Consider the following 224,829-nt stretch of genomic DNA (forward strand, 5'->3'; position numbering starts at 1 on the left):
GCCGTCTGTTGGCCCCCAGGCATCGGTGGTCCAGCGACCGTCATCGGCGCGGGCGGGCAGCAATAGCGGGTGGTGCTTGGTCACACGCTCGTTCAGCAGGTTCTCGGCATTGACGAACAGGCTGAACTTTTCAAACACGATCTCGCCCAGCAGACCGACCTCCAGATAGGACGGGCTTTCGCGGCGATAGGGGTTGTCCTCCAGCGACTGCTTGCCGGTGTAATAGACTTCCAGCCCCAGACGGCCACGGTCGTGGTCCTCCCACATGGCAACAAACCCGCCCGTATGTTTGGGCGTCAGCGGCGTCTCGCGGCGGTATTGGTTCAGGTCATCCGGCTCGGTCGCATCGACATAGACATAGCTGCCCGTCACCACAAACGGCCCCCGACGATAGCGCAGCAGGGCCTCAAGGCCGCGCGTGCGGGTTACACCGTCCATGTTCACCAGAGTGATACGTCCCTGATCGGTCACAGCGCGGATGGCATCATCAAGGTCCGACCCGAACAGGGTCAGATTGGCCTCGACCGGACCCTGCTTCCAGCCAATATCCAGCGAGGCGGTGCGGGCAATCTCTTCCTTTAAGCCGTCCAGCGGCTCAAGGCGTGACAGGCCCACCGTCTCGGTCACATCGACAAACGGCGTCGGGGCAAAAAAGCCCTGACCCACCGAGGCGCGGATGGTCCAGTTATCGGGCCGGAACAGCAGCGACAGGCGCGGGCTGAACTGGCTGCCATATTCGCTGTGGTGGTCCAGACGCGCACTACCCGCCAGCGTCAGCATCTCGCTGAAATCATGCTCGACCTGCGCAAACAGGCCCGGCACCGAATAGGTGTAGTCGAAATCGCCAAAGGTCTTGTTGGCATAGTCATCCACCTGAACCGCTGCGCCCAGCGTCCAGTGGGTCGCGCCGCTCTGCTGGCCATAGGCGACCTCGGCAAAGCCGGTATTGTGGCGATCGCTTTCGCTATCGGGGCCAAAACGGTGGTCGTGCTTTTGCGTCATGGCCGAGGCACGAAGGTGCAAGGTGCCCGACTTGAAGGGCAGGGTGGCCACCGCGCCGCCGTCGAAACGGTCGGTATCCTGCGACTGGACAAAGGGTTGGCCGTCGGGGGCTGTCTTGCCCTTTTCGGTGCCGCCTTCGCGCTGTTCGGTCATGGCCCCGAGCGTAAAGAAGGCCTCGGCCCCGTCATCCCCCTGCCAGAACAGGCGCGGACGTATGGTCCAGCGTTCATAGGCGGGCATGTCGCTCCAGCCGTCACCATCAAGGTCCTGACGGCTCTGGCGGTGATAGCCACCGACAATGGACTGGCCCCATGCGCCCTCGAACGGCAGGGCGGCATAGCCGGTCAGGTCCTGCCCGTCGCGGCTGGTAATATTGGCCAAAATCTCGGCCTCGAAATCATCGCTCGGGCGGCGCGAGATCAGATTGATCACCCCGCCCAGCGCCGAAGGACCATAAAGTGCCGAGGCCGCGCCCTTGATGATTTCCACCTGACCCAGATCGGTCGGGGCGATTTGCAACACGCCCAGAGACGAGCTTGATCCGCCATACAGCGGCAAGCCATCGGCCAGTAGCTGGGTATAGCGGCCATTCATCCCCTGCATGCGGATGTTGGAGCCGCCCAGTGCGGGTGATGTCGTCTGCACCCGCACGCCGCCCGTTTCATTGACCAGCATGGCGATGCTGCCCGGCGTCATCAGCAGCTTTTCCATGATCTCTTCGCGGTTCACCACCTCGACGCGGATCGGCTCGTCCTGAATGCGACGGCCCGAACGGGTCGCGTGGACAATGATGTCCTCGACCTCGGTGGCCTCCTCGTGGTGGTCGTCGTCGTGATGGTCGGCCTCTTGGGCCAGAACAGACGAGGCCGCGAGGGTGGCGATACCGGCAACCGTCGCCAGCAACAGATGACGGCCACGCGGTGAAACAGGATGGAAGGACACGCAGACTCCGGTAACGCAGAGAGGAAAAGGACAGAAGGATTTGGTGTTAGGCGCTTGGGACGCGGGTGGATTTCAGCTCGCCTCGGGCCTGTTGGACAATGATCCAGCCGCCTTGCAGGGCCAGCCCCGCCATGATGGCCGCGACCGCCAGATCGGGCCAGCGCGTGCCGGTGCCAAACACCCCCAGAGCGGCAATCATTACGGCCAGATTGCCGATGGCATCATTGCGCGAGCAGATCCAGACCGAGCGCATATTGGCGTCGCCATTGCGAAAGCGGAACAGCATGATCGCCGTCACCACATTGGCGATCAGGGCCATGAACCCGATCACACCCATGACCTCGGCGGCCGGTGTCTGGCCGTTCCACATACCCCAGAGGGTCACGCCCGCCACCCAGCTGCCAAAGGCCAGCATGGTGACGCCCTTTAACAGGGCTGCCCGCGCCCGCCAGACCAATGCCATCCCGACCACGCCGAGACTGATGGCATAGTTGGCCGCATCACCCAGAAAATCCAGCGCATCGGCCTGAAGCGAGGCCGAGCCGGACAACAGCCCCGCCACACCCTCGACCGCAAACATGCCGGCATTGATCGCCAGCGCCAGCCACAGGGCCAACCGCCAGCGCCCTTCGGCGGGGCGTTGGCTGCTGCACAGGTCATCACCGCAACATCTACTCATGGCGGGGCTTTTGCACCCTGTAGCGGCTACAGGGTCAAGCCGTAATATCGCGCCAAAACCTGTAGCCCTTCCTTCAGCACCGTCTTGCCCTGACGGCGGCGCAGGGCCAGCGCCTGCTCGGCCAGTTGCAGGGATGATCCGCGCACGCAAACCTGTTCCAGCATGGCGCGCAGATGCGGCCCCGCCGCCGCCAGTGCCGCCTCCACGCGGGCCGAGGCACTGATGGCGCGATCGGTTGGTTCGATACGGGCAGGCGAGGCCCCCGAGCGACTGCGCGGCAGACCGTCCCAGCGCATGGTCAGGGACGGACCGCGCAGGGCCGCTTCGGCATCAAGGCGCAGTCTCTCGCCCGCCGCGACCTCGGCCGGTGCCAGCCACGGACGGCCCGAATGGTCCTTGCGCCGCGCCAGCCAGGCAATGGGGCTTTCGCCGAGATTGGCGCGGTGCTGGATGGCGTTGCCCTCGCTGTCCATAAGGGTGCGCTCGCCGATAATCTGGCCGGGGCAACCGGCAGGGCGCGATGGCGCATCATTTGCGGCCATGCGACGGGCGCTCCATCCTCCGCCGGTGCGGCGGCGCAGACCCGGTTGCTCGGTAATGGCGCGAAAGGCCGGCTCGTCCAGCAACAGCACCACGCGGCCCCTGCGATCTCCGCCCAGCCGCAAGGGATAGCCCTGCCCTGTTTCGTCCAGCCACGCATCGGGGCGCTCGATCAGGCGACGGGCGCGCTCCAGCATACGGGTATCGGTCATCGGTATCCTTTCACTATTTCAGGAGCCAGATCGACGCGAGGCAGGTCCAGTAACCGTTTCAGGGCCAGTTCCAGCCCCTCCATCAGGTGGTCGTAATCGGCGCGGTCACGCTCGTCCTCGGCCCAGCGACAGGCGGTCGAGGCCGTGGCGCGGTTCAGTCCAAAGGCATGCGCCACCCGTTCCAGAGGCCAGCCGAACGACACATGGGCCAGATACATGGCCGACCAGCGCGCGCGGCAGGCCCGAAGGCGGATACGCTCGCGGCGGGTCATTTCCTCGACGGGAATACGAAAGGCCAGTGCCGTCAGGCTGAGGGCGGCATCGGCACATATGCGATCCCCTTCCAGTACAGGTACGCGGTAAACCTCGTTCAATCCTTCATCTCCCCCATTCCGTTTGATTCCGGCCCCCTCGACCCTTGTTGGGTCCGTATGACCATCATGGTGCGGGCTATCGGGTTGGCTAGGAAAATATTCTTAACCTGCGTCAGTTGCGGACGCTTGCCCTTGCAAAGCTTGGCTTTGGAAGATCGCTGATGGGTGAATTGACTGGGGATAGTTCGCACGCAGACGATGCGGGGCAGGGGGCAAACGGCCACGACGCGCAAAAATTAACGAATCGTTGACTCACCCTCTAGACGCCGATTCGCAAATCAGCGTAGGCGTTTCATATCGGGATCGCGTTAACCATTCTTAAGGTTTTAACCCGTTAACGTACGAACAAGGTTACTCGGGCTGTGCTGTCTGCGCGGTTGTACTCAAGCTTTGCCTGGAGGGGCATAAATGCGCGTCCTGTTGATTGAAGACGATCACGCTACGGCACAAAGCATCGAGCTGATGCTGAAGTCGGAAGGCTTTAACGTCTATACGACCGATCTGGGTGAAGAAGGCATCGATCTGGGCAAGATCTATGACTACGACCTCATTCTTCTTGACCTGAACCTGCCGGATATGAGCGGCCTTGAAGTCTTGCGCCAACTGCGTAACGGCAAGGTCAATACGCCGGTCATGATCCTGTCGGGCAGCCACGAGATCGAAACCAAGGTCAAGACCTTTGGCGGCGGTGCCGATGACTATCTGACCAAGCCGTTCCACAAGGACGAGCTGATTGCGCGCACCCACGCTGTGGTTCGCCGCTCCAAGGGTCACGCACAGGCCATTATCCACACCGGCGAAGTCGCTGTGAACCTCGACGCCAAGACTGTCGAAGTGAACGGCCACCGCGTGCACCTGACCGGCAAGGAATACCAGATGCTGGAGCTGCTCTCGCTCCGCAAGGGTACGACCCTGACCAAGGAAATGTTCCTGAACCACCTGTATGGCGGCATGGACGAGCCCGAGCTCAAGATCATCGACGTTTTCATCTGCAAGCTGCGCAAGAAGCTGGCGACGGCGGCCGGTGGCAAACACTATATCGAAACCGTCTGGGGCCGTGGCTATGTACTGCGCGACCCGTCGGAAGTCGGCAGCGCTATCGAAGCGGCCTGATTTACCCGATACCGGATTTGAAAACGCCCGCTGGAAACAGCGGGCGTTTTTCGTTTCAGCGTCAGTATAGGCTGGCAACGAGGCCTAGCCGGACAGACTGTCGGCTATGGCGCGGCCCATCGCGGTTGGCTGTCCTGACGCCCCGAAGGCCAGCGGACTGTCCTTGCCGTCATCATGTGGCGGACGCCGCAGCCATGAATCCGTATCGCGCACACCCCAGAGTGTTAATGCATACCGCTGTTGTGCAGGTAAGGTATTGTAAGTTTCGGTTAATTCCTTAACCCGCTCCGTCTGCTGACTGATCTTTTTTGATACAGTTCTAACATCCGGCATGCCGCCTTCGCGTTTCAGCGAAGCGTCCAGTTCCGAGATATGGATGGGCAATCCGAACTGTGCGGCCTCGCGGATAAAGCGACTGATCTGTCCTTCACGGATTTCGATATCCAGATGGCTCTGGCTGCCGATACCGCCGACAGGCGCTCCGGCTTTCAGCAAACGCTCGACCAGACGCAGGAAGGTGTCGCCCTTGGCCGGATTGTTCTCCAGATTATAGTCGTTGATGAACAGGACAGCCTCGGGATCGGCCAGTTTGGCCTGCTCAAAGGCCCGCACCATGTGGTCGATCTCGCCCAGCGCCGCGGACCAGTGATGGCTTCGCAGCCCGTTGCCATCCTCGGCCACGGCCTCGTTGACCACATCCCAGCCGCGCAACTTGCCGCGATAACGACCGGCAACGGTGGCGATATAGTCGTCGAACTTGCGGCGAAAATCGGCGGGTGACAGGCCTCGAAACGCTTCCTCGCCTTGCGAATACCAGACCAGCGTTGTGCCATGCATGTGCATGCCGTGGGCGCGACAGAAGTCCGCAATCCGGTCAGGAGCATCAAAGCGATAGCCGTCAGGGGTGAGGATGTATTCCATCTTCATCTCCCATTCGGGCGTGATCTGGTTGAAATGGGTCAGGGCCAGACGGCTCCACGCCGGATCGTCCAGCTGGCCGGTCATGGCGCAGGTGCCCATGGGGAAGGGCGCTATGTCCTTGAGCGCGGGGATGCCCCGCAAAGGGTCAGGCCCCTCGTCAAAAGGAAAACAGCCGCCCAGCAAAGGGGCCACCCCCAGCGCCGCCGATCCCTGCATCCACTGGCGGCGCGAGATCATGGCTTAACTGCCGTTGCGGCGGCGCAGGCCCATTTCGTCAAAGGTTGCATTCTCGCGGCGGTTGGCCGCCATGCGGGCATTCAGGCGCGAAACCTCGGCCACATGCTCGAACTTCTTCAGTTCCTCGAACGCGGCGGTCAGAGCGTCACGCGCCCCTTCTTCCTCGCGGATCAGGGCTTGCAGCAGGCCTTCGCTATGGGCGCGGCGCAGTTTCCAGCCGTTCATATAGGCCTGAAGCATCAGCGCATGCTGGGGATCGCCGGTAGCATTGCCGCGCTCGGCCTCGGCCTCGGCATCCAGTATGACCAGCTTCATTTCCGCATCGGCCCGACGTGCAGCCACCTCGGCCATGCGCTTTTGCAGGGTCTCGACCTCATAGTTGGTGAGGCGGATCAGGGATTGCGCCCATGCAGTCATGTGGCTTCTCCGGTCAAGCTTCTAGCATGCCCATGTTGAGGATGGATTCAAGTCTTTCGAAGGATTCATCCAGACGGGTGACGTCTTCCTTGTCCTGACGCAGGAATTCTTCGAGCATCGGATTAAGGGCGATGGCGCGGTCGACAATGGGGTCCGCGCCGCTGCGATAGGCCCCGATCTTGATCAGTTCTTCCATGTTGGAATAGGCCGACAGACACTGGCGCGCACGGCGGTTCAGCTCGCGCTCGGGCGGGGTCTGGCACTCGGGCATGGTGCGGCTGACCGATTTCAGCACGTCGATGGCGGGGAAGCGCCCGCGCTCGGCAATCTTGCGGTCCATAACGATGTGGCCGTCCAGAATACCGCGCACGGCATCGGCAATCGGCTCGTCATGGTCGCCGCCATCCACCAGCACGGTGAACAGGGCGGTGATCGGCCCCGCCTGACGGCCATCGGGCAAGACCGGACCCGGCCCTGCGCGTTCCAGCAGCTTGGGCAGTTCGGTAAAGACGGTCGGCGTATAGCCCTTGGTCGTCGGCGGCTCTCCGGCGGCCAGCCCGATCTCGCGCTGGGCCATGGCAAAGCGGGTGACCGAGTCCATCAGGCACAGAACCTCAAGCCCCTGATCGCGGAAATATTCGGCCACGGCCATGGTCATATAGGCGGCCTGACGGCGCTTCAGGGCCGGTTCGTCGGAGGTTGCCACCACAACCACGGCACGACGCAGGCCTTCTTCGCCCAGCGTCTCCTCGATGAACTCGCGCACCTCGCGGCCCCGTTCACCGATCAGGCCCACAACCACAACATCACAGGTCGCCTGACGCGCCAGCATCGACAGCAGCACCGACTTGCCGACGCCGGACCCTGCGAAAATACCCAGACGCTGGCCACGACAGGTGGTGGTGAACACATCCATCGAGCGCACGCCCAGATCCAGACGCTCGCCGACACGGGCGCGCGAATGGGCAGGGGGCGGCGAGGCCTTCAGAATATAGGGTTGCGGTCCCTGCGACAGCGGGCCGTTCCCGTCGATCGGTTCGCCAAAGGCGTCGATGACGCGGCCCAGCCACTGGATGGTGGGACTGACCGAGGCGGCGGCCTCCAGAATCTTGATATCGGCACCGGGGGCCACGCCCTCGACGGGGCCATAGGGCATCAAAAGCGCCTTGGCGTCACGGAAGCCGACAACCTCGGCGGGCAGGGGGGCTTGGCCACGGCGCGAAATCTCGGCCCGCGCACCCACGGCCAGACGCGACAGACCGCCACGGCTTTCGATCAGCAGACCGTTTACGCCTGCCACCTTTCCGGTGACCACAACAGGGTCGATGCTTTCGGCGGCGGCGATCAGCTGGCGCAAAACGGGGTCCGGTGCCTGTCGGCAAGCTAGAGAGGCGGAACCTCTGCTGTGCAGTACTTATGGTTAATCAGGCGTGAAGATTAGGCTGGGGATTAAGACGTAACGCCGTGATTACAAAAACAAAGGTTTTCAAGTCCAAGGTCACGCTTACGGCAATACCCCCGTTGTCAGACCGGATGCGCTCTAATGTTCAGAAAGAACCCTGCTGTCGCACTGAATAAGATCAGGCTTGAAGAGCTGGAGCGCCGCATGGCGGCGATTGGCCGCTCGCAAGCCGTTATCGAGTTCGAGCTGGATGGCACGATTATCGATGCCAACGAAAACCTGCTCAAGACCATGGGTTACACGCTGGACGAAATCCGTGGCCAGCATCACCGCATGTTCATGGACCCGCAGGAAGCCACCACGGCGGAATATGCGGCCTTCTGGCGCGAACTGAACGAGGGTCGCTTTGTCGCCCGCAAGTTCCGCCGCATGGCCAAGGGCCAGCGCGAGGTCTGGCTGGAAGCCTCCTATAATCCGGTGCTGGACGATAATGGCCGCGCCGTGAAGGTGGTCAAACTGGCCATCAACATCACCGATGCCGAACAGGCCACCCGCCGCGCCGAGGCCCAGCGCCAGTCCGACGAGGCCGCCCAGACGCGACTGGTCGAGATATTGGCCGAGAACCTGTCCAAACTGTCCGAAGGCGATCTGCGCGCCGTGATCGATGCGCCGCTGGATGGCGCGCATCAACGGGTGAAGGACGACTTTAACGGGGCCACCAGCAGCCTGCGCACCGCACTGGAACAGGTGCTGGACGCGGTGGGTGTGCTGAAAACCGGCTCCGAAGAAATCGCCAACTCGGCCGACGACCTGTCGCGCCGCACGGAACAGCAGGCCGCCAGTCTGGAAGAGACGGCTGCGGCGCTGGACCAGATCACAGCCACAGTCCAGCGCAGCGCCGAGGGGGCACGTCAGGCCTCCACGGCCGCGGTGGCGGCGCGTACCGAGACGGATCGTTCCGGCGAGGTCATGCAGAAGGCTGTGTCGGCCATGGACGGCATTTCGCGCCGTTCAGCCGAGATTGGCGACATTATCGGCGTCATCGACGAAATCGCCTTCCAGACCAATCTTCTGGCCCTGAATGCGGGCGTCGAGGCCGCAAGGGCCGGCGAGAGCGGACGCGGCTTTGCCGTGGTCGCCTCCGAGGTCCGCACACTGGCCCAGCGTTCGGCAGAGGCCGCCAAGGAGATCAAGTCGTTGATCTCGGCCTCGGCCAGCGAGGTTTCCGAAGGCGTGAAACTGGTCGGTGAAACGGGCCGCGCCCTGGAAACCATTGCGGCGCGTGTGGCCGAAATGGACGCACTGGCTGCCGAAATCGCCGCCTCGTCACAAGAACAGGCGACGGGTCTGGGACAGGTGAATGCCGCCGTGAACCAGATGGATCAGGTCACCCAGCAAAACGCCGCCATGGTGGAAGAAACCACGGCTGCGGCGACGGCCCTGCAAAACGAAACCCGCCAGTTGGCCACGCTGGTCAACCGCTTCAACACCGGACGATCCACCGTTGCGGATACCTCGCGTGAAGCCCGTCCCATTGAACACCGCTTGCGCGGGGGCATGTCGCCCGCCCTCGTAAGCCAGAGATCTCGTCTTAAAGCTGTCGTCAACGGTTCCCCCGCCGAAGACTTTGAGGAGTTTTAAGACGAGGCGGCCCTGGGCATTTACTTTTTTCCCCCCTCAGTAAAAAGCCAGGGTCGCAAGACTACCTACCGGCCCTCATGGGGTCGGTAGGCCCAAGTCCCCTCGAAACTGCCCGCCCGACATTCCCCGGGGCGGGCTTTTTTCGTTCAGGCGGCCTGTTTCGCGCCGAGGTCGTCGGAGTCGTTGTCTGCGGCGGGCAGGGCCGGTTTCTCGCTGCGCGACGTGGTCAGCACAGCCCCGACCGAGGCGGTCATGACGGCGGCAATCGCCAGCCATTGCAGCATGGTCAGATGCTCGCCGAGGAATAGCAGACCCGCCAGTGCGCCAATGGCGGGATCGGCACTGACCGCCACACCGAAGGTGCGTTTGGGAATGGCCTTCAGGGCGATCATGTCCAGCGTATAGGGAATGGCACTGGAGGCCAGCGCCACCAGAACCCCCATGGCCAGAAGGCGCGGATCAAGCAGGACGGCACCTGCGCTGACGGCACCGATGGGCACCACCACCATGGCGGCAACCGTCATGCCGACGGCCACTGTGGCCCCTGACGGCAGATGGCTGACGCGCTGTCCGAACACGATGTAGAGCGCCCAGAACAGGGCCGCCATTGCCGCCCACGCACAGCCAACCGGATCAAGCGTGCTGACATTGCCATCCAGCGGCAACAGCAAGGACAGGCCTGCCGCCGCCACCAGCACCCACACGAAGTGGATCGGCTTACGGGCGTTAAACAGCGCTACGGCCAGAGGGCCGGTGAACTCGATGGCCAGCGCAATCCCCAGCGGGATGGTGGCCAGCGACATATAGAAGCTGAGGTTCATCAGGCCCATGACCGCGCCGTAAAGGGCCAGACCTTTCAGGTCCTTGCGCGTGAAACTGTGCCGCCAAGGCCGCCAGACCATCAACAGGATCAGCGATGACAGACCCACGCGCATCGCCGCCGTTCCCATGGCTCCGGCCACCGGAAACAGGGTTTTGGCAAAGGATGTGCCGATGGACAAAAACAGGATGCCGCCGATCAGGGCCAGATAGGGCACCGCGATCGAAAGCGCAGGGGAACGGGGGAGGGAGGCGTTACGGAACATGGCGGCAGAAATAACCAAATACGCGAAATATGTGCTGGCGAATTTGATTGCTTAAATGCCGTATTTCGGCGTTTGATTGTGCTCTTATGCAAGAAACAGTCATCCTCGATGAATTCGACCGCCGCCTGCTGGATCTGGTACGGCGCAACAACCTGACGCCCGCGCGGGTGCTGGCCGAAAAGGTGGGGCTGTCGGAATCGGCGGTGTCCCGCCGTCTGCGCCGTCTGCGCGATGAAAAAATCATCATTGCCGATGTGGCGGTGGTGGATCGCGGGCGGCTGGAAAAAGCCCTGACCATGCATGTTCTGGTCGAGATGGAGCGCGAAGGCACGGCCGTCATCGACGCCCTGATGCGCAAGCTGAAGGCGCGCCCCGAGGTGCACGGCATGTGGTACACGACCGGCCATGTGGATTTTATCCTCTATGTCGTGGTGCCGGATATGCAGGCCTATGACACCTTCACCCGCGACGCGCTGAACGACGATGCGCGGGTGCGTAACTTCACCACCCTGTTGACCATCCGCGAGGTCATGCCGTTTGATCCGTCCCAGCGGGTGATTTCGCGAGGGAGGTAGATGCGATGAGGATTGCGTCTGTATTGCTGGGAGTAGTGTCTGGCTTGGTCTTCATGAGCGCCGTCGCGCCAATGGCCCAAGCTTGTACGCTGCTACCGCCGCCGCGATGGGATCTGGTACCGCAGGAAGGCGGGCGGGCTATTGCCATAGGTCGCATTGTGTCCGTGACGCCTGATGGCGGCGATGAATGGACTGATTTTGCCATTGCCGAGGTCGAAACCCTGGAAGTTCTTCAGGGGGATATGCCGCCGCGTTTTTCCGTGCGCGGCATTATTACCCACAGGCCAGACCCCTCGGTTGTCACTATGTGGTGCGGCAGGCTGATGGCAGATCAACCGGATGATGTCGTGATGGCTATCGCGTGGGGCGAGCGCCGCTATGATTTTCTGATGACGGGGCAGATTGCAGAGCCGTATCTGGCACGCATGCAATCTTATCGCTCCCGCACCTCAGATGAGCGTTAAAGACCAGCTATCCTAATAGCTTTTTGAGAAAAGCTGGGATTTGGCGGCTTGTGGGTGAGCGTATAGGCGCTATGTCTTTCCCGAAGCAAAATCCAAGGAGATCACCCATGTCCGACACCCCGTATGATGCTAGCCGTCACAAGAAGGCCGGACGTGGCAAGGTGTTTGACAGCATCGTCGATACGATCGGCGATACGCCTCTGGTGGCCCTGCCGAACCTGACCAGAGAACTGGCCCCCAAGGCGCGTGTACTGGCCAAGCTGGAATTCTTCAACCCGATTGCCTCGGTCAAGGACCGTATCGGCGTCGGCATGATCGAGGCACTGGAACAGGCCGGCAAGATCAAGTCGGGCGCGACGCTCATTGAACCGACCAGCGGCAATACCGGCATTGCGCTGGCCTTTGTGGCGGCTTCCAAGGGTTACAAGCTGATCCTGTGCATGCCGGAATCCATGTCGATCGAGCGTCGCAAGATGCTGGCCCTTCTCGGGGCACGGATCGAGCTGACCCCTGCCGAAAAGGGCATGAAGGGCGCGATTGCGCGCGCCGAGGAGTTGTTGACACAAATCCCCGGTTCGGTGTCCCCGGCCCAGTTCGAGAACGAGGCCAATCCGGCCATCCACGAAGTCTCGACCGCCGAGGAAATCTGGAACGATACGGCAGGAGCCGTCGATGTGGTGGTTGCGGGTGTTGGCACCGGCGGCACGATTACCGGCGTCGGTCATGCGCTGAAGAAGAAGAAGCCTTCGGTACAGATGATCGCCGTCGAGCCGACCGCCTCGGCCGTTCTGTCCGGTGGCGCACCCGGCCCGCACAAGATTCAGGGCATTGGCGCGGGCTTTGTGCCGCCCGTCATCGATACGGGTGTGATCGACGGCATCGAACAGGTGGCCAACGAGGACGCCTTTGAAATGGCCCGCAAGGTGGCGGCCGTTGAAGGTATTCCTGTCGGTATTTCGTCGGGCGCGGCCCTGTCGGCGGCCTTCCGTCTGGCGGCTCTGGACGAATATGCGGGCAAGACGATTGTGGTCATCATCCCCAGCTTTGCCGAGCGTTACCTTTCGACCGCCCTGTTCGAAGGTCTGTAAGAGCGTAGATACTCGGGTTTTGTAATCGATCAGGTGCAGAGGGCGGCACAGTTTGTCCTGTTCTCTGCACCTGTAGTTAACCCGCATGCCTTATAGGGGCGCTATGGGAAGTGCCGCTGTAACCAAATCCGCAGCCGACAGGGCCGCCGAAAACGACCGCGCAAGGCTGGTGCTGTTGCGCCGACTGGCTGACGTTGTCAGCCTGCCTGCCAGCCGTATCAATGCTTTCGAGCGTTCGGTGGTGGCGGACCTGATGGTCGATATGCTGCGTCAGGCCCCGCTGGAAGAGCGCCGCAGGATTGCCGCCCGTCTGGTGCCGCTGACGGATATTCCCGACAATATTTGCCGCCTTCTGTTACGCGACGACATTGTTGTGGCGCGTGAACTTCTGGATGAAGCGGCTTCGCTCAGCGACCATGATCTGATCAGTTGTGCCGCCTCGGCCAGTATAGACCACTGCAAACACATTGCCCGCAGGCGCGGTTTGACCCCTGCTGTGTGTCACGCGCTGATCGAGCGGGCCGATGCAGAGGTCACGCAACTGGTTCTGGCCAATAAGGATGCTTCCATCCCGACCACGGCGCTGGAAACGACTGTGGCGCAAAGCAGACAACACCCCGAACTGTGCGCGGTTATTCTGAAACGGCCCGAACTGCGCCCGTCCAGCGCCTATGTGATGTTCTGGTGGTGCAATCACGAAGAGCGCAGCATTATTCTGCGTCGCTTTGCTGTATCGCGCGAGGTGCTGCAAAGTACTGTGGCCGATCTGTTCGGTAAGGACGGCGGCGGGGATGACGCCTATGTGCGTAAGGCCCTGCAATTTATCGAGCGCCGCCAGCGTGATCGCGATGCCGCCCAGATATCGCACTATGGCGGGCTGGAAGGCGTAATCCAGCATGCCGCCGAAGCGGGCCTGACGCCCGATCTGGTGGCGGAAATCGGCCAGTTGGCAGGCGTTAAGCCACTGACGGCTGCCAAGATGCTGAGCGACGAGGGCGGTGAATCCATTGCCGTCATGTGCAAGGCCACAGGTCTGACCAAGCAATATCTCGCCCTGTTGTGGAAGGCGATGCGCCGCCCGTTCGACGAAAAGGACGAGAATGGCGATGTGCGTTGGGAACGGGTGCAGGTCGTATATGAAATACTGGCCGTAGATCGCGCCCAGACTGTATTACGCTACTGGAACTGGGCGTTGACCTCGGCCCTGACGCCGCAATTGATCCGTGCCATCCGCGAGGGCGAAGAACATCTGGTCGATGCCTTCTCGGCGGCGGAACGCGCCGCCATGCTGGCCCTGTCCGAAGACTTTAAAAGCTGAGATCAGCCAGATAATACAGGTGTAATCTGAAATATGCCGATATTTCAGTATTTTGTGGCAGGGGGCGGTGTGCCGTTATTTTGCCTTATTTAGATGTGCGCGCATCTGTATTACTTATCACTGATCACTGATCCTGTTTTTTAACGCCGCAACATTATGAATAAACCTTATTCAATGTGGGGTATTGTCTGTCGCGAACTCGATTGTATTAAATACAAGTAATACAGTCAGATGATTACGCTATTTTTCCTTGACAATCCTTCGATAAAGATCAGGATACCGCCCGATTTAGTAACATAAGAGGCTAGTTATATAGCCCTTTCTATTGGCTTCATTGGCGGGACAAAAATGGAAGATAAACCAGAACTTCTGGAAATGACGGCGGATATCGTATCGGCCTATGTCAGCAACAATATGGTGCCGGCAGAAGCCGTACCGGGTCTGATTTCGCAGGTACATGCGGCCCTGACCGGTATTACTGTCGCTCCGGTGGAAGAAGAGCCGGAACCGCGTGAACCCGCCGTTCCGCTGCGCAAGTCGATCACACCGGACTTCCTGATTTGTCTGGAAGACGGTCGCAAGTTCAAGTCGCTGAAGCGCCACCTGCGTACCAAATACAATATGAGCCCTGAAGAATACCGCGAGAAGTGGGGTCTGGCCAAAGACTATCCCATGGTCGCGCCGAACTATGCCAAGGCCCGTTCCGAACTGGCCAAGCAAATGGGTCTGGGTCAGGGCGGCCGCAAGCCGGCCCGCGCGACGACAACCCGCGCCAAGAAGTAAGTCCGGTCATAGACCAGACAAAAAGCCCGCATCGAAAGATGCGGGCTTTTTTAATGCTTGCTGCCGGATAGATCAGGCCGCGTTCTGCAAGGCATTACGTCGGGTGCGCCAGAAACGCAGGGTGCGACGCGCGGTTTCGATATCCAGCGATGAATACAGGCTGGCATAGGACCGTGCCTTGCCCATGGCATTGCCGTCATTATTCAACAGCACCATCGCATAGGTCAGGAACAGGGCCTTATCCAGATCGGCAGCACGGCAGACGACGGCCAATGCATCCAGTTCGCGGCGCTCGATGATGTTGCGGGCGGTGTGGAAATCGATATCGGCCAGTTGCGACAGGGCGATCAGGAAGCAGGTGCGGTTGCCCGAACGCAGAAAGCGGGCCAGCACCGGCGGGGTCAGTTGGCCCGCCACCTTCATCTCCTCGACATAGGCCAGGCTCTCGGCATAGTCGGGGGGCAGGGTACCGTCCTCGGTGGCGATGCGGGTGCGCCCCACAGCCAGCGCCTGTTCCAGCGCGTCAGGGTCCAGACGGGCGTTTTCCTCGAGGATCTTGGCGCGAAGGGCTTCTTCGACCTCGAAATACATTTCGTTCAGCAGGTCCAGCGGCAAACCGGCCCGCGAGACGGTGACGGCGTGCAGTTCGCTGTTCAGCTTGGCGCGGTCAATGGCCGCTTCGCTGGCGGCACGCGACAGGCGGGCACCGTCATTGGACAAGAGCGCGTGCAGGGTCTCGTCATCGCCATGCTCGACAATGGCGTCCGACACCGCCTCGGCCACATGCTCGCGCTGCGAGACGGCGCGCATATGGGCCTGACTGCCACGGGTGCGGATCACATCGATCAGGTCGTCATCGGTCAGGACCGGCGATTGCGCCAGAACGGGGCTGGCGACCTCTGCCTCGTCATAGGCCAACTGGCGGATCAACTGGTGCGGGGCATCCGGTGCCGTGGCAAAACGCGTGGCCAACTGGGCGCGGACCTCGACCTCCATGGCGCGGGTCAGGTCGCTCAGGACGGCCCCGTACAGATCTTGTTCGATCGGTGTGCGCTGGGCTGTGCCAAAGAAATTATCGGTCAGGTCGCGCAACAGGGTGCGGCGGGCACCACTGTCGGACTGGCGGGCCAGATCAATCAGTTCGGGTAGGCGGGACTGGATAGACGTGTCGGAAATCGAAGAGGCAGTCATGGTCATAGCGGATCATCAGGGTCGGCAACGGTACGCACGCGGCCGTTCGCATCGCGGATAATCTGGGGGGCCTCGGGCGGGGCGGCCAGATCGTCACTGGATAGGGCTGTGGTCAGGTCAATGGGCAGAGCGTCCAGATAGACAGGCTCTGGCAGTTGGGGCGGGTCGGGCTGACGTCCGGCCTGACGGTGGACGGAATAGTAACGGGCACCACCCGCGCTTGCGGCAGGCTGGGCCGGAGCGGTGCCTTCGGTTGCCGGTTCGGGGGCTGTGGCTGGATTTTGCAGACGGAAGATCGGCGCGTCACGACGTGGCGCATAGGGATCATGCTCTGCGGGCGCGGCATCGGTCGTCGGAACCTGTACCGGAGCGACAGGGGCCTCGGGCGTGGTCGCAGGCTCCACAGGGGCATTGCCGCCAAGCTGGAAGATCAGCGCGTCCCGACGCGGAGCATTGGGATCGACGGGAGCCGGTTCAGGCTCTGGTTCAGGCTCTGGCTCGGCGGGTGCGGTCACAGCTGGGGCCTCGACCTGAACGGGTTCGGCAGGAGGTGCGGGATAGGTCTCTACGGGCGCTTCGATCACCGGTTCCGGCGGAAGAGGCGTGTAGGGGACAGCGGTGTCCGCGACGGGGGCGGGCTCGACCACTGCTGCGGGTGCCGGTTCTGGCTCCGGCTCGGGGGGCGCGATGACAGCCGGGGCTTCGACCTGAACGGGCTCGGCGGGAAGCGCGGGATAGGTTTCTGCGGGCGCTTCGATGACCGGCTCGAACGGGATGGGGGCGGGCTCGGCCTGTGGTACGGGCGCGGGCGTTGTAACGGTCGGGCGCACCGGACGGTAAACATAGGGCGGGCGGCTGGGCGCGCGTGGCGGCTCGGAGCGGGCGACAGGGGCGACAGGGTTTTGCGGGGCCTGTGCAGGTGCCGTGGCGTCGTCCTGGCGAGGCGTAGCGGTGGGCGGCGCAACGGCTTCCGGTGTCACGGGCGTATAGATATAGGGCGGCGTTACAGGACGCGGGGCCGGACGATAGACAGGTCTGGCGACGGGCGCGCTCTGGGTGGCGGGCGTGGGCGCGTCATAGGCCATCGCCGTGTCCGTTGCGGGCGCAGACAGATAGGCGGGCGGCACAGGCACGGCGGGCGGCGGCGGTGCGCCCCATGCCGAGGCCGGTGTCAGTTGTCGTGGATAGGTCCAGCCGCCACGGGGGATGACAGGCGCACCCTTGCTGCTCTCGGAGGCACCGGATTCCGCCATGGCCACAGACGCGGCCGGATAGCTGCCTCCGATCAGGCTTACGGTCAGGATCAGGCCAAGGCGCACGCAAAAATCCCCAATTTAGCGGTGCAAGAGACGTAGTCATGCCGGATCGGGCTTAACCCACCGCTAACATGCGCCCTTTTGAGTGCTATTTTAGCGGGTGTTATTTTCGGGTCGGCAGATAGGCGGTGGTAAAGGCGGCCTGCCAGTCCGGTTCGACGCTGTAGGCCCCCTTGGTCTGTTCGGCAAAGGCTTGCCAGCGTTCGGCGGACATGGTGCCCAGACCATAGAGGGCGGCATCGCCGCTATCGATGATGTTGTGGGTTTTCAGCAGGTCGCGGGCTGTATCCAGCGAGCCTTGCGGGGTGGCCGGATTGGCGCGGCGGATCAGGGCGTGGGCCGGATCGGGATCACCGTTCAGATAGGTGTTCCAGCCCTCGACCGAGGCGGCGATGAAGTCCTTGAGGGCCTGCGTATTGTCACGCGCAAAACTATTGGGGGCCATCAGTATGCCTGCATAGGAGGCATAGCCGTCATCGGCAGGCAGATAGAGCCGCGTGCGAAGCTCGGGCCGCGAGGTGGCCACCAGAGCCGGTTCGCGGGTCAGCGAGCCGATCATCAGGCTTTGCGGATCGTTCAGGAACGGTTCCAGCATCCCTTCGGGCGGACGCAGAAGCTGTTCCTGCGTCAGTTCGTACTTGCTCTGGAGCCACGACCAGATGTCGGACCAGTCGGCATCCTCGACATAGAGCGGACGTTCGCTGAGGGCGGACAGGTCACGCGGGGCGTCGCTGGCATGGGCGATCAGGACGCGCGGGTCCTTCTGGAAGAAGGCGGCCACGGCCTTGACCGGTGCGCGGTCGGCAATCAGGCGCAAGGCCCCGAAACTGTCGCGGGCAAGGCCCAGCTCTGCCACGCCGGAGGCCAGACGGCTGGACACATCGGCAACGGAATTGCCGTGGAACATCTCGACGTTCAGGCCACGCGCGGCATAGAGGCCGCTGGCAATCGCCTGATAAAAGCCCGCATGGTCGGCGCGGGCGGGGCCGGAAATGGCCAGACGCAGGCGCACACGCCCCTCGGCATCAATGGGCGCGCTCTGGCTGCAACCGCCCAGCACGGCAGTGGCACCCACACCAAGCGCGGCGGCACCAAGGCTTTGCAAAACTGTGCGTCGGGAAGGGCGGAGCAGCGTCATTACCGGTTGCAATAAGCATGCAGGCCCGGAATGGGAAGGGCCAAGATGAGGCTTGTTCGATGGCGGGGGCAATGAGGGTGCCAAGGATAGGGCCAAGGACGGGGCCAAGAACGGGGGCTCGCAAAACCTATGACGAGAGAGGACAGAAGGGGGTCTGCCCCCTCTCGTTGCTGGAGGCATGCCGTGACGGATCGTTAGGGCTGGCGGTGGGCAATTACGCAATCAGTAGGCCTGTTGAGGGCAAGCATGCTGGGTGGGGGAGCGTAAAAATGGATGGCAACGGCGCCGCTCGGGGGGAGTAGGGCGCGATGCGATCCGGACCAGTTCTACGATTACCGGTACAGACTGACTTTAGCATAACAAAGATATATCAAGCCTTTGAAGTCGGCAAGTATCCGTTATGGACGCCTGTGGATAAGCAGGAACGGACACATGCAAAAGGGGCGACCGGATCACTCCGGCCGCCCCTGTTTGTGGCATGGATTGCTGCAGGTTCAGCCCAGCACAGCCTAGTCCAAGCTTAGCCGAGAGCGGCTTTTTTCTCTTCGAGTTCGAGCCATTCCAGTTCGATGGATTCCAGCTCTGAGCGGGCTTTTTCGGCGGCCTTCATGGCCTTGTCGAAGGCGGCGGGGTTTTTGCTGTAGAGATCGGGGTCGGCCATCAGGGCGTCCTGTTTGGCGATCTCTTTGGGCAGGGATTCCATCAGCTTTTCGATCTCGGCCAGACGGTGTGTGTCTTTGAACGAAAGCTTGGTGGGTTTCTTGGTTGCGATGGGTGTCGCGGGGGGCTTGGGGGCCGAAGGGGCGGCAATACCGGCCTTGGGGGCCTGAATGAAGCCCGGGTTCTGGCGCACGAACTCGGTCCAGCCGCCGGGGGTTTCGACGATGTCGCCGCGCCCGTTCATGGCGATGGTCGAGGTAGCCAGACGGTCCACGAAGTCGCGATCGTGCGAGACGAGGATCAGGGTGCCGTCATAGCCGTCGAGCAGTTCCTGAAGCTTGTCCAGCGTGTCGATGTCGAGATCGTTGGTCGGCTCGTCGAGCACCAGCAGGTTGGCGGACTTGGCCAGTGCGCGGGCCAGAAGCAGGCGGTTGCGCTCACCGCCCGACAGGGTCGAGATCGGCTGGCGCAGTTGCGCTTCGGAGAACAGGAAGTCCTTGGCATAGGCGGCGACGTGCTTGGAATGGCCGCGCACGAGGATGCTGTCGCCGCCACCGGGGGTCAGGGCGTCCCACAGGGTCATGTCGGACTTCAGGCCCTCGCGGGACTGGTCCAGATAGAGCGGCTCAAGATTGGCCCCCATGCGGACCGTGCCTTCGTCCGGCTCCAGTTCGCCCAGCAGCACCTTGACCAGTGTGGTCTTGCCGGCACCGTTGGGACCGACAATGGCCAGACGGTCGCCGCGAATGATGCGGGTGGTCAGGTCCTTGAAGATGACGCGATCGCCAAAGGACTTGGAGACGCCCTTGATGTCGGCGACCAGCTTGCCGGAAATGGCACCGGAATCGACGCCCATATAGAGGTCGCGCGGCACGTCCTTCATCTTTTCGGCGCGTTCGGCGCGCAGGGCGGCGAGGCTGCGGGCGCGGCCTTCGTTGCGGGTGCGGCGTGCGGTAATCGAGCTGTAGAAGGTGGCGGTTTCGCGCTCGATGGTCTTGGTCAGCTTTTCAAGCGCGACGGCTTCTTCTTCCATCACCTTGGCGGCCCAGTCGTCGAACTCGGCAAAGCCCTTGTTCAGGGTGCGGACGCGGCGGCCTTCCAGCCAGTGGACCGTATTGGTCACACGGTTGAGGAAGGCGCGGTCGTGGCTGACGACCAGAACGGCGAAGCGGGCACTGACCAGTTCTTCTTCGAGCAGCTCGATGGCGAGGATGTCGAGGTGGTTGGTCGGTTCGTCCAGCAGCAGGACTTCGGGTTCTTCGGCAAAGGCCTTGGCCAGCGCGGCGCGGCGGATCTCGCCGCCCGACAGGCCTTGGGTGGACTTGTACGGATCAAGGCCGAACGTGGTCAGCCAGCTTTCGGCGGTCCATGTTTCGGCGGCCCCCGAGGAGGCATAGTCGATCAGGGTCTCGCCGGTGATTTCCGGTTCCTGCGGCACATAGGCAAAGCGGGTACCGGCCTGAACGGCGCGGTCGCCGCTGTCCGGTTCGATAAAGCCCATGACCACCTTCATCAGGGTGGATTTGCCTGCCCCGTTGCGGCCCACAAGGGCGGCGCGGGAGCGCGGTTCAACAGCAAGGTCCACGCCGGAAAACAGCGGGCGCTGTCCGTCCTGAAGGTGGATGTCTTTAAGTGCAACGAGGGGAGGTTTGGCAGCCATGGGCGGGCATATAGCGTGGCGCGACGAGAACTACCATTGGCAGGTGAGCTCGGGTGTCGAATCTGTATTTTATTTATACCGTCCAGCCGGTATGTAGCGCCCATGGAAATATCGACACGCCGTAGAATGCCCGAAGCGACCCGCACCGAAATACTGGACACCGCCATCGAGGTTCTGGCCGAGAAAGGTCCGCTGGGACTGACGCTGGATGCGGTGGTGGAGCGGGTGTCGTTCAGCAAGGGGGCCTTGCTGCACCACTTTCCGAACAAGACCGCCTTGCTGGAAGGGGTGATCGACAGTCTGGGCGAGAGCTTTATGGCCCAGATCGAGGCCTATACGGTGCAAGATCCGCAAGCCTATGGACGTTCGGCGCGGGCCTATCTGAGGACGGTCATCGACGAGCCGGTGACGCAGCGCGATGTCAGTATCGGTCGGGCGGCGCTGGCGGCCTGTGCCATTGATCCGGCGCTGGCACAGCGCTGGAAGGCATGGATGAAAAAGGCCCGCTATGACGATCCCCGCGATGCGGCAGGGGCGGACGATGCGCTGATGATGCGTCTGCTGGCTGACGGACTGTGGATGTCGGACCTGTTCGGCACCTATGAGATTTCACCCGAGCAACGCCGGGCGCTGGCATCGTTGCTGATGGCCGGAACCGCATTGCCCGAACTGATGGAACAAAAAGCATGAACCCGATGACGTGGCTGGCTCTGGGCAGTGCCATTGTGTTCGAGGTGGTGGGCACCAGCCTGTTGCAGGCCTCGCAGCAGTTTACCAAGCCGTGGGCAACTGTGGGCATGGCGCTTTGCTATGGCATGGCCTTTTATCTGCTGAGCCATGCGCTGAAGGCCATTCCGGTGGGATTGGCCTATGCCATCTGGAGCGGTTTGGGCGTGGTGCTGATCTCGCTGATCGGCATGGTGGTGTTCAAGCAGAAGCTGGATGTGCCCGCTGTGATCGGTCTGGTGCTGATCGTTGGCGGGGTGGTGGTGATCAACGTGTTTTCCAAGGCGGTCAGCCATTAAGAGGGTTGCGCCGCAGGTGGGGGGCGACACGGGGCGCTTTGTCGCTTAAAGACCCGCCCATGTTGCCTTTCTGGAAAACCAAGTCGCTGACCGAGATGAACCCGCAAGAGTGGGAGAGTCTCTGTGACGGATGTGGTCTGTGCTGTCTGGTCCGTTTCGAGGACGAGGATACAGGCGAGGTCGTGCCGACGCGCGTTCATTGCAAGCTGTTCGATCCGGTCAAATGTACCTGCACCGACTATGCCAAGCGCAATGAGGAAGTGCCGGAATGTATCAAGCTGACGCCCAATAATGTTTCATCCCTGGAGTGGATGCCGAAGTCTTGTGCATACCGCAGGTTGAACGAGGGGCGTGATCTGGCATGGTGGCATCCACTGGTTTCGGGCGATCCCGAGACGGTGCATCAGGCCGGTGTATCGGTGCGTCGCCAGACGGTGGCCGAGACGGCATTGGCCGAGGCCGAGGATGCTCTGGACTTTGAAGCGTCGGAATGGCGCGAGGAGCGGGGGCTTCTCGGGCCGGAGGAAAGTGCACGGGAGATGCACGAGGGGTAGACACATGTCGGGGGCATGTAGTTGAAAATGCCAGCTTTGGGAGCGGAGGCCGTGATGTCTCTGGAGGGCAGTATGCAGGCGAAAGCGCCCGCAGGGACGGGTGATGCCGTACCTGTGGTCGAGGCTGTGCGCTTCGAGCATCTGGAAACTCTGGCGGCCATGCTGTTGCAGGCTGAAGCCTTTGTGCTGGAACTGGCGGGCGAGCCTGTGGGCGAGTTGGGCGGTCTGGTCCAGCGGGCAGAAAAGATGCCGCCCGGAGTGGTTTTGAAGGGCGAGGTCGGGCTGTGGGCGGCGACGCCGGTGGCTTGCGACGGGCAGACCGTCGGTATTCTGGTGTTGCAGAGCCCCGAGACACGTCCCGAGCCGGATGAGGGACAGTGCGCCATCATCCTGCAACTGGCCAAGGTGGCCGGTGATCTGGTGGCGGGCATGCAGGCGCAGCGCGCCAGTGCGGAACAGGCCCGTATGCTGGACATGGTCGAGGATATGTCCGGTGTGGGCTGGTGGCACATGGACCTGCAAAAAGGGTCTGCGCGCTGTTCACGCAGGGTGGGCGAGATACATGGCTTGCCGTCGGGACAGGGCGATTATTCGTTGCGTGCCGGTGTGCACCATTACCACCCGAGCGACAGGGCCGAACTGGAGGCGGCGCTGGATGCGGCGATGGTCACGGGCGAGGGCTATAATCTTCGTTTGCGGCTGAACCACCCCGATGGCCAGCAGCGCACGGTCATGAGCCATTCGCAGGGCATGAGGGATGCGGCAGGCACGTTGCACGGCTTGTTCGGCGTGTTCCGCGATGTCACCGAGCAGGAAGCTGTCGTGGCCAAGCTGCGTCGCAACGAGGCGCGTTATCGTCTGTTGGCCGAGAACGTCAGTGACGTGATTACCCGCGTCAAGATGGACGGTTCGAGCAAATATATCTCGCCCGCGATCCAGTCCATGCTGGGCTGGACGCTGGAGGAGATGAGCGGTCAGTCGACCGACTATGTGTATCGCGAGGACCGCCACAAGGTTCTGAAAGCCATCCAGCAGGCGGTGAAGACGGGCAAGCCGACCCGACTGGAGCACCGTGCGGTCCACCGTGACGGGCGTATCTTGTGGGTCGAGTGTACGTTCAAGGCCATACGCGACGATAATGGCGAGGTGGATGATGTCGTGGTGGTTATCCGCGACGACACCCAGCGCAAGCTTCTGGAAGGCGAGGTGATCGAGGCCAAGGAACGTGCCGAGAAGGCCGCCGAGGCCAAGACCGAGTTTCTGGCCAATATGAGCCATGAACTGCGCACGCCCCTGACCAGTGTCATCGGTTATTCGGGGTTGTTGAAGAACTCGCCGGGTCTGACGCCGACCCAGAGGCTGTATGGCGACCGGATTGCGGCCTCGTCCGAAGCCCTGCTGATGGTGATCAACGACATCCTTGATTATTCCAAGCTGGAGGCCGATGCGGTCGAGCTGGAAAATGCACCGTTTGATCTGCGCCAGCGTATCACCGACACGGCCGGGATTATCGAAAGCCAGTGCGCGGCCAAAGGGCTGGGACTGAAGGTCGATCTGGACAAGCGTTTGCCCGAAATCCTGTCGGGTGATGCATCGCGGTTGCGGCAGGTGCTGCTGAACTTCCTGTCCAATGCGGTGAAGTTTACGGCGTCGGGCAGTGTGGGTGTGAAGGTGTTCGGGGCCGAAACTGCGGACGGGCGTTACCGGCTGCGGGTCGAGGTGAGCGATACCGGTATCGGCTTGAGCCAGGAGAAGGGTGAACTGATCTTCGGGCGGTTCACGCAGGCCGATGCGTCAACCACACGGGTTTATGGCGGGACCGGACTGGGACTGGCGATTTCGCGCCGTCTGATCGAGTTGATGGACGGGCAGATCGGTTACGAGAGCGAGGCGGGCGAGGGGGCGACCTTCTGGTTCGAGGTGCCGCTGGACTTTGACTTTGCCCTGCCGGTTTCGGTGGCGGTGGATACGGTACCCGATATGGGGGTGCAGGGGCGCATCCTGATGGTGGATGATGCCGAGGCGAACCGTGAATTGGTGAAGATCATTCTGGGGACGCTGGGGCTGGAGGTGGAGACGGCGTGTAACGGTGTGGAAGCCGTGGCAGCGGTGCGTCGTCGGGACTTTGATCTGGTGCTGATGGATGTTCACATGCCGCAGATGGATGGTCTGGCGGCGACGCGGGAAATCCGCCAGCAGGTGCGAGAAAAGCATCTGCCTATTTTGGCGCTGACGGCCAATGTGGGGGGGGATCAGGTGCAGAAATGCCTTGATGCCGGAATGGACGGGCATTTGCCCAAGCCCATTCAGGTGGCTGATCTGGCGCAGACGCTGAAGAAGTGGCTGCAAGCGGAATAGAAAATGGCAAAGGCCTTCGTGAAAACGGAGGCCTTTTTCTTTTTGTGCGCGTGTCGGGGGCGGGCAATCGCGGGAAAAACAAGGGATTGGCGCGCGGTGAAACCAATCGGCCCGCCTGTGGACGCTGGTGCTCTATGGTTTGGGTATGGCGGGAAATGGGGACAGCGGAAGCGAGCCGGTGCAGCAGTGGCGGGATCGGGTGTTCGTGCAGTTGCAGGCACTGGTGGACGAGGCCGTTCAGGTGGTCCCGGAGGGCTGACGAGCGCGGCTCATGAGAAAAGAGAGACCGTTAGGTGGCCCTGTGGGCCACCTTCTCCCATTGGGAGAAGGGATTGAGGGGGGGCGGTGGGGCGAAAGCAGAGGAGGTTGGGATGAAGGGGGTTCCGGTGGCGTTGGTGGTGGCGCTGGTGGTGCAGACGATTGGGGGGCTGGTTTGGGCTGGCGGTGCGGCGGCGAGGATTTCGGCACTGGAGGGGAAGGTGGCGCAGCAGGCTTTGGTGGCGGAGCGGCTGGCGCGGCTGGAGGCGCAGGGCGAGGCGATGCGGGCGTCGCTGGAGCGGATCGAGCGTCAGCTGGAGGGCGGTAAGCGATGAGGATTGCGGGCTATGCGTCTTTGTGGGGCGTGGCGGATCTGAACGGGGATGTGGTGCATCAGGGCGCGTTTGCGGACAGCTTGATCAAGACCGGAGCCGAGGGCGTGCGGATGCTGTGGCAGCATGACGGGCGCGTGGTGGTCGGGCGCTGGGAGAGGCTGTTCGAGGACGAGCGCGGGCTGTTTGTCGAGGGCGTGATCGGGGACTGGTCGGCAGAGGCGCGCATGGCGCGGGCGGTGTGCGGATCGGGGGCGGTGGATGGTTTGTCGATCGGCTATCGCACGGCAAAGGCGCGTAAATGCGGGCGGTTAAGGGTGCTGAGCGCAGTGCAGTTGTGGGAGGTGTCGGTGGTGACGTTTCCGGCATTGACGGGTGCGCGGCTTAGGGTTTTGACTTGATCCGGTGCGGAGGCAGGAGGTCGCGATGAGCGCAAGCGGGATCAGTGCGGGGGTGGTGCATGATCTGCCGCCCGATCTGGAGGCGTTTATCGCTGCCGATGCCGAGGTGCGCGAGCGGTGGGAGGATATTACGCCTCTGGCCCGTAACGAGTGGATTTGCTGGGTGCAGTCGGTGAAGAAGGCCGAGACGCGCGCGCAGCATGTCGAGCGCGTGGGGGCTGATTTGAAGGCGGGTAAGCGCAGGCCGTGCTGCTGGCCCGGATGTCCGCATCGGGAGAAGACGGGTAGGGGCGAGAAGACGGGGCGGGCTTAGCGGGCCGTTTGGTTTTAGCTGATCAGGGCGCGGAAGGCGTCCGAGAGGCGGGCGGACTGGCCGTTAATGGCGCGGACATAGGTCATGCGGATTTCGGTGAGCACGGTGGTGTCGCGGGTGATGGTGACGGTGAGTTCAAAGCTGGAGCCGCCGATACGGGTTGGCTGTACCGTGCAGGTGAGCAGATCGTCGTTAAGCGCCGGTGATTTGAAGCTGAGGCGGGCATCGACGACATAGACCTGAAGCAGGTCTTCGATATTGGCATCCAGCACGCCGAGGTGGCGGTAATATTCGGTTCCGGCGACATCGGCATAGACGAGATAATGGGCGTTGAAGACGACGCCCTGGGCATCGACCTCGCCCCAGCGGACGCGAATCTGGTGGGTGAAGGGTTGGGTCATGGTGTTTTACCCTTGATTACGGCGTTGTCGCGACACCTCCCCCGCGATGCAGGGGGGGAGGTGTTACGGGGCCCGTAGAAGACGTTTTACTTGGAAGCGATCTGTTGGAGCAGGGTTTCCCAGTGGGTGATGCCGGGTGCGAGGTTGTCGAGGGGCAGGCGCTCGTTCAGGCCGTGGGAGAAGCTGTCTTCACTGCGCATAAAGACCGAGCCGACGCCGTAGGCAGGGATGCCGAGGGCGCGGAAATGCATGCTGTCGGTGGCACCGGCAGACATGGACGGGACGATGGCAAGGTCGGGGTAACGACTGTGAACCGCAGCGGTGACGGCGGCAACGACATCTTCGCGTAGAGGGGAGGACGGGGCGGCGATGGTGCCGGTGTCGAGTTGTTCGATCTTTATGGTGGTATCGGCCACGATTTCCTGAAGTTGATCGCGGATTGCAGCTGTCGAGACGCCGGGAAGGATGCGGCAGTTGACGGTGGCCTGTGCCTGTTGGGGCAGGGCGTTGGCGGCGTGACCGCCCTTGATCATGGTGGCGGTGCAGGTGGTGCGGATGGTGCCGGTATAGTTGCCATTAGCCACGAGGGTGGCAATGGCGGTTTGATCCTGATCATTGGCGACGAGGGCGCGCATGGCGGCAGCGATTTCCGGCTGTGCGCGTTCGGCCGCGGCCGTGAAATAGCCGCGCGTGATTTCATCCAAGCTGACCGGGAAGGCGTAGTCGTTCAGGCGTTGTAGGCCGGCGGTCAGGCGGTAGATCGGGTTGCCCGCTGTGGGGCGCGAGGAGTGGCCGCCGGCATCGGTGACGGTGAGGGTGTAGTCGGCATAGGTCTTTTCCGAGCCTTGCAGGGAATAGACGGTAGGGTTGTGCTGGGTGTCGAGGGAGCCGCCGCCGCCGTCGGCATTGAGGACGAGTTCGACGTTACTGTGCTTTTGGGCGAGATGGCGGGTGGTGGCCATGCCGGTTTCTTCGTCGCCGGAGAAGGCGAGGATGATGGTGCGCTTCGGCTGCCAACCGGCCTGTTTCAGCTTGATGATCGTGGCCATGACGATGGAAAGGCCCGCTTTGTTATCCACGGAGCCTCGGCCGAAAATGTAGCCGTTTTCGATGACGGGGGTGAACGGGTCACGTTCCCAGTCGGCAGGGTCGGCTTCGACCACATCCATATGGCCGATGATGGCAACGGGTTTCAGAGACGGGTCGCTGCCTTGCCATGTGGCGGTGAAGGCGGCGGTGTCACCGATGGGGTCGATCTGGATGGCCGAGGCGGGGAAGTCTGCGGCGACGAGCTGGTCCTTGAGGAAGTTGGCGTACTGAGGGGTTTGGTTGGGGCCGAACTCGCCCGTTTTGACGGTGCGGTAGGTGATGGCGCGAGACAGCATCTCGAGCGCGGCATCGGCCGACTGGGCGTGGGAGACGGCGGGCAGGGCCATGAGAATGGCGGCTGCGGCGGCGGTGGATTTCAGAAATGACATGGATACCCCCTCAGGTAAGAACTGGGGGGACTATGGAACGCGGTTCTGTGTTTGTCGCGGGGGAAGTTGGCTTAACGACGAAGGGCCGGGAAGGCGTAGCGGCCGGTGCTAACTGCGTCGGCGGTGTAGATGTCGTAGAGGCGGCGGAAGGTGCTGCGGTAGGCCAATATGATTACAATGGGGGCGAGCGAAGGTAGCAGCCACAGGTTTTGAGCGTGCCATTGAGGGTTCATATTTAGCGAGAACACGTAGATGCCGATTAGGGCAGGCAACGAAAGCCAATGGGCTTCACTCAGTACTCTGTTCATCCAGCGAGGGATTGGAAGCAGAGGTAAAGGCTTACCGAAAGCCGCGATGAGGCGCTGAGCCCACGGGCGAGCAGTTTCGATCTTAGGTAGGTCAGCTTTAGCGGCTGATATTCCGGATCAAGGGGGCCATAGTCACCATTCGCGACGGTTTGCAGTCGTGACTTTGCGATGAAGTTTGGGGCCGGCTTTGTTGTTGTTCGGCTGAGTTTCGAGCCGCTGGTCATGAGGCGCGGGAAAATCCAAGTTAGGACAAGTATCCCGATAAAAACAGTGATCGGTCCCATAGCGATTTGGGCAATGCTGCCGACGAACTGACTAACCATTATAGCGAGGATGACCAGGCTTGTTACAGCCGGTTGCACCAACTCGCGACCCCAAGTGCTTTGGGTGGCGTCTAGTCGAGGTTTGGCGCGGTTCCACATGGCGCTGACAGTATCCGCATAGTGCGGGTTTTCAAGGAGAGAGAATGAAAGAGGTTAAGACCGTGTCGGGTTCGCCCGAGGCGCGCGAAGTCGTGCGCGAGATGATGGTGGCGTTCGAGGCGTTTAAGGGGGCCAATGACGAGCGTTTGATGGAGGTGGAGAAGAAAGCTGCGGCTGATGCTCTGCTGGAAGAGAAGGTGGCGCGGATTGATCAGGCGCTTACGGGTGCGCAGGCCAAGCTGGATCGGATGATGGCGCAGGTGCGTCGTCCGCAGATGGGTGGCGAGGCGGTTGAGGCGGCGTCGGCACCGGAGGCCAAGGCAGCGTTTGATGGCTATCTGAAGACGGGTTCGGTGGCCGGTCTGGAGGTGAAGGCGGGTCTGTCGAGTGGTGCGTCGTCGGGGGGTTATGTGGTGCCGCCGGAGACGGAACGTGCCATTGAGCGACGACTGATGGCGGTGTCGCCGATGCGCGAGATTGCCTCGGTACGCACGGTGGCCGGTGGTGTATTCCGTAAACCGGTTTCGACGGCGGGTGTGGTTGCGGGCTGGGTGGCCGAGACGGCGGCGAGGCCCGAGACGGATCCGGCGACGCTGGCGCTGCTGGAGTTTCCGGCGGCGGATCTTTACGCCAATCCGGCGGCGACGCAGGCGCTGTTGGATGATGCCATGGTGGACCTGGACGAGTGGCTGGCGGGCGAGGTCGAGGATGCCTTTGCCGCGCAGGAAACGTCTGCGTTTGTCAGCGGCAATGGCGTGAACAAGCCCAAGGGCTTTTTGGCCTATGACACGGTGGCGGACAGTGCCCATGAGTGGGGCAAGATCGGCTATGTGGCCAGTGGTGCGGCGGGCGATTTTGCGGCCAGTGATCCGGCGGACAAGCTGATTGACCTGATCTATGCGCCCAAGGCCCAGTATCGTGCCAGTGGCCGCTTTGTGATGAACCGCAAGACGGTGTCGGCGGTGCGCAAGTTCAAGGATGCGGACGGTCATTATGTCTGGCAGCTGGCGCAGCGACTGGGCGAGACGGCGAGCCTGATGGGCTATCCGGTGACGGAAATCGAGACGATGCCGGATGTGGCGGCGGGTTCGCTTTCTGTTGCGTTCGGTGATTTCCAGCGTGGCTATCTGATTGTGGATCGTGCGGGGGTGAGGGTGTTGCGCGATCCGTTCACCGCCAAGCCGTATGTGCTGTTCTATACGACCAAGCGTGTGGGGGGCGGTGTGCAGAACTTTGATGCGATCAAGGTGATGAAGATCGCCGCCAGCTAGGCGGGGGATGACGAGAGGGAGAGGGGGATGGGTTGAGGCATGAGAGGGATGTGGGGAGGGTGTCACCCCCATCCCCGACCCTTCCCCCGTCAAGGGGGAAGGGGGCAGTAAGTTGCCGAGGGTTGAGAAGGCGGAGCCTTCTGATCGCGGCTGACTAAAGTGATGACAAGGGGCGGTCCGGTGGGCCGCTCTTTGTCGTTTTGGCCCCCTCCGTCACGACTTTGTCGTGCCACCTCCCCGCGATGCAGGGGAGGAGTGGGGTGGGGATGGGTGCGAAAACTAAATGAAGAAACCCTCATCCGGCCCTGCGGGCCACCTTCTCCCAGCGGGAGAAGGGTTTCGCGCGGTGCGCGCCGCTGGGTCCCCCGATCAAGTCGGGGGATGACGGAGGGAAGGGGGAAGCAGGCGCGTCGGGGTGAGCGGGCAAGAAAAAGGGCGTCCGGTGGGACGCCCTTTTGTGTTTGGTGATCGCGGGGATCAGAGGCCTTTGGGGTTGGGGCCGTATTGGTTGGTGCCGGGTTGGCTGTCGGTGATGCCGATCCACAGCAGGAAGCCGAGGCTGGTGATGATGGCGATCAGGCTGCCGATGCTGATGGCACCAATGGCACCCATCATGGCTGCAGCGCTGGGTTCGCCGCCGGTGACGGCAGCCATCATGAAGGCACCGCCGCCGCCGATGAGCATGATGATGGCCGCGATGAGGCCACCGACATAGGGGACAAGGGTGAGCCAGCCGGTTTTGCCCATGTCGTGCAGACGTTTGATGGTGATGCAGACGTTTGGATAGATCAGGGCCAGACCGATCAGGCCGCCGAGCAGCGGAATCCACGAGGTCAGGAGGCTGATGCCGAAGATGATCAGGACGCTGATCCAGAAATGCTGGCGACGCATGCGGCCGGTATAGGACAGAAGGGCCGATTTGAAATCGTAGCCGTCGGTGCCCGGAAGCGAGTTGATGGCCGAGTTGGCGGCTGCGCCGAAGGAGGCAGCGGCGTCGGCGGCAGCACTGGCGAGGCCGAGAATGACGATCTGGGTCGCGGTGGAGCCATTGGGGACGAAATCGACATCGTGGCCGACATTGATGTCCGAACCGGTGTGGATGTCATGGCGGGCGAACAGGTAGTTGATACCGTCTTCGCCCTTGATGGTGCCGGTATTGGTCGTCGTGTCGTAGCTGGTGATCTGTCCGCGCAAGGGGAACCCTCCGATTGAACCGGTAGCCGGTCGATTAAGGCGGGATCATGGCGCGATAAAAATCGTGCCGCAAGGGGGAGAGCGAAGTGTCTCAAATATTTGATGAAGTAGCGATTCCGGCACGGTTGGCCTTTGGTTCGACCGGCGGGGTGGAGCGTAAAACCGAGATTGTGGAACTGGCATCGGGCCATGAGCGGCGTTCGACGCCGTGGGCGATGGGGCGCAGGCGTTATCTGGTCGGGGCGGGGTTGCGGTCGCTGGACGACATGGCGGTGCTGACGGCGTTTTCGCTGTGCAAGGCCTATGTAGCTGGCGAGGTGGGGATAGCGGGTTGGATGGTGCGGTTTTCGCATGGCCGCAGGATGGGGATTATCAGGTGGGGCAAGTCGCGGGCGGGCGTGATTTCGATTGGTATTATACCAGTGCGGAAGATGAGGCGGCGCAGGTTGGCGGGTGGGGCCAAAGGGAGTGGCACCGGCAGGGGCGCGGTTTAGCGAGGCGCGTTTTGTCTGGCAGCGCAGGGGCTCTATGCCGTGGCGGCCCGCCCATTTCAGGAAGGTGGCGGGCGAGGATGGTCTTGGCTTGAGCTGGCAGGTCTGTGTGCGAACCGGCGGGGATGGTTGGGGCGAGGATGGGATCGAGCCTGATCCGAGGCGGTTCCGGTTGCGGGTGATGGCGGCAGGCGAGACTGTGCGTGAATGGCAGGTTCACGACACGCGGGCGCTGTATGAAAAAGCGCAGCAGGCGGTCGATTTTCCGCAAGGTATGGCAGCGGAAGTGACGCTGGCTGTGGCTCAGTGGGGCGATGGTTGGGGGTGGGGTGAGGAAGCCTTGTTACGCTTGAAATAGCGCGACCCCTTTCAAGGGGGGCTTGGATGCCCTAACTGACAGGGAGTTGTGATTTTGAATCCTGGAGCTGAACAAGCGTGGCTGGTGATCCCTATAAGGAACTTGGCGTTTCAAAAGGCGCGAGTGCTGACGAGATCAAGAAGGCTTTTCGCAAGCTGGCCAAGGAACTGCACCCCGACAAGAATCCGGGGGACAAGGCGTCCGAAGAGCGTTTCAAGCGCATAACGGCGGCCTTTGACCTGCTGGGCGATGCCGAGAAGCGTGCCAAATACGACCGTGGCGAGATCGATGCCGACGGACGCGAGCAGTATCGCGGCTTTAGTGGCGGTGCAGGCGGCGGCGGTCGTTCGGGTGGTTTCTCGGGCTTTGGTGGCTCGGGCCAGCGGGGTGGTTTTGAAGATATCGACCTGTCGGACCTGTTTGCCGGTTTCGGTGGCGGTGGTGCCAATCGCGGCTTTGGCGGTGGCAAGGGGCAGGATATCCGCGCCACGCTGGAGGTCAGCCTTGAAGAGGTGATCTCGGGCACCACGCGCCGTATCCAGTTCTCGGACGGGCGCATGGTGGATGTGGCTATCCCCAAGGGCGCGTCGGACGGTCAGGTGGTGCGTCTGAAAGGTCAGGGTGCGCCGGGGCGCACGCAGGCCGGTGACGCCATGATCGAGCTTCGGATCGTGCCGCACGCGCTTTACCGCCGCGACGGGGCGGACCTGCATATGGACCTGCCGGTTTCGGTGCCCGATGCGGTGCTGGGCGGCAAGGTGACGGTGCCGACGCCTGAGGGCAAGGTGATGATGAGCATCCCCAAGGGCTCGAACTCGGGCAAGGTACTGCGTCTGAAAGGGCGCGGTGGCTATGCCGATGGCAAGCGCGGGGACCTGTTGGCCAAGCTGATGGTGACGCTGCCGGACGAAGAAGACGAACTTCTGGTGCGCTTTGCCGAGGATTGGCGCAAAAATCGGCCCTACACGCCGGGCAAGTGATGGCGTAAGGCAATCTGCGTTCTGTGGTGGTGAGTCTGTCGTTCGCCACCCTGCCTAGAACCTTGGCCTAGAGGGATTGCTGCCGATGCCTGTTGTGAAGCCTGTTGTGAAGCCTGCGCGTCCGTGGTTTTCGTCGGGGCCGACGGCCAAGCGACCCGGTTATAAGCTGGCAGGACTTTCGGAGGCTTTGCACGGGCGTGGTATCCGTGCGCCCGAGACGACAGCGCGTTTTGCCTATGGCCTGAAGCTGACCCGCGAAGTGCTGGGTGTGCCGGACGACTATGTCATGGTGTTTACGCCGGGTTCGGATACCGGCGCGGTGGAAGCGGCCCTGTGGGGGATGCTGGGGCCGAAGCCTGTGACGGTGGTGGCGTTCGAGAATTTTGGCCTGACATGGGCCGAGGATGTGCGGGACCATCTGAAGCTTGATCCGGTGGTGGTGAAGGCCCCGTGGGGGGACTTGCCGGACCTGTCGGTCGTGGACTGGTCGCATGATGTGGTGTTTCCGTGGAATGGCACCACGTCGGGCGTGAAGGTGCCGGACGGTGACTGGATCGCGGCGGACCGCGAAGGTTTGAGCATCTGTGATGCGACCTCGGCGGCGTTTGCACAGCCTCTGGACTGGGCCAAGCTGGATGTGACGACCTTTAGTTTCCAGAAGGCACTGGGCGGCGAGGCGGGCATTGGCGTGATGGTGATGTCGCCGCGCGCTGTGGCGCGTCTGGACGAGAATGTGCCCGCCTGGCCGGTGCCCAAGGTGCTGCGTCTGACGGGTAAGGACGGGAAGTTCGACCGGACGCTGGCGGAAGGCGTGGTCATCAATACGGCCTCGGTCCTGACCATGGAGGACTGGATCGATGCGCTGGAATGGGCCAAGTCGGTTGGGGGCTGTGAGGCGCTGATTGCGCGCACCGATGCCAACTATGCGGCGCTGGAAGCGTGGGTGCAGAAGACGGCGTGGGTCGATTTCTTGCCGCAACGCGAGGATATTCGTTCGACGACCTCGGTGTGTTTGAAATTTACCGACGATCGTGTTTCGGCGCTGGATGACAAGGGCCAGAAGACCTTTGTGAAGCGCTTCAAAGCCCTGCTGGAAGACGAAGGGGCGGTTTACGATATGGAACCGCACCGTAATGCGCCGCCGGGGCTGCGGTTGTGGTGCGGATGCACGGTGGAAACCGCCGATGTGGTGGCGATCGGGCCGTGGCTGGAATGGGCTTTTGCAACGGCGGTGGCGGAAATCTGATATTTCCAATGACCGAGGGCGACAGCCGACGATTCAACGGTTATAGGCTGCTACCGCGTTTTACTCGCGGAGATCAGTGCAGTGGCAAATGTTGCGGTAGTCGGCGCCCAGTGGGGTGACGAGGGCAAGGGCAAGATCGTGGACTGGCTGTCCAATCGCGCCGATATGGTGGTGCGGTTCCAGGGCGGCCATAATGCGGGGCATACCCTCGTTGTCGATGGCAAGGTCTATAAGCTGGCGCTGCTGCCCAGCGGTGTGGTGCAGGGCAAGCCCTCCATCATCGGTAATGGCGTGGTCGTGGACCCGTGGCACCTTGTAAACGAAATCGCCAAGATCGAAGCGCAGGGCGTGGCGATCAGCCCTGAATTGCTGACGATTGCCGACAATGCCTGTCTGATCCTGCCGATCCATCCGGCGCTGGACGTGGCGCGTGAAGCGGCAGCTTCGGCTCCTGGTGCCAAGATCGGCACGACCGGTCGCGGTATCGGTCCGGCCTATGAGGACAAGGTGGGCCGCCGTGCGATCCGCGTTTGCGATCTGGCCAATGAAGAAGACCTGAAGGTCAAGATTGACCGTCTGCGCTCGCACCACGACCCGCTGCGTGCCGGTCTGGGGCTGGAGCCGATTGATCCTCAGGCTCTGTTGCAGCAGTTGCTGGATATTGCGCCGAAGATTTTGCCCTATGTGAAGCCCGCATGGCGTGTGCTGGATCAGGCCCAGAAGGCTGGAAAGCGCATCCTGTTTGAAGGCGCGCAAGGTGCGTTCCTTGATGTGGACCATGGCACCTATCCGTATGTGACTTCGTCCAATACCGTTGCAGGTCAGGCGGCAGCCGGTTCGGGCATTGGCCCGCGTGGCGTTGGCTATGTGCTGGGCATTGTGAAGGCCTATACGACCCGCGTGGGTGAAGGTCCGTTCGCCTGTGAGCTGGATGACGAAGTGGCTGACCATCTGGCGACGGTTGGGCGCGAGGTGGGTGTGAATACCGGCCGTGCGCGTCGTTGTGGCTGGTTCGATGCTGTGCTGGTGCGCCAGTCGGTGGCCATCAATGGCATTGACGGTATTGCCCTGACCAAGCTGGACGTTCTGGACGGTCTGAAGACGCTGAAGATTTGCGTGGGTTATCGCGTGAATGGCGAGGTGCTGGACTATCTGCCGTCGAGCCTGAAGGATCAGGCGGCAGCCGAGCCGGTGTTTGAAGAGCTGGAAGGCTGGAGCGAAAGCACCGGTGGTGTTCGCAGCTTTAAGGACATTAACGCCAATGCGATCAAATATGTGCGCCGTATCGAGGAACTGATCGGTGCGCCGGTGGCCCTGTTGTCCACCAGCCCCGAGCGCGACGACACGATCCTGATGCGCGATCCGTTTCAGGGATAATCTCTAAATAGAGACAAGGGGTTTTTAACCCCGTGCGTATAAGGCTGTCCCTGATATTCGGGGGCAGCCTTGTTCGCTTTAGATACCAGATCGATGCAAAAAATCGCCCCGGTGGTACGCCGGGTCGTTATTGTGGACCCCAATCCGGCGGGGGCCAAGCTGATGGCCGACCTGTTGAAGGGGTTTGGCAGTCGCGATGTCGCGATTGAATCCGATGATGCGCGCGTGGTTGATCTGGCCCGTGAAATGGAACCGGGTCTGTTTATTATGGAGCGTTCTGGCCCGAAGCTGGATGGCGAGGCCTTGGCGCGCCGTATCCGCAGGTCCAGCCTGTCCACGCGACGAGCGCCGATCATCATGGTGACGGCGGAGGCGACAGCCTCGTCCATCAAGGGCGCGCGTGATGCCGGTGTGCACGAGTTTCTGAGAAAGCCTTTCACCAGTGGTGATCTGTATCGCCGGATCGAAAATCTGGCGACCAAGCCGCGCGACTGGGTGGAGGCTGTGGGCTATGTCGGGCCGGACCGCCGCCGTTTCAACGCGGTGGACTATGCGGGGCCGCGCAAACGCAAGGCCGACGAGGGCGGCGAGCCGACGCTGGACGGGATCAAGGACCAGTCCATGCGGATTTTGGCCTCTGCTCTGGTTCAGTTCTCGAGCGATCCGGCACAAGCCGTGCGTGCTATCGGAGAGCAGGGCAAGACCTTGAAGATGTTGGGTGTGAAGACGGGTGATACAGCCCTGACACTGGCGGCTGTGGGTTTGCAGACCGAACTGGAAATGGGTCGCACGTCGCTGGAGCAGTTGAACGGGCCGGTGAAGGCTATTCTGGCGCTGGCCTCGTCCAAGACGCTGGCCAGACAGGCCTAGGCGCGGTCTGGCTAGGAAGAACGGGCGCACAAGAAAAGGGCGGCTGGAGTGATCCAGTCGCCCTCTTCACTTCGGGGGAGGAGAAACGGTGTAACGCCTAGGCGTTGACGAGGTTGCGTTCGAGGGCAGCAGCCTGCATCGCTTTTTGCAATTTCTCGAAGGCGCGGACCTCGATCTGGCGGACGCGCTCACGGCTGACGCCATATTGGCCGGCCAATTCTTCGAGGGTGACCGGATCATCCTTGAGGCGACGCTCGGTCAGGATGTGCTTTTCGCGGTCGGTCAGTTCTTCCATGGCTTCTTGGAGCAGCGACATACGGATGCCGCGCTCTTCGTTGTCGGCCAGCTGGGTTTCCTGACTGATGGCATCGTCATCGGCCAGCCAGTCCTGCCACTCGGATTCACCGTCGGCGCGCATGGGGGCGTTCAGCGACGAGTCACCACCCAGACGGCGGTTCATGTCGATGACTTCCTGCTGGCTGACGCCGAGCTTGGTCGCGATCTGTTCGAGGTGTTCGGGCAGCAGGTCGCCTTCTTCGAAGGCCGAGATCTGGCTCTTGGCTTTGCGAAGGTTGAAGAACAGCTTCTTCTGGGCGGCGGTGGTGCCCATTTTGACCAGCGACCACGAACGCAGGATGTATTCCTGAATGGACGCGCGAATCCACCACATGGCGTAGGTGGCCAGGCGGAAGCCCTTGTCGGGGTCGAATTTCTTGACGGCCTGCATCAGACCGACATTGCCTTCGGAAATAACTTCGCCGATCGGCAGGCCGTAGCCGCGATAACCCATGGCGATCTTGGCCACGAGGCGAAGGTGCGATGTTACCAGACGGTGCGCCGCTTCGGGGTCTTCATGCTCGGACCAGCGTTTGGCCAGCATGAATTCTTCGTCCTTGGTAAGCATCGGAAACTTGCGGATTTCCGAGAGATAACGCGATAGCCCCTGTTCAGGCGACATCACCGTCAAAGTGGTATTAGCCATGTGGTCCCTCCGACCGAATAACGAGCGGGCGCTTCGGCTATGGCCACATGCGTGCACCATCGCCTCGCCCCTCAATGGATAGAGATGGTATTCGTTGCATGGTTTTAAAGGGGCAAAAGCGCGTTTGAATTACGATTTTGTGCCAAGGCCATGCAGACGGGGGAGCATCTCTGGGCGTTGAGAGATAACTAGCACAAGATCGGTTGCTAATCAAGCGCGCAGAGGCGCGTCTCCAGAGCCTGCATATCGGCGGGCGGCGCGGTTTCGAAACGCAGGGCTTCGCCAGTCACCGGATGGACGAAACCGAGGATGGCGGCGTGCAGAGCCTGACGGGTGAAGTTCAGTTCTTCGAGGATGGCGCGGACGGGGATGGCGGCGGCACCCGAGCCATAGACGGGGTCACCCAGCAGAGGCGCGCCGACCGAGGCCATATGCACGCGGATCTGGTGGGTGCGGCCTGTATGCAGGGTGCAGGCGATGCGCGATGCGAGGGGTGCGCCGCTGGCCTTGGCGGGCTGGCCATAGGTTTTCTGGACGACATAGTCGGTGATGGCCTGACGGCCGCCGTGTTTCAGGACCGCCATTTTTTTACGGTCATGCAGGGAGCGACCGATCTGGGTGTCGATGCGGCCGCTGAGGGCATTGGGGGTGCCACGTGTCAGGGCGATATAGGTGCGTTCTATGTCGTGGGTGGCGAACAGGGCGGACAGGCCTTGATGGGCCTCGTCGGTTTTGGCGGCGACCATGACGCCGGATGTGTCCTTGTCGAGACGATGGACGATACCAGGGCGGGCGACGCCGCCGATGCCGGAAAGCGTGTCGCCACAGTGATAGAGCAGGGCATTGACCAGTGTGCCGTTCTCGCAACCGGGGGCAGGGTGGGCGGCCATGCCGGAGGGCTTGTCGACGACGATCAGATGCGCGTCCTCGAACAGGACGGTGAGGGGGATGTTCTCGGGCTGTGGCTCGGCGGGGGCCACGGGGGGCAGGGTGATGGTGTAGGTGCCGCAGGTGGCCTTGGCCTTGCCCGAGGTCAGGACCTGTCCGTCCTTGGATACGGCACCTTCGGCCAGCAAGGCCTGAAGGCGGGCACGTGATAGGGTGGGGAAGGCATCGGACAGGGCCTTGTCCAGACGGATACCGGAGGCTGTGACCTCGGCGGAGAGGATTTCGGCTCCCGCATCTTCGGTATTGTCTTCGTCGGTCATTATTGGTTCATCGGCCATGAGGTGTGATTAGCACGGCTTGAAGCGGGCTCAACCCGCCAAGCGGAAACGCTCTGGTGGCAGATGATGAAACGCATACTGACGATAGCGGTTGTAAGCGGGGCGGCGGCACTGCTGGGCAGTTGCGCCACCATGAGCGAGGACCAGTGTCTGGCCGGTGACTGGGGCGGCAAGGGCTATCAGGACGGATTGAACGGGCGTGTGCCGGAACGGCTGGACGACCATGCCAAGGCCTGTGCCAAGTTCGGGGTCACGCCCAATCCGGCGGCCTATTATTCGGCGCGTGATCAGGGTTTGCGGACCTATTGCCGGTGGGACAACGGGTTTCGTGTTGGGCGCAACGGGTCGACCTATAACGGGGTCTGTACGCCCGATGAAGAGCGCAACTTCCTGCCCGCCTATGAGGACGGGGTGAGGGTGTATCAGGCCGAGCGTGTGCTGTCGGATGCCGAGAGCAATGTCCGCTCGGCGGTCTCGCGTATCCGTGACCGCGAGAACAAGCTGGAGGCCAAGGAGCGCGAACTGCGTCAGGAAGATCTGAGCCAAGAGGAGCGCGAGCGTATTCGCGCCCGTATCCGTGACTTGCGGATAGAATTACGCGATGCGCGGCGTGAACTGCGTATGGCCGAGGACGAATATCGTGCTGTCGAATACGAGGCGCGGATGATTATCCGCTCTGTCGGTGGCCGTTACGGCGTCTGGTAAAGAAAACGCCCCGCAGAGTGATCTGCGGGGCGTCTTTGTATTTTACCGTAATCGGGATTAGCCGATTTGCGGGTCCAGCGAACCGGCAGCATAGCGCTTGGCCATCTGGGCGGTGGACAGCGGCTTGATCTTGGAGGCCATACCTTCACAGCCGAACTGCAGGTAGCGTTCCTGACACAGCTTGCGCATGGCTTCCTTGGCGGGCTTCAGATAGTAGCGCGGGTCGAACTCGCCCGGTTTTTCCATCAGCATTTTGCGGATGGCGCCTGTCATGGCCATGCGGTTGTCGGTGTCGATATTGACCTTGCGCACGCCGTTCTTGATGCCGCGCTGGATTTCTTCGACCGGCACGCCCCAGGTTTGCGGCATCGCACCGCCATAGGCGTTGATGATGTCCTGCAGGTCCTGCGGCACCGACGACGAGCCGTGCATCACCAGGTGGGTGTTCGGCAGGCGACGGTGGATTTCCTCGATCACGTTCATGGCGAGGACTTCGCCGTCCGGTTGACGGGTGAACTTGTAGGCACCGTGCGAGGTGCCCATGGCGATGGCCAGAGCATCGACCTTGGTGGCCTTCACGAAATCAACAGCCTGATCCGGATCGGTCAGCAGGGCCGAGTGGTCCAGCTTGCCTTCGAAGCCGTGGCCGTCTTCGGCCTCGCCCATGCCGGTTTCCAGCGAACCCAGAACGCCCAGTTCGCCCTCAACCGAAACGCCGCACGCGTGGGCCATTTCGGTGACGCGACGGGTGACGTCGACATTGTATTCATACGATGCAGGGGTCTTGGCGTCTTCTTCCAGCGAGCCGTCCATCATCACCGAGGTGAAGCCGTACTGGATGGCGGTGGCGCAGGTTGCCGGACCATTGCCGTGGTCTTGGTGCATACAAACCGGAATATGCGGATACAGCTCGACCAGAGCGTCGATCAGGCGGGCCAGAACGATGTCGTTGGCATAGGAGCGGGCACCGCGCGAAGCCTGGATGATGACCGGCGCATTGACGGCGTCGGCGGCCTCCATGATGGCCAGGCCCTGTTCCATATTGTTGATGTTGTACGCCGGCAGGCCGTAGTCGTTTTCAGCTGCGTGATCGAGCAGCTGACGCAGGGTGATGCGCGCCATCCTGAAAGGTCTCCGAAGAATCTAAGCGAGTGTGGGTCTGATGTAGACCGGAAGGGGCGAAAAGTCACCTTTGCGCCCCGATGACGAAAGGGCGGACACCGATGGTATCCGCCCCTTTGAGTGATTATGCGCGAAGCGCGTCGACGCCCGGAAGCGGCTTACCTTCCATCCATTCAAGGAAGGCACCGCCCGCGGTCGAGACAAAGGTCATGTCTGCGACAACGCCAGCGTGGTTGAGGGCCGCGACAGTGTCGCCGCCACCGGCCACGGCGGTCAGCTTGCCAGTCTTGGCGAGGTTTGCGGCTTCCTTGGCGGCAGCATTGGTCGCGGCGTCAAACGGCGGAACCTCGAACACGCCCAGCGGGCCGTTCCAGATCAAGGTCTTGGACAGGCCCATGGCGCGGGTCAGGCGGGCGACGGTTTCAGGGCCGGCATCGAGGATCAGGTCATCAGCGGCGATACGGTCCAGCGCGCGAACGCCGTGTTCGATACCCGGCTTGACGCCCTTGGCCACAACCACATCCACTGGCAGCAGCAGTTCACAGCCCTTTTGACGAGCTTCTTCCATGATCTCACGGGCGGTGTCGGCGAGGTCTTTCTCGCACAGCGAACCGCCGACATCGACGCCTTGGGCGTGCAGGAAGGTGTTGGCCATGCCGCCGCCGATGGCCAGATAGTCCAGCTTGGCAACGAGGTTTTTCAGCAGGTCCAGCTTGGTTGAAACCTTGGCGCCGCCGACGATACCGATGACCGGCTTCACAGGCGTGCCGAGTGCGGCGTCCAGAGCTTCCAGTTCGCGGCGCATGGATTCACCGGCGAAGGCCGGCAGGATGCGGGCCAGACCTTCGGTCGAGGCGTGGGCGCGGTGGGCGGCCGAGAAGGCGTCGTTGACGAAGATGTCGCCAAGCTCAGCCAGAGCCTTGGCGAAGTCGGCGTCGTTCTTTTCCTCGCCCTTGTGGAAGCGCACGTTTTCCAGCAGCACCACGCCGCCGGCGTCGGTATCGGCCAGAGCAGCCTTGGCTTCGTCACCAATGCAGTCATCGGCGAAACGTACAGGTGCGCCCAGCAGGATTTCCAGCGGCTCGACAACCGGCTTCAGGCTCATGGACGGCACTCGCTCGCCCTTGGGACGGTCGAAGTGGGCCAGCAGGGCCACCTTGGCACCGGCTTCACGCAGCTTGTTGATGGTCGGCAGGGCCACGCGAAGACGGGTGTCGTCGGTGACTGCGCCATTTTCCATCGGGACGTTGAAGTCCACGCGAACGAGGGCGGTCTTGCCTGAAAGGTCTTTAGCGTCGTCGAGGGTGCGGAAGGTCATTCTTAGCGTTCCAGTCTTCCTTCTCCCGAGGGGAGAAGGTGGCCCGCAGGGCCGGATGAGGGCTGGCCTTAGGCAGTAGAGGCCGTGCTTAAATATCTATAGTGCGAACGTGGTCACGGATGGCGTTCGCAATCAGTTCGGGTTGGGCCAGAGCCTGTTCGTTTGAGAACCGTAGCAAGGACCAGCCCAAGGTTTCGAGTTCAGTTTGGCGAAGGTGATCATTGAGCGCGATATCGTCGCGCGCATGAATGCTGCCATCGATCTCAATAATAAGTCTGAGGCGTTCACAGGCGAAATCAGCAATATAGCGCCCTACTGGATGCTGACGACGGAATTTGTGCCCGTCAATTTTGCCGCTCCTGAGCTGTCCCCAAACTTTTTGTTCTGCGAGGCCGGAGCTCTGTCTGAGTTGTCTGGCAAAGGTGATGCGGTTCGCTGTCAAAGCCGTAACCCTCACCCTTTCGCGCAGCCAATCGCCTTTGGCTCTTGGGCGCTCAAGCCCTCTCCCGACGGGAGAGGGCCCAAGACGTTTTTTCTTACAGGAACTTGGCCATTTGCAGGGCGGTGTCCGACATGCGGGTGGCGAAGCCCCACTCGTTGTCGTACCAGCTCAGCACGCGCACCAGGGTGCCGTCGATGACCTGGGTCTGCGGCAGGGCAGCGGTCGACGAGGCGTTGTGGTGGTTCAGGTCGATCGACACCAGCGGGTCGGTCGAGGTGAACAGAACACCCTTCATCGGACCGTTGGCGGCAGCTTCCAGAGCAGCGTTGACTTCTTCCTTGGTGGTGGCGCGACCGGCAACGATCTTCAGGTCAACGACCGAGACGTTCGGGGTCGGGACGCGGATCGACGAACCGTCCAGCTTGCCCTTCAGTTCCGGCAGAACCAGACCCACAGCCTTGGCGGCGCCGGTCGAGGTCGGGATCATCGACAGGGCAGCAGCGCGACCGCGGTACGGGTCTTTGTGCATGGTGTCGAGGGTCGGTTGGTCACCGGTATAGGCGTGGATGGTGGTCATGTAGCCACGCTCGATGCCGACCAGTTCGTTCAGAACCTTGGCGATCGGTGCCAGGCAGTTGGTGGTGCACGAAGCGTTCGAGACGACGATGTCGTCGGCACCGAGGGTTTCGTGGTTCACGCCGAAGACGATGGTCTTGTCGGCATTGTCGGCCGGAGCCGAAACCAGAACGCGCTTGGCACCTGCGGTCAGGTGGGCCGAGGCCTTTTCTTTAGTGGCGAAGATGCCGGTGCACTCGAAGGCGATGTCGACGTTCAGTTCGGCGTGCGGCAGCTTGGCCGGATCGCGCTCTGCGGTGACCTTGATCTTGCCGTAGCCGACGTCGATCCAGTCCTCACCCGAGGTGATGGTGCCCGGGAACCGGCCGTGGACCGAGTCATAGCGCAGCAGGTGGGCGTTGGTTTCAACCGGACCGAGGTCGTTGATCGCCACGACTTCGATGTCCTTGCGGCCATGCTCGACGATCGAGCGAAGAACAAGACGGCCGATACGGCCAAAGCCGTTAATGGCGACGCGAACGGTCATGGGAGATCTCCTGGTCAGCAAGGACGAAAGTTTGGCGTCTCAATGGGACGGACTGGCCATAAGTGCAAGTCTGTGGCGGTCACAGATGGCGAACATCGGTTACAGAGACGGCTTTTTTCATAAGAAAAACCCTCTTTGAACGGCGCATTGTCGTTCAAAGAGGGTTTGCGTGAATTAACAACATTTGAAACCGCCACCTGCACCAAAGCGTCTGGCTTCGTGCAGGCGGAAAAAGGCGGTGCGATCCAGTGGCTGCTGATCGGGGTGGGTGGCGCGGCTATGGGCCAGATAGGCGTCATAGTCGGGCTGTCCGATCATCAGGCTGGCGGTGCGCCGCGCATCCTTGCCCCAACGGGACAGGGTGTCACGGCACAGGCACAGAAGGTCGGCTTCAGGCATGGGCGACCTCGTTCGCGGGCGGGATCTCCACTGCGGTCGGCTGGCTGTTCTTGAGGGCCTTGCGGCAAGCACCGATGCTGTAGAACAGGATCACGATAACCACGAACAGGAAGCCAGCCGTCAGGGCGGCATTCACATAGTCATTGAAGATGATGTGCTGCATGTCGGCCGCCGACTTGGCCGGAGCCATCAGTTCGCCAGCCTCCATCGAGCCTTTGTAGCGGGCGGCGTGCGACAGGAAGCCGACGCGGATGTCCGGATGGAACAGCTTCTGGAAACCGGCGGTCAGGGTGCAGACCAGCAGCCAGAAGGCCGGAACCATGGCCACCCATGCGAACCTCTGGCGCTTCATCTTGAACAGCACGACGGTGCCGAGCATCAGGGCAATCGCCGCCAGCATCTGGTTGGCGATGCCGAACAGCGGCCACAGGCTGTTAATGCCGCCCAGCGGATCGACCACACCGGCATAGAGGAAATAGCCCCAAAGTCCGACCGTCAGGGCGGTGGCGATGACATTGCCGGTCCAGCTTTGGGTGTTGCGCATTTTCGGCATGGCGACGCCCAGCAGGTCCTGAATCATGAAGCGGCAGACGCGGGTGCCTGCATCGACCGTGGTCAGGATGAACAGGGCTTCGAACAGGATGGCGAAATGGTACCAGAAGCTCATCATGGCTTCGCCACCGATGACGCTGGACAGGATGTGCGCCATGCCGACGGCGAGGGTAGGCGCACCGCCTGCGCGTGACAGGATGGAATGTTCGCCCACTTGCCGTGCGAGGGTTTCAAGCTCGGCAGGGGTAATGTGGAAGCCCCATTGCGCCACAGCGGCAGCCGCAGAGGTAACGTCCGTGCCGATGACGGCGGCAGGGCTGTTCATGACGAAATAGACGGCGGGGTCCAGCACACAGGCCGCGATCAGTGCCATGACAGCAACGAAGCTTTCGCACAGCATTGCGCCATAGCCGATCAGCGGAATCTGGTTCTCGTTCTCGATCAGTTTGGGCGTGGTGCCCGATGCGATCAGGGCATGGAAGCCCGAGACGGCACCACAGGCAATGGTGATGAACAGGAACGGGAACAGCGCGCCGGAGAAGACCGGACCCGACCCGTCGATGAACGGGGTGATGGCCGGCATTTGCAGTTCGGGACGGACAATCAGGATACCGATGGCCAGAGCCGCAATCGCGCCGATCTTGAGGAAGGTCGACAGATAGTCACGCGGGGCCAGCAGCAGCCAGACGGGCATGACCGAGGCGATAAAGCCATAGGCCATCATGGCGATGGCCAGCGTCGTCCCCGACAGGGTGAAGGCCGGTCCCCATACGGGGTGATAGGCGACCTGTCCGCCCAGAATGATCGATCCGATCAAAAGGACCACACCGATAACCGAAATCTCGCCCACACGTCCGGGGCGGATATAGCGGGTATAGAGCCCCATAAAGATGGCGATGGGGATGGTGGCGGCGACGGTGAACGTGCCCCACGGGCTTTCGGCCAGAGCCTTGACCACAACCAGAGCCAGCACGGCCAGAATGATGACCATGATCATCAGCACGCCAATCTGGGCGATAATGCCGGGGATCGGGCCCATTTCGGTGCGGATCATATCGCCCAGCGAACGACCGTCGCGGCGGGTGGACATGAACAGGACCAGCATGTCCTGAACGGCCCCTGCGATCACCACGCCGACCAGAATCCACAACATGCCGGGCAGATAGCCCATCTGGGCCGCGAGCACCGGACCGACGAGGGGGCCGGCCCCTGCAATGGCTGCGAAATGGTGGCCGAACAGCACGTTCTTGGGGGTCGGCACATAGTCCAGACCATCATTGTGGCGCACGGCAGGCGTGGGCCGCTTGGCGTCCAGTTGCAGCACCTTGCCCGCCAGATATTTGGCATAGAAGCGATAGGCGATGGCATAGACGCACAGGGCGGCGGTGACCATCCACACGGCGCTGATGCTCTCGCCCTGATGCAGGGCCAGAACCCCGATCGATATCGCGCCGATAATGGCGATGGCCCCGAATATCAGGCCGGTTTTCAGCTTACCCACTTTTGGTCGTCCTCCCGTGCCGGTCTGTGCGGCATTCGAGGGAAGTTTGCGCCCTAAAACGCAAAGAGGGCAACCATAGGCTGCCCTCTTTTTAGAGCGACTTTTGTCGCGTGTCAGGCTTTGACGGGTTTGACCCTTGATGCCGCCTCACGCGCCCGTTCGCGGGCTTGGTCGGTATCGGCACCACGGGCGACGGCGACACCCATGCGACGCGAGGGATAGCTTTCGGGCTTGCCGAACAGTCGAAGTTCCGATGACGGCACGGCCAGAGCCTCGGCCACGCCCTCAAAGGCGATGCCGGTGGCTTCGATGCCGCCATAGATGACGGCGCTGGCAGCGGGTTCGCGCAAGGTGACATCGACCGGCAGACCCAGAATGGCGCGCGCGTGCAGGGCAAACTCGCTCTGGTGCTGGCTGCCCAGTGTCACAAGGCCGGTATCGTGCGGGCGCGGGGAAACTTCCGAGAACCAGACCTGATCGCCTTTGACGAACAGCTCGACGCCGAATACGCCCCAGCCACCGAGGCTGTCCGTGACCTTGGCCGCAATGTCTTGAGCAGACTTCAGCGCGGCATTGCTCATGGCTTGCGGCTGCCAGCTTTCGACATAGTCGCCCTTGACCTGACGGTGGCCGATAGGAGCGCAGAAGTCTGTGCGGGTAATGCCGTCCACATCGCGCGAACGGACGGTCAGCAGGGTGATCTCGAAGTCGAAATCGATGCGACCCTCGACAATGACCTTGCCGCCAGCCACGCGGCCCGATTGTTCGGCATAGTCCCAAGCGGCGGCGATTTGGTCGGCGCTCTCGACATAGGACTGGCCTTTGCCGGACGACGACATGACCGGTTTGACGAAACAGGGGAAGCCGACCTTTTCAGCTCCGGCTGCCAGTTCTTCGGCAGAGCCTGCAAAGGCATAGGCGCTGGTCGGTACGCCAAGTTCCTCGGCAGCCAGACGGCGGATACCTTCGCGGTTCATGGTCAGTTGGGTGGCGCGTGCGGTGGGCACCACCTTGGCAAGACCAGCATCCTCGATCAAGGCCAGCGCATCGGTGGCGATGGCCTCGATTTCCGGCACGATGATGTGCGGGGCCTCAGCCATGATCAGGCCATTGAGCACCTGAGGATCGGTCATGGGGATGACGTGGTTGCGGTGCGCCACCTGCATGGCGGGGGCATTGGCATAGCGGTCAACCGCCACAACCTCGGCCCCGAGACGTTGCAGTTCGATAGCCACTTCCTTGCCCAGTTCGCCAGAGCCCAGCAGCATGACGCGCACAGCGTTGTCCGATAACGGGGTGCCGATTTTCATTTGTTGAGATCCTTAGCTTTGCGCCATGCGCCCAATTGATGGGCTTCATGAACTGGGCGGGTCAGTGCGGGCGAGGCGCCAAGGCGCTCAGCTTCTGCAAGTGGTAGAAACTGCGGAGAGGCGCAGGTTTTCTCAGAATGGGCCAGCCACGCTAGGTCCACGCCGATAGCGTCATGTTCGGCATCCAGCCACAGAACGACGCCTTCATCTATGGGATCATCGCCGTAATGGGCGTCACACTCGGCTAGCCAATCTGGGGCTAGCTCAGGCTCCGCTCTGACCGTGCTACGGAACCATGCGACCAGTGCGGGCGACATGGCGACAGCCGCTTCGGGGAGGAAGTCGGGAGAGGGACGGATCGGCTGTACCTGTGCTGCGGGCCACAGCGTGCTCCAGTCGAGCGGCGCGTCTGTGAGGCGATCCCACGTCATGGGGCGCGTATCGATGTCAGGATGCGAGCCGCCGCAATAAGAGGAGGTGGTCGTGGTCAAGCCCAGAAAGCGAGGGCCGATCATGGGCGCGTCGATGTCACGCTCCCAAAAAACGTTTTCACCGCCGTCAGCCAAACATTCGCGACGAAGGAACTCGCCCTGAGAGTCGATCCTCGAGAGATCGGCGTTGATGGTCTCATGCACGATCAGTCTAGGGGCTCTGGTGAAGCCAGACTGAGAATCGGCACTCCAACGAATGTCGCTCTGGGCATGGGCGGAGCCCGTTAAGATCAGCACTGTTATGACGGCGGTCGCCAGACGCATCGGTTATGCTCCGGTAGCAGGTTCGATCAGATCCCAGCCATTGCCGTAGAGGTCTTCGAAGACCACCACCTTGCCATAGGCTTCGTGTCGGGGCATTTCGCGAAAAACCACACCGGCCTTTAGCCAGTTGGCGTGATCGCGCATCAGGTCGTCGGTATAGAGAAACAGCCAGACGCGGCCACCGGCCTGATTGCCGATCTGGGCCACCTGTTCCGGTGTTGCGGCGCGGGCCAGTAACAGCGAGGTCTGGCCGCCTTTAGGCGTGACGCGGACCCAGCGCTTTGCGCCGCCCATGTCGGTGTCTTCGCTAAGGTCAAAGCCTAGCTTGCCGACATAGAAGGCGATGGCCTCGTCATAGTCACGGACCAGCAGGCTGACGGCACCGAGATGGCTCATGGTGCGGTCTGCGGTTCGGGCATCGCATACAGGCGACGGAAAGCGTCCAGTGCGGCACCGTGATAGATGGTGGCGTGGCTCTCGGTCGGGCGCGGGGTAAAGTCCCACTTGGTATTGGGCAGGGCGTGGTCGCGCAGGTTGGCGGTCAGGACATCCATAGGGGCCTGCATCTCTTCGCCCTCGTCGCCGAGCGTCAGGATCAGGGTACGCGGATCGTTGGAATGATCGCGCAGATGCGCCCCCGATTGCCGCGCCAGTTTACCGTCGTCCCACCACAGGCTGGGGCTGACGGCGACATAGGCGTCAAACATTTGCGGTTCTTTGAGGAAGGTCTCGACCACAAACAGGCCCGCCAGAGATTCCCCCATCAGGGCCTCTTCGCCATTGGTGCGGAACTGGCTGGCGATAAAGGGTTGTAGTTCCTGCCAGATGAAGCGGCGGAAACGCTCGGACTGACCTTGTGTCGGGTAACGGGCGATCAGCTCGGGGTTTTCAGTCGGCAGGGCCAGTTCGTTGCGGCGGTCCATCGAGGCGATGCCCACCACGATCACGTCGCGGGTCGTGCCGACAATGGTGCCCAACTGGGCAATACCGGAAATGTGGTGGAAGTCCTGATCCTGTCCGCCGTCGAGGACATAGAGGACCGGATAGGTCTGGCCGCTGCGCTCATAGCCGGGCGGCAGCCAGACATTGATCTGGCGCGTCTGGCCCATGACATTTGAGGGCAGGGCGTAGGACTGGCCGATAATAATCGGTGTCTCGATAGCCATTGGCGTTTCGGCAGAAGCGGTTGCGCCGCCTGCCATCGAAACACCAAGAGCGAGGGCGATGGTCAGGCGGCGCATCGGATTACAGTCGTGCCTTGGCGGCTTCGACGACCGCACCGGCCGTGATGCCGAACTTTTCGTACAGCACTTCGGCCGGAGCCGAGGCCCCGAAGCCGGTCATGCCGACGAAGGCACCGTCTTCACCGATGAAGCGCATCCAGCCTTGCTCCAGACCGGCTTCCACCGCGACGCGGACGGTGCCGCGAGCGATGACGGCGTCCTGATAGGCTTTCGGCTGTTGGGCGAACAGCTCGAACGACGGCACCGACACCACGCGGGTGGCGATACCTTCGGCTTCCAGCTTGGCCGCAGCGTCCAGCGCAATGGCGACCTCGGTGCCGGTGGCGAACAGGCTGACCTTGGCGGTGCCATTGGCGGCCTTCAGCTCATAGGCACCCTTGCGCGACAGGTTCTCGCCCGCATCCGTGGTACGGACAGCCGGGGTCTTCTGGCGCGACAGGCACATGGCCGACGGGGTGGTCTTGTGTTGCAGCGCGACCTGCCAGCATTCCAGCGCCTCGACCGTATCGGCAGGGCGGAACACCATCAGGTTCGGAATGGCGCGAAGGGCGGCCAGATGCTCGACCGGCTGGTGGGTCGGGCCGTCTTCGCCCAGACCGATGCTGTCGTGCGTCAGGACGTGGACCACACGGGTGCCCATCAGGGCCGCCAGACGGATGGCCGGACGGCTATAGTCCGAGAACACCATGAAGGTGCCACCGTAAGGGATGACACCGCCGTGCAGCGCCATGCCGTTCATGGCAGCGGCCATGCCGAACTCGCGGATGCCATAGTTCACATAACGGCCGTGATAGGTCGGCGCGTCCATGATCTGGGTGTTCTTGACGAAGGTGTTGTTCGAGCCGGTGAGGTCAGCCGAGCCGCCCACCAGTTCGGGGATGGCGTCGAACACGGTGGCCAGAGCCTCGCCCGAGGACTGGCGCGTGGCCATGGCGGGCTTGGTTTCGACCAGTTCTTTCAGCTTGGCATCCAGAGCGGCAAAGGCACCGTTCGGCAGGTCACCGGACATGGCGCGGGTGAACTCGTCACGTTGCGCGTGGGCCAGATGGCGGGCTTCCCATGCCTTGCGGTGCTTGGAGCCGGCCTTGCCGACCTTTTTCCATTCCTTGTCCAGCTCTGCCGGAATCTCGAACGGCGCGGCGGTCCAGCCCATGGCCTGACGCGATGCGGCGATTTCCATGTCGCCGAGAGCGGCACCGTGGGTCTTGTGGCTGCCTTCCATCGTGGCAGCGCCCTTGCCGATCTTGGTCTTGCACGCGATCAGGGTCGGGACCGACTGCTTGGTCGCCCAGGCCAGTGCCTTTTTGATCTGGCCGTGGTCGTGACCGTCAATGGCCTTGACCGCCCAGCCCGAGGCTTTGAAGCGGGCCAGTTGGTCGGTCGCGTCCGACAGGGCCACCGAACCGTCGATGGTGATGGCGTTGTCGTCCCACAACACGCACAGCTTGTTCAGCTTCAGACGACCGGCCAGTGCGATGGCTTCTTGCGAAATGCCTTCCATCAGGCAGCCGTCACCGGCGATTACCCAGGTGCGGTGATCCACCAGTTCGTCACCAAAGCGCGAGGCCAGATGACGCTCGGCCATGGCGAAACCGACCGAGTGGGCCAGACCCTGACCCAGCGGGCCGGTGGTGACTTCAACGCCTTCGAGGTGGCCATATTCGGGGTGGCCTGCGGTGCGCGAGCCCCACTGGCGGAAGTTTTCCAGCTGTTCGCGGGTCGCCTGCTTGTAACCGGTCAGGTGCAGCAGCGAATAAATCAGCATCGAACCGTGACCGGCCGACAGAATAAAGCGGTCGCGGTCGGCCCAGTTCGGGGCCGAAGCGTCAAACTTCAGAAACTTTGAAAACAGGACCGTGGCCACATCGGCCATGCCCATCGGCATGCCGGGGTGGCCGCTCTTGGCCTTCTCGACGCCATCCATTGCCAGTACACGAATGGCATTGGCCATCATCTGAGGTGAGGGTTTCGAGAACATCGAAAGGGCGTCTGTCACGGCAAAGCCTTTTTCAGAACAGAGAAATGGGGACGGCGCCGCTTTACCCCGCCGCGCCTACGGGTTCTATAGCGAATCTGAAGAAAGGATGCAGATGGACGCCCTTACAGCCGCAAAGGCCCGAATTGAGCGGGCCGTGAACGATCTGGAGCGCAAGTTTCAGGATCTGAAGGCCAAGTCCGCAGCCGCAAGCCTGCCGGACGATGATCTTTTTGCGCCTCTCCCTGACGATGGAGCGAATGCCGAACGTGTGGCCGAACTGGAGGCTGCCGGTCAGCAAGCTGCGGCGGCTTTGGCAGCAGCAGCACAGGCCGTGCGCGAAATTCTGGAACAGCCCGCCAGCGAATCCATTACAAAAACCGGTGATGTATCTGAAATGGAGCCGCGCTGATGGCGACAGTAACCGTTGAAGTGAACGGTCGTGCCTATCCGGTCGGGTGTGCGGACGGGCAGGAGGCCCGCGTGACCCAACTGGCGCAGGAGTTTGACGCCAAGGTGTCGCAGGTGGCTGATCAGGTCGGACAGGTCGGTGATCTGAAACTGTTCCTGATGGGGGCCTTGATGCTGGCGGACGAACTGTCCGAGGCCCGTCGTGGTCGTGTGGCACCGCCACCCGTGGCCACCGAGGTTGCCAATAATGACGGCGTGGCCGAGGCCCTGAATGCTGTGGCTGCCCGTCTGGAGAAGCTGGCGCAAAGCTTTTAGCTGATACGCCCCCGCTCCGAACCGCTAAAGATGACACGCCCCCGCAAAAACGGGGCACGTCGTCGTGCGCGTCGAGTGCGGGTTGATGATCGCCAGCTTGACCTGCTGGACTGGCTGGACGCGCAACCCAGCCATGGGCCGAAAAAGCCGCGCCTGAATGCGACGCCCCCCGCACCGGAAGTGGACGAGGACCAGTTGGATCTGGTCGAACTGATTGCCGGTCTGGATCGCGCCGCCTGATCTTTTCACATGGCCCCAGATCTTTTCAGATGGCCCTTGAGTGAAAGCGGATCACACCCTATTTTGCGACTTGGCGGGTCTTGCTGCGGCCCTCGTCGGGGACAACATTCCTCCCGGCCTTAATCATCTCGAAGGGAGCTGTCCCTGCATGGGCCCGAGGGCCTGAGTATATGGCGCCCACCTGTCTTTCAGGTTCGAGAGGATTCATCGCCCCACGGTTCTTGTGGCGCCGCCAACCCAAACCCCGCCCTGTCTCAGGGCGGGGTTTTGTGTTTCATAGCGCCATGGACAAAGCCGAAATCCGCACCCGAATGCGCGCCCAGCGCAAGCTGTTGAACACACCCGAGCGGGTGGCCGATATCGTGCGCCATGCCGGTGATCTGCCTGCGGGGGCTGTGGTGGCGCTTTATTCTGCCATCGGGGCGGAGGTGCCGACGGGTGATCTGGCCATGGCACTGGTGGATCAGGGGCGGACTTTGTGCCTTCCGGTGGTGGTGGATCGTGATGCGCCAATGGTGTTTCGCCTGTGGTCCATCGGTGATCCACTGGAAGACGATGCCGCCGGATGCCCTGCGCCTCTGGACTTGGCGGGCGAGGTCATGCCCGATCTGGTCATCACGCCTCTGGTGGCGTTTGACGGGCGCGGAGGCCGGTTGGGACAGGGCGGTGGCTATTATGACCGCACCTTCGAGGCCCTGGCTGATGTCATGCGTGTGGGGCTGGCCTTTGCGGGGCAGGAGGTCGAAGCCCTGCCGGTCGAGGCCCATGACATATGTCTGCATGGTATTTTGACCGAGAACGGTTATAGACCCTTCAAATGAGATTGGCATTTTTCGGTGACGTAATCGGCAAGAGCGGACGGGATGGTCTAAGCGACCACCTTCCGGGTCTACGCCGCGATTTGAAACTCGACTTCGTGGTCGTGAATGGCGAGAACGCCGCAGGCGGGTTCGGCATTACCGAAAACACCGCCAACGAAATCTATGCCGCAGGCGCAGACGTCATCACGCTGGGCAACCACTCGTGGGACCAGCGCGAGGCCCTGACCTATATCGTGCGCGAACCGCGCCTGATCCGTCCGGCCAACTATCCGCGCCTGATGGATGCACCGGGCCGTGGTGCCGATGTGTTCGTGACGCCCGACGGTATGCGGGTTCTGGTCATCAACGTGCTGGGCCGTGTCCACATGGACCCGATGGACGACCCGTTCAGCGCCGTAGAGCGCGAACTGGATGCCGCGCCTCTGGGCGTCGTGGCCGATGCCGTCATCGTCGATATCCATGCCGAGGTGACGTCCGAGAAGATGGCCATGGGCCATTTCTGCGATGGTCGTGCCTCGCTGGTGGTGGGCACCCACACCCACGTTCCGACGGCGGACGCACAAATCCTGCCGAACGGCACGGCGTTCCAGACCGATGCGGGCGGCTGCTGCGATTATGACAGCGTCATCGGCAACGATAAGGAAGAGCCGCTGCGCCGCTTCACCACCCGCCTGTCGGGTGGCCGCTATGCACCGGCCCACGGCCCCGCCACCATCTGCGGCGTCTTCGTCGAAACCGACGACCGCACCGGCCTCGCCAAGCGCATCGAACCTATCCGCATCGGCGGCCGCCTGAAACAGGCAATCCCGACTTTATAAGTCAGCCGCGGTCAGAAGGCTCCGCCTTCTCGACCCGACGCGGCCTGTATTCCGTCACCCTCCGGCTTGACCGGAGGGCCCAGCGGCGCGCGTTAGCACAAAAACGGCTGGCAGGCGTCCCCTAAAAAGAACACCCCCGCTCCCGCTAACTCCCCCGATCAAAGCCGCTTCGCAGCTTGTCGGAGGATGCTGGACGATCTTTGAAAGAACGACGTTTGACATAATAGATTACATCTGTAATCAATACTTGCATTACAAACGTAATCTGGAGGATTTGATTGTGCGTGTTTTATCGTTGTCGTTCCTCGTGACCACTATGGCCACTCCGGTTGTCGCGGCCCCGCAACTGGGTTTTACAACTCTGGTGCTACTCAGCCACCCGATCCAGAAACTGGTTATGCTGGTGCTGGTCATCGCCACAGTCTCGGCGATAGCCATTGCCGCGCGTAAGTTGATGGCGGGATCAAACCTTGTCGGTGGCTCGGCCTTTGTGAAGGCTCTTCGCCTTGGCGGCCCGCTGTTGGGGTTATTAGGGGCCAGCTATGCGGCGATGAATATCTTCATTGGCCTGTCCGGTTTTTCCGAACCGGTAAATGCCGTGATCTTCATGCCTGCTGTGGCCGAAGCCTTTGCTGTTCTGATTGTCGGTCTGATCTCTGGCGTTGTAGCGGTAATCGCCAACTGGGCCATTGAGGCTCGCATCGACAGGGAGGTCTTGCGGGTCCAATGACCATTCCCGTAACCGAAGCTGAAAGCGAGATTCTTGCCGCGCTTTGGCGGCGCGGTCCGCTTTCGGCCAAGCCTCTGATCGAAGAGGTGAAGTCTGTTCAGGACTGGGGCGATGCCACGATCAAAACCCTGCTGGGACGGTTGATGAAGAAGGGGGCAATCCTTTCGGAACGCGTCGACGGACGCCAGCAGTATCGCGCCCTGATCTCTCGCTCCGACTATGTGCGAAGGGAAATCGGCTTGCTGGCCCGCCGCCTGTTTGGCGGGGACCAGCAAGCCTTGCTTGCCGCCCTAAAGGACTAAACGTCCTTTCGCGCCCGAAGTCGCAGTCGCATTGTTTCGCGGCTGCGCAGGGTGATTTGCTGGATGGGGCGGGGCTGGACGGGGGTGATGGCCTCGACTTCGGCGACCTTGAGGATTTCCGCCAGAGCGATGATGGCTTCCTGCATGGCAAAGGCGGCACCGATGCAGATGCGCGGGCCACCGCTGAAGGGCAGCCAGGCATAGCGGTCGATGTTCTTGCGGTTTTCGGGCAGGAAGCGTTCGGGTTTGAACACGTCCGGTTCGTCCCACAGCTTTTCGTGGCGCTGGATCAGCCAAGGGGCGATGACGATACTGTCGCCTGCCTTGACCTCATGGCCCTCGATCACGTCATCGGCGACGGCCTGTCGGATCATTGCAGGGGCAGGAGGGAACAGGCGCATGGCCTCCTCGATCACCGCCTTGTGCCAGACCATGGCCTTGATGCCGCCAGACGAGCGGTCCCAGCCATCGGCCTCTTCCTTGAGCTTTTGCGCCACGGCGGCATCGCGGGTGATGAGATGCAGGGTCCAGCCCAGCGTCCGCGCCGTGGTTTCGTGACCGGCAAGGATGAAGGTCAGGATGTTGGACATGACCTCGTGGTCCGACAATCCCGAGCCGTCGCCTTCCTCGTCGCGGGCCGACAAGAGCGCGGTTAGCAGGTCATCGGGCGCATCACCGGCCTCAAGGCGTGCGCGGCGGCGTTTGACCAGAGCCGTCACGCGCTCTTGAAAGAAATGCGACGAGCCACGGCTGGCCAGCTTGCCCAGACGCGGTATCCAGTCGGGGGCTTTCAGGGCATCCAGCGGGCTGATACGGGCACCGACTTCCAGAAACTGGTTCAGTGCCTTTTCAAAGCCCGCAGCATCGCCGTCCAGATCATCCGAGAACATGGTGGCCGACAGGATGTCGAAGGTCAGGCCGCTCATCTCGTGGTCGATGTTCAGAACCCGCGCGCCCTGATCCAGCTTCCAGCCTTCGACGCGGCGGCGACAGACGGCATCCATCACCTCTGCGGTCTTGGCGGTATAGGCGGGGGTAAAGAGCGGGGCCATGATCCGGCGTGCCCGACGCCACTGGTCGCCCTCGGTCAGCAACAGCCCGTCGGCCAGCATGGGGCCAAGCACGCGCCGTTGCAGGTCGCCCTTTTCATAGTTGAGCGCATTGTCCGTGAGGACGCGCCGCACCCCCACAGGGTCGCTGACGACCAGAGTGCGGCCCAGCGGGGAAGTGCCCGCCACATACAGTTCCTGAAAATGTAGCTCGCCCCACAGTTGCAGCGGGTCACGCCAGCTTTGCCACAAAAAGGGGATCATCCCCATCTTGTGGCTGCGGCGGGTAGGGACCTTTGGGCGAAATCCAGCCGAGGTCGCGGTATTTGCCATGTCGGTCATCGTGCACTCCTTCGGGAATGAATACACTACCTACGATAATGTCAAAAGTAGTCCGCTATCATGCCCCGTTTCAGGCGGAACGTTGCATCCCTTTTCTCTGCACGGCCTGTTCGCGCAATTGACGCAACTGCTGGGCTCTGTGCCCGGGCGTATGCACGCGGGTCACATAGTCCTGCGCGGCGCGGGCCATGGCCAGACGCTGGGCGGGGTCGGCGATCAGGGCTTCGATGGCCGTTTGCAGCCCTTCGGAGGTCAGGTCATCGACATAGAGGGCGTGGGGACCGCTGGCTTCGCGCAGGCCACCGCGTCCCGAGCTGATCAGGGCTGCGCCTGCTGCATGGGCCTCTAAAGCTGTCAGGCCCAATGGCTCGGCCCATGTCGAGGGGGTCAGCGCAATGGCGGCTTTTTTCATCACCGCACTGACCTCGGCCAGAGGTGCGGACTTCATGACACGGACACGGTCTCCGTAACGTGCCAGCGGTGCAATATGCGGTTCGGCCCAGTCCCCTCGCGTTTCCCAGTCATTCAGCATCAACACGGCACGCCAGTCTGGATGGCGGTCCAGAACCGCAGGCAGAGCCGCACAGATCAGGTCCACACCCTTTTCGGCCATGGCCCGACCGGCAAAGGCAATCACCTGTTCGCGGTTCTCGACCGGCGCATGCCACAGATCGACATTGATGGGGTTGGGGACGGCGTAGGTTTTTTGTTCCTGAGACGGAAAGTCGCTCAAGAAGTCGCGCCGTCCGGCTTCGCTGACGAAGATCAGACCGTCTATCTGTCTGAAACGATGCTCGTAGCGCCACTTTTGCAGCAGGTTGCGCGGCGATTTGAGCGCATTGTGCCGGTAGAGAAAGCGGGTGGCGCGCGGGAAGCGGCGGGCGATCTTCAAAGCTTGTTTAAGCTGTTGGTGAAACTCGATCACGTCCGGCTGGAAGTCTTCCAGCGCCTGTTCCAGCGCGGCCATGCGCTTTTTGCTGGTCGGCAGGGGATGTACGGACAGGTCGCCGTGGTCATTGTCACTGTCGCAGCAGAAGATCCGCAGTTCGGCTTGGCTGTCCCCCTGGGCGAGGGTGCGTACGACCGTTTCCATGGAGTTGGGCTGGGATAGCGAGAAATGGCAGCCCGGAGGAAGGACGACGGCGATTTTCAAGAACGGCTCCTGCGGAAGCGACTGGAGAGCAGAGTGTTGTCTCCGGTACACGTTCTAGATGAATTATTTTTAATAGTCGCCCTGGAGGCTGCTGTTTCTTCGCGCTTCGAGTGCCCGCAGACGGCCTTCTTCAGCCTTGAGGTCGCCGGTCAACTGGCCGCGCAGAGCCGGATCGGTGGTCGCGTCCAGCAGGGCGCGGGTGTCCGCCACGGCCTGACGGCGGGTGGCGATCAGGCGGGACAGTTCGTCACCCGCCTGAGGTGCAGAAGCGACCGAGGCACGTTTGGCGGCCTCGGCCTGTTCTTCTTCGGTGGTTTTCAGTGCTGCAGCCTGACGGGCGGCGGCAGCATCACGCAGGGCGTGTTGAACCGGATCGCCAGGCTGAACGTCGCAGGCGGCCACAAATGTAGCCGCCGCAACAGACATCAGGGCGATCAGGCGCATCAGCCTTCGATCCAGTTCGGCATCCAGCTTTCGTGCATTTCGCGCACATGGGCGACCGGAATACGGAACAGTTCACCAGAGGCAGCCTTACCCGCAAAGTCGGTACCGCCGACCTTGCCGACCACAGCAGCCGTCAGACCGGCAGCCTTGGCCTTGGCGACCAGTTCGTCCGCATTGGGAACGGCCACCAGATAGCGGGCTTGGTCTTCACCGAAGTAGAAGCCGTGGGCGACAGCCTCACCGGCATCCAGTTCCATACCGACATCCGAAGCCAGAGCGATATCGGCAGCCGCGCCAACCAGACCGCCGTCCGACAGGTCGTGAACGACCGTCAGTTCGCCAGCCTCGATCAGAGCGCGCACGAAGTCGCCGGTCTTGCGTTCCAGCTTCAGGTCCACCGGCGGCGGCGCACCGTCTTCACGGTTCAGCACTTCACGCAGGTAGATGGAGGCCCCCAGCGAACCCTTGGTTTCGCCGATCAGCACCAGGGCATCGCCCTCTGCCGCGCCACCAAAGCCGGTGACAACGTCGTAGTTGGTCAGCAGGCCAACAGCGCCAACGGTCGGCGTCGGCGGAATAGCGACACCGTTCGTCTCGTTATACAGCGACACGTTGCCCGACACGACGGGGAAGTCCAGCTCGCGGCAGGCCTCGGCCATACCGTCGGTGGCCCGCACGATCTGGCCCATGATCTCGGGGCGCTGCGGGTTGCCGAAGTTCAGGTTGTCAGTGATGGCGATCGGGCGCGAACCCACCGCCGTCAGGTTACGCCAAGCCTCGGCCACAGCCTGCTTGCCGCCTTCATACGGGTCGTTCTGGACATAGCGCGGGGTGCAGTCCGACGTGACAGCCAGACCCTTTTCGGTGCCGTGAACGCGGACAACGCCCGCATCGGCACCGGTCGAGGAATCCTGCAGGGTGTCAGCCATGACGTGACGGTCATACTGTTCCCAGATCCAGCGCTTGGACGCCATGTCAGGGCAGGTCAGAACCGAAAGGACCGCATCGTTCCAGCTTGTCGGGGCGGCAACTTCGTCGGTGCCCAGCGCCGGATGCAGTTCCGGCTGGACCCACGGGCGGTCATACAGCGGCGCATCGTCGAACAGCGGGGCCAGCGGCACATCGCAGACGGTTTCGCCGTGGTGTTTCAGAACCAGATGTCCGGTGTCGGTGGTCTTGCCGATGATGGCAAAGTCCAGACCCCATTTCTGGAAGATGCGGTAGCCGACATCTTCAAAGCCGGGCTTGAGGACCGCGAGCATACGCTCCTGCGATTCCGACAGCATCATCTCGTAGGCGGTCATTTCGGTTTCGCGTTGCGGAACCTTGTCGAGGTCCAGCTCGACACCCACGCCACCCTTGCCGGCCATTTCAACCGACGAGGAGGTGAGGCCAGCGGCACCCATGTCCTGAATAGCGGCCACCGCGCCGGACTGCATCAGTTCCAGCGTGGCTTCGATCAGCAGTTTTTCAGCGAACGGGTCACCGACCTGAACGGTCGGGCGCTTGGCATCGGACTCATCGTCGAACTCTGCCGACGACATGGTCGCGCCGTGGATACCGTCGCGGCCGGTCTTGGAGCCGAAGTAAACCACGTCGTGGCCTGCTTCCGGTGCAGCCGAGTAATAGATCTCGTCAGCCTTGGCCAAGCCTACGCACATGGCGTTGACGAGGATGTTGCCGTTATAGCCCTTGTGGAAGTTCGTCTCGCCCGCAACGGTCGGAACGCCGACGCAGTTGCCATAGCCGCCGATGCCGGACACGACACCTTTAACCAGACGCTTGGTTTTCTCGTGCGAGGGTTCACCGAAACGCAGCGCGTTCAGCAGGGCCACCGGACGTGCGCCCATCGTAAAGACGTCGCGCATAATGCCGCCAACGCCCGTCGCCGCGCCCTGATAAGGCTCGATATAGGACGGGTGGTTGTGGCTCTCCATCTTAAAGATGCAGGCATCGCCATCGTCGATGTCGATGACACCGGCGTTTTCCCCCGGGCCGCAGATCACGCGGTCACCTGTGACAGGGAATTTCATCAGCTGCTTCTTGGATGATTTGTACGAGCAATGCTCGGACCACATCACCGAGAAGACGCCCAGCTCGACCTGATTGGGCTCACGGCCCAATCGGTCCAGCAGGACCTGATATTCGTTAGGGGCGAGGCCGTACTCTTCGGCCAGTTGGGCGATGGTCTTTTGGGGCGCGCTCATAATGGCGCCTATTAGCCTTGTCCGGCGCATCTGTCAGCCATCGTTTGGTGGAAAGACAGCTTAGCGGGCGCTTATTTTGCGCGACGAAGGCCAAAGGTGAAGATCGAAGCAAAGACGATCACCACAAAAGCAGCCCCCAGCGCCGCAAATGACAGCACCGGATTATTGTCCTGATGGGCCACAAATGCGCCGACCAAGCCCCATGCGACCGGAATCGGATAGGCCAGTGTACGCAGGACCCAGCTGACGCCGATGGCAAAAACAGTGGTGATGGCCACGAACACAATGGCCCATAGCGTCGGGCTGAGTGTCGCAGGGAGCGCATCATTGGCGGTCAGTACCGTAATCAGGTTGAGGGGAGAGGCGACCGTCAACCACCCTGCCAGTGCCGCCAGCGGCCAGATGACCAGCATACGGTCGCGGTCCAGCACGCCGGTTTCACGGATGGTGCGGCCCAGCATCAGCATGGGCACCAACAGCGCCAGCAGGCTGGCATAGATCACCACCACGCTGGCGGTCTTCATATCCAGAGCGGCGGTGATGATCCAAAGCCCGATACCGAAGAAGGTGACAAAGCTGGGCCAGCCCAAGCCGTTTATCAGTGTGCTCTCGCCCGTTTGCGGCAAGGCCTGACGCACCGCATAGGCCATCAGACCGGCATAGAGCAGCCCCCAGATCGAGAAGGCATAGCCCGCCACCCGCAGTGTGGTGTTGCCGTCCTCGGCAAACTGCGCCTGCGAAAGCCCGATATTGCCGAGCGCCTGAAGAATCGGGATCGCAATGGCAAAAATCGCAGCCCCGAGAACCGCTAGGCGGCGGGTTTGCTGGGCAGGCGAAGGGCGAACGATCGAGGACATGGCAGCTCCTGAAAAGGGTGCGCTGAACAGCGGGCCTGATTTTATACGCACAGCTTGGCTATTGGTTCACGGAACCGGTGGCAACAGGCAGGGGTTCCGCTTGCATCACTGTTCAATGATGGAGGCTGTCATGGCCGACCGCCCGCAAGACGATTTCGACAACGAACCCGAAGAAGTCGATACCAACCGCGCCGTGCAACAAGGCCTTGGCGTTGGTGCCCGCGAACTGGCCGCCATTGGTGAAAGCGGCGAGAAGGGCACGCTGGAAACCGCCCGCCCCGACAAAAAGCCCGGCAAGAAGAAAGACAATACCATCGAAAGCGACACCGGCCGCGCGGCCAGTGTGCTGGATCGCAAATAGCAAAAAGCCCTGCCCGAATGGATCGGCAGGGCTTTTAAAAGCTGGTTTTCAAGCCGCTTAGAGCGCGTCGTAGATGCTCTGGAAGAAGGTGGCGCCGTCGGCGCTGCCCAGTTCGGCTTCGAAGGCGCGGTCGGGGTGGGGCATCAGGCCGATGACGTTACCGGCTTCGTTCATGATGCCGGCGATGTCGTTGACCGAACCGTTGGGGTTGTCGACATAGCGGAAGACAACCTGGTTGTTGCCTTCGATACGCTTGAGGGTTTCGGCATCGGCGAAGAAGTTGCCGTCACCATTGCCCTGCGTCATCACCACCTCGGCCTGATCGCCGAAACGCTTGGTGAAGCGGGTGTCCTTGTTGGCCACGGTCAGGCTGATGGGCTTGCAGACATATTTCAGTCCGCTGTTCTTCATCAGGGCCCCGGGAAGCATGTCAGCCTCGCACAGGATCTGGAAGCCGTTGCAGATGCCGACCACGGTCACGCCGTCTTCGGCGGCCTTTTTGACGGCCTGCATGACCTTGGACTGGGCTGCCATAGCGCCACTACGCAGATAGTCACCATAGGAGAAACCTCCCGGAATGACGATCAGGTCGAGCCCTTTCGGCAGTTCGGTCTCGGCATGCCAGACCATGGAAACTTGCTCGCCAGTGGAGCGTTCGACGGCGACCTTACAGTCGCGGTCACAGTTGGAACCGGGGAATACGATGACGGCTGCGCTCATGGGCGGGCCTCCTAGCACCCTTTGCAGGGAATGTCAGTCACAGGTTTCACTGGTTTGGAGACTTGGTGCGCTCTGACCGGTGAAATAGGCAATAATCCAGATGGCAAATCCGCCTAGGGCCAGACCCATGCCGACATATCCGGTCGAGGTCCAGCCCCAGCCTGCGGCAATTGCCATGCCGCCAAACAGCGGACCCAGCGCATTGGCAAAGTTAAACGCCGAATGGTTGAGGGCGGCTGCCAGTGTCTGGGCATCGCCCGCCACATCCATCAGGCGGGTTTGCAGGATTGAGCCGAGCCCTCCACCAATGCCGATCATCACGATCACCACCAGCAGGGTCTCTAGACGCGGTGCGGCCAGGGCATAAAGGGACAGGGCAAAGGCGCTCCACAGCAAAAGGCCACCTGCGGCCTTCATGCCGAATCGGTCCGCCGCCCAGCCGCCGATCAGGTTGCCGGCCATCATGCCGATGCCGAAGATCGCAAATATGGTTGGCAGCATGGATGCCGAAACGCCCGTCACCGCCTGCGCGGTCGAGGCCAGATAGGCATAGACGCTGAACATACCGCCAAAGCCGATGGCACCGACGCCGAGCGTCAACCAGACCTGTGTGTTCTTAAGGGCGGCCAGCTCGCGTAGGGGAATGGCGTCGGGATCACCCCCGTCGCGCGGCGCAAAGATCGCCACCAGCGCCATGGTCAGGACGGCCAGCACGCTGACAATGGCAAAGGTCCAGCGCCAGCCGAAATGCTGGCTGACCATATTGGCCAGAGGCACACCGACCAGTGTCGCCACGGTCAGGCCCAGTAAGGTGGTGGACACGGCGCGAGAGCGCATTTTTAGCGGCACGATGCTGGCCACCAAAAGGGCTGCGACGCCGAAATAGGCTCCGTGCGGAATGCCGCTGAGGAAGCGGAACAGCAGCATGCTTTCATATGTGGGTGCGATGGCGCTGAGCGCGTTGCCAATCGCAAACAGGCCCATAAACCCGACCAGCAACAGCCAGCGCGGCAGCCTCGCGCCCATAACGGCCAATATAGGTGCGCCCACTACAACCCCTGCGGCATAGGCACTGATGACATGGCCTGCAGTGGGTTCGTCCACACCCAGACCCTTGGCAAAGTCGGGCAGGATGCTCATGGCGGCAAACTCGGTCACGCCGATGGCAAAGCCACCTGTCGCAAGGGCCAGCAGAACAAGGGCAATCCGTCCGGCGGAAAGCGCGGCGGGTTCAGCGCCCTGTGAGGGGCGTGGGGAATCAAACATGCATACCGGGGTCGTTTGGGGCGATGCAGCCTTCAGGCTGCGGGGGAGGACGACGAAACCGATATAGGCCGATCAGGCCATGTTGCAATGCGACCAAGGGGGACTTTGGCGGGCGAACCACCAAAGTCCCCCTTGGTGTGATTTATCCGCCGGTGTTTTCGTAAATGCCGGTGATCGAGGCCTTGGCCAGCGTATGGAAATGCAGGTTGAAGCCGTAGACCGCGCCCGAATTATCGGCGGTGACGTCCAGCTTTTCGACATCCACGGCAAAGACGGTGAAGATATAGCGGTGCGGGCCGTGACCTGCGGGCGGGGCGGCCCCGCCGAAACCGGCATCGCCGAAATCGGTGCGGCCCTGAATGGCACCGGCAGGCAGGTTGGCACCGCCGACAGCACCGGCACCGGATGCCAGTTCGCTGATATCGGCAGGGATATTGGCCACGGTCCAGTGCCAGAAGCCCGAACCGGTCGGCGCGTCGGGATCATAGCAGGTGACGGCAAACGACTTGGTGCCCTCCGGCGCGCCCGACCACGCTAGGTGCGGCGAGGTATTGCCCTTGGCGAAAACCTGCGCGTCCGGCAGTTGCCCGCCGTCCGTCAGGTCGTTGGAAGTCAGGGTAAAGGTCATGTGCGCGTTCCCTTCACAATGATTGACGCTTGAACTCTACACTTGATGGGCAACGGAACGCCGCACTGCAAGGCCTAGCTTCGCATCAGGGAAGAAGATTTGGGTTGAACTAATATGGAGGTGAGCCATGCTCGGCTTCAACCTGATAAGCTCTCGTGGGAGAGCGGAGATGTCTATCGCACAACCAACAAGGGTACTCTGCGTCCAACAATTTATCGAATGCGCGATATCGTCCAACCGCTTTGTTAAGCGCGTCCCTGTCTCCATAACCGCAGGCATCGGTCGTGTAATTGATGCTTTCGGAGGTCAATACGACCCACCGCATGAATATAGCGGGATGAGCGGGATGGTCAGGTTTGGTTACGATGTACAATCGTTCCAGATGTCTGTCGAAATAAGCAGAAGAGCCTTGCCCGTGCTCATCGGCCTCGATCATAGGGCGGTCTTTGATCTCGCGAACATTGGCATCAAATCCAATCTCGCACACGAGCATCTCCGGTTCCGGCCCTGTCGAATGGAACTTGGGTATAGGTTGCTGACAGGCGGCCAATAAAAAAGCCGCCCCGATGATGAGGGCGGCTTTCATTTAGGCGATCTCGATCTTGTAGGATTCGATGACCGTATTGGCCAGAAGCGTTTCGCACATGCGCTTCACTTCGGCTTCCTTGTCGGCGACGTCGTCGGCCAGATCGAAGGCGATCAGCTTGCCGACGCGGGCTTCGGAAACGCCCGGCCAGCCCAGACCTTGCAGAGCGCCTTCAACGGCCTTGCCCTGAACATCCAGTACGCCTGGCTTGAGAAAGACGTGAACCTTAACCTTGGCCATTAGTGGAGACCTCCCTGAATAACTGTCGGCATATCTTTCATGATGCCGAGACGGCGAGCCACTTCGGTGTAGCTCTCGATGACATTGCCCATGTCGCGACGGAAGCGGTCTTTGTCCAGCTTCTCGCCGGTGGCGGTATCCCACAGGCGGCACGAGTCGGGGCTGATTTCGTCGGCGAGGATAACGCGCGAGAAATCGTTTTCGTAGATGCGGCCGAACTCGATCTTGAAGTCCACCAGCGTGATACCGACAGCCGAGAACATGCCGCAGAGGAAATCATTCACACGGATGGCCGTGGCCAGCATCTCGTCCATTTCCTGGGTCGTGGCCCAGTTGAAGGCGGTGATATGCTCTTCCGACACCATCGGGTCGTTAAGCTCGTCCTTCTTGTAATAGAATTCGATGATCGAGCGCGGCAGCGGCGTGCCTTCTTCGAGGCCGAGGCGCTTGGCGATCGAACCGGCGGCCACGTTACGCACAACCACTTCCAGCGGCACGATCTCGACTTCGCGGATCAGCTGCTCGCGCAGGTTCAGGCGTTTGATAAAGTGGTTGGTGATGCCGATCTGGTTCAGACGGGTCATCACAAACTCGCTGATGCGGTTGTTGATGACGCCCTTGCCTTCCAGCTGGGCTTTCTTTTCGCCGTTAAAGGCGGTCGCATCGTCCTTGAAATACTGGATCAGCGTGCCCGGCTCGGGACCCTCGTAGAGGATCTTGGCCTTGCCTTCGTAGATCAATTTGCGCTTGCTGTTCATCACTGGCGTTCCCGTACGGGGAGGTAAGGTGTCCTTCAAAACGAAAAACGCGCACCTCCATGAACGGAAAGCGCGGTCTTCGAGTCGATGGCGGCTAAATAGAACCGAGCGCTCTTTAGCGGAATGACGGCTGTGACACAAATATCCATAAGTTTGTTATCCGGAGTGTGGCCTGTTTAACTCTTGTTGACGTTCGGGCATGCTCAAGGCCATAGAGCCGCATGCGAGCTCGCACTTGAGTCCGTAAAGCAGGAGTTACGACGCGCATGACGACCTTCGAAGATCGGGAACAGGCTTTCGAAGCCAAGTACGTCCTCGATCAGGAACAGGAATTCAAAGCCATTGCCCGTCGCAATAAGTTGCTGGGTCTTTGGGCTGCTGAAAAAATGGAATTGTCCGCCGAGAGCGCAGAGCAATATGCTGCGGCTGTCGTGCGTGCCGATTTCGAGCAACCGGGCGAGGAAGACGTCTTCCGCAAGATCGCCGGTGACTTCAAGGGCGCTGGCCTGAACGTCTCGGAAGGCGAAGTCCGCTCCAAGATGGACGAGCTGGCCGCTGCTGCGCGCGAGAAAATCCGCGCCGGCGAATAATCGCCCCAAGCGATTGAAAACAAACAAGGCCCGCAACCGGAGGGGATGGTTGCGGGCCTTTTTGTCGTCTGCCTCGAACACCATGAGGAGACAGACATGCGCACTGCCTACGCATGTCTGTAATGCGCATCCGGCGTTCGGGTTGCAGTGTTATGGCATCAGGACAGTATCGATGACGTGAACCACGCCATTGGTGCGGGCCTGATCGGCCATGGTAATGGTGGCCTTGCCGCCCTTGGCGTCGGTAATTTCCCACTTGCCGCCACCGGCATCGCGCAAGGTCAGCTTACCGCCCTGAACCGTGGTCAGGGTTGCTGTGCCGTTATTGGCGGCGGCCTGTGCGGCCAGATCGGCGGCGACAAGGCGGCCCGGAACCACGTGATAGGTCAGGATCTTGGTCAGATCGGCTTTCTTGGCCGGTTGCATCAGGGCGTTGCGATCGGCAGCCGGAATCTTGTCAAAGGCCGCATTGGTCGGGGCAAAGATGGTGAACGGACCGGGGCTGGACAGGCGCTGGGCAAGACCTGCGCTCTGGATGGCGGCGGTCAGGGTGGTGAAGTCGGGCGCGGTGCTGGCGGCGGCAACAATGTCTTCGGTGGGGGCCACTGGCGACATGGGGGCCGGTGTGCTGGTGGCCGGATCGGCGGTCGGGGCCGCATTCTCGCTGTTCTGGTTATTGCCGCAAGCGGCCAGCGTCAGGGCAGCGGCAGATGCGGCGATCACGCCAAAGGCTGTACGGGTCTTCATCATTACGAGGTTCTCCCATTGGGTCGCAAAACTGCGATCAGGGGTAATTTACGGTTAAGTGTCCGAAAGGATGCGTCTCGAGCCGCGATTGTGATCGCTATAACGCAGGCAGGCGTTCGCGCCACAGGTCCAGCTTGGCTTGAAGCGGCATGGTATAGGCCGGACTGGTGGAGGGCAGCTCGATCAGGCGGACATTGCCGATATGACCCTCCAGAATAGGACGCCCGATTTTGGCGGCGGCCTTGCCGTTAAAGCCGATGGCTTCGAGCCGAGGCAGGGTGCGGACAAGAGCGATAAGGTCGGCTGCCTCGGGCGAGCGGATGGCGCTGTCCAGACTGCCGGACCGCTCGGCAGAGGCCAGAACGTCCCACAGTCCTATCCCGCTTTTCAGCAAGGCTTGCAGGCGTTCTTCATAGGGAAGGGTGTCCAGAGGCTGGCCCGTCAGCGCAGCGGCAATCGGCCAGAAGGCGTTGCGGGGATGGGCGTAATATTGCGCAGCATTTAGCGAGGCGATACCGGGTAGGCTGCCCAGCACCAGAAGGCGGGTCTTTTCCGATACAACAGGCGCAAAACCGATGCTGCGCACACCATCGCGGCTCACGGCGTGTGGTCGCGCAGCCAGCCGACAACCGAATGGCGGTGGACCTTGGCATAGGGCGCAACAACCGCCACCGAGTGCAGTTGCGGCACCTTGAACAGGGTCAGTGTGTTAAAGCGCGGCACAAAGCCGCGAGACACATCGCCCTTGTTGTCATGGAACAGAAGCTGGCCACCCCAGTCACTGCGCCAGCGACGGGTAAAGCCCAGCGTGTACGCGGTCAGGCGGTGGCTGTCCTCGGGGCCGACATCATCGTGCAATCCGATAAAATCGCCGGGACGGTAACGGGTCAACTGGCCATCGGCCTTGGCCACGCGCGGCTCGTCGGTGATGAAGGCCCCGAAGGCGGTGAACTCGGCATTCAGCCACTCGGTCAGCCTATGGATCGGATGACCGGCATCGCGCCCCGTCAAATAGGCGGTAATCAGCGGATACGACTGGTAGAGAAAGCCGTAATTATCGCCGGTGCGGTCCATCAGATTACGGATGCGCTGGCCCATCTGCTGGCCCTGCTGGCGGATCTCTTCCTGTGTCAGAAGGACCGGTTTGTCCTCTTCACCCTGAAAGGCCAGATCATAGGTCAGGGTCTCGATCATGCGGGCCATATGTTCGGCTACATGCGGCTCGAAAATATCCGCAATCTGCACAAAGCCGTCGCGCTTATAGGCGTCGCGCGCGGCCTTGGCATCGATGGCCGGATTAATACGGATAACAGGTGTGGTCATGATCAGGCCGTTCCCCAAGGCAGATATCACTGATAGCCAATACTCAGCATAAGCAAAAGGGTGGGCCAAGGTGACGCGTTCATCCGGCTTCATGAAGTCGATGAAGCAGCCCACAGCACAGGGATATGCCGTTAGTGGCCCGATCGAGATTCTTTCTAGGCAAGCTTGACCTTTGATGCTGTGATTGAGGCACAGTTCGTAGGGTTTAAAGAGGTATCCATGCGTGCCGCAACTTTGATCTTGGCTGCCGTAGCCGCACTGGGCTTTGTGACCTTCCTGCCGGACACAGCCAGTGCGCAAGGGGCCTGTACAGGCGCTCCGGGTGAAATGGTGGTGGGTATGTCAGGCGGTGGTCCGGGCGGGTATCAGACTCCGCTATGCTCGTCGCCGGGTGGTGGCGCAGGTGGCGCACCACGCCGATCGGATGCCGAGGTCATGAACGACGCCATCGGCACAGCCTATCAGGCCGACATCGTCACGATGATGATGGGCCTGCACAGGATGCAGGAGGAAATCGAGAAGCGCCAGAACGGCTCATGGGAGCATATCGGTCCGGCTGATACTGTCGAACGCGGCTATAAGTCGTGCTCGGCGGTCTATCTCAAAGGCAGTCATTTCCTAATGCTTTGGGGCAGTAACAAGCCCGGCGCACAGGCAACGCTGACACTGGTTGATGCCAACGAAAATGCCGTCATGCAGCCGATCGAGGTTCCAGAAATCCAGTCGGTGACACTGGAACAGACAGGTGCCGCGCCTGCCAACATCAATGCCATCCGCCATGCTGTCGATGGTCATGGCGCGGTGACCTTTGCCATTCCGTCGCTTGAACTGGCGGTCAGCGGCCTGCGTGACCAGATGAACATCAAGGTCAGCGCCGACGGGCATGAGCTTCTGGCTATGGATTATAGCGGCGGCAATGCTGCCAAATTCGCGTTCGAGAACTGCATCCGCAAGCTTCCGCGCCCACGTGTGCGTTAAGGTCAGAATATGAAAAGGGGGAGATACCAACCGGTATCTCCCCCTAAATCACAGTACCGATATTTTGCGTTTAGCCGCCGAACACGCGGTTGAAGATCACGTCGACATTTTTGGTGTGGTAGCCAATGTCGAACAGGGCCTCCAGATCGGCGTCGGGCAGGGTGACGCGTTCGTCCGCCTTGAGGAAGTCGATGAAGCGGCCTTCGCCGCGCCAGACCTTCATGGCGTTTTCCTGAACGGCAGCATAGGCGTCTTCACGGCTGATACCGTGATGGGTCAGGGCCAGCATGACACGTTGAGAGAAGACCAGACCGCCGAGGCGATCCATGTTCTTCTGCATATTCTCGGGATAGATGTTCATGCGCTCGACGACGCCTGCCAGACGGTGCAGGGCGAAGTCGAGGTGAACCGTCGCATCGGGACCGATACCGCGCTCAACCGACGAGTGGCTGATATCGCGTTCGTGCCACAGGGCAACGTTTTCCATAGCCGGAACAACCGACGAGCGGACCAGACGGGCAAGGCCGGTCAGGTTTTCGGTCAGAATCGGGTTGCGCTTGTGCGGCATGGCCGACGAGCCTTTTTGACCCTTGTCGAAGAATTCTTCGGCTTCCAGCACCTCGGTACGCTGCAGGTGACGGATTTCGGTGGCCAGACGCTCGATCGACGAGGCGATGACGCCCAGAGCGGCGAAATAGGCCGCGTGGCGGTCGCGCGGGATAACCTGTGTGGAAACGGGCTCTACGGCCAGACCCATCTGGTCGGCGACGTATTGTTCCACTTCCGGCGAGACGTTGGCGAAGGTGCCGACCGCGCCCGAAATGGCGCAGGTGGCGATTTCTTCACGGGCGGTCACCAGACGGCGACGGGCACGTTGCCACTCGGCGTGATAACCGGCCAGTTTCAGGCCAAAGGTCACTGGCTCGGCGTGAATGCCGTGCGAGCGACCGACGCAGACGGTGTATTTGTGTTCCTTGGCGCGGGTTTCCAGCGCGGCCAGAACGCGATCGACGCCCGCCAGCAGCAGGTCGGAAGAGCGGGCCAGTTGCACGGCAAAGCAGGTGTCCAGCACGTCCGACGAGGTCATGCCCTGGTGCAGGAAGCGGGCTTCGTCACCGACGATTTCCGCAACGTGCGTCAGGAAGGCGATGACGTCGTGCTTGGTGGTGCGTTCGATCTCGTCGATGCGGTCGGCATCGAAGGTCGCGTCCTTGCCCTTGGCCCAGATGGCCTCGGCGGCATCATGCGGAATGACGCCCAGCTCGGCCATCTTGGTGGCGGCGTGGGCTTCGATCTCGAACCAGATTTTATACTTGGTGTCCTGGGACCAGATGGCGACGGCTTCGGGGCGGGTATAGCGCGTGATCATGGTCCCGCTCTGTCATCCCACTGACGGTTTGAGTCAAGCGTTAGGGGACGTTGTTATGCGGTGGTCATGAAACCTTCATATTGCATGGGGGTTTTCCTTGGCGATCACTTGCCCTATGTAGCCGCGATCAGGAGGACGACCTCCCCCGCATTGGGCTTCACGTCGGGACGACCCGACATGCCATGTTCGGGAGTACGTCGTGGCTTGGATTTTCCTTTTTGTTGCCGGTTTGCTGGAAATCGTTTGGGCGACCCTGATGAAGGCGTCTGACGGTTTTACCAAGCTGTGGCCGTCGGTCGGCACCATCGGTTTCATGGTGCTGTCGTTCGGCCTTCTGGCCATGGCCATGAAGACGCTGCCTCTGGGTACGGCCTATGCCATCTGGACCGGTATCGGTGCTGTCGGTGCCTTTGTGGTCGGCATTGCCATCATGGGCGAGGCCGTAACCGTAATGCGCGTGGCTGGTGCCTTGCTGATCGTTTCGGGCATTGTTGTGCTGAAGCTGTCCTCCAGCCATTAATACCTTCTGAAATGAAGGGTTGAGGCTATGCAACTAACAATCGGTCCGCGTTTGTATTCAACATGGTCCTTACGGGGCTGGTTGGTGTTGAAACGTTCGGGGGCCGATTTTGCGGTTCGCAGCGTCGAATATGCCTCTGCCGAACAAAAGGCGGCCCTGCGCGATCACTCGCCGACGGGGCTGGTGCCTTTGTTGCAGGTCGGTGAAGACACGATCTGGGACACTCTGGCCATTGCCGAATGGGCGGCCGAAACCTATCCCCAAGCGCAAATGTGGCCCGCCGACCCTGTCGTGCGGGCCTATGCCCGTTCTGTGACGGCGGAAATGCATTCGGGCTTTGCTGCCTTGCGCGATCTGTGCGGCATGGGGCCGGGCCATCCGATTGCCGGTGATGTCCGCAGCGATCCGCCATCCGATCCGGCGCTGGATCGGGACCTGTCGCGGCTGGTCTCGATCTGGAAACAGATGCGCGGCCGTTATGGCGCGGACGGGCCTTGGCTGTTTGGGGCGTGGTCGATTGCCGATGCCTTTTTCACGCCGGTCGCGGCACGGGTGCGGCACTACCGGATCGACCTGTCACAGCATGGCGATACGGATGGTATCGCTGCGGCCTATATGCAGACGCTGTTGAGCCAGCCCGATTTTCTGGAATGGGAAGCCGAGGCACTGGCGTCTTAATGCCGGTCATCGAATCTTCGTATTCAAAGAACGATGTTTTTACATTTTACAGCCAAGGTCATGCCCTAGGACGGGGAGGGCATGACAGATGCGTATGATTGACCGTGGTGTGAACTGGCAGCGCAAGGCGCGAAACTACGGGATCGTCTCGCTGGTGCTGGGTGCGGGATGGCTGCTGCTACAGTCCGGTTTGAGCTGAAAACAGGATCGTCAGTGTTCGGCAGCCGGTGTTTCGGTCTGTGCGGTCTGGATAAGCGGCGCGACGGCAACAGGCGGGCGCGGCGTATAGTCCAGCGATAGCGGCACACCCGCTGCCCCTGAAACCACAGCATCCAGCGTATTCGTCTTGCCGCCCATCAGGCGCTGGTAAATCCAGTAGGCCGAGACGACTTTTTCGACATATTCGCGCGCTTGCGGCACGTCGATGATCTCGATCAGCAATAGCGGATCGGCATCCACGCCCAGCTTGCGAACCGCCGCCAGCATCGGGCCGGGTCCGGCATTATAAGAGGCGACGGTTTTCAGCAGATCGCCCTTGAAGCTTTCGATGGCCAGCAGGCGATTTATATAGTCCTGACCGACCTTCATATTGTGGTTGGCATCCAGCAGGCGCTGGGGCTGACGCACATAGGACTGGTCGCCGCTCATATAGGCGGCGGTGGCGGGCATGACCTGCATCAGGCCATAGGCACCGGCCCCCGAACGGGCATTGGCATCAAAGGCCGACTCGCGACGGATCAGGGCATAAACGAGCGCCTGATCCACGGTATAGCCGCCCTCGGGGCTGAGTTCCGGCATCGGATAGTCGGCGGCATTGACGGTGGACGCGGCGCGTTCTGCCGAACGGCTGGGGGCGACCATGCGGTAAAGATCGGCCCACATCTGGCGGGCCTGTGTGTCGCGCGAACGGCGCAGACCTTCGCGGGCCGACTGGGCGGCGGCATTGCGGCGTCCGACCTCGAACAGGGCCAGTGTGCGACGCGCCGTTTCGTCCTGATGGACAAAGGCATTCAGGGCGCGGGAATCAACAGGATTCAGGGCCTCGACTGGGGTGTTCTGCGTGGTCGAGAAATAGGCGCGCGGACCCTGGTTCTGGATCACCATGTCCTCGCCAAGCTGGCGCTGGGCGATCTGGCCATAGAAGGTGGCGGGCCAGCGGGCGGCTTGGCGCAGCAGGGGCTGGATACGGTCCTGACGGCCGCTGAAACCGGCGGCGCGGGCGGCCCAGTATGATCCCGAGGCACGCACCCATGGGTCTTCGGTAGGATCGTCTGCGACGTGCAGGAAGGCCTGATAGGCGTCGTGGTAACGCTGTAGGCGCCATGCGGCCAGACCCGAGGTCCACCAGTCACCCAGTTCGATGCCGGTATCATACGCCCCTTGCAGGTCGTCATTATTCAGCATGACACGGGCGGCGCGGGCAGGATCGGTGGCGGCTTGGCCGGCGCGGGTGACGCTGTCCCATGTGCGGGTCAGGAAACCGCCCGGACGCGGGGGCGGTGCGGCACCGTCCGGCAGGCGTCGCATGGCCAGCGTATAGACACGCTCGGCCATGGGCAGGTCCGAATAGGTGGTCAGCCAACCGACCAGTTCATCATAGGTAGCGACGTGGTTGGCATGGAACAGGCGCTCGAATTCCAGCTCGCCCAGCAGAATACGGTCCTGAACCTGCTGGGCCGTCGTGCGGGCCGCTTCCAGATCGCCACGACGCAGGGCATCAAACGCGGTGGTGTAGGTCAGGCGGTCCTGACGGCTGAGGGCCGAGGGGGTGTCGGAGGTTTCGTCATAGGCCGCCGTGCCGACCACAGCGGCATAAGCCACCTCGGCATGGGCGTGTTTCGGCATGGCCAGAACCAGCGGCAAGGCACAGGCCAGTCCGGCCAGCAGGGTCGAAGAACGCCAGAAAGAGCAATGCGAAGAGGGCGCGGCAAGCACCCGAACAGCAGATTTCATAAGCGCGGAGGCCCCCTTCGTCGGCATTCTGACGGTGTACACGACCGATCAAAAGCTCTGTGGATTGGTCACCTGATCCGCAAAACATGCCCGTTTTTGGGCGATCGCTCAACTTTTAAGGTTAAAGCCGCGCACCAAGCGCCAGCATATCGCGCCAGACGAGGCCCTTGGCTTGCGGTTGTTGCAGCAGGAAACCGGGGTGGAATGTGGTCATGACGGGCAGGGTGGCATGGCCCTCGACGGTCCATTCTTTCCAGCGGCCCTGAAGCTTTAAAAGGCTCTCGTTGCTGGGCAGGATGCCGCGTGCCGCGACCGAGCCGATCAACAGCACCGCCTTGGGCTGGATCAGTTGCACGGCGCGCTCGATAAAGGGCAGGCAGACGGCCTGTTCCTCGGGCGTTGGCGGGCGGTTACCGGGCGGGTGCCAGAAAACGCTTTGGGTCAGATAGGCGCGGTCGGTCAGTTGGGCTGCGGCCAGAATACGGTCCAGCAACTGACCGGCAGGGCCGGAAAACGCCTGACCGCGTGCATCGTCCACATCATTGGGCGCATCACCGATAACCAGAAGATCGGCATCGACCGCGCCCCGCCCGAACAGGGTCGAGCGTGCGCCCATTTTTTTCAGACCACAGCCATCAAAGGCGGTAACGGCGGCGACAAGCGCGTCCATATCCTGTGCGGCCATGGCCAGTTGGCGGGCATCGGCGGTGCCGGTTGCGGCATTGGTATTGGACAACGGGCCACGCGAAACCGGCACAGCCGCCAGTTTTTGCACCGCTGCGGGCGTCGGCATGGCCTGAATTTTCGTGTGGTCGAACGGCTCTTCCAGATAGCAGGCATCGACCCCCGCATCGCGCCAAAAGGCGAGCAGGGACTCATAAGCCAACATATCGGAGGAAAGAGTGTTCATCACAGATGAAAGCAATAGGGCTTGACCGCCGCCACGTCACCTCCCGATAAGGCGATAACCACGACAAGATTGAGGATTCAGGGGATCATGGTGGAACAGCTTACCGAAGGCGGCGCAAAGAATGCGTGGCAAGAAGCCGTCATCGACAAACTGCCGCCGCTGGAAGCGCTGGCCGGTGTCGAGCGCGAAGTCATGGAATATGACGTCGTCATCGTCGGCGGTGGTCCCGCCGGTCTGTCCGCCGCCATCCGTCTGAAACAACGCGCCGAAAAAGACGGTAAGGAAATCACGGTTGCCGTTCTGGAAAAGTCTGCCGAAATCGGTGGCCACATCCTGTCGGGCGCGGTGATCGATCCCAAGGCGCTGAACGAGCTGTTCCCCAACTGGAAAGAGATGGGCGCGCCGCTGGAGACGCCGGTCAAGGAAGACAAGTTCCTGATCCTCGGTCCGGCAGGTCAAATCTCGCTGCCGATGTTCGCCCTGCCGCCCTTCATGCACAATCACGGCTGCTATATTGCCTCGCTGGGCAATGTCTCGCGCTGGCTGGCCGAACAGGCCGAGGCGCTGGGCGTTGAAGTCTATCCGGGCATGGCTGCAAGCCACGTCGTCTGGGGTGACGAGGGTCAGGTAAAGGGCGTCGTTGCCGGTGTGTTTGGCATTGACCGCGAAGGCAAGCCGACCGGCGACTTCCAGCCGGGTCTAGAACTGCACGGCAAATACGTCTTCATCGCCGAAGGTGTTCGCGGCTCGCTGGCCAAGACCATCATGGCCCGTCACAACCTGTGCGATGCGGCCGATCCGCAAAAGTTCGGTATCGGTATTAAAGAGCTGTGGCAGATCCCTGCGGAAAACCACAAGCCTGGTCTGGTCCAGCACACGACCGGCTGGCCGCTGGATGACAAGACGGGCGGCGGCTCGTTCCTGTACCACTTCGGCGATCGCTATGTGTCGATCGGCTTTGTGACGCACCTGAACTACAAGAACCCGTATCTGTCGCCGTTCGACGAGTTCCAGCGCTTCAAGCACCACGACGCCGTGGCGCACCACCTCGAAGGCGGCACCCGCGTGTCGTATGGCGCACGCGCCATCACCGAGGGCGGTTTCCAGTCGGTGCCGAAACTGGCCTTCCCGGGCGGTGCGCTGATCGGCTGCTCGGCCGGTTTCGTCAACGTGCCGCGCATCAAGGGCAGCCACAATGCCATGAAGACCGGCATGCTGGCCGCCGATGCCGCCTATGACGCGGTTCTGGCCGGTCGCGAAGGCGACGTGCTGGAAGCCTATGAAGCGGCCTATAAGACCTCGTGGGTCTATAAGGAACTGAAGGTCGTCCGTAATGCCAAGCCGCTGCTGACCAAGTTCGGCACCATGATCGGCGGTGCCATCGGCATGTTCGACCTGTGGGTGAACCACATCACGGGCGGCTTCTCGTTCTTTGGCACGATGAAGCATCACAAGACCGATGCGGCCTCGACCGAGCCGGCATCACAGCACAAGCCGATTGCCTATCCGAAGCCGGACGGCAAGCTGTCGTTCGACAAGCTGTCGTCGGTGTTTATCTCGAACACCAACCATGCCGAGGACCAGCCCGCGCACCTGAAGTTGCTGGACCCAAGCGTGCCGATCAATGTCAACCTTCCCAAATATGGCGAGCCTGCGCGTCTGTATTGTCCGGCGGGCGTCTATGAGGTTCTGCGTGACGAGGACGGTTCCAATCCGCGCTTCCAGATCAACGCCCAGAACTGCGTCCACTGCAAAACCTGCGACATCAAGGACCCGTCGCAGAACATTGTCTGGACCACGCCGGAAGGTGGCGGCGGCCCGAACTATCCGAATATGTAATCGGCCTGTTAAAGCCCTGTAGGGTTTGAAGGTTTTGAAAAGGACGTCGCACAGGCTGCGGCGTCCTTTTTCTATGCCGACACAGGTTCAGCCCCTTGCCCGCGCTGGCGAAAAGGTGAAGGGTCGGCGCTATGAAGCCTCTACGTCCTCTGCTGCTGACCACTTCGATTGCTGCCCTGATTATGGCGGCCCCCGCGCTGGCGCAGGAGGCCCAGCCGCAGGCTGTGCCGCAAGATGCGCCGCCCGTTGTCATAGCCCCTGTGGAAGAGGAACCGGCCAGCCCCGTCGAAGCGACGCAGGACCAGCCGCAAACCGACACAACAGAGGTTGAAGGCGAGGCCGAGGGCGAAGACGGCGAACCGGCGGGCACCGAATTGCCGCCGACACCCGTCGTGGCTATTCCCGCCGAGTGGGCCCCTGTGCCGACAGATGCCGAAGGCCGTAGTGCCTACGGGCTTTATCTGGCCGGTCGTGCCGCGTTGGCCCGCGAGGATACGGGACTGGGTGCAGAGCTTCTGAAACAGGCCAATATCCTGACCCCCGAGCAGCCGCGTCTGCGCGAACAGGCGTTTACTGCCGCTATTCTGGCTGGCGATCTGGCCTATGCCGCGACCATCGTGCCTGAAGGTGAAACCGTCTCGCCGGTGATTACCGAGGCGGGCAAGCTGGTCAACGGTATCGAGACCTATCTGGAACATGGTGCGCGCCGCGCCAATCAGGTGCTGGCCGCCGATCCGGTGGACCTGCCGCATGATCGCGCCGCCGTCTATGCACAGGTCTGGATTGCCGCAGAGGCCGGTGACTGGGATCGCGCCTTTGCCGCGCCGCCCGCCGATTTCGACCCCATCAGCGCCATGGTGGCCCGCAGCAACCGCGCCCGTATTCTGGAAATCCGCCGTCGCTTTGATGACGCGGAAAAGGAATGGCAGGACCTGACGGCCCATGCTGTGGCCGCGCCCCTGTTCCGTCTGCCCTATGGCGAGTTCTTGGAACGTCGTGGCCGCAAGGAAGAGGCACTGGCTCTCTATGATGCGTCCATTGCCGCCAATCAGGCCGAGCCGCGTATCTATCTGGCGCGCCAGCGTGTCGTCGATGGTGGCAAGCCGCCCGAACTGCCGCGCTATCGTGAAGGCGTGGCCATGGCGCTGCGTACCGCTGCCGACCAGATGATCGCGCAGGATGCCAACGAGTTCGGCGCGGTCTATCTGCGACTGGCGCAACAGGTTCTGCCGACCCCGCAGACCCAGCTCTATATCGGCCAGTCCCTGATCAATGCCAATCTGAGCTATGCCGGACGGCAGGTACTGGGCGAGATCGAGCCGTCGCAGGGCCGTCACTATGCCAATGCCCGCGCCCAGCGTGCGGTCAGCTTTGAAAAACAGGGCCAGTCCGAAGAGGCTCTGGCCGATTACCGCCGCGCGCTGGAAGCCGCACCGGATGATCCGGCCATCGTCTATGCGCTGGCGGGGCAACTGGTGACGATGAAACAGTATGACGAGGCGCTGGAACTGTTGAACGGTCCGGTGCTGAATGTCGGCAATCAGGGCTATGAGGTCCATTTCCTGCGCGGGGCGGCCTATGAAGCGCTCAAGCGCGTTGACGAGGCCGAGGCCGAGCTGTGGGCCGCGTTGCAACTGCAACCGGACGAGCCGGAAATCCTGAACTATCTGGGCTATTTGTGGGTGGATAGCGGTCGCCGCGTCGCCGAAGGCTCGGCCATGATTGCCCGCGCCCATGCGGCCAATCCGCGTGACGGGCATATTCAGGACTCGCTGGGTTGGGCGCAGTTCAAACAGGGCCAGTATGATCAGGCGCTGGAAAATCTTGAACAGGCGGTCGCCAAGCTTCCGGCCAATGCCGAGCTGAACGACCATCTGGGCGATGTTTACTGGGCCGTTGGTCGCCAGCGCGAGGCGGGCTTCCAGTGGCAGCGCGTCCTGACACTGGATGTCGATGCAGAACGTCGTGCCGAGGTCGAGGCCAAGCTGAAAGAACGTCTGGATCAGGCTCCGGCCTCCGAAGCGGGCATTTCGGCAGACAGCACTGACGCGGCGAACTGATCCAGTGACCGATACCCTGACGCTGTTGGCGCCGGCCAAGGTGAACCTTTATCTGCACGTCGCGCCTGTGCGCGATGACGGGTATCACCCCTTGGACAGTCTGGTGGCCTTTGCCGATATCGGCGACCGGATGACCTTTGAAAAGGCCGACAGTTTCTCCTTCGAGATCACCGGCCCGTTCAGTCAGACCCTGAACGGGGAGGGCGACAATCTGGTGGTGCGGGCGCTGTTGGCGCTGGCCAACCATCTGGGTGTCGAGGACCTGCCGATGGCGGTCACGCTGGACAAGCGCTTGCCGATTGCTTCGGGCTTGGGCGGTGGTTCGTCCGATGCGGGGGCGGCCCTGCGCGGGGCCAATATCCTGCTGGAACTTGGCCTGTCCGATCAGGTGCTTGAAGGTCTGGCCCAAACGATCGGGGCCGATGGGCCCATGTGTTATCGCGCCCGTCCGGCCTATGCGTCGGGTGTAGGCGAGGTGCTGGAGGATGCGGACGATCTGCCGCCTCTTCATGCGGTGTTGCTGAACCCCGGCCTGCCGTCGCCAACGGGGGCGGTTTACCGCGCCTATGATGCTGCGCCTGCGGGCGATGCACAGCGTCCGGCACCCTATGCAGACCCTGCGGCGTTGATCGGATGGCTGGCCGCGCAGCGCAACGATCTGCAAGCGCCCGCCCTGTCGGTCACGCCCGATATTGCCGAGGCGCTGGAGACGATGGCTCTGGTGCCGAACTGCCGTCTGGTGCGGATGTCGGGATCGGGGGCGACGGTGTTCGGCCTGTTCGACAATGCCGGTGATGCGCTGCAAGCGGCCATGATACTGGACCGTCCGGGCTGGTGGGTGCGACCCGCAGTTCTGGGGGCACCGGAGCTGCGTCTGGCCTAGGTTTCAGCCGCCTTGTGACGGTACGAGTGCCAAATTGAATGGCTTAATGACATGATGGTGATATGTGAAAGCTATGCTGGTACTTTCACCTGATCAGACCGATGGATTGCACCTGACCTTGGCAGCCCTGCCAACGCATGTGCGCGAGCGCTTGGAAGAGCTGCTTCCCGAAGCGGCGATTGCGGCCATTCAGGCCAGTTCGCACTGGGATTTTGAACTGTGCGCCAAAAAGGTCGACGAGATCATTGGCATCGGTCCCGAGGACGAGATCACGGGGGCGCTGCGCCGTGGCATGATTGCCAGCTGGCTGCTGGAACTGCCGCGCCGTATTGCCTCCTATAATCTGCCGCCCGAAGTGTTCGAGGCCTATCCGTACTGGCTGAGCCGGACGGCGAAATCCCTGAGCGAAGACACCGGTGCCTATGATGCCGACTTCTGGGCCAAGGATGTCCGCTTTGCGCTGGGTTTGAGCGTACCGGGCAGCCGCACGCACCTGATCGACCTGTCCTCGCCTGTGGGGCCGCGCCAGACGGTCGAGCATGTGATGGGCGGGCATGGCCTGACGGCTCCGCTGCGCTGGTTCTCGGCCAAGGGCTGGGGCGTGTGGCTGGAGGTCCATACCGAGAGCCGCGACCTGACCGATTTTAATCCCGCGGGCTGGGATAAGGCATGGCTGGCCATGGCCGGTATTGTCCGCCGCTATTCGGGACTGCGTGGCGGGATCGGCTCAAGCTGGTTCTATGATCCGCCCCTGACCCAGATCAGTCCGCGTCTGGCCTATCTGCGCCAGACCCCGCTGAAAAACGGGGCCTTTATGGTGCATCAGGGACCGGGTGATATCCATACCGAGCGGGCCTCGGCCTCGTCGCCCACGCGTCGCGCACTGATCGAGAGCGGCAAGTACAAGCCGCGATCGTGGCTGATGATCTGGCCGCGTAAGGCACTGCTGCGCTGGGCGGACAAGGAAATCCAGCGTCAGGCCGACTTGGCGGACATCATCGAAAAGGCCGAGGAAACCGGCAAGATCGACAATCCGGCCTGACGGGCCAAAGAGATGACCCGCACCAGATCCTGCGGTGTACAGCCATAGGGGGTAGGGTCTGCCTCGACATCGTGGCCATAGGCGATCAGCCAGCCACGGCTCTCGGCGGTTTTCGCCATCAGGCCTTCCAGATCGTAATCGGGCAGGCGGCGGCTTTCCAGGCCGATGGACAACAGGTTGTTGCGGTCGGCCACGCCTGTATTCACGCCATCGGTGACACCGCGACTATGGGTAAAACGGCGGCCCAGCAAGCCTTTGGCCCCTAGTGACGCATCCCCGAACGGATAGGCAAAATGGCTCATCCGGTGGCCATCCAGCCGCTCGGCCACCCAGTCGGAATTGCGGTCCAGCTCGGCCTTGAGGCTCGCGGCATCCAGTCTCAGGACGCTGGTGTGGGAAAAGGTGTGGCAGCCGACCTCGTGGCCCCCTTCAAAGGCTTCCTGAAGGTCGCGTTCGGAGAACTGTACCTTGTCCATATTGCTGCCGTCGCACAGTCCACCCGCGACATAATAGGTGGCGTGGATGCCATGATCCTTCAGGATCGGCCCTGCCACCTCCCATGCGCTCTTGGGAAAGTCGTCAAAGCTGAGGCTCAAAACCCCCTGTCCCGGTTGTACGGGCAGGGGATCACGCCCCAGATAACGGGCAGCGCGGCGGCGGAACTGGTCGATGCGTTCTTTCATAGCGTTGCTCTTCTAGCGCAGATAGCTTTGCCGAAAAATGAAGGCCCAGCCTTGCCTTCCAGCCTTGTCTTATCGTGCAAGGGCTGGCCTTGCCGCGCAAGGGTTGGCGGCTTATGGTCCGCGCCTTCCCGAAATCGGACTGAATGTCGACCGTGGCCGCTACTGAACCTCTTTCGTTTCAGGACCTGATCCTGACCCTGCACCATTATTGGAGCGAGCAAGGCTGTGCGATCCTGCAGCCGTATGACATCGAGGTGGGGGCGGGTACGCTGCATCCGGCCACTGTCCTGCGGGCGCTGGGCAAGAAGCCGTGGAAGGCTGCCTATGTTCAGCCGTCGCGCCGTCCGGGGGATGGCCGCTATGGTGAAAACCCGAACCGTCTTCAGCACTATTACCAGTATCAGGTCATCCTGAAGCCGAACCCCGACAACCTGCAGGAGCTGTATCTCAACTCCCTGCGCGCTATCGGCATCGACCCCAGCCTGCACGATATCCGGTTTGTCGAAGACGACTGGGAAAACCCGACCGTCGGAGCATGGGGTCTTGGCTGGGAAGTCTGGTGTGACGGCATGGAAGTCACCCAGTTCACCTATTTCCAAGGCGTGGGCGGCATCGAGGTTGATGTTGTCTCGGGCGAGCTGACATACGGTCTGGAACGTCTGGCCATGTATGTTCAGGGCGTCGACAATGTTTACGACCTGAAGTTCAACAAGGAAGGCCTGACCTATGGCGAAGTCTTCCTCGAGAACGAACGCCAGCAGTCCGAAGCCAATTTCCACGGCTATGACGTTGCCGGTTTGAAACGCCGCTTCGAGGACATGGAAGCCGAGGCCAAGCGTTTCCTCGGCATGACGGGACCACAAGGCCAGCCGCTGGTTCTTCCGGCCTATGATCAGGTCCTGAAAGCCTCGCACCTGTTCAACCTGATGGACGCACGCGGTGCCATCGCCGTGGCCGAGCGCCAGTCCTATATCGGCCGTATCCGCGACCTGTGTAAGGCCGCCGCCACCGCCCAAGTTGAACAAGAGCGCCGCGAAGAAGCGGCTGCCGAAGCGAAAAACGCCTGATCATGTCCCAGCTTCTTATTGAAATTTTCTCGGAAGAAATTCCGGCCCGTATGCAGCAGGGCGGTGCGCGTGATCTGGAACGGATCACGTCCGACGCTTTTAAAAAGGCGGGCCTGACGTGGGACAGCCTGACCACCTATGGCGGCCCGCGCCGCCTGACGCTGGTGGTCGAAGGTCTGCCGGTGGCAACGCCCGACCTGAACGAAGAGCTGAAAGGTCCCAAGACCTCGGCTCCGGCTCAGGCGATGGAAGGCTTTCTGCGCAAGACCGGCCTGACGCAGGACCAACTGGTCGAGCGTGACGGCATCTATTACGCGCAGGTTTCGCAAAAGGGCCGCGCCACGACCGAGGTTGTGGCCGAGACGCTGGAAACGGTTTTCCACACGATGTCGTGGCCGAAGTCGCAGCGCTGGGGCTCCAACAGCTTACGCTGGGTGCGTCCGATCCATCGCATCATCGCCCTGTTTGATGGTGCGGTGATCCCGTATGAACTGGACCTCGGCAGCACCATCGGTGGTGTGAGCAAGAAGATCGTCGCCTCGAACGTGACCGAAGGCCACCGCTTCATGGGCGCAGGCAAGCCGTTCGAAGTCACCGACTTTGCCGACTACCGTACCAAGCTGGAACGCAACTTCGTTGTCCTGTCCTTCGAGGACCGCAAGGCCAAGGTGCTTGAAGGTGCCAAGGCAGTTTGCGCCGCCAAGGGTCTGGAACTGGTCGATGATATCGGCCTGCTGGACGAGGTTGCCGGTCTGGCCGAATGGCCGACGCCGATCCTCGGTGACATGGCACCCGAGTTCCTCGCCCTGCCGCCGGAAGTCGTGCGCCTGTCGATGAAGGTGCACCAGAAATATTTCGCCGTCCGCACACCGGGTGCCGAGGGTCTGGCCCCGAACTATGTTGTGGTCGCCAATATCGAAGCTGCCGATGGTGGCAAGGCTCTGGCGGCCGGTAACTCCAAGGTTCTGTCGGCCCGTCTGAACGATGGCCGCTTCTTCTGGGAAGAAGACCAGAAGGTCGGCTTCGACAAGTGGAACAAGAAGCTCTCGGGCGTCACCTTCCACGCCAAGCTGGGCACGATGGCCGAGCGCGTCGAGCGTATCGCTAAACTGGCCGCCGAGATCGCCCCGCTGGTCGGTGCCGATGCGGCCGAGGCCGAAAAGGCCGCGCGTCTGGCTAAGGCCGATCTGGCTTCGGGTATGGTCAGTGAGTTCCCTGAACTGCAAGGCATTATGGGGGGCTACTATGCGCGCCTAGCTGGCTTGTCGGACGCCACCGCCGATGCCATCCGTGATCACTACAAGCCGCAAGGCCCGTCCGACAGCGTGCCGACAGCACCGCTGACGGTCGCCATTGCGTTGGCTGACAAGCTGGATACGCTGGTGGGCTTCTTCGCTATTGATGAACAGCCAACGGGTTCGAAGGACCCGTATGCTCTGCGTCGCTCATCTTTGGGCATCATTCGCCTGATCCTCGACAATAACCTGCGTATCGGGCTGGATAGCGATGCCATTCCGGCAGCGCTCGAGGCGCTGAACCAACCGAATGTTCAGCGCCTCGTTGATCATTTGTCGCTGGGTTCCGAACTGAGCGACTTCTTCGCTGACCGTCTGACCGTCTTGCTGCGCGACCAAGGCCAGCGTCACGACCTCGTGGCAGCTGTGTTCGCGCTGGGTGATGATGATCTGGTGCGTATCGTTCGCCGTGTAGAGGCCCTGTCGGGCTTCCTCGCCACCGATGACGGTGCCAACCTGCTGGCTGGCTACAAGCGTGCTTCGAACATCCTCAAGGCCGAGGAGAAGAAGGGCGCATTGCCGTCGGGTGCGGTTTCGACCGCGATGGCGAACCAGCCTGCCGAAGAAGTGGCCTTGGCCAACGCCACCGCAACGGCCGATGCTGCTGTAAACAAGGCGCTGGAAACCGAAGACTTTGCCGCCGCCATGACGGCACTGGCTGCGCTGCGTGCGCCGGTCGATGCCTTCTTTACCGGCGTCATGGTCAACTCGGATGTGGCCGAAGAGCGCGACAACCGTCTGAAACTGCTGGTCCATGTACGCGAAGTCATGGGCCGCGTGGCTGATTTCGGTCAGATCGCAGGCTAAGGCTCCAAATATAAAGGGCAGGGTTCTGACCTTAACGCGACGGCACTCTTCGGGGTGCCGTTTTGCGTTTCAGCCTGCTGGCACGGTGCTAAAAAGATAAAAATCGGCTAATTGCTACATCCGATCACGGATTGTGACCTCGGGGCGGTGGCCTTCGCGGGTGCAGCACGATAGAGAGGCGCTCGAAACACGGGATTCCCCTATGGTTCCGTGAGACGACCACGACCTAGGAATGGCGATATGACCAAGTGGGTGTACGGTTTCGGCGGCGGCTCTGCTGACGGCGATGCTTCGATGAAGAATCTTCTCGGCGGCAAGGGTGCAAACCTGGCCGAGATGTCCTCGCTGGGGCTTCCTGTCCCTCCGGGCTTTACGATTACCACCGAGGTCTGCACCTATTATTATGGTCATGGCGAAGCCTATCCGGCCGACCTGCAGGCGCAGGTTGCCGAGGCTCTGGCCAAGGTCGAGGGCGTGGTCGGTAAGACCTTTGGTTCGGTAGAGAACCCGCTGCTGGTCTCGGTCCGCTCGGGCGCGCGCGCCTCGATGCCGGGCATGATGGACACCGTGCTGAATCTGGGCCTGAACGACGAAACCGTCGAGGGTCTGGCCAAGCTGTCGGGTGACCGCCGCTTTGCGTACGATTCCTATCGCCGTTTCATCACCATGTATTCGAACGTGGTGCTGGGCCTCGGCCATGACCATTTCGAAGAAGTTCTGGACGAGCACAAAGAGCGTCTGGGCGTTTCGGTCGATACCGAACTGACCGCCGAGAACTGGGAAAAGATCGTCGCCGACTATAAGGCGCTGGTGGAACGCGAGCTGGGCAAGCCCTTCCCGCAGGACCCGCACGCCCAGCTGTGGGGCGCGGTTGGTGCCGTGTTCGAAAGCTGGATGAACGATCGCGCGAAATTCTATCGCCGTATGCACGACATCCCCGAGAGCTGGGGCACGGCCGTCAACGTCCAGTCGATGGTGTTCGGCAATATGGGTGAAACCAGCGCCACCGGCGTGGCCTTCACCCGTAACCCGTCCACCGGCGAGAACAAGCTGTATGGCGAGTTCCTGATCAATGCACAGGGCGAAGACGTGGTGGCCGGTATCCGCACGCCGCAATCCCTGACCAAGGCTGGCCGCGAAGAGATGGGTGAAACCGCTCTGTCGATGGAAGAGGCCATGCCGGTTGTCTTTGGCCAGTTTGTCGAGGTGGTGGGCCGTCTGGAAAGCCACTATCGCGACATGCAGGACATCGAGTTCACGGTCGAGCAGGGCCGCCTGTGGATGCTGCAAACCCGTAACGGCAAGCGCACGGCCAAGTCGGCGCTGAAGATCGCTGTCGATCTGGCTGCCGAGGGCGTGATCTCCAAGGAAGAGGGCATCAGCCGCGTCGAGCCTGCGGCTCTGGACCAGCTTCTGCACCCGACCCTGGATCCCAAGGCCGAGCGCAAGATCATCACGACGGGCCTTCCGGCATCGCCGGGCGCGGCCACGGGCAAGATCGTATTTGACGCCGACGAGGCCGAACGCGCCGCCCAGAACGGCGATGCCGTTATTCTGGTGCGTGACGAAACCAGCCCCGAAGACATTCACGGCATGCACGCCGCACGCGGCATCGTGACTGCGCGTGGCGGTATGACCTCGCACGCCGCCGTTGTGGCGCGTGGCATGGGTCGCCCGTGCGTTTCGGGCGCTGGCGATATCCGTATCGACGACAAGGCCGGCACGTTTACGGTGCGTGGCCGTGTGTTCAAGGCGGGCGAGATTATCACCATCGACGGCGGCAAGGGCGAAGTCCTTGAAGGCGCTGTGGCCATGATCGAGCCGGAACTGACGGGTGACTTCCAGACCCTGATGGGCTGGGCCGACGAAGTGCGCCGCCTGAAAGTTCGCGCCAATGCCGAAACCCCGCTGGACGCCAAGACCGCACGCGGTTTCGGTGCCGAGGGCATCGGTCTGTGCCGTACCGAGCATATGTTCTTTGACGACACCCGCATTGCGGCTGTGCGCGAGATGATCCTTGCGGACAACGAAGCCGGTCGTCGTGCGGCGCTGGCCAAGATCGCGCCGTTCCAGAAGTCGGACTTTGTCGAGCTGTTCACCATCATGTCCGGCCTGCCGGTGACGGTGCGCCTGCTGGACCCGCCGCTGCACGAGTTCATCCCGCACACCGAGGCGGAAATGGACGCTCTGGCGGCCTCGCAAGGTCTGGATGCTGAAAAGCTGAAGCACCGCGCCAAGGACCTACAGGAAACCAACCCGATGCTGGGCCACCGTGGCTGCCGTCTGGGTGTGGCCTATCCTGAAATCTACGAAATGCAGGTCCGTGCGGTCCTCGAGGCCGCTCTGGAGGTCAAGAAGACCCTCGGCGTGGCACCGATCCCCGAGATCATGCACCCGCTGGTCGCTCTGGGTCTGGAAATGAAGTACCTGCGCGAACTGACCGACAACACCGCCAAGGCTGTGTTCGAGGAAGCAGGGGACAGTGTGGACTATCTGGTCGGCACCATGGTCGAGCTGCCGCGTGCGGCGCTGCGTGCCGGTGATCTGGCCGAACATGCCGAGTTCTTCTCGTTCGGCACCAACGACCTGACCCAGACCACATTCGGCATCAGCCGCGATGACTCGGGCCGCTTCCTGCAGGTCTATATGGACAAGGGCATTTTCGAAAATGACCCGTTCGTGCGCCTCGACCAGAACGGCGTCGGCGATCTGATCCGTATTGCCGAAGAGCGTGGTCATGCCACCAAGCCCGGCATGAAGATGGGCATTTGTGGCGAACACGGCGGCGATCCGTCGTCGATCGCCTTCTGTGAAGAGGTCGGTCTGGACTATGTGTCCTGCTCGCCGTACCGCGTGCCGATCGCCCGTCTGGCGGCGGCGCAGGCGGCTCTGGTGGCCAAGTCGGGCATTGCCCGCGAAAAAGACCGCTAGGTCTTTACAGAGTACGGATTGAAAAGGGCGGCCCAACGGGTCGCCTTTTTTAATGCCCAATTCTGCCAATATTGGCATAACCACGTATGTGTTTCGCAGTACACACTCATGACTTTCGTGTAAATTGCTATGGAACGCAGAGTGATCGTACCCATTTATATTCCCGAGCTGGGACGCAAGGCGTGTTCGCTTTAAGTTCGACTACAGTTAGGAGAATGAATATGCGTAATCTTGCTATTATTGCTGGTGCGGTTGCTGTTGTTGCTTTCGGAGGTAGCGCGGTTGCTCAAACCGCTTCGGCTACACAATGGAACCCGACCTATTATGGTACTCTGGGTTACTCGCAACTGGACCATTCCGATGGTGACCTGGGTGCTGTGACGGGACGTCTCGGTGCCAAGTTCAATCCTTATGTCGGCGTCGAGGGCGAAGTGTCCTTTGGCGTGAAGGATGACGACTTCTCGATCGCGGGCGTCGATGGTTCGATCAAGCATGAATATGATGCTGCGGCCTATGTTGTCGGCACCTTGCCGGTAACCGACCAGTTTGAGCTGTTCGCCCGTGGCGGTTACGGCACGTCCAAGATCAAGGGCGAACTGGGCGGCATCTCGCGTGAAGTGGATGGTGCCAGCTGGAACTATGGTGCCGGTGCCAACTTCTTCTTCGATGCCCAGAACGGTGTGCGTGGTGACTGGACCCGTCGCGACTTTACCGACAGCGATGCGGGCGAAGTGGACGTCTATTCGGTGTCCTATGTCCGCCGCTTCTAAGGGCTGACCGTTTTTCCGGCTGGCGTTTGTGGATCGCCAGCCGGTTCCTCCCCCTCAAGATCCGCAAATGGCAATGCACCCGTCAAGACTGCCCCAAGCGGGTTTGGCTGTGGAGCTGCCTTGTCTCTGTAAGGAGTTTTTACATGCGTAAGATGATGATGTTGGCCGCTGTGGCCGCTATTGCTGCAACCCCTGCCATGGCCCAGTCGGGCGAAGGCTCGGCATGGAGCATGGACAATGCGCGTGGCTATGGTTCGCTGGGCTATACCCATTTTGACGGTTCGAGCACCGGCTCGGTGACGGGCCGTATGGGTATCGACCTGAACCGCTACCTCGCTGTTGAAACCGAAGTCGGCGTGGGTGTTCGCGACAAGGACTTTGAAGTGAACGGCGTCGAAGGCACCCTGAAGCATGAATGGGATGCCGCCGGTTATGTGGTGGGCAAGCTGCCGATCGGCGAGAATATCCAGCTGCACGCCCGTGGCGGCTACGGCCACACCGAGCTGAAGCGCACTGTGGCCGAGGGCAGCACCGATGTCGGTGGCCAGCACTGGGTCTATGGTGTCGGTGGTGAGTACAAGCTTAACGAAGACAACGGCATTCGTGCTGACTGGACCCGCCGTGACTTCAAGGGCGGTGCCCGCGAAGACCTGGATACCTATGGCGTCAGCTATGTCCGTCGCTTCTAAGCGATAGGTCTTTAAACGACGAAGGCCCGCCTCTTGAGAGAGGCGGGCCTTTTCGTTTTGTGCGGGGTTTTAGAGCGCCTGTAAGGCGTCCGGCGCGATAGCCCAGCGCAGCGAGCCTTCACCAAAGGGGCGCACGAAGAAGTCACGATAGTGCTCGAACACTTCGATGATACGCGCCTTCAGGTCTTGCGTGACGGATTCACCGCGCTGGCGGCGCATAGCGGCCACGCAGTTGATCACCATGTCCTGATGGGCAGAGCCACCCATGCGGTGAAGCACTGTCGCGATATCGTGCGCCAGTGGATCTCCGAGCTGTTCTGCCCAAGGCGAAGCGTTTTGATCTGTCTTTTTAGGCACTACCGGATCCCGACCCCGATAAACTTAATTTACGTAGGGATTGCAAAAAAAAGAGAACAGTGCAAGCGCCGCTGTGGCTCGGTGTTCAACTTTCTGTTTAACCCCGCTTTTCAAGAACAACCGTACCGGCCGAATAGCCAGCACCAAAACTGCAGATCAGGCCCTTATCCCCAGCTTCAAAGCCTTGATTGTGCAGGTGGAAGGCAATGATGGAGCCAGCCGAGGACGTATTGGCATATTCGTCGAGAATAATGACGTTTTCCTCGGGCGAAGGCTCGCGGCCGAGAACCCGCTTACCGATCAGCTGGTTCATGTTGATATTGGCCTGATGCAGCCACAGGCGCTTATAGGTGGTCGGGTCGATACCCAGTTCGGCGGCGTGGTCGACGATCATTTCCGAGACCATCGGCACCACTTCCTTGAACACCTTGCGACCCTGCTGGACGAACATTTTGTCGGTCAGGCCGTCTGACGGGATCGGCTCTGGCATGTCGGTGGGCAGGTGGGTGCGGTTCAGGAAGCCGAAATTGTTGCGGATGGCGTTCGAGAACTGGGTTTGCAGCTTGGTGCCCAGAATGTTCCAGCCGCCCGGGCCGGCCTGATCCTCGGCCTCGATGATGACGGCGGTGGCCACGTCGCCAAAAATAAAGTGGCTGTCGCGGTCCTTGAAGTTCAGGTGGGCCGAGCAGACCTCGGGATTCACCATCAGAACGGCCTTGGTCGAGCCGGAGGCGACAAAGTCGGCCGCGGTCTTGATGCCGAAGGTAGCCGAGGAACAGGCCACGTTCATGTCAAAGGCAAAGCCGCCAATGCCCAGTGCCTGTTGCACCTCGATGGCCATGGCCGGATAGGCGCGCTGCATGTTGGAGGCGGCGCAGATGACCGCGCCGATCTCGCTGACGGGTTTGCCCCATGCAGCAATGGCTTGCTCGGCGGCTTTGACGGCCATCTCGGCAAGGATGGAGATTTCGTCATTGCTGCGGGCGGCAAGGCGCGGAAGCATGCGCGATGGATCGAGAATACCTTCCTTGTCGAGGACAAAGCGGCTCTTGATGCCCGATGCCTTTTCGATGAAGGCGCTTGAAGAGTGCGTTTTCGGCTCGATTTCGCCCGCTTCGATGGCGGCAGCATGGGCCGCGTTCCAGCCATCAACCCAGGTGTTGTAGGCGTGGACCAGTTCGTCATTGGAAATGGACTGGTCGGGGGTGAAGAGGCCGGTGGCGGCGATGACGGCTTTATGCACTGCTTTGATCCTCACGCACGGTCGCGCGGTTCGCTCGAAAAGGCGGGCCGGAATGGCCACCTGTTACCGATCTAATGTCCGGTGTTTGGGGCGAACTTCTGTCCGACAGCGACGTCCATAATATTGTTGTTGGGGGTATCAATACGACGGCGGAAGGCTGCGGTCGAGGCTGGCCTTTATGCCACGCCACCAACGCCTGATCCGGCCACGCGGCGGCGGGGGCAGGGGATGGTCACGCGCCGTGATCAGGGCGGCCACCAGATCCTCGGCCTCGCACGGCCAACCGTCCGGCGTCACATAGACCGGATAGTCGATCAGGGCGGCATGGATCAGGTCATCCAAGGTGATTTTTCGCGTGCGGCGCTCGAACGCCATCTTGTCTTCGGTCAGGCCCCATCCGGCATAGAAGGGGCGGCCATAGACGCTGACGGCCTTGCCACGCATCAGGGCCTCGAAGCCTGACAGCGAGGTCAGGGTCGCCAGCCGGTCACAGGCATTCAGCAGGTCGATAATGTCCATATCGTCGGCCACGGCATCGACCTCGTGCATGGCCCCCGCATCCAGAAGACCGATCCGGTTGCCGGAGGTCACATCGGGATGGTTGCGATAGACAAGGAAGGCATCGGGGAAGTCTGCGCGGGCGGCTTTGACGAGGCCGGAATTGGTGCGGATATCGCCGCAACCGGTCAGGATGGACTTGTCGTTCTCGACCTGACCGACCACCAGCAGGACGGGTCTGTCCTTGGGCCATGTGTCGGGAAGGGCGCTGCCTTTGAGGTTGTATTTCGACAGGCCCGCACCGACCACGGCCTCGCGTAAAGCCTTGGCGCGGTCGCGCTGGCGCGGGGACAGGCCGCCCGTTTCGATCAGGGTTTCCAGACGGCTGGGCGTGCGTGGATCGTAATAGACGCCCTGATCGTCCAGCGCGACGGACAGGGCACCAAAGAAGTCGGAGCCCAGACCGCGTGAGCGGATAAAGCCGTCTTCCATCCGCACGCGCTGACCATCGAATGTGCTGGCGGCGGCCAGAATCTCGGGGCTTTCCTTGCCGGACCACCAGATCAACTTGCCACCGGTGGCGCGGGCATGGGCGACGGCAGACTTGGCACGCCAGAAATAGCGCACCCGTCCCTTGGGACTGTTCAGCAGGCGACGCACCGGCGGGCGTTTGGCGGGCGCAAAGCCGACGGCGGCCCAGTCGCCCGACAGGCGATCGGCGCGGTCACGAAGGGCGATCAGGCGCTCCAGCGCCTGTTCGGCCTCGCAAGGCTGGCCGGTGACCGGATCGACATAGCGGGTATAGCGGATCATGGCAGCGGCCACGACCTGTTCGACGGTGCGGGGCTGGCCCCTGCGACCGGTCAGGACGGTGTCGCGGGTCAGGCCCCAGCCGGAATAGAACGGCGCGCCGAAACAGCGCACGGCCTTGCCACGCAGCAGGGCTTCAAACCCCAAAGCCGAGGTCACCACATAGACGGCATCGACGGCATCCAGCAGTTCGGCGGGGCGCACATCGGTGTCGATCAGGGTGATATCGGATAACTGGTCGGATGGAATACAGCCCTGTTTGCGTCCTGCGGCCACGGCGGGATGGCGTTTGACGATGATCTGGGCGTCGGGTTCATCGGTACGGGCGGCGGCCAGCATTTCGGCAAAGCGCGCCTCGCTCGCCAGTCCATAGGCGATGGAGGCATCGCCATAGGTCTGGTCCACCACCAGAACGCGGCGGCGTGGCTCGAGGATGCTGTCATCCAGCGGCCCGCCCATATTGGTCTTGGAAATCCGCGCCTCGACCATGCGGTCGATCAGGGCACGGGCGCGGGTGGCCATAGCGACATCGCACCATTGCGGGGCGGTGTGGATCAAGGCTTCCAGACGGCTGGGGCGGGTGGCGTCGTAATAGATGCCGAGATCATCGACGACGACGCTGAGGCTGGTTGCGCCGCTCTCGCCAAGACCGACCGAGCGCAGGAAGCCGTCTTCGAGTGCGACATAGGGTTTGTTGTTGCGGCTGGCCCATGTGCGGCCCGCGCGGCTGGACGGTTTCAGACCCCAGCCCGTCACCACATCCACATCCTTGGAGGGTAGGCGGTTCAGCGCATATTCCGGTAGGAAGGCGGCAAGGTTCGGCACCTTCAGCACGCCCGGCGCACAGACCCATGCTGACTTATGAGGCAGGGTGGGGGCGGGCTGTGCGGATTTCATCATGGGTTTTGTCTAGGCCGCACGGCGAGGCTTAACCAGTGGGCTGGTCTTGATCGGTTGTGGGCAATCACAGATCGGCCAGCAGGCTTTGCGCCTGTTGCAGATGCAGGCGCTCGACCATTTCGCCATCGACACGGATCACGCCCAGACCTGCGGCCTCGGGGGCGGCAAAGGCGGCGACGATTTTCTGCGCCCATTCGATCTCGACAGGGGATGGGCCAAAGGCAGTATTGGCGGGGGTGATCTGGGACGGATGGATCAGGCTCTTGCCGTCAAAACCGTAGAGGCGACCCTGTTGGGCCTCGGCCATAAAGCCGTCCTCGTCCTTGATGCGGTTGAACACGCCGTCAATGGCCAGCAGCTTGTTGGCGCGGGCATGGGCGACCACAGCCGCCAACCACGGCTTGAACGGTTCGCGGTCAGGCGAGGCACCCGTCTTCAATTCCTTGGCCAGATCGTTCACGCCCAGCATCAGGCCCGACAGGATGCCGCCAGCCTCGGCAATGTCTTTCAGGTCCACCAATGCCTTGGGCGTTTCGATCATCGCCCATAGGCGTTGATCCAGACGCAGGACATCGCTGATCGCCTTAACCTGTTGTTCGTTCTCGATCTTGGGGGCGACGACCAGATCAACGGGGGCGTCTTTCAGGGCGTCCAGATCATCGGCGGCCCATGGCGTATCCAGCGCATTGATGCGTACGGCCAGTTTGGGACCAAATCCACCGGCCATGGCGGCCTCAATAGCGGCCTTGCGGGCGTCGGACTTGGCTTCGGGGGCAACTGCGTCCTCGAGGTCCAGAACCGCGACGTCGCAATCCAGTCCACGCGCTTTTTCGATGGCGCGCGGGTTGCTGGCAGGCAGGTAGAGGACGCTGCGGACTTTCATCGGAGACTCGCTTGAAGCTCGTTTTTCGGGAGCATAGCGAGGCTCATGGCCACAAGCGAGCGGCACCGCGCACACCCGAACTGTCGCCCCAGCGGGCGGGCACGACGGCGGCATTCCAGATGTCGGAAAATACGCGCTTGGCAATGGCTTGGTTCAGGCCGTCATAAAGCTCCGGCAGGTTTGATAATCCGCCGCCCAGCACGATAATCTCCGGATCGACCAGATTGACCACAGCCGCCAGTGCGCGGGCCACGCGGTCGCGCAGCAGGTCCATCTGTTGCACCGCCTCAAGGTCGCCGGAGCGGACAGCGTCGATGATCTGTTCGCAGGTCCATTCGCGATGGGTGGCGGCACGGTGGGCGCGTGCAAAACCGGAGCCGGAAATCCACGTCTCCAGACAGCCCGACTGTCCGCACCAGCAGGCAGGGCCGGGCATTTCGTCAAGCGTTGGCCACGGCAAAGGATTGTGGCCCATTTCGGCGGCGACGCCATGACGGCCCTCGACCAGTTTGCCGTCGATCACCAATCCCGCGCCACAGCCTGTGCCAAGGATGACGGCATAGACCGAGGCATGGCCTTCGCCTGCGCCATCCACGGCTTCGGACAGGGCCAGACAGTTGGCGTCATTGGCAAGGCGCACGGGGCGGCCCAGATGCTGTTGCAGGTCGGCTTGGAACGGTTGGCCGTTCAGATACTGGCTGTTGGCATTGCGGATCAAGCCGGTCAGCGGTGACGGCGAACCCGGAATGGCCAGCCCGACCGAGCGGGCAGGGCCGGCAAGCTGTTCGACCTCGGTGATAAGTTCGCCCACCAGCCGGATCGCCCCGTCATAGGTGCCAGGATTGGGGCGGCGGATACGGGCGCTAAAGCCACCGGCCTCGTCAATGGCGGCGGCTTCTATCTTGGTGCCGCCAAAGTCGATGCCGATGCGCATATCAGGCAAATACCTTGGCCATCAGACGTTCAAGACAGGTCTGGTCCACGGCATCGAACGCTGCCTTTTCGGTGGCATCCACATCCAGTACGGCGATCAGGTTTTTAGCGGCATCAAACACCGGCACGACGATCTCGCTCTCGGAGCGGCTGTCACAGGCGATGTGACCGGCAAAGGCGTGAACATCCTCGACCAGTTGCGTCTTTTGCTCGCGGGCCGCAGCACCGCACACGCCGCGTGCAAACGGGATACGCAGACAGCCCAGCGTGCCTTGATAGGGGCCGACCACCAGTTCGTTCTCTTTTGCCGGATCGACCACATAGAAGCCGGTCCAGAAGAAGGCAGGAAAGGCATCGGCCAGCATCGAAGCGACGGTGGCCATACGCGCCGTCACATTCGGCTCGCCGTCCAGCACCGCCAAAATCTCGGCCTCGACCTCGGCATAGCATTCGGCCTTGTCGGCAGGGCGGTCGTCACGGGCGATATAGGACATAGGGGCTTCAATCAGGGCAGGGGCAAATGCAGAGACGGTATGTCAGCGCACTTGCCCGCCAGATCAAGTCATCAGGACGTTTTACGCTCGCCCAGCTTGCTTTCGATCCGCAGCAGGGCATCGCGGATTTCGACCAGCAGGTCTTGCGAGGTTGCGGTGTGGGTGGTCGCCGTTGCGGGCGTGTGCGTCTGGGCATCGCGCATGGCCAGAATACGGTCACGCATCTCGCGGGCATTCATCAGGCCGATCAGGTCTGCTTCGGACTGGCCGCTGGCATTGCTGCGCTGTCCGGCGGTTTCGATCCGCAGGCCCAACAGACCAAGGGCGCTGAGCAGCGGACCTTCGCGCACAGAAATGTCCTGAATCTTGTCCAGAGGAATGGTCAGTTCCTGCCGGAACCAGACGCCCTTGCGGATGACCACATTACGGTCGGTCAGTTCCATCTTCAGCGAGGCATAATAACGCCCCGCCCACCATGATCCGAAAATGGCCCAGAGCGGCAACAGCAGGATACCGACAACCGTGATGACCAGAGGCAAGGCCCCCTGCAGGAAGAAATAGGTTTTCAGCTTGGGGCTGAAATGGCCCTCGATGACGGTTGCAGGTGTCGTGGACAAACAGATTCCCCCTCTGATGTCGGCTATATGCCGACAATCCAGATAACATCTGTATTTTGAAATGTGCAAACGGAGGTTGTCGGAATTTATTGTTCAAAGCTCTGAAAAGAAAATGGATTTCAGAGCTTTGGTAGGCGTGGAGGGACTCGAACCCCCAACCAGACCGTTATGAGCGGTCGGCTCTAACCATTGAGCTACACGCCCCCGAAGCAGGAGGCTGTGCCTAGCAGCAGTCGCGGCCACTGAGAAGAGGGATCGGGACAACAATCTGGGCAACAAATGGACTGGCGGGTGAACAAAGACTGACTGATTTACGTTCAGCTTTGTTCATACGGGCCATGCCAGAAGTGCGTACATGGCCCTGTTGGTCTGATAACTCTAGTGGAGACACTCTCTATGACCCGCTTTTCGCGTGCGCTGATGATCGGTTCTGCCATGGTGGCTATGGCCGCGCCTTTGGCCGCTCTTCCTGTTGCCGCCCAAGCCCAGACTGTTTCGGGAGTCGCCGCCATGAACCAACAACCGTCCCTCAATCTGTCGGCGACCGGCAAGGTCAATGTCGCGCCGGACCAGGCCACCATTAATTTTGGTGTCGTGACCGAGGCCGCGACGGCGCAGGAAGCCATGCAGGCCAATGCCCGCCAGATGAACCAGGTCATTGCCGCCCTGCGCCGTGCCGGTATCAGCGAGCGCGAAGTGCAGACCTCGGGCCTGAACCTGTCGGCGCAATATGACTATAAGGAAAATGAATCGCCCAAGCTGCGGGGCTATCAGGCCTCCAACCGCGTGACGGTGATCATCAATGACCTGACCAAGGTCGGCCAGACCGCCGATGCGGTGGTGGCCGCTGGCGTCAACCAGATCGACGGCATCAGCTTTGGTCTGAAAGACCCGAGCGCGGCTGAAAATCAGGCCCGTCGTCTGGCGGTTCAGGCTCTGCAAGCCAAGGCAGCGCTCTATGCCGAGGCTCTGGGCAAGCCGCTGGGCAGCATTCGTAACCTGACCGAAAGCGGTGGTTATGTGCCGCAGCCGTCGCCGCGCATGTACTCGCGTGCGGCCGGTGCCATGGCGCTGGACAGCACCGCTGTCGAGAGCGGTGAATTGACCGTCCAGATCGAGATCAACGGCCTTTATGATCTGGGTCAGTAGGTCGCGTTACAATAATGTAATCTCCATGCCTTTTACAGGGCACGGGAACAGGCTCTAAAAGGCTGGGAAGGGCGGATCTGGTAAGGTCCGTCCTTCTGCGCTGTCTAAAGGCCTGTGGGCCGCCTTCGGATCGAACGACCCTATGAAGCAGTTTTTCCTGACCATGCTTGGCGTTTTTGCCGGTCTGGTGGTGTTCTTTATCATCCTGCCTGTGGTGGGGTTGATGCTTCTGGTGGGGGCGGCGGCCAGCACGTCCAAGCCGTCGACACCGGCCCATACGGTGCTGGAACTGGACCTGCGTCAGGGTCTGACCGATCAGGTGCCGACCAATCCGTTTGCCATGCTGGACAGCAGCCAGTCCGTTCTGGGGGTGATTGATACCCTCGCTCAGGCCGAGCGCGACACCAACGTCAAGGCGCTGCTGATCCGCGCGCCCGAAGGTGGCATGACGCCCGCCTATGCCGATGAAATCCGTCAGGCCGTCCAGCGCTTCCGCAAGACGGGCAAGCTGGTCGTCGCCCACAGTCAGGGCTTTGCCCCGTCGGGTGTGGTGATGTCGTCCTATATGCTGGCGGCCAGTGCCGACGAGTTGTGGATGCAGAACACCTCGTCCTTCCAGGCCACGGGCGTGTCGATGGATTCGATGTTCCTTGGCCGCGCCGCTGAAAAATACGGCGTGAAGGCCGATTTCGAGCAGCGTTACGAATACAAGAATGCGGTGAACGAGTTCACCCAGTCCGACTTCACCCCCGCCCACCGCGAGGCGATGACGGCGTGGATGAACTCTATCTATACCTCGGTGCTGTCGGTGGTGGCCACGGACCGCAAGCAGGACCCTGTGGCCCTGAAGGCTGTGATCGAGGCCGGTCCCTATACACCTGAACAGGCTCTGCAACTGAAGCTGATCGACAAGATCGGTCAGGTCGAGGAAGCCGAGGCCTATGTGAAGGAAAAGGCCGGCAAAGACGCCAAGATCGTCTCCTTCGGCGAGTATGGCTCGATGAAGGGCATGCGCAGCAGCATGGGCTCCGGTGCCAAGTCCTCGATCGCCATCGTTGGCGGCGAGGGTGCCATCATGACCGGTCGCGGCAATAGCGGCTCGCTGTTCGGTTCGGGTTCGGAAATCCGTTCGGACGATCTGGCCCGCGCCCTCTATCAGGCCATCGAGGACAAGGACGTGAAGGCGATTGTCTTCCGTGTGTCCTCGCCGGGCGGCTCGCCCGATGCCTCTGAACAGATTTTGGCAGCGCTGCGTGCAGCCAAGAAAGCAGGCAAGCCGGTGGTGGTGTCCATGGGCGGTTATGCGGCCTCGGGCGGTTACTGGATCAGCTCCGAAGCCGACTGGATCGTGGCCCAGCCCTCGACCCTGACCGGCTCTATCGGCGTCTATGGCGGCAAGTTCGCCATTGGCGAGGCCTTGGGCCGTTTCGGCATCGACACGCGCAACCTGACGGTGGGCGGCGACTATGCCGATGCCTTCAGCTCGGCCAGCGGCTTTGACCAAGGCCAGCGCGCGGCCTTCTCGGCCTCGATGGACCGCATCTATGCCCAGTTCATCGAACGTGTGGCACGCGGTCGCAAGCTGACGCCGGAACGCGCCCACGAAATCGCCAAGGGTCGCGTCTGGACGGGTATGCAGGCCAAGGAAATCGGTCTGGTTGACCAGTTGGGCGGCCTGCATGAAGCCATTAACAAGGCGCGCCAACTGGCCGAGATTCCATCGGCCGAGGGCGTGCGCTTCAAATACTATCCGACCCCGCAAACCCCGTGGGAAGCGCTGGCTTCGGCCTTTGGTGCCTCGGGTCAGGCGGCATCCACACTGGTGCGTATCGGTCAGGTTCTGGGCGATCCGGCAGCAGTGGCAGTGATGGAGCGCGTGCGGACCGAACAGATGCGTACACAAGGCGCTGCGGTGCTGGCCGAACAACCGGCGTTCTGATGCGTTAGGAGGAGGGTGCGGCGTAACGTGACAGGTCTGTGATGACTCAAGTCATTGACCGTTCAGGTTTGCGGACCGACATTAGAGGCTGTGCGCTCCTCCCGCGCCCAATAAGGTATCGTGCTTATGATCAAGTCTGACCCTATGGCCCAGATCGGCTTTGCCGCCCGTCGCCGCCCCAATGGTGGTTTGGCTGCGTTTGTGGTCTGGATGTTCGGCCTCGTGGCAACAGCCGTGGCTGTGACAGTGGGCGCGATACTGGCGGTGCTGACCGCTGCGACTGTGGCTGTGCTGGCGGTGGTCGGCGGTGTGGTGCTGTTCTTTGCCGGTTTTGCCCTGCGTGCGCGTCGCTCGCGCCAGATGCGTCAGGCGCAAAAAGCCGCCGATGAAGGTGTGATCGACGCCCAGAAGGTCGGCGACACCTGGGTGGCCTATGGCTGGGAGCGCGACGGCCGCTAAGGCTGCGTGAACATCATGGAGTTCATCGAGGCCCCGTCACCGAATTTCGACGAGCGTCGGGTTCTCCCTGACATTCTGGTTCTACACTATACCGGCATGCCGACGGGGCAGGAGGCGCTGGAGCGCCTGTGCGATCCCGAGGCCAAGGTTTCCGCCCACTATCTGGTCGAGGAAGATGGCCGCATCTTCCGTCTGGTGGCCGAGGAGCGCCGTGCATGGCACGCCGGTCGCGGCGCATGGCAGGGCACGGACGATGTGAACGGTGCCTCGATCGGTATCGAGATCGTCAATCCCGGTCACGAGTTCGGCTATCGCGAATTCCCCGATGCACAGATTCAGGCGGTGATCGCCCTTGTGGCCGATATCCGCACGCGCTGGACCATTCCCGACGCCCGCATCATCGCCCATTCCGACATGGCACCGACGCGCAAGGACGATCCGGGCGAGCTGTTCCCTTGGAAGCGTCTGGCGGGCGAGGGGCATGGTCTGTGGTTCGAGCCGGCGCTGGCGCGTATCCATGCGCTCGGCGCGGCGCTCCAGACAGGTGATACGGGTCTGGGGGTGCTGGTGCTGCGTTCGGGGCTACATCGACTGGGCTATCCGATTACGGCAGGCGGCGATTATGACGACGATACCGTCATGACCGTCAAAGCCTTCCAGCGCCACTGGCGACCCGACCGCGTGGACGGCATCGCCGATGGCGAGACCCGCGCGCGACTGGTGGGGCTGTTGCAACTGGCCAGTGTCGAAAGCGTCACTGGCGTTCTGGACTGATCTTTATCCCGTACCCGCATTGACGTGAGAAGCAGAACACGTCACTTGGACCGCGCCAGACGGTTGGACGGTCGCGGCAGGGCTTGACCCTGTCGAGGAAAGTCCGGGCTCCACGGTGAAAAGGCGGCGGGTAACGCCCGCCCGGGGTGACCCGAGAGACAGTGCCACAGAAAGTAAACCGCCCCGATTTATCGGGGTAAGGGTGAAAGGGTGGGGTAAGAGCCCACCGCGTCTTCGGTAACGAAGATGGCAAGGTAAACCTCGCCTGGAGCAAGACCAAATAGGGACGTCGCGTGGCCTCGGCCACAGGGTTCACTGCCCCGGACGTCCGGGTAGGTCGCGAGAACCACTCGGCAACGGGTGGTCCAGAGGAATGATCGTCACCGCTTGCGGGACAGAACCCGGCTTATAGACCGTCTGGCATTTTTTCCATTTTGTGAAAGTCCGTCCCGAAAATGGGATGGATCGCCACCGGGGTGATTCACCGGCCTCTGGCGCAGGTGCGAAAACGCACTTTGACGCGAAAATGGGAACGGCTCGCGTAAAAATCGATTTTTTATTTACCCTGATGGGGCAGGTTGCCTCGTCGGGGGCTAAATGCGGTGCTGTGACCAAGCTGTCTGCGTAAATGACTGTAGGAAATACAGATATCGTCAGTTTTCCACATCATCCACAAGTGGACTGTTCTGTGTATGTTCTTGTTCTTGCGGTGTTCTTGTCCACTGGCAAGATGAAAACAAGGTTAAACATCCCGTTTCATCCCATTGAGGCCCATTCTATCCCATGGTATCCCAGAAGCTGAACTGATCGGCTGTAGGGCGCACGTTTTGTGTTGTCTGCCGAAGGCGCAGGGACGGGCCGACGGGCTCGATGGGACAGGGCGTGTTTCTCTCGACCTACGAGAAACAATTGGACGCTAAGCGTCGCCTGCTCATTCCGGGCGACTTCCGCACGGCTGAAAACGGTGCCGAGCACGGCGTTTTCCTGTTCCCCTCCATCGAAGCCGACTGCCTTGAAGCGGGCGGGGACCATCTGTTCGCTGTCTATAATGAAGTGATCCAGTCGCTGCCGTTCGGCTCCGAAGAGCGTTCGGCGCTGGAGTGGCAGGTCATGGGCGAGCAGGTCCGTCTGTCGTTCGACAGCGGTGGCCGTATCACCCTGCCGGACCATCTGTGCCTCGAGGCCGAGCTGTCGGGCGATGTGGTGATCGTCGGCCTGAACGACCGTTTCCAGATCTGGGCCAAGGACAAGTGGATGGCCCGCCGCGCCGAGCAGCGCCGTCTGGCCAAGGCCGGTCTGGCCCAGGTCGCCAAGGCCAAGCTGGAAGCCCAGATCAAACTGGCAGGGGGCGGTGCATGAGCGAAGACGCCAAGCCCCACCTGTCGGTGATGCTGCCGGAGGTTCTGGCGGCGCTGGATGCCAAATCCGGCGATGTGATTATTGATGCGACCTTTGGCGCTGGTGGATACACCCGCGCCATTCTGGCGACCGGAGCCGAGGTGATCGGTCTGGACCGCGATCCGACGGTTCAGGTCCACGCCGATGCCGTAAAGGCCGAGTTCGGTGATCGTTTCCAACTGATCCGCACCCCGTTCGGTGATCTGGACGACGCCTTTGCCGAAAGCGGCAAGGCCAAGCTGGATGGCGCGGTGTTCGACATCGGTGTGTCGTCGATGCAGTTGGATCAGGCCGAGCGCGGCTTCTCCTTCATGCGCGACGGGCCGCTGGACATGCGGATGGCCGATACGGGCGAAACCGCAGCCGATATTGTGAACACGTGGGAACACGGTCCACTGGCCCACATCATCAAGCTGTATGGCGAAGAGCGTCAGTCGGGCCGCATTGCCTCGGCTATTCTGCGCCGCCGCGCCGAACAGCCGTTTACCCGCACGCTGGATCTGGCCGATGCCATCGAGAAGGCCCTTGGCGGTCGTCGCGGTGCGCCGATCCATCCGGCCACGCGCACCTTCCAGGCGCTGCGTATCGCGGTGAATGACGAACTGGGCGAGCTGGAACGCGGTCTGGAAGCGGCTGAAAAGACGCTGGCCGAAGGCGGGCGTCTGGTGGTTGTGACCTTCCATTCGTTGGAAGACCGCATCGTTAAAAACTTCCTGCAGGAACGCACGGGCAATATGCCGGGCGGATCGCGTCACGCGCCTGTGGCTGTCGATACCCGCAAGCCGACCTTTGCCTTGCAGTTCAAGGGTGCACAGGCCGCAACCGCCGAAGAGAGCGCCGTCAACCCGCGCGCCCGCTCGGCCAAGCTGCGCGCAGCGGTCCGCACCTCGGCACCGGCATGGAATATCGGGGGGCGGGCATGAACCTTGTCCTGACCCCGCTAAAGCGTTTGTTCGACTGGCGTGTGCGCGGTGTGCGCGTGATTGAACTGGTGTCCGTTGTCTGCCTCGCGGCGATGATAGTGTCGGTCTATATCGTCAAAACGGCCGCGGCCCGTGAAAGCACGGAAATCAGCCAGATCGAGCGCGAGATCAGCGAGAACGCCAAACGCGTGCGTCTGCTGCGTGCCGAAGCGACCCGCCTGGAACAACCCGCCCGTCTGGAAGCCTTGTCGCGCCAGTTGGGACTGGAGCCGGTCAAGGTTCAGCGCCGCGCCGATGAAGAGGGTCTGGCCGAGATCGCAGCGGCGCATCAGCCGCCCGCACCGGCTGTGGTTCCGGCACCTGCCGTGGCGGCAGGGCAGGCACCTGTGACCTCACCTGCGAAGCCCGCTGTTCAAGCCTCTGTTCAAGTTTCTGGCCAGGAAGGTCAGCCATGAGCGTTCACGATCACCGCGACATGAACTGGGGCCGTCCGGCACCCGGTATCAAGGCTCCGGCGCTGGATGGCCTGATGGCCAAGATCGGCAACCGTGTGGGTGCGCTGGTCTGGGATGTCGAGAACGCTTACGGGCGTGCCCGCAGCCATGATCGCGCACAAGATGATCCGCGTTTCCGCATCTTCTTGGTGATGGCGGTCTTCGCGCTGGTGTTTGTAGTGCTGATGGGCGGCGCATCCTATGCGGCGCTGTTTGCCGACAAGGGGCGCGTGGGTTACGGCCATAGCCGCCCGATGCTGAAGCGCGGCGATCTGGTGGATCGCAACGGTCTGCTGCTGGCCACCAATATCGCCCATTACGGTGTCTATATCGACCCGCGCGAGGTCTGGGACGTGAATGTGGCCCGTCGCCAGCTTCTGGCGGCCCTGCCGCGTATCTCCAAGACCAAGCTGGATCGCGTTCTGTCGGGGGATCGTCGCCTGATCGTCGCCACCGGCCTGACCCCGCAGGAAAAAGCCGCCATCCATGATCTGGCGCTGGGCGGCGTTACGTTCGAGCCGGAAGACCGCCGCGTCTATCCGCTGGGGGCCTCCGCATCGCATCTGCTGGGCCGTTCGGATACGGGCGGTAACGGTGTGTCGGGCGTCGAGCTGGCGTTTGATCGCGAAATCCGCAATGCGGGTATGGGCGGCGACGACTTCCCGATCTCGATCGATATGCGCGTTCAGGGCGTGGTCGAAAACGAACTGGCCGCCGCCATTGCCGAGGCCGATGCCAAGGCCGGTATTGCCGTCGTGGCCGATGTGCATACGGGCGAGATTCTGGGCATGGCCTCGTGGCCGACCTATGATCCGAACAAGCCGGTGACCGAAGGCAATAATGCCACGCTGAACCGCGTGATCTCGGCCCACTATGAAATGGGTTCGATCTTCAAGGCCTATGCGATTGCGGCCGGTGTCGATACGGGCCGTGCCGACCGTGGCACCCTGTTTGATGCCTCCAAGCCCTTCTATATCGGCAACCGCCGCATCACCGACTTCCACGCCAAGAACAAGGTGATGACGCTGGAAGAAGTCTTCCTGCACTCGTCCAATATCGGCACGTCGCGTCTGGCGGTCGAAATGGGCGACGATGTGATGCGCGATTACTTCAAGCGTCTGGGTCTGCTGGATGCCGCGCCGATCGAACTGCGCGAAAGCGCCCGTCCGACCTATCCGCAGAAGTGGGGCGACTCGACGCTGGCTTCGCTGTCGTTCGGTTACAGCATCATGAGCACCCCGCTACAGACGGTGGCGGCCTATGGGGCGCTGACCAATGGCGGGCGCTATGTGGCACCAACCCTGCGTCGTGGCGGCAATCCGAATGCGGAGACCCGTCAGGTCATTTCGCCGGAAACCTCGGCGGTGATGCTGGAGTTGATGCGCGGCAACGTGGCGCGTGGTTCGGGCGGTCGCGCCAATGCACCGGGTCTGCGCGTCGGCGGCAAGACCGGCTCGGCCAACAAGCTGGTCAATGGCCGTTATAACCCGACCGTGGCTGTCGGCTCGTTCGCGGCAGTATTCCCAGCCGATGGTCCGGTGAATGCCAAACGCTATTCGGTCTTCGTCCTGATCGACGAGCCGGGTCACTATCCGCGTACCGGCGGCTTTGTCGCGGCACCGGCTGTGGGCCGTATTGCCGACCGCATCGCCGAGTTCCTCGGTGTGGCGCGCAAGGATGACCGCTGGTTCACCGCCACGGGCGAGCGCATTCCTCAACCGCCTGTGGTCGAGGAGCCGGCACGATGAGCGCACAGCGCCTGTCAGAATTGCTGAACCGCGATCTGGCGTCCGATCCTGAAATCACTTCGGTCACTTCCGACAGCCGCAAGGTGACGCCCGGTGCGCTGTTCGTCGCCCTGCCGGGGACCAATGCCGACGGTCGTACCTTCATCCATCAGGCCCTGTCGCAAGGGGCGGCGGCGGTTCTGGCCCCCAATGATACGCCGTCGGATGCCGCGCCTCTGCTGATCGGCTCGGGCGATGTTCACCGTGCCTATGCCATCGCAGCGCGTGCATTCTATGGCGCCCAGCCCAAGAACTGCGTCGCCATTACCGGTACCAATGGCAAGACCTCGGTGGCGAACTTCTGCCGTCAGATCTGGGCGGGCATGGGCTATAAGTCGGCCAGCATGGGCACTCTGGGCGTGGTCGGCCAAAAGGGCGACAAAACCTACGCCCTGACCGGCCCCGGCCTGACCAGCCCCGATGCCGCAGAAGCCGCGCGTCTTCTGGCCGAACTGGCCCGCAAGGACGTGACCCACCTTGCACTCGAAGCGTCCTCGCATGGTCTGGACCAGCGCCGTCTGGACGGTGTGGCGATCAAGGCGGCGGGCTTTACCAATCTGAGTCAGGACCATCTCGATTATCACGCGACGATGGAAGACTATCGCGCGGCCAAGATGCGCCTGTTTGAAACCCTGCTGCCGCGTGGCCGTACAGCGGTTCTGAACGCCGACAGCGATGCCTATTCGGCCTTTGCGTCCTCGGCCATCATGGCGGGTCTGGGCGTGATGGGCGTGGGCGAGCGCGGTCGTGACCTGACCCTGATCCAGCGCCGTCCGACGCCGGAAGGCCAGCGTCTGGTGATCGATGTGCGTGGCCGTATGCACGACATCCTGCTGCCGCTGGCGGGCGGCTTCCAAGCGTCCAACGCCCTTGTCGCGGCGGGCCTGTGCATCGCCGGTGGCGAGGATGCCGACAAGGTTATTCCGGCTCTTGAAATGATCGAGGGTGCCCAAGGGCGCCTGCAACGTGTTCAGGCCCATTCGAGCAAGAGCGGCGAGGTCTATGTAGACTATGCCCACACGCCGGATGGTCTGGAGACGGTTCTGAACGCGCTGCGTCCGCATGCGACGGGTCGCCTGATCGTGGTGTTCGGCGCGGGCGGTGACCGTGACCGCACCAAGCGTCCGCTGATGGGCGCGATTGCAGGGCGTCTGGCCGATGTGGCCATCGTGACCGACGATAATCCGCGTTCGGAAGATCCGGCCTTTATCCGTGCTCAGGTCAAAGAAGGTTGCCCCGATGCCAAGGAAATCGGCGACCGTCGTGAAGCTATCCACTACGCCATTGGTCTGATGCGCGAAGGAGATGTGGTGGTGATCGCCGGAAAAGGGCATGAACAGGGCCAGATCGTCGGCGGTGTGGTTCATCCGTTTGATGACGTCACCGAAGCAAGCCTTGCCCTGAGCGAAAATGCCTGATCTTGAAAAGCCGCTGTGGACTGCCGAAGCCATAGCTTCGGCTGTTGGCGGTAAACTGGAAGGCCCCGACGCCGATGTCGGCGGCCTGACCTATAACTCCCGTGAAATCCAGTCCGGTGATCTGTTTCTGGCGCTGAAAGGTGCCCGCGACGGCCACGAGTTTGCACAGGCCGCCTTTGAAGCCGGTGCGGTTGTGGCTCTGGTCGAGCATCCGGTCGAGGGCGGGGCCTATGTGGTGGTGCCCGATACCCTGAAGGGGCTGGAAGCCCTTGGCGCAGCGGCGCGTGACCGCAGCGCCGCCAAGCGCGGAGCCGTGACCGGCAGCGTCGGCAAGACCAGTGTGACACAGGCCATCAAGGCCGGTCTTGATCTGGCGGGCCGCAGCCACGCCTCGATCAAAAGCTATAACAACCATATCGGTGTGCCGCTGACCTTGTCGCGCATGCCGGCCGATACCGAACGTGCCGTGTTTGAAATCGGCATGAACCATCCGGGCGAGATTGGCCCCCTGTCGCAACAGGTACGTCCGCATGCGGCCTGTGTGACCACGGTCGGCCCTGTCCATATCGAGGCCTTTGCCGATGGCGAAGCCGGCGTGGCGCGTGAAAAAGGCGCGATCTTCGAGGGCTTGGTCGAGGGCGGCGTGGCCGTCATCAATGGCGACAATGCCTATGCCGAGATCGTCAAACAGGCCGCACGCGATGCGGGCGCGGTTCTGAAGGTTTTTGGCACCGGCGAGGATGCCGATGCGCGTCTGTTGTCGTTCGATGCCGATCCCGAAGGGGCCACAGTGGTCGCCGAGATCGAGGGGCAACGCCATGCCTATCGTCTGGCCCAGTCGGGTGTGCATTGGGGCCTGAACAGCCTGTGCGTGATCCTGATGCTGCGCGCACTGGATGTGTCTCTGGAAACCGCCTTCGAGGCTCTGGCTGATTTTGCGCCGCTGGCCGGTCGCGGGGAAACCAGGTGCGTGGCCCACAAGGGCGGTCATTTCACCCTGATCGACGAGAGCTACAACGCCAATCCGCTGTCGATGAAGGCCGGTTTTATCAGCCTTGGCGCGCGTCCGGTTGCTCATGGTGGCAAGCGCGTCGTGGTGCTGACCGACATGCTGGAACTGGGCGATCACAGCCGTGCCCTGCATGAAGGCCTGTCGGAAAGCCTGATCGCCAACAAGATTGATGTGGTGCATGCGGCGGGTCCGCAGATGCGCCTGCTCTACGATATTCTACCGTCTGCCATGCGCGGCCAGTGGCGCGAAACCGCGGCCGAACTGGCCGGTATTGCGACAGATTTGGTTTCACCGGACGATATCGTCATGGTGAAGGGATCGAACGGCTCGCGGGCCGCTATTGTGGCCAAGGCTCTCGCAGAGCTTGACGGCGCTGCGGAGTAACAGGAACCGGCTATGTTCTACCTTCTGTATCTACATTATGCGGACATCGCGCAGGATTATCCGCTGCTGCACCTGATCCAGTATCAGACGGTGCGTGTGGCGCTGGCGATGGCGACGGCGATGATCGTGGCTGTGGCCATGGGCAGCCGCTTCATCAACTGGATGCGCCTGCGTCAGGGCAAGGGCCAGCCGATCCGTGAAGACGGTCCGGTCACCCACCTGTCCAAGGTCGGCACGCCGACCATGGGCGGTCTGATGATCCTGGCCGGTATCGCGGTGGCGGTCTTCCTGTGGGGCGACCTGACCAATCCCTATATCTGGATCGTTTCGGGAGTGACGGCGGCGTTCGGTGTGCTGGGCTTTGTCGATGACTATGCCAAGGTGACCAAACAGTCCTCGGCCGGTCTGACCTCGAAACAGAAGCTGGCCGCACAGACGGTTGTGGCCGTGATTGCTGGCATTCTGACCGTTCTGTGGATGACCCATTCGCCGACCTCGCCGGGTCTGGAAACCTCGATTGCCTTCCCGTTCCTGAAGGCCGTGCTGCTGAATATCGGCTGGTTCTATGTGGCCTTTGCCGCCTTTACGATTGTCGGTTTCTCGAACGCGGTGAACCTGACGGACGGTCTGGACGGTTTGGCCATTGTGCCGGTGATGATGGCGGCGGGTGCTTTTGGCATCATCTCGTATCTGGTCGGCAACTTCCTGTTCTCGGAATATTTGCAGGTCCACCATGTGCCGGGTGCCGGTGAACTGGCCATCTTCTGTGCAGCCATCATTGGCGGCGGCATGGGCTTCCTCTGGTACAACGCACCGCCCGCTAAAATCTTCATGGGTGATACCGGCTCGCTGGCTCTGGGCGGCGCGCTGGGCTCGATGGCTGTGGCGACCAAGCACGAACTGGTGCTGGGCATTGTCGGCGGTCTGTTCGTGGTCGAGGCCGCATCGGTGATGATTCAGGTCGGCTATTTCAAAATGACCGGCAAGCGCATCTTCCTGATGGCCCCGATCCACCACCATTTTGAAAAAATGGGCTGGCCGGAATCGACAGTCGTGATCCGCTTCTGGATCGTGGCCGCCATGCTGGCCCTGATCGGTCTTTCTACCCTCAAACTGCGTTAATCCCATGATCCCCGTTCCCGGCTTTGAAGGCAGACGCGTTGCGGTTTTCGGCCTCGGCCGCTCGGGGATCACGGCTGCCCGCGCCCTACAGGCGGGCGGAGCGCTGCCGGTCCTCTGGGACGATGGTGTCTCGGGGCGGATGCAGGCCGAGGCCGAAGGGTTCAATGTCGAGGACCTGACCGTCGCTGACTGGTCGGGCTTTGACGCTCTGGTGCTGTCACCGGGCGCACCCTTGACCCATCCCAAGCCGCACTGGACCGTCGATAAGGCACATGCAGCGGGTATTCCCGTCATTGGCGATATCGAACTGTTTGCCCGCGCACTGGATGCTCTGCCTGCCGATCAGCGTCCACGCGTGGTCGCCATCACCGGCACCAATGGCAAGTCCACCACCACGGCCCTGATCGCCTATGTGCTGAAACAGGCGGGCCTCAAAGTGCATATGGGCGGCAATATCGGCATCGGGGTTCTGGCCCTGCCTACGCCGACGCCTGACGCCGTCTATGTGATCGAGGTGTCCAGCTATCAACTGGACCTGACCACCAGTTTCGCGCCCGATGTGGCCATCCTGACCAATATCAGCCCCGACCATCTGGACCGTCACGGCGGCATGGAAGGCTATGTGAAGGCCAAGGCCCGCATCTTCCAGTCACAGCCGGACGGGGCGCTGGCCTTGATCGGTATCGACGAGGATTGGGGCAAGGCGCTGGCCGACCGTCTGGAAGGCGAGGGGGCCAATGTGCGCCGCATCGCCACGGCGCGTCTGGAAGCGGATCTTCCGACATCGGGCTGGCAGGCGGCTCCTGCGCTGTTGCTGGCCGATGAAGACCGTATCGACCTGTCCGATGCCCGATCCTTGCCGGGGCGTCACAATGCCCAGAATGCGGCCTTTGCCTATGCGACGGCGACGGCGCTGGGTGTTGCGCCCGATGTGGCACTGTCGGGCCTGAAAGCCTTCCCCGGCTTGGCGCACCGCATGGAGGCCGTGGGGCGCATTAACGAAGTGCGCTTCATCAACGATTCCAAAGGCACCAATGCCGATGCCGCCGCTCAGGCGCTGGCCTCATACCCTGCAGTATTCTGGATTGCAGGTGGTAAGGCCAAGGAAGGCGGGATTGAATCCCTTCGTCCGCTGTTCGGCCATGTCACCAAGGCCTATCTGATCGGCGAGGCCGCAGATGCCTTTGCCGTGACGCTGGGCGATGTGCCGCATGTGGTGGCGCACACTATTGAACGCGCCGTGCAAATGGCCGCCGCCGATGCGGCCAAGGCCGGAGGCGAGCAGGTTGTGTTGTTGTCGCCAGCCTGTGCCAGCTTTGACCAGTTCCCCGATTTCGAAGTGCGCGGCGAGGCCTTCCGCGCGGCGGTTCTGGCCTTGGGTGCCACTGCGGAGGTCGCCCTATGAGCCAGTCCTACGCCCATCCTTTTTCGCGCAGTGACCAAAGTGTGCTGGCCCGCTGGTGGTGGACGGTGGATCGTCCGCTGCTGTTGGCGGTGCTGGCCCTGATGTTCATCGGCGTGGTGCTGAGCTTTGCCTCCAGCCCTGCGGCGATCCTCGCTGATGAATCCATCAGCAATCCGTTCCACTATTCCTACCGGATGATGGTCTTCTCGGCGGCCGGTTGCGCCACCATGCTGATGACCAGCATCCTGTCCGCCAAGGGTGTGCGCCGTCTGGCGGTGCTGGCCCTGATCTGCGGCATTGTCTGTATGATGTTGCTGCCGTTTATCGGTGACGAGGTGAAAGGTGCGGCGCGCTGGATCAATCTCGGCCCGTTCAGCCTGCAACCGTCCGAATTTGCCAAGCCGGGCCTGATTGTCTTTGCCGCATGGATGTTCTCCGAAGCGGGCAAAAGTCAGGGCGTACCGGGGGTCAGTATCGCGGTGGGCGCATGGGGCATGGTCGTGGCACTGCTGCTGATCCAGCCCGATATCGGCCAGACCTTGCTGGTCACCACCACCTTTGCCGCCGTGTTCTTTATGGCAGGGATGCCGCTGAAATGGGTGGCAGGCGTGGCGGGCGCTGTGCCTGTGGCGGCGGTGGGTCTGTATTTCACCTTCAGCCATATGCGGGATCGTCTGGACCGTTTCTTCTCGCCGGAAACCGCTGACACCCACCAGATCGACCGTGCCTCTGAAGCCATCCGTGCGGGTGGTCTGGTCGGGCGCGGGATCGGCGAGGGTGTGATGAAACGCCATGTGCCGGACCTACATACCGACTTCATCTATTCGGTCGGGGCCGAGGAATACGGCCTTGTGCTGTCCCTGCTGATTATCGGCCTTTACGGCTTCATCGTCCTGCGCGGTATGCGCAAGGCCATGAAGCTGGCCGACCCGTTCCAGCAGACGGCGGCGGCGGGCCTGTTCATGCTGATCGGGCTTCAGGCCTGTATCAATGTGGCGGTGAATCTCAGCCTGATCCCGACCAAGGGTATGACCCTGCCATTTATCTCCTATGGCGGTTCGTCCATGGTGGCGATGGGTCTGACGGCGGGCTTTGCCCTGTCTTTGACGCGCCGCCTGCCCGGTGCCTATGAACCGGGTGCCAATATCAATCCGCGCTCGCGCCTGTGATGTCCAAACGGAACTCTACGCCTATGACTGCTCCGTCCCGTGTCTGTGTTGTGGCTGCTGGTGGCACTGGGGGCCACATGTTTCCCGCCGAGGCCTTGGCCAAGGTGATGAAGGCGCGGGGCTGGACGGTCCTGCTGGCCACAGACAAGCGCGGCCAGAACTACGCCCAGAATTTTCCGGCCAAGAAAATCATCGCTCTGGATGCGGCGACCGGCTCCGGCCCCATCGGCATGATCAAGGCGGGCTTTGCCATCATCAAGGGCGTGGGTCAGGCTTCGACCGCCTATAGCGCCCTTGGCGCCGATGTGGTGGTGGGCTTTGGCGGTTATCCGTCGGCACCGGCTCTGGTGGCCGCGCTGGCCACGCGTCGCGCCACGGTGATCCACGACCAGAATGCGGTGCTGGGCAAGACCAACCGCATGCTGGCGGCGGCTGTGGATACGGTGGCCTCGGCCTTTCCAAACGTGGGCCGTGCGCCCAAATCGGTGGCCGATAGCATTCATGTGGTCGGCAATCCGGTGCGCCCCGATATTCGCGCCCTGTATGATCGCGCCTATAAGGCCCCGTCCAAGACCGGCACCATCAACATCCTGATTACCGGCGGCAGTCAGGGCGCGCGCATCCTGTCCGAGGAAACGCCCAAGGCTCTGGCCAATCTGCCCGAAGCTCTTCGCAAGCGCCTGAATGTCTCGCAACAGGCCCGCTATGAGAACGTGGCGGCGGCCAAGAAAATCTATGCCGATGCCGGTATCAAGGCCGAGGTATCGCCCTTCTTTGACGACATGGCCAAGCGTCTGTCGGATACGCATCTGGTGATCGGTCGGGCAGGGGCTTCGACCTGTTCGGAGTTGGCCGTGGCGGCTCTGCCGTCGGTGCTGATCCCGCTCAAGATCGCCACTGACGACCACCAGACCCTGAACGCCCGCGTGCTTGTAGACGCCGGTGGGGCCAAGCGTATTTCCGAGGATGATTTCAACGCCGATGTGTTGACGGGCATCCTGCAACCGGTGCTGGAAGACCCCGCCAAGCTGGCGGCCATGTCGGCAGCAGCCAAGGGTGTGGCCATTGCCGATGCCGCCGAGCGTCTGGCCGATCTGGCCGAGGCTGCGGCCAGCGCACGCGGCCGCTGAGGGTTACGCATACTGGCTCTTGGGTCGTCTGGAGAACGCGGGTAAGCTTGCGTCATGCCCCAGTTTGTCATTGACCTGACCAATGAAGTTTTTGCCCTTTGGCGCCAGTTCAACTGGCTGCCCAAATGGGCTGTCATCAGCATTATCGTGGTGGCGTTCACCTTCATCGGGTGGGCCGCCAACTATGCGATGTTTGCGGTGCTGAAACTGCTGGCCCGCAAGCGTGACCCGTTCTGGCAGGCAGCGCTGGAGCGCGGGCGTATCCAGCTGGGCGCGCTGGTGATGATTATGGCGCTGGCTCTGGCGGTGACGGTGTCGCCGCTATCGACAGAAATGTCGCTGCTGGTGCGCCGCACCCTGTTGTTCGCCTTCCTGGTGGCGCTGGGCCTGATGCTGGTCAGTCTGGTGGACACCGGCGCGACGGTGCAGCTGAAACGCTATGACACCGAGGACGATGCCAATACCCATGCCCGCAAGCGCGTAACCCAGACCCGCATCCTGCGCCGTGTGGTGCAGGTGCTGATCATGCTGGTGGCGGTTGGGATTGCCCTTTTGACCATTCCGGGCGTGCGCCAGTGGGGGCTGTCTCTGCTGGCCTCGGCGGGTGTGGTGGGTATTGTCGCCGGTCTGGCGCTGCAACCCTTCCTCGCCAATATGATTGCCGGCATCCAGATCGCTATGGCTCAGCCGATCCGCATCGATGATGCTGTGGTGGTCGAGGGCGAATGGGGTCGGGTCGAGGAAATCACCTCGACCTATGTGGTGGTGAAATTGTGGGACTGGCGCCGGATCATCCTGCCGCTGACCTATTTCATCCAGCAGCCGTTCCAGAACTGGACCCGCATGGATACCCGCCTGTTGGCGCCGGCCTTCCTGTGGGTGGACTATGAAGCGCCGATGGACCGCCTGCGCGACAAGCTGGAACAGATCGTCCATAGCTCGATCCATTGGGATGGGGATGTGGTGGCGCTGGTGGTGTTCGATATCACCGAGCGCACGGCCAAGATCCGCTGCACGGCCAGTGCGCGTAATGCCTCGGCGGCCTTTGATCTGAAATGCGAAATCCGCGAAAAGATGCTGGCCTTTATGCGCGACGAGTGCCGCGAGGCCCTGCCGCGTGACCGTGTGGACCTGTTCGAAATGGCCCCCCTGCCCAAGAAGGCGATCCTGCTGGAGGATTAATCCTCGTTGGCCTTGGCCAAGGCCATCGCGCTGTTCAGGTCGGTGGCATCCAGACGGATTTCGACATCGCCACAGGCAATGGCGGCCAGTTCGGCGGCATCGCCTCCGGGGGCCAGCGGCATGGGCTGGTCGCGGGTCGGTGTGGCGGGGCCGATATGGGCATCATCGCGCACCGAGGCAAAGTCCTGTCGGTATCCGCTATGCGGGCCATCGTTCTTGCATTCAAACTGCCACCACGACCAGCCGCCGACATAGGTGTGCGGGCCGATGACCATCGGCTCGGTGCTGAGTTGCAGCACGCGCATACGCACCTTGCCGTCAGCGTCCGCTGCGCGTGTGGCCACATCGGCAAACTGGGCAAAGCGGCCCTGACCGGACAGCATCAGTTGTTGCGGCGCGGTTTGTTCGGCCAGAACGGGCGTGGCCATCAAAGCGGTGGCAAGCATCAGAGAAAGCATACGGGTCATTAATCGTGGTTCGCTAAAAGGCGTGGATGCAAACGTCTTCGCATATGCCTGTACAGCCGCAGGCCCCCGAACCCAAGCGGCCTGATGGACGGCGGCGCTGGCGCGGGCTGCCCGCCGCACAGACACCGTCCAGCCGTGTGAAAATCATGGGGCAGGACATGGACCTGCTGTGCGAGGGAGACCTGATGATGCAGATCGACCGCATGGTCGGTTTGCGGCGGCGCTATCTGATCGCCAACCACAACCTTCACAGCCTGTATCTGGTCACGCGCACACCGCAGATGGCGCAAATGTATGCGCGGGCCGATGTTATCCAGATCGACTCGGTACCGCTGATCCGTTTTGCCCGCGCGACGGGGCATCCGGCGGAACTGGCGCACCGTCTGACCTATCTGGATTGGCGCGACAGCTTCTGGACCATGGCGCATAATCGTTGCTGGCGGGTCTTTTATCTGGGCGGCGCGCCGGATGTGGCCCAGTCGGCCATGCGGCGTCTGGCCCTGACCTATCCCGATATTACATTCGAAGCGCGCGACGGGTTTTTCGATATCGAAATAGACGGCAATGAAAACCGCGCCGTCCTGAAACAGATCGACGACTTCCAGCCCGATGTTCTTTTGGTAGGGATGGGTATGCCGCGTCAGGAGATGTGGATTGCCGCCAATATGGATGCCCTGCCGCCGTGTGTAATCCTGCCTGTAGGCGCAGCGTTCGACTATGAGGCGGGGGTCCAGAACGCGGCACCGCGCTGGATGGGGCAATGGGGGCTGGAATGGCTTTATCGTCTGTGCAGCGACCCGAAACGACTGGCCAGCCGCTATCTGTACGAGCCGTGGTTCCTGTTGAAACCGGCCCTGCGCGACCTTCTTAGGCGGCGATAATGTTTTCGGCCTGTTTCAGGTCGACACTGACAAGCTGGCTCATGCCGCGCTCGGGCATGGTGACGCCGTAGAGGCGGTCCATCCGGCTCATGGTCACCGGATTGTGGGTGATGCAGATGAAGCGGGTGTCGGTGCGCGAACGCATTTCGTGCAGCATCTTGCAGAAGCGATCGACATTGGCATCGTCCAGCGGCGCGTCGACCTCGTCCAGCACGCAGACGGGGGCGGGATTGGCCAGAAACACGCCAAAGATCAGGGCTGCCGCCGTCAGGGCCTGCTCGCCGCCCGACATCAGGCTCATCACCGACAGGCGTTTACCTGGCGGGCAGGCGAAAATTTCCAGACCGGCTTCCAGCGGATCATCGCTCTCCACCAGTTTTAGCTCGGCCTGACCGCCGCCGAACAGGGCCTCGAACAGGGCTTTGAAATTCTCGTTGATGACCTCGAACGCGGCCAGCAGGCGCTCGCGGCCTTCGGCGTTCAGTTCGTCAATACCGTCTCGCAGCTTGGCGATGGCTTGGGTCAGGTCGATCCGCTCGGACTTCATGGCCCCGAGACGGTCGTCATATTCAGCCGCTTCTTCCTCGGCCCGCAGGTTGACCGCGCCCATGCTTTCGCGCTCGCGTTCCAGCGCGAACAGCAGGTTTTCCGCACCTGCCGTATCGGGCGGGCGGGCAATGGCGTCTTCCTGAAGCTTCTTGCCCAGTTCTTCGGGCGTCATCTGGGCCGTTTCGCGAAGGTTGCGGTCGGCATCGCCCAGCTTCTCGTCGGCGGCTTCGGCGCGGGCTTGCAGGGCGGCGCGGGCTTCGCGGGCCTGTCCGGCAAGGCTTTCGGTGGCACGCGCCGCGCGGTCAGCCTCGGCGGCGTCGAACTCGACCTGTTGCAGGGTGTCGGTCGCGGCCTTCTTGCGGTTTTCGGCCTCGACCAGCGTGTCCATCAGCGTGTTGCGCTGATCGGCAAAGCCCTGCGGCGCTTCTTCGGCTTTCTTCAACTGGGCGGCGGCCTTGTCGGCATCCTTTTCCAGCGACTTGATGCGGCCTGTGCTGTCCTTGGAGCGGACGATCCAGCTTTCATGGGCGCGGGTCAGGCTGTGCTGGCGCTGCTCGCGCTGCTGGCGGTCGCGGGCTTCCTCGTCGCGGCGTGAACGGGCGTTCTGGGCGGCAAGGCGGGCATTGTCGGCGCTACCCCGCGCATTGTTCAGATCACCGCGCAGGGTGGCGATGGTCTCGGACGCTTCCTCGATATTCTGGGCGGCATCACAGGCGCTCTGGGCTTCCGCCGTTTCGGCTTCGAGGCGCGTAACGGTCTCGTCCAGCGACTGGGCGCGGGCCTCTTTGCGGGTTTGCTCGCGGCGCAGATGCTCCAGGCGGTCGCGGGCACCGGTGACGGCCTTGTCGAGGCCGAACGGGCGGGTGCGGGCCTGTTTGACGGTGTCCTCTGCGGCGCGGAAAGCATCGGTTGCCGCGCGCATGGCAGCCTGTGCGGCCTCTAGAGCAGGCTTGCCCTTGTCGATCTCGGCTTCAAGTTCGGCATGGCGCGTGCGCTGGGCCAGACGCACGGCGGCGGGGCGGGGGGCTTCGGCGCGGCTGACGAAACCGTCCCAGCGATAAAGATCGCCTTCACGCGTGACCAGACGCGCACCGCGCGGCAGGCTGCGGGCAAGGTCCGCCGCCTTGTCTTGTGGCGCTACGCCACAGAAGGCCAGACGCGCGGCCAGTTGTTCTGGTGCATCGACATGAGCCGACAGAGGTTCAACACCATCGGGCCAGCTATGTGGTGCGGCATCGGCACCGGCCCAGTGGGCGGGTGCGGCCTTGTCCAGCGCCGCATCCAGATCTTCACCCAGTGCGGCGGCCAGTGCAGCCTCATAGCCCTTGGCGGCAGAAACCTTGTCCAAGGCCGGTGCGTGCTGGCGTTTGCCGGTCACCAGAAGCTGGGCAAGGCCGCGCGCTTCGGTTTGCAGACGGCCAAGCCGGTCTTCCAGTTCGCGGGCCTTGGTGCGGGCATCCTGTTCGGCACGGGCCTTTTCGGAGCGGTCGTTTTCGGCCGCCTCGACCGCATCGCGGGCGGCTTGCAGTTCGGCTTGGGCGGTTGCCAACGCCGTTTCGGCGGCGGCGATTTCCGGTGTTTCCAGTGGACCCAGCGCAGCACGTTCGCGCACCGCCTGATCTCGTTGAGCGGTGACACGGGCAAGGCGGCTTTCTGCGTCGCGTTTTCGCGCGCTTTCGGCATTGGCGCGGGCCTCGACGGCGGCGAGTGTACCGGCAAGGCGTTCGACCTCGGCATCGGCCTGTTTGCGGGCGTCTTCGGTTTCAGCGACCGCGCGATCCAGTTCCGGCCCGCGCTCGGGGGCGGCGGCAATCTCGGCCTTCAGGCGGGACAGATCGTTTTCGATCCGGTCCAGTTCCTTGCGGGCATCGGCGGCCATGCGATCTTCGCGCTCGATATCGGCGGCAATACGCGCGACCTCGGCCTTCAGGCGATCCACCTCGGCGCGGGCGGCCTGTTCAGCCATGTCCAGACGGTCGCGTTCCAGCGTGGCGCGGTGCAGAAGCACACCGGCGACGGCGTCTTCCTCGCGGGCGGGCTTCATCGCTTCTTGGGCGTTGAGGGCGGCGGTCTGGGCGGCAGCAGAGGCGGTTGCGGTTTCGGCCACGGCCTTTTCGGCCTGACGCAGTTCCTGACGTGCGACCTCTTGCGCCTGTTTGGCGTCGGTCCAGCGCACATACAAAAGCGCGGCCTGAAGGGCGCGGATTTCGGCGCTGATCTTCTTGTATTTTTCGGCCTGACGGGCTTCGCGCTTCAGGCGGTTAAGGGTGCTTTCCAGCTCCTTGCCGATGTCGTCGAGGCGGTCGAGATTCGTCTCGGCGGCCTTCAGGCGCAGTTCGGCCTCGTGACGGCGGGTGTGCAGACCCGCCACGCCACCGGCTTCTTCAAGGATGCGGCGGCGGTTCTGCGGCTTGGCGGCGATCAGTTCGGAAATCTGCCCCTGACGCACCAGCGCCGGAGAGTTCGCCCCCGTCGAGGCATCGGCAAACAGAAGCTGGACGTCGCGCGCCCGCACTTCCTTGCCATTGATACGATAGGTCGAGCCGCGCCCGCGCTCGATCTTGCGCGAGACCTCCAGCACGTCCTGATCGGTAAAGGGCTGGGGCGCACGATGCTGGCTGTTATCGACGGTCAGGATGACTTCGGCATGGTTGCGTGGCGGTCGGCCCGCAGCCCCTGCGAAGATCACATCCTCCATGCCCTGACCGCGCATGGCCTTGGCGGAGTTGGCACCCATGACCCAGCGAAGGCTTTCCAGCACGTTCGACTTGCCGCAGCCGTTCGGCCCGACAATCCCCGTGAGGCCGGGTTCAATCTGAACCTCGGCCGGATCGACAAAGGACTTGAAGCCCGCAAGTCGAAGGCGCTGGAAATGCATGGTGTCGTTAGCGGACCAACGGAGCGAGGGCTTCGGTCAGGCCCTCCAAGGTCGGGTTGGCAACGCGCTGGCCGTTGACGAAGATCGACGGTGTGCCGGTCACGCCCACAGCGACGGCGCTGTTGGTGTCGTTGTCGATCGCGGTCTTGGTGGCCGGATCGGAAACGCAGGTGCTGATCTGTTGTTCGGTACGACCCGACAGGTTGATGGCACCCTTGAACCAGTCACCGATTTCGCCCGACGAAAACGCTTGTTCCTGACCATGCATCAGATGCTCGGCCACCGTGAAGAAACGGTCCGGTGCCGCACAACGGGCCACAGCAGCGGCCAGTTGCGAGACCTGAACCGGCGGGGTCGGCAGATCGCGGAAGATCAGCTTGGCCTTGCCGGTATCGATATAGCGGGCCTTGATTTGTGGCAGGACCGTATTGGTAAAGCTGGCGCAGTGCGAGCAGGTGAAGCTGGCATATTCGATGATGGTGATCGGCGCATCGGCGCGACCCAGTACGCGGTCGCTGGCCAAGGGGGCCGTCACCGATGCCGTCACGGCTGGAGCCGCCGCCGCCGCCGCCGGACGTGGCGTCGGAGCCGAGCGGGTAGGCGATGCTGACCCGGCCATGACCGATGTCGCGAACATGCTGCCGATGGCGACTGAAACAGCCGCCATCGAAGCCAGAGAAAGCTGTCGCTTACCCATGGGAGTAACCCTTATTTGGCCAGTTCGGCGTCAATCGCCGCAGACAGGCCGGCGAGGCTCGGATCAGCCACGCGCTTGTCATTGACGAAGAAGGTCGGGGTGCCGGTGACGCCAGCCTTGATGGCGCTCTGGATGCGTTTTTCCAGATCGGCGACGGCCTTCTTGTCGTTCAGGCAGGTTTCGATTTCGGCAGCCGACAGACCTGCACCCTGTGCAATGCGGTTCAGGCTCTGGCGCGGATCAATACCGGCCTGCCATTCGCGCTGCGATGCCATGATGGCGTGCAGGACGTCGAAATATTTGTCCTCGCCAGCGCAACGGGCGATCATGAAACCGGCGGCGGCAATGTCTTGCGGCGGGGTCGGGAATTCACGGAACACGAAGCGCACCTTGTTGGTGTCGACGTATTTGGTTTTGAACTCCGGCCAGATCTGCTCGTTCCAGGCCGCGCACGCGCCACAGGTGACCGAGGCGTATTCTACCACAGTGACCTTGGCACCTTCCGGTGCGCCCTTGGCCATGTCGCCCTCGGCAGAGCTGGTCGAGCCGCCCGAACAACCGGCGACCACCAGCATGGCACCCATAGCGGCGGCGGTGATTGCGGCGCGGCGGCTCATCGCCGCAAACTTAAACTTAGGAGCCATGGTTCAAACCCGGATTCAGATATCTAAAAGGAAGATGGGGCAGAGGAATCGTCACCTGCCACATGCTGTTATGTTTACGGCAAACAGAGGGCTTGCCCTTTGTCAACGGTACGGATCATCCGCTTCATCGCGACTGCGGGCATAGGCGACCTTGCCCAGCTTGGTCAAAGCCTTGCGTAGCGGTTCGGGAAGGTGCGCCACCGAGGCCTCTAACTCGGCCTCCTCCGCGGGGGGGAGGGGGGGCAAGGCAGGCAGGGAGCGAGAGCGCGGGCGAGGCTGGCTGGCTGTGGCCAGCGGCTTGATCGGGCCTTGCTGGATGCGGATCTTGCCCACAGCTTCTGCGCCCAGAAACAGGTTTACCTGTTCAATAATTTCTTGCTGCTGGTGCTGGACATACAGAGCCCCCGAAGTGACCACGCGCAGCTCAAGTATGCCGGGGCTATTGCCACGCGCCTTGATGATTTTGACGGGGCGGGTGACGCGGGCCAGTCGCTCGCCGACAATCTCAGTCCAGCGGCCTTCCAGACTGTTGGCGCTGCGGCCAAACTGGTCATCCAGCGACTTGATGAATTTCTGAAGCTTGTGCGAGGCGCGCGGCGGCGGGCGCATAGGCGGCTTGGTCCGGCGCTGGGCCAGAATCCGGCGGGCTTCTTCTTCGGTAGGCAGGGGTCTGCGCGACATGGCACCACTATAGACTAAAACGAAGGCGTCTGCCGATGGGGAACGGGCTGTTTGCCATGAATAAAACCGCTATGGACAATCTATGACGGCAAACGAGATCAAGGCGCTGCGTTCGGCGCTGCTGGACTGGTATGATGCAAGCGCCCGCACCCTGCCGTGGCGCACCGAACCGGGCGAGGCGACGCGCACCGATCCCTATCGGGTCTGGATGTCCGAAATCATGTTGCAGCAGACCACCACGGTCCATGCGGCACCTTACTTCAACGCCTTTACGGCACGCTGGCCCACAGTCAGTGATCTGGCGGCGGCAGAGGATGCCGATGTCATGGCGGCGTGGGCGGGGCTTGGATATTATGCCCGCGCCCGTAACCTGTTGGCCTGTGCGCGGATGGTGGCCGATGAATATGACGGCGTGTTTCCCGATACCGAAGAGGCGCTTCTGAAACTGAAGGGCGTCGGCAGCTATACGGCGGCGGCGGTGGCGGCAATTGCCTTTGGTCGTCCTGCCAATGTGGTCGATGGTAATGTCGAGCGGGTGATGAGCCGCCTGTTTGCGGTCGAGGCCGAACTGCCCTCCGCACGGCCCGAGCTGAAACGTCTGGCGGGGCTGTTTGTCAGCGATCATCGCCCTAGTGACTGGCCACAGGGCTTGATGGATTTGGGGGCGCGGATTTGTCGACCCAAATCGCCTTTGTGTGGGGAATGTCCGCTGTCGTTCGGCTGTGCGGCCTATAAGCAGGGCGATCCGCAATCCTATCCGAGGAAGGCCAAAAAGGCCGAGCGTCCGCATCGGCTGGGCCATGCCTTTGTGCTGCGCGACGGCAAGGGCAGGGTGGCGTTGGTGACGCGCCCCGATAAGGGGTTGCTTGGCGGTATGCTGGGCTTGATCGGGTCGGAATGGGGGGGCGCGCCTGACTATGCGCCGCCTTTTGAAGCGGACTGGACAGAGGCGGGCACGATCAACCACGTCTTTACCCACTTCTCGCTCGACCTGACCGCCCATGTGGCGACGGGGTGGGTGGATGATCCGGCACTGGTCTGGATGGAGGAGGGCGAGGCGCTCAAATCCTTGCCGACCGTTTTCCGCAAGGCACTGGAACGGGCGCTGGCCTGATTTCACCGTCCTGCCGTCATCCTCCGGCTTGACCGGAGGAACCAGTGGTAACCCGCCCCGCTAGGGTTTCTGGCTCCCCCGCCTTCGCGGAGGATGACGAAAGAGGAGGCGGCATAAGAAAAGGGCCGCACCTTTCGATGCGGCCCTGTCAGTTTCGGGCGATGCGCCGCCCTTAACGTTATTGCATTCCGGCGCGAACCTCGGCGCGCAGGGTGTCGATTGAGCGCAGGCCCTGATCGGTCTTGAAGCGCCAGTAGGTCCAGCCATTACAGGCCGGAGCATTTTCCAGCAGCGCACCCAGCTTGTGGATCGAGCCGGTCAGCGAGCCGGACACCAGCGAACCGTCGGCACGCACGCGGGCCTCGTGGTCGCCCTTGGGGCAGTACAGCTTGTCACCGGGGGTCAGCAGACCCGCTTCCACCAGAGCGCCGAACGGCACCTTGGGTTCGGCTTTTTTGGAGCCTGTCACAACCAAGTCTTCCGGATTGGCAGGAATAATGGCGTCGATGCGGGCCTGTGCGACATCGGCATAGCCTTCGTCACGCTCGATACCGATGAAGTGACGGCCCAGACGCTTGGCTGCCGCACCCGTGGTGCCGGTGCCGAAGAACGGGTCGAGGATCACATCACCGGCGCGGGTGGCCGACAGGATGACGCGGTGAAGCAGGGCTTCGGGTTTCTGGGTCGGGTGGGCCTTGTTGCCGTCGGCGTCCTTCAGACGTTCCGCGCCGGTGCAAAGGGCCAGTGTCCAGTCCGAGCGCATCTGGGTGTCTTCGTTGAAGACCTTCAGGGCGTCATAGTTGAACGTATAGCGTTTCTGGTCGCGCGACTTGGCGGCCCAGATCAGCGTCTCGTGGGCATTGGTGAAGCGCGTACCCTTGAAGTTCGGCATCGGGTTCGACTTGCGCCAGATGATGTCGTTCAGAACCCAGAAGCCGAGGTCCTGCATCGCTGAGCCGAGACGGAAGATGTTGTGATAGGAGCCGATCACCCACAGCGTGCCGTCGTCTTTCAGCACGCGCTGGCATTCTTTCAGCCATGCACGGGTAAAGGCGTCGTAGGCGGCAAAGCTGTCGAACTTGTCCCACTCGTCGTCGACGGCATCGACCTTGGAGTTGTCGGGACGCAGCAGGTCGCCACCCAGTTGCAGGTTATAGGGCGGATCGGCGAAAACCATGTCCACCGACTTGTCTGGCAGGCCCTTCAGGCGCTCGATGCAGTCGCCGCGAAGAATGACGTCGGTTTGAATATCGGACATGGATGTAGTGGCCCCGTGGTGTTGAGGGCGCATGGTGAGTCATCGTGGTTAACGGTTGGTAATCAAATCGCTTTTCTGATTCTTCGGAGAGTCAAACGCTGATTTTTGTGAGTCCCGAGACTCCGGTGGATAAGGGTTCAAGCGAAATTGCGATGTGCGAATTATTTTTTGTGCACCCGAAGTTTAAAGCCGATTTTCTTCTTTCGGTTGTGCAACTTGGTCGAATTTCGCAACGCTTGATCCTGTCCCCCACTTCTAAGCGGGCGCGGACAAGGCTATGAGGCGTAAATGATCCGTCGTCTTCGCCCCGTCCCGTTTTCCCTAGGTCCAGTCCACTTCGTCGGCATCGGCGGTATTGGCATGAGCGGCATTGCCGAAATCATGCTCAAGATCGGCTATCAGGTGCAGGGCTCGGACGCCAAGGCCAGTGCCAATACCGAACGCTTGGAAAAGCTGGGTGCCCGCATCTATATCGGCCATGACGCCGCCCATGTGACCGAGGGCGTATCGGCTGTGGTCTATTCCACGGCGGTTAAGGCCGAGAACCCCGAAATGATGGAAGCGCGCGAGCGCCGCATTCCGGTGGTGCGCCGTGCAGAGATGCTGGCCGAGCTGATGCGCCTGCAATTCTCGATCGGCGTCGGTGGCACCCATGGCAAGACGACGACGACCTCGATGGTCGCGGCGCTGCTGGATGCCGGAAACCTTGATCCGACCGTTGTGAACGGCGGCATCATCAATGCCTATGGCACCAATGCCAAGGTGGGCGACGGTGACTGGATCGTGGTCGAAGCCGATGAGTCGGACGGCTCGTTCCTGCGCCTGAAATGCACCGTGGCGATGATCACCAATATCGACCCCGAGCATCTGGACCACTACGGCGACTTTGATGCCGTCAAGAAGGCCTTCCGCGACTTTATCGAGGACACGCCCTTCTATGGTTTCGGCGTGGTCTGTCTGGATCACCCCGAAGTTCAGAAGCTGGCGGCCCAGATCACCAATCGCCGCCTGATTACCTATGGCCTGAACCCTCAGGCCATGGTTCGCGCCGAGAATGTGGACATGGATCCGGACGGTTCGACCTTTGATGTCGTCATCCGTGGCCCGCACCCCAGCGACGAGGACCAGCGCATCGAGCGCGTGCGCCTGCCGATGGCGGGCTGGCACAATGTGTCGAACGCACTGGCGGCGATCTCGGTCGCCCGCGAGGTTGGCGTGGATGACGCCGCGATCCGCACGGGTCTGGCCGGTTTTGGCGGTGTGAAGCGCCGATTTACGACGACGGGCGTGGCGCACGGTGTGCGCGTGATCGACGATTACGGCCACCATCCGGTGGAAATCGCCGCTGTGCTGAAGGCTGCGCGTCAGGTGGTTCAGAATGCCGAGCAAACGGGCCGTGTGATCGCTGTGGTACAGCCGCACCGCTATACGCGTCTGCGCGACCTGATGGACGATTTCTCGACCTGTTTCTCGGATGCGGATCAGGTTCTGGTCGCCGATGTCTATCCGGCGGGTGAACAGCCGATCGAGGGCGTGGACAAACATGCTCTGGTCAGCGGTATCAAACAATATGGCCACCGTCAGGTTGCGGCGCTGGAAAGCGCAGCGATGCTGCCGCGTGTGATCCGCGAGGATGCCAAGCCGGGCGATCTGGTCGTCTGTCTGGGGGCCGGTGATATTACGTCGTGGGCCTATGCCCTTCCGGCCCAGCTCGAAGCGCTGGACTAAGGGGAACTGCCATGAGCTGGACTGAAAATCTTCCGACCGTGCGTGGCAAGCTGCTGCTGGACGAGGAACTGGGCCCCTACACCTGGTTCCGCGTGGGCGGCAAAGCCGATGCCCTGTTTATTCCTGCCGACGAAGACGACCTGATCGACTTCCTCAAGGCACTGCCTGCCGAGGTTCCGGTCTATCCGCTGGGCGTGGGCTCCAATGTCATTGTGCGCGATGGCGGCGTGGCCGGTGTGGTCATCCGTCTTGCGGGCCGTGCATGGGGACAGGTGGTGGCTGATGGCTTGACCGTGACGGCAGGCGCAGGTGCTCTGGATTCCATGGTGGCGCGGGCCTCGGCTAAGGCCGGTATTGCGGGCATGGAATTCTATGCCGGTATTCCCGGTTCCATCGGTGGTGCGCTGACGATGAATGCGGGCTGCTATGGCTCTGAAACCAAGGACATTCTGGTTTCGGCGCGGGGCGTTAACCGCAAGGGCGAGAAGGTCGAACTGACGAACGAACAGTTCGGCTATACCTATCGCCATTCGAACGCGCCCATCGACATCATCTGGATCGAGGCGACCTATCAGGGCACTGCCGATGCGCCGGAGGCTGTCGCGGCGCGGATTGCCGAGATCACCAGCCGACGTGAAACCACCCAGCCGATCCGCGAAAAGACCGGCGGCTCGACCTTCAAAAACCCCGAGGGCCATTCTTCGTGGAAACTGGTCGATCAGGCGGGCTGGCGGGGCAAGATGTTCCGCATGACGGGCGGCGGCGCGATGTTCAGCGAGTTGCACTCCAACTTCATGATCAATCCGGGCGAGGCCACGGCGGCGGACCTTGAAGGTCTGGGCGAAGTGGTCCGTCAGGACGTGTTCTCGAAAACCGGTATCCAGCTGAGCTGGGAAATCAAACGCATCGGTCGTCCGGGTTAAGCTACGGCCGGACTCCGGGGGCGACGCACAGCAGGGGATGCAAACCATCCCCTGTTTGATGCACTTTTTTCAAGCGTGACAGGGCATCTGGCCACTATCGTTTCCAAGTGGTTAACCCTATTGAGGCGATAGGGGGAGGCTAGTCTTCGGATTGTCTCATGCGCGCGCCACTTCATACTCTTCATGTTGCCGTCCTGATGGGCGGGCTGTCTTCGGAACGCGAAGTCTCGCTGTCATCCGGAACCCAGTGCGCCGATGCCCTTGAAGGGCAGGTAGCCAGGGTCAGCCGCGTCGATGCAGGCCGTGATCTGGCACAGGTTCTGGGCGAACTGAAACCCGATATCGTCTTCAATGCCCTGCACGGTGCGTGGGGCGAGGACGGTTGCGTTCAGGGCGTGCTGGAAACGCTGGCCATCCCCTATACCCATTCCGGCGTACTGTCCTCGGCACTGGCTATGGACAAGGACCGCTCCAAGGCGGTGCTGGCGGCATCGGGTGTTGTTGTGCCCGGTGGTGGCCTGTTCGACCGCAAGCTGGTGGCGACCACCCACGTCATACCGACCCCCTATGTGATCAAGCCCAATGCCGAAGGCTCTTCGGTCGGGGTCTATGTGGTTTATGACGGCGATGAACCTGTCGCCGCCGTGGGCGAAGACAGCTGGACCTATGGCGAGCTGGTCATGGTCGAGCCGTTCGTCGCGGGCAAGGAACTGGCTGTCACCGTGCTGGGTGAGGCCGATGGCCCCCGCGCCCTGACCATTACCGACATTACGCCCACCAAGGGCTTCTATGACTATGAGGCCAAATACGCCGAGGGTGGTTCGGTCCATGTCCTGCCTGCCCAACTGCCGCAGCACGTTTTTGACAAGGCTTTACGTCAGGCCGAGCTGGCCCACACGGCGATGGGCTGTCGCGGGGTGTCGCGATCCGATTTCCGTTATGACGACGTTAACGATCTTCTTGTCTTGCTGGAGGTCAACACCCAGCCCGGCATGACCCCGACCTCGCTCGCCCCCGAGCAGGCCGCCCATGTGGGTATGGATTATCGCAATCTGGTGCGTTGGTTGGTGGAGGATGCTTCATGCCGGCGGTAGTTCGCGGCGGTAAACGACAATCGGGCAAGGGGCAGGCCGCACGCGGCAAGCCTCAAGGTCGCATGGATGCCGTTGGCCGCATGGACATGTCGCCGCGCGTGGTCGTGGCCTGCCTGATCGGCGGTGTGGCGGTGCTGGCGGCTGTGCTGGCTACCGGTGCGCGGGCCGAGCGTATCTCGGCTTCCGTGCAGGAAAAGTTCGATACCGTGACCGTGGGCATGGGCCTGAAACTGGACAAGGTGCATGTGACGGGTGCCTCGCCCGAAGCGCTTGGGCCAGTGCAGCGTGCCGTGGGTCTGTATCAAAACCAGCCGATGGTCAGTCTTGATCTGGAAGCGGTACGCCAGCGCGTTGAACAGGTGGGTTGGGTCAAGGAGGCGCGCGTGGTGCGACTTCTGCCGGACACCATTATCGTCGATGTGAAAGAACATAACCGTCTGGCTGTCTGGCAATTGGGCGGCAAGGCCCAGGTGATTGACGCCGACGGCCTGGTGATTAACGGGGCCGATGCCGGTCGCTATCCCGAACTGCCGCTGGTGGTGGGCAAGGGTGCCGATCAGGCGGCGGCCGATATTGTGCCCCTGCTGCGCCAGCGCCCCAATCTAATGCAGCGGGTGGATGCTCTGGTGCGCGTGGATGAGCGCCGCTGGGATCTGCGTCTCAAGGGCGGCGGTATCATCCAGCTTCCGGCTGTCGATCAGGATTCGGCCCTGATCCGCCTCGATGCGCTGGATCAGCGCGAACGCCTTCTGGATTTGGGCTTTGCCCGTGTTGACCTTCGCACCCCCGAGGAAGTGGCTATCCGTCCTTCCGAAGGGGATGCCTGACCTTTTCGCGGGAGAAAAAGAAGATGATCGGACTTCTGCGGGACAAGAAAGCGGATCAGGTCGGCTCGGCGAAGTCGCCTGCCGTGGCTGCGCTTGATCTGGGCCAGTCCAAGGTCGCCTGCTTCATCATGAAGCCGGACGGCGTGCGCCGTGCCGACAACACCATCCGTGTCGCAGGGGCTGGCCACGTCCAGTCCAAGGGCGTGCGCGGCGGTGTGATCGTCAATATGGAAGACGCTGCCGATGCCATCGCCCGCGCCGTAGAGCGCGCAGAGCGGGCCGCGGGCCAGACGGTTTCCGGCGTCGTTGTCACATCCTCGATCGGCCAGATGGCCAGCCACCGCGTTTCGGCCAGTGTGTCGCTGAGCGCCCATCCGATCTCGGATCATGATCTGGCGCGTGCCATCGGCGCGGCCTTGTCCAAGATCAGCTTGCCGAATCGACGCCCGATCCACGTCTTGCCGGTGGCATGGTCGGTGGATGGTGCGCGTGGTGTGCATGATCCGCGTCATCTGCAAGGCCGGACGCTGGGTCTGGACCTGCTGGTTATCTCCATGGCCGAAGGGGCGTTCAGCGCCCTGAGCAACTGTCTGGAACGCGCGCACCTTGATTTACAGGGCGTGGCGGCGGCTCCGCTGGTGACGTCGCTGGCGGCGCTTGAAGAAGACGAGATGGAACTGGGCGCCCTGTGTATCGACATGGGGGCAGGGACCACGTCGGCAGCGGTCTGGGGCGGACGCTCCTTGCTACATATCGAAAGCGTTAGCGTCGGTGGCGATCACGTCACCGCCGATATTGCCCGTGGCATGACCACTTCGCGCGCAGGGGCCGAACGCCTCAAGACGCTGAAGGGCTCGGCCATGGCCAGCAACAACGAAGACCGCGAAATGGTCGAGGCCCCGCCGCGTGGCGAAGACGCTTCGGCTGGTCCGGTGGTGTGGCCACGCGCCATGCTGAAAACCATCATTGCCCCGCGCGTTGAAGAGACGCTGGAACTGATGCGCGACCGTCTGCGTGCAGGCGGTATGCGGATTGATCCGGGTATGGGCATTGTCCTGACCGGCGGTGCCAGCCAGCTGAACGGTGTGCGTGAACTGGCCGAGCGCGTGTTCGACCATCCGTCCGTACGCCTTGGCCGCCCGCAACGCGCCCCCCACCTTGCCGAAGCCGCCGCAGGGCCCGCCTTCTGCTCTGCCGCAGGTGTGCTTCTACGTGCCGCCTATGGCCCGCGCGAAGCCGTATCCGCCCACAAACTGATGGCCCGCCACGTCACCGCCGCCGACGCCCCCCGCGTCAACCGCGGCGGCGTCATCTCCCGCGCCGCAGGCTGGCTGAGCGATAATTTCTAGCCTTGTAGGATATCGGAGCTAAACGCACTGTCCTACTTTGGACGATCAAAATAATTTTTCGACGAAGCTTGCAAAGCGCTAGCGCGTGAAATATTTTGTCACCCAGGGGGTTAATTCGGAAATAAAGTTTAAATTGCATTGATTTTTATGGCCGTAAAGTGCCGCATTTACGACATTTTCTTTGTGGCAGAAGTGTTCGCTTAAGCACACTTAATAGCCAGTGTGCTTAAGATTTTTAGAAAAAAGCGCGTGTCAATTCTGTAACAATATGGCGTATTTTGCCTTATTTGCGTCACGAATGTTGCTCGGTGAGTGTGGGTATGCGATTTCAAGAGAGGGAAATTGTTTCTGAATTTGGAAACATAGAAGTTACCTTAATTGGAGGGGATGGCGCTAAATGGCTGTCAATCGCAAATTATTGCTCTGCACGAGCATGTTTGCCAGCACGATGCTGGCAACGGGCGCGATCGCTCAAACTGAGAGCACGCAAAGCACTCAAGAGAACTCGCAGAGCCAGGCAACTGAGGTTCAACAGATCGTTGTTACCGGTTCGCGGATTCGCAACAAGGAATTCACCAGTGCATCGCCGGTTCAGGTGCTCACGAGCGCTGAAGCCGAGTTGCGTGGTCAGCCTGATGTCGCTCAGACCATCCTGCAATCGACCCTGGCGCTGGCGTCGTTCCAGTTGAATGACCAGCTCACGGGCTTCGTGACCGCAGGCGGTGGGGGTACTCAGTCGGTGGCACTGCGCGGCGCGGGCCCGCAGCGTACGCTGACCATCTTGAATGGCCGTCGCGCCGGCCCGTCGGGCACGCGTGGTCAGGTTCAGGCTTTCGATCTTGGCGTGATCCCAGGTTCGATGGTTGAACGTACCGAAATCCTCAAGGACGGTGCTTCGTCCATCTACGGTTCGGACGCAGTGGCGGGTGTTATCAACATCATCACTCGCACCGATTTGGATGGCGCTCGCATGAACGCATTCTATGCCGCACCATTTGATGGTGGTGGCGAGCAGGTGCGTCTGGATGGCGCTTTCGGTCGCGTATTTGATCGCGGTTATGCAAACGTCAGCGTTGAATACTTGGAATCTAAGGCGCAGCTCCGTAGGGACCGCGACTATACCAGCTGTACGACGGATTATACGTTCGATCCGCGCACTGGCGAGCGTCAGGACTACATCGATCCGAATACTGGCGACTACAAGTGTTACAACCTTAACAGCAATTATGTTTCTCTTCTTGATACGCCTATGAGCCTTGTGCGCACGCAACCGGGTTATCAATACCCGACTGCGGCAGAAGGCAATAACTCTGCGATTGCTGGCTGGGCTCGCTTCAACCGTGCAGGTTACCCTGACACCTACTTGTATACGCCATCGGATAACGACTACTACCAAAACTCGACAATCGTTTCTCCGCAAGAGCGCTATTCTGCATATTTCACCGGCGGCTATAAACTGACGGAGAATGTCGAAGTTTACGGTGAACTCCTCTACAACAAGCGTAAATCGAGCCAGATCGGCGTAGGTCAGGTTTTCCCGTCCTTCGCTCAGCTCAGCACCCTTTATGGTGCAGATAATGCTGTCGCTGCTACGAACCCGAACAACCCGTTTGGTCAGCGTATCCAGCCGGTCGGCATCTATGAATCAAGCTCGTTCCAGGACATCGACTACTATCGTGGCATCCTTGGTTTGAAGGGTAATCTGGGTAAGTGGGACTGGGACGTATACGGCCAGTACACACTGTCGGATGCCGTTTATAATAATGGCCCACGTATCTATCTAGATCGCTTGCTGGCTGTCTCGAGCCCGGATGTTGCGTGTGAGCAAAATCCGGCTGGTGGTAACGTCTCGAACTTCAGCTGTGCAGACCTGCCGAATGGTTTGGCCTGGACGGACGAGCGTGTTCTGACGGGTAATTTCACCGACGCAGAACGCAACTTCCTCTTCTTTAACGAAGATCACACTACGCGTTACGATCACGCCTACGTAGAAGCCGTGATTTCGACGCCGGAATTGTTCAACCTGCCTGCTGGTCCGGTCGGCGCGGCATTTGGTGCGCAAATCCGTCAAGAAAAACTGGACGATCTGCCGGGCGAGCAAGCGCGTAACCGCAACGTTGCCCTGTACTCGACAGCAGGCCAAACCAAGGGCGATGATACCGTCAAAGAAGTATTCGCAGAATTCGATCTGCCGCTTCTGCGCGACGTACCGTTTGCTCAAAACTTGAGCTTGAACGTATCGGGCCGCTATTCGGATTACGATTCGTACGGCGACAGCCTAACCTACAAGGCTGGCGTAAACTGGCAGATGACTCCGTCCGTACGTCTGCGTTCCAGCTATGGCACGTCGTTCCGCGCTCCGGCTCTGTATGAGCAGTTCCTTGGCGCGCAAATCGGCTACTCAGCTCAATCTTCTGCCGACCCGTGCTATGATTATACCGAAGCTAACTCCCTGGATCCCAAGATCCTGGCGGGCTGTATTTTGGACAACGCTTCCATCACAACGGGTGGTTCCAGTGTTGCTGTTGCTACAGTCGGCGGTCGTGACTTGCTGGAAGCGGAAACTGCCGAAAGCTTCAGCGTCGGTCTGATCTTGCAACCTCAGTTCGCTGGTGTATCGGGCTTGAACATCGCCATCGATTATTGGGAGTTCAAGATCGAGGACGCTGTGTCCCGTCTGGGGGCTAGCGCGATCATCGAGCGTTGCTACGAACAGTCGACGGCAGGTACGCTGGATTCGGGTTACTGCTCGCTGTATCAGCGCACGCGTAATCCAGGTGCCAGTGATGATGGCAAGCTTGCCAGCGTTAATGACGCCTATGTCAACGTTGCCGAGCAAAACTATCGCGGTATCGATGTCTCTCTGAACTGGTCCTTTGATCTCCTGAATCTGGGGCGTATGACCATCTCGTCGCAAAACAGCTACAAGATGGAAGACAGCGAAACATTCGACGGTGTAACGACCGATTATCTTGGCAACAGCTTCAACTATAATGGTCCACGCTATACGGGTCAGTTGGCTTTCAACCTTGATCGCGGTAACTGGGGTTACTACTACGGCATCACCTTCATCGGTCGTTCTTCGGACGTAGATAAGAATGGTGGCGATATATTCGCTAACTCGAAGTATGCTAACCTTCCGGGTGGCATTAACAGTAACGATTGTACGCAGCCTAACTCGTATTGCTCGCGTTATGTGCTTCGCACCCCGTTGCATGACAACCACTCTGCCTCCGTTCGCTATCGCGGTGACGGTTGGAACATGACGGTTGGTATGCAGAACATTTGGGACAAGGCTCCGCCGACCGTGGGTGCTGGCATGTTCCGTATGGGTAATGCTGCACTGAATGGTTACGACATGCGGGGTCGTCGTATGTCGATCAGCTTCGGCAAAACTTTCTGATCTTATTCAGGAACAAAGACTGGGGGCGGCAGTGCAAACTGCCGCCCTTTATTTTTGTTCAGAATGGATCGGGGGAGGGGCGGCATGGTCCGGTGAGGGCAACGCAGACCTGTATGAGGTGGCCGAGAGTCACTAGGGAGTAAAAAGCAACCTTAAGTACAAAAACATGCACTCAGAGGGCTTTCAAGAACGTCGACTCATATATAGATCGGTAATAGTCCGTTAACGATGTCGGGTGTTTTATTAACCCGCTCATAACCAATGCGATTCGGCGGGGGTTGTGTTGGGTCTAATGGGCAGGGTCGGAAGGTCGGAAACTAATGTCTCTCTCGCTGGTTAAGCCACAAGCCGTAGAATTGAAGCCGCGTATCGTCGTGTTCGGTGTCGGTGGTGCAGGTGGTAACGCTGTCAACAACATGATCGACTCGGGGCTGGAAGGCGTCGAATTCGTTTGTGCCAACACAGATGCCCAGCATCTCAGCTTCGCCAAAACCGACCGCCGTATCCAGCTGGGTGACACGATCACCCAAGGCCTGGGCGCGGGCGCTCACCCTGAAGTCGGCATGAATGCCGCCGAAGAGTCGGCTGACGAAATCCACGCGCACCTCGAAGGCGCGCACATGGTCTTCATCACTGCCGGTATGGGCGGTGGTACGGGTACCGGTGCGGCTCCAGTCATCGCCAAATGCGCGCGTGATCGCGGCATCCTGACCGTTGGCGTTGTGACCAAGCCTTTCACCTTCGAAGGCCGTCATCGTATGCGCTTGGCCGATGCGGGCATCGCCGAGCTGCAACGCTATGTCGATACCCTGATCGTCATTCCGAACCAGAACCTTTTCCGCGTCGCCAACGAACGCACCACCTTCGCAGACGCCTTCCAGATGGCGGATCAGGTGCTGCACTCGGGCGTGCGCTCGATTACCGACCTGATGATCCTGCCGGGCCTGATCAACCTCGACTTTGCCGACGTTCGCGCCGTCATGAGCGAGATGGGCAAGGCCATGATGGGCACTGGCGAAGCCACGGGCGACGACCGCGCCCTGCTTGCCGCGCAGAATGCTATCGCCAACCCGCTTCTGGATGAAACCAGCCTGCAAGGTGCCAAGGCCGTTCTGGTCAACATCACCGGCGGCATGGACATGACCCTGCTGGAAGTGGACGAGGCTGCCAACGCTATCGCCGCAGAAGTCGATGGCGATGCCAACATCATCTTCGGTGCTGCCTTCGATCCGGCACTGGAAGGCAAGATCCGCGTCTCGGTGGTTGCCACCGGTATGGACGAAGCTTCGATCCAGCAGATCGAGCCGGTTGCCTCGACCCTGAACCGTCGCCAGCCGGAACAACCGGCTGCTCCGGCACCGCGCAACGAAGTCCGCATCGAGCCGGTTGCGGCTCCGCAGGTCGAGCCACAAGTGGCGCGTGCGCCCGAGCCGGTCATCCATGACGCGCCTCGTAATCTTGATCCGATCGTCGATCCCTGGGTCGAGGAGTTCGAAACCAACCATCGTGGTACCGCCGCCCAGCAGGAACAGGGTGACCTGTATGCCGAGCGCGAACCGCGCCGTCCGGAGCCGAAGGCACCGGTCGAGGAGCCGCGCGAAGAATATTACGAAGACTCGCACCGCCGCAGTGGCTGGTCGCTGTTTGGTCGCCGTCGCGCCCAGCCGCAGCAGCCGACCTATGCACCGCCGCCGTCTTCGAACCGCACGACCCAGCAACTGCGCCAGACCCAGTCGGTCCAGCCGCAGGTTCAAGACCAGCAGCGCGGTTACGCCGATGACGACGATCTGGAAATCCCGTCCTTCCTGCGTCGTCTGGCCAACTAAGGCCTAGCGATAACAAGATTAAAGCCCCGCAGAAATGCGGGGCTTTTTTCATGCGCAGAAACGGTGTGGCTGTGTTTCGGACTGTCGTGATTTCGAAACAATCCGAAACTCGACTTTCATTTCGTACTGGCCAAGGTTTGGTTAAATGCCACCTTCCAGCGTAGTCCGTTCGCGGTGCGCGTAGTGGTGAGTCCAAGCGTGACGGTCTTTAACGACCCCTTCGAGCATACAATCATCGCCCCTGCCATCTGTGCGGGTGTCGGCGTCCATACCGGTCGTCGTGTGCGTTTGATGGTGCGCCCCGCTGCGGCAGGGCAGGGGATTGTGTTTGTCCGTACGGACATCAAGGATCGTGACAACCGTATCCCCGTCTCGGGTGATGCCGTGGTTGATGCGCGCCTGAACACCATGATCGCCAATTCGTCCGATGTCCGTCTGTCGACCATCGAGCACCTGATGGCGGCTCTGTCGGCTCTGGGCATTTCCAATGCCGTGATCGAGGTGGACGGGCCGGAATTGCCGATCCTTGACGGTTCGGCCCTGCCGTTCGTGCAACTGCTGGATCGTGCCGGTTTCCGTCGTCAGGAACAGCCGCGCCAGTTTATCGAGATTCTGGAACCGATCCGCGTGGAAGAGGGCGACAAGCACGCCACCCTGCTGCCGTGCGATCGTTTCGAAATGCGTTTCGAGATCGACTTCGATACGGCGGTGATCGGTAATCAGGTGGTGGATTTCGTGGTCAACGAAGACACCTTCCGCAACGAGATTATGTCGGCCCGTACCTTTGGTTTCGCCCATGAGGTCGAGGCCCTGCGTCAGGCCGGTCTGGCCCGTGGCGGTTCGCTGGAAAATGCGGTTGTTATCGACGGCGAGGAAATCCTCAATCCGGGCGGTTTGCGCATGGAGCGCGAGTTTGTGCGCCACAAGGCACTGGACGCCATTGGCGACCTGTATGTGCTGGGTGCGCCGCTGATGGGCCGCTATGAAGGCTATAAGGCCGGTCACCAGTTGAACAACAAGCTGGTTCGCGCCCTGTTGGCCAACCCCAAGGCATGGCGCGTCACCACCAAGGTGCCGCAGATGGCGATGGCAGGCTAAGCCAACTGTTCCCCAAGATTTGAAAAGGCCCGCCGGTGTGAACCGGCGGGCCTTTTTGTCAGGTCAGGCTGATGGCCCCGATCAGGCGGCCAAAGTCCGGTTCGCCATTCAGGAAGGCACGGCGGTTGGAATAGAACAGGGCCTCGTCTGTGCGGGTGTCGTGGCCGGTCCATGCGGCATCGGCCACGCCGGCCTGTTCCAGACGCCACAGAACAAAACCGGGCAGGTCGAATTGGCGCTTGTCGGCGCTGCTGCCCTCGGCAAAAAAACGCTCGCTACCAGCGGCTTCAGCGGCAAAGCGAGCCTGATAGTCGGCACCGACCTCATAGGATCTTTGCGAGATGCAGGGGCCGACCACGGCGCTGATGCGGCGCGGGTCTGCGCCCAGTACGCGCATGGCCTCGACAGTGGCGGCGATGATACCGCCCAGCGCCCCTTTCCAGCCCGCATGGGCGGTGGCGACGATACCGGCCTCGGCATCCGCAAACAGGATGGGCGCGCAGTCGGCGGTCAGTACAGTGGCCACAGGGCCGCGCACATTGGTAACGACGGCATCGCCTTCGGGGCGTTCGCCCCGCCAGCCATCCTCGGCCACCACGGCAATGGCCGAGTGGACTTGGTAACAGCCGCACAGGTCATCGCTGCTGCGGCCAAACCATTCGGCCACACGGCGGCGGTTCTCGAACACCTTGGCCGGATCATCTTTGGAGCCGACGCCGCAGTTCAGGCCCGCATACAGGCCCTCCGATACGCCGCCCTCACGCGTGAAGAAGCCGTGCTTGATACCGGCCTTGTCGAGCAGGGGATGGGTGAGGGGGGTCATGCTTCAAATCCCGGTACGATCAGGCTGCGCGGAGAGAAGATCGCCGCTGCCTTGAACAGTTCGCCCATCTGGTCATGGCTGGTCAGGCGCTCGAATTGGCGGCGGATGACAGGCTCGGCCTCGGGGCGGGCGCGGGCCAGACTGGCGGCGCGATGCTCGATGCCGAGACGGCCCAGAAGCTGGGCCTGTGTGATGCAGCCGGTGACGTCCGCACCGCTACGCACAGCGGCTTCCTGCACCAGCGGAAAGTCGGCCCATTGCGTCAGGTCCGCTTCGCCCGGCTCGTCCAGAGGACCAACCTTGGTGTGGCGCTTCAACGCTTGCAGGGTATCGCCTGCCTCGGGCTTGGCACGGCCATAGTCGATCAACAGGGCTGCGCCTGAAGCTTGCGCGATCAGGGTGGCCACATCGCGGGCAAAACCGGCCTGTTGTTCGGAAATCTCCAGAACCTGACCGACCTCGATATCCATGTCCGGCGCATCGAAACCGTCATTGATGGCGGTCAGGCCAAAGATCAGCTCATTGGCATCATTCACCCCGATGCGGCGCTCGGCCCAACCGCCTTCGGTGCGCACGAACTGACGCGCGGGCAGGCAGTCCAGCACTTCGTTGGCGATCAGGATGACGGGGGCGTCGGTTTCGACCTGATTGAGACTCCGGACCCAACGGGGCGACAGGTCGTGATCGGCCAGACGCTTTTCCTGTTCGCGGCGCAGGGGCTGGCTAGGCTCGATCAAGATCAGTTCGGCGGCTTCGAGGAAGGCGGGGGCCAGACGGGCGGCACGCAGGGCATCGCTCATCAAGGTGCCGTCGCCGGGGCCGACCTCGACCAGACGCACCTTTTCAGGGGCCCCCAGACGTTGCCATGTCTCGACCGCCCACAGGCCGATCAGTTCGCCGAACATCTGGCTGACCATCGGGGCGGTGATGAAGTCGCCGCGCTCGCCCAGAGCCGGCCGGGTGGCGTAATAGCCGCCCTTGGGGTCATGCAGACAGCGGGTCACATAATCGGCAACGGTCATAGGTCCGGTCAGGAGGATTTCCCTGACCAGTCTGTCTTTTAGGCTGTCACTCATAGCTCAGATCCTTAAGCCCTTTAGGCCTGAAGGGCGGGACGTTTGAGGGCGCGAACGATCAGATAGATACCGGCCAGCGCCATCGGAACAGACAGGATCATCCCCATGGTCAGACCGAAGGGCAGGTTCGACAGATGGGCGTCGGGCTGTCGCACATTTTCCAGCGCGGCCCGCGACAGGCCATAACCGACAAGGAACAGGCCCATAACCAGACCCGGACGCTTGAGCGCGCCAAAGGCCCAAATGGCCACGCCCATGACGATCAGTAGCAACAGCCCTTCAAGGCCCGCTTCATAAAGCTGGCTGGGGTGACGCGGCACATCGCCAGCAGGGCAGTAGCCATAGGTTTCGAGAATCTTGTCGTTACAGAAACGGATGGCCCACGGCACCGTCGTCTCGCGGCCCCACAGCTCGCCATTGATAAAGTTGGCGAGGCGGCCAAACAGAAGACCGATCGGGGCCACAGGCGCAATCACATCGCCGAGGCTGAGCGGGTTAATGCCCTTCTTCCATGCAAAGATGATGGCTGCGACCACCACGCCGAGGAAGCCGCCGTGGAAACTCATGCCGCCGGTCCACATCTGGAGAAGTTCCAGACGCTCGCCGATGGAACTGCCGGTGAATATCTGGCCGAACAGTTGCGGTTGGTAAAAGAGCGCATAGCCGAGGCGCCCGCCAAGGATCACACCCAGCACCAGCCAGAACACCAGATCATCCAGTTGCGGCCCTGTGATCGGCGGCTTGCCACCGGCCCACAGGCGCGGAGTCTTGACCAGTCTGGCCGCATACCACCAGCCCAGCGTGATACCGGCAATATAGGCCAGCGCGTACCAGCGGATCGGCAAGGGGCCGAGATGGATCAGGACCGGATCGAATTCGGGGAAGGGCAAAGGGGGTGGCTCCTGCTGGATCTGGATGACCTCTATAGCAAGTCAAAGAATACACGTCGCCCGTACGTGGCGGCAAGCGCGTCAAACCATCGCTCTGCATCGCGAACGGCTTGAAATTCTAGGCTTTCGACAGGTTTTCTATAAAACTTCGAAATTTGTCATTCGGCTTGTGAAAAGCAGCGAAGCAGCAGATTGAAAGGTTTCGTTCACCAAATCGGGTGAGCTTTTGTTAACCCGACCGGATGGGAGGCCTTTGATGCAAACCCGTAATCCAATCCTCGATGAAATCGCCAAGATGACAACAGGCGCTATGGGTCTTGCCCAGGCGGCTGGCGAAGAGGCGAAAACCGCATGGCGCGCACAGGCTGATCGCCTTGTTGCCGAGATGGATCTGGTGCGTCGCGACGAGTTCGATGTCCTGAAAGCCGAAATTACCGCCTTGCGCGCCGAAATCGCGGCTTTGAAGGGCAACAATAACAACCCGTCCACAGAGTCGTAAGATTCGCTCTGTTGAGCCGAATCTCAGAACACGCCTACCGTTGCCTTGGCGGTGCAGTTGAGTCGCCCAAGTATGAGAAGTTGAAGCCCTGATGGATGCTGCTAGACCCGACGAGGTCGAACTGCCTTTTGATCCGCTGGACGTGGTCGAACACGTTCTTGTTGCGGAGAACCTGCCGTTCGACCGTACGGATGAAGGCGATCTGGCTTTTGCTTTGGCCGGGAGTTGGAAAGACTACGAGTTGTGGTTTGCATGGCGTCCCGAGGGCGACTGTTTGCAACTGTGCCTCGCTCTGGACCTGCGTGTCTCCAAGACCCGTCGCACAGCCGCCTATGAGCTGGCTTCGATGATCAACCAGCGCACATGGCTGGGCCATTTCGAGATCTGGCCGGACGAGGGCGAGATCGTCTTCCGTCACGCTCTGGCCCTGCCGCATGGCGAGCGCCCGACACTGGCACAGGCGGCCTCCATGATTGATGCGGCCGTCGAGGCTGCTGACCGTTATTATCCGGCATTCGACTTTATGTCCCGTGGCTCCAAAAAGCCGCAGGAAGCCATCGATGCCTGTCTGTTTGAAACCGTGGGTAACGCCTAAAATGTCTAATACAGTTGTTCTTCAAGGGGTGGGTCGTCTGGGGTCTGCAATCCTTGAAGGGTGGCTGTTGACGGGCGCGGTTGATCCCAAAGACCTGATTATCCTGACCCCCAGTGAAAAGCCGGTCGCCGAAAAGGCCCGCGCACTGGGGGCTCGCATCAATCCGCCGCTCGACGCTCTGGCAGATGCCAAGGCGTTTGTGATCGGCGTAAAGCCCGCCAAATGGGCCGAGGCCAGCCAGCCGGTACTGGCGCACCTGAGCAAGGATGCTGTGATCGTGTCGGTCATGGCGGGCGTTCCCGAGGCAACCATTTCCCAAGGCTTTGAAGGCCGCTCCGTCGTGCGCGTCATGCCGACGACGGGCGTAGCGCAAGGGCAGGGCGTGGCCAGCCTGTGGTCGTCGCACAAGGCGGCACTGGATACGGGCCTGTCCCTGTTCGCGCCGATGGCCGAGACGGCTGTGCTGACCTCCGAAGACCTGATGCATGCCGCGACGGCGGTGTCGGGCTGTGGTCCGGCCTATTTCTTTGCCTTTACGCGTGCGTTGGCACAGGCGGGCGTGGCCGAGGGCCTGCCCGAAGACGTAGCGATGAAGCTGGCGCGGGCGACCCTGCGTTCGGCAGCGGCGGGCGTCGTGGGTGATGAAGCTCTGGATACCCTGATCGACCGTGTGGCCTCGCCGGGCGGCGTGACACAGGCCGGACTTGTGGTGCTGAACGAAAACGGCGCCCTCGACCGTCCGGTCAAAGGCGCCGTAAAGGCAGCGGTCGATAAATCAACCGAGCTTAGCGGGTAATGTAACGCCCCTCGGCCAGATTGCGGGCCAGTCGGTCATAGGCGCGGCCGGCATCTGTCCAGGTGGCTGTACCCACAGCATCGCGGATATTGGGCGTGTAGTATTGGAACTTCACGTCCTGCTTGGTGCCATCGGCCAGCGTGACATCGCCTTCGATGGCGGCACCGCCGATCGACACGCTGCGCATGCTATCCAGACCCGGGCGATCAGTCAGTTGCTGCATGGTCGGGCGGTTCGGTTGCAGGTCCGTGATGACCAGATTAATGACGGCACCGTCCAGTGCATCGCGACTGTTCAGGGTCCGCTCGACCTGACGGGTCAGATCGGCAATCTGTTCATTGACGTCACGTTCGCCCAGCTTGGCCGCATCTGCTGCAAAGGCCGGGCTGATCGAAACATTGATGGCCGCAGGCTGGGCCAGTGCGGCAGTGGCTGTCACGAGCGACAGGGCCGAAGCCATCAGTGTCATTTTAGCGATTGAACGCATGTGATCACTCCTATTGTCCAGGCCCCCCTGGAACGCTGTAAACATGGTGTAAATCGGATTGTTTCGCTAGGGGGATGTGGCAATTATTCCTTGCCAGCGGGCAGACGGATACTGGCTTTCAGGCCCCCCAGATCACTGCGGCCCAGAGTAATGTCTCCGCCGTGGCCACGGGCCACATCGCGGGCAATGGCCATGCCCAGTCCGACACCCTTGCGGTTCTGGCTGCGCGATGGATCAAGACGCGAGAAGGGGCGGAAAGCTTCCTCGTGCATATCGTCGGGAATGCCGGGGCCGTCATCCTCGATAATGATCTCCACGCCACCGGACGGCAGGTCGCGCGCCGAAAGGCGCACCTTCTCGCCATGGCTGGCCGCATTGCCCGCCAGATTGTTCAAGGCGCGACGGAAGGCCATCGGGCGCAGGGCGATGCTCAGATCGTCGGGGGCAATCACCTCGACCTCGGCACCGGCACGGCGGGCATCCTCGGCGGCTTTTTCAAGAATATTGCGGATATTGACGCTCTGGGTCGGCTCTCCCGCCTCGCCACGGGCAAAGGCCAGATATTCGTCGATCATATGCTCCATCTCGTCCATGTCCTGACGCATGGACTCGGCGCGTTTGAACGGCGGGGCCAGAGCCAGTTCCAGACGAAGACGGGTCAGGGGCGTGCGCAGGTCATGGCTGACCGAGGCTAGCATGGCCGTGCGCTGGTCGATATGGCGCTGGATACGCTCGCGCATATCAAGGAATGCCTGCGCAGCGGCGCGGACCTCGCGGGCCCCGTTGGGCTTGAAGCGCGGCACGGCCTCGCCACGGCCAAAGGCCTCGGCGGCGGCGGCCAGACGCTCGATGGAGCGCACCTGATTGCGGATAAAGATCACCGCAACCGCCAGCAACAGCGCGGTGGCGATCATCAACCACAGCACAAAGATGTGCGCCTGTGTGGCGACGGCCCGTTCGCGCGGGGCGATGATGCGCAGCACGCCGTCCGGTTCCTGAACGCGGATATCGACATAGGCCGGATAGCGGGTGGTGTCGTACCAGAAGGGCTGGTCCAGACGCGATTTCAGCGCGGCCTCGAGAGTGCGGTCCACGACGCCAAGCGCACCGCGGGACGACTCTTCGGGCAGGGTTCTGGCTTCCTGAAAGGCGATGGACAACTGCATGTTGCGCTGGGCGCGATCCATGATGATGGCCAGATTTTCAGGCGTAGGATCATCCTGATAGGACTCTGCTGCCCATGCCACATCACCCGCCAGCCCTTCGGACAGGCGCGAGGTGACCTTCTGCCAGTGGGCATCGAAAAAGACGAAGGTGACTGCGCCCTGCATGATCAGCACCGGAATGATGATGATCAGCAGCGAACGCCCCCACAGGGAGGTCGGCAGTCGGCGCTTCATCCATCGCGCCCAGACATTGAACGGCGTTAGCCGCATGGGATCCAGCTCCGCCGGTTAATCGGGGGCCAGCATATAGCCGATCCCGCGCACGGTTTGCAGGTAGCGCGGATTCTTGGGGTCCACTTCCAGCTTGCGGCGCAGGCGCGTGACCTGAACATCGACGGCACGGCCGGTGATGTCGGCGGTATCGGGTGACAGGGCCATGCGCTCGACCGGCGCGTGGGCGCTAATGGCCAAGGTCTTCAGCAGTTGCGCCTCGGCCTCGGTCAGGCGCTGGGGCTGGCCGTTCACGGTCAGCTCGAGGCGTTCCATATTGAAGACCGCCGGACCCATGTGGATTTCTTTGGCCGTCAGCGGCTTGCCGCCGGTGCGGCGCAGGATGGCCTCGATCCGCAGCGCCAGTTCGCGCGGATCAAACGGCTTGGACATATAGTCGTCGGCACCGCGCGACAGACCTTCGATGCGGTCGTTCGGATCCCCCTTGGCCGTCAGCAGCAGGACCGGCGTCTTCGACAGGGCCGCTTGCGAGCGAATCCATGTGGTCAGGTCAAAACCGCTTTCGCCCGGCATCATCACATCCAGCACGATCAAGTCGAACTCGATCAGCTCGACCAGACGGCGGGCAGCCCCTGCGTGGGCAGCTCCGGTTACGCGATAGCTTTCGCGTGCCAGAAACTCCTTGAGCAGTTCGCGGATGCGGTCATCGTCATCGACAACCAGCAGATGGCGTCCGCTGCCGGGGGCGGCGACAGGGCCGGACCGGCTGTTGCTGCGATAGTCATTTGGGCTCAACGGGGGGCTCCGGTAGAAAAGTCGTGGTGTGCAGCGTTGACGTAAGGCGTCGATAAGAGTCTAAAACGGCCATCGTGCATGGAGATCGTATTGCAATGGCCATAGTTCCTTTCGATGATCGCGACGGCTGGATTTGGTTCGATGGGGAATTTGTTCCCTGGCGCGAAGCAAAAACGCACGTTTTGACCCATGGCCTCCATTATGGCTCGTCAGTTTTTGAAGGCGAGCGCATGTACGATGGCGAGATTTTCAAACTGACCGCACATAGCGAACGTCTGAAGCGCTCGGCCGAACTGCTCGACTTCGAGATTCCCTATAGCGTGGCCGAGATTGATCAGGCCTGCAAGGACACCTGTGCGCGTAACGGCCTGACAGACTGCTATATTCGTCCGGTTGCCTATCTGGGCGCGGAACAACTGTCGGTTTCGTCGATCAACAGCAAGGTTCATGTGGCGATCGCGGCATGGGAATGGCCTTCCTATTTCGATCCCGAAGTAAAGAAGAAGGGCATCTCGCTGGAATGGGCCAAATGGCGCCGTCCCGATCCTGCGACCGCTCCTTCGACGGCCAAGGCTGCGGGTCTTTATATGATCTGCACCATGTCCAAGAACGCGGCTGAAAAGCGCGGCTTTAACGATGCCCTGATGCTGGACTGGCGTGGCTATGTGGCCGAAGCCACCGGTGCCAACGTCTTCTTCGTCAAGGATGGTGTGATCCATACGCCGGACGTGTCGAACATTCTGGACGGGATCACCCGCCAGACCGTGATCGAACTGGCCAAGGCCAAGGGCATCGAGGTTGTGGTGCGTAACATCCTGCCGGAAGAATTGGCGGACTTTAGCGAATGCTTCCTGACCGGCTCGGCGGCAGAAGTGACGCCGGTGGGACAGGTCGGCGATTACCGCTTTACCCCTGCCGAAATCAGCCTCGGCCTGATGGACGATTACGGCAAGCTGGTCCGCGGCCAGCTATAAGCTCTACAATATCTGTGAATATCCAAACGGCAGGCTTCATAGCCTGCCGTTTTTTGTATTGCGGCAAGAATGGGGCAGGTGTAGCGGGGAATTATCACCGGGGGTGATGATTGGTTCGCGTCATGCGCGGCGGGGGAAAAATGAAACGTCTGCTTATTGCGGCTGCGTGTCTGATGATGGCGGCCTGTACCACGACGGCTGTCCGCAAGGCCGAAACGGTGCGTACGCCGGAAGCCGGTGCCACCATCCTGATTGTCGAGCCGCGCATCCAGTTGGGTATGCTGACGGCGGGGGGCGTGACCGAACCGCGCGAGGAATGGAGCCAGCAGGCGCGCCAATATGTGCTGCGCCATGTCCAGAACTCCATGGTTCAGGACAGCCACAAATTTGTGGTGGGCAATGTCGATGACCTGATGGAGGGCCGTCTGGGGCAGGTGGTGCGGGTCAACGAGGCCGTTATCGAGGCCATTATTGCCCATGAATATAATGGCTATGCCGGTGCGAAACTGGCGACCAAGAAAGATGATTTCGAGTGGACCATCGGCGATGGCTCGGAATTGGTGGGCCAGCATTTCGGGGCGGATTATGCCCTGTTCATCTCGGGTAACGGCACCTATGCCAGCGGTGGCCGTGTGGCTGCCTTTGTGGTGGCCAGTGCCTTTGGTGTCGGTATTCCTCTGGGCCAGCAACAGGTCATGGCATCGCTGGTTGATCTGAAGACCGGACAGGTCATGTGGGTCAACTATGCGGTGGCCGGACCCGGTGCCGATATGCGCGAGGATGCAGGCGCACAGTCGCTGGTCGAAAGTCTGCTCAAGGATGCACCGCTCAGCGTAAACCCGAATGTCGCGCCCTGATCTTTTGAGGGGACTGGCGGGCGGAGCCTCGGCACTGGTGCTGATGGCATCGGTATCGCCTGCCTTGGCGACACAGGTGCGCGCCCCCGGTGAACCGCCCGCAGCCAATACGGCCGAGGCGGGTCTGTGGGGCGTGTCCGAAGAGACGGAAACCTATGCCCGTCGTCGCGGCGACCGCAATAATGATCCGGCGCTCAATGCCTATGTGTCAGGCCTGACCTGCCGTGTCGCGGGCCAGCACTGCAAGGACATCCGTGTCTATGTGATGGACCGTCCGGTGTTCAACGCCATGGCCATGCCGAACGGCTATGTCGAGGTGTGGTCCGGCTTGATGTTGCGGGTCTCGACCGAGGACGAACTGGCCTTTGTACTGGGCCACGAGGTCGCGCATTTCCTCGAAGAGCACTCTTTTGAACGTATGCGGAGCCTCAAGAATACCAGCACGGCCTTGCTGGTCTTCTCGCTGGGGGCTGCAGCGACGGGTGTCTATTATCAGGTCGATGTCAGCGCCCTGATCGATGCGGTCTATCTGTCCAGCATGGCCGCCTATATGGGCTATAACCAAAGCCATGAAGCACAGTCCGACCGGATGGGATTGGACATGGTGCACGGGCTGGGTCTGGATGCGTCTGCCGGTGCCGCGATCTGGGAAAATGTGAAGGCCGAGACGGCAGCCTCCAGTTTCCGTCGCGTGCGCAATACCGAGGCTTTCGGGTCGGCCTTCCGGACCCATCCTTTGACGGTCGAACGTATTGCCGCACTGGGCGCACAGGCCAAGGCACTTGGCTTTGACGGCACCACTGTCGAGGACCGCAAGCGGTATCGCGCGATCATTCGCCCGCATCTGGCCGACTGGATCGAGGACGAGCATCGCCACCGCGATTTTGGCCGTCTGCTGTACCTGCTGGAGCGGCTGGGGGCGGATGGGGATGATCTGGGCGTCATCAACTATCACAAGGGCGAGGTTTATCGCCGCCGCCGCGAATAGGGCGACGACCTTCTGGCGGCCAATGCCTATCGCGCCGCGGTGGCCCATGCCGATGTACCGGTCGCGGCCTATCGTGAGCTGGGCGCACTGGAAGCCAGGCTGGGCAATGGTGCTGCGGCACGCACCGCTTTCAACACATACCGTGAACTGGCACCGCAAGCGGACGATCTGTGGATCGTCGAGGACCAGATTTCGCGCCTTGAGGGGGACAAAACATGAGCAAGTTCAACAAAAGCCTGAAGATGGGCGCGGCGCTGGCCCTGATGGCGGCGATGTCGGCCTGTGTGTCGATCACCGAGGTCAGCGGGCCGCTCAAGGTGGGGCAGGGCACCTATACGCTGGACCGTAGCTGGAACGACGTGACGTCCGTGACCACCCAGCAAAAGGGCGTTCGCCTGTTGACGCTGGATGGGCCGACGCTGAACAGCCTCTATCTGAGCGAGGGCTTGAAGGAAGGCCAGCATCTGGCCCGCCCGAACAGCCGTCGCGAGAAGACGACACCGTCGTGGCGGGCCGATATGGGCGTGCTGGAACAGGTCGAGTTCGTTCGCGACAGTGTCGAGGCCTATGGCTATGCGCGCGTGGAATCGGCATCGCCGCGTCCCGTCACCGTTGCAGGCCAGCGCGGCGTGCGGTTTGACCTGACTGCCGCCACCAATTCCGGCTTGCAAATCAAGGGCTTTGGTCAGGTCGTGGCCAAGGATGGACTGGCCTATGTGGCCATCTATCTGGCACCGGGCGAGCATTTCTATCCGCAGTCTCAGGCTTCGGCACAAGCGGCGATGGACAGCCTAAGCTTGTAAACCGTTTTGCTACGACAATGGGCGTAGGGGGTTGCCTCTGCGCCCGTGCTGTCGTTCAAGCGGGTTTAACGCCGAACCGGTCGGCACAGAGAGTCCGTATGTTCAATCTTCTGAACCTTCAGAGCCTGTTGGGTCTGGCCACCATTATCGGCCTGTGCTGGGCAATTTCCGAGAACCGCAAACGCTTTCCATGGCGTCTGGCGATCGGGGCAGTGTTGCTTCAGGCGGCTCTGGTGCTGGCAACCTTTGCCATTCCCGGCTCGCAAGTGGTTCTGGATGCCATCAACAACTCGGTTCGCGGACTGGAACACGCCACCAATGAGGGCACAAAGTTTGTGTTCGGCTATCTGGCAGGCGGGGATCAGCCCTATCCGGTGGAAAATCAGGGCGCTCTGTTCACCTTTGCCTTTAATGTCCTGCCTCTGGTGATTGTCATTTCGGCGCTGTCGGCCCTGTTGTGGCACTGGCGCATTCTGAAATGGCTGACACTGGGCTTTGGCTTTGTGTTCCAGCGCACCATGGGTCTGGGCGGGGCGTCGGCTCTGGCTGTGGCGGCCAATATTTTTCTGGGCATGGTGGAAACCCCGCTGGTTATCCGCGCCTATCTGGACAAGCTGAGCCGTTCGGAAATGTTCCTGATGATGGTGGTGGGACTGGGCACTGTGGCCGGTTCGACCATGGTGGCCTATGCGACCATCCTGTCGCCGGTTCTGTCCAATGCCGCAGGTCACGTTCTGGTGGCGTCGATCGTTTCGGCACCGGCGGCGGTGCTTTTGGCCCGCATCATGATCCCTGAAAAGCCGGGCGAGGGTGGCGAGAGCGCCGATTATAATTCGGCTTTGAAATATGACTCTTCGGTCGATGCCATCGTCAAGGGGACCGCAGACGGCCTGATGGTGGTGCTGAATATTTCGGCCGTGCTGATTACCTTTGTGGCCTTGGTGGCGCTGGTGAATGTGATGCTGGGCGGCCTGTCGGTTGGCGGCGCGCCCTTGTCGGTCGAGCGTATTCTCGGCGTGGCCTTTGCTCCCGTCGCATGGCTGACGGGTGTGGAATGGGCCGAGGCGTCCAAGGCCGGCTGGCTGCTGGGCGTCAAGCTGACCCTGACCGAGTTTGTCGCCTTTATCGAACTGGGCAAGATCGCGCCGGAAGCGATGAGCGAACGCACCCGTATGTTGATGACCTATGCCCTGTGCGGCTTTGCCAATATCGGCTCGGTCGGCATTACGGTGACGGGCCTGTCGGTGCTGTTGCCGGAACGCCGTCAGGAAGTTCTGGGTCTGGTCTGGAAGGCGCTGTTGGGCGGTTTCCTCGCCACGATGATGACGGCCTGTATCGTCGGTGCCTTGCCTGCCAGCATTTTTGCCTGATAGGGTTCGTCCTTAAAGAAAACGCGGTCCCTGACGGGGCCGCTCTTTGGGGATGAACAGATGAAGCTCTATACGACCCGAATGGCCCCTAATCCGCGCCGCGTCAGCTGGGTGATGGCGGAAAAGGGCATCAGCGATATCGAGATCGTCGATGTGAACCTGCTGGGCGGAGAGCATCGCCAGCCCGAATATCGCAACAGGTTCACCTTTGGCCATCTGCCGGGACTGGAGCTGGATGACGGCACCTGTTTCACCGAAACCCTGGCCATCGCCCGCTATCTGGAGACGCTGTATCCCGAGCCGAACCTGTTTGGCGTGGATGCGCGTGAACAGGCCCTTATCGAGATGTGGACGCGCCGCGCCGAGATTTATCTGGCCAATCCGATGATGATGTATGTGCGCATGACGCACCCTGCGCTGGCGGCTCTCGAAGCGCCCCAGCCCGAGGTGGCGGCCTATAACAAGGCGGGTGCCGAGAAGTTCATGAAGGCGATGGACCGCCATCTGGCCAATAGCGAATACCTGACCGATCGTTTCAGCATGGCCGATATTGTGGCGGCGGTCGGTATCGATTTTGGCCGTCTGGTCAAATATCGCCCGCCCGAGGAATACACCCATCTGAAGCGCTGGCTGGACCTGTGTCTGTCGCGTCCGGCGGGTAAGGCGGGCCTTTAAGGTCTGGCTTTAAGACTGGGGAAGGGCGTTGCACCGACGCCCTAGTTGAGGGTTGTCGTGAGGCTTGATGTTTGTCGGGTCTTACTTCCGGCCCGTGACTGGCGCATATAGGCGCTTATGAGCGATCCTATCGAATCCGCAATCCTTGACCGTCTGGCCCAACTGGGTGAAGGCAAAAGCGTCGAACCGGCAGAAATTGCCAAGATCCTGCAAGCCGAGCAGTGGCAACGTATGCTGCCCAAGGTCCGCGCTGCGGCGCTGGGCCTGATGCGTCAGGGCAAGCTGACCATCACCAAAAAGGGCAAGGTGGTTGATCCTGACGCCTTCCGTGGTGTGACGCGCCTGCGTCTGCCGACGGCTGACGAGACGGCGCTGGCCCTGTCCAAACTGCCGCCAAAGGCGGAATCCGAGGATGACGACAACTTCTGATATCGAGACCCTACTGGCCGATATTCGCGCCTGTCGGGCGTGTGCGCACGAGTTTCCGCATACGCCCCGACCGGTGGTCTGGATTTTTCCCGAAACGCGCCTGCTGATCTGCGGGCAGGCTCCGGGGCGGCGTGTTCACGAAAGTGGCCGTCCCTTTACCGACCCTTCCGGTGATCGCCTGCGCGACTGGATGGGGATCGACGAAACCACCTTTTACGGTGATCGACGCCTTGGTGTCGCCCCGCAGGCCTTCTGTTATCCCGGCACAAAACCCAAAGGCGGAGACTATCCGCCGCCGCCGCGTTGTGCGGCGCTGTGGCGCGAGAAACTGTTTACGACACTGCCACCGCCGGAACTGATCCTGATGGTGGGCAGCTATTCTATTAGCTGGTTCCTGAAACAACGCGCCAAGGAAAACATGACCGAAACGGTCAGGGCGTGGCGCGATTACGGGCCGCAACTTATGCCTCTGCCGCACCCCTCATGGCGCGTGACCGGCTGGATGAAACGCAATCCGTGGTTTGAGGATGATGTGCTTCCACAATTGCGCGAGCGCGTGAGCCGGATTCTGGTCTAGGCTGGCTGCGAAGCTTGAGGAGCGGGTGATGGTGGCAAAACATAGTGCGGTTCGAGGTGCAGTTCTGGCCGGAGTTCTGGCTGGCGTTGTAGCGATGACATCGGCCTGTGCACCCCATGTACAAACCGCCATGGCACCCCCCGCAGCCTTTGCCGGGCCGATGATTGTCGAGAGCAGCCAAGACTATGGAATGGGCCATTTCGTCGTTCAGGACGGGGCGCAACTGCCATTCCGCCGCTGGTCCCCGCAAGGCAGGCCCAAGGCGGTCATCATTGCCCTGCATGGCTTTAGCGACCATTCGGCGGCGTGGCGTCTGGCCGGTCCGTGGTGGGCCGAGCGCGGTATCGAGGTGTGGGCCTATGACCAGCGCGGCTTTGGCGGTGCCCCCAATAAGGGAGAATGGGCCGATCCAGCCCTGAGCCGCGATGACCTGCGGACCGTCAGCGCGCTGGTGCGGGCACAGCGCCCCGATGCCAAGATCGCCATTATGGGTGAAAGCATGGGCGGTGCGCTGGGGATTACGGCCTTTGCATCGGATAATCCGCCCGCGGCCGATCGTCTGATCCTGCTGGCCCCGGCGGTATGGGGATGGTCCAGCCAGAGCATGCTGAACCGTGCGGCATTGTGGGCGGGCGGGCATTTTCTGGGGTCGAGCCGTCTGGAGCCGCCCGCCTTTGCAACCCAGAAAATCCGCGCCAGCGACAATGTGGTGGAGTTGCTGCGTAACGGACGCGACCCGCGCTTTACCGTCGCCACGCGCATTGACGCGCTGCATGGTCTGGTCGGCCTGATGGAAGAGGGAGCCGAGGGGCTGGGCCATGTGCGCGTGCCGACCCTTCTGGCCTATGGCGACCACGACAGCGTTGTCCCGCGTCAGGCCATGCAAAAGGCGCTGGAGCGGGCAGGGCCGCGTGACGGGCTGGTGACGGCCTATTATCCCGACGGCTGGCATATCCTGAACCGTGACCTTGCTGCCGAGGTGATCTTTGCCGATGTCGAGGCATGGCTGGATGGGCAACCGTTGCCATCACATGCCCCCGCTGTCCTGCCGTCACTGGCGGCTGCGGATAACTGATCGGCAGTTACTCAAATATCGTCGCGATGAACCGCTTGCGGTTATGATTTCCCGAGCGTATGCCTGCGGAACAAAATTCCCTCTTATCTGGGCTTGTAGGCATGATACTTTTTGATTCTCCGAATTTCGCGAACCACGAAGGCGTCCATGCCTTCAGTGATGAGAAAACCGGCCTGAAGGCAATTGTTGCAGTGCACTCGACTGCGCGTGGTCCGGCTGTGGGTGGTACCCGCATGTGGAACTATGCGACGGCAGAAGAGGCTCTGGAGGACGTGCTGCGTCTGTCCAAGGGCATGAGCTACAAGAACGCTATCGCCGATCTGGAAATGGGCGGCGGCAAGTCGGTCATCATCGGTGATAGCCGCACGCAGAAGTCGCCGGAACTGTTCCAGGCCTTTGCCCGCTTCCTGAACGGTCTGGGCGGTCACTATTACGCCGCTGAAGACGTTGGCACCTCGGTCGAAGACATCGCCGAAGCCCGCAAGGTCACCGAATATGTTCTGGGCCTGAAAGATGGTCCGGAAGCCTCGGGCGATCCGAGCCCCGTAACCGCCGAGGGCGTGTTCCGCTCGAACCTGGTTGTTGCACGTCGCCTGTTCGGCAAGTCCGACATGACCGGCCTGACCGTTGCCGTACAAGGCGTGGGCCATGTGGGCGCATACCTGTGCGAGAAGCTGCACGCTGCCGGTGCCAAGCTGATCATCACCGACGTCAATCAGGACAACCTGAACGCTGTCGCCGCCAAGACCGGTGCCGAGATCGTTTCGCCGGACGCCATCTATGACGTTCAGGCCGACATCTATGCGCCGTGCGCGCTGGGTGCGACCCTGAACCCGGAAACCATCAAGCGTCTGAAGGTCAAGGCCATCTGCGGTGCCGCCAACAACCAGCTGGCCACGCCGGCCATCGGTGATGCGCTGCACGAAATGGGCATCCTGTATTCGCCGGATTACGTCGTGAACGGCGGCGGCATCATCAATGTCGCTTCGGAAATGAACGCCCGCCAGAACGGCACGGCCTATGATCCGGCATGGGTCGAGGGCAAGCTGTCGCGTCTGATGGAAACCTTCGAGGAAATCCTCGTTCGCTCCGAGCAGGAAAACCGTCCGACCTACCAGATCGCCGACGCCATTGCCGAAGAGCGTATCAAGGTTGCGGCCGACAAGAAGGCTGCGGCTCTCAAGGTCTAAGGCGTGAACCTCTACGGGGTTTAACGTAGATTGCGGAAAGGGCGGCCCGAACGGGTCGCCTTTTTTGTTGCCGAAAGACGAATCGGGGGTGCTTCTTAATGCTTCTTAACGCGGCGTTTACCAAACACACGGCACTTTCTGCCTAGCGGAGCAGTTAGCTTCAGTGTGTCTTATGGGCGGGGCGCGTGAGCGGCTTTACGGCAGCAATACAAAAGTTCGGTATCGGGCGTCTGGCTGCTGTGCTGGGTGTGTCCGCCGGTGTGGCCGCCGTGCTGGTGGCGATCATGCTGCGTGTGGGCCAAGCCCCCGACGCGCTGCTCTATTCCAATCTTGATCTGCGCGAGGCCGCCGAAATCGGCGCGGCGCTGGACCAGAGCGGTATCAAATATTCGGCCAAGGGTGATGGCTCGACCATTTTTGTCAGCCGTGACGATGTCGGCACCGCCCGCCTGATGCTGGCAGGGCAGGGTCTGGTGACCTCCGGTTCTGTTGGCTACGAAATTTTCGACAACCAGTCGGTACTGGGCCAGACCGAGTTCCAGCAAAACCTGAACGAACAGCGCGCCCTTCAAGGTGAGCTGTCGCGCACCATTATGTCGATGCGCGGTATCAGCTCGGCCCGCGTCCACATCACCATGCCGCGCCGCGAAATGTTCCAGGCCGCAGCGATTGATCCGACCGCAGCCGTGGTTGTCGGCCTGTCGGGCCGTGATCTGACGCCGGACCAAATCCGCGCCATCCGTAATGTGGTGGCGTCATCGGTGCCGAACCTCAAGCCGGACAAGGTCACTGTGACCGATCAGGCCAACCGTACGCTGGCGGCCGGTTCCGAGGATGGCGGCTTTACGACAGCCACTGCCGAGGCCGCCAAGGCCACGACTGAGGCCCAGATGCAGGCCCGCATCAAGGACATTGTCGAAGGTGTTGTCGGTGCAGGTGCTGCCCGCGTTCAGGTGACGGCCGATATCGACCACACCCGCTCGACAACACAGGAACAGAAGTTCGATCCCGATGGTCAGGTGGTGCGCTCGACCTCGACCAATGGTTCGCAGTCGCGTGATGCCTCGGGTGTGCCGCTGGGCGGCGTGACGGCGACCAATAATATTCCGGGCGGTGCGGCCCCCGAACAGGTCGATCAGGCCTCGACGACGGCGGAAAACACCGAAACCACCAATTTCGAGATTTCAAACACCACCACCACGACGGTTCGCGAACCGGGCGAGGTCAAGCGCCTGTCGGTGTCGGTGGCTGTGGACGGCAACTATACCCCTGCGGCCAATGGCGAGGGTGCGCCCACCTATGCGGCCCGTTCCGAAGAAGAAGTGGCCCAGATTCGCGCCCTTGTGGCCGCGGCGGTGGGTATTGATCTGGAACGCGGCGACAAGCTGGAAGTGGTGAATGTCCGCTTCAACCGCGATGCCGAGGCAGCAGCGGCGGCCAATGGCGGCGAGGGCGGCATGATGTCGAACTTCGCCTTCGACAAGAACGACATCATGCGCGCCGTGGAGCTGGGTATTCTGGCCCTGACGGCGGCGATGCTGATCTTCTTCGTCCTGCGTCCGTTGCTGAAGACCGCAACAGGCAAGTCGCCCAAGGCGCTGGCCATTGCCGGTGTAACTTCGGTGGACGAGCAACTGGTGGGCGGTGTGCTGCCGGGCGCCGGTGGTGCCGCCATGTTGCCCGGACCGACCGAGGTCGAGCAACGCATCGATATTGCCCGCATCGAAGGTCAGGTGAAGGCGTCCTCAATCAAGAAGGTTGCTGATTTCGTCGAGGCTCATCCCGAGGAATCGACGGCGATCCTTCGCACCTGGTTAAATGAATCCTGATGGCGGCTCGACTGGTTACAAAAGGCGCGACCATAGAAGACAGTCGCAGATTGACCGGACCGGAAAAGGCCGCGGTCATTCTGCTGTCTCTGGGCGAGGAGCACACGGCCCTTTGGGAACGTCTGGAAGAGGACGAGATCAAGGAAGTGTCGCAGGCCATGGCGGGTCTTGGCTCGGTCACGGCGCAGGTCGTCGAGGAAATCCTCGTCGAATTCGTCTCGGGTCTGGGCGGTAACGGCTCGCTGCTCGGCTCGTTCGACCAGACGCAGCGCCTGCTGGCATCCTTCATGCCGCAGGACCGTGTCGATGCCCTGATGGAGGAAATCCGTGGTCCTGCCGGTCGCACCATGTGGGACAAGCTGGGCAATGTGAACGAGGCGGTTCTGGCCAACTACCTCAAGAACGAATACCCGCAGACGGTCGCCGTGGTTCTGTCCAAGGTGAAGCCGGAACATGCGTCGCGTGTTCTGACCTCCCTGCCGGAAGACTTTGCGCTGGAATGCGTTCAGCGCATGCTGCGTATGGAACCGGTGCAGCGCGACATCCTCGACAAGATCGAGCAGACCTTGCGCAACGAGTTCATGTCGAACCTTGCCCGCACGTCCAAGCGCGACAGTCATGAACTGATGGCCGAAATCTTCAACAGTTTCGACCGCCAGACCGAGGCCCGCTTCATCGGCGCGCTGGAAGAGCGTAACCGCGATGCCGCCGAGCGTATCCGCGCCCTGATGTTTGTGTTCGAGGACCTGTCCAAGCTGGATCCGGGCGGGGTGCAAACCCTGTTGCGGGCGGTCGAGAAGGACCAGCTGGGTCTGGCCCTGAAAGGCGCATCGGACACCCTGCGCGAGATGTTCTTCTCGAACATGTCCGAGCGGGCATCCAAGATCATGCGCGAAGATATGGAATCCATGGGGCCGGTGCGTCTGAAAGACGTGGACAGCGCCCAGATGGCGATGGTGCAGGTGGCCAAGGATCTGGCGGCGCGTGGTGAAATCATGCTGGCCGGCCAGAGTGGCGATGACGAGTTGATCTACTGATGAGCGCCCATCACACAGCCCCGCGCCCGTTTGTTTTCGACACCGAGTTCGATGCCGATGGCCGCGTCGTCCAGCAGTCGGAATGGCAGCCGCCCAAGCGCAGCTATAGCCCCGCCGAGGTCGAGGCCATGCTGGCCGAGGCCCGTCTGGAGGCCCGTCAGCAGGCGCTGAACGAGGTCGAGGCTCTACGGGCCAATGCCCTGTCGGTCGTGGCGCAAACCATTGCCGAGGCCAGCCACCAGCTTGGTGGTGTGGTCGAGCAGCATCGTCAGGAATCGGCTGCGCTCAGCATGGCCTGTGCCAAGGCGTTGTCTTCGGCGGCGTTTGACCTGTTCCCGCGCCGCCCGCTGGAAGCGGCCATCGAACAACTGGCCGAGGAAATCGATGCCTCGCCGCGTTTGGTGATCCGTGCGCGTGATCTGGATGCCGAAGGGCGTCACCAGATCGAGCAACTGTGCCAGCAGGCCGGTTTTTCCGGTCTGGTCGTGTTCCGCGATGATGCCAGCCATCCGGCTGCGTTCTCGCTGGAATGGACCGATGGCCGCGCCGGTTTCGATCCGTTCGAGGTCGAGACGCGCCTGCGCGAGCGTATCGGCACGGTGCTGGATGCGACCCAGAATAATGTTTCCCCCCAAACCTACACGACCACTGACGGGAGTGCCTTCTGATGGCCACTGACGATCTGCCCTTGGAAGAGTTCGGTGAATCCACCGCCCTGAGCCTGCCGGAAGAGGTCGGCGATAAAACCGCTGTCGATCTGGCCACCGTGTTCGATGTTCCGGTGAACATTTCGGCGGTGCTGGGCAAGGCGAACATGTCGGTGTCGCAACTGCTGAAACTGAACAAGGGATCGGTGTTGGAACTGGACCGCAAGGTCGGCGAGGCGATCGATATTTTTGTGAACAACCGTCTGGTCGCGCGCGGCGAGGTGGTGCTGGTCGAGGACCGTCTGGGTGTCACCATGACGGAAATCATCAAGACCGACGACAAGGGCGCCTGAACGGCGACCGGATGAAAGATTAGAGGAGCCCGATGATGCGTCTACTGGTTGTAGGCCGCCTGAGCGGTCAGCTGGCAACGGCAGTAAAGATGGCCATGACCCACGGGGCCAAGGTCAGCCACGTCGAACGTGCCGATCAGGCGACCGAGCAACTGCGTCGCGGGCAGGGTGCCGACCTGCTGATGGTCGATTACCGTATCGACATCGCCAGCCTGATCGCCGCCAACGAGGCCGAGCGCATCCATGTTCCTGTGGTGGCGTGTGGTGTCGATGCCGATGCCAAGGAAGCCGCTGATGCCATCCGCGCAGGGGCCAAGGAATTCATCCCGCTGCCGCCCGATGCCGAACTGATTGCGGCGGTTCTGTCGGCGGTGGCCGATGATGAAAAGCCGATGATTTTGGCCGACCCTGCCATGCGCGCCGTGGTGCAACTGGCCGATCAGGTTGCTGCCTCCGAGGCGTCGATCCTGATTACCGGTGAAAGCGGCGTCGGTAAGGAAGTCATGGCCCGTCACCTGCACACGCGCTCGCGCCGTGCGGACAAGGCCTTTATCAGCGTCAACTGCGCTGCCATTCCCGACAACCTGCTTGAATCCGAGCTGTTTGGTCACGAGAAGGGTGCGTTTACGGGCGCGGTCGCCCGCCGGATCGGCAAGTTCGAGGAGGCCGATGGCGGTACGCTGCTGTTGGACGAAATCTCGGAAATGGATGTGCGTCTGCAAGCCAAGCTGCTGCGCGCCATTCAGGAGCGGGTGATTGACCGTGTCGGCGGATCAAAGCCTGTTCCGGTCAATATCCGCATCATCGCCACGTCCAACCGCGATCTGGCCAAGGCCGTCGCAGAGGGCAGTTTCCGCGAAGACCTGCTGTACCGCCTGAATGTTGTGAACCTGCGCATCCCGTCGCTGCGGGAACGCCCTGCCGATATTGGCGTGTTGGCGAGCCATTTCATCAAGAAATACGCCGCCGCCAACGGTGTGCCGGTCAAGCCGATTGCTGCCCCCGCGATCCGCGCCATTACGGGCCATCCGTGGCACGGCAATGTGCGCGAGCTGGAAAACGCCATGCACCGCGCGGTGCTGCTGTCGGCGGGTGCTGAAATCGACATTGATGCCATCCGTTTGCCGGATGGACGCCCGCTGTTGGGCGGGGCTGCACCCGCAGCGACGGCGACGGCCTATGATCCGGGTGTGGCCGGAACGGCGGCCCAGATGGCCGATGCTGTCACCCGCAGCTTTGTGGGCCAGACCGTGGCCGAGATGGAAAAGACCCTGATCCTCGACACGCTGAACCATTGTCTGGGCAACCGTACCCATGCGGCCAATATTCTCGGCATTTCGATCCGCACCTTGCGTAACAAGCTGAATGAATATGCCGACGACGGCACGGCCATTCCTGCCCCGCAATCGGGTGTCGCCAATGCCTATGGCTCGGCAGGGTAGGTCTATGATGATTATGGATCGTCGGACCGTACTGGCCGGAGCAGGCGCATTGTCGTTGTCCGCGTGCAAACCCGCTGCCGCACCTGCCAAGGCAGCGGAACTGACTGTGCCGCTGGATTTGAGCGCACTGGAACAGCGTTTCGATGGCCGTATGGGCTTTGCCTTTGCCACCGAAGGCAAGCGCGGTGCATGGCGCGGCGACGAGCGTTTTGTCTATTGCTCGACCTTCAAAATGTATCTGGCCGCTGCGACGCTGGTGCGCGCACAGACGGGCAGCGAAGACCTTGATCGGGCGATTGCGATCACGCCCGCCGACATGCTGGAACACGCGCCGGTCACCGAAAAGGCGATCGGCAAGACCCTGACAATCACCCAGTTGATGAAGGGCACGGTCGAGGAAAGCGATAATCCGGCGGCCAATATCCTGATCCGCGAAATGGGCGGACTGGATGCGATGCGCCAGTTCTATCGTGACATTGGCGATGCGACGACGCGGGTGGACCGTATGGAGCCCGAGATGAACCGCTGGGACGGCGACAAGGATACGATCCTGCCGTCGCAATCGGTGCGCAATCTTGAAAAACTGTTCCTGTCGGAAGCCTCGCCGCTGAAACCGGAATCCAAGCGGTTACTGCTGGAATGGATGGTGGCCACGCCGACGGGGCAGGGCCGGATGAAGGCCGGTGCCCCATCCGACTGGACCGTCGCGCACAAAACCGGCTCCGGTGGCTATGGTCCGGTGAATGATATCGGCATCCTCTATCCCGTTGAAGGGGCACCGATTGTTGTGGCCGCCTATTTCCACGGCAGCGCCCAGTCGAGCAATGATCAGCGCGAGGCCGCCATCGCCGAGGCAACCCGCCAGATGCTGGTCGTATTGGGGCATGGCTGACCCTGGCCGAATCCTGTCATCACTGTCCTGATGCAAAGCTGTAACCCGCAAATCCGCCATGGCTGATGCCCCCTTTATGAAGGACGGCATGGCTCGCCCCACGGGGCGGGATGCACTTGGCTGGCTGATGCGCGGCGAGGTGGGTCTGGCGGCGGGCGTGATCGGCATCATGCTGTTGCTGATCCTGCCCATTCCGGCCTTCCTGCTGGATGTGCTGCTGGCGATGTCGCTGGTGTCCAGCGTGCTGATCCTGATGACCGCCGTGATGATGAAGCGGCCTCTGGATTTCGCCATCTTCCCGACGGTTTTGCTGGTTTCGACGCTTTATCGTTTGGGGCTGAATATCGCCTCGACGCGCCTGATCCTGTCCAGCGGCGACAGCGGCCATAACAGCGCCGGTGCTATTATTGCGGCCTTTGGCGAACTGATGATGAGCGGCAGCTTTGTCATCGGTCTGATCATCTTTGCCATTCTTCTGGTGGTGAACTTCGTCGTCATCACCAAGGGCGCGACCCGTATCGCCGAGGTTTCGGCCCGCTTTACGCTGGACTCCATGCCCGGCAAGCAGATGGCCATCGATGCCGACCTGTCTGCGGGCCTGATTACCGAGGATCAGGCCAAGACCCGCCGCAAGGAACTGGAGCAGGAATCCACCTTCTTCGGGGCCATGGACGGTGCGTCCAAATTCGTGCGCGGCGATGCCATTGCTGGTCTGATCATCACCTTTATCAATATCATCGGCGGCATGCTGATCGGTGTGATCCAGCACGGCATGTCGGCGGGCGATGCGGCCAATACCTATATCCAGTTGTCGGTGGGCGATGGTCTGGTCACCCAGATTCCGGCCATCATCGTTTCGGTCGCGGCGGGCTTTCTGGTTACCAAGGCCGGCGTTGAAGGCTCTGCCGACAAGGCCTTTGTGGCACAGATGGCAACCAACCCCGTGGCACTGGGTGTGGTGGCGGCGACATCGGGCCTGATGGCGCTCATTCCCGGCATGCCGATTATTCCGTTTGCCGCGCTGGCGGCCGGTTCCGGTTATCTGGCATGGAAAACAGGGCGCCAGCGTTTGCAGCCACCCCCTGCCGAGCCGGTCGAGGTGGCCCCGAGCGCCGATGTCGAGGAGCCGATTGCGACGGCCCTGACCATTGATGATGTGAAGATCGAGCTGGGCTATTCGCTGCTGGCCCTGATCAATGATCTGGAAGGCCGTCGCCTGACCGATCAAATCCGTGCCCTGCGCCGCTCGCTGGCGCAGGAATACGGGTTTGTGATGCCCAGCGTGCGTATCCTCGACAATATGCGCCTGCCCAATCAGGGCTATTCGATCCGCATCAAGGAAATGGATGCCGGTAGCGGCGAGGTGCGTCTGGGCATGCTGATGGCGATGGACCCGTCGGGCCGTCAGGTGGAACTGCCTGGGGAACACACGCGCGAGCCGGCCTTTGGACTGCCCGCCACATGGATCGACGAGTCCCTGCGCGAAGAAGCGACCTTTAGAGGCTATACGATTGTGGACCCGTCCACGGTGCTGACCACGCACCTGACGGAAATCCTGAAAGAAAACATGGCCGAGCTTCTGTCCTATACCGAGGTACAGAAGCTGATGAAGGAACTGCCGTCCGAGGCGCAAAAGCTAGTGGACGAGTTGATTCCGTCGGTGGTCACGGTCACGACCCTTCAACGTGTGCTGCAAACCCTGCTGCGCGAGCGGGTGTCGATCCGCGATCTTCCGGCTATTCTGGAAGGGTTGGCCGAGGCCGCACCGCATACGTCCAGCGTGACCACTCTGGTCGAGCATGTCCGCACGCGACTGGCGCGCCAACTATGCTGGTCCAATCGCGGCGAGGACGGTGCCCTGCCGATCGTCACCCTGTCACCAGACTGGGAACAGGCCTTTGCCGACAGCCTGATCGGCCCCGGCGAAGACAAGCAACTGGCCATGGCCCCCAGTCAGCTACAGGACTTTATCCGTGCCGTGCGCGATGTGTTCGAGCGGGCCGCTATGGCGGGCGAAAACCCTGTCCTGCTGACCGGCCCGCAAATCCGCCCCTATGTGCGCTCGATTATCGAGCGTTTCCGTGGACAGACCGTGGTGATGAGCCAGAACGAGGTCCACCCCAAGGCGCGTCTGAGAACCGTCGGCACGGTCTGAGCGCAATAAGGGCGCTAGACACTGGTGGTTTGACACGGAATGGTGGTGCCTATGAAACAACGCGCCCGCTTTGACGTCACTTCCCTGAACTTTATCCGCCAGTCGCAGCCGATTTATCGACGCTTGCTGCTGCTGTTGGGGGCGGCCTTTGCACTGATGCTGATGACCAATGTGGGCATCCTGTACATGGTGCGTCAGACCTCGGCCTATACCGAGATCGAGTTGAAGGGCCACAAGACCCAGATCGAGGGCTGGCGCCTGATCAGTCTGCTGACCGACGCCGAGACGGGCCAGCGGGGCTTTATGCTGACGGCGCGCTCCGACTATCTGCTTGTTTATGACAATGCGCTGGAACAGTTGCCCGTCGTGCTGGAAAGGCTGGATGGTCTTGTGGCCGACGATGCGGAACTGTCTGCGCGACTGGACCGGATAAAGGGCCTTTACGAACAACGCCGCCGTCTGATGGTGGATACGGTTGAGATGACCCGTTCGGGCCGTATCGGCGAGGCGGTGGGGGCTATTCGCAGCGGTCAGGGCAAGGCCCTGATGGACGGTATGCGTCTGGAAGTCAGCGAGATGTCGGCCACGATCGACCGCCGGACCGATGCCGCGACCAATGCCGCCCGCTGGGCCCAGCGTATGAGCCTGATCCTGAGTATTGCTTCGGGGGCGTTGATGGTGATCCTGGGGGGGATCGGGGCAGGGCTGGTGCGTCGCCAGATTCACGACCTTCTCAAGGCCCAGAAACAACTGGACCGTATCAATGCGGGGCTGGAAGAAGAGGTGCGTGTCCGCACCGCCGATCTGGTTCGCGCCAACGAAGAAATCCAGCGCTTTGCCTATATTGTCAGCCATGACCTGCGGGCACCGCTGGTCAATGTCATGGGCTATACATCCGAGCTGGAACAGATTGCCGGAAATGTCCGGACCCTGCTGACCCGACTGGATAAAGAGCATCCGGGACTTGTGGATGACGAAACGCGTCTGGGTGTGTTTGAGGATGCGCCCGAGGCTATCGGTTTTATTCGGGCCTCGACCACCAAGATGGACGGCTTGATCAAGGCGATCCTGCAACTGTCACGCGATGGCCGTCGCGATCTGAATCCCCAGCCTCTGGATATGCAGCAGATGCTTCAGGGCTTGGTGGATGCGGTGGCGCACCCGCTCTCGGAGAATAACGGGCGGGTGGTTATCGGCGACCTGCCCACCATCAATCACGACCGTATGGCGATTGAGCAAATTTTCGGAAATCTGATTGATAACGCGATAAAATATCAGGATCCGGAACAATCTTTGCTTTTAGAGATTAAGGGTAGGGAACTAGACGGTAATATGGTGGAATTCGAGATCATCGATAATGGACGCGGCATTGCGCCAAAGGACCATGAACGGATTTTTGAGCTATTCCGCCGGTCGGGACGTCAGGATCGTTCGGGAGAGGGGCTGGGACTGGCCTTCGTCCGCAGCAGCGTACGCCGTCTGGGCGGACAGATCACTGTCCGGTCCGATCTGGGCAAGGGCGCGACCTTCCTTGTCGTCCTGCCGCAGCAATAAACCGTCCGCTTAGCCTTAAGGATAGGATGATGAGTAATTCCGTTAAGATCGTGATGATCGAGGACGATCACGGCCATGCGCGCCTGATCGAGAAAAATATCCGTCGTGCCAATATTTCCAACGACATCATCCATTTCGACCATGGCGAAACGGGACTGGCCTATCTGATGGGCGATGAAGTGCGCGACAAGGCCTCGATCCTGATCCTGCTGGACCTGAATCTGCCGGATATGTCGGGCGTCGACATCCTGCAAAAAGTCAAAAATGACGAAGTTTTACGTCGTGCTCCGGTTGTGATTCTGACCACAACCGATGATCGTACCGAGATACAGCACTGCTATGACCTGGGCTGTAATGTCTATATCACCAAGCCGGTGGACTATGACGCCTTCGCTCTGGCCATCCGTCAACTTGGCCTGTTCCTGTCTGTGATCCAGGCCCCCATAATCAGTGCAGAGTCCTAATCTGTTCCGTCTCCTTTATATTGATGATGATCCCGGTCTTGGCCGCCTGATCCAGAAACAGTTCGAACGGGCCGGTCACAAGGTTGATCTGGCCAGCGACGGCGATATGGGGCTTGGGCTGCTGGCCGCGCAAAACTACGATGTTTGCGCGCTGGACCACCACATGCCCGGGCGTGACGGGTTGGATGTGCTGCCGGAAATTCTGGCCATCGGGAATGCACCGCCTGTGGTCTATGTGACCGGCGCGCAAGATGGCCGTATCGCGGTTGCGGCCCTGCGGACGGGGGCGGCGGACTATGTCATCAAGGATGCGTCCGAAGACTTCCCGCATCTGTTGCTGCGCGCGGTCGAGGATGCGCTGGAACGGCGCCGCCTGTCGCTGGCTGCCGAGCGGGTACAGGCCGAGGTCATTCGTGAACGCGACCGTGCCGAGGCCTTGCTGCGCGAGGTGAACCACCGTGTCGGCAACTCGCTGCAACTGGTCACCAGCTTTATCCATCTGCAACGGCGCCAACTGACCGATGTTGCGGCCCGCGACGCGCTGGATCGCGTTCAGGCGCGTATCGAGGCCGTCTCTCAGGTCCACCGCCGTCTCTATACCTCGGGTGATGTGACGGGTGTGGCGCTGGATGGTTATTTGCAGGGGCTGGTGGACGAGCTGTCCTATTCGATGGCCGCCGATAAGGGGGCGACCACGGTCCTGAGAGCCGAGCCGGTCTGGGTCTCGACCGATCAGGCGGTGGCGGTCGGTGTGATCGTGGCCGAACTGGTCACCAATGCGGTCAAATACGCCTATCAGCCGGGGCAGGGCGGGGAAATCCGCGTCCTGCTGGGTCATGACGGCGGAGCCTCGGTGCGCTTGAGCGTCGAGGATGATGGCGTGGGGATGGGCGATGCCAACCCCAAGGGCACCGGACTGGGTGGCCAGATACTGGCGGCCATGGCGACGGATCTGGGCACGAAAATCCAGTTCGAAAGTTCGACACAGGGCACGCGCGCGCATCTGGTTTTCACAGCCGAAGGCGTTCGCAAATCATCTTCGGGCCTGTAAAAGCGTCCTATGAAGCTGCAATTCGGTAACCCCCGCGCGGGGCTGGACTATCGTCATCGCGCCGCTGTGTTCGGCATTGCCGAGCGCGAGGGGCGTATTGCCTGCGTGCATATCCGCCGTGACAAGGGGGCCTATTTCGACCTTCCCGGCGGGGCGCTCGAAGGCGAGGAAACCGAGGCCGAGGCGCTGGTGCGCGAGTTTGGCGAGGAAACGGGGCTGGACGTGGTGCCGGTCGATCGGCTGACCGAAGCATCGCAATATTTCGTGCGGACCGACGGTCAGGCGCTGAATAATGTCTGTGGTTTCTGGAGCCTGACCATCAGCGGCTCGACCCCTGAAAACAAGCGCGAGGAAGACCATCAACTGGTCTGGCTGAGTCCCGAAGAGGCCTTGGTGAACCTGCGCCATGAAGCCCATGTTTGGGCGGTTGCGGCATGGCTGCGTTGGCGCGCGCAGGTGTCGCAGGGCTGATTTTTCAGGAACACCCTGCCGGTCGGGACGTTTTCTTTATAACCGCAGCCTCCCGTGCGGTTGTACTCAAGGAGACGTCTTATGGCTGATAAAGATCGCATCGAAGGTGCCGCCAAGAATATCGGTGGCAAGATTAAAGAAGGCATCGGCAATCTGACGGGCGACGAGAAGCTGAAGGCCGAAGGCAAGGCGGACCAGATCGAGGGCAAGGCCCAGAATGCGTTTGGCGGCCTGAAAGATACCCTCAAGGGCAAATAGGCCCTCACGGTCCCGTCACAGAATTTTCAAAGGCCGCGCCGCATGGTGCGGCCTTTGTTCTACCTATTTGGTCAGTATCCGCATGGCCTGATCCAGCCCCTCAAGCGTCAGAGGATACATGCGTTCCTCCATCAGTTCGCGCAGCAGGGTGATCGAGGCCGTATAGTGCCAGTGGCGTTCGCCAACGGGGTTCAGCCACACCGATTTGGGCCATTGCTCGCGGGCTCGTTTCATCCAGACCGCCCCCGCTTCCTCGTTGAAATGTTCGACCGAGCCACCGGGGATGGTGATCTCGTAGGGGCTCATACTGGCGTCACCGATGAAGATGACGCGCCAGTCGCTGTCATATTTGTGGATCAGATCCCATGTCGGGATGCGCTCGGCATGACGGCGGCGGTTATCCTTCCACACGCCTTCATAGAGGCAGTTGTGGAAGTAGTAGAATTCGAGATTCTTGAACTCTGTCTTGGCCGCCGAGAACAGCTCTTCGCACATCTTGATATGGCCATCCATCGAGCCGCCGATGTCGAAGAGGATCAACACCTTTACCGTGTTGCGGCGCTCGGGGCGCATGTGGATGTCCAGCCAGCCCTGACGGGCGGTGCCGTCGATAGTGCCGTCGATATCCAGTTCATCGGGCGCGCCCTGACGGGCAAAACGGCGCAGACGGCGCAAGGCGACCTTGATGTTGCGGGTGCCCAGTTCGACACTGTCGTCGAGGTTCTTGAACTCGCGTTTTTCCCACACCTTGACGGCGCGACCATGCTTGCCGGTGCCGCCGATACGCACACCTTCGGGATTATAGCCGCCATTGCCGAACGGGCTGGTGCCGCCCGTGCCGATCCAGCGATTGCCGCCCTGATGGCGTTCTTTCTGCTCTTCGAGGCGCTGTTTCAGCGTCTCCATCAGCTTGTCCCAGCCGCCCATGGCTTCGATCTGGGCCTTTTCCTCTTCAGAGAGGAATTTTTCGTTCAGCAGTTTCAGCCAGTCTTCGGGAATGTCGGTGGTCAGGTCTTCGCCCGCACCGACGCTTTCAATGCCCTTGAAGGCCTTGCCGAAGGCTTGGTCGAAACGGTCATAATGTTTCTCGTCCTTCACCAGCACAGCGCGCGACAGATAATAGAAGTCGTCGAGGCTGTGCTCGCCCACATCCTTGTCCATGGCCTCCATCAGATGGAGCCATTCCTTGGGCGTCACCGGCACCTTGGCATCGCGCAAGGCTGTAAAGAAGGGCAGGAGCATGGGCATCAGAACCGGATGAAAAGCGTGGCCGAATAGACCACGCAGCCTGGGTGGCGTCTATGCGCGGCGCAGGATGAACTCGTCATCCATCCAGTTGCCGACGGGGTACTGGTATTCGCCGACCTTTTCGAAGCCATAGGCATTGTAGAGCTTTTGCGCTTTTTCGTTGCCGCTCCAGACGCCGATCCACAAAGCACCCGAGGTGCGTGCCTGCATCCATTCCAGCGCCTGTTTCATCAGCGTGGTGCCAAGGCCCAGACCTTGGGCGTTCTTTGAGACGTAAAGGCGGCGCAGTTCGTATTCGCCGTCCTTGGCATCGGGGTGGGGCAGGCCGTTGGGGCCGAGATGGCACAGGGCTAGAATCTCGCCATCGCGCTCGGCCACCCAGAACACGCAGTTCGGTTCGGCAAGCCGTTTGGCCAGAGCGGCCTCGCCAAAGCTGTCCGTGTAGAATGTGGCCAGATCTTCTGCCGGATAGGGCACTTTGAAACCGTCGATAAAGGTCTCGGTAAAGGTGCGACAGCTGAACTCGGACAGAGCAGGCAGGTCGCGGGTTTCGGCGTCACGGATGATGATCTGGTTCATGCAGGCTGGATTAGCGCCAGATGGCTTTCATCTCCAGACCTTTAAGGCTGGCGGGGCGAATGGCGGGCCAAACTGTCACAGGCTTGTGATTGCAGCGATTTTTTAAGGCGGCTAACCAATGGATCCAAGGCGATAAAAAGTCGCACAGTTGTTTGGCACCAGACGGGGAGGCATGGGGCGCAACAAGCTGGATTTCATAGCTTTTGCATCCCGACAGGATGACTTCCACCACACAGAATCCCCATCCCGAGCAAGATCGTGGCGTGGAGCGAAAAATCGGCACCATCACTCTGGCCAGGCACGGACGACCGGCCCTGTCGCGCAAATGCTGGCTGTCGTCGGACGGCTATCGTGACTGGTGGCGACGTTATGATCTGGGGGGCCTACAGACCGGCCAGACCCCTCCGCAGGCATTGGTGGAGGCTGCCCGCAAGGCCGATGTGATCTTCGTCTCGACCCTGCCGCGTGCGCAGGAAACCGCGCAGGCCGTGGTGGACGGGCGGGACATCATTACCGACGTCATATTTGTCGAAGCGCCCCTGCCGCCACCGCGCACACCGTCATGGTTTAAAATGCCGCCGCGCTTATGGGGCGTGACGGCACGTATCTGGTGGCACCTGTTTAACCGTAATGACGGGTTTGAGAGCCGCCGCGAGGCCGAAGCGCGTGCCGATCGCGCGGCACAGATGCTGATCGCGCGGGCAGAGCAGGGCGAGGATGTTCTGGTGCTGGCCCACGGCTATTTCAACCACATGATCGGCCAGAAATTAAAGGCGCACGGATGGCATTTGACGCTGGATCAGGGCTTCAAATACTGGTGCCAGCGTCGCTTTGAAAAAGGCTGAACGCTGATCCTTTGTCACAGCAAGCGAAGCAAGGATTGAACCCTTGCCGCGCGGCCTCTAGGTTGCGCCCATGACCGAAGCAGCAACGCCCAATGCCATCCCCGCCGACCTCAGCTTCGAGGACGCTTTGCAGCGCCTTGAAGGCATCGTGTCCCGACTGGAATCCGGTCAGGCCGGGCTGGAAGAATCCATCACGCTCTATGAGCAGGGTGCCCAGCTCAAGGCCCACTGCGAGGCCCGTCTGAAGGCGGCCCAGCTGCGTGTCGAAAAGATTGTGGTCGGCCCTGACCAGCAGGCACAGGGCGTGCAGGCTGCGGACTTCGGCTGATGACGGGTGATGCGCTGGCACCCCTGATCGGGTTTGACGACTTCATGCAGGTCGATATCCGCATCGGGCAGATTGTCGTGGCCGAAGCCTTTCCCGAGGCCCGCAAGCCCGCCTACAAGCTGGCCATCGATTTCGGGCCGCAGATCGGCGTCAAACGCTCGTCGGCCCAGATCACCCATCACTACACCCTTGAGGAACTGCACGGCCGCAAGGTCGCGGCGGTGGTGAATTTCCCACCCCGCCAGATCGGACCGGTAATGTCCGAGGTTCTGACGCTGGGGTTTCCTGATGCCGACGGCCATGTGGTGCTGGTCGGTGTCGATCGTGACCTGCCTCTGGGCGGGAGACTGTATTGACTATCTTGGCTGCAAACTCCCCTGAACAGGCCGTGCTGGATCGCGTGGCCGAAGTGGCCGATCAGGTAACGGTGGCGCTGGATCGCCTGTTGCCGCGTGGCGACGGCCCCGAAAGCCGCCTGACAGAGGCTATGCGCTATGCGGCGCTGGGGCCGGGCAAGCGTCTGCGTCCGTTCTTCGCGCTGGAGGCAGCGCGCCTGTTTGACCTCGATGAAGATCAGGTGCTGCGGGCGGCCTGTGCGCTGGAATGCGTGCATGCCTATTCGCTGGTGCATGACGACCTGCCGGCCATGGACGACGATGACATGCGTCGTGGCCGTCCGACCGTGCATATCGAATATGACGAGATGACCGCCATTCTGGCCGGTGATGCCCTGCAAACGGCGGCCTTTGATATTCTGGCCGACGAGGACACCCACGAGGATGCAGCGATCCGTTGCGAACTGGTCAAGCAACTGGCCTTTGCCTCGGGCGCGCAGGGCATGGCCGGTGGCCAGATGATCGACCTGATGGGGGTACGCGACGACCTTGGCGGCGTGGCACGCATGCAGCGCCTGAAGACAGGCGCGCTGTTTGCCTATGCGTTTGAAATCCCCGTCATCATGGCCCGCGCGAGCGATGCCCAGCGCAATGCCCTGATCAATTTCGCCCACGATATCGGTCTGGCCTATCAGATTGTTGACGATGTGCTGGACGCCGAAGGCTCGCCCGAGGAAATGGGCAAGGCCGCCGGCGGCAAGGATGCCGCCATGGGCAAGACCAATTTCGTCACCCTGCTGGGCGTCGAGGCGGCCAGACAAAGAGTCGCACATCTCGCCGATCAGGCCCGCTCCCATCTTGATGTTTTCGGTGCCGATGCCGAAATCCTCAAGGCCAGCGTGGATTTAGTCCTCAAGCGCCGGTCGTAAGCGAACTGTCCGTCCCGTGACGGGTTAGACATAATCGACCTTCGTGTTTCAGCCTTTGAAGGCTATTTCAGAACCTATGCCGAATACTCCTTTGCTCGACACCGTAAACATCCCCGCCGATATGCGCGGGTTCGACATCCCCCAGTTGAAACAGCTGGCCGATGAAGTGCGGGCTGAAACCATTGATGCTGTGTCCGAAACCGGCGGCCATCTGGGCGCAGGTCTGGGCGTGGTCGAACTGACGGTTGCCCTGCATCACCTGCTGGAAACGCCGAAAGACATCCTGATCTGGGACGTTGGCCACCAGTGCTATCCACACAAGATCCTAACGGGACGGCGCGACCGTATCCGCACCCTGCGTCAGGGCGGTGGTCTGTCGGGCTTTACCAAGCGTTCCGAGAGCGAATACGACCCGTTCGGTGCCGCCCACGCCTCAACCTCGATCTCGGCAGGGCTCGGCTTTGCCGCTGCCCGCGACCAGCAGGGCGAGAACAACAAGGTTGTGGCCGTTATCGGTGACGGCTCGATCACGGCAGGCATGGCCTATGAGGCGATGAACAACGCCATCGAGGCGACGGATGGCCAGTTCATGGTCATCCTGAACGATAACGACATGTCGATTGCCCCGCCGGTCGGGGCCATGAGCGCCTATCTGGCCAAGCAGGTGTCGGGTGACGCCTATCAGCGCGTTCGCAATATCGGCAAGAAGTTCGTCGATCACATGCCGCGCCCGTTCCGCGAAACCGCGCGTAAGGCCGAAGAATATGCCCGTGGCATGGTGGTCGGCGGTACCTTCTTCGAAGAGCTGGGCTTCTACTATATCGGCCCGATTGATGGTCATGACCTGACCCATCTTGTGCCGATCTTGCAAAATGCGTTGAAGATCACCGACAAGCCGGTGCTGGTTCACGTCGTGACGCAAAAGGGCAAGGGCTATGCCCCCGCCGAGAACAGCGCCGACAAGTATCACGGCGTGGTCAAGTTCGACGTCGAGTCGGGCAAGCAGGCCAAGGCCATCTCCAATGCGCCCAGCTATACCAAGGTGTTCGGCACCGAGTTGATCAAACACGCGGCAAACGACCCGCGCATCGTCGGCATTACGGCTGCCATGCCGTCGGGCACGGGCATCGACCTGTTTGGTCAGGCCTATCCGGATCGCGTCTATGATGTGGGCATTGCCGAACAGCACGCCGTGACGTTTGCGGCCGGTATGGCGGCGGATGGCATGAAGCCGTTCTGCGCCATCTATTCGACTTTCCTGCAACGCGGTTACGATCAGGTGGTCCACGATGTGGCCATCCAGTCGCTGCCGGTACGCTTTGCAATGGACCGTGCGGGTCTGGTTGGCTCTGACGGCTCGACCCATGCCGGATCGTTCGATATCGGCTTTATGGGCGCTCTGCCGGGCATGGTGCTGATGGCAGCGGCGGACGAGGCGGAACTGGCCGCCATGATCGCCACCTCGCTCGAGATTGATGACCGCCCGTCGGCCTTCCGCTATCCGCGCGGCGACGGCGTGGGCGTGGACATTCCCGAACTGGCCAAGCCGCTGGAAATCGGCAAGGGCCGCATCGTCAAGGAAGGCACCAAGGTCGCCATCCTGTCGCTGGGCACGCGCCTGCAGGAAAGCCTGAAGGCTGCGGATATGCTGGAACAGGCCGGTATCTCGACCACCATCGCCGATGCACGCTTTGCCAAGCCGCTGGACGAGGACATGATCCTGCGTCTGGCGCGCGAGCATGAAGTGCTGATCACGGTGGAAGAGGGCGCTATGGGCGGCTTTGGTGCTTTCGTGCTGCAAATGCTGGCCGAGAAGGGGGCTCTGGATCGCGGTCTGAAGATCCGCACCATGCACCTGCCGGACATCTTCCAGGACCATAACAGCCCCATGGCCATGTATGACGAGGCTGGCCTTAACGCGAAACACATCGCCGCCAAGGCGATCGAGGCGTTGGGTTAAGGTTTATACTTTTGAAAACTGCCGTCATCCTCCGACAAGCCGCATAGCGGCGTAAATCGGAGGACCCAGCGGCGCGCGATAGCGCGACCCGAAGGGCGGCGCGTAGCAGCCATAAGGTGGGCGTTGCGGGTGTCGTAAAGATCACCTTCGGTGCCGCTGGGTCCCCCGGTCGCTTCTACGAAGCGCCGGAGGATGACGAGGATGCTTTAATAAGCCAGCGCCAAGCCGTCTTTGCGCATCTCCGAGGCTGCGCCGTAGGTCCAGCGACCGTCGGGGTTTTGCTGCATCATGACATTCTGGTAGCCGCCGAAGCCGCCGTCGGTGGGGCCGAGGTCCCAGCCCATTTCGCGCAGGCGGGCCTTGGTGGCATCGGGGACGCCGTTTTCCAGATGCAGCTTGCCGACGCCCTGTTGCGGCTCGCCCGTGGGTTCTGACGAGCCATAGTGCTGCCAGCGGGGTGCATCGCCCGCTTCTTGCGGATCGAGGCCGTAATCGACCATGTTGATGATGATCTGGGCCTGTCCTTGCGGCTGCATACCGCCGCCCATGACGCCGTAAGCCATCCACGGCTTGCCGTCCTTGCATGCAAAGCCCGGAATGATGGTGTGGAACGGGCGTTTGCCAGGGGCATAGATGTTGGGGTGGCCATCGGTGGTGGCGAACAGTTCTCCACGGTTCTGGAACATGAAGCCCAGCGTGCGCCCGCGACGGTCCGCAGGGACCAGCCCCGAGCCCATGCCGCGATAGTTGGACTGGATCCAACTGACCATCATCCCGTCCTTGTCGGCCACGCTGAAATAGGTGGTGTCGCCCTGTGTGGGGGCATCGCCGGGGAAGGCGCGGTCCATGACACGGTTAGGGTTGATCAGGGCGGCACGTTCCGCCGCATAGGGCTTGGAGTTCAAATATTCGATCGGCGTCTGGCTGAACCGCTCGTCGGCGAACCATTTGGCGCGGTCTTCAAACGCCAGACGCTTGGCCTCGGCCTGATGGTGGATCGAGGCAGCGGACTGGAAGCCCATGGTCTTCAGGTCGAAGTTCTCGCAGATGTTCAAAATCTGGTTGGTCGAAAGTCCCTGTGTGTTGGGGCCAAGCGAATAGACCTCTACGCCGCGATAGGTGGTTTTGATCGGCTCCACCCATTCGGTCTGGTGGGCCGCAAGGTCGCCGCGACCGATCCAGCCACCGATGCGGCGGAAATAATCGACCATGATCTCGGCCAGTTCACCGTCATAAAAGGCATCGCGGCCCTTTTCGGCGATGATGCGCAAGGTGCGGCCCAGATCGGGGTTGGCGAAAATCTGGCCGACCTTGGGTGTGGCACCGTTCGGGGCATAGACCTTTTTACGGTTGTCGTTTTCCTCGATGATCGACGACTGGCGATCAAACAGGCCCATATTGCGTTCGAGATAATAGGCGATGGCTTGCGGCACCGGCACGCCCTGTTCGCACAGCTCTGCCACCGGCAGCAGCACATCCTTCCACGGCAGCTTGCCATAGCGTTGGTGAGCGCTCCACCACGCATCGACCGTGCCGGGGACATTGACCGTGACCGCGCCATAGCGAGGCAGAAGGCCGTTGGTTGCGCGGTTGCGAACCGTCTCGAGGCCCAACAGGCGCGGTGAGTTGCCCGAGCCGTTAAAGCCCACCACCTTGCGCTGTTTCGGGTCCCACAACAGGCCAAAGGCATCGCCGCCGATACCGTTTCCTGTCGGCTCAAGGAAGCCCAGCGCCGCATTGATGGCAATAGCCGCATCAATGGCCGAGCCACCACGCTTCAGGGTTTCGATACCGACCAGTGTGGCAATGGGGTGGGCGCTGGCGGCGGCACCATGTTGACCCCACACCGTCGAGCGGCCAACGAATTTGGGTCCGCTGATGCGGTCGCCAATGCCGATACCGGCATAGGGATCAGCGACAGGGGAGGCGGGAGCCGCAGGGGCAGCCGCCGTCTTTACGGCCTCTTGGGCACTGGCGCTGCTGGTGACACCGGAAGCCAGAGCGGCCCCTGCCGGAATGGCACCCAAGAATGTGCGACGGTCCATAATCATACTCCCCCGAATAGTTGAGGGAGATTGACACAGGGCCGCGCTTTGCCAAGCGCAAACCACGGGTTTGCCGGTATCGGGCAAAGAAAAAGGGCCGCATCCGAAGATGCAGCCCTCAAATCCTTAGGCGATGAAGCCGAAGACTATTCGATGTCTTCGTTCAGCAGGCCGACCTTGAACATGCCGTTTTCCTGCAGGGTGTTCATCACTTCCATGAACTGGTTGTATTTCACGTCGGCCTGGGCGCGAACGAAAACGCGTTCTTCGCGGCAGTTGGCCACAGCGCCTTGAGCAGCGCAGACGTCGGCAGCCAGCGTGGCCAGCGAGGTCTTCTGGTCGGCGATGTACAGATCACCACCGTCCTGGATCGAAACGTAAACCGGCTCTTTCGGCTTGTCGTTCGATGCCGAAGGCACTGCCGGCGGCAGGTCCAATTTGATCGAAACAGTAGCCATCGGCGCTGCCACCATGAAGATGATCAGCAGAACCAGCATAATATCAACGAACGGCGTTACGTTGATCTCAGAGTTCTGAGAAACGCCACCCTTATTCCCACCAAGCTTCGCACCCATGCGATCCCGTCCTCATGAAGGCCCGACCGAAGGTGGCGGGCTGCACTGAAAGTCTGGCTAACCTCTTGGCGTTCGATTGAGCGCTTGTAAAGCCGCTACGCTATCGAAAATGCCAGACTGCGAAATAAGCTTGCGATTTTTTCGGATAAAAGCCCGCAGAACGATCAATTCCGTTCTGCGGGCTTTAAATTTATAACGATGTTATTCTGGAATCGGGCCTGAATCGCGAACCGGTCAGCCGCGGGCCAGCTTCAGGAATCGCTCGACCAGTGCGTTGTCGTTTTTGAAAACGCCGGTGAAGCGCGTCGTTACGGTTGTGACGTGGCGGTGATGCACGCCACGGGTGGTCATGCACTGGTGGGCTGCATCGACCATGACGGCCACGCCCTTGGGCTGAAGATGCTCTTCAATGGCGTCGATAATGTCGTTGGTCAGGGTTTCCTGATTTTGCAGACGGCGAGCGAAAATCTCGACCACGCGGGCCAGTTTGGAAATGCCGACAACCTTTTCACCCGGAATATAGGCGACCCACGCCTTGCCGAGGAACGGGGCGAGGTGGTGCTCGCAATGGCTCTCGACCTCGATCTCCTTGAGGATGACCATGTCGTCATAGCCGGTCACGTCTTCAAAGGTGCGCGACAATTCCTTGGCGGCGTCGGCATCATAGCCGTCGAACCATTCGCCATAGGCATCGACCACGCGCTTGGGCGTATCGATCAGGCCCGCACGGTCCGGATTGTCACCGGCCCATGCAATCAGGGTCCGAACGGCTTCCAGAGCCTGCTCGCGCGAGGGGCGCACAACTGCGCCTTCATTGGCGGCGATGACGGGCTGGACGGACTTGGTGGTCATGCTGTTCGGTTCCGGCAGGGATGACGGTGGCCATCCCTTTTAATAAGGCGACGTTCCCGCCCCGATGCTTTATCAGGACGCGCGGACTGTATATCAGGCCCGCTATATGGGACGTATGGCGCGTCCTGCAAGAAAACTCGCAAAAAGACTTTAGACTGATGGCCCTGCATATCCATGACACCCTGCGCCGTGAAAAGCGCCTGTTCGTACCGCGCGATCCGAAACGGGTGACCCTCTATGTGTGTGGGCCGACGGTTTATGACTATGCCCATATCGGCAATGCCCGCCCGCCGGTGGTGTTCGATGTGCTGGTGCGGCTGTTGCGCAAGACCTATGGCGCGGACCATGTGCTCTATGCCCGCAACGTCACCGACGTAGACGACAAGATCAACCAGAAGGCCGCCAAGGAAGGCGTTGCCATCGGCGAGATTACGTCGCGCTACGAGGCGGCCTATCTGTCGGATATGGCGCTGCTGAATGTGTCGCCGCCGGATCTGGCACCTCACGTCACCGAGCACATGAACGAGATCATCGCCCAGATTCAGGCGATCATCGATGCAGGCTCGGCCTATGCCGCCGAGGGCCATGTGCTGTTCGATGTGGCGTCCTATCCGTCCTATGGCGCTTTGTCGGGGCGCAATCTGGATGACATGATCGCCGGTGCGCGCGTCGAGGTGGCTCCGTATAAAAAGAACCCGCACGACTTTGTGCTGTGGAAGCCGTCCAAGCCGAGCGAGCCGTCATGGCCGTCGCCTTGGGGTGATGGTCGCCCCGGTTGGCACATCGAATGCTCGGCCATGATCGAGAAGAATCTGGGCCTGCCGATCGATATCCACGGCGGCGGTATCGACCTGACCTTCCCGCACCACGAGAACGAGATCGCGCAGGGCGTCTGCGCCCACGGTCACGCCCATGCGGATCACGCGCACGACGAATATAGCCGCTACTGGATGCATAACGGCTTCCTGACGGTGGACGCCGAGAAGATGTCCAAGTCGATCGGCAATGTCCTGTTGCTGAACAGCTTGGTGAAGGCCATGCCGGGCGAGGTGGTGCGTTGGGCCTTGTTGAGCGCCCACTACCGCCAGCCGCTGGACTGGAACCAGAACCTGCTGGACCAGAGCCGCAAGAATCTGGACCGTCTGTATGGCGTGCTGCGTGATGCCGATGCCCTGCTGGGCGATTTCGATATCGAGACGCTGGAAGAGGCCGAGATGGAGCTGGCGGAAAACGCGCTCGATCCGGTTCTGGATGCGCTGGAAGACGATCTGAACACGCCGGGGGCCATCGCCCAGTTGTTTGCTCTGGGCAATGCCTTGCGTGAACTGATCAATGATGCCGAGGCCGACATCAATGATGTGGCCATGGCGCGTTGGAGCCTGCTTGAGGCAGGTTATCTGATGGGTGTGCTGTCCATGACGTCGGACCAGTGGTTCGAGGGCGGCGATAGCGGCCTGAAGGCCGAGGTCGAGGCTCTGCTGGAACAACGCACAGCGGCCCGCGCCGAAAAGAACTGGGGTGAGGCCGACCGTATCCGTGACCGTCTGAACGAATTGAACGTGGTGGTTATGGATGGCCCGCAAGGCGCGACTTGGCGGGTGAAGGGTTAGGGCGAGTAAAAGGTTAGGGCGGGTTAAGGGTTAGGGCCAGGCCCGACCCCAACCCCAGCCTCTGAGATACAATATTGGCATACAAAAAGCCCCGCTGTTTCCAGCGGGGCTTCTTTGTTCGATGCTCCGGATCACAACGGCACGGAGTGATCCGGATCGTCGAGCAATCTCAGGACTTAGACAGCTTGCAGCTGACCAGCCGAGGTCTTGCCCGAACGCTGGTCGCGCTCGAGTTCGTACGAGATAGCTTGACCTTCGTTCAGGCCACGCATGCCAGCGCGTTCAACGGCGGTTGCGTGTACGAAAACATCGTCGCCGCCTTGATCAGGAGCGATGAAACCAAAACCTTTGGTGGGGTTGTACCACTTGACGATACCAGTAGCCATTTCCATGACCTCCGAAAAAAATTACCCGCAGGGAAAAGTCCTGAAGGTGGTCGGGTCTAAGGAAACGGAAGATCTCAATGCGTTGCATAGAAGATAGAGCGTTGCGCAGAGATATTCGACGCAGCCAATATAGGCGAGATTTCCGGAATTTGGTAATTTTAATTTTATAATGATTTTGAGACGGCCTTTGACGGGCATGTTTTCAATGATTTAGCGCGCTCGCGTCTGTCGCCTGACCCGTCGGGTTCGGGTGGGTACCAAGGTGTGATATAGACGCAGCAAGGGGTGCACGCTGACGAAGGCGGGAGGCCCGCATGTCACGTTTTCGAAACGCACTGCCCCAGCTTGGCGACGGTCTGTTCCTGACCGATGCAGGGCTGGAAACAGACCTAATCTTCAATCGACATATTCCGATCCGCGAATTTGCCGCCCATACCCTTTTGGGCAGCCCCGAAGGGATTACGGCGCTGGAGGACTATTTCAGCGGCTTCCTGCAACTGGCGCACACAATGGATGCGGGCTTTGTATTGGATGCCGTGACGTGGAAGGCGCATCGCTGCTGGGCGGCGGATCTGGGCGCTTCTATCGCGGACTTGCGCGATGTCAACCATCGGGCCGTGGCCTTTGCCGCTGGCTTGCGGGATCGCGCAGACAATAGTCGTCCGGTCGTGTTGGGGGCCTTGGTCGGGCCAAGGGGCGATGCCTATCGTCCCGAACACCACATTTCAGCGCATGAAGCCGCCGACTATTTCAGCGAGCAACTGGGTTGGCTGGCCGAAACCGAGGTCGATATGGTGACGGGATTGACCTTTAATCAGGCATCCGAGGCGGTGGGCTTTGTGAAGGCGGCACAGGCGCAGGGATTACCTGCGGTGGTGTCTTTCACGGTCGAGACGGACGGGGCCTTGCCCGACGGGCAGTCTCTGGGCGAAGCCATCCAGCAGGTCGATGACGAAACCGGCGCAGGTGCGGCCTATTTCATGATCAACTGCGCCCATCCCGATCATTTCTCGCCGGTTCTGACGCAAGAGGCGTGGACCAGACGTATTGGTGGGGTGCGGGCCAATGCCTCGCGGCGCAGCCATGCCCAACTGGACGAGGCCCCTGATCTGGATGATGGCGACCCCGAGGAGTTCGGCCTTCTTCACGGCCTATTGGGTCGCCGTATGCCTTCGCTGAAGGTGTGGGGCGCGTGCTGCGGTGCGGACCTACGCCATGTGACACGCATTGCCGAGGCCGTGGGGCGCTAGAGCTCAGGCCACCTGTTTCGTCGGGTCTATAAAGGCGGCGATGGCGTTACGGGCCAGATCGACATGGATCTGCTTCTCGCCCACCGGAGCCACATAGTGGATGGCTTCGTCGGCATCGGCTTGCGAGGCCATGCGGGCAATCATCCATGCGGCCAGATATAGCGAGGCCATACAGCCGCCAGCGGTGGCGACATTGCCGTGGGCGACAAACGGCGCGTCGATGACGTTCACGCCCGCCTCGATGACCCAGGGCTTGGTGGTCAGATCGGTACAGGCGGGCAGGGTGCCGATCAGGCCCAGCTTGGCCAGCAGCAGCGTGCCGGAACATTGCGCCCCGATCAGTTGCCGTGATGGATCAAGCTTTAGCGACGCCAGAAAATCGCTATCTGCGGCATAGTCGCGGGTCTTGATGCCGCTGCCGATCAAGACCGCATCGGCCTGTTCGATAAAATCCAGACCGCGCTGGCCGCGAATGGTCACCCCGTTCATCGAGGTGACCTCTTTCGTCGGCGTGGTGATCAGGGCTTCCCAGCCCTTGGCGCGCATACGGTTCAGGATTCCTGCGGCAATGAAGGAATCCAGCTCGTTGAAGCCATCGAGCGTCAGAACCGCAATTTTCATGACCTAGCGTGCCTTGCGGATCAGTTCTTCGGCCAGAACATCGGTCAGATAACCATCGGCCGTGCGGCCATTGGCAGCCTGCCAGCGGCGCAGGGCGGCGCGGGTATTGGAGCCGATCACGCCATCCACACCTTGGGTGTCAAAGCCCATCTTGGTCAGGGCCGTCTGGGCACCCACACGCTGTTCGCGGGTCAGCGGGCCGTCATTGGGCCATGTGGCGACCAGCGGCGGCTTGCCGGTGACGCCATCGGCAATCAGGCCGATCGCCAGCGCATAGCTGACCGAGTTGTTATAGCGGCGGATCACATAGTGGTTGGGCAGGGCGAGGAAGACCGGACCCTTGGCACCTTGCGGCAGCAGGATGGTGGCGTCTTCGTTCATCTCGGCATCGTTCAACACCTGACCATTGGCCAGACGCACACCGCGTGACTGCCAGTAGGACCATTTGTGTTTTGGGCCCTCGGCTTGGGTGTAGTCGAAATTAGAGGGCAGGATGACCTCATAGGCCCAGCCCTGACCGCGCTTCCAACCGGCCTGTGCCAGCAGATTGGCGGTCGAGGCGAGGGCATCGGCGTCCGAACCCCAGATATCGACCTTGCCGTCATCGTTCTGGTCAACGCCCAGACGCAGATAGTTGTCGGGCATGAACTGGGTGTGGCCCATGGCACCGGCCCAGCTGCCGGTCAGGCCCGCACGGTCGCGCTTGCCGCTGACAACAATGTCGAGGGCGTTTTTAAGCTGGCCCTCGGCCCAGTCACGGCGGCGGCCATCATAGGCCAGCGTCGCCAGCGAACGGATGACGTCAAAATCGCCCTGAACCTGTCCAAAGGCGCTTTCCTGCGCCCAGATGCCCAGAAGAATCTCGGTAGGAACGCCGAATCGCTGGGTCACAGACCACGGCACGCGGTCCACGCGCTGGCGGGCCATAGCGATTCTGGCCGGTGTGGTGGCGTTCTGGATATAGGTACCGGCAGGGCGCGAAAATTCGGGCTGGTTGCGGTCCAGACGGATGACGCTGGGATTGGGCGTCACATTCTGCAGTTCGCGCGCATATTCCCAGCGCTTGTCGCCACCGAGGCGATCAAGGAAGCTCTCTTTCCACGCATCGAAATTGGCGTGGTCATAGGCTGGCGTCAGGTCTGGCTGTGTGGGCGCAGGTGTAGAATCGACCGGCGGCACAGGCATAGACGGTGCCGGCTGTGCGGGCACTACAGGGGCGGGCTGGGGGACCATCGGGCTGCACGCCGCGACAGAAGCCACAAGAAGTAGGCGGAAAGCATTTCGCATGGGTACTAGGCTAACGCCCTTAAAAATAACGACCAATCACAAGCGCGCGACGTCACAAGGGGTTTCAAACAAAAGGCTTAATACGCCGCTAACCTTTGCGTCATTTCCCGTGATTACGGGGAAAAATGCGCCGCACTTCACGGGCAAGCAGCCTGTAGATGTTGACGGGGCAGCTATAGCTCTCTATAGGCACCGCTCCGCTGTGGGTTCGCTTGCAGCTTCGTTATTTTTCCGCCCTCACGGGCCTCCAATCATACGGGACGTCCGACCATGAAGGTCCGTAGCTCGCTGAAGTCGCTCAAGGGTCGCCACCGCGACTGCAAAATCGTTCGTCGTAAAGGCGTTCTGTACGTGATCAACAAGACCGATCCGCGCTTCAAAGCCAAGCAAGGCTAAGGAATGCGTGACTGTGGCGTGCCCATCGGGTGCGCCGTGGTCTTGTAGTAGATTTTTAAATCTACAAGGCTGCGGGCTAAAAGTCCGTGGCCTTTTTCGTGTCCGCAACCGGGCTGTGGATTCGCCGAGACGGTGTTTTTCGAATCTGTGGCTTGAGCCAGCGGCGCGGGCGTGATTAGTCGCCAGCCAATCCTATTCTTTCCAGAGTTCGCCGGAGGTCCACCTTGGACGACGCATCCTTCGAAAACCCAGACGTCATGACCGCTGCGGCCCAAGGCCGTCTGCGCACCATTATCGAGCGCATCGAGCGTCTGGAAGAAGACAAAAAAGCCGTCATGGAAGACATGAAGGAGGTCTTCGCCGAGGCCAAGGGCGAGGGCTATGACGTGAAGGTGCTGCGCAAGGTCATCCGTATGCGCAAGCAGGACAAGGCCAAGCGTCAGGAAGAGGAAGCCATCCTCGACCTGTACCTGTCGGCCTTGGGCGAAATCTAAGCCAACAGGATAAGGGCTTGAAGCGAAAGCCTCCTGCCAGTCCTTATGAGTTACAGCGCAAGGCGGCCCAGCGGGCGGCCTTGAACGCACTCAAGCGCGCCCGCCGCTCTGCTGAGAAGGCGGGCGTTTCGCTGTCCGAATGGGAAGACGAGTTCCTGTCCTCGGTCAGCGAGCGGGTGAAGGAGCATGGCCGCGCCTTTGGTGATCCCGAGCTGGGCGGCCCCGGTCAGGCCCTGTCGGCCATGCAGGGGCGGAAGCTCAAAGAGATCGCCAAAAAGGCTAACGGCGAAGACCGCTTTAGCCCGAAGAAAAAGGCTAACGGCGAAGACCGCTTTAGCCCAAAGAAGAAAGCGAGTGGCGAGGAGCGTCCGGCCCCACAACGCAAAAGAGGGGCACGGACGCCGTACCCCTCTCGCGATATCAACGACGAATAGAGGCCTATTGCAGTGCCGACAGGCGCAGCGCGGACAGCCACGGCGCATAGGCGGCTTCACCGGCAGCAATGCCGATAATATTGCCATCCTCGATACCGATTGTCAGGGAATAGCGGTCCTTGACGATGCCGATCAGTGCGCCGACCTCACCGCCCGAATCCTTGGGCTCGACAGGAAGGGCATAGACCAGACCGCCACCAGCTTCTTTGACGATCGACAGATAATCTTCGCCGCCCAGTTCGGCCAGAGAGGCCGGATAGGCGAGGGCGGCTTCCTGCACACCCTTGGTCATGGTGATCGCCGTCCTGGAAGCATCCATCGGCAGCTTACGTCCCATATCGGCAAGACCGGCTGGCAAATCGCCGTTTGGACCTTGGGAATCGACCAGAATGATCTTGGTGGGGGACATCTCGTCACCCCAGACCATTTCAACCGAGAAGGGCTGGCATTCTACCGAGGTCAACGACTTGCCGCCAAGATCGGCAGGTGCGGGCAGGGCGGCCAGAAGATAGTGGTCCTTGCAGGTGTCCGGCAGTTTGAAATTGCTCTTGGCCGATTGTGTATTCTCGGCAGGCGTTGCGCCTTGTGAACAACCGGCCAGCACCAACATCGCAGCGGCGGCAACAAAAGCAGTCTGTTTGATCACGAATAACCCCTCTTACTGTTTAGGCTGGCCGTAAAGGAGCATGTTTTGCCCGATTGGCCAAACCGGCGAACAGTGCGATCCGGACAAAACTTTATGACCTCGAGGGGGAGCAATGAATCCTATTGTGCGCGGCTTTAAAAAACTGGCCGACTTTAAAGGCCGCGACCGCAGGAGCCAGTTCTGGCCCTATACGGGGGTGGTGTGCGCCGTGTGGTTTGTCGTGCAGGGGATGTTCGGCAATCTGGTGATGTTTACGGCTATGGCATCGGGAGACGAGGCGAATTTCGTGATCGCTTTTATCGGAACGATGGTGGCGGGTGTGCTGCTTTTGGTCTGCCTTCTTGCGGCAGCCGTATCGCGACGACTGCATGATCGGGGACTGAGCGGCCTATGGGCGCTGATCCCGGTCGGGCTTTTGGTGGCAGTGATGTCAGGTTTTATGCTTTTATTTCAGCTGCTTATACAAGATGCCCCGATGGGCGATTCCTCAACCGATATGAGCTTCGAATTCGGGATGCTGGGCGTCATGTTGGGCAACCTGCTCTACATGGCCTCGCTGGCGACCCTGATCGTCTTCCTGTGCCTAAAGGGCAAAGCCGGTCCGAACCGCTATGGGCCAGAACCGGCCTGAGGGCCTAGTCCAGTTCCTGTGTGCCGCCGCCCGATACGGTCAGGACCTGTCCGCTGACCCATGCGGCGGCGGGCGAGCACAGGAACAGGGCGGCATTGGCGATGTCCTGTGTCTGGCCCAGCCGTCCCAGAGGCGTGTGTTTCAGCATGGCGGCTTCGATCTGGGGTGTCAGTACCTTGGCGAGGGCGTGGGTCTTGATGGCTCCCGGTGCAATGGCGTTGACGCGGATGCCCTTGGGGCCAAGGTCAAAGGCGACATTGCGGGTCAGATGGTTCACCGCTGCCTTGGACGACGCGTATGAAGCCATGTGGATGTTCTTGTTCTCGCCCGCCATGGACGAGATGTTGATCACGGCCCCACCGCCTGCCTGTTCCATATGGGGGGCGACCATCTGCATGAAACGGAACATGGCAAAGACGTTCAGTTCGAACGCCCATTCAAAATCCTTCATCGGCATGTCGAACGGCTTTGGCCCGCCGCCACCGGCATTATTGGCCAATAGGGTGATCTTGCCGAAGCTTTTCAGGGCCGCATCGATAACGGCCTGACGGTGGGCTTCATCGGTGACATTGCATTCAAGGCCGATGGCCTGACCGCCGCTGTCCACTATGTCCTTGGCTACAGCCTCGGCACCGTCCTTGTTCAGGTCGGTGACGACAACCGCAGCACCGGCGCGGGCAAAGGTTTCCGCTATGCCGCGTCCGATACCGTCCGCTGCGCCGGTGACAATGGCGACATCGCCATCCATCCGGAACATGTTCTGGATATCCATCCCGCTCTCCCGTCAAGGCTGTGCCTGAAAGGAGAAGTCGGGACGGACGCCAGTGGTTCCGCTTAACCGGCTTCCTTGATGTGGTCTTCCAGACCCTGTTCGCGCACCTTGCGGTAAAGCGTAGAGCGACCGATGCCGAGGCGACGGGCGATTTCGGACATGTGGCCCGAATAGACCTCGATGGCGTGCTGGATCAGGTCGCGTTCGATCTCTTCCAGCGTGCGGACGTGGCCGCGATCATCGGTGATGCGGATCGGGCTGTCATTGATGCCAGCCTGTGCAGAGTTGGCCTGCGCAGTGCCCGCCGTCGCAGATTGTGCGCCATCGGTGTGGCTGGCCGCTTCGATGGCCTCGCCGTCCGGTCCGCTCTGGACCGAAAGAGGGGCGTCCAACGGTGCGGCAATCCCCGAAATGGACGGGAAGTCGTGCGGTTGCAGGATCGGCGAATCCGCCAGCACCAGCGCGCGATAGATGGTGTTTTCCAACTGTCGCACATTGCCCGGCCAGTCATAGGCTTCGAGCAGGGCCATCGTATCGGGCGAGCAACCGACGATGCGCTTGCTTTCCTCGATATTGAAGCGGGTGATGAAATGCTCGACCAGCGCCGGAATGTCCTCGCGGCGTTCGCGCAAAGACGGGGCTTCGATCGGGAAGACGTTCAGGCGATAGAACAGGTCTTCGCGGAAGGCCCCTTCTTTGACCTGCTGGGCAGGGTCGCGGTTGGTGGCCGAGACGATACGCACATCGACCTTTACGGGGCGCTTGCCGCCGACCGGATCGACTTCGCTTTCTTGCAGCACGCGCAGCAGCTTGACCTGAATATCCAGCGGCAGTTCGCCGATTTCATCGAGGAACAGGGTGCCGCCATTAGCCTCTACGAACTTGCCCGCATGTTTTTCATGCGCGCCGGTAAAGGCACCCTTTTCGTGGCCGAACAGGATGGATTCCACCAGATTGGCTGGAAGGGCACCGCAGTTGACGGCGATAAACGGCTTGCCGGAGCGGTTGCTGGCCCCGTGCAGGGCGCGCGCGATCACTTCCTTGCCGACGCCGCTTTCGCCCGTAATCAGGACGGGAATGGACGACTTGGCCGCGCGTACACCCAGCGCCTTGACCATACGCATGGGCGCGCTGTCGCCGACGATGTCGTCAAAGCTGGTGCGGCCGGTGGAGCGTTTTTTCAGGCGTCCGATCTCGGCGGTCAGTTGGGTCATCTGCAAGGCGTTGCGCACGCCGATCAGAAGGCGTTCGGGGCCGACAGGTTTGACGAAGAAGTCTTGGGCACCGGCCTGCATGGCCCGCACAACGGTTTCAATGCCGCCATTGGCTGTCAGCACAATGACCGGAATATTGACGCCAGCGGTGCGTAGTTCGGCAAGGGTTTCAAGGCCGGACAGACCACCCGGCATGACCAGATCCAGCAGCACCACATCGGCACCGCCGCCCTTGGTCATGCGATCGATGGCTTCGCCACCGGTCTCGGCATGGACAACCGCATAGCCCTCACGATCCAGAACCGCCTGAATCAGGCGGCGCTGGGTCGGGTCGTCATCGACAACCAGAACGGTCTTACCCATGGGAAACCCCTTCACTTCACCACTGTAGCGACGTCCTTTTTTGAGATGGAACGTTCGCTGTTATCTTGTGTCTCTAAACGGCACTTGTGAAGATGGGGTTTCCCGAAAAGGGTAGCTAAGTTAATGGTTACGCTTAATTTCTTTTTAAGGCTGACAGTCCAGCTCGGGTGCGAAGTCCATAACAAGTCCGCCTAATTCAATGGGCTGGACGGAATTGTGGGGCGCGCTCTTGGGCGTATTATCCTTAAGGGCGGTTTTGGGCTGAACGGGTTTGCAGTCGGCGCGACGCGAGAAATTACCCTTGTTTACCCATGAACCTTCACTGTCCCGACTAAAGACACGGATCTGTCCATAGACGGCCAGCAGGACATCCTCGCTGCCATCCGCGTCATAATCATACAGGCGTGCGGTGCAGGGATCGGTTGCCGGACACTCGAAGCCAAACTCGGATGCTTTCAGGGTATCGACAAACCCTTCGGGCAGGGTGGTGCCTTCGGGCAGGATGGTGAGGGCGGGGTTACTGGCGACGGGCTCGACATAGCGGTTTTCCAGCGCCGCCTTGGCCTTGGTCGCAATGGCGGTGTCCTTGGACTTGGCCAGTTCCTCGAGGGCGGCGCGCCCGCGTTTGCCAGCCTGCCAACCCAGCCACGAATAGGGAATGGCATCGGCTTTCAGCGTGCCGCTCTCAAGACGGGCCAACTGGTTGTTGACCGATAACTGCTGCGGATTCAGCCACGGCGTCGAATAGCCGACCAGTGTCGCGGTGGTGATGATGGCGGCGACCACATTGGTCCCCTCCAGCCATGGCAGCCAGCCGCCACCACGGTTGCGCCCCATGAACTGGGCCAGCACATAGCCGACGGCATAGATCAGACCGATGACCGCCGCCGTAATGGCGACGATGCGCGATACGGTCAGGCCATGCTGGCCGATGCGGACCGAGACGGCCCACAGCGCAAACAGGGTCATCGGCAGCAACAGCACACAGCCAACGCGCAAGGTCATACGCAGGAAGGCGGTGCCGGTCAGATGCTCGCCACCATCCTGATAGGCGGTGTTGATAAGGATGATGAGACCGGCCGATGCGGCCAGCATCAGACCCGAAGGGCTGAGCGAAGAGTGAAGCTCGGACAGGCCGGCCAGTGGCAGGGTAATCAAGAAGGCCGCCGCCAGAAACACAGCCACCGGCAGCAGCCATGACAGCAGGGTCAGGGCCACGGTACGGATGCCCTGTGTCAGGCCGTCACGCACATCGCTAAGCTCGACGCCCAGCGCGAACAACAGTGAGGAAGCGAAGAAGACGAACCATTCCTCGGAAATCATATCCTCGACAAAATCGATGCCGATGGCATTGAACAGGGCGGCACCCAACCACAGGATCAGCCAGAACACGCCAAGGAACATCAGGGCCAGAACCAGCTGGATACCGGCCTTCCACGCGGCCTCGTAATACTGGTCATAGGGGGCAAAGGCCTGACCGCTACGGAGGGCGGGAATAATCAGGTGGTGGGCACAGAACAGGGCCGCAGGCAGGCAGATGGCCATGACCAGAAAGACATTGTCATTGTCCGGCAACAGACCGCTGCTGAGACCGATAGCGGCCAGAAGCGCGGTGGCAATACCTGTCCAGATCAGGCTGGCACGGAATGAAATCTGGCCGATAGCCGCAAGGCCGACCGGCACCGCATAGGATGCAACCAGCGCCCATGCCGCCAGAAAACCGGTATTGATGTCGTTCAGCTTGGTGGTACGATAAAGGCCATAGAGCAGCGCACCCTGAATAAGGCCCAGCACCAAACGGACCAGCAATCGCGGCGGTCCTTCCTGCAGTTGCGTCCGGCGCAGTCCAGTACGGCTATTGGGCGAAAACAAGCGATCCATGGCAGTGCCCCTATCAGGTTCGATGGCGCACAATGGCAGTTTACATGCGTGTGACAAGTTACAGTTACGCTACGCGCCCTTGCCAGAAAGCCTGCGGCTCCCCAAAACCATAGGCATGAACGCGCCCGTAAAAACGACCGAATTCGCCGATGCCCCTCTGTGGGACCTGTCCGACCTGTATGCCTCGCGCGAGGATGCGCGCATTGGCACCGATCTGGATCGCGCCCGTGATCTGGTGGGGCAGTTGAACGCCTATCAGGGCAGGCTGTCGGCCCTGTCCGGTGCGGAACTGGGCAAGGCACTGGATCATGCCATCCGTCTTTATGAAGAGGCGGGCGAGATTTTGGGCGCACTGGGGGCGTTTGCGTTTCTGGGGGCCTCGACCGACCGCGAGAACGCGGCGGCGCAGAGCTTTGAAGCCGACCTGCGCGAAAAGATCACGGCCATTGCCACGCCCACGGTCTGGGTGACGCTGGAAATCAATGCGCTGGACGACGGGGCGGTAAAGGCCGCGCTGGAGGCGTTCGAGCCTGCCCGTCGCTGGTCGCCCTGGCTGCGCCGTCTGCGGGCGATGAAACCGCATGAACTGTCGCAAGAACTGGAAACCTTTATCGCCGAGCGCGGGCCGCTTTCGGCCCAGTGGCCACGCCTGTTCGACGAGACACTGGCGGCCATGCGGGCCGATGTGGATGGCGAGAAGCTGACCCTGTCCGAAGGTCTGAACCGTCTCAGCGATACGGATGCGCAGGTGCGCCGCAAGGCCGGTCAGGCCATGACCGAAGCCTTCAACGGCATCACCCGCACCATGGCCATGGTGCTGAACACGGTGGCCGCCGAAAAGGCGCTGGAGGACAAAAAGCGCGGCTTTGCCCGTCCGGCTGACAGCCGCCATCTGGGCAACGAGGTTCACGGCGAATCCGTCGATGCCATGGCCGATGCGGTAGCCGGGGCCTATCCGCGTATCGCCCATCGCTATTACGCCCTCAAGGCCAAGCTGTTGGGCCAGGACCGGTTGAACCACTGGGACCGCAATGCCCCCTTGGGAGCAGCCGGTGCCAAGACCTATGACTGGAAGGGCGGGCGCGAACTGGTCATGGCCAGCTTTGCAGACCTCGGCGGAGACTTTGCCGAGCGTGCGGGCTGGTTCTTTGATCGCCCGTGGATTGATGCCCGTCCGCGTGCAGGCAAACAGTCGGGCGCCTATTCGCATCCGGTGACGGCAGGCACCCACCCCTATGTGTTCCTGAACTGGATGGGCGAGCGTCGCGACGTGCTGACACTGGCGCACGAACTGGGCCATGGTGTGCACCAGACACTGGCGGCAGAGCAGGGCGGCTTGCTGGCCGATACGCCGCTGACGCTGGCGGAAACGGCATCGATCTTTGCCGAGGGTCTGACCTTTGACCGCCTGCTGTCGGAAGCGACCGATGAAGACCGTCGCGCCCTGTTGGCGGGCCGGATCGAGGATGGTCTGAACACGGTGGTGCGCCAGATCGCTTTCCACCGCTTTGAAACCCGTCTGCATGACGAACGCGCCTCGGGCGAGCTGTCGGTCGAGCGCATCAGCCAGATCTGGACCGAGGAACTGACGGCCAGCCTTGGTCCGTCGGTGAACCTTGAGGGCTACGAGAACTGGTGGGCCTATGTCAGCCACTTCGTCCACTCGCCCTTCTATGTCTATGCCTATGCGTTCGGTGACCTGCTGGTGGCGGCACTGATGGAAACGCGGGCGAAAGACCCTGAAGGCTTTACGCCGCTCTATCGCCAGTTGCTGGCCGATGGCGGGACCAAAACCTATGTCGAGGCGCTGGAGCCGTTCGGCCTCAATCCGCGCGATCCGGCCTTCTGGACCATCGGCACCAAGCGGCTGGAAGGTCTGGTGGACCAGTTCGAGGCGCTTTGCGTTAGCAACTAGTGTTCGAATAGCGTTGACAGCTAAGGCCAAGGCAGAAACCTTGGCCGGATGAAAACCCTGTATTCCGAACGTGTGTTGTCCATCTGTGTAGCCGTCGCGGCGCTGGCGTTTCCGGCGCAGGCGATGGCGCAAATGCCCGAGGCTATTGCCAGCCAGCCCGCCCATCAGCGGGCGCTGGCGGCGGGCTATAAGGCGCTGACGGTCTGTAGCGCCCTGAAAACGGCCGAGGAGGCGGGAAGCTCGCGCACTGTCGCCAGTGTCGAGGCCAATGAACTGGTGGGCATCTATGCCGAGTTGGCCCCCATCATCGGTCATCTGGTCGCCGAGGTATCGGCACAGGGGGTGAGCGTAGCTTGGGACGATCAGGCCCCCGCCCGCGTGGCCACATACCGTCCGGGGCAGGGCTGTGTGATCCAGCCGATGGGATATGTTTCCGGTTCGAACTTGGCCCCTGTCACGCGCCATTCGGATGCGAAAGACCTGCCGACCGGCGCGGTAGCGGGCGATGCTGTCGCCCTTGAGCGCGTGATCCAGAGCGCACTCACTCAAGGTTATGGCGCAGGCACCAATACGACCGGCGTGGTGGTTCTCCAGAACGGCAAGCGTGTTGCTGAATCCTATGCCGAAGGGTTCGGGCCGGACACGCCACAACGCACATGGTCGGTGGCCAAGAGTATTGCGGGCACCCTGATCGGGGCGGCGGTCCAGCGCGGCGAGGTCAAGGTTTCGGACAGGGCGGATATCGCCAACTGGCAGATGGCCGGTGATCCCCGTGCGGCCATCACCATCGAGAGCCTGATGCGGATGTCATCGGGCCTGACCAGCGACACGGCGGGTAACCGCACCGATGCCCTGTATTTTGGCGGCACGACCGCCGACGAACAGGCTGCGGGCTGGCCGCTGCTGCATCCGGTTGGCTCGACCTATCGCTATGCCAATAACGACACCCTGTTGGCGGTCATGGCGATTGCCAAGGGATTCGAGGTAAATCCACCCGCCGCCTTTTTTGACCGTCTGGGCATGAGCCGCACCTATGCCGAAACGGACTGGCGCGGGAACTATATCCTGTCCTCACAGGTCTGGACGACGGCGCGCGACCTGTCGCGTCTGGGCCAGCTTTATCTGGATGACGGGGTTTGGGAGGGTGAGCGCATCCTGCCGCAAGGCTGGGGGGCGTTTGTATCGACGCCTTCGGGGCCACAGCCGCCAACGGGCAATTTCGGTTATGGCGCGACCTTCTGGGTGTTTAACCGCTCGGACGGAGTGCCTGCCGATACCTATGCGGCCAATGGAAATCGCGGCCAGTATATTGTCATCATACCCAGCCGAAGGACCGTGATTGTGCGTCGCGGCGAGGACCCTGCGGGCAAGAGTTTCGATGTTGCGGCCTTCACCCGCGATGTTCTGGCGACATTGGATTGAACGAAGGCCTTGAGTGGCAGGAACTCGGCGCTATAAGACAACGTCGAAATCCTGACTCATTTTACCGGAAGTCCCATGGCTGACCAACACGCTGAAACCGCTCACGATCACGTCCACGGCAAGATGGAAACCTCGGCCCAGTCTTCGATGTACCTCTTGTTCCTCGAAATGGTGAAGTGGTGCTCGCTGTCCATGGCGGCCCTGATCCTGATGCTGGTGGTTTGGTTTGCCGTTGGTGCCGGTTTCATCGCCGGTTTTGTTTCGGCAGCGGTGGTCTCTGTCGTCGGTTTCTTTGCCCTGCGCGGTAAAAAGAGCGAACAACACTGAGTTCAGGGCAGTTTCTGTCTTTGAAAAGGCCCGCTAGATGATGGCGGGCTTTTTTATTGCGCGATTTGGCGTTGTCGCGCTTGATTGGCGCTCATGATTATCTAACACTGATTTTTGAGGGGAAATCAGGAGCAGAATCTTGGCTATCGCCATTGCCGTAACCCGCGAGCGCCGCGAGGGGGAAACCCGTTGTGCCGCAACGCCGGAAACCGTGAAGAAGCTGCTGGCACTGGGGGCCAGTGTGACGGTCGAATCGGGGACCGGCGCGGGCTCGTCGATTTCGGACGCCGATTATGAGGCCGCAGGGGCCAAGGTCACATCCGATCTGGCGGCTGTTCTAGCCGGTGCCGATGTGTTGCTGAAAGTGCGCGGTCCCACCGCATCGGAAACCAGCGCCCTGAAATCGGGCACAGTTGTGGTCGGTATGCTGGACGCCTATCGCGACAAGGCGACGGTGGATGCCCTTAAAGGGCAGGGGGCCAGTGCCTTTGCCATGGAGTTTGTCCCGCGCATCACCCGCGCACAGGTGATGGATGTGCTGTCATCACAGGCCAACCTTGCCGGATATCGCGCGGTGATCGAGGCGGCCCATACCTATGGTCGCGGCTTTCCCATGATGATGACGGCAGCGGGTACGGTGGCGGCGGCCAAGGTATTTGTCATGGGCGCAGGTGTGGCGGGGCTTCAGGCCATTGCCACGGCGCGGCGTCTGGGGGCGGTGGTCACCGCAACCGATGTGCGCCCCGCCGCCAAGGAACAGGTCGAGAGCCTCGGGGCCAAGTTCGTGGCGGTCGAGGACGAAGAGTTCAAAGCTGCTGAAACGGCGGGCGGCTATGCCAAACAGATGTCGGCCGAATATCAGGCCAAACAGGCCGAACTGACCGCCAGCCACATTGTCAAACAGGATGTGGTCATCACCACGGCCCTGATCCCCGGACGTGCTGCGCCTGTTCTGGTCACGGCGGCGCATGTGGCCTCGATGAAGGCGGGATCGGTGATTGTCGATCTGGCCGTCGAGGCGGGCGGCAATGTCGAAGGCTCAAAGCCCGACCAGATTGCCACCACAGCCAATGGCGTAAAGATTGTCGGCTGGAATAACATGGCCGGACGGATCGCCGCCGATGCCAGTGCGCTCTATGCCCGTAACCTCGTGGCCTTTGTCGGCCTGATGGTGAAGGACGGGGTGCTGGCTATTGATCTGGAAGATGAAATCCTGAAAGCCGCCATGGTGACCCATCAGGGGCAGGTGGTGCATGAGGGACTTGGAGGCTGAAAATGGAATACGTCGATCCTACCGTCTTTCGTCTAGCCATCTTCGTATTGGCCATTTTCGTGGGCTATTATGTGGTGTGGAGCGTCACGCCCGCCCTGCATACGCCGCTGATGGCGGTGACGAATGCCATTTCCTCGGTGATTATCGTCGGCGGCCTGATGGCGGCGGCGGCCTTTAGCGGGCAAGGGGTTGGCGGGGCACAGGCGTGGATTGCCAAGGGAGCCGGTATTGCGGCTGTCACCTTGGCCAGTGTGAATATTTTCGGCGGCTTCATGGTCACGCGCAGGATGCTGGCCATGTACCGCAAAAAGGATAAGCGTTGAGTATGGGTATGAGTATTTCACCGGCGTTGATCATCACCATCATAGCGGTGGCGATTGCGCTGGTTCTGTTGCTGGTTGCGTTTGGAAGCCGTCTGCCGGAGCGTATGCGCCGGATCGTGGAGCTGTTGGTTTCGGTGGGTTATCCGGCGGTGGTCGGGCTGTTATTCGCCGGCTTGGGCCTAGAGCGCTACCAGAGTGGTGAAACGACACCTGCAATCGGTTTTGGAGTGGGGGCTGTGCTGATGGTTCTGTTGACGGTGCGGGCGATCCGCCGCCAGAGCAGGGCATGACGATGACGCCTGTCGAGGCTTCGATCTATCTGGCCTGGGGTTTGATTGCCTATGGGTTCGGCCTGTGGATGTGGAGCTGGAGCAAGGCGCTGCCACCACTGGTGCGACTGCGTTATCAAGACTGTGGCGTGGTGATCGTGTTCTCGGCCAATCTGGCGCTTTATGCCCTGCGAGGCCGTGAACTGGGTTTTCTGGATTGGCTTCTGGTCATCCTCGGACCACTGTTCATAAGCTCTGCCTTATGGCGTCTGATCCGGACCCAGAGCTTTATCAAATCCTGACTGTGACTGAGTGAGTTATGAAGACTGTTGTTTCGATTTTGACGGCTGGTGCGGCTCTGTTGGCCGCTTCTGTTGCGACGGCCCAGCCCAAGGAAGTGGCGGGTAATCTGGACGGTGGCCTGCCTTGGGCCGTGGCGGCGCAGGACGGTACTGCGTGGCGTCTGGAATGTCGTTTCCGTCCGGTCGCCATCCGTGGCGTCTATCAGAACCGCATGACCCGCGAGGGCAAGGGCGCATCGACGGGCAACCTGCCTGCGGACAACGGCAGCTGCACCCTGACCCGTCTGTCGGGCGAGGGAAATATCGGTGTGGCGCTCGTCAAAGACGGCACGCCTACGGCGGCGGGTTCCATCGGAACAACACCGGCGATCATCAACGTCTTCTGATCCGGGGATCAAGGGGGAGGGGTAATGAAGGCTTCTATCGCAGCACTGGCCTATTTGGTGGCGGGGGTGCTGTTCATCCTCTCCCTTCGTGGCCTCTCCAGCCCCGAAACCAGCCGCCGTGGCAATATGCTCGGCATGACCGGCATGGCGCTGGCCATTGGCGTGACCCTTGCGCTGTTGGCCAGTACGGGTGCGCTTGATCCGGTGACGCTGGCCCTGATTGCGGGCGGCGTGATTGTCGGCGGCGGGGCAGGGGCGGTGATCGCCAACCGCGTGCCGATGACGGCTATGCCGCAACTGGTGGCGGCGTTCCACTCTCTGGTGGGGATGGCGGCCTGTCTGGTGGCCGTGGGGGCGGTCTATGCGCCCGACGCCTTTGGCATTGCGACTGTCTCTGGCGGCATCAAGACCCTGTCACTGGTCGAGTTAAGTCTCGGCGTGGCGATCGGGGCCATTACCTTTACCGGCTCGGTCATCGCCTTTGCCAAGCTGAACGGCAATATGAGCGGTGCGCCCATTCTGTTGCCCGCGCGTCATTTGATCAATATCGGGCTGCTGGCGGCGCTGGTGTTTCTGATCGGTATTCTGATCGGGACGGGCGGCACGGCGATCTGGGCCTTCTGGCTGGTCTTTGCCATTGCGCTGGTTCTGGGTGCGACCCTGATTATTCCCATTGGCGGTGCGGACATGCCGGTGGTGGTGTCGATGCTCAACTCCTATTCGGGTTGGGCGGCGGCGGCGCTGGGCTTTACGCTGGAAAACATCGCGCTGATTATTACCGGCGCTCTGGTCGGCTCGTCGGGTGCGATCCTCAGCTACATCATGTGCAAGGGCATGAACCGCAGCTTCATCAGCGTGATCCTTGGCGGTTTCGGGGCCGATACGACCGCCGGTGGCGGTGAAGGGCGTGTGGAAACGCGCCCTGTCAAACAAGGCTCTGCCGAAGACGCCGCCTTCATCATGAAGAACGCCTCCAAGGTCATCATCGTGCCGGGTTACGGCATGGCGGTGGCGCAGGCCCAGCACGCCCTTCGTGAAATGGCCGACAAGCTCAAAGAAGAGGGCGTCGAGGTCAAATACGCCATCCACCCTGTGGCAGGACGTATGCCAGGCCACATGAACGTGCTGCTGGCCGAGGCCAATGTGCCTTATGACGAGGTGTTCGAACTGGAAGACATCAACTCCGAGTTTGCCTCTGCCGATGTGGCCTTTGTCATCGGGGCCAATGACGTCACCAATCCTGCGGCCAAGACCGATCCGCAAAGCCCGATCTTCGGCATGCCCATTCTGGATGTCGAAAAGGCGGGCACGGTGCTGTTCGTCAAGCGCGGCATGGCGGCGGGCTATGCCGGTGTCGAGAACGAGTTGTTCTTCCGTGACAACACCATGATGCTGTTTGCCGATGCCAAGAAGATGGTCGAGGGCATCGTCAAAGGACTGTAGATTTTGCCGAACCAATACCCGCCAAAGGCGTTGGTAGGCGTTGTCATAAAGTAGGCTTTGGAGGGGCTATGACCGTTCGCGCAATGATGAAGACCGTGGCTGTGGCAGGTGGCATTCTGGCACTGGCCGCCTGTGGCTCGAAAGAGGATGCCGCCAAACCGGCCGAGGCGGCGGTGACGGTGGCAGAGGCGGATGCCACAGAGGCCGTCGCCGATACGGCGGCTGCGCCTCAGGCTGCTGCGGGCGGTGTGCTGATGGATGCCATGATGGGTGTTCAGGTGGCCTATCTGGAATCCAAACTGGGTCCGGCACGCAATGTGTCGGGCGATGAGCGGACCTATGAAATCGGTGGTTGCCGCGTCAGGGTTCACACCGACGACAACGAGGTTACAGGCTATATCGTGCCGATGACCCAGCCCTGTTCCGCACAGGCCATGGCCGCGCTCAAGGCGTTTGATCTGCCGCAGAAGCTGAACCTGACCATGGGCGAGTTTGCGACCAGCCGTGACAATACAAGGTTCAAGGCCGATTGCCTGACGCTGTGCGGTAATGCCGCCGACCCGTGGGTCTATCTGGAAAGCGAAGGTTTGCGTTCCATGCCGGGGATCCGTGCAGGGGCCGTACTGGTCGGCGATGCCACGATTGATGCGTCCTTCCGTATTCGCGATGCCATCAAGGCCAAGATGGGCGAGGACTATGTGGTCGATGCCGGTTTCAACTGCACGACCGAGTTCAATGCTCTGGCCCAGCGCGAGCTGAAAGATGTCCGCATTGACGAGATCGAGGTGGGCTATACGCCGCTGGGTCGTTGCTGATGCCGGTTCAGGCTTGACCAGAACACGCGTAATCTTGCGCGCCGGTGCCCTTGTGGTGCCGGCGTTTGCTTTACTGGCCGCATGTTCGGCGATGATTGGGGTGCATATTGGCGGTTCGCTGGAACAGCCTGTGGCCCGTTTCGGCAATGATGTCGCCAAGCCGGAAAAGGCCTGTGTGAATGGCTTCTCTGTTCAGGAAGTATCGCACCCGCGAATGGCCCCTGTCTGGTCGGTTCAGGCCGAGGGTAGCAGGTGCCGCAGACTGGAACTGGTCATTTACGGGCAAGCCCCGAAAGGGTTTGAAACCGCCATACCTGCATCGCCCCTTCGTGCGGGTGTCCGCTATTATGTCAGGGCTTCGGGCCAGACAGGCGGGCCGTTGACGCGCGTGCCGTGGATGGGGGGCGGCGACTATATTTTTGAGGATGGTGCATGGCGTCCGGTCGATCCGCGCCAGCTTCAACCTTGAAGAATGCGTCTGCCTTGGCAGGGGCGGACGGATCACCTTATAGGCTGGGTATGCACCCTGCACGGCCACGATCATGAGCGACAGCGAAGACGGCTTCACCGCCGAGGAAGTGGCGATGAATCTGGGTCTGTCACCACACCCCGAGGGCGGATATTTCCGCCTGTTTCCGGGGCAGGAACCGGATGCCGAACGTGTGGCGACCTATCGGCTTTTGATCGCGGACAGTGATCCGCAATGGGTGCCGATGGATCAGGAAGAGATGTGGACCTGCTATATGGGCGGGCCACTGAGGCTGGAAATCGCTACGGGCGGGCCGGTGCACAGCGAAAGCTCGAATGCGGGTGACGGCCACTGGATGAGCGCACCGGCGGGGGCGTGGGTGCGTCTGGTGCCGCAAGGTGCATGGGCGCTGGCGGGTCGTATCGCCAAGCCCGATCCGCAGTTGCATTAAACTTAGGCAGCCCAGTCTTAGGTAGCCCAGTCTTAGGCAGCCATGGCGGGGTTTTCAGAAGCGGCGCGGAACTCGTCCCACATCGCGTCTTCGTCGGAATAGCGGCCCAGCGGCGCGCAAATCACATCGACCACCTGTTCTTCCTGACGATCCCAGATGACGGCCAGATCGGTTTCCGTCTCGCACGGTACGATCAGATAGCGCTCGGCAAAGCTCTTGCGCTCGAACGGGCGCAGGGTCGGGGCGACCGCATACGGGCTCTGGGCGTTGTTGGCGGTTTGGGCGGCGGCGGTGCGGGCGAAAGAGAAGGCCATCTGTGGAAACTCCTGCTGTTGAGGCGCTCGCCTCTTGCTGACAGGTTGTTTATGAAACAGTATTACGACTAAATCGGACGTACCTCTGTGGAGAAGTTTCATGCGGCATGACAAGGCGGCCATGGTCATTGATCTGGCGCGGGGCATGGCGGCCAGTGCCGAGGGCCTGACCATCAATGAAATGGCATCCCAGATGGGGGTGGGACGACGCACGGCCGAACGCATGCGTGATGCGGTGTTGATGCTGTTCCCGCAGGCCGAGGAAATCAGTGACCCGCCGTCCAAACGCTGGCGTATCCGAGGAGGCCTGTCTTCGTTTGAACAGGCTCCGACCGCCACCGAAATGCTGGAGCTTTCCAAGGCTGCGGCCAGCCTGACGGCCTCGGGTGATCCGTCGCGTGCGGCAGAGTTGCAGGGGCTGGAGCGCAAGATCAAGGCGGCGATGCGGTCCACGACGCTGAACCGGATGGCCCCTGATCTGGAAGCCTTGGTGCGGGCCGAAACCATTGCCGTTCAGGCAGGGCCGAGGCCGGGTGCGGACGAGACGGTATTGGCCACTATTCGCGGGGCTGTTCTGGCCGAAGCGCCGCTGCATTTCATCTATTCGCGTCCGGGGGCCGAGGCCCGCACCCGCATTGTCACGCCCTGTGGCCTGATGTTCGGGCGCGCCAACTATCTGGTGGCCCATGTGCCTGAAGCGGACCGCATCCAGACCTTCCGGCTGGACCGCATGAGCAGCGTCAGCGCTGGCGCAGGGATGGCCCGCCCGCCCGCAGAGTTCGACCTTCCGGCCTTCGCCAGCCAGTCCTTCGGTATCTATCAGGACCAGATCGAGGATGTGGTCTTACGGATTGCGCCCGAGGCCGCCGACGAGGCACGCGGCTGGCGCTGGCACCCGACGCAGGCACTGGAAAATCAGGATGACGGTTCGGTTCTGGTGCGGTTTCGTGCGTCCGGTATGCGCGAACTGGCATGGCATCTGTTTAGCTGGAGCGGACAGGCCCAGATCATCCAGCCCGAGCGCCTTAAAGACGTCATGGCCGAGGAACTGGAAAAGGCCCGCGCCACCATTGCCGGATAACGGTGTAACGGAACCGTGGCTGTATCTTGCCGATTTGTAAGCTGACAGGCGGGGTTTGCTGGCTAGGCTGGCCCTGTAATCGGGAGATTTAAGCTTTGCGTATCGGTATCCCTATGGTGGCGGGTCTGGCCTTGATGGCCGCAGCGGTTTCAGGATGTGCATCGGGCAGCGTCCTGGCGCAGCAAGCACCTATGACGCCGCGTGCCGAGGTCGAGCGGCAGGGCGAGACCCTGCTGGTCCGTTATGAAATGGATCGCGATGCGGCGGTTTGGGTCTTTACGGATTCGGCCCTGATCAGCGAGGTGCGCCAGCCATGGCGACCGACCCAGTGGACGGTGATGACGCCCAATGTGGTGCTGGATCGGACGGGTCATTACGATTTTTTGCGTACGGAAGACGGCAGCCCTGTCCCGCGCACAGTGGAAATCCGCGTGCGGCCCCAGAGTGTAAATTTAGAGGCTGAATATCCGACCCTGAGCTTTACCAACGGGGCGGTGGCCCTGCCGACGGGGCAGATGTCGGTGTTTCCGATGGGCAGCGTGGCCGAGGTGGCGGCCCTGCCTTCGGACCTGAACGGAGTGGATACGCATGTCGGCCCGACGCAGGTGTCGTGGCGCGATCAGGCGGGGCCGGTATTGTTCGCGGGCGAACGCCGCCCGTACCTGATTACCCAGCATGAACGGTCTTATGTCCTGATGGGCGATGCCGATGTGACCCGTAGCGAAGGTCTGACGGCGGTGATTGATCCGGCCTTGCCGGACTGGATGGCGGCCACCCTGTCAGAGGCGGCTCCGGTGACAGGGCAATGGTATCGCCAGCGTCTGGGACCGGCGTCTGCGGGTGCGCAAAAGCCTGTGCTGATGGCGGCATGGCGGGGCGCGACCGAACGGATGACCAGTATGGGCGGCAGTGTTCTGCCCGGTCTGATCGTGATGAATTTTGAAGGGCAGGGGATCACCCAGCCGACGGACAGGGTGCGCGAACGTGCCCTGTGGTTCATTGCCCACGAGGCGGCGCATTTCTGGTTGGGCCAGACGGTGCGCTATGAGTATGCCCGCGACAGCTGGATTACCGAGGGCGGGGCCGATCTGATGGCGGTGAGAGCGCTAAAGGCGCGCGATCCGTCCTATGATGACAAGGCCGAGCTTCAGACCGAGATCGACGACTGCGTGAAATATGCGGGCAAGCCTGTGGCCGAGGCGGGCGCGCGCGGCGAGCATCGCGCCTATTATGCGTGCGGCGCGGTGTTTGCCATGTCGGCCGAGGCGGCGCAAAAAAGCAAGACGGGCGGGGACTTCCTCGATTTTATCGGCCCGCTGATTGATGCCAACCGCGATGACGGCGTGCTGACCTCCAGCGAGTGGTTGATCCATTATGCGGCGGCGGGTGCGCGTATGGAGCAGGCCCGCCTGATGCTGGAAATGATCAATTCGGGTGCACCTGATCCGGCGACCAGTGTGCTGACCCTGCTGGAAGGTTGGGATGTGACCTTGCAGGATGGACGCGTGGTTCTGCGTTAATCGTAAATATCTAGGCGGGTGCGAACGGATACGGGCTGACCGACTTGGCCCAGTCATCGACGGCCAGAGGGCGGTCGATAGGGGCGGCCGCCCGCTCGGCGCACGGGTGGCGGTGGCAGAGGCGACAGGCAGGGCCGATCGGCGTGACCTCGGGATGGGTCAGGTCCAGCCCCTGTGCATGGATCAGCCGGTGCGCGTGTTGCAACTCGCAGCCCATGCCGATGGCCAGATCCTGATTGTCGCCCATGACGTCATGCCCCTGGCGGCTGACCGTGCGGGCAAAGGTGAACCAGCGGCTGGCGGGTTTGCCGTCCTGTTCGGGCGTTTCGATGATCTGGGTGATGATCCGGCCCGGTGTGCGAAAGGCCGAGTGCAGTCGCCAGCGCGGGCAGGCTCCACCAAAGCGCGAGAACGGAAACGCGCCGGTCGCATAGCGTTTGGAGATGTTGCCGGCCTGATCAACCCGCATCAGGAAGAAGGGCACGCCACGCGCCGATGGCCGCGACAGGGTGGTCAGGCGGTGGGCGGCCTGCTCATAGGAAACGCCAAACTTGGCCTGTAGCCGACTGATATCATAGCGGCTTTCCTCGGCCAGACGCTGGAAGGCGGCATAGGGCATCAGGATGGCGGCGGCCAAGGTATTGGTCAGAGCCACCTTCAACAGGTTGCGGGTCGGTTCGTCCGGCGTATTGGCGGCCTCGACCATGGCATTCAGTTCTGGACCATGTTCGGACAGGGCCAACTGGTAGGCGATGGCAAAGGCGCGCGATGATGGCCCCAGCGTCTCGCTGAGCAACAGGCGGCGCATATGCAGGTCAAAACGGCGCGTCCACTGCACCATAACCTCGGCGGGCAGGGTGCGGACCGTCAGCCCGTGACGGGCGGCCAGACGTTGACGGGCGGCGGGCTCGAAGCCCTCGGCATGGGCAGGGCGATCATGCTGGAGGGCGGCAAACAGCGTCTCGCCTAGCGTATCCAGTTCGGGAAAATGGTTGCCGCGTGATTGCAGATATTCGCGCACCCAGTCGGCGGGGGCGCCATCATCCAGACCTTCGCCCTGTTCGTTGGCGGCGCGCATACGGGCGCGCTGGTCGTCAAAGGTTTGGTACAGCCGCAACAGGGCCTCGGCCACGGCGGGGGCTTCCTCGATGGCCTGCATCAGTTCGTGACGCGGGGCGCTGAAACCCTTGAACACCGGATCGGCCAGTATTTCGGACAGACGGGCCGCATCGACCGCGCCCGACTGGTTCAGGGTGCGCAGGTCCACATCATAGGTCTCGGCCAGTTTCAACAGCAGTTGTGCCGAGACGGGGCGCTGGTTGCGCTCGATATGGTTCAGATAGGATGGCGACACGCCGAGGTCTTCGGCCATGGCGGTCTGGGTCAGGCCAAGGTCGCGACGCACCCGTTTGAGGCGAGCACCCAGAAACAGTTTGCGGTCAGCATTATCCTGCATATCAAAGATAGGTCACAATATGACTAAATGCGTCAAGTCATATTGTGACTAAGTGACTTTAATCTCGACGCTGATGGTGTGTCATTTGTGACTTTGGCGTGTTCTCTGGAGGCAACGACGGCTGTGGCCGCGCCCTTCGCAAATCGAGAACGACAATGACGACCTTTGCTGATCTGGTTCCTTCGCCCTCTGGCCGTTTCGACGGTATCGAACGCCCCTACACGCCTGAAGATGTCCTACGTTTGCGCGGCTCGGTGCCGATCACCCATACGCTGGCCGAGCGCGGTGCCAATCGTCTGTGGGAGTTGCTGCACTCGGAACCCTATATCAATGCTCTGGGCGCAGTGACCGGCAACCAAGCCATGCAGATGGTTCGTGCAGGTCTGAAGGCCATCTATCTGTCGGGCTGGCAGGTCGCCGCCGATGCCAATACCGCCGGTGCCATGTATCCGGACCAGTCGCTGTATCCGGCCAATGCCGCACCGGAACTGTGCCGCCGCATCAACCGCACCCTGCAGCGGGCTGACCAGATCGAACATGCCGAGGGCGGCGCAAAGCGCGAATGGTTCGCCCCGATCGTTGCCGATGCCGAGGCCGGTTTCGGTGGTCCTCTGAACAGCTTTGAAATCATGAAGGCCTTCATCGAGGCGGGCGCTGCGGGCGTCCACTTTGAAGACCAACTGGCGTCGGAAAAGAAGTGCGGCCACCTGGGTGGCAAGGTTCTGATCCCGACCCAAGCCCATGAGCGCAACCTGATCGCGGCGCGTCTGGCAGCGGATGTTTGCGGCACCCCGACCCTGACGGTTGCCCGCACGGATGCGGAATCGGCCCAACTGATCACCTCGGATATCGACGAGCGCGACCATCCGTTCATTGACCGCGACAACCGCACGCCGGAAGGCTTCTTCCGCCTGAAGGAAGGCACCGGCCTTGATCACTGCATCGCGCGTGGCCTGTCCTATGCCAAATATGCGGACCTGCTGTGGTGGGAAACCTCGCACCCTGATCTGGACGACGCCAAGCGCTTTGCCGAGGCCGTACAGAAAGAGCATCCGGGCAAGCTGATGGCCTATAACTGCTCGCCATCCTTCAACTGGGAAGCCAAGCTGGACAAGGAAACCATTGCCAAGTTCCAACGCGAACTTGGTGCCATGGGCTACAAGTTCCAGTTCGTGACGCTGGCCGGTTTCCACAGCCTGAACAACGGCATGTTCGAGCTGGCCTCGGGTTATCGCGACCGTGGCATGGCGGCCTATTCCGAGCTGCAACAGCGCGAGTTCAGCAATGAAGCCATCGGCTACACCGCCACCCGCCACCAGCGCGAAGTCGGCACCGGCTATTTCGACGATGTCGCCACTGTCATCTCGCAGGGCCGCTCTTCGACCACGGCTTTGAAAGACTCCACCGAGACGGCCCAGTTCAGCGCCGCCTGATCCCCCGCGTCTACCTATGGAAAGGAGGGTCCCGTCATGGAACCCCTGTCACGACCGCAAGCCATCATCGACTACTGTCTGGCCCCGCTGGGCCTCGACGGAGCAGGCGAGGGCGAGAAGGAAGCCCGTCGCCGACTGGAACATGTGATCAAGACCTTCCAGTCCAAGGTGAGCCGCCCGTTGAGCGTGGATTTCTCGTCCATGCCCAGCCAGGTCATTAACGAGGCCGCCCACGGCTACGAATAGGCTGTGAAAATCAGGAACCGCCCGAAGCTCAGCTTCGGGCGGTTCTTTGTTTTCGTATCAAAGTCAGTGGGGCGCGGCTTTATGCGCGGTCAGTTGATAGGTCAGGTCCAGCAATTGCTGCACATTAAAGGGCTTGGACAGGTGGGCATCTGCGCCCGCATCCATTGAGGCCGAGACATGTTCGGGCATGGCATTGGCGGTCAGCATGATGATCGGTATGTGCGCAATGCCGGTGTCCTTCTCTAGCTGGCGGATCAGGCGCGTGGCGCTAAGCCCGTCCATGACCGGCATCTGCATGTCCATCAGCACCAGATCGAAGGTTCGTGCCGCACAGGCATCCAGCGCCAACTGCCCGTTCTCGACCTCGGTCAGTTGGATATTGTCCTTGTCCAATATCATCTGCACGACGCGGCGGTTGGTGGCGTTGTCGTCGGCCAGCAAGACCTGAAGACTGTCACTGCGCGGTGTCGTGTCCGGCCTTACCGGCGTGCCAATCGTTTCCGGCGCGGTATCGCTGTTCATGGGCGGATTGGGGGCTGTGATCGGTTCCATGGGCAGGATCAGGGTGAAGCTGGAGCCTTGGCCCAGCTGGCTGCTGCCATCAATCGAGCCGCCCATTCGGGTGGCCAGTTCCGTACAGATCGACAGACCAAGACCGGAACCCCCATAGCGGCGGGTGATGTCCTCGTCGGCCTGCTGGAAACGTTCAAACAGGTCACGGCGTTTGGCCGGATCGAAGCCTATGCCTGTGTCATCGACACGGAAAACAACATTGCGATCCTGACGGGTCACAAACAGCGAGATGTGACCTTCGTTGGTGAATTTTACAGCATTGGACAAAAGGTTATTGAGGATCTGTCCTGTGCGGGTGGCATCTCCCATGACCCAGTTCTGAGCGCTGGTGGCAATATGGCAGGAAAGCTGGACGCCTTTCTCGCGGGCCGCATTGGCGTAGAGTTTATGGGTATCATTGACGAGCCGCGTCAGATCGAACGGGGCAGGGCTGATGTGGATCAGGCCGGATTCAATGCGCGCCATATCCAGAATGTCGCTGAGCAGGGTCTGGAGGTTGTCGCTGGACGAGCGGATGATCTCGACCATTTCGCTCTGGGTGCCGCTCAGGGCAGACTGGGACAAGGCCTCGGCCAGAGCGATAATGCCGTTCAGCGGGGTGCGTATTTCGTGGCTCATATTGGCCAGAAACCGGCTCTTGGCCACATTGGCGCTTCGGGCCTGTTCCAGTGCTGTCGCCAGTTCGGCCTCGTGTTTTTTCTGTTCGGTAAAGTCCGACACGGTGCTCACAAGGCCGCGATGGGCAATGCGGCGGTTTTGCAGGCGCAGCCAGTGGTTCTTGTCGCCTGACTGGACCAGCCAGTCGCCCGGACTATGCTCGTTAAGCCGCAGTTCCAGCCCGTCAGGGTGGGCCGAGCTGGCCGTTTCGGACATACGGAATGGAATGGCGGTCTGACGGGCGTGCGAATAGGTCATGCCGACGCGCAAATAGGGGCCGATATCGCGGCTAAGTCTCTGGAAATGGCTGTTCCAGATCACCAGACGCTCGCGCTCGTCATACAGGGCCAAGCCGATCGGCAAAGCCTCGATGGCATTACGCAGGTTGGAAACAAAGCGTAGCTGTGACTGCCATAGAGCGGCAGCAAACAGAACCACACCGAACAACAGGGCGCTGGCGACAGACAGCCCCCAAGCAATCGGCGGGGCGGTCATGGCCCAGCTTGTAGGAGTTGCGGCGAGCATCTGTTCCAGCCCGTATGCCATGCAGGCGGTCAGAGTGGCGCACAAGAACGAGACGATCAGCATTTCCTGCCGGACCGACCGACGCGGGCGGATTGCGGAAATGATGATGAAGGCGAGCGGCGCGGCCACCACAAACATGGCGGCAGTGGTAAGGCGCGACGGATCAAAACCCACGCCTATAGAAAGACGGCACAGGGTCAGTGTGGCCAGACTGCCAAACGCAAAGACGACCAGAATCGCCATTGTATAGAGAAACGGATTGGCGGCACCGGAACGGGCAATCTGTAAGCGCAAAACCCCGGCCATGGTGGCCACTGCCGCGATCTGGCCCAAGGCCGCCAGCCAGATGTTCAGACCATCGGCAAAACCGGAGGGCGAGGCGATATAGCTTGCCCACCACAGGCCGTGGGCGGCGACACACAAGGTGACAATGCTCCACAGTCGTCGTTCGGTGTTGGCGCGGGTCTTGATGACGCTGATGGCCAGCATGGCCGCAATGAGTGTCAGCCAGACAAAGCCCCCGACGGCCAGAATCGACCAATCCGGCGGGGAGATATTCTGGACCGCTATACGCGCCATAGTTCATACCCCTTATTTGGGTACCGATGATATTCAAATAAGGGCCCGTGGATAGCGGCTTATGGGTAAATACTGGAAAAGACTGATTTCTGTATTCGTCGCAGGCTTGTTGCAGGCGGGTGCTAATCCATGGGAAATGAATCGCACCCAAGGTTTCAGGGTGTTGAACCAGGCCTGATACGGACCAGTATGAGCTACGAACCCCAGCAGTCACCGGTGGCCCCCATGGCAACGTCGCGTCTTTGGACGGCGGGGGCCAGTGGTGGTCTGGCTGTCATCATCCTGCTGGTGCTGGCCGTCATGCAGCCGGCTGTGGCGGGCTGGATGGTGATGGGGGCGGTGGCGGTGGCCTTTACGACCTGGTTCGTAAACCGCAGACCGGTTTCAGGGGCCGCCTATGCGCCGCTGGTGTCCGAAATTCCGGCCGAGGCTACGGGCGATACGGGCCTGATGACCGATGTGTTCGAGGCCAGCTTCGATCCCATGATGATTATTTCGGGTGGCGAGGCCGACGATATTGCCGGACGGCGTATCGTGTTGGCCAATGCCGCGGCCCGCGAACTGTTTCCGGTCAGTGCTGCCGGAGGATTGCTGGTGGCGGTGATCCGTGAGCCGACGGTGCTGGAGGCCATTGATGATGCCCTGTTCACCGGCGAGGCGTCGCGGGTGGACTATATTTCGGGCGGCGCGAACGAACGCCACTGGCGGGCGCAGGTGCATCCTTTGCCGGAACGCGAGGGCTTTGCCTATGAAGGGCAGGTACGCCCCGAGGCGCTGGTGCTGCTGACGCTCAAGGACGAGACGGATCTGCGCCGGATCGAACGGATGCGCGTGGATTTTCTGGCCAATGCCAGCCACGAACTACGCACGCCGCTGGCCTCGCTGTCGGGCTTTATCGAGACGCTGAAAGGCCACGCCAAGGATGATCCCAAGGCGCGGGACCGTTTCCTCGACATCATGGCCACGCAGGCCGACCGGATGAGCCGTCTGGTGGCCGACCTTTTGTCGCTGTCGCGGATCGAACTGAACGAGCATATCGCGCCGGATGGCCGTGTGGACCTGTCGCGGGCCACCTCCGATGTGCTGGATGCGGTCAGTGTTCTTTCGCGCGAGCGTCAGGTGACGGTGGAGGCCGATCTGGGAATCGGTGGCGCCGACGTGATCGGCGAGCGCGACGAGATTGTGCAGGTGGTGCAGAACCTCGTCGATAATGCGCTGAAATATTCCTCGGCGGGCGGCAAGATCGAAGTCACCATCGAGCGGGGGCGTACGCTGGATGAAACCTTCCAGTCGCGCATGGCCGACAGCACCCGTTTGTCACTGGTCACACCGGACCGTGAACAGGGCGCGCGTTATGTGGTGGTGACGGTGCGCGACCATGGTCCGGGCATGGCGCGTGAGTACCTGCCGCGACTGACCGAACGATTCTATCGCATCGAGGGCCAAAAGAGCGGCGAGCGTCAGGGGACGGGTCTGGGGCTGGCCATTGTGCGCCATATTGTTATCCGTCACAGGGGCGCACTTTCTGTGGAAAGCGCTGTGGGATCGGGCGCTTTATTTGCCGCAGCCTTCCCTCTGGCACCTGACCGCAAGAGTGTTGCAACTCAGCCGATAGAAGAAATCTTTTAAATATTAAAAGCTTAACATGCGCATGAGAGTGTTTGCAGAGCTGACATAATGGCGGCAGGGCGCTGTAACAGAACTGTCATGCATCCGTCTTATTCCGCTCGCCTTTCAAGGGCATTTTCTGCCCAATTCAAAGCTCGCCCAATGGTGGGCCGAATGATTGCGTTTCGGACCTGAATGACCTGGATTTTCCTGATTTTCATGGCTGTGTTTGCGGTGCTGTCCTATCTGGGCGGCCGGCGACTGGCCGTGCGGCGCAGTCACGGCGTCAAACCGCACTCGCGCCCCGGCCAGCATGGTCTGTATGCCGTCATCGGCGTGCTGGCCCCTGCAATGGCCATCCTGATTCTGGCCTCGGTGTTTTCGGCACCGATCGAGCGCCACTTGATGGCGGCGGGCAGCCCCGAAGTTGTCGAGCAGCTTGAACCCTTCCGCCGTCAGGCCTTCATGGCCGATGCGCGTCGCGTGGGTGACGGCGGTCAGGCGCTGCAAATCTGGGCGGCTCCCTATGCGGAACTGCTGCCGACCGAGGGCCGTCGCGCCCACAATATTCATGCCCTGTTGCAATGGGGTGGCCTGACCGCATCGGTGATCGCGGCCATTCTGGGCGGCCTGTTTGTCTTCCTGCGCATCCGTCCAGACCTGCGCGCGCGTAATGCGGTCGAGGCCTGGGTCGTGGGCATCCTGTTTGCCTGTGCCACCGTGGCGGTGCTGACGACGGTCGGCATCATCTTCTCGCTGGTTTATGACAGCCTTCGCTTCTTTGGCATGGTGTCGCCGCTGGAATTCCTGTTCGGCACCCAGTGGAGCCCGCAGATCGCCATCCGTGCCGATCAGGTCGGATCGTCGGGTGCGTTTGGTGCTGTGCCGCTGTTTGCCGGTACCTTCCTGATCATGCTGATCGCCATGGCGGTTGCCGCGCCGGTCGGTTTGTTCTCGGCCATCTATCTGTCGGAATATGCCAGCAAGACGACCCGCGCTGTGGTCAAGCCTCTGTTGGAGGTTCTGGCCGGTGTGCCGACCGTGGTTTACGGCTTCTTTGCTGCCCTGACCGTTGGTCCGGCGCTGCGTGTGTTCTTCAATACGATCGGTAGCTGGCTGGTCGGTGGACCGCTGGACGGTCTTGGTCAGTATCTGATGCTGGTCCAGAACCAGATGGCTCTGGTGGCCGGTTGCGTCATGGGCATCATGCTGATCCCGTTCGTGTCGTCCCTGTCGGACGACATCATGAACGCGGTGCCGCAGTCCCTGCGCGACGGCTCCTATGCCATGGGGGCCACCAAGTCCGAGACGGTGAAAAAGGTTCTACTGCCGGCCGCTCTGCCGGGTATTGCGGGTGCTCTGTTGCTGGCCGTATCGCGCGCCATCGGCGAGACGATGATCGTGACCATGGCTGCCGGTCTGGCCGCCAAGCTGACGCTCAACCCGCTGGAAACCGTCACCACCGTCACCGTCCAGATCGTGACCTTGCTGACCGGTGACCAAGAGTTCAACAGCCCGAAAACGCTGGCCGCCTTCGGTCTTGGTCTGACCCTGTTTGTCGTGACCCTGATCCTGAACATTGTCGCCATGCGTATCGTTGCAACCTATCGTGAACAATATGACTGACGCCGCCTCCAAAACCGGCGCAGTCAGCGCCCGCGCCGAGAAACTGAAGGCTCGCCTGAAGGGCCGCTATGCCCGCGAGGCCCGCTTCAAATGGTTCGGTCGTGGTGCGATTGCCATCGCGCTGGCCTTCCTCGCCATCCTGCTGACCAGCATCGTGCTGCAGGGCTATACGGCCTTCTATACCCATAGCCTGACCCTGCCGGTCTATATGGATCCGGCGCGCATTGATCAGGCCTATCCGCAAGGCACCAATTTCGAACAGATGGTGGCCGAGCAGCAGCTGGTCCGTATGGGCGTGGCCGATGACGAGAACGGCAGCAAGGCTACGGCCATGCGCAACTTGCTGTCTTCGGAACTGAAATTCATTGCCGCAGACCGTATCCGCGCCCAACCGGCGCTGATCGGTCAGACCATTCCGCTGACGACGCCGCTGTCGGACGATGCGGAAATGTATCTGAAGGGCAAGATCACCCGCGAGACGCCTGAAAACCTGCGCCGTGTCAGCGACCAGCAGATGCAGTGGCTGGACAGCCTGAAGTCGCAAGGCGTGATCCGTGCCCACTTCAACAGCGCCCTGTTCACCAAGGGTGACTCCACACAACCGGAACTGGCGGGCTTGCTGGGCGCAGTGATCGGCTCGGCCCTGATGCTGACCGTGACGGCCCTGATCGCCATTCCGGTCGGTGTGTTTGCCGCTGTGTGGCTGGAAGAATATGCACCGCGCAACCGTCTGACGGCGATCATCGAGGTCAATATCAACAACCTCGCCGCCGTGCCGTCGATTGTTTACGGCCTGCTGGGTGTGGCCCTGTTTATCAACTTCCTGCACCTGCCACGGGCCAGTCCGCTGGTTGGTGGTCTGGTGCTGGCCCTGATGGCCTTGCCGACCATCATCATCGCCACCCGCTCGTCGCTGAAGGCTGTGCCGCCTTCGATCCGCGATGCCGCACTGGCCATGGGTGCCAGCCGCACCCAGACCGTGTTCGGTCACGTCCTGCCGCTGGCCATGCCGGGGGTGATGACGGGTTCGATTATCTCTATGGCGCACGCGCTGGGTGAAACCGCCCCGCTGTTGCTGATCGGTATGATCAGCTTTGTGCCGGGTATCTCGGCGGCGATTGATGCGCCCGGTGGTGCCCTGCCGTCCCTTATCTATATCTGGGAGAATGCCTCGGAGCGTGCGTTCCACGAACGGACCGCAGCCGCCATCCTTGTCCTTCTCGCCTTCATGATCGTGATGAACGCCGCCGCAATCCTGTTGCGTCGCCGCTTCGAACGCCGGTGGTAATGTCTATGAACACCAAGCTTATCCGCACCCCCATTGCCTATGGACCGGAAGGTCAGCCGACCGGCGCAGGCGCAGAACATAGCCGCTCGGTGGCACCGACTGTGGGCGACAGCGCCCGCGCCGGTCTTGGCCCGATCAAGATTTCAGCCAAGAACATCAAGGTGTTCTATGGCGAGAAACAGGCCCTTCACGGCGTCAGCCTCGACATCCCCGACAAGGCGGTTACCGCCCTGATCGGCCCGTCGGGCTGTGGCAAGTCCACCTTCCTGCGTACCTTGAACCGCATGAACGACACCGTCCCCGGCGCGCGCGTCGAGGGCCGTATCGAGATGGACGGCGAGGATATCAACGACAAAAAGGTCGATCCGGTGCTGCTGCGCGCACAGGTCGGCATGGTGTTCCAAAAGCCGAACCCGTTCCCGAAATCGATCTTCGAGAACGTGGCCTATGGTCCTAAAATCCACGGTCTGGCATCCAGCAAGTCGGAACTGGAAGACATCGTCCAGTCGGCCCTGAAACGTGCCGGTCTGTGGGATGAGGTTGCCGATCGTCTGCACGCGCCGGGCACCGGCCTGTCGGGTGGCCAGCAACAGCGTCTGGTCATTGCCCGCGCCATTGCCGTGGAACCCGAAGTCATCCTGATGGACGAGCCTTGCTCGGCACTGGACCCGATTGCGACCGCCAAGATCGAAGAGCTGATCGACGAACTGCGCGAGCGTTATTGCATCGTCATCGTCACCCACTCGATGGCGCAGGCGGCCCGCGTTTCGCAACGTACGGCCTTCTTCCACATGGGCAACATCGTGGAAACGGGAGACACCGAAGACATCTTCACCAATCCGCGCGAGCGCCGCACGCTCGACTATATCACTGGCCGTTTCGGTTAAGAGCGACATGAACCAGCATACCGTCAAAGCCTATGGTGACGAGCTGAACCAGCTCACGGCAGAGGTCGTCCGCATGGGCGGCCTTGCCGAGGCGCAGGTGGCCGATGCCATTGAATCCGTGGCCCGCCGCGATGTGGCGCTGGCCCGCGCGGTGATCGAGCGTGACCTGAAACTGGACACGCTGCATTACGACATCGAAAAGAAGGCCATCCGCCTGATCGCTCTGCGTCAGCCGGTGGCGTCGGACCTGCGTCGTACCCTTGGTGCGATCAAGTTGGCCTCGGACCTCGAGCGCACAGGCGATCTGGCCAAGAACATTGCCAAGCGCGCCCTGATCCTCGCCGAAGGCGAGCCGATGCAACTTCTGACGCGCTCGATCGAGCGCATGGGCCGTCTGGTGTCGAACCGTCTGCGCGATGTTCTGGATGCCTATACGGCGTCCGAAGTCGAACGCGCCATGAGCGTCTGGCAGACCGATGACGAGGTGGACGAGCACTACAACGCGCTCTTCCGTGAACTGCTGACCTATATGATGGGCGACCCGCGCACGATCACGGCCTGTACCCATTTGCTGTTCATGGCCAAGAACCTTGAGCGCATCGGCGACCATGCCACCAATATCGCCGAGACGGTCCACTACGAGATCACCGGCGAGGACATGATGGGCGAACGCCCGCGTGCCGTGCCGGCCCCCGGCGAGGACGCAGCGCCGACGCCGACCCTGACGGGCAATGATGCTCCGTCGGCCGATTGACCTGACCTGACATTCCACGACTAGAGAGTCCGATATGCAGCCCTATATCCTGGTGATGGAAGACGAGGACGCGCTGTCGACGCTCCTCCAGTACAATCTGGAAAAGGAAGGCTACGAGGTTGCTGTCGCCGGTGATGGCGAAGAAGGCTGGCTGATGATCGAGGAACGCCAGCCTGATCTGGTCCTGCTGGACTGGATGCTGCCGCAACTGTCGGGCATCGAGGTGTGCCGCCGTATCCGCGCCAAGTCGGAAACCCGCAACCTGCCGGTCATCATGCTGACCGCGCGTGGCGAAGAAGCCGACCGTGTGCGTGGCCTCGATACCGGTGCTGACGACTATATGACCAAGCCGTTCTCGATGACCGAGCTGACGGCGCGTATGCGGGCGGTCTTGCGCCGTCTGCGTCCGGGTCTGGCCGATGACCGCGTCAACCATGCCGATATCGTAATGGACCGCGTGGCCCACCGCGTGAGCCGTGCGGGCAAGGAAATCCACCTCGGCCCGACGGAGTTCCGTCTGCTGGATCACTTCCTGAAGCATCCGGGCCGTGTGTTCAGCCGTGAACAGTTGCTGGATGCGGTCTGGGGCTCGGATGTCTATGTCGAGGCCCGCACGGTGGACGTACACGTCGGTCGTCTTCGCAAGGCGCTGAACGTGGACGGCACGACCAATCCGATCCGCACGGTCCGCTCGGCGGGCTATTCGCTGGACCTGAACAACTAGTCTGGACGAACGCCGGTTCGCCTTTATAGGTTGTGGCAAGGCTTGAGGCTTTGTCACAACCCTTCAGGGCAATCCAATGCAACGCATCGGTTCGTATCTGGTTTTGGCGTCCATTCTGGTGACCCTGAGCGGTACGCCAGCCATGGCACAATCTGTACGGCAGTTTCTGACCTCGGCAGACCGTATTCCGCGCAATGCAACGGCCTTGCTGATGCCATCTGCCCGACGGCTGATGAACGAGTTGGGGGAAGCCTTCTCGACCGTGCGTTCCGAACAGGAGGCGCTACAGGCGAGGGGACAACCGCGCACCATCTGTATGCCGGAAAAGGTTACGCTGAACGCGCTGGAAATCGAAAGCCGGTTTCGTTCTATCCCCGAAGCCCGTCGCAATATCACGGTGACACAGGCCGTCCGTGAATGGATGGCCGAGAAACACCCCTGCTAGAGGCAATCAGCTAAAGAAAAGGGCGCTGTGGCCGAAGCCGCAGCGCCCTTTTTATATGTTGTGTTCGCGCTTAGTGCAGGGCTTCGGGAGCCGGAACTACTACCTCGCTCGGATCGATGTGATAGTCGGTCGAGCAGTATTCACAGTTGGCGTGGATCAGGCCGTCATCCTCGACCATTTCGTTGCGATCTTCCTCGGAGAAGGATTGCAGCACGGTGACGATACGTTCGCGCGAGCAACGGCAGACGGCCTTGAGAGCCGTCGGGCCTTCCAGACGCACACCGTCCTCGTGGAACAGGCGATACAGCAGGGTTTCGGGCGTCAGGGTCGGATCAACCAGTTCGTCGTCTGACAGGGTCGAGAACAGGGCGCGGGTGCGGTCCCAGATTTCCTCGGTCGAGCCACGGGCTTCGTCACCGGCAATGACCTGGATCAGCGCACCGCCTGCACGATATTGCGTGCCGGTGTCGGTAGTGATCTGTCCTACGGCCAGATTGACCTTGGTCGGGATCTGCTCGGACTGGACGAAGTAATGCTCGGCGCAGGACGACAGGCTGTCGCCTTCGATGGGGGTCATGCCCTGTGTGCGCTCGAAGTCGGGACCACGGTCCAGCGTCATGATGAACAGGCCCTTACCCAGCAGGTCCTGCGCGCCCGGCGCATCCTTGCTGTCGCACAGGGCTTTCAACTCGCCCTCATCATAGCGGCAGAAGCCACGCATGGTGCCGTCGGTGCCATAATCGGCCAGCACATAGCGGACAGGGCCGTCGCCTTGGGCCTGAACCAGCAGGCGACCGTCAAACTTCAGAGCCGAACCGACCAGAGCGGCCAGCGCACAGGCTTCGCCCAGCAGGTGGGCAACGGGCAGGGGATAGTCGTGCGACGACAGAATGGTGTTGATGGCGTCGCCCATACGGACCAGACGGCCACGGACAGGCCAGCCTTCGATTTGGAAGGCCGCGGCCAGATCATCATGCAGGGCATTGATAGGGGCGGTAGCGTCGGTCACTTTTGGTCCTGAAACACTGTAATAAACTTGAAGTCGCGCAACATAGTGAGCGATGGCGCCATTTGTAAGGGGCCGGACTTGCAGCCTGTGCGCGATATGGCAAACTTCATTGCGATGTTTGTGCAGATTTCGGGAACTCTTGCGCCCGTAAACCGCTGATGTTTGTGAACCCTACAGTGATAAAATGATGGCAGGCATGAGCGAAGACACGCATCTGATCGACCAAGTGATTGCAGAAGTCCGCAAGCACCCGGGCATTGTTGCCGGTGGGGTGGCTGTGCTGGCGGCGGTGGGCTTTGCGTCCCTGTTTTTGAACCAGCGTACCGGCCCGCGCCGGTATGAAGTGCTGATGAACCGGATGGACCCGCGTGGCTGGGTCGATACCGATGCCCTGCGTGACCGTCTGGAACAGATGGGGGGCCGTGTTCATGACGAGGCCGGGGATTTGGGCCAGCGCGCCTCGGAACGCGCTCGCAGCTTGAAGGCCCGTGCATCGGACCATATGCACGACCTTTCCGACCGTGCGCAGGAACTGGGGCACATTTGGGGGGATCGCGCGCGCGGTTTTGCCGATAATGCCCGCGAGCGCTTCGATGACTGGCGCGACGGCCCGCGCAGCCGCCGCACCACGCGCCGCTATGCCAAGAGAGCGCGCCGTGCCGCAGAAGACGCCCGTGACTATGCCAGCGACTTTGCCAAGGACCATGCCAAGGAGGGCGCGGCCTTGCTGGCGGTCGGTCTGGTGGCCGCAGTGATCGGCGCGATTGCTCTGGAACAGCGCAAAATCAGCGGCAAGTAGGCGCTAAATTCGAAGATTTGAAAAAATCATGCGTGAAGGGGGCTGTTTGGCCCCCTTTTTATTGCTGCAAGTGCGAAGGTGGGCTATCGGGCGGGCATGATCTCGCTCAACGCTGATGCGCCCGTTTTCGTGTTCGATTTCGATTCGACTCTGGTTCGCATCGAAACGCTTGAGGCTCTGGCCGAGTTGTCACTGGCGGCTGCCCCCGATGCCGAAGAGCGCAAGGCCAAGATCGCCGAACTGACCGAACAGGCCATGAATGGCCATCTCGGTTTTGGCGAGGCCCTGCAACAGCGTCTGGCCCTGCTGGGTCTGCGCCGCGAGCATGTCGAGGCACTGGCCGATCGTATTCTGGACGAGGCGACCATTTCGGTACGCCGCAATGTCGATTTCTTCGAGCGCAATGCCGAGCGTATCTACATCATGTCGGGCGGCTTTACCGAGGTGATCGCCCCTCTGGCTGCACGTCTGGGCATCGCGCCGGACCATGTGCTGGCCAATGATCTGGTCTATGACGCCGATGGTCGTGTCACCGGCGTTGACGAAGCCAATCCGCTGGCCCGCGAGAACGGCAAGCCGACCACCATCAACAGCCTGAATCTGGAACGCCCCATCGTGATGGTGGGCGATGGCTGGAACGATGCCGAGGTCAAGCTGTCGGGCGCTGCCGACCGTTTCTATGCCTTTACCGAGATTGTCAGCCGTCCCAAGGTTGTCGAGGTCGCCGATGCCGTGGCCTCCAGCATGGACGAGCTTTTGTTTGCCGAGGGCGTTTCGGGGCGTTGGTCCTATCCACGCAACCGCATCAAAATGCTGCTGCTGGAAAACATCCATCCGGCTGCCGTCGAGCGTCTGGAAGAGGCCGGTTACAGCGTCGATACGATGAAGGGCGCTCTGGATGAAGACGACCTGATCGAAGCGATCAAGGGCGTGCATGTTCTGGGGATCCGCTCCAAGACAACCGTCACCAAGCGCGTGCTGGAACATGCCGACCGACTGATGGCCGTTGCCGCCTTCTGCATCGGCACCAACCAGATTGATCTGGACGCCTGTGCCGACAAGGGCGTGGCGGTCTTCAATGCGCCTTTCTCCAATACCCGTTCGGTGGTGGAGCTGGCTCTGGGCCTGATGGTCGTGATGATGCGCGACGTGGCCGACAAGTCGCGCCAGATGCACCAGGGTATCTGGAACAAGTCCGCTACCGGATCGCGCGAAGTGCGCGGCAAGACGCTGGGCATTATCGGTTATGGTGCCATCGGCAGCCAGTTGTCGGTTCTGGCCGAAAACCTTGGCATGCGCGTGTTGTTCTATGATCTGAACGAGCGTCTGGCGCTGGGCAATGCGCGTCGTGTCCGCAAGCTGGATGACCTGCTGGCCGAGTCCGATGTGGTGACGTTGCACGTCGATGGCCGCAAGGACAATGCCAACATCTTTGGCCGCGACCAGTTCGCCAAGATGAAGCATGGCGCGTTGTTCCTGAACCTTGCGCGCGGTCACATCGTCGATGTCGATGCACTGGCCGATGCGGTCAAGTCGGGTCGTCTGGGCGGGGCGGCGGTGGATGTCTTCCCCGAGGAACCGCGCACCAATTCCGATCCGTTCGACAGCCCGCTGATCGGTCTGGACAAGGTGATCCTGACCCCGCACGTCGGCGGCTCGACCGAAGAGGCACAAGAAGCCATTGCCGAGTTCGCCGCCGAGCGCCTGCTCAACTATCTGAACCGTGGCGACACCACCTTCTGTGTGAACCTGCCCAATGTGCAACTGGCGGATGTGACCCGTGCCCACCGCCTGCTGCATATCCATAAAAACCAGCCCGGCGTTCTGGCCGAGTTGAACCGCGCCCTGTCCGAAGCGGGCCTGAACATTCTGGGCCAGCATCTGAAAACAGACGAACGCACCGGCTATGTCATCATTGATGTGGATCGCGATTATGACCGCGAAGCCGTCAAGGCGCTGAAGCAAATCCCCGGAACGGTGAAGTTCCGCATGTTGCATTAAAAACGCTGGAAAGGGCCGGAAACGAGAGTTCCGGCCCTTTTTGCATACCGGCATATTGCAATCATCTGTATGCGGCGCATCCTCTGCCAAATGGCCCCGATCTCGCGAGGGCTGTCGGGAGGAAGATATGAAGGTATTGTTGAGCGGAGCTGCGATGGCAGTTCTGGCCTTGGGCGTCTGCGCCACGGGGGTCGAGGCGCAGACCTATAACCGTCTTGTCGTCTTTGGCGACAGTCTGTCCGACAACGGCAATCTGTATATGGCGACCAGCGGCACACAGCCTGCTTCGCCGCCCTATTGGCAGGGGCGTTTTTCCAGCGGGCCGGTCTTTACCGAGCAACTGGGCTTTAATGCCGCCAACTTTATGGGACCGGTAACCGGCAGCATCAACATGGCCTTTGGCGGGGCCAGAACCGACGCGCAAGCCATGCCGCCCGGCATGCAGTTGCAACTGGGCCAGTACCGCCAGCGCGGGGGCACCTTTGGCCCGAACGATCTGGTGACGGTTCTGGGCGGGGCCAACAACATCTTCCAGGGGCTTCCGGCGGCGGGGGCATCCAGCAATCCGACAGGGTCGATTGCGGCGGTTTCGAATGCGGCGGCGGCAGATGTGACCGGACTGGTCGGGTCCATTGGGGGGGCAGGGGCCGGAACGGTTGCGGTCATCAGCCTGCCGCGTCTGAGCACCACGCCACAGTTCCGTGGCACGCCGGCGGCACCGCTGGCAGACTATGCCGTCACCACGTTCAACTCGGCCCTGTTGAACGGGCTGAGGCCCTTGGCGAACACCAGTGCCACCAACATCATCTATGTGGACCTGCTGAGTGGCAGTGACGCCATGGCCGCCAATCCCGACGCCTTCGGGATCAGCAATGCCACACAGGCCTGTTTCAACGGTGTCACCGTCTGTTCCAACCCCGACAGCTATTTCTATTTTGACGGGGTTCACCCGACGCAAAAGGGGCATTCCCTGCTGGCGGGCTTGGTGAACGACTATATCTATTACGGCACGGCCGGATCGCGCATGGCGGTGCTGAGCGAGACCGCATGGCGTCACCGCGAGGATGATCTGGATCTGGCGACGCGCACCTTGTCCACCCGCGATGGCTGGGGAACGGGAACGCGTCTCAGCCTGTCGGCACTGGCCGATTCCACCAAGGTGGATGCGCGTGGCGCAATCGAGGAAACCAAGACCGACGGCTATGGTCTGCGTCTGGCACTGGAAACGGGCAATGAAAGCCTGCGTTTCGGTCTGGCCGGTGCGGCCCGCAAGTCGAAAATCGATGCGGGTCCGGTCAAGGCCGACCTCGATAGTTTCAGCCTCGACGCCTATGGCGGCTGGCGCTCTGAAAAAGCCTTTGTGAACTTTGCCGCTGGGGCCGCGCAGGATGACTATAACGATGTCTCGCGCCTGACGGCACTGGCACCGCTGGTGCATACCTCCTCGACGCGCGGCACTTCGATGGGCGCGCGTGCGCAAGGCGGGCTGTGGTTCCAGCCGGGCCGACTGGCGATCTCGCCGCGTGTGGCCGTGGCCTGGGTCAACACCACGGTGGATGACTTCTTCGAGAATGGCGGCGCGGCGGACTATCACTATCAAGAACGCAAGCTGGATGCCGTGACGGGCGAGGTGACGGTGCGTGTCGAGCATCGTGCCGAGCGGTTCGGTTTCTATGCCGAGGGCGGCTGGCGTGACTCTTTAAGTGACGGCAGCGACGATATCCGTACCGGCCTTGTCGGCAATACGGCCAAGGTTCTGGCCGAACAGGTTGACCTGCCCTACGGCTCGCAAGGGCTGGCGGCGGTCGGTCTGGAGGGCAAGATCGGCGAACGGATGAATGTCGAGGTCGGCTATCGTGGCCGCTTTGGCAGCGATTTCACCAGCCATATGGGCGGTGTTCGCGTCAGCCTCGCCTTCTAGGTTGAATGAGGCCCGCTTGTTCGCGCTTGCGGGCCTCGTCTCCTTTGGAGCGGGCCAGATTACAGGCATTTAATGTTGGCTATCCTGACGCAAGGATGAGCGACTGATAGCCTTGGCGCCGAACAAGCGCTGGAGGGCAAATGGCTGCTGTGCTGCAACTGGCGGATGTCAGTAAAAACTACGGTAGTTTTCAAGCCGTTAGAAATCTTAGCTTCGAGGTAGAGCGCGGAACCATCTGTGGTTTCCTCGGCCCGAATGGCGCGGGCAAGACGTCCACAATACGGATGATACTGGGCCTGCAAGGCGTATCGTCGGGCCAGATCACCATTCTGGGGGCCGATGACGGACGCAAGGTGCGTGACCGGATCGGTTTCCTGCCCGAAGAACGGGGCCTTTATAAAAAGATGACCCCTGTCGAGGCGATCTCCTACCTGGGATCGCTGAAAGGCCTGCCCGCAGCCGAGGGCCGCAAACGCGCCCGCGACATGCTGGAGCAGATGGGACTTGGCGACACCCACAAGAAGAAGATGAAGGACCTGTCCAAGGGCATGGCCCAGAAGGTCCAGTTGATCGCCTCGGTGGTGCATCAGCCGGAGTTCGTCATTCTGGACGAACCCTTCTCGGGTCTTGATCCGATGAACCAGCAGGGGCTGGAGGCGATGATCCGCTCTCTGGCGGCCAATGGCGCGACGGTCCTGTTCTCGACCCACGTCATGCAACATGCCGAGCGTCTGTGCGACAAGGTGGTGTTGCTGGCGCGCGGTCGCAAAGCCTTTGAGGGCACAGTCGCCGAGGCGCGCGCCACATCGGCCCGCTATCTGGAAATCGAGGGCGCACTGGATGTGAATGCCGTGGCGGCTCTGCCGGGAGTGGGGACGGTAGAAACCCTGTCGGACATCGACGGGATTGTTACCCTGAAGGCGGCACTCGCAGCGGGGGCCGAGGCCCAGCACACCTTACGGGCGGCCTTTGTGTCCGATCTGGATGTGCGACGTTTCCAGTTGCGCGAACCCACCCTGCATGACGCCTTTATCGCCTTGACCGGCGATCATCCCGACGATGACCAGCGGCACAAGGCCACCGGCACCCAGATTGAGGAGGCCGCGCAATGAACCGCGCCATGTTGATCGCCCATCGTGAAGTGATGGCCTATGTGAAGACGGTCGGTTTCTGGCTGTCTCTGCTCAGCCTGCCGTTCTTTGCCGTTCTGGGTGGTTTTATGCCGACCCTGATCAAGCGTGCAGAGCCGGTTCAAAACTATATTCTGGTCGAGGAAGCCGCACCCGCGGCGTCGTCGGGTCTGGCTGCTGCTGTGCGCGAGGCACTGGAAAAAGACTATGACCGCACGGTCTTGTCGTCGCTCAGCATTGCGGCGGTGGGCGAGGCGGGTATTACCGGCCGCGATACCGTACGCAAGGCCGTGGACGAGGGCGGCTATGAGGCCGGTCTGGCGGCGCTGAAGCAGGTGGCACCGCGGGCGGGCGCATCCTTCAAGGCCCCGCGTCGTGACAAGATCGAGCTTCCGGCCCCTGCCGAGCTTACGTCTGCTGCTGACGGCGTGGCACTGGATGCCAAGGCCCGTGAATGGGTGCAAAAGGACAAGAGCGAAGGCGGACAGGACCTGTCCGCCATTATCATCCTGTCCAACAAGGATAGCGGTCCTGCGGCCCGTATCTGGTCGCGCCGTGCCGGTAATAACGACATGGAGGGCCAGATTCGTGATGCCCTGCGCGATGTGAACCGCCAGAAGGCTTTCGAGGCCAGCGGCATCGACACGGCCGTGGTGGCGCAGGTCGAGAATTACCGCCCGGATATTACCCTGCTGTCGCCGCGTGCGGCATCGGGTGGCGAGGTCGGTCTGCGTGACCGTCTGCCGTCCATCATTGGCGTGATCTGTGGTTTCCTCATGTGGTCGCTGATTATCACCGGTGCCAGCATGCTGATGAACGGGGTCATGGAAGAGAAATCCAACAAGATTCTCGAAGTCCTGTTGTCGTCTGTCACCGCCACCGAACTGCTGGTGGGCAAGGTGCTGGGCGTGGCCATCCTGACGCTGACGGTCATGGGGGGCTGGGGCATTATCAGTGCTGTGGGTCTGGCTGCGACCTTGCCGGACGTGGCGCGTGATATTGGCGCGGTGATGCTGACCAACGGACTGTGGCTGTATCTGCTGCTGTATCTGGTGGGCGGCTATTTGATGTATGCGGTGCTGTTTGCCGCCATCGGTGCCTTCTGCGAGACGCCGCGCGATGCCCAGACCCTGATGGGGCCGGTGATGATGGCGATGGTGGTGCCGCTGCTGTTCATGCAGATGGCGGTGCGTAACCCCGATGCGGTCATCCTGAAGGTGCTGAGCTTCATTCCGCCGTTCACGCCGTTCATCATGTCGGCCCGTGCGCCCAGCCAGCCGCCGCTGATCGAGGTCATCCTCAGCATCGTAGTGATGTTTGTCTTTGCTGGCCTGATGATGTGGCTGTCGGGGCGGGCTTTCCGCGCAGGGGCCATGTCGGACGCCAAGCTGTCGTGGAAGTCCTTCCTCGGGGCTATGCGTCACAGCTAGGGGCTATTGGCCCTCTAACAACCTAAGGCGGGCCATATGGTCCGCCTTTTTTGTGCCGCCTGTCCAAACGCAGGGCAGGTAACAGACAAAAGAAAACCCGCCCTGCGAAATCGCGGGGCGGGTTTTCTTGTGCCTTAATGAAAAGGCGTCGCTATATTAGCGGCCGCGCGGCTTCGGAGCCGGCAGCAGGCCTTCGCGCTGGGCGCGCTTGCGAGCCAGCTTGCGAGCGCGACGGACAGCTTCTGCCTTTTGACGGGCGCGCTTTTCCGACGGCTTTTCAAAGTGCACGTGACGCTTCATTTCGCGGAAGCTGCCTTCACGTTGCATTTTTTTCTTCAGGGCCTTCAGGGCCTGATCGACATTGTTGTCGCGAACGAAAATCTGAACCAGGGTTCTCTCTCCTTTGGCCGCCCGCCGCGTCCTGATGAAGGGAAGACGGGCAGACAAAACAAAAACCTCTCCAAAAGGATTAACCCCTCTGGATGAAGGCGGCGGGATACATGATCTTTGGGCTTCTGTCCAGTTAGACAGTGGCAATCGTGATGGGTCGAAACCCGATCATTATGCGGCTATTATATCCAGATGACCGAGACACCACACCAGACAGAGCCGTTGGGAGCCGCTTCAAGCGGAAAGGAACAGTCTTCAGACTGGGCCGAACGCACTGAACAGGCGGTCCTGAGCGCTGCTATTTCAAGGGCTGAACGGCTGGGCTGGAACAATAATCTGGTGCGGTTGGCCTGCGAGGCGGAAGGTTTTTCTCTTGGAGATCAAGAACTTCTGTTCCCGCATGGCGCGCGCGATCTGGCGGCCCTGCTTTCACGACGCCACGATGCGGCGGCGCTAAAGGCGCTGGAGGCCACGCCCGCCCACACGCTGAAGATTCGCGAGCGAATCGCGGCGGGGGTTTCAGCGCGTCTGGAAGCTGCCGCTGCCGATCTTGATGCGTCACGCAAATGTGCGGGATTTTTAGCACTACCCTTTAACGCCGATCTGGGAATCGGTCTGATGTGGGAAAGCGCCGACAAGATCTGGCGCTGGGCCGGAGACACGGCCACCGACCAGAACCATTATTCGAAACGCACCATTCTGGGGGGGATTCTCGCTCCGGCCCTGACCATCCGTCTGTTCGAGGGCAAGGATGCCGCCGACCGCTTTGTCGCCAAGCGGATCGAGAACGTCATGGCGTTTGAAAAATGGAAGGTGGGCAAGGATTTCGATGCGCCGATGCGCAACATCACCGATTTTCTGGGCCGCCTGCGTTACGGGGCCAAGAGCTGAATAAAGAAAGGGCCGCTGTTTTCAGCGGCCCTTTATTATTAGAGGTCTTCCAGCACCTTATTCACATGGGCCATTTTGCGGCCCGCCCGTGCTTCGTGCTTGCCGTAGAAATGCAGGTGGTTGGCCGGATTGGCGGCCAGTGCGGGCCAGTCATTGATCTCGTCGCCCAGCAGGTTGGTCATCTCGACCTTGGCATGGGGCTTGGTCGAACCCAGCGGCCATCCGGCAATGGCGCGGATATGCTGCTCGAACTGGTCGCAGCCACAGCCGTCCTGCGTCCAGTGGCCGGTATTATGCACACGCGGGGCGATTTCGTTGACCAGAAGACGGTCGCCGAGGTCGAACAGTTCGACACCGATCACACCTACATAGTCCAGACCGTTCAGGATGTTGGTGGCGATGTCGACGGCGCGGGCTTGGGTGTCAGCATCCACATTGTCTGCGGGCGCGATCGTGGTGCGTAAGATGCCGTTCTCGTGGATGTTCTGGCCCAGCGGATAGACGGCGACCGCGCCATCCGTACCGCGTGCGGCAATCACCGACAGTTCGCGGCTGAAACGGGCCGCCGCTTCCAGAATGGAAGGACGGCCGCCTAGAGTTTCCAGCGCCGATGCAGCATCGGCGGTATCCCTGATCCAGACCTGTCCCTTACCGTCATAACCCTCGCGGCGGGTTTTCAGCAGGGCAGGCAGGCCCAGAGCCTCGATAGCGGCGGTCAGGTCGTTCAGGCCATCGACCTGACGGAAATCGACCGTCGTGGCCCCGACACTGTTCAGATAGGTTTTTTCTTCGATACGGTCCTGCGCCACAGCAAGGGCGCGACCATTGGGGGCGACGCGCACGCCTTCGGCCTCGAGGATGGCGACAACCGAGGCGGGGACGTTCTCGAACTCGGTGGTGACAACATCACAGGCCGCTGCCAGTGCCTTCAGGCCTTCTGCGTCGTCATAGGCCGCCTGAATGTGGCGGGCCGCCACGCGCGACGCGGGGCAGTTCGCTTGAGGCTCCAACACCACAACATCGAAACCCAGTGTCGATGCGGCCTCGGCCAGCATACGGCCCAACTGACCTCCACCAAGGATGCCAATCGTTGATCCGGGGGCCAAGGCGGCGGGGAGGGCAGTCATAAGCGCTTAGTCCTCGACGGTTTCGAGTACGGATTCGGTCTGGGCGGCACGGAAGGCCGAAAGGCGACCGGCCAGTGCTTCGTCCGACAGGGCCAGAATCTGGGCGGCCAGAATACCGGCATTGGTGGCACCGGCCTCGCCAATCGCCAGAGTGGCGACAGGCACGCCGCCCGGCATCTGTACGATGGACAACAGGCTGTCCATGCCCTTGAGCGCCTTGGATTGTACGGGAACGCCGAGTACCGGAAGGTCGGTCATAGAGGCGGCCATGCCGGGAAGGTGGGCGGCACCGCCCGCGCCTGCGATCACGACCTTATAGCCCTTGGCCTTGGCCGTGGTGGCAAAGTCGAACAGACGTTGCGGGGTGCGGTGGGCACTGACGACCTTGGCCTCCCATGCGACACCAAGCTGATCCAGCTTGTCGGCGGCGAACTTCATCGTCGGCCAGTCGGAACGGCTGCCCATAATAATGGCAACGGGCGGCGTGGAGGCGGTCATGGCTTTGGCTCCCCAAACGGTCAAAGTGGCCGCTTATAGCAGGCGCGTTGCGTCCGCAACCGACCGCGCTACTCTGAACGAACTGAATTGCCTGCGACTCGCCCGTTTTGCGGTGCCGGATTGACCGATTTGAGCCGGATTGAAGATCAAGACCCTGTCGTCCTTAGGGCGGAAATCGAGCGCTTGCGTTTCGATGTCGAGGCTCTGCGTCAACGATTGGAACAGGCCGAGGCGTTGGCGGATCATGATGTCCTGACACCGGCTTTGAACCGTCGTGGCTTTGTGAATGTGCTGACGCGCCAGATGGCCTATTGCCAACGTCACCAGCAATCGGCGGTCCTGCTCTATATGGATCTCGACAATTTCAAGCCGCTGAACGATCGCTATGGCCATGCCGCCGGTGACGAGGCCCTGCGGGCGGTGGTCGATATCCTGATCCAACAGACGCGCGAATCCGATGCGGTGGGCCGCCTTGGCGGTGACGAGTTCGCCGTCGTGATGATGAATGCCAGCTATGAGGACGGTAAGGCCAAGGCCGGACGTCTGCAGGAACTGCTGCATAGTCAGGGCTTTGAGTGGCAGGGACACCATCACGGCCTGTCGGCCTCGATCGGTGTGAGGCCTCTATCTGTGCAGACCGATCCTGAAATCTGGCTGGCCGAGGCGGACACCGCCATGTGGCTCCGCAAGGCCGAAAAACCTTCCATCCGTTAAGCTGTAAACCCTGCATGCCAGCAGGTTTGCACAGCCATGCCCGTGGCGGCTGTATCGTGCGCGTACGGCATCGGGTAAGCCTTGCCTTACATCGGTGAAAATATTCGAACTTGGGCTCGCGTACCGAATAATCATTCGCCGCCAAGTTTTCACATTCCCTTGATAGGTGTGCGAAATCATTCTTCCGGGCGGGGTGGGCGAGGTGAGAAACGAAGGCTTTTTTGTCTAGACCATTGAATGATGTAAAAAATATTGTGCCGAGGGGTGTAAATATGATTTTTGGACGGATATGTCACAGACGTAATGTAGCGCTGAATTATATTCAGTAACGAGCGTAATATCCGAAGCCCTTACCGACACGGCGATGCTACCGATTTGATATGGGAACAGTGTTCTGGCTTGAGGGAGCCGGAGCTGTTCCCGAGAGACTGGGTCTGCGTTGAGGGGGAAGTGGATGGCGGCAAATATTGGCCGACGTGTAGGGGCGAGATTCTGGTCCGGTGTGTGTGCTGCGGTGATCGTGGCTGCGGCATCGCTGGCCGGAGGACAGGTCGCATTGGCGCATCAGGGCAGTGATGCGCCAGCGGCACGCCAGACCTATATTCCTGCACCTGCAAGACGGGCAGGCGAGGGCTATGGCCCGTATCCGCTCATGGTTATTCGTGGCGTGACCCTTATCGACGGTACGGGGGCACCGCCCACCGGCCCGGTTGATATCGTGATCGAGAACGACCGTATTACCGACATTGTGCAAGCCGGTTGGCCGGGTATGCCCGAGCGCCTGAACAGGCCGCCGCATGGTGCTGTCCACGAAATCGACGCCCGTGGCATGTATGTGATGCCGGGCTTTGTGGACGCCCACGTTCATGCCGGCGGTCCGGGCAAGGCTCCTGAAATGGAGTATGCCTACAAGCTGTGGCTGGCCCATGGTGTTACGACGGTGCGCGGTGTCAGTCTGGCCCCGCACGCCATTGCCCGCTCGGAACGTGACCGTTCGGCGCGTGGCGAGATCGTGGCCCCGCGTATCTATAATTATCAAACCATGGGTTCGGGCTGGAACCGTGGACGCATCCACGATGCTGCCAAGGCGCGTGAGTGGGTGCGCTGGGGTGCGGCCAACGGTATCGACGGCATCAAGTTCTTCATCCGTGGCGACGAGACACCGGAAACAGTGCTGGCGGCCATCGACGAGGCCAACAAGCTGGGCATGGGCACGGTCGCGCACATTGCCCAACCGGGTGTGGCGCAACTGAATGCCGAGCAACTGGCCGAGGCGGGACTGGGCACCATCACCCACTTCTACGGCCATTTTGAATCGCTGCTGGCCGGTCGTGAAATCCAGAACTATCCGGTCGATTACAACTTCCTCGACGAGCAGAAACGCTTTGGCGAGGCCGCCGAAATCTGGCGTCAGGTTGATGTCGGTATGCCGGGCTGGGACGAGTACCTGAAGACGCAGGTCGAGACGGGCGTGGCCTTTGACCCGACCATGACCATCTATGCCGCGTCTCGTGATCTGATGCGGGCGCGCAATGCGCCGTGGCACGATATCTATACGCTGCCGACGCTGAAGGACTATTTCCAGTCCACGCGCGACAATCACGGCAGCTATTTCTTCGACTGGACGACCCAGAACGAAGTGTCATGGCGCCGGTTCTATGACCGCTTCATGCATCTGGTGAACGATTACAAACGCGCCGGTGGCCGCGTGACGATCGGTTCGGATTCCGGCTTCATCTGGAAACTGTTCGGCTTTGGCTACATCGAGGAGATGGAGCTGTTGCAGGAAGCCGGCTTCCATCCGCTGGAGGTCGTGCGTGCGGCCACGATGGATGGCGCATCGGTACTGGCCGAGCCTTCGGGCAAGCCTGCCGACTTCGGTATCGTCCGCATCGGCATGAGCGCCGATCTGGTGATCGTGCCGGAAAACCCGCTGGCGAACTTCAAGACGCTTTACGGCACCGGCCACGAGCGCCTTAGCCCCGAAAACCGCATCGAGAAGGTTGGCGGGGTCAAATGGACCATCACACGCGGCGTTGCCTATGACGCCGAGGCACTGCTGGCCGATGTGAAGGCCATGGTGGACGAGCAAAAGACCGCACGCGGTCAGCCGGTCCAGCCATGACCGTGAACTGAAGATCAAAGACTGAAACTGCGGGCGGTGAATAAAACGCTGCCCCGCAAAACCAACAAACCAATTCCTGCGACGCCTTTGAGGGAAGGCGATTGCAGGTCTGCGCCCGCAAGGGAAGTCATAGCTAGGGGATGACGAAATGAGACGCTCCACTTACCTCAAGGCAGGGACAATCCTGGCCGGCGTAGCGACACTGGCTCTTGCCCCTGTGGCAACCGCACAGGATGTTGTTGAACAGGAAGAAGTCAGCTCGGTTAGCGACATCGTCGTCACCGGCTCGCGCATCCGCCGCCCGAACATCGAGGCCGCAACGCCTGTGGCCGTTGTGGATGCTGGCGAGATCGAGGCTATCGGCAGCACCAACCTGATTGACGTCATGGCACGCCAGCCATCGGCCGGTCTGGGCTCGTCGGCTTCCAGCACCACCAACTCGGTGAACGGTCAGGGTCTGGCCACGCTGAACCTGCGTAATCTGGGTTCCAGCCGTACTCTGGTTCTGGTCAATGGCCGCCGCCACGTTGCCGGTGCAGCCGGTACCAGCGCCGTGGACATCAACACCGTTTCCAAAACCACGATTGCCCGCGTTGATACGGTAACGGGCGGTTCGTCGGCAGTTTACGGCGCGGACGCCGTGGCCGGTGTGGTGAACTTCATCACCAAGCAGGACTTTGACGGCATCACCTTCCAGACCCAGTACGGTTCGGCAGATGGTCCGCAGACCTATTACGGTTCGGTCGCTATGGGCCGTAACTTCAATGATGACCGCACCAACATCATGGGCGCGTTCACCTATGACAAGTCCGAAGGCATGCTGCGCCACGAGCGCGACTATGCCATGAGCTCGCTGGCGGAAATCCCGAACCCGGACAAGAAGAGCGCCAATGACGGCCTGCCGTCGTTCATCATGGCGCGTGACGTCTATACCAACACCCAGAACGACTTCTTTACGCCGGTTATTGTCACGCAGGTCGGTGCGGCCAAACCGTTCAGCCTGACCTTCACACCGGATGGCAAGCTGACCACGTTTGACCGTGGCCAGATCCTGTATGACGGTCAGGGCCGTGAACAGAAGCTGTCCATCGGTGGTGACGGCTTCAAGCTGCGCGACGACATGCTGCGCACGCCGGTCGAGCGTTTCGGCGGCGAGATGCAACTGCGTCACCAGTTCAACACCTCGGGTAATGTGTTCAGCTCGCTGAACCTGTTTGCCGAAGCCAAATACTTCCACATGGAAGCC

Annotated in this window: 222 protein-coding genes, 1 tRNA gene, 2 other RNA genes and 1 pseudogene (2 of these 226 cut by a window edge); 140 read left to right on the top strand and 86 right to left on the bottom strand. The window is 61.4% G+C overall.

Translation table 11 applies throughout. From position 1 onward, the window contains the following. The 4 genes in view from FHS64_RS04830 to FHS64_RS04845 are tightly spaced (at most 46 nt apart) and all read right to left on the bottom strand, a layout consistent with a single transcriptional unit that may run on beyond the window. On the bottom strand, positions 1-1,944 hold the 5' portion of the coding sequence (locus FHS64_RS04830) for a TonB-dependent receptor domain-containing protein (protein ID WP_167176410.1). It extends 54 nt beyond the left edge of the window; 1,944 of the gene's 1,998 nt are visible here — the first part of the coding sequence; its start codon is at positions 1,942-1,944; its stop codon lies beyond the left edge, outside the window. A 46-nt stretch (positions 1,945-1,990) separates the two neighbouring features. Continuing rightward, positions 1,991-2,623 (bottom strand): cation efflux transmembrane domain-containing protein, encoded by a 633-nt coding sequence (locus FHS64_RS04835; protein WP_167176412.1) that lies wholly within the window; start codon positions 2,621-2,623, stop codon positions 1,991-1,993. A gap of 26 nt (positions 2,624-2,649) precedes the next feature. After that, positions 2,650-3,375, bottom strand: a complete 726-nt coding sequence (locus tag FHS64_RS04840) for a DUF6456 domain-containing protein (protein WP_167176414.1) — start codon at positions 3,373-3,375, stop codon at positions 2,650-2,652. After that, positions 3,372-3,749, bottom strand: coding sequence for a chromosomal replication initiator DnaA (locus FHS64_RS04845; protein ID WP_167176416.1), 378 nt, complete (start codon positions 3,747-3,749; stop codon positions 3,372-3,374). The genes FHS64_RS04840 and FHS64_RS04845 overlap by 4 nt, the downstream gene beginning before the upstream one ends. 408 nt (positions 3,750-4,157) lie before the next feature. Between FHS64_RS04845 and ctrA the strand changes: the two genes are divergently transcribed. Continuing rightward, complete coding sequence (gene ctrA / locus FHS64_RS04850; RefSeq protein WP_167176417.1) at positions 4,158-4,862, top strand: response regulator transcription factor CtrA; 705 nt, start codon at positions 4,158-4,160, stop codon at positions 4,860-4,862. 84 nt (positions 4,863-4,946) lie between these two features. Here ctrA and FHS64_RS04855 read toward each other — a convergent pair whose 3' ends face one another. Genes FHS64_RS04855 through fliI form a run of 3 tightly spaced genes read right to left on the bottom strand, consistent with a single transcriptional unit; the run spans position 4,947 to position 7,794 of the window. Next, positions 4,947-6,020 carry an endo-1,4-beta-xylanase gene (locus tag FHS64_RS04855; RefSeq protein ID WP_167176419.1) on the bottom strand — a complete coding sequence of 358 codons (1,074 nt, stop codon included), beginning with the start codon at positions 6,018-6,020 and terminating at the stop codon, positions 4,947-4,949. Positions 6,021-6,023: 3 nt separating this feature from the next. Continuing rightward, a complete protein-coding gene (locus tag FHS64_RS04860; protein WP_167176421.1) occupies positions 6,024-6,437 on the bottom strand; it encodes a flagellar FliJ family protein in 414 nt (137 codons plus the stop codon). Positions 6,438-6,450: 13 nt separating this feature from the next. Continuing rightward, positions 6,451-7,794, bottom strand: coding sequence for a flagellar protein export ATPase FliI (gene fliI / locus FHS64_RS04865; protein ID WP_167176423.1), 1,344 nt, complete (start codon positions 7,792-7,794; stop codon positions 6,451-6,453). Positions 7,795-7,980: 186 nt separating this feature from the next. Here fliI and FHS64_RS04870 point away from each other — a divergent pair, with 186 nt between their 5' ends. Further along, on the top strand, positions 7,981-9,480 hold the full coding sequence (locus FHS64_RS04870) for a methyl-accepting chemotaxis protein (RefSeq protein ID WP_167176425.1): 1,500 nt from the start codon (positions 7,981-7,983) through the stop codon (positions 9,478-9,480). Positions 9,481-9,626: 146 nt separating this feature from the next. On the opposite strand, the gene FHS64_RS04875 is transcribed toward FHS64_RS04870, so the two are convergent. Continuing rightward, positions 9,627-10,565 carry an EamA family transporter gene (locus FHS64_RS04875; protein WP_167176427.1) on the bottom strand — a complete coding sequence of 313 codons (939 nt, stop codon included), beginning with the start codon at positions 10,563-10,565 and terminating at the stop codon, positions 9,627-9,629. A gap of 86 nt (positions 10,566-10,651) precedes the next feature. Between FHS64_RS04875 and FHS64_RS04880 the strand changes: the two genes are divergently transcribed. From FHS64_RS04880 to FHS64_RS04900, 5 genes are all read left to right on the top strand, one after another. Next, positions 10,652-11,140: an Lrp/AsnC family transcriptional regulator gene (locus FHS64_RS04880; RefSeq protein ID WP_167176429.1), complete on the top strand. Its 489-nt coding sequence runs from the start codon at positions 10,652-10,654 to the stop codon at positions 11,138-11,140. Positions 11,141-11,193: 53 nt separating this feature from the next. Next, a complete protein-coding gene (locus FHS64_RS04885; protein WP_167176431.1) occupies positions 11,194-11,604 on the top strand; it encodes a hypothetical protein in 411 nt (136 codons plus the stop codon). Between the two features lie 107 nt (positions 11,605-11,711). Then, the gene (gene cysK / locus FHS64_RS04890; RefSeq protein ID WP_167176433.1) at positions 11,712-12,692 is read left to right on the top strand and encodes a cysteine synthase A; all 981 of its coding nucleotides are present in this window, start codon (positions 11,712-11,714) and stop codon (positions 12,690-12,692) included. 103 nt (positions 12,693-12,795) lie between these two features. Next, positions 12,796-14,010 carry a DUF2336 domain-containing protein gene (locus tag FHS64_RS04895; RefSeq protein ID WP_167176435.1) on the top strand — a complete coding sequence of 405 codons (1,215 nt, stop codon included), beginning with the start codon at positions 12,796-12,798 and terminating at the stop codon, positions 14,008-14,010. A 348-nt stretch (positions 14,011-14,358) separates the two neighbouring features. Further along, positions 14,359-14,793 (top strand): Ros/MucR family transcriptional regulator, encoded by a 435-nt coding sequence (locus tag FHS64_RS04900; protein WP_167176437.1) that lies wholly within the window; start codon positions 14,359-14,361, stop codon positions 14,791-14,793. 72 nt (positions 14,794-14,865) lie between these two features. Here FHS64_RS04900 and FHS64_RS04905 read toward each other — a convergent pair whose 3' ends face one another. The 4 genes from FHS64_RS04905 to FHS64_RS04920 form a co-directional block, all read right to left on the bottom strand. After that, positions 14,866-15,990: a DUF2336 domain-containing protein gene (locus FHS64_RS04905; RefSeq protein ID WP_208380643.1), complete on the bottom strand. Its 1,125-nt coding sequence runs from the start codon at positions 15,988-15,990 to the stop codon at positions 14,866-14,868. Further along, entirely contained in the window at positions 15,987-17,303 is a 1,317-nt protein-coding gene (locus tag FHS64_RS04910; protein WP_167176439.1) for a hypothetical protein, read from the bottom strand. The genes FHS64_RS04905 and FHS64_RS04910 overlap by 4 nt, the downstream gene beginning before the upstream one ends. 100 nt (positions 17,304-17,403) lie before the next feature. Beyond that, positions 17,404-18,438, bottom strand: a complete 1,035-nt coding sequence (locus FHS64_RS04915; protein ID WP_167176441.1) for an ABC transporter substrate-binding protein — start codon at positions 18,436-18,438, stop codon at positions 17,404-17,406. A gap of 520 nt (positions 18,439-18,958) precedes the next feature. Further along, positions 18,959-20,758, bottom strand: coding sequence for an ABC-F family ATP-binding cassette domain-containing protein (locus tag FHS64_RS04920; protein ID WP_167176443.1), 1,800 nt, complete (start codon positions 20,756-20,758; stop codon positions 18,959-18,961). 126 nt (positions 20,759-20,884) lie between these two features. Here FHS64_RS04920 and FHS64_RS04925 point away from each other — a divergent pair, with 126 nt between their 5' ends. The 7 genes from FHS64_RS04925 to FHS64_RS04955 all read left to right on the top strand — a co-directional run bounded on the left by FHS64_RS04925 (position 20,885) and on the right by FHS64_RS04955 (position 25,999). After that, positions 20,885-21,448 (top strand): TetR/AcrR family transcriptional regulator, encoded by a 564-nt coding sequence (locus tag FHS64_RS04925; RefSeq protein ID WP_243862797.1) that lies wholly within the window; start codon positions 20,885-20,887, stop codon positions 21,446-21,448. Continuing rightward, positions 21,445-21,783 carry a DMT family transporter gene (locus tag FHS64_RS04930; protein ID WP_167176446.1) on the top strand — a complete coding sequence of 113 codons (339 nt, stop codon included), beginning with the start codon at positions 21,445-21,447 and terminating at the stop codon, positions 21,781-21,783. The genes FHS64_RS04925 and FHS64_RS04930 overlap by 4 nt, the downstream gene beginning before the upstream one ends. 59 nt (positions 21,784-21,842) lie before the next feature. Continuing rightward, positions 21,843-22,337 (top strand): YcgN family cysteine cluster protein, encoded by a 495-nt coding sequence (locus FHS64_RS04935; RefSeq protein ID WP_167176447.1) that lies wholly within the window; start codon positions 21,843-21,845, stop codon positions 22,335-22,337. A gap of 72 nt (positions 22,338-22,409) precedes the next feature. Beyond that, a complete protein-coding gene (locus tag FHS64_RS04940) occupies positions 22,410-24,695 on the top strand; it encodes a hybrid sensor histidine kinase/response regulator (protein WP_167176448.1) in 2,286 nt (761 codons plus the stop codon). 371 nt (positions 24,696-25,066) lie between these two features. Next, on the top strand, positions 25,067-25,288 hold the full coding sequence (locus FHS64_RS04945) for a hypothetical protein (protein WP_167176449.1): 222 nt from the start codon (positions 25,067-25,069) through the stop codon (positions 25,286-25,288). Then, entirely contained in the window at positions 25,285-25,686 is a 402-nt protein-coding gene (locus tag FHS64_RS04950; RefSeq protein WP_167176450.1) for an HK97 family phage prohead protease, read from the top strand. Before FHS64_RS04945 ends, FHS64_RS04950 begins: the two co-directional genes overlap by 4 nt. A gap of 25 nt (positions 25,687-25,711) precedes the next feature. Further along, positions 25,712-25,999 carry a YdeI/OmpD-associated family protein gene (locus FHS64_RS04955; protein ID WP_167176451.1) on the top strand — a complete coding sequence of 96 codons (288 nt, stop codon included), beginning with the start codon at positions 25,712-25,714 and terminating at the stop codon, positions 25,997-25,999. Positions 26,000-26,013: 14 nt separating this feature from the next. On the opposite strand, the gene FHS64_RS04960 is transcribed toward FHS64_RS04955, so the two are convergent. Continuing rightward, positions 26,014-26,400, bottom strand: a complete 387-nt coding sequence (locus FHS64_RS04960; protein ID WP_167176452.1) for an acyl-CoA thioesterase — start codon at positions 26,398-26,400, stop codon at positions 26,014-26,016. 86 nt (positions 26,401-26,486) lie between these two features. Further along, positions 26,487-27,878 (bottom strand): M20/M25/M40 family metallo-hydrolase, encoded by a 1,392-nt coding sequence (locus FHS64_RS04965; RefSeq protein ID WP_167176453.1) that lies wholly within the window; start codon positions 27,876-27,878, stop codon positions 26,487-26,489. A 774-nt stretch (positions 27,879-28,652) separates the two neighbouring features. Between FHS64_RS04965 and FHS64_RS04970 the strand changes: the two genes are divergently transcribed. After that, entirely contained in the window at positions 28,653-29,879 is a 1,227-nt protein-coding gene (locus tag FHS64_RS04970; RefSeq protein ID WP_167176454.1) for a phage major capsid protein, read from the top strand. A gap of 477 nt (positions 29,880-30,356) precedes the next feature. Here the strand turns inward: FHS64_RS04970 and FHS64_RS04975 are convergent, their stop codons facing one another. Next, positions 30,357-31,073: a DUF805 domain-containing protein gene (locus tag FHS64_RS04975; protein ID WP_167176455.1), complete on the bottom strand. Its 717-nt coding sequence runs from the start codon at positions 31,071-31,073 to the stop codon at positions 30,357-30,359. Between the two features lie 95 nt (positions 31,074-31,168). Between FHS64_RS04975 and FHS64_RS04980 the strand changes: the two are divergent. The 7 genes and pseudogenes from FHS64_RS04980 to FHS64_RS05010 all read left to right on the top strand — a co-directional run. Beyond that, positions 31,169-31,360: pseudogene (locus FHS64_RS04980) on the top strand (DUF2460 domain-containing protein); the annotation flags it as partial. Between the two features lie 5 nt (positions 31,361-31,365). After that, positions 31,366-31,659 carry a baseplate megatron protein TIM-barrel domain-containing protein gene (locus tag FHS64_RS14380; protein WP_424945235.1) on the top strand — a complete coding sequence of 98 codons (294 nt, stop codon included), beginning with the start codon at positions 31,366-31,368 and terminating at the stop codon, positions 31,657-31,659. Beyond that, the gene (locus FHS64_RS04990) at positions 31,602-31,922 is read left to right on the top strand and encodes a hypothetical protein (protein WP_167176457.1); all 321 of its coding nucleotides are present in this window, start codon (positions 31,602-31,604) and stop codon (positions 31,920-31,922) included. The genes FHS64_RS14380 and FHS64_RS04990 overlap by 58 nt, the downstream gene beginning before the upstream one ends. A 77-nt stretch (positions 31,923-31,999) precedes the next feature. Further along, complete coding sequence (locus tag FHS64_RS14315; protein WP_167176458.1) at positions 32,000-32,902, top strand: DnaJ C-terminal domain-containing protein; 903 nt, start codon at positions 32,000-32,002, stop codon at positions 32,900-32,902. 85 nt (positions 32,903-32,987) lie between these two features. Beyond that, positions 32,988-34,148, top strand: coding sequence for a phosphoserine transaminase (locus FHS64_RS05000; RefSeq protein ID WP_167176460.1), 1,161 nt, complete (start codon positions 32,988-32,990; stop codon positions 34,146-34,148). A gap of 81 nt (positions 34,149-34,229) precedes the next feature. Continuing rightward, on the top strand, positions 34,230-35,525 hold the full coding sequence (locus tag FHS64_RS05005; RefSeq protein ID WP_167176462.1) for an adenylosuccinate synthase: 1,296 nt from the start codon (positions 34,230-34,232) through the stop codon (positions 35,523-35,525). Between the two features lie 93 nt (positions 35,526-35,618). Beyond that, on the top strand, positions 35,619-36,395 hold the full coding sequence (locus FHS64_RS05010; RefSeq protein WP_243862798.1) for a response regulator: 777 nt from the start codon (positions 35,619-35,621) through the stop codon (positions 36,393-36,395). 97 nt (positions 36,396-36,492) lie between these two features. Here FHS64_RS05010 and rpoH read toward each other — a convergent pair whose 3' ends face one another. After that, on the bottom strand, positions 36,493-37,377 hold the full coding sequence (gene rpoH, locus FHS64_RS05015) for an RNA polymerase sigma factor RpoH (protein ID WP_167176466.1): 885 nt from the start codon (positions 37,375-37,377) through the stop codon (positions 36,493-36,495). Between the two features lie 206 nt (positions 37,378-37,583). Continuing rightward, positions 37,584-38,585, bottom strand: coding sequence for an RluA family pseudouridine synthase (locus FHS64_RS05020; protein WP_243862800.1), 1,002 nt, complete (start codon positions 38,583-38,585; stop codon positions 37,584-37,586). 81 nt (positions 38,586-38,666) lie between these two features. Between FHS64_RS05020 and FHS64_RS05025 the strand changes: the two genes are divergently transcribed. Beyond that, positions 38,667-39,308, top strand: coding sequence for a DUF2799 domain-containing protein (locus tag FHS64_RS05025; protein ID WP_243862801.1), 642 nt, complete (start codon positions 38,667-38,669; stop codon positions 39,306-39,308). Between the two features lie 57 nt (positions 39,309-39,365). Here the strand turns inward: FHS64_RS05025 and fba are convergent, their stop codons facing one another. The 11 genes from fba to tkt all read right to left on the bottom strand — a co-directional run bounded on the left by fba (position 39,366) and on the right by tkt (position 51,031). Beyond that, complete coding sequence (fba, locus tag FHS64_RS05030) at positions 39,366-40,430, bottom strand: class II fructose-bisphosphate aldolase (RefSeq protein WP_167176470.1); 1,065 nt, start codon at positions 40,428-40,430, stop codon at positions 39,366-39,368. A gap of 124 nt (positions 40,431-40,554) precedes the next feature. After that, positions 40,555-41,748, bottom strand: coding sequence for a phosphoglycerate kinase (locus tag FHS64_RS05035; protein ID WP_167176472.1), 1,194 nt, complete (start codon positions 41,746-41,748; stop codon positions 40,555-40,557). 88 nt (positions 41,749-41,836) lie between these two features. After that, complete coding sequence (locus FHS64_RS05040) at positions 41,837-42,190, bottom strand: endonuclease domain-containing protein (RefSeq protein WP_208380645.1); 354 nt, start codon at positions 42,188-42,190, stop codon at positions 41,837-41,839. Between the two features lie 94 nt (positions 42,191-42,284). Next, positions 42,285-43,292, bottom strand: coding sequence for a type I glyceraldehyde-3-phosphate dehydrogenase (gap, locus tag FHS64_RS05045; RefSeq protein ID WP_167176474.1), 1,008 nt, complete (start codon positions 43,290-43,292; stop codon positions 42,285-42,287). Between the two features lie 174 nt (positions 43,293-43,466). After that, on the bottom strand, positions 43,467-43,691 hold the full coding sequence (locus FHS64_RS05050) for a YbdD/YjiX family protein (RefSeq protein WP_167176476.1): 225 nt from the start codon (positions 43,689-43,691) through the stop codon (positions 43,467-43,469). Beyond that, positions 43,684-45,744 (bottom strand): carbon starvation CstA family protein, encoded by a 2,061-nt coding sequence (locus tag FHS64_RS05055; RefSeq protein ID WP_167176478.1) that lies wholly within the window; start codon positions 45,742-45,744, stop codon positions 43,684-43,686. Before FHS64_RS05055 ends, FHS64_RS05050 begins: the two co-directional genes overlap by 8 nt. A gap of 113 nt (positions 45,745-45,857) precedes the next feature. Continuing rightward, positions 45,858-47,054, bottom strand: coding sequence for a formate-dependent phosphoribosylglycinamide formyltransferase (purT, locus tag FHS64_RS05060; RefSeq protein WP_167176480.1), 1,197 nt, complete (start codon positions 47,052-47,054; stop codon positions 45,858-45,860). Then, a complete protein-coding gene (locus FHS64_RS05065) occupies positions 47,051-47,809 on the bottom strand; it encodes a hypothetical protein (RefSeq protein WP_167176482.1) in 759 nt (252 codons plus the stop codon). Before FHS64_RS05065 ends, purT begins: the two co-directional genes overlap by 4 nt. A 3-nt stretch (positions 47,810-47,812) precedes the next feature. Beyond that, the gene (locus FHS64_RS05070) at positions 47,813-48,205 is read right to left on the bottom strand and encodes a VOC family protein (protein WP_167176484.1); all 393 of its coding nucleotides are present in this window, start codon (positions 48,203-48,205) and stop codon (positions 47,813-47,815) included. Continuing rightward, complete coding sequence (locus FHS64_RS05075; RefSeq protein ID WP_167176486.1) at positions 48,202-49,050, bottom strand: alpha/beta hydrolase; 849 nt, start codon at positions 49,048-49,050, stop codon at positions 48,202-48,204. Before FHS64_RS05075 ends, FHS64_RS05070 begins: the two co-directional genes overlap by 4 nt. 4 nt (positions 49,051-49,054) lie before the next feature. Continuing rightward, the gene (gene tkt, locus FHS64_RS05080) at positions 49,055-51,031 is read right to left on the bottom strand and encodes a transketolase (protein WP_208380739.1); all 1,977 of its coding nucleotides are present in this window, start codon (positions 51,029-51,031) and stop codon (positions 49,055-49,057) included. A gap of 154 nt (positions 51,032-51,185) precedes the next feature. Here tkt and FHS64_RS05085 point away from each other — a divergent pair, with 154 nt between their 5' ends. The 8 genes from FHS64_RS05085 (at position 51,186) to FHS64_RS05120 (ending at position 54,665) form a co-directional block, all read left to right on the top strand. Then, positions 51,186-51,440 carry a hypothetical protein gene (locus FHS64_RS05085; RefSeq protein ID WP_341771090.1) on the top strand — a complete coding sequence of 85 codons (255 nt, stop codon included), beginning with the start codon at positions 51,186-51,188 and terminating at the stop codon, positions 51,438-51,440. Next, the gene (locus tag FHS64_RS05090; RefSeq protein WP_167176490.1) at positions 51,440-51,754 is read left to right on the top strand and encodes a cell division protein ZapA; all 315 of its coding nucleotides are present in this window, start codon (positions 51,440-51,442) and stop codon (positions 51,752-51,754) included. Before FHS64_RS05085 ends, FHS64_RS05090 begins: the two co-directional genes overlap by 1 nt. A gap of 30 nt (positions 51,755-51,784) precedes the next feature. Next, on the top strand, positions 51,785-51,994 hold the full coding sequence (locus tag FHS64_RS05095; protein WP_167176492.1) for a hypothetical protein: 210 nt from the start codon (positions 51,785-51,787) through the stop codon (positions 51,992-51,994). Between the two features lie 77 nt (positions 51,995-52,071). Continuing rightward, positions 52,072-52,228, top strand: a non-coding RNA gene (gene ssrS, locus FHS64_RS05100) — 6S RNA. A gap of 50 nt (positions 52,229-52,278) precedes the next feature. Beyond that, the gene (locus FHS64_RS05105; protein ID WP_167176494.1) at positions 52,279-52,815 is read left to right on the top strand and encodes a 5-formyltetrahydrofolate cyclo-ligase; all 537 of its coding nucleotides are present in this window, start codon (positions 52,279-52,281) and stop codon (positions 52,813-52,815) included. Next, positions 52,812-53,633 carry a TIGR00282 family metallophosphoesterase gene (locus FHS64_RS05110; protein ID WP_167176495.1) on the top strand — a complete coding sequence of 274 codons (822 nt, stop codon included), beginning with the start codon at positions 52,812-52,814 and terminating at the stop codon, positions 53,631-53,633. Before FHS64_RS05105 ends, FHS64_RS05110 begins: the two co-directional genes overlap by 4 nt. Before the next feature lie 280 nt (positions 53,634-53,913). After that, positions 53,914-54,363 (top strand): MotA/TolQ/ExbB proton channel family protein, encoded by a 450-nt coding sequence (locus FHS64_RS14355; RefSeq protein WP_167176497.1) that lies wholly within the window; start codon positions 53,914-53,916, stop codon positions 54,361-54,363. Further along, the gene (locus FHS64_RS05120; protein WP_167176499.1) at positions 54,360-54,665 is read left to right on the top strand and encodes a BlaI/MecI/CopY family transcriptional regulator; all 306 of its coding nucleotides are present in this window, start codon (positions 54,360-54,362) and stop codon (positions 54,663-54,665) included. The genes FHS64_RS14355 and FHS64_RS05120 overlap by 4 nt, the downstream gene beginning before the upstream one ends. On the opposite strand, the gene FHS64_RS05125 is transcribed toward FHS64_RS05120, so the two are convergent. The 5 genes from FHS64_RS05125 to FHS64_RS05145 form a co-directional block, all read right to left on the bottom strand. Beyond that, positions 54,662-56,056 carry a cytochrome P450 gene (locus tag FHS64_RS05125; protein WP_243862803.1) on the bottom strand — a complete coding sequence of 465 codons (1,395 nt, stop codon included), beginning with the start codon at positions 56,054-56,056 and terminating at the stop codon, positions 54,662-54,664. The genes FHS64_RS05120 and FHS64_RS05125 overlap by 4 nt on opposite strands. A 70-nt stretch (positions 56,057-56,126) precedes the next feature. After that, positions 56,127-57,209 (bottom strand): glycosyltransferase family 4 protein, encoded by a 1,083-nt coding sequence (locus FHS64_RS05130; RefSeq protein ID WP_243862804.1) that lies wholly within the window; start codon positions 57,207-57,209, stop codon positions 56,127-56,129. A 69-nt stretch (positions 57,210-57,278) separates the two neighbouring features. After that, positions 57,279-57,653: an indole-3-glycerol-phosphate synthase gene (locus FHS64_RS05135; RefSeq protein ID WP_167176501.1), complete on the bottom strand. Its 375-nt coding sequence runs from the start codon at positions 57,651-57,653 to the stop codon at positions 57,279-57,281. Beyond that, positions 57,653-59,860 carry a phosphoribosylformylglycinamidine synthase subunit PurL gene (purL, locus tag FHS64_RS05140; protein WP_167176503.1) on the bottom strand — a complete coding sequence of 736 codons (2,208 nt, stop codon included), beginning with the start codon at positions 59,858-59,860 and terminating at the stop codon, positions 57,653-57,655. Before purL ends, FHS64_RS05135 begins: the two co-directional genes overlap by 1 nt. Before the next feature lie 71 nt (positions 59,861-59,931). Beyond that, positions 59,932-60,717: a hypothetical protein gene (locus FHS64_RS05145; RefSeq protein ID WP_167176505.1), complete on the bottom strand. Its 786-nt coding sequence runs from the start codon at positions 60,715-60,717 to the stop codon at positions 59,932-59,934. A 130-nt stretch (positions 60,718-60,847) separates the two neighbouring features. Here FHS64_RS05145 and FHS64_RS05150 point away from each other — a divergent pair, with 130 nt between their 5' ends. Further along, entirely contained in the window at positions 60,848-61,078 is a 231-nt protein-coding gene (locus FHS64_RS05150; RefSeq protein ID WP_167176507.1) for a hypothetical protein, read from the top strand. Between the two features lie 57 nt (positions 61,079-61,135). Here FHS64_RS05150 and purQ read toward each other — a convergent pair whose 3' ends face one another. The 6 genes from purQ to purC form a co-directional block, all read right to left on the bottom strand. After that, positions 61,136-61,798, bottom strand: coding sequence for a phosphoribosylformylglycinamidine synthase subunit PurQ (purQ, locus tag FHS64_RS05155; RefSeq protein ID WP_167176509.1), 663 nt, complete (start codon positions 61,796-61,798; stop codon positions 61,136-61,138). A gap of 33 nt (positions 61,799-61,831) precedes the next feature. Continuing rightward, positions 61,832-63,064, bottom strand: a complete 1,233-nt coding sequence (locus FHS64_RS05160) for an MFS transporter (protein WP_167176511.1) — start codon at positions 63,062-63,064, stop codon at positions 61,832-61,834. Between the two features lie 142 nt (positions 63,065-63,206). After that, positions 63,207-63,692, bottom strand: a complete 486-nt coding sequence (locus tag FHS64_RS05165; RefSeq protein ID WP_167176513.1) for a YbhB/YbcL family Raf kinase inhibitor-like protein — start codon at positions 63,690-63,692, stop codon at positions 63,207-63,209. A gap of 109 nt (positions 63,693-63,801) precedes the next feature. Beyond that, positions 63,802-64,278 (bottom strand): hypothetical protein, encoded by a 477-nt coding sequence (locus tag FHS64_RS05170; RefSeq protein ID WP_167176515.1) that lies wholly within the window; start codon positions 64,276-64,278, stop codon positions 63,802-63,804. Further along, positions 64,279-64,518, bottom strand: a complete 240-nt coding sequence (gene purS, locus FHS64_RS05175; RefSeq protein ID WP_167176517.1) for a phosphoribosylformylglycinamidine synthase subunit PurS — start codon at positions 64,516-64,518, stop codon at positions 64,279-64,281. Further along, positions 64,518-65,276 carry a phosphoribosylaminoimidazolesuccinocarboxamide synthase gene (purC, locus tag FHS64_RS05180; protein ID WP_167176519.1) on the bottom strand — a complete coding sequence of 253 codons (759 nt, stop codon included), beginning with the start codon at positions 65,274-65,276 and terminating at the stop codon, positions 64,518-64,520. The genes purS and purC overlap by 1 nt, the downstream gene beginning before the upstream one ends. A gap of 266 nt (positions 65,277-65,542) precedes the next feature. On the opposite strand from purC, the gene FHS64_RS05185 reads away from it, so the two are divergent. Beyond that, complete coding sequence (locus FHS64_RS05185) at positions 65,543-65,866, top strand: DUF1476 domain-containing protein (RefSeq protein WP_167176521.1); 324 nt, start codon at positions 65,543-65,545, stop codon at positions 65,864-65,866. A 150-nt stretch (positions 65,867-66,016) separates the two neighbouring features. Here the strand turns inward: FHS64_RS05185 and FHS64_RS05190 are convergent, their stop codons facing one another. The 3 genes from FHS64_RS05190 to FHS64_RS05200 all read right to left on the bottom strand — a co-directional run bounded on the left by FHS64_RS05190 (position 66,017) and on the right by FHS64_RS05200 (position 67,936). Beyond that, positions 66,017-66,616, bottom strand: coding sequence for a fasciclin domain-containing protein (locus FHS64_RS05190; protein WP_167176523.1), 600 nt, complete (start codon positions 66,614-66,616; stop codon positions 66,017-66,019). A 94-nt stretch (positions 66,617-66,710) separates the two neighbouring features. After that, positions 66,711-67,214, bottom strand: coding sequence for a DNA-deoxyinosine glycosylase (locus tag FHS64_RS05195; protein ID WP_341771091.1), 504 nt, complete (start codon positions 67,212-67,214; stop codon positions 66,711-66,713). Next, the gene (locus FHS64_RS05200) at positions 67,211-67,936 is read right to left on the bottom strand and encodes a 2OG-Fe(II) oxygenase family protein (protein WP_243862806.1); all 726 of its coding nucleotides are present in this window, start codon (positions 67,934-67,936) and stop codon (positions 67,211-67,213) included. Before FHS64_RS05200 ends, FHS64_RS05195 begins: the two co-directional genes overlap by 4 nt. 219 nt (positions 67,937-68,155) lie before the next feature. Here FHS64_RS05200 and FHS64_RS05205 point away from each other — a divergent pair, with 219 nt between their 5' ends. Beyond that, positions 68,156-68,914: a hypothetical protein gene (locus FHS64_RS05205; protein WP_167176525.1), complete on the top strand. Its 759-nt coding sequence runs from the start codon at positions 68,156-68,158 to the stop codon at positions 68,912-68,914. A 70-nt stretch (positions 68,915-68,984) separates the two neighbouring features. On the opposite strand, the gene purB is transcribed toward FHS64_RS05205, so the two are convergent. Then, on the bottom strand, positions 68,985-70,283 hold the full coding sequence (gene purB, locus FHS64_RS05210; RefSeq protein ID WP_167176527.1) for an adenylosuccinate lyase: 1,299 nt from the start codon (positions 70,281-70,283) through the stop codon (positions 68,985-68,987). Positions 70,284-70,482: 199 nt separating this feature from the next. On the opposite strand from purB, the gene FHS64_RS05215 reads away from it, so the two are divergent. Further along, positions 70,483-70,803, top strand: coding sequence for an SMR family transporter (locus FHS64_RS05215; RefSeq protein WP_167176529.1), 321 nt, complete (start codon positions 70,483-70,485; stop codon positions 70,801-70,803). 27 nt (positions 70,804-70,830) lie between these two features. Then, complete coding sequence (locus FHS64_RS05220; RefSeq protein WP_167176530.1) at positions 70,831-71,481, top strand: glutathione S-transferase; 651 nt, start codon at positions 70,831-70,833, stop codon at positions 71,479-71,481. A gap of 210 nt (positions 71,482-71,691) precedes the next feature. On the opposite strand, the gene FHS64_RS05225 is transcribed toward FHS64_RS05220, so the two are convergent. Both FHS64_RS05225 and FHS64_RS05230 read right to left on the bottom strand, forming a co-directional pair. After that, complete coding sequence (locus FHS64_RS05225; protein ID WP_167176532.1) at positions 71,692-73,434, bottom strand: lytic transglycosylase domain-containing protein; 1,743 nt, start codon at positions 73,432-73,434, stop codon at positions 71,692-71,694. A 121-nt stretch (positions 73,435-73,555) separates the two neighbouring features. Next, complete coding sequence (locus FHS64_RS05230) at positions 73,556-74,344, bottom strand: uracil-DNA glycosylase (protein WP_167176534.1); 789 nt, start codon at positions 74,342-74,344, stop codon at positions 73,556-73,558. A 192-nt stretch (positions 74,345-74,536) separates the two neighbouring features. Between FHS64_RS05230 and FHS64_RS05235 the strand changes: the two genes are divergently transcribed. The 4 genes from FHS64_RS05235 to FHS64_RS05250 all read left to right on the top strand — a co-directional run bounded on the left by FHS64_RS05235 (position 74,537) and on the right by FHS64_RS05250 (position 80,168). Then, entirely contained in the window at positions 74,537-76,183 is a 1,647-nt protein-coding gene (locus FHS64_RS05235; protein ID WP_243862876.1) for an electron transfer flavoprotein-ubiquinone oxidoreductase, read from the top strand. 131 nt (positions 76,184-76,314) lie between these two features. Beyond that, positions 76,315-78,243: a tetratricopeptide repeat protein gene (locus FHS64_RS05240; RefSeq protein WP_167176538.1), complete on the top strand. Its 1,929-nt coding sequence runs from the start codon at positions 76,315-76,317 to the stop codon at positions 78,241-78,243. A gap of 4 nt (positions 78,244-78,247) precedes the next feature. Then, on the top strand, positions 78,248-79,126 hold the full coding sequence (locus tag FHS64_RS05245; protein WP_167176540.1) for a 4-(cytidine 5'-diphospho)-2-C-methyl-D-erythritol kinase: 879 nt from the start codon (positions 78,248-78,250) through the stop codon (positions 79,124-79,126). 73 nt (positions 79,127-79,199) lie between these two features. Beyond that, complete coding sequence (locus FHS64_RS05250; protein ID WP_208380649.1) at positions 79,200-80,168, top strand: hypothetical protein; 969 nt, start codon at positions 79,200-79,202, stop codon at positions 80,166-80,168. Here FHS64_RS05250 and FHS64_RS05255 read toward each other — a convergent pair. Beyond that, the gene (locus tag FHS64_RS05255) at positions 80,102-80,851 is read right to left on the bottom strand and encodes a polysaccharide deacetylase family protein (RefSeq protein ID WP_167176542.1); all 750 of its coding nucleotides are present in this window, start codon (positions 80,849-80,851) and stop codon (positions 80,102-80,104) included. The genes FHS64_RS05250 and FHS64_RS05255 overlap by 67 nt on opposite strands. A gap of 143 nt (positions 80,852-80,994) precedes the next feature. Between FHS64_RS05255 and FHS64_RS05260 the strand changes: the two genes are divergently transcribed. From FHS64_RS05260 to FHS64_RS05280, 5 genes are all read left to right on the top strand, one after another. Further along, positions 80,995-81,918, top strand: a complete 924-nt coding sequence (locus FHS64_RS05260; RefSeq protein ID WP_208380652.1) for a glycine--tRNA ligase subunit alpha — start codon at positions 80,995-80,997, stop codon at positions 81,916-81,918. Between the two features lie 2 nt (positions 81,919-81,920). After that, positions 81,921-84,020 (top strand): glycine--tRNA ligase subunit beta, encoded by a 2,100-nt coding sequence (gene glyS, locus FHS64_RS05265; RefSeq protein WP_167176546.1) that lies wholly within the window; start codon positions 81,921-81,923, stop codon positions 84,018-84,020. A 240-nt stretch (positions 84,021-84,260) separates the two neighbouring features. After that, positions 84,261-86,951: a pyruvate, phosphate dikinase gene (gene ppdK, locus FHS64_RS05270; RefSeq protein ID WP_167176548.1), complete on the top strand. Its 2,691-nt coding sequence runs from the start codon at positions 84,261-84,263 to the stop codon at positions 86,949-86,951. A gap of 221 nt (positions 86,952-87,172) precedes the next feature. Then, positions 87,173-87,721 (top strand): porin family protein, encoded by a 549-nt coding sequence (locus tag FHS64_RS05275; RefSeq protein WP_167176550.1) that lies wholly within the window; start codon positions 87,173-87,175, stop codon positions 87,719-87,721. A gap of 143 nt (positions 87,722-87,864) precedes the next feature. Then, a complete protein-coding gene (locus tag FHS64_RS05280; RefSeq protein WP_167176552.1) occupies positions 87,865-88,410 on the top strand; it encodes a porin family protein in 546 nt (181 codons plus the stop codon). Positions 88,411-88,479: 69 nt separating this feature from the next. Here FHS64_RS05280 and FHS64_RS05285 read toward each other — a convergent pair whose 3' ends face one another. From FHS64_RS05285 to FHS64_RS05320, 8 genes are all read right to left on the bottom strand, one after another. Then, entirely contained in the window at positions 88,480-88,767 is a 288-nt protein-coding gene (locus FHS64_RS05285) for a hypothetical protein (RefSeq protein WP_167176554.1), read from the bottom strand. A 97-nt stretch (positions 88,768-88,864) separates the two neighbouring features. Next, a complete protein-coding gene (locus tag FHS64_RS05290) occupies positions 88,865-90,010 on the bottom strand; it encodes a beta-ketoacyl-ACP synthase III (protein WP_167176556.1) in 1,146 nt (381 codons plus the stop codon). Positions 90,011-90,148: 138 nt separating this feature from the next. Continuing rightward, the gene (locus FHS64_RS05295; protein WP_243862807.1) at positions 90,149-92,218 is read right to left on the bottom strand and encodes a capsular polysaccharide biosynthesis protein; all 2,070 of its coding nucleotides are present in this window, start codon (positions 92,216-92,218) and stop codon (positions 90,149-90,151) included. Positions 92,219-92,282: 64 nt separating this feature from the next. Beyond that, positions 92,283-93,101, bottom strand: a complete 819-nt coding sequence (locus tag FHS64_RS05300; RefSeq protein ID WP_167176558.1) for an HpcH/HpaI aldolase/citrate lyase family protein — start codon at positions 93,099-93,101, stop codon at positions 92,283-92,285. A gap of 43 nt (positions 93,102-93,144) precedes the next feature. Further along, entirely contained in the window at positions 93,145-94,035 is an 891-nt protein-coding gene (locus FHS64_RS05305; protein WP_167176560.1) for an ROK family protein, read from the bottom strand. A 1-nt stretch (position 94,036) separates the two neighbouring features. Further along, complete coding sequence (locus FHS64_RS05310; protein WP_167176562.1) at positions 94,037-94,528, bottom strand: GAF domain-containing protein; 492 nt, start codon at positions 94,526-94,528, stop codon at positions 94,037-94,039. A gap of 71 nt (positions 94,529-94,599) precedes the next feature. Next, entirely contained in the window at positions 94,600-95,145 is a 546-nt protein-coding gene (locus FHS64_RS05315) for a PH domain-containing protein (protein ID WP_167176570.1), read from the bottom strand. A gap of 128 nt (positions 95,146-95,273) precedes the next feature. Further along, positions 95,274-95,349 (bottom strand) — tRNA-Ile (locus FHS64_RS05320). A gap of 192 nt (positions 95,350-95,541) precedes the next feature. Here FHS64_RS05320 and FHS64_RS05325 point away from each other — a divergent pair. The 16 genes from FHS64_RS05325 to FHS64_RS05400 all read left to right on the top strand — a co-directional run bounded on the left by FHS64_RS05325 (position 95,542) and on the right by FHS64_RS05400 (position 112,890). Further along, on the top strand, positions 95,542-96,294 hold the full coding sequence (locus FHS64_RS05325; RefSeq protein ID WP_167176572.1) for an SIMPL domain-containing protein: 753 nt from the start codon (positions 95,542-95,544) through the stop codon (positions 96,292-96,294). A gap of 142 nt (positions 96,295-96,436) precedes the next feature. Next, complete coding sequence (gene sppA, locus FHS64_RS05330; protein ID WP_167176574.1) at positions 96,437-98,233, top strand: signal peptide peptidase SppA; 1,797 nt, start codon at positions 96,437-96,439, stop codon at positions 98,231-98,233. Between the two features lie 126 nt (positions 98,234-98,359). After that, on the top strand, positions 98,360-98,692 hold the full coding sequence (locus tag FHS64_RS05335) for a hypothetical protein (RefSeq protein ID WP_167176576.1): 333 nt from the start codon (positions 98,360-98,362) through the stop codon (positions 98,690-98,692). A gap of 15 nt (positions 98,693-98,707) precedes the next feature. Then, a complete protein-coding gene (locus tag FHS64_RS05340; RefSeq protein WP_167177682.1) occupies positions 98,708-99,466 on the top strand; it encodes an N-acetylmuramoyl-L-alanine amidase in 759 nt (252 codons plus the stop codon). 55 nt (positions 99,467-99,521) lie between these two features. Further along, positions 99,522-99,891: RNase P RNA component class A (gene rnpB / locus FHS64_RS05345), an RNA gene on the top strand. A gap of 457 nt (positions 99,892-100,348) precedes the next feature. Continuing rightward, positions 100,349-100,825 (top strand): division/cell wall cluster transcriptional repressor MraZ, encoded by a 477-nt coding sequence (locus FHS64_RS05350; RefSeq protein WP_167176578.1) that lies wholly within the window; start codon positions 100,349-100,351, stop codon positions 100,823-100,825. Continuing rightward, positions 100,822-101,787 (top strand): 16S rRNA (cytosine(1402)-N(4))-methyltransferase RsmH, encoded by a 966-nt coding sequence (rsmH, locus tag FHS64_RS05355; protein WP_167176580.1) that lies wholly within the window; start codon positions 100,822-100,824, stop codon positions 101,785-101,787. The genes FHS64_RS05350 and rsmH overlap by 4 nt, the downstream gene beginning before the upstream one ends. Continuing rightward, positions 101,784-102,242 carry a cell division protein FtsL gene (ftsL, locus tag FHS64_RS05360; protein WP_167176582.1) on the top strand — a complete coding sequence of 153 codons (459 nt, stop codon included), beginning with the start codon at positions 101,784-101,786 and terminating at the stop codon, positions 102,240-102,242. Before rsmH ends, ftsL begins: the two co-directional genes overlap by 4 nt. After that, complete coding sequence (locus FHS64_RS05365; RefSeq protein WP_167176584.1) at positions 102,239-104,029, top strand: peptidoglycan D,D-transpeptidase FtsI family protein; 1,791 nt, start codon at positions 102,239-102,241, stop codon at positions 104,027-104,029. The genes ftsL and FHS64_RS05365 overlap by 4 nt, the downstream gene beginning before the upstream one ends. Continuing rightward, complete coding sequence (locus FHS64_RS05370; protein WP_167176586.1) at positions 104,026-105,486, top strand: UDP-N-acetylmuramoyl-L-alanyl-D-glutamate--2,6-diaminopimelate ligase; 1,461 nt, start codon at positions 104,026-104,028, stop codon at positions 105,484-105,486. Before FHS64_RS05365 ends, FHS64_RS05370 begins: the two co-directional genes overlap by 4 nt. After that, complete coding sequence (locus tag FHS64_RS05375) at positions 105,479-106,882, top strand: UDP-N-acetylmuramoyl-tripeptide--D-alanyl-D-alanine ligase (RefSeq protein ID WP_167176588.1); 1,404 nt, start codon at positions 105,479-105,481, stop codon at positions 106,880-106,882. Before FHS64_RS05370 ends, FHS64_RS05375 begins: the two co-directional genes overlap by 8 nt. 12 nt (positions 106,883-106,894) lie before the next feature. Next, entirely contained in the window at positions 106,895-108,004 is a 1,110-nt protein-coding gene (gene mraY, locus FHS64_RS05380; RefSeq protein ID WP_167176590.1) for a phospho-N-acetylmuramoyl-pentapeptide-transferase, read from the top strand. 4 nt (positions 108,005-108,008) lie between these two features. After that, entirely contained in the window at positions 108,009-109,409 is a 1,401-nt protein-coding gene (murD, locus tag FHS64_RS05385) for a UDP-N-acetylmuramoyl-L-alanine--D-glutamate ligase (protein ID WP_167176592.1), read from the top strand. Beyond that, positions 109,406-110,578, top strand: coding sequence for an FtsW/RodA/SpoVE family cell cycle protein (locus tag FHS64_RS05390; protein ID WP_167176594.1), 1,173 nt, complete (start codon positions 109,406-109,408; stop codon positions 110,576-110,578). The genes murD and FHS64_RS05390 overlap by 4 nt, the downstream gene beginning before the upstream one ends. Before the next feature lie 23 nt (positions 110,579-110,601). Next, positions 110,602-111,708 carry an undecaprenyldiphospho-muramoylpentapeptide beta-N-acetylglucosaminyltransferase gene (murG, locus tag FHS64_RS05395; protein WP_167176596.1) on the top strand — a complete coding sequence of 369 codons (1,107 nt, stop codon included), beginning with the start codon at positions 110,602-110,604 and terminating at the stop codon, positions 111,706-111,708. A gap of 54 nt (positions 111,709-111,762) precedes the next feature. Beyond that, the gene (locus tag FHS64_RS05400; protein ID WP_167176598.1) at positions 111,763-112,890 is read left to right on the top strand and encodes a mechanosensitive ion channel family protein; all 1,128 of its coding nucleotides are present in this window, start codon (positions 111,763-111,765) and stop codon (positions 112,888-112,890) included. Here the strand turns inward: FHS64_RS05400 and FHS64_RS05405 are convergent. After that, positions 112,887-113,357 (bottom strand): hypothetical protein, encoded by a 471-nt coding sequence (locus tag FHS64_RS05405; protein WP_243862808.1) that lies wholly within the window; start codon positions 113,355-113,357, stop codon positions 112,887-112,889. The two genes, FHS64_RS05400 and FHS64_RS05405, sit on opposite strands and share 4 nt — an antisense overlap. A 26-nt stretch (positions 113,358-113,383) precedes the next feature. Here FHS64_RS05405 and FHS64_RS05410 point away from each other — a divergent pair, with 26 nt between their 5' ends. Then, on the top strand, positions 113,384-114,238 hold the full coding sequence (locus FHS64_RS05410) for a WecB/TagA/CpsF family glycosyltransferase (RefSeq protein ID WP_243862809.1): 855 nt from the start codon (positions 113,384-113,386) through the stop codon (positions 114,236-114,238). On the opposite strand, the gene smc is transcribed toward FHS64_RS05410, so the two are convergent. From smc to FHS64_RS05430, 4 genes are all read right to left on the bottom strand, one after another. Beyond that, positions 114,225-117,665 carry a chromosome segregation protein SMC gene (gene smc, locus FHS64_RS05415; RefSeq protein WP_167176600.1) on the bottom strand — a complete coding sequence of 1,147 codons (3,441 nt, stop codon included), beginning with the start codon at positions 117,663-117,665 and terminating at the stop codon, positions 114,225-114,227. The two genes, FHS64_RS05410 and smc, sit on opposite strands and share 14 nt — an antisense overlap. Positions 117,666-117,672: 7 nt before the next feature. Next, positions 117,673-118,362: a thioredoxin domain-containing protein gene (locus FHS64_RS05420; protein WP_243862810.1), complete on the bottom strand. Its 690-nt coding sequence runs from the start codon at positions 118,360-118,362 to the stop codon at positions 117,673-117,675. 11 nt (positions 118,363-118,373) lie between these two features. Then, positions 118,374-119,006: a DsbA family protein gene (locus FHS64_RS05425; protein ID WP_167176602.1), complete on the bottom strand. Its 633-nt coding sequence runs from the start codon at positions 119,004-119,006 to the stop codon at positions 118,374-118,376. A 102-nt stretch (positions 119,007-119,108) separates the two neighbouring features. Next, positions 119,109-119,687 carry a DciA family protein gene (locus FHS64_RS05430; protein ID WP_167176604.1) on the bottom strand — a complete coding sequence of 193 codons (579 nt, stop codon included), beginning with the start codon at positions 119,685-119,687 and terminating at the stop codon, positions 119,109-119,111. A gap of 82 nt (positions 119,688-119,769) precedes the next feature. Here FHS64_RS05430 and mutY point away from each other — a divergent pair, with 82 nt between their 5' ends. Next, positions 119,770-120,801 (top strand): A/G-specific adenine glycosylase, encoded by a 1,032-nt coding sequence (gene mutY, locus FHS64_RS05435; protein WP_167176606.1) that lies wholly within the window; start codon positions 119,770-119,772, stop codon positions 120,799-120,801. A gap of 178 nt (positions 120,802-120,979) precedes the next feature. On the opposite strand, the gene FHS64_RS05440 is transcribed toward mutY, so the two are convergent. Continuing rightward, positions 120,980-122,059 carry a site-specific DNA-methyltransferase gene (locus tag FHS64_RS05440; protein WP_167176609.1) on the bottom strand — a complete coding sequence of 360 codons (1,080 nt, stop codon included), beginning with the start codon at positions 122,057-122,059 and terminating at the stop codon, positions 120,980-120,982. Positions 122,060-122,347: 288 nt separating this feature from the next. Here FHS64_RS05440 and murC point away from each other — a divergent pair, with 288 nt between their 5' ends. The 8 genes from murC to lpxC all read left to right on the top strand — a co-directional run bounded on the left by murC (position 122,348) and on the right by lpxC (position 134,307). Then, positions 122,348-123,787, top strand: a complete 1,440-nt coding sequence (gene murC / locus FHS64_RS05445) for a UDP-N-acetylmuramate--L-alanine ligase (RefSeq protein ID WP_167176611.1) — start codon at positions 122,348-122,350, stop codon at positions 123,785-123,787. An 11-nt stretch (positions 123,788-123,798) separates the two neighbouring features. After that, the gene (gene murB / locus FHS64_RS05450; protein ID WP_167176613.1) at positions 123,799-124,710 is read left to right on the top strand and encodes a UDP-N-acetylmuramate dehydrogenase; all 912 of its coding nucleotides are present in this window, start codon (positions 123,799-123,801) and stop codon (positions 124,708-124,710) included. 158 nt (positions 124,711-124,868) lie between these two features. Continuing rightward, positions 124,869-125,804, top strand: coding sequence for a D-alanine--D-alanine ligase (locus tag FHS64_RS05455; protein ID WP_167176615.1), 936 nt, complete (start codon positions 124,869-124,871; stop codon positions 125,802-125,804). Further along, positions 125,792-126,631, top strand: coding sequence for a cell division protein FtsQ/DivIB (locus FHS64_RS05460; RefSeq protein ID WP_167176617.1), 840 nt, complete (start codon positions 125,792-125,794; stop codon positions 126,629-126,631). Before FHS64_RS05455 ends, FHS64_RS05460 begins: the two co-directional genes overlap by 13 nt. Positions 126,632-126,654: 23 nt before the next feature. Continuing rightward, complete coding sequence (gene ftsA, locus FHS64_RS05465; protein ID WP_167176619.1) at positions 126,655-127,980, top strand: cell division protein FtsA; 1,326 nt, start codon at positions 126,655-126,657, stop codon at positions 127,978-127,980. 397 nt (positions 127,981-128,377) lie between these two features. Continuing rightward, the gene (locus tag FHS64_RS05470) at positions 128,378-131,383 is read left to right on the top strand and encodes a TonB-dependent receptor plug domain-containing protein (protein WP_167176621.1); all 3,006 of its coding nucleotides are present in this window, start codon (positions 128,378-128,380) and stop codon (positions 131,381-131,383) included. A gap of 320 nt (positions 131,384-131,703) precedes the next feature. Continuing rightward, positions 131,704-133,209 carry a cell division protein FtsZ gene (ftsZ, locus tag FHS64_RS05475; protein WP_167176623.1) on the top strand — a complete coding sequence of 502 codons (1,506 nt, stop codon included), beginning with the start codon at positions 131,704-131,706 and terminating at the stop codon, positions 133,207-133,209. A gap of 198 nt (positions 133,210-133,407) precedes the next feature. Beyond that, positions 133,408-134,307, top strand: a complete 900-nt coding sequence (lpxC, locus tag FHS64_RS05480; RefSeq protein ID WP_167177691.1) for a UDP-3-O-acyl-N-acetylglucosamine deacetylase — start codon at positions 133,408-133,410, stop codon at positions 134,305-134,307. Between the two features lie 58 nt (positions 134,308-134,365). On the opposite strand, the gene pgeF is transcribed toward lpxC, so the two are convergent. Genes pgeF through lgt form a run of 3 tightly spaced genes read right to left on the bottom strand, consistent with a single transcriptional unit; the run spans position 134,366 to position 137,096 of the window. Then, positions 134,366-135,130, bottom strand: coding sequence for a peptidoglycan editing factor PgeF (gene pgeF / locus FHS64_RS05485; protein WP_167176625.1), 765 nt, complete (start codon positions 135,128-135,130; stop codon positions 134,366-134,368). Beyond that, positions 135,127-136,206, bottom strand: coding sequence for a class I SAM-dependent methyltransferase (locus FHS64_RS05490; protein ID WP_167176627.1), 1,080 nt, complete (start codon positions 136,204-136,206; stop codon positions 135,127-135,129). The genes pgeF and FHS64_RS05490 overlap by 4 nt, the downstream gene beginning before the upstream one ends. A gap of 20 nt (positions 136,207-136,226) precedes the next feature. Continuing rightward, positions 136,227-137,096, bottom strand: coding sequence for a prolipoprotein diacylglyceryl transferase (lgt, locus tag FHS64_RS05495; protein WP_167176629.1), 870 nt, complete (start codon positions 137,094-137,096; stop codon positions 136,227-136,229). A gap of 256 nt (positions 137,097-137,352) precedes the next feature. On the opposite strand from lgt, the gene FHS64_RS05500 reads away from it, so the two are divergent. The 3 genes from FHS64_RS05500 to FHS64_RS05510 all read left to right on the top strand — a co-directional run bounded on the left by FHS64_RS05500 (position 137,353) and on the right by FHS64_RS05510 (position 138,986). Then, positions 137,353-137,595, top strand: coding sequence for an accessory factor UbiK family protein (locus FHS64_RS05500; RefSeq protein WP_167176631.1), 243 nt, complete (start codon positions 137,353-137,355; stop codon positions 137,593-137,595). A 91-nt stretch (positions 137,596-137,686) separates the two neighbouring features. Continuing rightward, positions 137,687-138,190, top strand: coding sequence for a type III secretion system chaperone family protein (locus FHS64_RS05505; protein WP_167176633.1), 504 nt, complete (start codon positions 137,687-137,689; stop codon positions 138,188-138,190). A 1-nt stretch (position 138,191) separates the two neighbouring features. Then, positions 138,192-138,986, top strand: coding sequence for a pyrroline-5-carboxylate reductase family protein (locus FHS64_RS05510; RefSeq protein WP_167176635.1), 795 nt, complete (start codon positions 138,192-138,194; stop codon positions 138,984-138,986). Here FHS64_RS05510 and FHS64_RS05515 read toward each other — a convergent pair. From FHS64_RS05515 to FHS64_RS05525, 3 genes are all read right to left on the bottom strand, one after another. Then, the gene (locus tag FHS64_RS05515) at positions 138,976-139,473 is read right to left on the bottom strand and encodes a hypothetical protein (RefSeq protein WP_167176637.1); all 498 of its coding nucleotides are present in this window, start codon (positions 139,471-139,473) and stop codon (positions 138,976-138,978) included. The two genes, FHS64_RS05510 and FHS64_RS05515, sit on opposite strands and share 11 nt — an antisense overlap. Before the next feature lie 83 nt (positions 139,474-139,556). Then, positions 139,557-140,909 carry an ATP-binding protein gene (locus FHS64_RS05520; protein WP_167176639.1) on the bottom strand — a complete coding sequence of 451 codons (1,353 nt, stop codon included), beginning with the start codon at positions 140,907-140,909 and terminating at the stop codon, positions 139,557-139,559. An 18-nt stretch (positions 140,910-140,927) separates the two neighbouring features. Continuing rightward, positions 140,928-141,596, bottom strand: a complete 669-nt coding sequence (locus FHS64_RS05525) for a response regulator (RefSeq protein ID WP_424945236.1) — start codon at positions 141,594-141,596, stop codon at positions 140,928-140,930. 164 nt (positions 141,597-141,760) lie between these two features. Here FHS64_RS05525 and FHS64_RS05530 point away from each other — a divergent pair, with 164 nt between their 5' ends. The 23 genes from FHS64_RS05530 to FHS64_RS05640 all read left to right on the top strand — a co-directional run bounded on the left by FHS64_RS05530 (position 141,761) and on the right by FHS64_RS05640 (position 162,756). Then, complete coding sequence (locus FHS64_RS05530) at positions 141,761-142,639, top strand: branched-chain amino acid aminotransferase (protein WP_167176643.1); 879 nt, start codon at positions 141,761-141,763, stop codon at positions 142,637-142,639. Positions 142,640-142,779: 140 nt separating this feature from the next. After that, entirely contained in the window at positions 142,780-143,496 is a 717-nt protein-coding gene (locus tag FHS64_RS05535) for a hypothetical protein (protein ID WP_167176645.1), read from the top strand. Beyond that, complete coding sequence (locus FHS64_RS05540) at positions 143,483-144,484, top strand: M48 family metallopeptidase (RefSeq protein WP_167176647.1); 1,002 nt, start codon at positions 143,483-143,485, stop codon at positions 144,482-144,484. Before FHS64_RS05535 ends, FHS64_RS05540 begins: the two co-directional genes overlap by 14 nt. 39 nt (positions 144,485-144,523) lie before the next feature. Then, positions 144,524-144,703 carry a hypothetical protein gene (locus tag FHS64_RS05545; protein WP_167176650.1) on the top strand — a complete coding sequence of 60 codons (180 nt, stop codon included), beginning with the start codon at positions 144,524-144,526 and terminating at the stop codon, positions 144,701-144,703. After that, complete coding sequence (locus FHS64_RS05550) at positions 144,700-145,287, top strand: hypothetical protein (RefSeq protein WP_167176652.1); 588 nt, start codon at positions 144,700-144,702, stop codon at positions 145,285-145,287. The genes FHS64_RS05545 and FHS64_RS05550 overlap by 4 nt, the downstream gene beginning before the upstream one ends. Positions 145,288-145,385: 98 nt before the next feature. Continuing rightward, complete coding sequence (locus FHS64_RS05555; protein ID WP_167176654.1) at positions 145,386-146,657, top strand: NupC/NupG family nucleoside CNT transporter; 1,272 nt, start codon at positions 145,386-145,388, stop codon at positions 146,655-146,657. Positions 146,658-146,717: 60 nt separating this feature from the next. Further along, on the top strand, positions 146,718-147,332 hold the full coding sequence (locus tag FHS64_RS05560) for a glutathione S-transferase family protein (protein ID WP_167176656.1): 615 nt from the start codon (positions 146,718-146,720) through the stop codon (positions 147,330-147,332). 117 nt (positions 147,333-147,449) lie between these two features. Then, on the top strand, positions 147,450-147,761 hold the full coding sequence (locus FHS64_RS05565; protein ID WP_167176658.1) for a DUF3253 domain-containing protein: 312 nt from the start codon (positions 147,450-147,452) through the stop codon (positions 147,759-147,761). Beyond that, complete coding sequence (locus FHS64_RS05570; protein WP_167176660.1) at positions 147,745-148,338, top strand: uracil-DNA glycosylase family protein; 594 nt, start codon at positions 147,745-147,747, stop codon at positions 148,336-148,338. Before FHS64_RS05565 ends, FHS64_RS05570 begins: the two co-directional genes overlap by 17 nt. A gap of 28 nt (positions 148,339-148,366) precedes the next feature. Further along, entirely contained in the window at positions 148,367-149,413 is a 1,047-nt protein-coding gene (locus FHS64_RS05575; RefSeq protein WP_167176664.1) for an alpha/beta fold hydrolase, read from the top strand. Positions 149,414-149,514: 101 nt separating this feature from the next. Continuing rightward, the gene (locus FHS64_RS05580; protein WP_167176666.1) at positions 149,515-150,603 is read left to right on the top strand and encodes a Glu/Leu/Phe/Val family dehydrogenase; all 1,089 of its coding nucleotides are present in this window, start codon (positions 149,515-149,517) and stop codon (positions 150,601-150,603) included. A gap of 185 nt (positions 150,604-150,788) precedes the next feature. Next, entirely contained in the window at positions 150,789-152,432 is a 1,644-nt protein-coding gene (gene fliF / locus FHS64_RS05585) for a flagellar basal-body MS-ring/collar protein FliF (protein ID WP_167176668.1), read from the top strand. Further along, on the top strand, positions 152,432-153,469 hold the full coding sequence (gene fliG / locus FHS64_RS05590; protein ID WP_167176670.1) for a flagellar motor switch protein FliG: 1,038 nt from the start codon (positions 152,432-152,434) through the stop codon (positions 153,467-153,469). The genes fliF and fliG overlap by 1 nt, the downstream gene beginning before the upstream one ends. After that, positions 153,469-154,137, top strand: a complete 669-nt coding sequence (locus FHS64_RS05595; RefSeq protein WP_167176672.1) for a FliH/SctL family protein — start codon at positions 153,469-153,471, stop codon at positions 154,135-154,137. Before fliG ends, FHS64_RS05595 begins: the two co-directional genes overlap by 1 nt. Further along, the gene (fliN, locus tag FHS64_RS05600) at positions 154,137-154,469 is read left to right on the top strand and encodes a flagellar motor switch protein FliN (protein WP_167176674.1); all 333 of its coding nucleotides are present in this window, start codon (positions 154,137-154,139) and stop codon (positions 154,467-154,469) included. Before FHS64_RS05595 ends, fliN begins: the two co-directional genes overlap by 1 nt. Positions 154,470-154,504: 35 nt before the next feature. Continuing rightward, positions 154,505-155,911, top strand: a complete 1,407-nt coding sequence (flbD, locus tag FHS64_RS05605; RefSeq protein ID WP_167177693.1) for a sigma-54-dependent transcriptional regulator FlbD — start codon at positions 154,505-154,507, stop codon at positions 155,909-155,911. Positions 155,912-155,915: 4 nt separating this feature from the next. Further along, positions 155,916-156,803, top strand: a complete 888-nt coding sequence (gene bla / locus FHS64_RS05610) for a class A beta-lactamase (protein WP_167176676.1) — start codon at positions 155,916-155,918, stop codon at positions 156,801-156,803. A 76-nt stretch (positions 156,804-156,879) separates the two neighbouring features. Further along, on the top strand, positions 156,880-158,958 hold the full coding sequence (gene flhA / locus FHS64_RS05615) for a flagellar biosynthesis protein FlhA (protein ID WP_424945237.1): 2,079 nt from the start codon (positions 156,880-156,882) through the stop codon (positions 158,956-158,958). Between the two features lie 51 nt (positions 158,959-159,009). Next, positions 159,010-160,512 carry a sensor histidine kinase gene (locus FHS64_RS05620; RefSeq protein ID WP_167176680.1) on the top strand — a complete coding sequence of 501 codons (1,503 nt, stop codon included), beginning with the start codon at positions 159,010-159,012 and terminating at the stop codon, positions 160,510-160,512. 29 nt (positions 160,513-160,541) lie between these two features. Beyond that, on the top strand, positions 160,542-160,976 hold the full coding sequence (locus tag FHS64_RS05625) for a response regulator (RefSeq protein ID WP_167176682.1): 435 nt from the start codon (positions 160,542-160,544) through the stop codon (positions 160,974-160,976). Next, positions 160,963-162,027 carry a histidine kinase dimerization/phosphoacceptor domain -containing protein gene (locus FHS64_RS05630; protein WP_167176683.1) on the top strand — a complete coding sequence of 355 codons (1,065 nt, stop codon included), beginning with the start codon at positions 160,963-160,965 and terminating at the stop codon, positions 162,025-162,027. The genes FHS64_RS05625 and FHS64_RS05630 overlap by 14 nt, the downstream gene beginning before the upstream one ends. A gap of 9 nt (positions 162,028-162,036) precedes the next feature. Further along, complete coding sequence (locus FHS64_RS05635; protein WP_167176685.1) at positions 162,037-162,498, top strand: NUDIX domain-containing protein; 462 nt, start codon at positions 162,037-162,039, stop codon at positions 162,496-162,498. An 81-nt stretch (positions 162,499-162,579) separates the two neighbouring features. Continuing rightward, positions 162,580-162,756: a CsbD family protein gene (locus tag FHS64_RS05640; RefSeq protein ID WP_167176687.1), complete on the top strand. Its 177-nt coding sequence runs from the start codon at positions 162,580-162,582 to the stop codon at positions 162,754-162,756. Between the two features lie 63 nt (positions 162,757-162,819). Here FHS64_RS05640 and FHS64_RS05645 read toward each other — a convergent pair whose 3' ends face one another. Genes FHS64_RS05645 through FHS64_RS05655 form a run of 3 tightly spaced genes read right to left on the bottom strand, consistent with a single transcriptional unit; the run spans position 162,820 to position 164,815 of the window. Further along, positions 162,820-163,998 (bottom strand): vWA domain-containing protein, encoded by a 1,179-nt coding sequence (locus FHS64_RS05645; protein WP_167176690.1) that lies wholly within the window; start codon positions 163,996-163,998, stop codon positions 162,820-162,822. A 57-nt stretch (positions 163,999-164,055) separates the two neighbouring features. After that, entirely contained in the window at positions 164,056-164,583 is a 528-nt protein-coding gene (locus FHS64_RS05650) for a GNAT family N-acetyltransferase (RefSeq protein ID WP_167176692.1), read from the bottom strand. 10 nt (positions 164,584-164,593) lie between these two features. Further along, positions 164,594-164,815, bottom strand: a complete 222-nt coding sequence (locus tag FHS64_RS05655) for a hypothetical protein (protein WP_167176303.1) — start codon at positions 164,813-164,815, stop codon at positions 164,594-164,596. Positions 164,816-164,846: 31 nt separating this feature from the next. On the opposite strand from FHS64_RS05655, the gene FHS64_RS05660 reads away from it, so the two are divergent. The 5 genes from FHS64_RS05660 to dxs all read left to right on the top strand — a co-directional run bounded on the left by FHS64_RS05660 (position 164,847) and on the right by dxs (position 168,980). Continuing rightward, entirely contained in the window at positions 164,847-165,428 is a 582-nt protein-coding gene (locus tag FHS64_RS05660) for a phosphoglycerate mutase family protein (RefSeq protein ID WP_341771093.1), read from the top strand. Between the two features lie 70 nt (positions 165,429-165,498). Then, complete coding sequence (locus tag FHS64_RS05665) at positions 165,499-165,756, top strand: exodeoxyribonuclease VII small subunit (RefSeq protein WP_167176696.1); 258 nt, start codon at positions 165,499-165,501, stop codon at positions 165,754-165,756. Beyond that, complete coding sequence (locus FHS64_RS05670; protein ID WP_167176698.1) at positions 165,756-166,112, top strand: tRNA-binding protein; 357 nt, start codon at positions 165,756-165,758, stop codon at positions 166,110-166,112. The genes FHS64_RS05665 and FHS64_RS05670 overlap by 1 nt, the downstream gene beginning before the upstream one ends. Next, positions 166,109-167,020 carry a polyprenyl synthetase family protein gene (locus FHS64_RS05675; RefSeq protein ID WP_167176700.1) on the top strand — a complete coding sequence of 304 codons (912 nt, stop codon included), beginning with the start codon at positions 166,109-166,111 and terminating at the stop codon, positions 167,018-167,020. The genes FHS64_RS05670 and FHS64_RS05675 overlap by 4 nt, the downstream gene beginning before the upstream one ends. A gap of 76 nt (positions 167,021-167,096) precedes the next feature. After that, the gene (dxs, locus tag FHS64_RS05680) at positions 167,097-168,980 is read left to right on the top strand and encodes a 1-deoxy-D-xylulose-5-phosphate synthase (RefSeq protein WP_167176702.1); all 1,884 of its coding nucleotides are present in this window, start codon (positions 167,097-167,099) and stop codon (positions 168,978-168,980) included. A gap of 206 nt (positions 168,981-169,186) precedes the next feature. On the opposite strand, the gene FHS64_RS05685 is transcribed toward dxs, so the two are convergent. The 3 genes from FHS64_RS05685 to folE form a co-directional block, all read right to left on the bottom strand. After that, positions 169,187-171,025 (bottom strand): gamma-glutamyltransferase family protein, encoded by a 1,839-nt coding sequence (locus FHS64_RS05685; RefSeq protein ID WP_167176704.1) that lies wholly within the window; start codon positions 171,023-171,025, stop codon positions 169,187-169,189. A 146-nt stretch (positions 171,026-171,171) separates the two neighbouring features. Then, entirely contained in the window at positions 171,172-171,600 is a 429-nt protein-coding gene (locus FHS64_RS05690; RefSeq protein ID WP_167176706.1) for a biopolymer transporter ExbD, read from the bottom strand. A 234-nt stretch (positions 171,601-171,834) separates the two neighbouring features. Then, positions 171,835-172,452: a GTP cyclohydrolase I FolE gene (gene folE / locus FHS64_RS05695; protein WP_167176708.1), complete on the bottom strand. Its 618-nt coding sequence runs from the start codon at positions 172,450-172,452 to the stop codon at positions 171,835-171,837. Between the two features lie 158 nt (positions 172,453-172,610). Between folE and cysS the strand changes: the two genes are divergently transcribed. Continuing rightward, complete coding sequence (cysS, locus tag FHS64_RS05700; RefSeq protein WP_167176710.1) at positions 172,611-174,062, top strand: cysteine--tRNA ligase; 1,452 nt, start codon at positions 172,611-172,613, stop codon at positions 174,060-174,062. Positions 174,063-174,238: 176 nt separating this feature from the next. On the opposite strand, the gene FHS64_RS05705 is transcribed toward cysS, so the two are convergent. After that, entirely contained in the window at positions 174,239-174,448 is a 210-nt protein-coding gene (locus FHS64_RS05705) for a cold-shock protein (protein WP_167177694.1), read from the bottom strand. Between the two features lie 314 nt (positions 174,449-174,762). Between FHS64_RS05705 and FHS64_RS05710 the strand changes: the two genes are divergently transcribed. After that, positions 174,763-175,698: a homocysteine S-methyltransferase family protein gene (locus FHS64_RS05710; protein ID WP_167176712.1), complete on the top strand. Its 936-nt coding sequence runs from the start codon at positions 174,763-174,765 to the stop codon at positions 175,696-175,698. 3 nt (positions 175,699-175,701) lie between these two features. Here FHS64_RS05710 and FHS64_RS05715 read toward each other — a convergent pair whose 3' ends face one another. Both FHS64_RS05715 and FHS64_RS05720 read right to left on the bottom strand, forming a co-directional pair. Next, positions 175,702-176,319 (bottom strand): DJ-1/PfpI family protein, encoded by a 618-nt coding sequence (locus tag FHS64_RS05715; protein ID WP_167176714.1) that lies wholly within the window; start codon positions 176,317-176,319, stop codon positions 175,702-175,704. A 3-nt stretch (positions 176,320-176,322) separates the two neighbouring features. Beyond that, positions 176,323-177,606 (bottom strand): lytic murein transglycosylase, encoded by a 1,284-nt coding sequence (locus FHS64_RS05720; protein WP_167176716.1) that lies wholly within the window; start codon positions 177,604-177,606, stop codon positions 176,323-176,325. 270 nt (positions 177,607-177,876) lie between these two features. Between FHS64_RS05720 and ykgO the strand changes: the two genes are divergently transcribed. From ykgO to FHS64_RS05735, 3 genes are all read left to right on the top strand, one after another. Continuing rightward, positions 177,877-178,002, top strand: a complete 126-nt coding sequence (gene ykgO / locus FHS64_RS05725) for a type B 50S ribosomal protein L36 (protein ID WP_003165750.1) — start codon at positions 177,877-177,879, stop codon at positions 178,000-178,002. Positions 178,003-178,226: 224 nt separating this feature from the next. Next, positions 178,227-178,496 carry a DUF2312 domain-containing protein gene (gene gapR / locus FHS64_RS05730; protein ID WP_481748788.1) on the top strand — a complete coding sequence of 90 codons (270 nt, stop codon included), beginning with the start codon at positions 178,227-178,229 and terminating at the stop codon, positions 178,494-178,496. 17 nt (positions 178,497-178,513) lie between these two features. Next, a complete protein-coding gene (locus tag FHS64_RS05735) occupies positions 178,514-178,930 on the top strand; it encodes a hypothetical protein (RefSeq protein WP_243862812.1) in 417 nt (138 codons plus the stop codon). Positions 178,931-178,934: 4 nt separating this feature from the next. Here FHS64_RS05735 and FHS64_RS05740 read toward each other — a convergent pair whose 3' ends face one another. Continuing rightward, entirely contained in the window at positions 178,935-179,576 is a 642-nt protein-coding gene (locus FHS64_RS05740) for a hypothetical protein (RefSeq protein WP_167176718.1), read from the bottom strand. A 124-nt stretch (positions 179,577-179,700) separates the two neighbouring features. On the opposite strand from FHS64_RS05740, the gene FHS64_RS05745 reads away from it, so the two are divergent. Further along, positions 179,701-180,207, top strand: a complete 507-nt coding sequence (locus tag FHS64_RS05745) for a DUF805 domain-containing protein (protein WP_167176720.1) — start codon at positions 179,701-179,703, stop codon at positions 180,205-180,207. Positions 180,208-180,211: 4 nt separating this feature from the next. Here FHS64_RS05745 and hdhA read toward each other — a convergent pair whose 3' ends face one another. The 3 genes from hdhA to FHS64_RS05760 all read right to left on the bottom strand — a co-directional run bounded on the left by hdhA (position 180,212) and on the right by FHS64_RS05760 (position 184,437). After that, the gene (gene hdhA, locus FHS64_RS05750; protein WP_167176722.1) at positions 180,212-180,979 is read right to left on the bottom strand and encodes a 7-alpha-hydroxysteroid dehydrogenase; all 768 of its coding nucleotides are present in this window, start codon (positions 180,977-180,979) and stop codon (positions 180,212-180,214) included. A 62-nt stretch (positions 180,980-181,041) separates the two neighbouring features. Then, positions 181,042-182,556, bottom strand: coding sequence for a sigma-54-dependent transcriptional regulator (locus FHS64_RS05755; protein ID WP_167176724.1), 1,515 nt, complete (start codon positions 182,554-182,556; stop codon positions 181,042-181,044). Between the two features lie 144 nt (positions 182,557-182,700). Beyond that, positions 182,701-184,437 carry a DUF4153 domain-containing protein gene (locus FHS64_RS05760; RefSeq protein WP_167176726.1) on the bottom strand — a complete coding sequence of 579 codons (1,737 nt, stop codon included), beginning with the start codon at positions 184,435-184,437 and terminating at the stop codon, positions 182,701-182,703. A gap of 115 nt (positions 184,438-184,552) precedes the next feature. On the opposite strand from FHS64_RS05760, the gene FHS64_RS05765 reads away from it, so the two are divergent. From FHS64_RS05765 to FHS64_RS05820, 12 genes are all read left to right on the top strand, one after another. Next, positions 184,553-186,352 (top strand): M3 family oligoendopeptidase, encoded by a 1,800-nt coding sequence (locus tag FHS64_RS05765; RefSeq protein WP_167176728.1) that lies wholly within the window; start codon positions 184,553-184,555, stop codon positions 186,350-186,352. Positions 186,353-186,400: 48 nt separating this feature from the next. After that, positions 186,401-187,774 carry a serine hydrolase domain-containing protein gene (locus FHS64_RS05770; protein WP_243862815.1) on the top strand — a complete coding sequence of 458 codons (1,374 nt, stop codon included), beginning with the start codon at positions 186,401-186,403 and terminating at the stop codon, positions 187,772-187,774. 75 nt (positions 187,775-187,849) lie between these two features. Next, a complete protein-coding gene (locus FHS64_RS05775; RefSeq protein WP_167176730.1) occupies positions 187,850-188,101 on the top strand; it encodes an aa3-type cytochrome c oxidase subunit IV in 252 nt (83 codons plus the stop codon). A 139-nt stretch (positions 188,102-188,240) separates the two neighbouring features. After that, on the top strand, positions 188,241-189,374 hold the full coding sequence (locus tag FHS64_RS05780) for a Re/Si-specific NAD(P)(+) transhydrogenase subunit alpha (protein WP_167176732.1): 1,134 nt from the start codon (positions 188,241-188,243) through the stop codon (positions 189,372-189,374). Positions 189,375-189,376: 2 nt separating this feature from the next. Further along, positions 189,377-189,697 carry an NAD(P) transhydrogenase subunit alpha part 2 gene (locus FHS64_RS05785; protein WP_167176734.1) on the top strand — a complete coding sequence of 107 codons (321 nt, stop codon included), beginning with the start codon at positions 189,377-189,379 and terminating at the stop codon, positions 189,695-189,697. Positions 189,698-189,705: 8 nt separating this feature from the next. Next, on the top strand, positions 189,706-189,987 hold the full coding sequence (locus tag FHS64_RS05790; protein WP_167176736.1) for a hypothetical protein: 282 nt from the start codon (positions 189,706-189,708) through the stop codon (positions 189,985-189,987). Beyond that, positions 189,984-190,268: a hypothetical protein gene (locus FHS64_RS05795; RefSeq protein ID WP_208380656.1), complete on the top strand. Its 285-nt coding sequence runs from the start codon at positions 189,984-189,986 to the stop codon at positions 190,266-190,268. The genes FHS64_RS05790 and FHS64_RS05795 overlap by 4 nt, the downstream gene beginning before the upstream one ends. A gap of 17 nt (positions 190,269-190,285) precedes the next feature. Continuing rightward, positions 190,286-190,654 (top strand): hypothetical protein, encoded by a 369-nt coding sequence (locus tag FHS64_RS05800; protein WP_167176738.1) that lies wholly within the window; start codon positions 190,286-190,288, stop codon positions 190,652-190,654. A 24-nt stretch (positions 190,655-190,678) separates the two neighbouring features. Continuing rightward, the gene (locus FHS64_RS05805; protein ID WP_167176740.1) at positions 190,679-192,097 is read left to right on the top strand and encodes an NAD(P)(+) transhydrogenase (Re/Si-specific) subunit beta; all 1,419 of its coding nucleotides are present in this window, start codon (positions 190,679-190,681) and stop codon (positions 192,095-192,097) included. A gap of 68 nt (positions 192,098-192,165) precedes the next feature. After that, positions 192,166-192,912, top strand: a complete 747-nt coding sequence (locus FHS64_RS05810; protein ID WP_167176744.1) for a hypothetical protein — start codon at positions 192,166-192,168, stop codon at positions 192,910-192,912. A gap of 13 nt (positions 192,913-192,925) precedes the next feature. Further along, positions 192,926-193,381 (top strand): hypothetical protein, encoded by a 456-nt coding sequence (locus FHS64_RS05815; protein WP_167176746.1) that lies wholly within the window; start codon positions 192,926-192,928, stop codon positions 193,379-193,381. A 73-nt stretch (positions 193,382-193,454) separates the two neighbouring features. Beyond that, positions 193,455-193,832 (top strand): cupin domain-containing protein, encoded by a 378-nt coding sequence (locus tag FHS64_RS05820; RefSeq protein ID WP_167176748.1) that lies wholly within the window; start codon positions 193,455-193,457, stop codon positions 193,830-193,832. Between the two features lie 32 nt (positions 193,833-193,864). Here the strand turns inward: FHS64_RS05820 and FHS64_RS05825 are convergent, their stop codons facing one another. Further along, on the bottom strand, positions 193,865-194,146 hold the full coding sequence (locus tag FHS64_RS05825) for a hypothetical protein (protein ID WP_243862816.1): 282 nt from the start codon (positions 194,144-194,146) through the stop codon (positions 193,865-193,867). 100 nt (positions 194,147-194,246) lie between these two features. On the opposite strand from FHS64_RS05825, the gene FHS64_RS05830 reads away from it, so the two are divergent. Beyond that, positions 194,247-195,227 (top strand): helix-turn-helix transcriptional regulator, encoded by a 981-nt coding sequence (locus FHS64_RS05830; protein ID WP_208380657.1) that lies wholly within the window; start codon positions 194,247-194,249, stop codon positions 195,225-195,227. Between the two features lie 95 nt (positions 195,228-195,322). Then, the gene (locus tag FHS64_RS05835) at positions 195,323-196,747 is read left to right on the top strand and encodes a hypothetical protein (protein WP_243862817.1); all 1,425 of its coding nucleotides are present in this window, start codon (positions 195,323-195,325) and stop codon (positions 196,745-196,747) included. A gap of 10 nt (positions 196,748-196,757) precedes the next feature. Here the strand turns inward: FHS64_RS05835 and FHS64_RS05840 are convergent, their stop codons facing one another. Further along, on the bottom strand, positions 196,758-198,203 hold the full coding sequence (locus FHS64_RS05840) for a helix-turn-helix domain-containing protein (RefSeq protein ID WP_167176750.1): 1,446 nt from the start codon (positions 198,201-198,203) through the stop codon (positions 196,758-196,760). 155 nt (positions 198,204-198,358) lie between these two features. Here FHS64_RS05840 and aceA point away from each other — a divergent pair, with 155 nt between their 5' ends. Next, positions 198,359-199,636: an isocitrate lyase gene (aceA, locus tag FHS64_RS05845; RefSeq protein ID WP_167176752.1), complete on the top strand. Its 1,278-nt coding sequence runs from the start codon at positions 198,359-198,361 to the stop codon at positions 199,634-199,636. Between the two features lie 36 nt (positions 199,637-199,672). After that, positions 199,673-199,882, top strand: a complete 210-nt coding sequence (locus FHS64_RS05850; protein ID WP_167176754.1) for a hypothetical protein — start codon at positions 199,673-199,675, stop codon at positions 199,880-199,882. Between the two features lie 63 nt (positions 199,883-199,945). On the opposite strand, the gene FHS64_RS05855 is transcribed toward FHS64_RS05850, so the two are convergent. Continuing rightward, a complete protein-coding gene (locus tag FHS64_RS05855) occupies positions 199,946-202,216 on the bottom strand; it encodes a hybrid sensor histidine kinase/response regulator (protein WP_167176756.1) in 2,271 nt (756 codons plus the stop codon). Positions 202,217-202,405: 189 nt separating this feature from the next. On the opposite strand from FHS64_RS05855, the gene FHS64_RS05860 reads away from it, so the two are divergent. The 7 genes from FHS64_RS05860 to FHS64_RS05890 all read left to right on the top strand — a co-directional run bounded on the left by FHS64_RS05860 (position 202,406) and on the right by FHS64_RS05890 (position 209,548). Next, complete coding sequence (locus FHS64_RS05860) at positions 202,406-203,845, top strand: ATP-binding protein (protein WP_167176758.1); 1,440 nt, start codon at positions 202,406-202,408, stop codon at positions 203,843-203,845. A 174-nt stretch (positions 203,846-204,019) separates the two neighbouring features. Next, positions 204,020-205,450 (top strand): phosphate ABC transporter permease subunit PstC, encoded by a 1,431-nt coding sequence (pstC, locus tag FHS64_RS05865; protein WP_167176760.1) that lies wholly within the window; start codon positions 204,020-204,022, stop codon positions 205,448-205,450. Beyond that, entirely contained in the window at positions 205,443-206,738 is a 1,296-nt protein-coding gene (gene pstA, locus FHS64_RS05870) for a phosphate ABC transporter permease PstA (RefSeq protein WP_167176762.1), read from the top strand. The genes pstC and pstA overlap by 8 nt, the downstream gene beginning before the upstream one ends. A 5-nt stretch (positions 206,739-206,743) precedes the next feature. Beyond that, a complete protein-coding gene (gene pstB / locus FHS64_RS05875) occupies positions 206,744-207,625 on the top strand; it encodes a phosphate ABC transporter ATP-binding protein PstB (RefSeq protein WP_167176764.1) in 882 nt (293 codons plus the stop codon). 7 nt (positions 207,626-207,632) lie between these two features. Further along, the gene (phoU, locus tag FHS64_RS05880) at positions 207,633-208,379 is read left to right on the top strand and encodes a phosphate signaling complex protein PhoU (protein ID WP_167176766.1); all 747 of its coding nucleotides are present in this window, start codon (positions 207,633-207,635) and stop codon (positions 208,377-208,379) included. Between the two features lie 34 nt (positions 208,380-208,413). Further along, a complete protein-coding gene (gene phoB / locus FHS64_RS05885) occupies positions 208,414-209,103 on the top strand; it encodes a phosphate regulon transcriptional regulator PhoB (protein ID WP_167176768.1) in 690 nt (229 codons plus the stop codon). A gap of 76 nt (positions 209,104-209,179) precedes the next feature. After that, a complete protein-coding gene (locus FHS64_RS05890; protein WP_167176770.1) occupies positions 209,180-209,548 on the top strand; it encodes a hypothetical protein in 369 nt (122 codons plus the stop codon). Positions 209,549-209,618: 70 nt separating this feature from the next. On the opposite strand, the gene FHS64_RS05895 is transcribed toward FHS64_RS05890, so the two are convergent. Continuing rightward, positions 209,619-210,557, bottom strand: a complete 939-nt coding sequence (locus FHS64_RS05895) for an Hsp33 family molecular chaperone (protein WP_167176772.1) — start codon at positions 210,555-210,557, stop codon at positions 209,619-209,621. Between the two features lie 196 nt (positions 210,558-210,753). On the opposite strand from FHS64_RS05895, the gene FHS64_RS05900 reads away from it, so the two are divergent. The 5 genes from FHS64_RS05900 (at position 210,754) to FHS64_RS05920 (ending at position 217,838) form a co-directional block, all read left to right on the top strand. After that, on the top strand, positions 210,754-211,356 hold the full coding sequence (locus FHS64_RS05900) for a hypothetical protein (RefSeq protein ID WP_167176774.1): 603 nt from the start codon (positions 210,754-210,756) through the stop codon (positions 211,354-211,356). Between the two features lie 96 nt (positions 211,357-211,452). Continuing rightward, positions 211,453-213,357, top strand: a complete 1,905-nt coding sequence (gene serA / locus FHS64_RS05905) for a phosphoglycerate dehydrogenase (protein ID WP_167176776.1) — start codon at positions 211,453-211,455, stop codon at positions 213,355-213,357. A gap of 127 nt (positions 213,358-213,484) precedes the next feature. Further along, entirely contained in the window at positions 213,485-215,278 is a 1,794-nt protein-coding gene (locus FHS64_RS05910; RefSeq protein ID WP_167176778.1) for an autotransporter domain-containing protein, read from the top strand. Positions 215,279-215,418: 140 nt separating this feature from the next. Next, on the top strand, positions 215,419-216,390 hold the full coding sequence (locus FHS64_RS05915) for an ABC transporter ATP-binding protein (RefSeq protein ID WP_167176780.1): 972 nt from the start codon (positions 215,419-215,421) through the stop codon (positions 216,388-216,390). Beyond that, complete coding sequence (locus FHS64_RS05920; RefSeq protein WP_167176782.1) at positions 216,387-217,838, top strand: ABC transporter permease; 1,452 nt, start codon at positions 216,387-216,389, stop codon at positions 217,836-217,838. Before FHS64_RS05915 ends, FHS64_RS05920 begins: the two co-directional genes overlap by 4 nt. A gap of 156 nt (positions 217,839-217,994) precedes the next feature. On the opposite strand, the gene rpsU is transcribed toward FHS64_RS05920, so the two are convergent. After that, a complete protein-coding gene (gene rpsU, locus FHS64_RS05925; RefSeq protein ID WP_167177709.1) occupies positions 217,995-218,228 on the bottom strand; it encodes a 30S ribosomal protein S21 in 234 nt (77 codons plus the stop codon). 192 nt (positions 218,229-218,420) lie between these two features. On the opposite strand from rpsU, the gene FHS64_RS05930 reads away from it, so the two are divergent. Continuing rightward, positions 218,421-219,119 carry a COQ9 family protein gene (locus FHS64_RS05930; protein ID WP_167176784.1) on the top strand — a complete coding sequence of 233 codons (699 nt, stop codon included), beginning with the start codon at positions 218,421-218,423 and terminating at the stop codon, positions 219,117-219,119. Positions 219,120-219,157: 38 nt separating this feature from the next. Here FHS64_RS05930 and FHS64_RS05935 read toward each other — a convergent pair whose 3' ends face one another. Beyond that, entirely contained in the window at positions 219,158-220,246 is a 1,089-nt protein-coding gene (locus tag FHS64_RS05935) for a 5-(carboxyamino)imidazole ribonucleotide synthase (RefSeq protein ID WP_167176786.1), read from the bottom strand. Between the two features lie 6 nt (positions 220,247-220,252). Continuing rightward, a complete protein-coding gene (gene purE, locus FHS64_RS05940; protein ID WP_167176788.1) occupies positions 220,253-220,744 on the bottom strand; it encodes a 5-(carboxyamino)imidazole ribonucleotide mutase in 492 nt (163 codons plus the stop codon). Positions 220,745-220,873: 129 nt separating this feature from the next. Between purE and FHS64_RS05945 the strand changes: the two genes are divergently transcribed. From FHS64_RS05945 to FHS64_RS05955, 3 genes are all read left to right on the top strand, one after another. Then, on the top strand, positions 220,874-221,458 hold the full coding sequence (locus FHS64_RS05945; RefSeq protein ID WP_208380659.1) for a GGDEF domain-containing protein: 585 nt from the start codon (positions 220,874-220,876) through the stop codon (positions 221,456-221,458). Positions 221,459-221,912: 454 nt separating this feature from the next. Further along, positions 221,913-223,583 carry an amidohydrolase family protein gene (locus FHS64_RS05950; protein ID WP_167176789.1) on the top strand — a complete coding sequence of 557 codons (1,671 nt, stop codon included), beginning with the start codon at positions 221,913-221,915 and terminating at the stop codon, positions 223,581-223,583. Positions 223,584-223,731: 148 nt separating this feature from the next. Further along, positions 223,732-224,829 carry the 5' end (the start) of a TonB-dependent receptor domain-containing protein gene (locus tag FHS64_RS05955; protein ID WP_167176791.1) on the top strand. The gene runs 1,869 nt beyond the window's last position, so the window shows 1,098 of its 2,967 coding nt (coding positions 1-1,098); its start codon is at positions 223,732-223,734; its stop codon lies off the right edge, out of view.

The sequence above is a fragment of the Brevundimonas terrae genome, assembly GCF_011761985.1.
Lineage (GTDB): Bacteria > Pseudomonadota > Alphaproteobacteria > Caulobacterales > Caulobacteraceae > Brevundimonas > Brevundimonas terrae.

Excerpts from the sequence above, each read along its gene's own strand:
- gap (WP_167176474.1), bottom strand. The coding sequence starts at position 43,292 with ATGACCGTTCGCGTCGCCATTAACGGCTTTGGCCGTATCGGCCGTCTT.
- FHS64_RS05800 (WP_167176738.1), top strand. The coding sequence starts at position 190,286 with ATGAAGACTGTTGTTTCGATTTTGACGGCTGGTGCGGCTCTGTTGGCC.
- FHS64_RS05280 (WP_167176552.1), top strand. The coding sequence starts at position 87,865 with ATGCGTAAGATGATGATGTTGGCCGCTGTGGCCGCTATTGCTGCAACC.
- FHS64_RS05770 (WP_243862815.1), top strand. The coding sequence starts at position 186,401 with ATGAAAACCCTGTATTCCGAACGTGTGTTGTCCATCTGTGTAGCCGTC.
- FHS64_RS05510 (WP_167176635.1), top strand. The coding sequence starts at position 138,192 with ATGTCTAATACAGTTGTTCTTCAAGGGGTGGGTCGTCTGGGGTCTGCA.
- pstC (WP_167176760.1), top strand. The coding sequence starts at position 204,020 with ATGACCTGGATTTTCCTGATTTTCATGGCTGTGTTTGCGGTGCTGTCC.
- FHS64_RS04885 (WP_167176431.1), top strand. The coding sequence starts at position 11,194 with ATGAGCGCCGTCGCGCCAATGGCCCAAGCTTGTACGCTGCTACCGCCG.
- ftsL (WP_167176582.1), top strand. The coding sequence starts at position 101,784 with ATGAACCTTGTCCTGACCCCGCTAAAGCGTTTGTTCGACTGGCGTGTG.
- rpoH (WP_167176466.1), bottom strand. The coding sequence starts at position 37,377 with ATGGCTAATACCACTTTGACGGTGATGTCGCCTGAACAGGGGCTATCG.
- FHS64_RS05205 (WP_167176525.1), top strand. The coding sequence starts at position 68,156 with ATGCGTGCCGCAACTTTGATCTTGGCTGCCGTAGCCGCACTGGGCTTT.
- FHS64_RS05460 (WP_167176617.1), top strand. The coding sequence starts at position 125,792 with ATGCCGGCGGTAGTTCGCGGCGGTAAACGACAATCGGGCAAGGGGCAG.
- FHS64_RS05890 (WP_167176770.1), top strand. The coding sequence starts at position 209,180 with ATGCAACGCATCGGTTCGTATCTGGTTTTGGCGTCCATTCTGGTGACC.
- glyS (WP_167176546.1), top strand. The coding sequence starts at position 81,921 with ATGTCCCAGCTTCTTATTGAAATTTTCTCGGAAGAAATTCCGGCCCGT.
- FHS64_RS05095 (WP_167176492.1), top strand. The coding sequence starts at position 51,785 with ATGACACGCCCCCGCAAAAACGGGGCACGTCGTCGTGCGCGTCGAGTG.
- FHS64_RS05075 (WP_167176486.1), bottom strand. The coding sequence starts at position 49,050 with ATGCGCCGCCTGACCATCGCCCTCGCTCTTGGTGTTTCGATGGCAGGC.
- FHS64_RS05300 (WP_167176558.1), bottom strand. The coding sequence starts at position 93,101 with ATGAAAGTCCGCAGCGTCCTCTACCTGCCTGCCAGCAACCCGCGCGCC.
- FHS64_RS05020 (WP_243862800.1), bottom strand. The coding sequence starts at position 38,585 with ATGACCGACGAAGACAATACCGAAGATGCGGGAGCCGAAATCCTCTCC.
- folE (WP_167176708.1), bottom strand. The coding sequence starts at position 172,452 with ATGACCACCAAGTCCGTCCAGCCCGTCATCGCCGCCAATGAAGGCGCA.
- pgeF (WP_167176625.1), bottom strand. The coding sequence starts at position 135,130 with ATGACCCCCCTCACCCATCCCCTGCTCGACAAGGCCGGTATCAAGCAC.
- smc (WP_167176600.1), bottom strand. The coding sequence starts at position 117,665 with ATGCATTTCCAGCGCCTTCGACTTGCGGGCTTCAAGTCCTTTGTCGAT.
- FHS64_RS05070 (WP_167176484.1), bottom strand. The coding sequence starts at position 48,205 with ATGAGCCATCTCGGTGCCGTCAGCCTGCTGGTCCGTGACTATGACGAG.
- FHS64_RS05110 (WP_167176495.1), top strand. The coding sequence starts at position 52,812 with ATGAGATTGGCATTTTTCGGTGACGTAATCGGCAAGAGCGGACGGGAT.
- FHS64_RS05625 (WP_167176682.1), top strand. The coding sequence starts at position 160,542 with ATGAGTAATTCCGTTAAGATCGTGATGATCGAGGACGATCACGGCCAT.
- FHS64_RS05090 (WP_167176490.1), top strand. The coding sequence starts at position 51,440 with ATGGCGACAGTAACCGTTGAAGTGAACGGTCGTGCCTATCCGGTCGGG.
- FHS64_RS05230 (WP_167176534.1), bottom strand. The coding sequence starts at position 74,344 with ATGAACACTCTTTCCTCCGATATGTTGGCTTATGAGTCCCTGCTCGCC.
- FHS64_RS05410 (WP_243862809.1), top strand. The coding sequence starts at position 113,384 with ATGCAAACGTCTTCGCATATGCCTGTACAGCCGCAGGCCCCCGAACCC.
- FHS64_RS04970 (WP_167176454.1), top strand. The coding sequence starts at position 28,653 with ATGAAAGAGGTTAAGACCGTGTCGGGTTCGCCCGAGGCGCGCGAAGTC.
- FHS64_RS05805 (WP_167176740.1), top strand. The coding sequence starts at position 190,679 with ATGAAGGCTTCTATCGCAGCACTGGCCTATTTGGTGGCGGGGGTGCTG.
- FHS64_RS05715 (WP_167176714.1), bottom strand. The coding sequence starts at position 176,319 with ATGAAAATTGCGGTTCTGACGCTCGATGGCTTCAACGAGCTGGATTCC.
- FHS64_RS05900 (WP_167176774.1), top strand. The coding sequence starts at position 210,754 with ATGAGCGAAGACACGCATCTGATCGACCAAGTGATTGCAGAAGTCCGC.
- FHS64_RS04920 (WP_167176443.1), bottom strand. The coding sequence starts at position 20,758 with ATGGCTGCCAAACCTCCCCTCGTTGCACTTAAAGACATCCACCTTCAG.
- FHS64_RS05500 (WP_167176631.1), top strand. The coding sequence starts at position 137,353 with ATGCAAACCCGTAATCCAATCCTCGATGAAATCGCCAAGATGACAACA.
- FHS64_RS05685 (WP_167176704.1), bottom strand. The coding sequence starts at position 171,025 with ATGGACCGTCGCACATTCTTGGGTGCCATTCCGGCAGGGGCCGCTCTG.
- cysS (WP_167176710.1), top strand. The coding sequence starts at position 172,611 with ATGGCCCTGCATATCCATGACACCCTGCGCCGTGAAAAGCGCCTGTTC.
- FHS64_RS05165 (WP_167176513.1), bottom strand. The coding sequence starts at position 63,692 with ATGACCTTTACCCTGACTTCCAACGACCTGACGGACGGCGGGCAACTG.
- FHS64_RS04945 (WP_167176449.1), top strand. The coding sequence starts at position 25,067 with ATGAAGGGGGTTCCGGTGGCGTTGGTGGTGGCGCTGGTGGTGCAGACG.
- FHS64_RS05000 (WP_167176460.1), top strand. The coding sequence starts at position 32,988 with ATGCCTGTTGTGAAGCCTGTTGTGAAGCCTGCGCGTCCGTGGTTTTCG.
- FHS64_RS05250 (WP_208380649.1), top strand. The coding sequence starts at position 79,200 with ATGCTGGTACTTTCACCTGATCAGACCGATGGATTGCACCTGACCTTG.
- mraY (WP_167176590.1), top strand. The coding sequence starts at position 106,895 with ATGTTCTACCTTCTGTATCTACATTATGCGGACATCGCGCAGGATTAT.
- FHS64_RS05830 (WP_208380657.1), top strand. The coding sequence starts at position 194,247 with ATGCGGCATGACAAGGCGGCCATGGTCATTGATCTGGCGCGGGGCATG.
- FHS64_RS05370 (WP_167176586.1), top strand. The coding sequence starts at position 104,026 with ATGAGCGCACAGCGCCTGTCAGAATTGCTGAACCGCGATCTGGCGTCC.
- FHS64_RS05560 (WP_167176656.1), top strand. The coding sequence starts at position 146,718 with ATGAAGCTCTATACGACCCGAATGGCCCCTAATCCGCGCCGCGTCAGC.
- FHS64_RS04840 (WP_167176414.1), bottom strand. The coding sequence starts at position 3,375 with ATGACCGATACCCGTATGCTGGAGCGCGCCCGTCGCCTGATCGAGCGC.
- FHS64_RS05295 (WP_243862807.1), bottom strand. The coding sequence starts at position 92,218 with ATGATGAAATCCGCACAGCCCGCCCCCACCCTGCCTCATAAGTCAGCA.
- FHS64_RS05275 (WP_167176550.1), top strand. The coding sequence starts at position 87,173 with ATGCGTAATCTTGCTATTATTGCTGGTGCGGTTGCTGTTGTTGCTTTC.
- FHS64_RS05760 (WP_167176726.1), bottom strand. The coding sequence starts at position 184,437 with ATGGATCGCTTGTTTTCGCCCAATAGCCGTACTGGACTGCGCCGGACG.
- FHS64_RS05755 (WP_167176724.1), bottom strand. The coding sequence starts at position 182,556 with ATGGGTAAGACCGTTCTGGTTGTCGATGACGACCCGACCCAGCGCCGC.
- FHS64_RS05840 (WP_167176750.1), bottom strand. The coding sequence starts at position 198,203 with ATGCAGGATAATGCTGACCGCAAACTGTTTCTGGGTGCTCGCCTCAAA.
- FHS64_RS05255 (WP_167176542.1), bottom strand. The coding sequence starts at position 80,851 with ATGAAAGAACGCATCGACCAGTTCCGCCGCCGCGCTGCCCGTTATCTG.
- FHS64_RS04960 (WP_167176452.1), bottom strand. The coding sequence starts at position 26,400 with ATGACCCAACCCTTCACCCACCAGATTCGCGTCCGCTGGGGCGAGGTC.
- murD (WP_167176592.1), top strand. The coding sequence starts at position 108,009 with ATGATCCCCGTTCCCGGCTTTGAAGGCAGACGCGTTGCGGTTTTCGGC.
- FHS64_RS05185 (WP_167176521.1), top strand. The coding sequence starts at position 65,543 with ATGACGACCTTCGAAGATCGGGAACAGGCTTTCGAAGCCAAGTACGTC.
- FHS64_RS04870 (WP_167176425.1), top strand. The coding sequence starts at position 7,981 with ATGTTCAGAAAGAACCCTGCTGTCGCACTGAATAAGATCAGGCTTGAA.
- bla (WP_167176676.1), top strand. The coding sequence starts at position 155,916 with ATGATGATTATGGATCGTCGGACCGTACTGGCCGGAGCAGGCGCATTG.
- murB (WP_167176613.1), top strand. The coding sequence starts at position 123,799 with ATGAGCTGGACTGAAAATCTTCCGACCGTGCGTGGCAAGCTGCTGCTG.
- ctrA (WP_167176417.1), top strand. The coding sequence starts at position 4,158 with ATGCGCGTCCTGTTGATTGAAGACGATCACGCTACGGCACAAAGCATC.
- FHS64_RS05920 (WP_167176782.1), top strand. The coding sequence starts at position 216,387 with ATGAACCGCGCCATGTTGATCGCCCATCGTGAAGTGATGGCCTATGTG.
- phoB (WP_167176768.1), top strand. The coding sequence starts at position 208,414 with ATGCAGCCCTATATCCTGGTGATGGAAGACGAGGACGCGCTGTCGACG.
- FHS64_RS05430 (WP_167176604.1), bottom strand. The coding sequence starts at position 119,687 with ATGTCGCGCAGACCCCTGCCTACCGAAGAAGAAGCCCGCCGGATTCTG.
- FHS64_RS05310 (WP_167176562.1), bottom strand. The coding sequence starts at position 94,528 with ATGTCCTATATCGCCCGTGACGACCGCCCTGCCGACAAGGCCGAATGC.
- FHS64_RS05555 (WP_167176654.1), top strand. The coding sequence starts at position 145,386 with ATGTTCAATCTTCTGAACCTTCAGAGCCTGTTGGGTCTGGCCACCATT.
- FHS64_RS04955 (WP_167176451.1), top strand. The coding sequence starts at position 25,712 with ATGAGCGCAAGCGGGATCAGTGCGGGGGTGGTGCATGATCTGCCGCCC.
- FHS64_RS05520 (WP_167176639.1), bottom strand. The coding sequence starts at position 140,909 with ATGCGGCTAACGCCGTTCAATGTCTGGGCGCGATGGATGAAGCGCCGA.
- FHS64_RS04935 (WP_167176447.1), top strand. The coding sequence starts at position 21,843 with ATGTTGCCTTTCTGGAAAACCAAGTCGCTGACCGAGATGAACCCGCAA.
- purC (WP_167176519.1), bottom strand. The coding sequence starts at position 65,276 with ATGAACAGCAAGCGCAAATTGATCTACGAAGGCAAGGCCAAGATCCTC.
- ftsA (WP_167176619.1), top strand. The coding sequence starts at position 126,655 with ATGATCGGACTTCTGCGGGACAAGAAAGCGGATCAGGTCGGCTCGGCG.
- FHS64_RS05640 (WP_167176687.1), top strand. The coding sequence starts at position 162,580 with ATGGCTGATAAAGATCGCATCGAAGGTGCCGCCAAGAATATCGGTGGC.
- FHS64_RS05470 (WP_167176621.1), top strand. The coding sequence starts at position 128,378 with ATGGCTGTCAATCGCAAATTATTGCTCTGCACGAGCATGTTTGCCAGC.
- mutY (WP_167176606.1), top strand. The coding sequence starts at position 119,770 with ATGACGGCAAACGAGATCAAGGCGCTGCGTTCGGCGCTGCTGGACTGG.
- purL (WP_167176503.1), bottom strand. The coding sequence starts at position 59,860 with ATGAGCGCGCCCCAAAAGACCATCGCCCAACTGGCCGAAGAGTACGGC.
- FHS64_RS05305 (WP_167176560.1), bottom strand. The coding sequence starts at position 94,035 with ATGCGCATCGGCATCGACTTTGGCGGCACCAAGATAGAAGCCGCCGCC.
- pstA (WP_167176762.1), top strand. The coding sequence starts at position 205,443 with ATGACTGACGCCGCCTCCAAAACCGGCGCAGTCAGCGCCCGCGCCGAG.
- FHS64_RS05225 (WP_167176532.1), bottom strand. The coding sequence starts at position 73,434 with ATGAAATCTGCTGTTCGGGTGCTTGCCGCGCCCTCTTCGCATTGCTCT.
- FHS64_RS05785 (WP_167176734.1), top strand. The coding sequence starts at position 189,377 with ATGGAATACGTCGATCCTACCGTCTTTCGTCTAGCCATCTTCGTATTG.
- hdhA (WP_167176722.1), bottom strand. The coding sequence starts at position 180,979 with ATGGATATCCAGAACATGTTCCGGATGGATGGCGATGTCGCCATTGTC.
- aceA (WP_167176752.1), top strand. The coding sequence starts at position 198,359 with ATGACGACCTTTGCTGATCTGGTTCCTTCGCCCTCTGGCCGTTTCGAC.
- cysK (WP_167176433.1), top strand. The coding sequence starts at position 11,712 with ATGTCCGACACCCCGTATGATGCTAGCCGTCACAAGAAGGCCGGACGT.
- murG (WP_167176596.1), top strand. The coding sequence starts at position 110,602 with ATGACTGCTCCGTCCCGTGTCTGTGTTGTGGCTGCTGGTGGCACTGGG.
- FHS64_RS05145 (WP_167176505.1), bottom strand. The coding sequence starts at position 60,717 with ATGTCCTCGATCGTTCGCCCTTCGCCTGCCCAGCAAACCCGCCGCCTA.
- FHS64_RS05565 (WP_167176658.1), top strand. The coding sequence starts at position 147,450 with ATGAGCGATCCTATCGAATCCGCAATCCTTGACCGTCTGGCCCAACTG.
- flhA (WP_424945237.1), top strand. The coding sequence starts at position 156,880 with ATGAAGGACGGCATGGCTCGCCCCACGGGGCGGGATGCACTTGGCTGG.
- murC (WP_167176611.1), top strand. The coding sequence starts at position 122,348 with ATGATCCGTCGTCTTCGCCCCGTCCCGTTTTCCCTAGGTCCAGTCCAC.
- FHS64_RS05065 (WP_167176482.1), bottom strand. The coding sequence starts at position 47,809 with ATGCGTCTGGCGACCGCCGTCATAACAGTGCTGATCTTAACGGGCTCC.
- FHS64_RS05050 (WP_167176476.1), bottom strand. The coding sequence starts at position 43,691 with ATGCCTGAAGCCGACCTTCTGTGCCTGTGCCGTGACACCCTGTCCCGT.
- FHS64_RS05260 (WP_208380652.1), top strand. The coding sequence starts at position 80,995 with ATGTCGACCGTGGCCGCTACTGAACCTCTTTCGTTTCAGGACCTGATC.
- purQ (WP_167176509.1), bottom strand. The coding sequence starts at position 61,798 with ATGAGCGCAGCCGTCATCGTATTCCCCGGTTCCAACTGTGACCGCGAC.
- FHS64_RS05160 (WP_167176511.1), bottom strand. The coding sequence starts at position 63,064 with ATGTTTGATTCCCCACGCCCCTCACAGGGCGCTGAACCCGCCGCGCTT.
- FHS64_RS05105 (WP_167176494.1), top strand. The coding sequence starts at position 52,279 with ATGGACAAAGCCGAAATCCGCACCCGAATGCGCGCCCAGCGCAAGCTG.
- FHS64_RS05400 (WP_167176598.1), top strand. The coding sequence starts at position 111,763 with ATGCCCCAGTTTGTCATTGACCTGACCAATGAAGTTTTTGCCCTTTGG.
- FHS64_RS04880 (WP_167176429.1), top strand. The coding sequence starts at position 10,652 with ATGCAAGAAACAGTCATCCTCGATGAATTCGACCGCCGCCTGCTGGAT.
- FHS64_RS04875 (WP_167176427.1), bottom strand. The coding sequence starts at position 10,565 with ATGTTCCGTAACGCCTCCCTCCCCCGTTCCCCTGCGCTTTCGATCGCG.
- purT (WP_167176480.1), bottom strand. The coding sequence starts at position 47,054 with ATGAAAATCGGCACCCCGTTATCGGACAACGCTGTGCGCGTCATGCTG.
- FHS64_RS05220 (WP_167176530.1), top strand. The coding sequence starts at position 70,831 with ATGCAACTAACAATCGGTCCGCGTTTGTATTCAACATGGTCCTTACGG.
- FHS64_RS05540 (WP_167176647.1), top strand. The coding sequence starts at position 143,483 with ATGTCGCGCCCTGATCTTTTGAGGGGACTGGCGGGCGGAGCCTCGGCA.
- FHS64_RS05570 (WP_167176660.1), top strand. The coding sequence starts at position 147,745 with ATGACGACAACTTCTGATATCGAGACCCTACTGGCCGATATTCGCGCC.
- FHS64_RS05650 (WP_167176692.1), bottom strand. The coding sequence starts at position 164,583 with ATGAACCAGATCATCATCCGTGACGCCGAAACCCGCGACCTGCCTGCT.
- FHS64_RS05635 (WP_167176685.1), top strand. The coding sequence starts at position 162,037 with ATGAAGCTGCAATTCGGTAACCCCCGCGCGGGGCTGGACTATCGTCAT.
- dxs (WP_167176702.1), top strand. The coding sequence starts at position 167,097 with ATGCCGAATACTCCTTTGCTCGACACCGTAAACATCCCCGCCGATATG.
- FHS64_RS04915 (WP_167176441.1), bottom strand. The coding sequence starts at position 18,438 with ATGACGCTGCTCCGCCCTTCCCGACGCACAGTTTTGCAAAGCCTTGGT.
- fliN (WP_167176674.1), top strand. The coding sequence starts at position 154,137 with ATGGCCACTGACGATCTGCCCTTGGAAGAGTTCGGTGAATCCACCGCC.
- FHS64_RS04855 (WP_167176419.1), bottom strand. The coding sequence starts at position 6,020 with ATGATCTCGCGCCGCCAGTGGATGCAGGGATCGGCGGCGCTGGGGGTG.
- FHS64_RS04940 (WP_167176448.1), top strand. The coding sequence starts at position 22,410 with ATGCAGGCGAAAGCGCCCGCAGGGACGGGTGATGCCGTACCTGTGGTC.
- FHS64_RS05930 (WP_167176784.1), top strand. The coding sequence starts at position 218,421 with ATGACCGAGACACCACACCAGACAGAGCCGTTGGGAGCCGCTTCAAGC.
- FHS64_RS04860 (WP_167176421.1), bottom strand. The coding sequence starts at position 6,437 with ATGACTGCATGGGCGCAATCCCTGATCCGCCTCACCAACTATGAGGTC.
- pstB (WP_167176764.1), top strand. The coding sequence starts at position 206,744 with ATGAACACCAAGCTTATCCGCACCCCCATTGCCTATGGACCGGAAGGT.
- FHS64_RS05365 (WP_167176584.1), top strand. The coding sequence starts at position 102,239 with ATGAGCGTTCACGATCACCGCGACATGAACTGGGGCCGTCCGGCACCC.
- FHS64_RS04950 (WP_167176450.1), top strand. The coding sequence starts at position 25,285 with ATGAGGATTGCGGGCTATGCGTCTTTGTGGGGCGTGGCGGATCTGAAC.
- FHS64_RS04835 (WP_167176412.1), bottom strand. The coding sequence starts at position 2,623 with ATGAGTAGATGTTGCGGTGATGACCTGTGCAGCAGCCAACGCCCCGCC.
- FHS64_RS05765 (WP_167176728.1), top strand. The coding sequence starts at position 184,553 with ATGAACGCGCCCGTAAAAACGACCGAATTCGCCGATGCCCCTCTGTGG.
- FHS64_RS05665 (WP_167176696.1), top strand. The coding sequence starts at position 165,499 with ATGACCGAAGCAGCAACGCCCAATGCCATCCCCGCCGACCTCAGCTTC.
- fba (WP_167176470.1), bottom strand. The coding sequence starts at position 40,430 with ATGGCGCGCATCACCCTGCGTCAGCTGCTCGATCACGCAGCTGAAAAC.
- FHS64_RS05910 (WP_167176778.1), top strand. The coding sequence starts at position 213,485 with ATGAAGGTATTGTTGAGCGGAGCTGCGATGGCAGTTCTGGCCTTGGGC.
- FHS64_RS05340 (WP_167177682.1), top strand. The coding sequence starts at position 98,708 with ATGGAGTTCATCGAGGCCCCGTCACCGAATTTCGACGAGCGTCGGGTT.
- FHS64_RS05595 (WP_167176672.1), top strand. The coding sequence starts at position 153,469 with ATGAGCGCCCATCACACAGCCCCGCGCCCGTTTGTTTTCGACACCGAG.
- FHS64_RS04925 (WP_243862797.1), top strand. The coding sequence starts at position 20,885 with ATGCCCGAAGCGACCCGCACCGAAATACTGGACACCGCCATCGAGGTT.
- tkt (WP_208380739.1), bottom strand. The coding sequence starts at position 51,031 with ATGTTCTCGAAACCCTCACCTCAGATGATGGCCAATGCCATTCGTGTA.
- FHS64_RS04930 (WP_167176446.1), top strand. The coding sequence starts at position 21,445 with ATGAACCCGATGACGTGGCTGGCTCTGGGCAGTGCCATTGTGTTCGAG.
- ftsZ (WP_167176623.1), top strand. The coding sequence starts at position 131,704 with ATGTCTCTCTCGCTGGTTAAGCCACAAGCCGTAGAATTGAAGCCGCGT.
- FHS64_RS05645 (WP_167176690.1), bottom strand. The coding sequence starts at position 163,998 with ATGCTCCTGCCCTTCTTTACAGCCTTGCGCGATGCCAAGGTGCCGGTG.
- FHS64_RS05790 (WP_167176736.1), top strand. The coding sequence starts at position 189,706 with ATGAGTATTTCACCGGCGTTGATCATCACCATCATAGCGGTGGCGATT.
- FHS64_RS05810 (WP_167176744.1), top strand. The coding sequence starts at position 192,166 with ATGACCGTTCGCGCAATGATGAAGACCGTGGCTGTGGCAGGTGGCATT.
- FHS64_RS05240 (WP_167176538.1), top strand. The coding sequence starts at position 76,315 with ATGAAGCCTCTACGTCCTCTGCTGCTGACCACTTCGATTGCTGCCCTG.
- FHS64_RS05420 (WP_243862810.1), bottom strand. The coding sequence starts at position 118,362 with ATGGGTAAGCGACAGCTTTCTCTGGCTTCGATGGCGGCTGTTTCAGTC.
- FHS64_RS05150 (WP_167176507.1), top strand. The coding sequence starts at position 60,848 with ATGGCCGACCGCCCGCAAGACGATTTCGACAACGAACCCGAAGAAGTC.
- FHS64_RS05915 (WP_167176780.1), top strand. The coding sequence starts at position 215,419 with ATGGCTGCTGTGCTGCAACTGGCGGATGTCAGTAAAAACTACGGTAGT.
- FHS64_RS05515 (WP_167176637.1), bottom strand. The coding sequence starts at position 139,473 with ATGCGTTCAATCGCTAAAATGACACTGATGGCTTCGGCCCTGTCGCTC.
- FHS64_RS05455 (WP_167176615.1), top strand. The coding sequence starts at position 124,869 with ATGCGCGCGCCACTTCATACTCTTCATGTTGCCGTCCTGATGGGCGGG.
- FHS64_RS05490 (WP_167176627.1), bottom strand. The coding sequence starts at position 136,206 with ATGAGTGACAGCCTAAAAGACAGACTGGTCAGGGAAATCCTCCTGACC.
- FHS64_RS05505 (WP_167176633.1), top strand. The coding sequence starts at position 137,687 with ATGGATGCTGCTAGACCCGACGAGGTCGAACTGCCTTTTGATCCGCTG.
- FHS64_RS05860 (WP_167176758.1), top strand. The coding sequence starts at position 202,406 with ATGAGCTACGAACCCCAGCAGTCACCGGTGGCCCCCATGGCAACGTCG.
- serA (WP_167176776.1), top strand. The coding sequence starts at position 211,453 with ATGATCTCGCTCAACGCTGATGCGCCCGTTTTCGTGTTCGATTTCGAT.
- FHS64_RS05125 (WP_243862803.1), bottom strand. The coding sequence starts at position 56,056 with ATGACCGACATGGCAAATACCGCGACCTCGGCTGGATTTCGCCCAAAG.
- FHS64_RS04900 (WP_167176437.1), top strand. The coding sequence starts at position 14,359 with ATGGAAGATAAACCAGAACTTCTGGAAATGACGGCGGATATCGTATCG.
- FHS64_RS05440 (WP_167176609.1), bottom strand. The coding sequence starts at position 122,059 with ATGTCCGATATTCAAACCGACGTCATTCTTCGCGGCGACTGCATCGAG.
- FHS64_RS05575 (WP_167176664.1), top strand. The coding sequence starts at position 148,367 with ATGGTGGCAAAACATAGTGCGGTTCGAGGTGCAGTTCTGGCCGGAGTT.
- FHS64_RS05035 (WP_167176472.1), bottom strand. The coding sequence starts at position 41,748 with ATGACCTTCCGCACCCTCGACGACGCTAAAGACCTTTCAGGCAAGACC.
- FHS64_RS05670 (WP_167176698.1), top strand. The coding sequence starts at position 165,756 with ATGACGGGTGATGCGCTGGCACCCCTGATCGGGTTTGACGACTTCATG.
- phoU (WP_167176766.1), top strand. The coding sequence starts at position 207,633 with ATGAACCAGCATACCGTCAAAGCCTATGGTGACGAGCTGAACCAGCTC.
- FHS64_RS05530 (WP_167176643.1), top strand. The coding sequence starts at position 141,761 with ATGGCCATAGTTCCTTTCGATGATCGCGACGGCTGGATTTGGTTCGAT.
- FHS64_RS05620 (WP_167176680.1), top strand. The coding sequence starts at position 159,010 with ATGAAACAACGCGCCCGCTTTGACGTCACTTCCCTGAACTTTATCCGC.
- sppA (WP_167176574.1), top strand. The coding sequence starts at position 96,437 with ATGAAGCAGTTTTTCCTGACCATGCTTGGCGTTTTTGCCGGTCTGGTG.
- FHS64_RS05390 (WP_167176594.1), top strand. The coding sequence starts at position 109,406 with ATGAGCCAGTCCTACGCCCATCCTTTTTCGCGCAGTGACCAAAGTGTG.
- FHS64_RS05820 (WP_167176748.1), top strand. The coding sequence starts at position 193,455 with ATGAGCGACAGCGAAGACGGCTTCACCGCCGAGGAAGTGGCGATGAAT.
- FHS64_RS05710 (WP_167176712.1), top strand. The coding sequence starts at position 174,763 with ATGTCACGTTTTCGAAACGCACTGCCCCAGCTTGGCGACGGTCTGTTC.
- FHS64_RS04905 (WP_208380643.1), bottom strand. The coding sequence starts at position 15,990 with ATGACCATGACTGCCTCTTCGATTTCCGACACGTCTATCCAGTCCCGC.
- FHS64_RS05120 (WP_167176499.1), top strand. The coding sequence starts at position 54,360 with ATGACCATTCCCGTAACCGAAGCTGAAAGCGAGATTCTTGCCGCGCTT.
- FHS64_RS05325 (WP_167176572.1), top strand. The coding sequence starts at position 95,542 with ATGACCCGCTTTTCGCGTGCGCTGATGATCGGTTCTGCCATGGTGGCT.
- FHS64_RS05025 (WP_243862801.1), top strand. The coding sequence starts at position 38,667 with ATGATGAAACGCATACTGACGATAGCGGTTGTAAGCGGGGCGGCGGCA.
- FHS64_RS05950 (WP_167176789.1), top strand. The coding sequence starts at position 221,913 with ATGGCGGCAAATATTGGCCGACGTGTAGGGGCGAGATTCTGGTCCGGT.
- ppdK (WP_167176548.1), top strand. The coding sequence starts at position 84,261 with ATGACCAAGTGGGTGTACGGTTTCGGCGGCGGCTCTGCTGACGGCGAT.
- fliG (WP_167176670.1), top strand. The coding sequence starts at position 152,432 with ATGGCGGCTCGACTGGTTACAAAAGGCGCGACCATAGAAGACAGTCGC.
- FHS64_RS05855 (WP_167176756.1), bottom strand. The coding sequence starts at position 202,216 with ATGGCGCGTATAGCGGTCCAGAATATCTCCCCGCCGGATTGGTCGATT.
- flbD (WP_167177693.1), top strand. The coding sequence starts at position 154,505 with ATGCGTCTACTGGTTGTAGGCCGCCTGAGCGGTCAGCTGGCAACGGCA.
- FHS64_RS05170 (WP_167176515.1), bottom strand. The coding sequence starts at position 64,278 with ATGAAAGCCGCCCTCATCATCGGGGCGGCTTTTTTATTGGCCGCCTGT.
- FHS64_RS05775 (WP_167176730.1), top strand. The coding sequence starts at position 187,850 with ATGGCTGACCAACACGCTGAAACCGCTCACGATCACGTCCACGGCAAG.
- FHS64_RS05405 (WP_243862808.1), bottom strand. The coding sequence starts at position 113,357 with ATGACCCGTATGCTTTCTCTGATGCTTGCCACCGCTTTGATGGCCACG.
- FHS64_RS05010 (WP_243862798.1), top strand. The coding sequence starts at position 35,619 with ATGCAAAAAATCGCCCCGGTGGTACGCCGGGTCGTTATTGTGGACCCC.
- FHS64_RS05190 (WP_167176523.1), bottom strand. The coding sequence starts at position 66,616 with ATGATGAAGACCCGTACAGCCTTTGGCGTGATCGCCGCATCTGCCGCT.
- FHS64_RS04965 (WP_167176453.1), bottom strand. The coding sequence starts at position 27,878 with ATGTCATTTCTGAAATCCACCGCCGCCGCAGCCGCCATTCTCATGGCC.
- FHS64_RS05200 (WP_243862806.1), bottom strand. The coding sequence starts at position 67,936 with ATGACCACACCTGTTATCCGTATTAATCCGGCCATCGATGCCAAGGCC.
- FHS64_RS05550 (WP_167176652.1), top strand. The coding sequence starts at position 144,700 with ATGAGCAAGTTCAACAAAAGCCTGAAGATGGGCGCGGCGCTGGCCCTG.
- FHS64_RS05690 (WP_167176706.1), bottom strand. The coding sequence starts at position 171,600 with ATGGGTGCGAAGCTTGGTGGGAATAAGGGTGGCGTTTCTCAGAACTCT.
- FHS64_RS05425 (WP_167176602.1), bottom strand. The coding sequence starts at position 119,006 with ATGGCTCCTAAGTTTAAGTTTGCGGCGATGAGCCGCCGCGCCGCAATC.
- FHS64_RS05795 (WP_208380656.1), top strand. The coding sequence starts at position 189,984 with ATGACGATGACGCCTGTCGAGGCTTCGATCTATCTGGCCTGGGGTTTG.
- FHS64_RS05935 (WP_167176786.1), bottom strand. The coding sequence starts at position 220,246 with ATGACTGCCCTCCCCGCCGCCTTGGCCCCCGGATCAACGATTGGCATC.
- FHS64_RS05825 (WP_243862816.1), bottom strand. The coding sequence starts at position 194,146 with ATGGCCTTCTCTTTCGCCCGCACCGCCGCCGCCCAAACCGCCAACAAC.
- FHS64_RS04895 (WP_167176435.1), top strand. The coding sequence starts at position 12,796 with ATGGGAAGTGCCGCTGTAACCAAATCCGCAGCCGACAGGGCCGCCGAA.
- FHS64_RS05535 (WP_167176645.1), top strand. The coding sequence starts at position 142,780 with ATGAAACGTCTGCTTATTGCGGCTGCGTGTCTGATGATGGCGGCCTGT.
- FHS64_RS05720 (WP_167176716.1), bottom strand. The coding sequence starts at position 177,606 with ATGCGAAATGCTTTCCGCCTACTTCTTGTGGCTTCTGTCGCGGCGTGC.
- FHS64_RS05580 (WP_167176666.1), top strand. The coding sequence starts at position 149,515 with ATGATACTTTTTGATTCTCCGAATTTCGCGAACCACGAAGGCGTCCAT.
- purB (WP_167176527.1), bottom strand. The coding sequence starts at position 70,283 with ATGATCACGCGCTATACCCGCCCCGAAGCCGTCGCCATCTGGTCCCAG.
- FHS64_RS04990 (WP_167176457.1), top strand. The coding sequence starts at position 31,602 with ATGCCGTGGCGGCCCGCCCATTTCAGGAAGGTGGCGGGCGAGGATGGT.
- ykgO (WP_003165750.1), top strand. The coding sequence starts at position 177,877 with ATGAAGGTCCGTAGCTCGCTGAAGTCGCTCAAGGGTCGCCACCGCGAC.
- FHS64_RS05135 (WP_167176501.1), bottom strand. The coding sequence starts at position 57,653 with ATGCGCCTGATCGCCCTGATGTCTGTTGCGGCGGCTACATTTGTGGCC.
- FHS64_RS05335 (WP_167176576.1), top strand. The coding sequence starts at position 98,360 with ATGATCAAGTCTGACCCTATGGCCCAGATCGGCTTTGCCGCCCGTCGC.
- rsmH (WP_167176580.1), top strand. The coding sequence starts at position 100,822 with ATGAGCGAAGACGCCAAGCCCCACCTGTCGGTGATGCTGCCGGAGGTT.
- purE (WP_167176788.1), bottom strand. The coding sequence starts at position 220,744 with ATGACCGCCTCCACGCCGCCCGTTGCCATTATTATGGGCAGCCGTTCC.
- FHS64_RS05705 (WP_167177694.1), bottom strand. The coding sequence starts at position 174,448 with ATGGCTACTGGTATCGTCAAGTGGTACAACCCCACCAAAGGTTTTGGT.
- purS (WP_167176517.1), bottom strand. The coding sequence starts at position 64,518 with ATGGCCAAGGTTAAGGTTCACGTCTTTCTCAAGCCAGGCGTACTGGAT.
- FHS64_RS05375 (WP_167176588.1), top strand. The coding sequence starts at position 105,479 with ATGCCTGATCTTGAAAAGCCGCTGTGGACTGCCGAAGCCATAGCTTCG.
- FHS64_RS05850 (WP_167176754.1), top strand. The coding sequence starts at position 199,673 with ATGGAACCCCTGTCACGACCGCAAGCCATCATCGACTACTGTCTGGCC.
- FHS64_RS05235 (WP_243862876.1), top strand. The coding sequence starts at position 74,537 with ATGGAATATGACGTCGTCATCGTCGGCGGTGGTCCCGCCGGTCTGTCC.